The following is a 230,686-nucleotide window of genomic DNA, read 5'->3' as shown; positions in this document are numbered from 1 at the left end:
ACACCGTTGTCATTGCTGGAATGGGCGGCACACTGATACGTTCGATTTTAGAAGAAGGTAGCCGGAAAAATCGCTTAGCGGGAGTCAAACGCTTGGTCTTACAACCGAATGTTGGGGAACGGACTTTGCGAGAATGGCTCGTTAGCAACAACTTTATAATCATTCATGAAGTACTTTTAGAAGAAAACGACAAAAACTATGAAATTATCGTTGCGGAAACTGGAAAAACGACGTATACGTCCCAGCAATTATTTTTTGGTCCTTTTTTATTAAAAGAAAAAAATCCAGTTTTCCTTAAAAAATGGCAACATGAATTAAAGCAACGACAACGCGTCATTAAAGAGTTAGAGAAAGCCAAAGAACCACCTGCTGAAAAAATCAATGAATTAAAGGATCAGATCGAATGGATCAAGGAGGTGTTGGCATGATTTCTGGTCAAGAATTTATCAAACGCTTTGAAGCATACTGCCCTTTGTGGTTGGCAGAAGAAGGCGATCCTGTTGGTCTACATGTTGGCACATTAAACAAACCGCTCGAGCGAGTCATGATGACTCTTGATGTACGTCCAGAAGTGGTTGCAGAAGCCATCGAGAAAAAGATCGACTTGATCATTGCCAAACACCCACCGATCTTTCGGCCTTTGAACCGCTTGCTGACAGATGATCCACAACAAAAGATGCTAATGGATCTCGTCAAGCATGATATTGCCGTTTACGCCGCCCACACCAATATGGATATTATTGAAGATGGTTTGAACGATTGGTTTTGTGAACTATTAGAAGTTGAACCCGACACGTATTTGAAGCAAACCCATCAAGTAAAAATGAAGAAGCTAGCTGTTTTTACCCCTGTTGAATCGGCACCAGCGTTACGAAAGGCATTAGGTAAAGCAGGTGCTGGTCAGCAAGGCAATTACCAAAATACCAGCTATTCCTTGATTGGCACCGGTCGCTTTACGCCACAGCAAGCGGCACATCCTGCCATTGGTGAGATCGGAAAAGAAGAACAGGTGCAAGAAGCGAAGATCGAAGTCATTTTTCCAGAAACGATCGAGAAAAAGGTGCTTTCGGCAATGATCGCTGCTCATCCTTACGAAGAGCCAGCTTATGATCTGTATGCCTTAGACAATTTGCCGAAAACCTATGGAATCGGACGGGTTGGCAACCTCGCTGAGCCTCTTTCCCTTGATCAGTTTGTCGAACGTGTCAAAGAGCGCTTTGGTTTGACTGCTTTACGCCTCGTCAGCTTTCCTGGTGCACCTGAAAAAATTCAGCGAATCGCCATTTGCGGCGGCAGTGGCCAATCGTTTTATTCGGATGCTTTACGCCATCAAGCGGATGTGTACATCACTGGCGATATCAGTTACCATTTCGCCCATGACATGCAAGCCAATGGGTTGATTGGGATCGATCCAGGGCACAATATCGAAAAGGAATGTATTCCTCGGTTTATTGAGAAATTCAACCAGTGGAAAGCAGAAGAGAACTGGGCTGTGACCTTTGTTCCTTCCACCACTTCAACAAATCCATTTGACTATAGATAGGAGAATCTTTTATGTACGAAAATTTATTGCCTCGCTTTTTGAATTATGTAAAAACAGAAACTCGCTCTGATGCGACAAGCACGACAACACCTTCTACCCAAACACAGGTCGCGTTTGCCAAAGAACTGCAAAAAGAACTTGAAGAATTAGGATTAAGCGATGTTCATTACAATGAATCAAATGGTTTTGTGATCGCAACATTACCAAGTAACGTGGATCATGACGTACGCTCCATCGGTTTTATCGCCCATATGGATACCGCCGATTTTAATGCAGAGAATGTTGATCCGCAGATCATCGAAAATTACGATGGCGAATCAACCATTAAATTAGATAAAGAAGGAAAATACACATTAAACACAAAAGATTTTCCGAATTTAAAAAATTATGCTGGGGAAACCTTGATCACTACTGATGGTACTACTTTATTAGGTTCTGATGATAAGTCAGGTATTGCAGAAATCATGACAGCCATGGAAATTTTACTTAAAAACCCAACGATCAAACATGGGGAAATCAAAGTCGCATTTGGCCCTGATGAAGAAATTGGGGTTGGTGCAGATAAATTCGATGTTGAAGATTTCAATGTTGATTTTGCGTATACAATGGATGGCGGTCCAGTAGGAGAATTGCAATACGAGACCTTTAATGCGGCGCAAGCTGAAATTACGATCCAAGGAAAAAATGTCCACCCTGGAACTGCTAAAGACACCATGATCAACGCTTTGCAACTAGCAGTCGATTTTCAAAATGCGCTACCGGCTGATGAAGTTCCTGAGAAAACCGAAGGGACAGAAGGGTTCTTCCATTTGATGAGTCTCAGCGGCTCAGTAGAAGAAGCGAAAATGGCATACATTATTCGAGACCATGACCGGACCCGTTTTGAAGAAAGAAAAGCACAATTATTAGCGGTTCAAGAAAGCTTGAATGCCCGCTTTGATGAACCGAGAGTACACGTTCATCTATATGATCAATACTACAACATGAAAGAAATCATCGAAAAAGATATGAGTATCATTGATCTAGCAAAAGATGCGATGGAAGCAGTGGGAATCACTCCGATCACAGAACCTGTTCGTGGTGGAACCGATGGCTCGAAAATCTCCTATTTAGGGATTCCAACACCGAATATCTTTGCTGGTGGAGAAAATATGCACGGACGTTATGAGTTCGTCTCACTACAATCAATGATGAAAGCGACCGATGTGATTGTAAAAATCGCCGAACTGAATGCTCAAGCATAAACGTTGATTTTTGATTTGTTGGAATAAATGAAAAACTCTTGGGCTGGGAACTCTTCACGCAGGTCTTGCGTAAGACCCGGCCTTTTTAGGATGTGAATAGGATGAAAATTCTCGTTTTATACAATGATACAGCGGGGAAAAGTGAAGCAAAAGAAACAGCAGAAAAATTCCAAGCCTATGTGAAAGAACAAGGCGAAGAGCATCAAGCGTTCTTGCAGGCCTCAAATCCAGACGTCGATCCCAAAGACGTTCGAGAGGCTGCCGAAAAACACGCAGTCGATACGATTGTGATCATTGGTGGAGATGGGACGATCCATCATGGATTGCAAACCTTTAAAGAAAAGTTAGATGTGTTGAAGGTCGGCATCATTCCTGGTGGAACCGTAAATAATTTTGCCAGAATGTTGGGGATACCGGTGAAGCCCGAAGAGGCCTTCGAGACGATCTTAACGGGGGTTGAGCGATCGATCGACTACGGGACGGTCAATGATCAAGTCATGATCTCGACCATGACCATTGGTCTTCTGGCAGATACCGCCGCAGCCACTTCCCAAGAAGAAAAACAGCAATATGGGCCGTTAGCGTTTATGAAACGGTTCATTCATCTGTTGATCAAAAAGAAACAATACAAATTAGAAGTCATTGCTGACGAACGGAAATGGCAGGGGAAAACTCAATTACTGACGATCGTCATGTCGAATTCAGCAGGTGGGTTTAAGAACTTCGATGAAGAAGCAAAGCCTGATGACGGATTGTTTCATATCATTCTTTTGCCAAAACTGAATATTTTACGATTTATTTTGTATTTACCAAGAATTATTCGTGGTAGAATTGCCAAAGTACCAAGTGTTGAATATTTCACTGCCGCAAAGGTCTCAATAAAGGCCAAAGAAAAAACGGTTCATACTCGAACCGATGGCGACCCAACGGATGATCTACCGATTGAGATGAAAGTTATCAAACATGGTTTGACGATGCTGGTACCTGAAGAAGCACAAGAATCAAAATAATGATCCCTACGATCAATCATATGGAGGAAATGGATGAATGCACTGATTTACAATCCATTGTGGTTTTATTTAATTGCAGTCAATCTTTATCTTTTCTGTCTGATGGGGTATGATAAATATCAGGCAGTGAAACAAGGTTGGCGGGTTCCCGAAGCAAATCTCCTTTTTATGGGGGCGATTGGCGGAGGATTAGGCGGTTTAATTGCGCAACGCGTATTTCGCCACAAAACAAGAAAGAAGAAGTTTCACCTCTTTTTTGCTTTTGGCACCGTTTTTGCTATCCTGCTGATGGTCTTTTTTGCATAAATTCGGTATAACAAGCAAGGAGTTAATATGAAAACTAAAGTGAAGTTCGCCCTTAATTTACTTTTACTAGTAGGGATTCTGGGTGTGATGTATTTTTTTGTCCGTAACTCGATGATGGATATTTTGGCGGGGCTAAGAGAGACCAGCTTTCTCGTCGTCTTACTGGTTATGGGGCTTGGCACATTGTACCTAGTGATTGAAGGACGAACAGTCAAAGAGATTGCCGTGACTTTCCAACCGGAATTCACAACCAAGGCGGGGTTTCTGACCGTCTGTTACAGTGGTTTTTATCGGATTGTGACGTTTGGGGCAGGCACCTTAATCTCAGAGGTGAATTTTTACCGTAAAAATGGCTTGCAGTTGTCACAGGGCGTTGGGGTCACCACCTTACACATGGTGATGTATAAGTTCGCCATATTGACTTATGCAATCGCTGGGTTGATCATTCAATTTTCGCTATTCTATGACAATGCACCCAATATGATTTGGGTAATTTTAGCGGGGATCGTACTCGTTTTTTTGATCATTGCCGCTTTGTTAGCACTTTCGGTCAGCATCAACATTCAAGTCTTTTTCGTGATCGTCAGCAATAAGCTGTTCAAAAGTGCGACATTAAGAGGAATCGTTGACAAATGCAACACCCAAATTTATTCTTTACGAGAAACAGTCAATGCGATCATTACCGACCGCACCGCTTTCTTGCGTATCTATTTGTGGAATCTTTTGAAGATGCTGCCTTGGTATGTGATTCCTTATGTGATTCTTGTTGTGCAGCATCCAGAGATCGATTTCTTGTTGACGTTATCCTTCATCAGTTTTGCCGTCGTCTTGTCCGGGGTGATTCCAACACCGGCAGGGATCGGATCATTTGAATTTATTTATATGCTGCTTTTTGGTCCATTAGTTGGCACGGTCGATGCTGCGTCTTCCATGCTACTGTACCGTTTAGCAACATTCATTTGGCCCTTCATAATTGGTTTTGCTTATGTAATGAAAGAAAAACGCAAAGATATTAGCCAAGAGTTGACTGAATTAAGAAAAGAAAAAGTGGAAAGTTAAAAACACGCTTATCTTCGAATAGAGGATAAGCGTGTTTTTTTAGTCTTTCAAATCAATGATCCGATCAACAAAGGATTCATAAAACTCGCCTTCATGGGAAACGATCAAAACTGTTCCAGGAAAGGCCGCTAGGGTTTCTTCCAAATTGTTTTTCGTATCTTGATCGATATGGTTGGTCGGTTCATCAAGAATCAAGAAGTTACTTTTGATCAACATCATTTCGGCTAGTTTGACTTTTGTCTGTTCACCACCACTTAATAGCTTCAATTCTTCCTGGGCTAATTGGCTAGGTAAACCTGCCCGAGAAAGTTGCCGTCGCAATTCTTTGTTGGTGGCCTTCGGAAAAAGATCCTCAAGGTATTGAAGAGGGGTCTGCAATGGATATTCCCAGTCAAGGTCTTGAGAAAAGTAATTGAATTTTGTATGCTGTGGGTAAGAAACGACCCCTTCAATTGCTGGGATCACACCAAGAATCGTTTTGATCAATGTTGATTTACCGATCCCATTAAATCCCCGTATAGCAATTTTTTCGCCATAGCGGATCGTTAGGTTGATCGGGGAGAGTAAGGGCTTTTGGTCGTATCCAATGACTAGATTGGTGGTTTCCAAGGCCAAGGTGGTAACGATTGGTGCCAAATCAAATCCTAAATGGGGTTTAGGGACATCTTGCGGTGGGGTCAAACGATCAATTTTTGCCAACTGCTTTTCACGACTCTTTGCCATCGTTGAACGAGAACCAGCTTTGTATTTACGAATATAGCTTTCGGTTTTCTTGATATGCTCTTGTTGTGCTTCGTATTGCTTCATATAGCTTTCATTTTGCAGCGTTTTTAGTTTTAATGCTTTGTCTAAATTCCCCGTATACTTAGAAAGCTTGCCAAATTCGATATCAATGATATGGGTCGTGATTTCGTTAAGGAATTGACGATCATGAGAAACGACTAAATAGGTACCGGTAAAGTCCTGTAAAAACTCAACTAGCCATTTGATGTGCTCATCATCTAAGTGGTTGGTCGGTTCATCTAAAATCAGCATGTCGGGTTTTTCTAGCAGCATTTTTGCCAAGATCAGTTTTGAGCGTTGACCACCACTTAAAGAAGCGAGGGGGGTATCCATTCCGAGAACCGAAATACCTAACCCTTCTGCTAGATCATCGATCAATGTATCCATTTGGTAGAAATTTCCTTGATCCAATTGATTTTGCAATTCGCCCGCTTTTTCTAAAAGCTTATCGTCGAGGCTTTCGCCATAAGAAGTATAAAGATCGGCAATCTGTTGCTCTTTTTCGAAGTCTTCTGCAAAGGCAGAGCGCAAAAAATCACGGATCGATTGCGTTTCATCAACATTGACGTATTGATCCAAATAGCCCATTTTCAAATTTTTCGGAAATTGGACGAAGCCATCATCGGGGAGAATTTCTCCTGTAATGATTTTGATTAAAGTACTTTTGCCAGCGCCGTTCCGTCCAATCAAACCGACTTTTTCACCACGGTTGATTTGAACGGAAACGTCTTCGTAAAGCAATTTGTCGCCAAATTGTTGGCTAATATTCGTTAATGTTAACATCATTTCCTCCATATAAAAAAGCTGTAAACAGTAGACGTTACAGCTAAGTAGATAATCTTACTGAATAAAAATCGCCAAAAAGCGATCAAAACGATCAGGAAAATCGATTGTTCCTGACCAATCAGGACCTAGCATACCATTGCTGCTTCCCATCTGTCAATTTTCATGAAAGAATACTGAAAAAAATCTTGATGTTCGAGGGAAAACTTTTGACCATTACTGACCAACGTTGTATAATAGAAGAGTAGAAAAAAGGATACTGCTTGCAGCGTACTTTTTTCTGACTACCATTTTGGGAGGGAAAAGTATGAACCCAGAAAAAATGACGACTACATTACAAAGTGCTATCGCTGAAGCCCAGCAGATTGCCATGACCCGTCACCATCAAGAAATTGATATTCCGCATTTATGGAAGATTTTATTGCAAGCCAATCAATTCGGCCGCAATTTTTACACGGACACAGGTCTCGATGTCGATGCTTTTGAAAAGGAAGTCGACCGACTATTAGATGAACTGCCTTCGGTTGAAGGAGGAAATGTTCGTTATGGTCAATCCATGAGTCAAAATCTGTTTCATCTTTTGTCTGAGGCAGATCAATTAAAAAATGAATTTCAAGACGAGTATCTTTCCACAGAAATCGTCCTTTATGCGTTGATGAAATTGAAAAATCATCCATTGACGGTGTATTTAAAGAAACAAGGAATCAGCGCGAAAGAAATCAAGCAAACGATCGAAACATTAAGAGGAGGGGATCGTGTGACCTCACAAAATCAAGAAGAACAATACAAAGCTTTAGAAAAATACGGCGTTGACCTGGTGCAACAAGTCCGCAGCGGAAAAATGGACCCAATTATCGGACGAGACGAAGAAATTCGCGATGTGATTCGCATCCTTTCTCGGAAGACAAAAAACAATCCCGTTTTGATTGGTGAACCAGGAGTTGGTAAAACAGCCATCGTTGAAGGATTGGCACAACGGATCGTGCGAAAAGACGTCCCAGAAAACCTAAAAGACAAAACGATCTTTTCTCTGGATATGGGTGCCTTGATCGCAGGTGCTAAATTCAGAGGTGAATTTGAAGAGCGTTTGAAAGCTGTCTTACAAGAAGTGAAAAAAGCCGATGGACGCATCATTCTCTTTATTGATGAGATCCACAATATTGTAGGTGCTGGTAAGACGGAAGGCAGCATGGATGCTGGAAACTTACTGAAACCAATGCTGGCACGGGGAGAATTGCATACGATTGGCGCAACCACCCTTGATGAATACCGTCAATACATGGAAAAGGATAAAGCTTTGGAACGTCGTTTCCAAAAAGTGCTGGTACAGGAACCAACCGTTCAAGATACGATCTCAATTTTACGTGGGTTGAAAGAACGGTTCGAGATCCATCATGGCGTCAACATCCATGACAACGCGCTTGTTGCAGCGGCTACCTTATCTGACCGTTATATCACGGACCGCTTTTTACCAGACAAAGCCATCGATTTGATCGATGAAGCAAGTGCCACGATTCGGGTGGAAATGAATTCGATGCCTACTGAGCTCGACCAAGTTACCCGTCGTTTGATGCAACTTGAGATCGAAGAAGCCGCATTGAAAAAGGAATCCGATGATGCATCGAAAAAACGCTTAGGCATTTTACAAGAAGAATTGGCGGAATTGCGTGAAGAAGTCAATACCATGAAAATGCAGTGGGAAACGGAAAAAGAAGAAGTCAATGCAGTTTCCAACAAACGGGCAGAGATCGATAAAGCCAAGCATGAGTTGGAAGATGCTGAAAATAACTATGATTTGGAACGGGCAGCTGTTCTTCGTCATGGGACGATTCCACAACTGGAAAAAGAACTAGCTGAACTGGAAGAAAAAAATCAAGATGAAGGCATTCGGATGGTCCAAGAATCAGTGACCGAAAATGAGATTGCCCTAGTCGTTGGACGTTTGACAGGGATTCCTGTTGCGAAATTAGTGGAAGGCGAACGGGAAAAACTGTTGAAATTAAATGAGACCTTGCATCAACGAGTGATCGGACAAGACGAAGCCGTCGATGCCGTCAGTGATGCCGTCATTCGTTCACGAGCTGGCCTGCAAGATCCAAATCGACCATTAGGTTCCTTCTTGTTCTTAGGTCCGACCGGCGTCGGTAAGACCGAATTAGCGAAAGCGTTGGCGGTCAATCTCTTTGATTCAGAAGAGCATATGGTTCGGATCGATATGAGCGAATACATGGAAAAACATTCGGTGTCTCGCTTAGTCGGTGCCCCTCCAGGCTATGTAGGGTTTGAAGAAGGTGGACAATTAACTGAAGCTGTTCGACGCAATCCATACACGATCGTCTTATTGGATGAGATCGAAAAAGCCCATCCTGATGTTTTCAATATCTTATTACAAGTGCTTGATGATGGCCGTTTGACAGATTCAAAAGGGCGAGTCGTTGATTTCAAAAATACAGTCTTGATCATGACTAGCAATATCGGCTCTCAAGTCTTGCTAGATGGCGTGACCGCAGAAGGGACGATCCCAGAAAACGTTGCTGAAAATGTCCGTAATCTCTTGAGAGGGCATTTTAAACCAGAATTCTTAAATCGGATCGACGACACGATTTTGTTCACACCGCTTAGTCTAAACGATGTGACAGGCATCGTCGACAAGATCATCGCACAGCTGTCACAACGACTGGAAGTCCAAGATATACTGTTGACGATCACTGAAGAAGCCAAACGCTGGATCGCTGAAAATGCTTATGAGCCAGCATATGGTGCGCGACCTCTCCGTCGGTTTATCACGAGAGAAGTCGAAACCCCATTGGCAAAAGAAATCGTTGCTGGCAGAGTCTTACCAAAGACCCAAGTCACGATTGAATTATTGAACGAACAGCTGGTTTTTGAAAATACGCCAATTACCGAGTAATAAAAAGATAAAAAATGGATAAATGCAAAACGATGGTTGCCGTTTCATTGGCAGCCGTCGTTTTTTTGCCGCTCAACATAAGACAAAAAAGTTCCCCTTGCTTGTTGTTTGGAGGAAATTCGCACTTCGATTATACTGTTCTTATGGAGTAGGAGAGGAATGAAAAGATGAATACTTTTTTTGAAACGTTGAATGAGCGAAAAGGGGAATTGCTGACAGCTGTCTTTGAGCATTTGTCATTGTCAATCATTGCGCTGCTGGTGGCGATCGTTATTGCTGTCCCGTTAGCCATTTGGCTGGTTAATCATAAACGGGCAGCGGAAGTCGGCCTACAAATAACGAGTGTGCTACAAACGATTCCATCACTGGCACTGTTAGGTTTATTGATTCCATTTGTGGGGATCGGAACGCCGCCTGCGTTGATCGCACTAGTTATTTATGCGTTATTGCCGATCTTTCAAAATACCTATATTGGCCTTTCGGAGATCGATCCATCAATCGAAGAAGCTGCGGCGGCATTTGGTATGTCTCGGATGCGCCGATTGATCAAAGTCGAATTGCCGATTGCCTTGCCTGTCATTATTTCGGGGATTCGCACGGCGTTGGTCTTGATCATCGGAACAGCGACTTTAGCCGCTCTGATTGGCGCTGGTGGGCTAGGTTCCTTTATTTTGTTGGGGATCGATCGGAATGCCCCTGAATTAACGTTGATCGGCGCGATCGGGTCTGCTTTACTGGCTATTATTTTCAGTACGTTGATCCGTTATCTACAACACCTGAAACCGCGCTATACCTTGATTACGCTGGCAGCGATCATCTTGCTGATTGGCGGCGTTTCTTTTTCACAGAGCGGATTTTTCGCGCCGAAAACCATTACCATCGCTGGGAAGTTAGGGTCTGAACCTGATATCTTGATCAACATGTACAAAGAATTGATTGAGCAAGAAGATCCTGATGCACAGGTTGAATTGGAACCTAACTTTGGGAAAACTTCTTTCTTATTCAGTGCTTTAGACAATGACCAAGTCGACATTTATCCAGAATTTACTGGAACTGTGTTGGAGAGTTTAGTGGATGTACCGGAAAAAACCGCTAGTCAAAAACTTGACTCTGACGAAACCTATACCGAAGCAGTCAATCTGTTAAAGGATCAGTTTGAGATGACCTTGCTTCAGCCGATGGCGTATCAAAATACCTATGCGTTGGCTGTGAAAAAAGAATTTGCTGAGGAAAATGGACTAACCACGATCTCTGATTTGAAGAAAATCGAAAATCAAATCAAAGCCGGCTTTACCCTCGAATTCATTGATCGGACGGACGGTTATGCGGGCATCCAAGAACTCTATGGGCTAGATTTTCCAAGTGTCCAAAGTATGGAACCAGCATTGCGTTATCAAGCCATCAATAATGGCGACATCAATCTACTGGATGCCTATTCCACGGACAGTGAATTGCGTCAATATGGCTTAGTTATTCTAGAAGACGATCAAGAACTATTTCCACCTTATCAAGGAGCGCCTTTGATGAAAGAAGCCTTTGCCAAGGAACATCCAGAAGTCGTCCGTGCATTGGAAAAGTTGGCAGGTAAAATCACCGAAGAACAAATGAGTGAAATGAATTATCAGGTCAATGTCGAAGGAAAAAATCCAGCAGAAGTCGCGCGTACCTTCCTGATAGATGAAGGATTAATTAAGGAGGGACAAGAATGACACCAATTATTGAATTTAAAAACGTCAGTAAAAAGTTTGATCAAAAAATAGTGATCGATCAATTAGATCTGAGCATCAATAAAGGGGAAATCTTTGTTTTGGTCGGTCCTTCTGGGAGTGGGAAAACGACGACTTTGAAGATGATCAACGCGTTGTCAGAACCAACGGATGGCGATATTTACTTCAAAGAAAAACGAATCAAAGAATACAATATCCAAAAAATGCGTTGGCAAATGGGGTATGTTCTCCAACAAATCGCCCTGTTTCCGACAATGGATGTGAAGCAAAATATTGAAGTAATCCCAGAGATGTTAGGGTGGTCGAAAAAAGATCGCTCAGAAGCCGTGGATCGTTTGCTGACACAGGTCAAACTTGACCCAGAGCAATACCGCCATCGAATGCCTAAAGAGTTGTCAGGAGGAGAACAGCAGCGGATCGGGATTTTAAGAGCGTTAGCTGCTAACCCAGAAATTATTCTGATGGACGAGCCCTTTAGTGCTCTTGATCCAATTTCTCGAAATTCCTTACAGGAGTTAGTCCTCGATTTGCACCAAGAGCTTGGGACGACGATTATTTTTGTCACGCATAACATGAAAGAAGCGGTAAAACTAGGTACGCGCATTGCTGTCATGAATCAAGGGAAGATCGTCCAATGTGATACACCGGAAGTGATTGTCTCGCAACCAAAAACTGCTTTTGTGAAAAGTTTTTTTGAAGAGACCGGTGAAGACGAAGCAAAACTGGTCACTGCAGGGGATTTGATGCGGATGAACTTTTTCAGCGATGAAGTCAACCCAGTGGCTCCTCAAATCGCTGCATCTACTACTTTAAATGAGTTGTATACCTTATTTGCAACTCATGACACGGTAGTGATTGAAGAAGAGCAGAAACTCGTAGGGAGTCTAAGTCGAAAAGATGTGTTTGCTTTCTTGAGTCGTGATCGAACGTAAAAGGTTCTTTATGGCCACTAGAAATGTCATATTTTTTTAAAAATCGATGATTTCTCTTGCTCAATGTAAAAATTCCACGTAAGATTGAGGAAGATATCTTTTGTCAGAATGCCAGAAACGAGCTTTGATAATGACAAAAGATGCAGTAAAGGAGCGAAAGAGCAGCTATGGTAAAAATCCTAAAAGAGAATTGGTTACTGCTTTTCTTTATCGTCGCCGTGGTTCTCATCCGTTTGTTTGTCCTGACGCCAGTTCAAGTCAGTGGCCATTCTATGGATCCAACTTTGGCCGATAAGCAGCGTTTGATTGCATCAAAAATTTCTTCATATGACCGCCAAGACATCGTGATATGTGTTGAACCAGATGATCCAAGCAAAATCGCTGTCAAGCGGCTGATTGGTTTACCCGGTGATACCATTGAAATGAAAGATGATGTCCTAACAATCAATGGAGAAGTATACGAAGAACCCTATTTAGATGATTTTAAAGAGAAATTTGCGGACGATCAATTACAAGACGAATATTCTTATCGCGAAATGTTTCAGCAAATCGCCGCTGGTGCCGAACACTTTACCGATGATTTCACGGTAACGGTTCCTGAAGGCAGCTATTTTGTGATGGGAGACAATCGTTTGATCTCTCGGGACAGTCGCAGTTTCGGGGTTGTAACAGAAGATCAAATGGAAGGGAAAGTGCTGCTGCGTTTTTGGCCTTTGAATCAAATCAAACTTTTCTAATCACAAAAAAACATTCTTGCCAATGCAGCGAAAACGCCGCAACTGGCAAGAATGTTTTTTTAGATGACCCAAGCGACAAATGCAACCATTGAAAAGAACATCGTCCAAACCGCAATAATAGCTGATGCGATAAAAATAATTTTGATTGATAAAGGTTGGACAAATTTTCGGGCATCTTTAGAGAACGCATAGGTGATCGATGAAAAAATCAAGCAGCATAAAATAAAAAACACTGTTAGAACCATAAGCCTCTCCTTTACTGACGCAATGTCAAATGAATAATGTAATTATAACAGACCATGGTTTTTTGGGGAAATAAAAATGATTAAACGAGGGAATTTTCTTGTAGTTGTAACCGTTTTATAGGGAAGTGTAAGGAAGGTCGAACCTTGTTAGACAGCGAATCCATAAAAATAAGATGTGTTATTTAAGTATTTTTATAAATTTTTCTTTATCAATAAAAGAACAAAAGAAAAAAGCTTGTTGAAAAACGATGGTTTCAACAAGCTTTTAAAGGTTGGTTATGATAATTTTTTAATCCGATAACTTTCAAAGTAATCAGGTTTGCCTCGTCCTTGAACATACGCGATCACGCCCATCAAAGCAGCACCAATCGTGTTGGTTAGTAAATCACCCATCGTATCCATCAATGCTTCACGACCAATAAACGGGGTGCCATCTAAGGTTGCATAACGTTGGAGATTCATTCCACCAACAGAGTCGCAGATGAATTCCCAAAACTCCCAGAAAACACCACACAAGCCAGCAAAAGCAAAGCCCATCAGTAAAAATAACCAAGGCGAAACTTTTGAAACGGGCACTTCTTTTAGTAAGAGACAGATCAATCCATAGCCTACAGCCGTCAAGACCATAGGACTCACCGCATGCAGAATTTTATCCCAGAAAGCAATGGTTTCGATCAAATGTAAGATCGTCCCCATGAATACGGAGATCAGCAAGAAAAACCAATAAAAGTAGACGGTGGCATTTGGTAGCTGGATTTTTAAGAACTTTTTACTCATTTCTGGGACAAAGATCAATAAAATCCCAAGTAAGGCTTGACCCAAGAAAATCAGTCCTTGTGTTTGCGGATAGACGCCACGGAAAAATTCCCACAAAGAAAAACAAAACACGAGAATACCGAAAATAGTGAATACCTTTTGCAGTCGCTGATAATTTTGCCCCATTTAGTTGTCCTCCGAAAGATAGTCTGCTAAGCCAGCTAAAAGGGCTGCTTCAGAGGAATAAATCTCACCGTTTAGCTTGATCAAACCCACCGTATAAAGATTGACATAGTGGAACTGATTTTCCGCAACGGTTTGTAATGCTGCCAGCTTTTGCTGATTATCGGCACCTTGTTGGCGACTATCTGTATAAAGCCCTAACACAGGAATGCCTTTTGCATAGGCGACACCGATCTCAGAGGCAACCCCAGCATCGATGGTCAAACCATCCAGCAAAGCGATCATCAAATCGCTTTCCAGTACTTTTTCGGTATCTGCCAACGCAATCATTTTGCTATCCGCGTAGGCGGACTTATCATTGATCGCGGCATTTTCTTGAGGTAAATAAATCTCCAGCTGCGGATACTGCTGACGAATCGACGCAACAAGTTCGGCGTTGTAGCGAAGGTCACTAGCAGCAAACAGGGGAGCAGCAAAATATAGTTTCATTCAAAAACACTCCTTAATCATTCATAGTTGTACGTTTTGTTGATTCGTTGTTTAGAAATAATCACTGAAATAGGCTTCCATATCAGGGATGATCGATTCTAGTAATGCCAGTGTTTCTGAATCGGTATTTAGCCGTTCCACACGCTCTAAGTAAGCTGGACGGCGGTAATTCATCAACAGACAAGACAATGTCTGAATATCCAGCTGGACAGCTTTTCCGATGGCTTCTCTTGAAACCACGATCTCCCCGTGATTGTATTGGACACCGAAGATTCCGTTGTTCCAATCGGCAACTGGGTCAGAAACAACAAAGTGAAAGGGTGTTTGAAAGGCTTCAAATGGGAAGTTTTTCAAAAACTGTTCAACATCGACGATCCGCGCCATGTAATAAGGCTCAATGGTTTCTTTGATTTGGCTATCATCCAGGTAGAAGGACAGGGGTTCATTTGAATAAATGTCTCCTTTGACCCAATAGACCATTGAGAAATGAGCAGAGATAAAATTCCAAAGACCATTGCGGGCTTCTTGATCTAAGTAGAACATTTCCTTTACATGGAAGACTTCTTCGGCTACCCAATAAAAAAGTACACCAGTCGGATGACCACTGGCATTGTAATAGACAGCCGCGGTGCGCTCTTCTTCATTTTCATAGCGCCAATACTCTTCCCAGTGAAAAGAGGTCCGCTGCAAGGCGCCATGGTTGTCGCGGGAGAATTGGTTGTAGACAGTAAAAACATCAGGGTCATCCACTTCTTTGCGCTCTACGATCCCAGGGACTTCTTTGGTTTTCGGAAGCTGGGTATCACGAATTTTGAAGGTCAGCTTGTCGGACATGATCTCCCAGCCTTTGCGACGATAGTAGGGCACATTGTATGGATAAAGGTAGGAGATCCATTGCTGATCTTCCCGCATGGTTTCTAAGGCAAGCTTGATCAAGTCTTTCATCAGGCCATGTCCGGCATATTCAGGGTAGGTCCCAACACCGGTCACTCCGCCCATTTTGATTAATTTGCCGTGTATATTGACTTCACAAGGATAAACGGCGATTTGCGAGATCAACTTGTCTTCATTGAACCAGCCAAAGACCTTGGAAAGCTCTAAGATCGGGCGCTTAGATTTAATCATTTCCCGTTTGCTCTCATAGCCGCTTTCTTCAATATCCGATTCAGTGATCTGAAAAACGTAGCTTAACAGTTCGTTGAACTGATCAACGTCTTTTTCATCCACCGCTCGAATATGTAGATTTTGATGAAAATTATTGTCCATTCTTTCAACTCCAATTTATTTGCTAGCTCTAGTATAGCAAAACCTGAATGAATATGTCTAAATAACGGTTAAGAAAAATACTTTAACTATTGGCGTTTCGTTGGTATAATAGAAAAGCTGACTAAAAGAAATGAGGAACGTATCCATGAACATAGAAGAAATGAAAAAACGACAGGAGAAGATTCGTAATTTCTCCATTATCGCCCATATCGACCATGGGAAATCAACACTGGCGGACCGTATTTTGGAACAAACCCATACGGTGACGTCTCGGGAAATGCAAAACCAATTATTAGACTCCATGGATCTTGAACGTGAACGAGGAATCACGATCAAATTAAATGCTGTGGAACTTAACTATACCGCCAAAGATGGAGAAACCTACATCTTCCATTTGATCGACACCCCAGGGCACGTCGATTTCACCTATGAAGTTTCCCGCAGTTTGGCCGCTTGTGAAGGCGCCGTACTCGTCGTTGATGCGGCTCAAGGGATCGAAGCACAGACATTGGCAAACGTCTACTTGGCGTTAGACAATGATTTAGAGATCCTACCAGTTATTAACAAAATAGACTTGCCAGCTGCCGATCCTGAGCGAGTACGAACAGAGATCGAAGATGTTATAGGTATCGATGCCAGTGAAGCTGTTTTAGCTAGTGCCAAAGCAGGTATTGGGATCGAAGACATTTTGGAACAAATCGTTGAGTATGTCCCAGCTCCAGCAGGTGATATTGAAGCACCGTTAAAAGCGTTGATCTTTGACTCCGTGTACGATTCCTATCGTGGGGTGGTCTTAAACGTCCGCATTATGGACGGGATGGTCAAACCTGGAGATAAAATCAAAATGATGAGCAATGGCAAGACCTTTGACGTCACGGAAGTCGGTGTCTTTTCACCCAAAGCTATTCAACGAGATGCGTTGATGGTGGGCGATGTTGGGTATATCACTGCTGCCATCAAGACTGTTAAAGATACGCAAGTCGGAGATACGGTGACTTTAGCCAACAATCCAGCAGCCGAAGCATTGGAAGGCTACCGCCAAATGAATCCAATGGTTTATTGCGGATTGTACCCAATCGATACCTCACGCTACAACGACCTTCGAGAAGCATTGGAAAAATTACAACTGAATGATGCAGCATTGCAATTTGAGCCAGAAACCTCTCAAGCGTTAGGATTTGGGTTCCGATGCGGCTTCTTAGGCCTATTACACATGGATGTCGTGCAAGAACGGCTAGAACGTGAATTTAACCTTGAGCTGATTACGACTGCACCATCCGTAATCTATCATGTCAACAAGACAGATGGCTCAATGGTCGTCGTTGATAACCCAGCAGAATTTCCTGAACCAGTCACGATCGACAATGTACAAGAACCATACGTAAAAGCACAAATCATGGTTCCTAATGATTACGTCGGTGCTGTAATGGAATTGTCCCAACGCAAACGGGGAGACTTTGTCACGATGGATTACTTGGATGATTATCGAGTAAACGTCGTTTATGAGATCCCATTATCGGAAATCGTCTTTGATTTCTTTGATAAATTGAAATCCAGCACGAAAGGGTATGCATCACTCGATTACGAAATGTCTGGTTACCGCACTAGCAAGCTAGTGAAGATGGACATCTTGCTGAACACTGAAAAAGTCGATGCATTGAGCTTTATCGTTCACCGTGACTTTGCTTATGAACGAGGCAAAGCCATCGTTGAAAAACTGAAGAAACTGATCCCACGACAACAATTTGAAGTACCGATCCAAGCAGCCATCGGACAAAAAATCGTTGCCCGTTCAGACATTAAAGCCTTGCGTAAAAACGTATTGGCGAAGTGTTACGGCGGTGACGTTTCTCGAAAACGCAAACTCCTAGAGAAACAAAAAGAAGGGAAGAAGCGGATGAAACAAATCGGCTCTGTCGAAGTACCGCAAGAAGCCTTCATGGCAGTTCTTAAGATGGATGAGGATGAACCGAAGAAGTAACTCGTTTCAATTTGAAAAGTCTAATAAAGCAATCTTTTCTTGTGTTAGAAAAAAGTGATTTAACCGTTTATAAAATTTAAACAGTTATACGGATTGTCACTGTTGAATAAAAGGACAAGAAAAAAATCTCTTGCTTGAGAATTTTTAGTTGTCAGCGTATGAAAGAGCATCTCATAAGGAGGTGCTTTTTTCATACCATTACATAAAAATGAATGAATCCATAGAGGAAAGCATTTAAAGAAAAGCAGATTATCCAATCGTTCAACTCTGGAATATTTAGCGATGAAGAAAATTCTTTTCAAGCTGCTATTGAAAAAAAAAAATGGGTTGAGTGACCTATCTTAGCAGTGTGATAAAGTTTTGAGTATGATACAAATGTATAAGAGAAGTAGCTCAAAAAAAAGTCTCGGCTATTAACAGAGATAAAGAAATAGCAGCGTATTAATTACTTCTCTCCTGAAACACTATCAAAAAACTAAATTGAGATGCCACTTTTAAATGATCATCAAGAAAGCACGCTAGAAAAAGAGAAGAAGCTTTATTTCTTGACGGCGATCACCAAACCGTTCTACTATCAAATTGATAGCCCTCCGTATGATTCGATAATTAAATGAAGGGTGAGCAATCGACGCCAGCTCACTCAAATATCGTCAATGGAAAATTCAGAGAGTAACTAAATTTTTGGATGCAAAATCCGTATTGAAATGACATCGATCATCAGAGGGAAACAAACATGTTTTACGGGTATTTGAACTTTAAGAATGAAATGTTTCTGTAGTTGATCTAAGTAGCAGGCCGATAGATCAAGCTGTTTTACATCCACGAGTAAAAGAAAAGAGGAACGGAAATGAAGTAGGCAGTTACTGGTGCCACAGTGAATTTAGGCAGTCGAGTAGTGAAAGAATTTAGTCGTTTGGTCGATAAGAAAGAAATATTTGCTCTTGTGCATACACTGTCTCTATGAGCAATAGTCAGAGCTGCAGAAAAAGCAAGTGAATGACAACGCTATTTCTTATGAGTGGTGTCGAAAGATGTGAAGACGTAAATCAATTTCATTTGTAACGAAAAAGCCCACTGAGATGTCAGTATCTCAATGGGTTTTTTGGTTTTATAAAAATGGCTCAAGAAAAGATTTGTTTTCCGGTCGTTTGCTTTCCTCTAAACTTGCAATACTTGTTAATAGAGAGAACAGATTGATTTTCGCCATTTTTTCTTCGACAGTTACTTGCAATTCATTATACGCACCATCCAGTACTTCTTGTATATTTGCACCAACAATGCAGTCTGGATTCGTTTTAGGATCGACTTGAATGAGATTTGTGTTTCCATGAATACTTTTATATATATCAAGTAGACTAATATCTTTGGGGTCCTTTGCTAAATAGGGCTTTGGTTTCCCAGTAGTTGTTCGGATCAGTCCAGATTTTTTTAAGTTTGCCATTATTTTTCTGACATTTGCAGCATTAGTTTCTACACTTTGAGCAATCATCTCACTTGAGAGCATATTAGTATCTTTATAGATGACGATATAACACATAATATGAATTGCATCACTGAGTTGAATAGAATATTTCAAGTGAATTCAGTCCTTTTTAGATTTTCTTCTTGACTTATCTTAACATACTATTTATTATATAGGTGTATCTTATAATTGTACAGCTGAATGTACGAACTAAAAAGGAGTGTTTTATATGACATATTTAGTAACAGGAGCTACTGGTGGTTTTGGAGGATATGCACTTGAATTCTTGAAAGATTTAGTTTCTAAAGATCAGATCTATGCTTTGGTACGATCTGAAGAAAAAGCAGCTACACTAAAAGAGAAAGGCTACAATGTAAGAGTAGGGGATTATTCTGACATCAATTCGTTGAGTAACGCTTTTGACGGCATTGACCGCTTGCTTTTTGTGTCTGGCGCACCAGGCAATCGTCAAGAAGAACATGCTAATGTGGTTAAGGCAGCCAAAGACGCTGGTGTTCAGTATATTGCTTATACAAGTTTTGCTGATGCAGATCACTCAACAAGTGCATTAGCTGCTGATCACATCTTTACTGAAAAACAAATCAAAGAAGCGGGAATTGCGCATACATTTTTACGTAATAACTGGTATTTAGAAAATGAAATGCCGATTATTGGCGGTGCTTTAGCTAGTGGGAAATTCGTTTACGCAGCTAAAGAAGGCAAAACCGGCTGGGCTTTGAAGCGCGAATATGCTGAGGTTGCTGCAAAAGCACTAGCAGGAACAGAATACCCTGAAATCCTTGAATTATCGGGCAGCCCTATTACTTATGCTGAATTAGCAGCAGCTTTAAAAGAAGCAACAAGGAAGGAAATCGAAGTAGTTTCATCTGATGATCAAACCTTTGTAGATAGTTTGACAGCAGGCGGTTTACCACAACCTGTTGCAGAAATGTTCTTGTCTTTCCAACATGATATTAAAAATAATCAATTAGATGTGACATCTAGTGACTTTGAACAAGCTTTGGGTAAGCCTTTGACGAGTCGCGTAGAAGCAATCAAAGAGTTGTTAAATTAGTCTTGCTATTTCCCGATTATCGAAAATAATCGGGAAATTTTTATAAAGAAGGTGTTGACGATGAACCATAGCGAAAAGAGGAAATGGCTGATTAACTATTTATTAGAGGAAAACAGTCACTTAAGTAAAATAGTAGATGCTAGCTCGGATGATCCGAAAGAACAAAATGATTTATTGCGATGCTTATTAAATATAAGAGAAGCGCGACCTATTCATAAGGACTTTATTGACATTCAAAATCAATTTCTTTTAGAAGAAAGAGCTGAAAATCAGATTTTTTCACTAAACGATGCGCAACAGTATACAAAAAACCTTTATCTCTGGCAAGGAGATATCACGAGGTTGGAAGTGGACGCCATCGTAAACGCTGCAAACGCACAGCTACTAGGATGTTTTGTTCCATTACACAGGTGCATCGACAATGCGATCCACTCTGCAGCAGGTATTCAATTAAGACTAGCATGCAAAGAAATCATGGACGCACAAGGGCATTTGGAAGAAACCGGCTATGCAAAAATCACCGACGGCTATAACTTGCCTGCCAAAAAAGTGATACATACTGTTGGGCCAATCATAAAAGATACCGTAACTAAAGAACACGTATCCTTATTGGCTGACTGTTATCGTCGCGTCTTGTTGCTTTGCGAAGAGTATCAATTGAAGAGCGTCGCTTTTTGTTGTATCTCAACAGGAGAATTTCGTTTTCCCAATGAGTTAGCTACAGAGATCGCTATCAAAACAACGCAAGAATATGTAACGCGTGTTCATTCACCTATAAAAATTATTTTCAATGTGTTTAAAGACATTGATAAGGAGTTGTACCATGAAAAACTACAACAATTATCAGAAAGTTTATCAAAAGATAACTGAAGCAGAGGCAATCGTTATCGGTGCTGGATCAGGCCTTTCTGCTGCTGCCGGGTTAACCTATTCTGGTGAACGGTTCAAAAAATATTTCAGAGACTATATTGATTATTATCATTTAACCGATATGTATTCTGCCGGATTTTATCCCTTCGATTCATTAGAGACGTATTGGGGTTATTGGAGTAAACATGTTTTTCATAATCGATATCAGCCTGAGGCTTTGCCGCTATATAAAGAGCTTCTATCTTTGGTAGAAGAAAAAAATTACTTTGTCATTACTACTAATGTAGATCATCAGTTCCAAAAGACGGGCTTTGATAAGAGACGATTATTTTATACACAAGGTGATTATGGGTTATTTCAATGTTCACGTGCCTGCCATAACAAGACGTACGAGAATGAATCATTGATTATGCAAATGGTCCATCAGCAGAATCAGTTCAAAATTCCCAAGCACCTCATACCATATTGCCCCAAATGTGGACAACCGATGCGGGTCAATTTACGGATAGATCAATTTTTTGTACAAGATGATGGTTGGGAAAGCGCAGCTAACCGATACAAAGAATTTCTAGAAAATTATTTAGGTACTAAAATCGTTTTTTGGGAGATCGGTATTGGTAACAACACGCCTTCCATTATAAAATATCCATTCCAAGAAATGACGAGGGCAACGAATCAGTCGACCTATATCGTCTGTAACCAACAAGCACAACGCATACCAGATGAACTCATGGATAAAACGATTATTCTACAAGGAAATATAGTTGAAACGATCAGAGAAATCGATAATTTTAGATAGGAGCGCATTCATGGACCATTCAAAAATGAAGACAGAAGATTATTTGAATTATTTAAAAAATGAGATTCATTCTACCGTTTTCGCCACAGTAGACGAAAACGGAAATCCGGTCACCAGAGTAATCGATATTATGTTGGTAAAAGAAACGAAGCTGTATTTTTTGACTGCAATATCCAAGCCGTTTTATAAACAGCTCAAAATGAACCCGGTCGTTTCCATCACAGGTATAGAAGGAGAAACATCAATGGAATCGTTTTCTATTACCTTACAAGGGAGAGTAAATGAAATAGGCTCTACCTATTTAGATGAAATTTTTGAGAAAAATCCTTACATGGCAAAAATATACCCCTCTGTAGAAGACCGAAATGTTTTACGAGTCTTTGAAATTTATAAAGGCGTTATGTCAATCTTTGATTTAAGCAAAAAGCCTATCTATCAAAACGCTAAATCTTTCGGATAACTCAAAGCAAAAGGAGACAATCACATGGCAAATAAAGTATCAGAAGAGGAAATGAACGAAGAAGAGTGGTTAAGCTGGTATAAGAAGCAGGAATTACCACAATATCCAAAACCAGCATTTACTGTTGACAATTTGATATTCAATGTCACGTCGGATGCAGTATACATTTTACTTGTCAAAAGAAAAAATCATCCTTTCAAAGGAAGGTTCGCTTTGCCAGGTGGCTTCGTTAACGAAGGAGAAAATATCATTAAGGCTGCCATCAGAGAGTTAAAGGAAGAAACGGGCGTGGAAGTGCAGGAAGTTTCTTTATTAGGTGTATATGGAGATAAAAATCGGGATTCCCGTGGATGGACTATTTCTGCTGTTTATATAACTGTTCTACAGCAGATGAAGACTCTTTATGCAGGAGATGATGCTTCTGAGGCTTTTTGGTATAGGGTTGATAAGGACAAAGTACTCTATCAATATGTTACGTCAAAAGAACGATCCTCTACGGAGAACTGGGAATCTCTTTTTGCTTTTGATCATGCGCAAATCATCCATGATGGATTTAAGTGGTTGAACGACGAATTAAGGCAAAGAGGCCTTTAACAAGTAGAAGCGATGTGGCTTAATTTTTTTCGAGTGGGGATAATTATTTATATGATAAAATTGATTGATCGCCGGGCGACTTACGCCATCTCTTTCCTGATATCCTCTAAAAACCATGGATAGTCAGTTTGGTTCCGATGTAATGAACTACTTCTGAGGATTTATCAGACTTAAAAGATGATGGCTTCAAATCCTCACTTCTTTCTCTTAGTAATAGTCAGCTTTGTTATAATCCTGTTTTACACAAAAGTAGTTGATTTATCTAGGAATAAGGTGGGTTAGACATAACTGGAATTGATAAGGAGGATCTGAACGAATAATCTACTTTGACGAATCTCATCTAGAAGAATAGAATGAAAGTATCTTCGTGAGAAGGTGCTTTTTTTATAGTAAAAAATGACCAAAAGAACTTAAATTATTTATTTTTATATGATTTCAATCTAATGATAGTTGGCTAAGTGATAGAGCTTTGGTTTCATAAAGAAAATCACACGATTTTGATTGGCAAAAGATAGGAGATGTTTTGTGCATGAAGGCATTGTACTTTAAAGAATTTGGCGATTCAGATGTGTTAACTTATGGTGAATTGCCTGATCCCGTCATTCAAGAAAATGAGCTAATGATAGAAATGATGTATATTGGGTTGAATTATGCAGATATTTATCGAAGAAAGGGCAGCTATCATATTGAATCCCGAGACCCTTTTATCAATGGCTATGAAGGAGTAGGGAAGATTGTTCAAAAAGGAACATCAGTCTCCAAATTTCAGCTAGGGGAAACGATTCTTTTTGTGGATGTTCCTTTTGCCAACGCAGAATTGGTGGCTGTTCCTGAGGAAAATGCCATCCGTATTCCATCTGGTATACCACCTAAATTAGCAGCCAGTATTGGTCTGCAAGGGTTGACAGCTGATTTTTTAGCTCATGATCTTGGCAATAATGTGAATAATAGTAAGGTCTTCGTCCATGGGATAAGTGGTGGTGTCGGACAAATTTTATCGCAACTATTAACCGCAGATGGTCTAGAAGTTTATGGCGTCACTTCTACGGAAGAAAAGCGACAACTGGCTTTAGACCAAGGAGCAAAACATGTCTTTTTAAGAAATACAGAATGGCAAGAAACCTATATTTCTTTCTTTGATACCGTTTATGATGGCATTGGGCATACATTAGCCGAAAGTGTCGACTTGCTCAAAAATAGAGGGAAGGTTATCTTTTTTGGCATGGCCGGCGGAAATCCGCCAGCGATCGACTTTATTCCCTTGTTATCAAAATCAAAAAGTATTTTGACAGGGGATCTGTGGGATTACTTGACAAGTTTTCAAGAGCGGGAGAGAAGAAGCACCCGACTGTTTACTTACTTTAGCAAGGATCAAATGAAAATCAGTCAACCAACCATTTTTTCCTTAGCTGACGGAAAAGCTGCCCATGATTATTTAGAATCTGGAAAAAGTGTCGGGAAAATTTTGCTGCAACCATAAGAAAGTAAAAAAGCTAAATGACTTTATCAGAAAAGATACACCGAATGTTTGCTAATTCACTAAATTATCTTTTTATATAATCGATACTTTTCTTATGATAAATCATTAAGGATAAAAATAAGTATAAAATGAGTAGAATATTGCAAGAATCTAATGTTTTCTGTTTCTTCAGTGAGAATCAGATAAAACTTTGTGATAAACAGTACATTTAATTTGAAAATATTTAATTACAGCAGTAAGATAAATATATCAAATACTTAAGGAGTGATATCTATGACAAACTATGAAGAAAAGGAAGCAAAAGCATTGGTAAAGATTGCCGAGGTTCTTGATAAGTTAGATGAGAATTTAGCTGAATTAGACACACTAGATGCTGACGCAAAAAAACATAGTATGAAGAAATGGATCGTTGAGAAAAAAGCGATTCACGAAATCAAAAAGATCGCACACGAAGCCGGTAAGTATGAAAAGTACGATGAAAAAGCACTACAAAAAGAAATTGATGAAGTTGAGAAGTATATGTAATTGAAGAAAAATAAGAAATTGTCTTCATTATTCAGCAATTGAAATCTGAATTGATAAAAGCCAGATTTTAATTGAAGATTTAGAATTGACGATGATCTCACTAAGCCCATGCTCTTATGAGTGTGGGCTTGTTTGCTGTACATATGATTAAACACGACAAGCTGAATAGGCATGGAAGATCATGTTCTACAACGACAAGATAAAACCTTAGTTAAAGGAAGACGGGGAAAAATCAAAAAAAACAAAGAAAGTCTGTTTTTTCGTTTTTTTCATCGACTTTCTCCATTTTTTTAGACAAGCTTTTCGCTTATTCTAAATTTATGAGCGGTATCAAAGTAAAAAGTTAACAAAACGTTTAGACCATTTGAAAATACCTTTGCAGAAAATAGTGACGAGAGATTTATGGCTGATAAGCAATTCGATTGCCTTTTACAACATAGTAGAAAGTTCTTTATTGAAGATAAAATAATAAACTATATAGATGAAACGGGTGATTACATGGAAACAACATTTTTCATTTCTAAAAATACTTCTGTTACGTCAAAACAGTTGGAAAATGAAGTGATTGGACATGCTTGCGAGATCTTGCAACGTGACATTTTAACCGTTGTGACAGACACGAGGAAGGCAAATAAAATTGAATTGGTTTTACTTGATGAAAAAAATGAAACGGATGCTTTTCATATACTTTTCGTATCGCCAGATAAAGTAAAAGTGTGTGCTGAAACACCGTTAGGATTAATGTATGGGGTTCTTGAAATCTCTCATAAAATTTTAGGTGTTCAACCCTTTTGGTATTTCATGGAGATTCCCCCAATAAAAAAGCCATTTATTGAATGGACAGGTTTTGACTTAACATTGCCTGATTTTGCAACGGACTATCGGGGCTGGTTCGTTAATGATGAGTTGCTGCTGGATCAATGGGAAGATAATGGTTCAAATGAATATGTATGGGAACGTATTTATGAAACATTGTTACGTTTAGGCGGAAATGTCATCATCCCTGGAACAGATAAGAACAGTCATAGACATCGAGAAAGTGCGCAAGCGATGGGGTTGATCTATACACATCATCATGCCGAGCCACTAGGCGCTGAGATGTTTGCTAGAAGGTATCCCAGTTTGAAGGCTTCATACGAGGAACATTTTGTGTTGTTTCAGGAATTATGGAAAAAAGCCTTACACGAGCAAAAAGGTACCAAGGTTATTTACACACTCGGTTTTCGTGGACAAGGGGATTGTCCTTTTTGGTCAGAAGATCTTGATCGACAGTGGTCTGCAGCGGAAAAAGCAGTAGTGATCAACGAAATCGTCCATCTACAATATCATATGGTTAAAGAAGTCGATCCTCATGCAGTATGCTCGATGAACATTTATGGGGAGATGACGGAATTATTTAATCTTGACTTACTTGAGCTTCCAGATGATGTGATTGAGATTTGGGCGGATAATGGTTATGGCAAAATGGTTTCTCGTAGACAAGGGAATCACGATCCACGAGATGAGGTGTTAACAAACACACCAAAACCAAATCAATCAAGAGGAATCTATTATCACGTTGCCTTTCATGATTTACAAGCATCTAATTTCTTGACGATCTTGCCTAATAGCCCAGAATTTGTTTCTAGAGAGTTAATGGCGGTTAGAGAAGTCAAGATGGATAAGTTTGTCTTAGTTAATACAGGTAACATAAAACCGCATATTTTGTTCTTACAAGAAATAGCGAATTTCTGGCGAGCAGATTATCAGTTACGAACCAATCAAGAGATAATTTTAGAGCATGTAACACAATACTATCAAAATCAGCAAGAAGAGATCCAAGCTGTCTATGAAGCTTACTTTGAAGCGGTTATCCGCTATGGAACACATGAGGATCAAACCGCTGGGGATGAGTTTGCCTGTTATTTGATTCGAAAAATTATTCAATCCTGGCTCAAGCAAGAAACAAAAATTCCGAGGTTAGAATGGTTGATGGGTGATCGGAAAATCAAGGAGCAAGTCACAGAAATTTTCTCTATGATAGGAGAAAAGATAGTAGCCTGGGAGAATCTATTGCTGAGATGCCAGCAGATTACATTATCCCTTCAGGATAAAAATCCGGAAAATGCTCGCTTTTTTAATGATATTTACCTCTCAGTAGCCGTTCAATGCAAAACATTAAAAGCACTGCTCCGTTTGTTAGACGCTTATCAGATGATTGATCGGGAAGAAATGGTTTTTGTATTTGTAAAAGTTTTCGATGCGTTAGAAGAAATCCATCAACTAATTCAAATACTGAAAGAAAATCCAAGTGATACATGGTATGATTTTTATGAAAACGATGGCTATACCAACCTAACATTGACAAAAGAGATGATTAAAAGTCTGTTGTCTTACATTCGCATCATTGGCGATGGTCCAGATCAAGACCAGTGGGAGAGAAAATATATTATGGACTCCACTGAATCAAGAGTTATGTTGCTTTCAAATACTAAAAAAGCGTTGACGGATGAAAAGTTAGCAAGAAAAATCAGAGTAAGTTTTAGAAAAGTTCGTAAATAATATTAATTTGAGATGAAACGCCATTCAAAAGTTAGACTTAATATCTTACTTTTGAATGGCGTTTCATCTAGTATGCAGTTTTTTATTAGAATTCATTAGGCGTGTTGGCCAATTCTAGCACCATATTATACCAAGCAACACCTGCATGTTGTGATTCTGACAGTCCTTCTAGTTGATAGCCATGCTTTTTGTAATATGGAATCAATGATTCTAAACAAGTTAAGGTGATTCCTTTTCTATTTTGAAGACGACATTGTTGTTCAAGAACTGACAGTAGTTTACTACCAATCTGGCAGTTTCTATAATCAGGAGCGACAGCTAAGCTAAGAATACTTTGGTAGCCACCAAAAGGCTGATTAGGACGAGTACTTTCAAAAAGATCGTCAGAGAGATAACGTTTAGAAATAATGGGTCCTACAACGTAGCCGATCGGATAATCCTTTTCATTTACTGCAACAATAAAACTGTCACTTATTGTAAGTATACGATCCATCATCGCAGATTTGGATGCTGCTTCATCCGCTGTAAATCCTGCATTTTCAATCTGCATGATTTGATCAATATCATCTTCTTTTGGTGGTCTGAAAAAAACGTTCATTCAATCACTCCTATAATATTTAGGAATAGTTTATCATATAATGATCCTATTAAAATCCATCTTACGCGCTTCTATTTTATTTTTGCTTGTCTAACGTTTTTTAACATAAATGCGTTGACTTTTTCGCCACATATTTGAGGAAAATCGAAAGATAAATGGAAAAGTCGTTAATAAATTATTGTTTACAACTTTCTTTCAAACTCTTTAATAAGCCTTAGAAATTTTATATGGAAAGATAATTAAAAAAAAGATTGGAGAGCCTTAGTGGTAAATCAACTTTATGATTTATTCAAAAATGAAGCTTTCTTCTTGTACCAGGAGTAATGCCATATGTTTCTTTAAATTTTTGGTAAAAGAAATTAATATTCTCAAATCCGACTTGTTGCGAAATATCAACGATATCCATGTCAGTTGAAAGTAAAAAACGATCAGCTGCCAAGATACGTTGATTGATTACAAGTTTTTTGTAAGAATAGCCGGTGTTTTTTTTTAAAAGATTGGACAGATAATTAGGATTAAGGTTGAATTGTTTCGATAATTCTGTCAAAGTCACATTTGCATAATTTTTCTCAATGTATTTCAAAATTGGAACAATCGGGCTCTTTCGATATCGATCAGAACGATCCGTATAAGAGTCTTGATAGATATTCACAAGATCCGAAATGATCAAACTCAACAACCCTTCACAAATGTCGGTATATGCTGTTGAACGATCGAACCATTCGCATAACAACTCTTTAAAAAAGAACTGTAGACGTGTCCTTGTTTCTGAAGCAAAATGAATAAATCGATCATGTTTCATTCCATGAGTGATGGCTTCAATAAAAAATGAAGTCAAAACGCTGTCCGAGGAAAAACGGTTGAAGAAATTTGCAGTTAAATAGTACTTGGGAATAATCAAATTAATGAGAATATCATTTTCGCCAAGCGGTTCAATCTTGTGAACAGTGTTTGCATCCATCAGCAAAATTTGCCCTTCATACAGAAAATGTGGCTCATTGTTAATGATCTGCTGACATTTTCCAGCATACATATAATTAAACTCGATCCAATCATGGCAGTGAATCGGATAATTTTGAAAACGAGAATGCCGTTTTATAAAAAAAGGCTGTTCTTGCGTAATCATCTGTGAATTTGTCAGTTCCATGCAAAGAACTTCTTGACCATTGACAACTACTTTTTTATAGTCGGAATAATCAGGTTTCAAATTTCCGTTTCGATACGCCTTTTCATGATTAGAAACCTTACGGATCAGCCTGTCTAGGGATAAATGGTCCATCGTTGCGCTCCTTTTTTATCGATTTTAACAATCAAGAATCAAGTAGTCAAATCTGTGTTTTTGTCAAAAACAAGTCAGGAATTGATATTCGCTTTCGCTAAAGAGTCTGTTATATTGATAACAAGTTGAAATTGAAGGCGCTATCAAATCAACAATAAATGATTGGAAGGAAATATTATGAAAGAAAAAATCACAGGTCATTTCGATAAATTAAGTCCTTTTTTTGACAAATTAGGCAACAATGCTTATTTAAAATCGATCTCCGGGGCGATGATGGGGACACTAGGTCCTATTTTGATCGGCTCGATCGCTGTTTTACTTCTAGTATTACCTAATAGTCTTCCAGCACTTTCATTTTTAGCTGGTTTCGCAAATGTTTTTAGCAAACTAAATCAAATAACTATTGGCTCGATGGCTGTTTATGTCGTGGTATTAATGGCTTATCATTTAGTGAAAAATCTACGTCCGACAGAAGATGGTATTTCTGCTGCTATTATCGCATTGCTTAGTTTCTTTATCATTACCCCTCTAGGTACAACGACGGATGAAGTCAGCGCAATTCCAGCTACTTGGCTAAGTGCACAAGGAGTATTTTCCGCAATGATCGTTGGTTTGGTAAGTGGAAGGGTATATATTTGGCTGAAAGACAAAGGTTGGACAATCAAAATGCCAGCAGGTGTACCTCCTATGGTAACAAAAGTGTTTGAATCAATTTTACCTACGATTCTTATCAGTGTGCTCTTCATTGTACTAAATTCACTCTTTGAAGCAACCAGCTTCGGCAACATGCATCAGTTTGTTTACAGTATCATACAAGAACCGCTTCAAGGGATCGGAGGATCAATCAGTGCAGTCATTCTGATCTCACTGATTCAACAGGTTTTGTGGTTTTTCGGTATTCATGGAACAAATGTCGTTATGCCGATCGTTCAAGCCCTGTGGATGGCAATGGACGTCGAGAACTTAAACGCTGTTGCGGCAGGCCAAACACCGCCAAACATTACTGGCTATGCATTCTTTATGATCATAACTTGGAGCGGTATGGGCTTAGGATTAGCATTATTAATGCTGCGAGCGAAAAGCAAGCAGTATCGAGAAACAGGGAAAGTCGCAATTGTTCCAGCTCTTTTCGGAATCACTGAACCATTGATTTTTGGTACGCCTTTGGTATTAAACTTTAAATTAGCGGTACCATTCATTACCAATAATAGCATTGCTTTAATTTTAGCTTATGTTTTAACACATTTTGGATTTGTCGCTCGTTTTACTGGTGTTACTGCCATTTTCGGTTTACCAATTGGGTTCCATGCTGCTGTTCAAGGGAAACTGTCGATTATCATCTTACAGTTGTTCATTCAACTGATTTTGTCCCCAATACTATGGTATCCGTGGTTTCGAAAGCTGGATAAAGAAACCTATCAATTGGAACAAGCCGCATTGAAGGAGCAAGTGTAAACCCGAAAAAGAAAGCGGCTAGTGTCGCTTTCTTTTTTCTATGTGGCAATACAAAGAGAAAAGAGGAGCACAATGAAGTATACCAATCCGGTTATCAAAGGATTTCATCCTGATCCGAGTATTTGTTTCGATGGAAAATCATACTATTTAGTCTGTTCAAGTTTCGAATATTTTCCTTGTCTGCCGATTTTTAAAAGCCAGGATCTACTCAATTGGCAATTTAAACAGTATGCGATTGATTGTCCAGATCATATCAATCTGAAAGAAATCAGCAACTCGATGGGACTTTTTGCCCCAACGATCCGCTTCTTTGAGGAAACATATTTTCTGATATGTACAAATGTCACTCAAGGGAATTTCATCTGCCATACGAAAAACCTTGACCATGGCTGGTCTGATCCAATCTGGATCAATTGTCCTTTTGGGATCGATCCCTCGCTTTCATTTATTGATGGCCGATTTTTCTTCCAACTTGCTGCATCAATGAAAGGGAAAAACAGCATTCTACAATTTGAAATCGATCCTTACAGCGGGAAAATGCTGACAGATCCGGTAGAAATCAGCCAAGGGTGCGGTGGACGCGACGCGGAAGCACCACATCTTTTCAAGAAAGACGAATGGTACTATCTTATATTGGCGGAAGGTGGCACAAGAGAAGGACATATGGTAACGATTCAAAGAAGTAAATCAATCAATGGTCCATATGAAGGAGCAAGTATGAATCCTATCCTCTCGAATAGAGATATCAAGTCGCCGCTTCAAGCCGTAGGGCATGCAGATTTCTTTCAAGATAAAGAAGGTTTTTGGTGGCTGACAGCTCTTGCGACTAGGCCCAAACGTCATTTTACCCTGCTTGGTCGTGAAACGATTCTATTACCTGTAGAGTGGATTGACGGTTGGCCAGTTGTCAACCAGACAGGGAACGCATCGGTTGAAGTTGAAACAGATCGTTTTTCAAAGAGCGTTAAGCAGCGGAATGAACCGGTACCTTTTCTCTGCAAGAAGTTGCAGAGTGTACGTTTGCCAATTGATTATACGTATGATACTGATTTGGTCATTGATAACTTACCGACCCGTTTAGGAACTTCTAAGGACGAGCCCATTGCCTTTTTGTCCTTAAGTCAAGCTGATACTGACTGCTGCTTTGAAACGACATTGATGGTTGACGAATGTCAGGAGGGAACTTTTGGCATAGCAATCTATAAGGATGACCTGCATTTTTGCCAATTCGGATTGCGAAAAACAAAACACCAAACAGAGCTTTTTTCCAGCAAAATCATCTTCGATTTACATCTGCATCGATCCAATAATTTAAAAGATAGAAACAGACTGACCCTGAAATTATCTGGAGACAGCAATAGCTACAATCTGCTGATTATAGATGGAACGAGTACTGTAGTGTTTAAAGATCAAATCGCTGTACGTCATTTTACAAACGAATGTTCTGACTCAAAATTTACCGGTGTCCAGTTAGGAGTTTTTGCAGAAGCAGCTACAGGAAAGACTCGCTTTATCACACCAGAACTAAGATATCAATAGAAAAAACTATGCGAGGAGTAATAATATGAAAAATCAAACACTGGTACAATTAGTCAACCAACTGACCTTAGATGAAAAAATCGGCCAATTGGTGCAGTTATCTGGAGAATTCTTTCACGGAAGCGATTTGTCTTTGGGTCCTCAGCAAAAACTTGGCATCGAACAACAAACCATCGATGTTGTCGGTTCAGTACTAAATGTCACAGGGGCTCAAGTAACTCGAAAGATTCAAACAGACTACTTAAGAAAAAGCCGACACAAAATCCCTCTATTGTTCATGGCAGATATCATTTATGGATACCGAACAGTCTTCCCGATTCCTCTAGGATTGGGAGCAACATGGAATCCGGCGTTGATTCAAAGCGCCTACCAAGCCGCAGCCCAAGAAGCAAGAGCGGCTGGCGCGCATGTAACTTATGCACCGATGGTCGACTTAGTACGCGATGCTCGCTGGGGCCGATGCTTGGAGTCGACAGGAGAGGATCCGCTGCTAAATGCTGATTTTGCGAAAGCGATGGTAGAAGGCATTCAGCAGGAAAAAGGGGGGGATCTGTTCGGAATCGCTGCCTGTGTTAAACATTTTGCTGCTTATGGAGCAGCAGAAGGCGGACGCGATTATAATACAGTTGATATGAGTGAACGCAAACTGCGTCAAGACTACTTAATCGGCTATAAAGCGGCTGTCGAGGCTGGATGCAAACTAGTCATGACTTCTTTTAACACGTATGATGGTATTCCCGCTACTGCTAATCAATTTCTGATCAAACAAATTCTAAGAGAAGAATGGCAGTTTGACGGAGTCGTTATTTCGGATTATGCAGCTGTTCAAGAATTGATTCCTCATGGGATTGCTGCGGATGATCGAGAAGCGGCCAAATTAGCGATCGAAGCAACAAATGACATCGATATGAAAACCCGCTGTTATGCGAAAGAGCTTCGTCCGCTGCTGGAAAGCGGTGCGATTGATCAGCGGTTGATCGATGACGCTGTGTATCGTGTCTTGAAACTTAAAGAGGATTTAGGGCTGTTTGAAGATCCTTTCCGTGGCAGTTCAGAAGAAGTAGAGGCTCAAATACTTTTATCCGAAGAGAACCGGCAACTTGCACGAAAAGTTGCCTCCGAAGCGATCGTTTTATTGCAGAATAAGCAAGAGGTACTTCCTCTTACTCCAAACAAAGAGAAAATATTACTCGTTGGTCCCTATGGTGACAACCAAGCAATGATTGGTTTATGGGCAGTACACGGAAAAACAGGGGATGTCACAACATTAAAAACGGCGCTCCAAAATGCAGTTACGGAAAAATATGTTCATTACGAACCAGGTTGTCCGCTTTTAGAAGATGATTCTATACTTGGAGACTTTGGCTATACTGCCAGCGGCAATTCCTCATCAGCTGCACAGCAAGATCTTTGGCTGAAAGAAGCGTTGAAATCTGGCACTGAGGCAGACATTATTCTTTTTGCTATGGGGGAACACAGTTTGCAAAGTGGGGAAGCTGGCAGTCGAACGGACCTTCATTTACCAGCTGTTCAAAGAGCTTTTATTAAAAAAATTACCGCTCTTGGTAAAAAAAATATCTTGATCAATTTCAGTGGTCGCCCACTGGTGCTAAAAGAAGAAACAAAACAAATGGATGCAATATTACAGGCATGGTTTCCTGGTACAGAAGGAGCACAAGCAATCGTTGATATACTTTTTGGGAAGGTCAATCCTTCTGGTCGTTTAAGTATGAGCTTCCCAGAAGATGTAGGGCAGCTGCCACTTTACTACAATCACTTCAATACTGGAAGACCATTGAACAGCAAGACACATACAGGACGTTTCGTTTCGAAGTATCTGGATTGCTCAAACGAGCCGCTCTTTCCATTTGGTTATGGGTTGAGTTTTGGGGAAGCATCATACCATTCGTTAAAATTGAGTGATTCAACCATGAATGAAACGTTGGAAGCTGAAATTACGATCCGCAACAATTCTGCTTACTCCAGATTGGAGACAGTCCAGCTTTATATCAGAGATCACGTTGGATCGGTAGTTAGGCCTGTGAAAGAATTAAAGAAATATCAAAAAATCTCTTTGTCAGCTTATGAAGAAAAAACCGTTCAGTTCACAATAACAAAAGAAGATCTTTATTATTATCAAAAAGACATGAATTATGGCGTCGAACCAGGAATGTTTACTTTGTTTATTGGAAAAAATTCATCTGAGGGCGAATCAACAACTTTTGAACTTCTCTGAATTTCCTTCGCTGGCCCAGATTAAACACTGAAAAACAAGATAGAACAATAAGAGATGAGACTTGGGAGAGCTGTAGAACAACAGGAATTGTTTTACGGCTTTTCATTGTGTTGATTTTGTGAGAAATTGGTAAAAGAAAATCTAAAAACGCTTCTAGCGTATTGCCCTAAAGTACACTTCAGGAAATATACTTAAAAAGTCAATCTGATTGATAATAAGAAAAAGGGGTAATATGATGAAAAAAATTTTGTATGGAATACTTTTTTTAGTGATCTTTCTCACCGGATGTGGTCAATCACAAAATGAAGAGACAGAAAATGGTGCGACGACTGACAATACAGCAGAAGTTGATGGTCTAGAAAGTGAACAAGTAGGGAATGGAGGGGTAGAAGCTACGATTGCCATAGCATACTTTACACGTCCAGAGAATTTAGAACAAGAGCCTGAGATCGAAGCTGTTTCAAGAGCCAGTTTTAATATAGTAGACGGTGAACTCGCAGGAGATGTGCGCATTTTGGCTGAAATGATCGCAGAGGAGACAGGTGGTGAAATATTCTCCATTCAGACAGTATCAGGCTATCCAAATATTTATGATGAACATACAGCTACAGCCACTGTAGAGGTGGAAGAGGATGCGAGACCAGAATTGATAGAGAATACTGAAGAACTAGAAAATGCAGACGTTCTTTTTATTGGATTTCCTATTTGGTGGAACCGGGCACCGAGAGCTATTTTAACATTTCTTGAATCAAATGATTTTAGCAACAAACAAATCGTTCCATTTGCAACACACGGTGGTAATGGATTAACAAATAGTCAAAATGAATTGGAATTGCTATATCCAGACTACGAATTTCTCCCAGGATTTGGGGTAAGAGGGGGAAATGTGGAAGCGTCTGAAACGAACCTGCAGGATTGGCTAACGGAAATTGGATTCTAGCTATTTCTTTAGGTATCAGCAGATGGATGATACCTTTCTTGAAAAATAAAATGAAACATAATATTGTTATGGTAAACTAAATTTAATCGGAAGTCACAGCTACAATGAAGGAACATAAGGATCTTCATCGCAGCTGATTTGTAAAAAAAATCTATTATTAACTTGCTACATGAGCTTGTATAGATATTTAGACTATCTCGGGTAAGAATAAGCATAACAAAAACCCACTTATCCTACGTCAAATGCCATAAAATAAATAGCTGATAAACCTGTTCGTTTGTGCGAACAGGTTTTACATGTCATTCCATAAAACGATCTTCTTAAAATTCTACAGTCTTCTCCGCTTTTTTAGCATGATTCGCTGAATTAGCGATTCTTTGTTATTATTAAAAATGAATAGACCAAGAAGTAGGATGATTCTTTTCATTGCTAAGAGTTAAAATGTTGCAAAAAAGAGGAGGCGATTTAGTGGAATTTCGTTTATTAAAATATTTCTTCACGATTGCAGAGGAAGGGACAATTTCTCAAGCTGCAGAAGTGCTCCACATCACCCAACCGACATTGAGCCGTCAATTAAAAGAATTAGAAGATGAATTAGGAACGGCTCTTTTCATTCGTGATAATCGTACAATGCTCTTAACGGAAGCAGGTCGTTTTTTAAGAAGCCGTGCCGAGGAGATATTGAGTCTAACGGATCAAACCTTGCAAGAGTTTGAAGCTCGTAAGAAACAGTTGTTTAGTGGTCATTTCACAATTGGCTGTGTGGAAGCAGATAATTCCGACACGCTTTCTTTGATGTTGGAAGAATTTATCAGTGACTATCCAGATGTCCGCTTTCATATTCACAGCGGCACAGGAGATGATATCAACGAGCGTTTGGAGAAAGGCTTATTGGATTTGGCGATTTTGATCGAACCTATCGAGATCGAGAAATACGAAAAAATCGTTCTACCAAGAAAAGAGACTTGGGGCATACTGACATCGGCTGATTCTTTTCTCGCCCATAAAGAGGAGATCACACCAGAAGATATCAAAGGGGTGCCTTTGCTAGTGTCAAGGCGCCCGGAAGTTCAGCAAATGTTCAGTCAATGGTCAAAAATACCAATAGAAGAATTACCGATCGTTGGAACATATAACTTGATTTTCAATGTCTTTTCCTTAGTAGAAAACCATGTTGGTTCGGCGTTGACCATCAGCGGAGCTGTCGGAGAACGTAGGGATGAAACGATCAAATTTTTGCCTTTAGTCCCTCAAATCGAAACCAGCTGTGTCTTGGTGTGGAAAAGAAATCGTGTGATGTCGCCGGTTGTGACGGCGTTCATTGCCCGCTTTCGTGACGCTTTTGAATAATTGCATCCTAAAAGCCAAAAGAAGTGGAGTGATCCGCTTCTTTTGGCTTCCACCTCTCCCTATGCTTCGTAAGCATAGGGACTTTTTATAGAAAGCATTATTCAACGGCTCCGCTTTGCCTTACTATTAAATATACCAAGAAGAGAAACCAAGGAGGTGACAAAATGCCGGCAATACTTGTGTATTCACGAGCAGGGGAGAATCTTATTGAAGGGCAGCGAAAAAAGCTGATAGTGGGAAATACGCGGGTTCTAGCAGAGAAAATAGCAGAGAAATTACAATGCCCGCTTTATTCTCTTGAACCGACTTATCCTTACCCTGAAAGCTATCAAGCAATGGTCGAGCTAGCAAAAAAAGAAAAGGCGGCTAATGATTTCCCCCTCTATCAAGAGGTATCGACAGCGTTTTTTAATGAACGGGTCTTGTTTATCGGTTTTCCCAATTGGTGGGGCACATACCCGATGATCCTAGCGAGTTTTTTAAAAGATCACCGATTGGAAGGGAAGATTATTTTTCCGTTTTGTACTCATGAAGGCTCAGGATTCGGCAATAGCATTGAAGACTTTAAAAAGACTTGTCCTGATGCAGTTGTTTATCCTGGATTAGCTGTTCGTGGTTCAAGAGTAGCTAAAGCGGATATAGCTATTCAAAATTGGTTAAATCAGTATTTCATTAAAATAGATGAAGGAGTCGATCGATATGGTCAAGAAACAAACAGCAGGAAGAGATAACTTAGGCAACTTTGCGCCGAAATTCGCGCAACTGAATGATGATGTGTTATTTGGTGAAGTTTGGTCACGTGAGGCAGAATTGGCTCCTCATACGAGAAGTTTATTGACGATATCTGCCTTGATTTCCGGTGGCAATTTTGAACAGTTGACTGCCCATTTGACGATTGGCAAGGAAAACGGGATCACTGTAGAGGAAATTGCAGAAGTAATCACTCATCTGGCTTTCTATGTTGGCTGGCCCAAAGCTTGGTCTGCTTTTAACATCGCCAAAACGGTTTATCAAGAAGAGTTAGCAGAAGTGGAGGAAAAATAAATGTCAAAAGCTGATGCAGCAAAAGAAGCAGGAATCTTTTTATTGGGCAACACAAATGATGCCTATGCGCAATATTTTAGCGGTCAGAGTTACTTGAATCCGTTAGTAGCTGATCCAGCGATTCCAGTCAACATTGGCAATGTGACCTTTGAACCGGGTTGTCGCAACAATTGGCATCGGCATATCAATGGTGGGTATCAATTGTTGTTGGTGACCGCAGGAAAAGGCTGGTACCAAGAAGCAGGTAAGAAACCGCAAAAACTTACTGTTGGGGATGTCGTAGTCATCAAGGAAGGGGTCAAACATTGGCATGGTGCAGCAAAAAATAGTTGGTTTGCCCATGTAGCGATTACTGCTGGTGCTTCAGAATGGTTAGAAGCAGTCAGTGATGAAGAATACGATCAATTGCCTGACGCATAAGTGATGGTAAGGCAGCCGTACTTGAAGGCGTGTAACAAATCTTATGAGGTCTCACCTGACTGGCAGCCAATACTGTGGCTAGTCAAAAGAGATCGAAGAGATCAATGTGAATGAATGTACGGTCGATTCGATGATTCAACCGGGGTAAATAGGAAAGAAAAAAGAAGCGTCCACTTGCACAACTAACGTGCGAGTGGACGCTTCTTTTTGTTTAGCCAAGATAAAATTCAATCAAGGTTTTTGCAATCAATTTTGTCATAGGATGACCTTTCGTAAAGCTTGATGCCAAATAGATCGTCCTTGATAAGGGAAAATCTGCTAGTTCACGTAAAACGAAAGGTGCCTCATCTTCATAACCCCAAGTAATTTTAGGAAAGAAGGTGATTCCTAGTCCTTGATTGATAAGGGAGCGCAGCGTCGCTGGATCGTCCGTCGTTGAGCCGATAGTCAAACTGATTTTTTTTGCTTCAAAAGCTTCGTCGATGGTTCTACGCAGCGGGCTGTTTTCAACCAGCATCAGCAAAGGCACGTGTTGGATATCGGCAACTTGCAAGTCTTTTTTTTCTGCCATGGGGTGCTTTTGGGGGATCGCCAGTAAGATGGGTTCCGTGAATATCGGCAGATTAGTCAAGCCGTTCTTTGGCTCTGAGGTAATGTAGAAGGCTTGTTCTTTGTTGGTCTCCTTACTGCCGTGCTGCTTGATCGAAAGTTGGATCTCAGGGTGCTTTTCAACGAATGTCGCCACCAAGTTAGGCAAGGAAACGGATGCGACTTCAGAGTAGATCGTCACCGCCGGGACCATTTCTCCATTTAAGGCTTGGATCGCACTCATTCCTTCGTCGAAACGTGCTAACGTCTCAACGACATAGGGATAAAATTCTTCAGCATACATCGTCAACTCGATATGCCGACCGGCATGATAGAACAAAGGAACGCCTAGTTCACTTTCTAGGTGTTTCATGGCACGGCTCAAGGCAGGTTGTGAGATGTATAATTCTTGTGCAGATTGGGTAATATTTTTCGATTCGGCTACTTTTTTAAAGTAGCGTAAATGATCAAGGTTCATCAGATACTCCTCTTTCCATACCTTTTGGTTATGGATATTCACGAAACTGGTATTTTTTATTATAACAAACTTCCGTTATTATGACACAGGAAAGAGAAATTGTTTAGGAGGTGTTTCATGAGTACAGGTTTCTTATACCCAGGACAAGGCAGTCAGACCAGCAAGATGCTTGAGGACGTGCCTGCCAGTTATTTCCATCGGCTAGAACAGGCGACAGGCTTTGATTTACACCCTGTATCGGGGGATCTCAAACAAGATACCGTCTCTATTCAGTTGGCCCTTTTAGTAAAAGCGGCTTTTTACACGGACCAGATGAAAGCATCTGGTGTGCAACCTCAGCTTGTGGCGGGGCATTCGATTGGCGCTTTTTCCGCTGCGTTAGCTTGTGAAAGCTTAAGTTTCGAAAACGCCGCTAGCTTGGTCTATCATCGGGCGACACTGATGAAAGAAGCCTATCCGACTGATTATGCCATGGGGGTACTGGTTGGTGTAACGAGAAGTGAAGCAGAAGCGCTCGTGGCAAATACATTTGATCCTGCTGCTCCCGTCTATTTATCAAATGAAAATTGCCCCATGCAGCATACGATCTCTGGTCATATCAAAGGCTTGCGCAAGACGCTAGCTCAAGCGAAAGATTATCATGCGCAAACCGCCAAACTTTTAGCAGTGCCTGTCCCGTCCCATTGTGTGTTGATGGCAGAACTCGTGAAACGGTTTGCGCCATTTATGAACACGGTATTCCTTGATGTGCCTATCTGTCCCTACCTCAAAAATACGGATGGTCGGATGACCATGAACCCTGAAGAGATCCGTCGAGATTTGCTGCAAAATATTGCTTTTCCGGTGCAGTGGAACAAGATCATGGATGTTGCCTACGAAGCAGGACTTGATTTGGCTCTTGAATTTCCTCCGGGCAATACCTTAACAAAACTGATCCAAGCAAAATTTGGTAAAAACAAAGCGATCCGTGTGATCAATTTGGATCAACATGGCATGGATGATGCTTTATTCCTATATCAAAAATGGAGATGAATACAATGGAAAAACCTGCAAGAAACTGGGCAAGTAAACGTGAAAAGAAAGCCCAAATCATGAAAAAAATCGAGCATCTTCTCGATGGAAAATATGTCCCAACGGAAGCAATCATTGAAGTCTTAGAACAGTTGATCCGTCCGGGAGACAAAGTGGTCCTTGAAGGCGACAATCAAAAACAAGCAAGCTTTCTATCAAAAAGCTTAGAACAAGTCGATGCTCAAAAAGTCAACAATTTGCATATGATCATGTCGAGTATCTCCCGTCCAGAACATTTGACGATATTTGAAAAAGGCATTGCAGCGAAAATCGATTTTTCTTATGCAGGCGCACAAAGTACGCGCGTTGCCCAAATGATTGAAGACAAAACCATGAAATTAGGGGACATTCATACGTATTTGGAATTATATGGTCGCTTATTTATCGACTTGATTCCGAATGTGGTCCTTGTGGCGGCGGACAAAGCCGATCGCCAAGGAAATCTTTATACAGGTTACAATACGGAAGAAACACCAACGATCGTCGAAGCAGCAGCCTTTAAAGATGGGATTGTGATCGTCCAAGTTAATGAAGTGGTCGATCGTTTGCCGCGGGTCGACATTCCCAGCGATTGGATCGATGTCGTCGTGGTAGCAGACCAACCGTATCAATTAGAAGCCCTCTTTACGAGAGATCCGCAAAACATTACGGAATTACAAATTTTGATGGCGATGATGGCATTAAAAGGAATCTATGCAGAACATGAAGTACAATCGTTGAATCATGGGATCGGTTTTAATACCGCTGCGATCGAGTTACTTTTACCAACCTATGGAGAAACCCTTGGAATCAAAGGAAAAGTAGCGAAAAACTGGGTCTTGAATCCTCATCCAACGATGATTCCAGCTATCGAATCTGGTTGGGTCGAAAGCATCCACAGTTTTGGTGGGGAAGTTGGTATGGAAAAATACATTGCCGCTCGTCCAGATGTATTCTTTGTAGGAAAAGACGGCACGATGCGCAGCAATCGAGCATTATCCCAAACTGCAGGTCAATATGCCATCGATATGTTTATCGGTTCGACCTTACAACTGGATTATCAAGGAAATTCTTCTACAGTGACGAAAGGCCGCTTATCTGGATTTGGTGGTGCACCAAATATGGGGCATAATCCGGGGGGCCGTCGGCATTCGACTCCAGCTTGGCAATCCTTGCGGGATGAAACAGATCCTTTAGCAAAAGGACAAAAATTAGTCGTTCAAATGGTTGAAACGTATGGTTCCAATAAAAAACCTGTTTTTGTAGAAACGTTAGATGCGTTGGCTGTCCAAAAGCAAGCTGGTTTAGCCAATGCCCCAATTATGATCTATAGCGAAGATACGACGCATATCGTGACAGAAGAAGGCATCGCTTATCTTTATAAAGCAAACTCAAAAGAGGAAAAACAAGCAGCAATCGCAGCCATCGGTGGTGTAACCCCACTAGGAATGACCAGCACAAAAGCTTCTCTGGATGCCTTGCGCAAAGCGGGAATCGTGAAATTACCAGAAGACTTAGGGATCAAACGCAGTGATGCCAAACGATCATTGCTAGCAGCTCAAACCGTTGATGATTTGATCGAATGGTCCGATGGGTTGTATGAACCGCCAATGAAATTCAGAACGTGGTCTTAATAAGAGCAAGAGGAGAGAAGAAGAGATGGAAAAATTAGCTTATACGTATCAAACAACGAAACCAGTCACCAAAAAAGTCCATGTTGGCGTGGTTGGTTCTGGTGACTTGGAAATTCTGCTTTTTCCAACAGACAAACAAGAAACCACCGTTTCAGTTTGTACAGGAAGTGATGGCTTTGGCGATGTGTGGCAAAATGTCTTGACACGTTTTTTTGAGCGCTATCCAATCAGTGCGCAAATAGTGATCAACGACTTTGGCGCCACTCCCGGTGTGGTTTACCTACGATTAACCCAAGCAATGGAGGAACTAGCAGATGAAGAATAGTTTTGTAGAATTAAATGCCCGAGAACGGGTGCACGCATTATTGGATGCCAAGAGCGGTCGTGAATTGATCGATCCATTCGACCAAATGATCGCACCCAATCTGGTGGCTCAAGACATCGTGCCACAAAGCGATGATGGGATCGTTGTTTGCCGTGGAACGATTTCTGGAGAAAACGTGGTCGTGATCGCTATGGAAGGAAAATTCCAAGGTGGCGGGATCGGTGAAGTTTCTGGTGCTAAAATCATCGCGGCATTGACTCATGTGTTGGAAGAAAACCAAAAGGGCAATCCGATCACACCGATCATCATCCTCGATACTGGTGGCGTACGCCTCCAAGAAGCGAATTACGGCTTATTGTCGATTGCAGAAATCGGCAATTTGATCGTTGCAATAAAATCGTATGTGCCAGTGATTGGCTTAGTGCCAGGTCGGGTGGGTTCTTTTGGCGGTATGTCGATTACCTCAGCACTTATGAGCTACTTGATAGCGACGAAGAAAGCCCGTATCGGTTTGAACGGTCCTGAAGTCATCGAACAAGAAGCTGGCGTGAGAGAATTTGATTCCAGTGATAAAGATTTGATTTGGAATACCATTGGCGCCAAACAACGTTTGGCAGCACAAATGATCGATGAACTAGTGACTGACAGTGTCGAATCGATCCAAGAAGCTGTGATTGCGGCGATGGTTGAAAAGAAAGACAGTCATCGCAGCGAAAAAAGTGGTTTTTATCTTTCTCTTTTAAACGAACTTGATCTATCAAAGCCGCTGGCTATCGAGGCATACAATAAGGCTCTTGCAACGCATAAAGCAACTGAAGTGGCACCTATTACTGTAACAGAAGGCCAAGAAGCTGCTGCTGACAGTATCGGTTATCATTGGTTTTCAGCATTGACGAATCTGCAGTTCCCAACCTCAACTAGTGCAACTGTCTATGCAGCTGCATCTGACCTTTTTACTGAAGAAGTCGTTGTTACAGCGATCGTGCCAAACCCAACTAATCCGATGTATCGGGTACGCAATGGAGAAGTTGGTTTAGTCGAAGGGTACGAGATGGGCCACCTGTTAGAAACTGTTTATCAAGAAGACAAAGAGAAAGCAGTCAAACGACCAATCATTGCGGTCATCGATGTCCCTAGCCAAGCGTATGGCTACAATGAAGAATTGATTGGTATTCATGCAGCTTTAGCAAACAGTGCGGCAGCTTATGCCAAACTACGCCAAGCGGGTCATCCAGTGATCGGTTTTATCGCTGGTAATGCGATCTCTGGGGCTTTCTTAGCGCATGGCTTGCAATCAAGTCGTCTGATCGCACTAAATAGTGAAAAAATCACTGTTCAGGCAATGTCAAAAGAAAGTGCAAGTCGGGTCACCAAACGGTCGATTGCCGCGATTGAAGCCGCTGCGGAAAAAGTACCAAGTATTGCTTATGATATCAAAAATTATACGAAACTTGGGGCAATCTTCACTTTCTTATCCTCCATTACGGATCAGTCTGTCACCTCTGAAAGCAAAGCGACTGTAATTGAAGCGATTAATGAGGCGATTGATGATGTGCGTAAAACGAATGACACGATGTTGACCAGTCGCTACACCAATCCGATCGCTAAAAAGAGCGGCCGGCTGGAAACGAATAACGTATTTGAAAAAATGAATGCAGAATGGAATGAGTAACGAATGAACCGTGCCCACGATATCGTTCAATTAGATAAAGAAGTTCTTGATATGATTGATATTCCGAAATGGTTTTCTGAAAAAGAACAGCTTTTTGCGACCGTCCGTCGTGGGAAACCCAGCAACCCTAGCTATTTACCCGTGGGGTTGCGCGGGGAAAAGCGGCAAGAACGGTTTGCCTTTGAGGCACCCTGTAACATGATCAAACGAACGATCCATCCTTGGGAATTGACCAGTCGTGAGAGCTTCCGATTCAATGAAGTAGCCAATTATCCAGTTTACCGCAGCTATCAAAAAGCACGGCTTTTATTGAAGTACTATTCTTGGGGAATTGGTGGCAGTTTGGGTTTTGAATTAGCTGCAAAACAGGCAGCAATCAAGCCGACAAGTGATTTAGATCTGTTGCTTTATGCCGACACGAAAGAAAAGCTGCCATTGGAACTATTGGAAAAGCAGGCAGCCTTTTTTCAACAGATCGATGTTCAAGTTATCACAAAACAAGGCGGGTTTGCCTTAAAGGAGTATTTGGAACATCCATCAAAAAAAATCTTAGTAAAAACAGACGAAGGGCCAAAACTCACCACTGAGATTTGGTAATTATTAGAAAAGTGAGCGAAAAACATGTTTGAGAACAACGATTTAAAAATCAACATCAGTGATTTCCAAAAAGTATTTGCCGTGACAGCAGTAATGATGCAAACGATTTTGACTTTTGCCTTATCCAATACCCAAGATGAAAAGACTGCAGCATTCATCGGTACCTTTTATGTCTTGGTGAAATTTACCGCACCCCTGTTTATTTTTGCTATTGTTTATAACATGGTTAAGACAAGTCAACATCTGTCTTATCTAGAATTTTTGAAAGAAAAGTTTTTTGAACTTGTCGTGCCATATGTGCTTTGGACGACGGCTTATTTATGGCTCTTTCCCGCTGTCCAACAAGGAAAACCTTATACTGATACAGCAACGTTTTTACTGAAATATGTGACGGGGGATGCGGCGCCACACTTGTGGTATACGATCATGATGCTGCAGATCCAATTGTTGATGCCGTTTTTTGTCTGGTTAGGTTACAAAGTGTTGACGAAGAAAAAAGCTGTTTGGCCAGTATTGATCGTCGCAACTGCTTTGTATGCCGCTTGGTATGTGTTTTATGATCGCCAAGTTTTTGAAGGACCGCATCATGAAAACTGGTATTTATTGGATCGGTTTGTCTTTAGCTTTGCGATCTATGGGATCTATGGCGAAGCCGCTTTGATTTATCACGAAACTGTCTATCGCTTCCTATACAAGATTCGCTATGCTTTCTTGCCAGTGGGTTTAGCATTGGGGCTATTATCTGCCAATCATCTGCTACATTATGCAGGTGATCTAAGTTTCGCTCATGCACCGTATTTAAATACATTGCAAAGCTTATATAGCTTAGTATTGATTTTTGCAGTCTTTATGTTTGGGTCAACTATGATCAAGAACAATGCCCCTCAGTTAGGGACATTTAAGTGGCTATCTACTTATGCGTATCGAACCTATCTTGCCAATGTTTTTGTCTTTCAAGTTTTGTTGCTATGCTTCAAAGATTTGTTGCTGCAACTGCCAATGGGCATCATGATCATCGTCGCTTATTTGGCAACTGCCAGCTGTGGTTTTTTAACAAGCTATGTTTTGCATGTTTTATGGGTAACGATCAAAGGTCAAATCAAAAAATAGAGGAGGAGTTGGATGTTTGCATTTGCTGTAGAAGAAAATTGTCGACGACTCGCCCAATTGGTAGAAGAAGCCTTGATTGCAGAAGTGACATTGTCCCCAAAACCTGGGTTAGTGGATGCCATTGATTCAGGTGCCCATCACGATATGGATCAAGCACTCTTTCTGCGATCAGCTCGAGCATTGACGCCATACTTTGAAGAAATGGCCTTGGTGTCTTGGGGAAGCAGCATGTCTCAAGAGTTGCGGGAAGCAATCGCTGCAATCGGTCGGAAGGCAGAACAGGCGATGTTGGCAGCCACTGGTGGCATCAACACTCATAAAGGAGCCATTTGGGCATTAGGCTTGCTCATCAGCGCCGTCAGTAGCCAACTTAGTCGCAAACAGCGGATTTTTTTGCCAGAAGTCTTTTCTGACATCCAGCTTCTCACTGCATTTCCTGATCATGCGCTGACTCAACAAACGGAAAGTCATGGCAAAACTGTTCAAGCCAAATATGGACATCTCGGTGCGTATGGGGAAGCTGCTGCTGGGTTCCCCCATGTTCAAATCGCTCTAGCGGATTATTTTTCTCGGGATTGTTCCAATGAGACTGAAAAAAGGCTCCACATGCTGTTGGCGATCATCGCTACACTGGACGATACGTGTATTTTATACCGCAGCAATCAAGAGGTACTGGCACTGGTTCAGCAACTCGCACAAAAAGCCAATCAGCAAGCGTTGCCGAACCCAGCATTTCATGCACTAGCAGCCTTCTGCCAGTCAGAAAATGTGTCTCCAGGCGGCAGTGCTGATCTGTTGGCTGCCAGCTTCTTTTTATTGTCCATCAACTCGGTTTTACCCGTAAACGAAGGAAAGACCGTTTACCAATAACTCTTTTCCTTAGAAGAAAGCCAACGATTCTTCTAAGGATTTTTTGTTTCATTTTTTCGCTCGATTAAGAAAAATAAAATCTCTTGCTATTTGCATAGTTTAATGATTAGATAATTCTTAGGCACTACTGAAATGCTTCGTTGCTCCATTGCAACGAATAAAGGAGTTACAGATGAAATACTATAATGCTTTTCTTCAAAATCTTGTGTTGCGGCGCTGGACGGTCCTGTTTATGCTTGCGGGCATTCTTTTTTTGTTTCGCAGTATGATGACCATTCTTTTGCTGACCTTTATCTTTACGTATCTGATTTATCGGCTGGTTCTTTTGCTCCATCGAAAAAGTCATCTGCCCATTAAGCTTACGAGCATCCTGACTTACAGCTTGATTGTTTTTATTCTTTATTTAGTAGCAACAAATTATGTACCAATCATCATCAAACAATCCGTCCAATTAGTCAATTCCGTTGCTGATTTCTACCAACGGACAGACTCCAACAATGAATTGATCGAATATGTCTTGAATTTATTGCAAACCAGTGAATATATTCAGAAATTACAAAGCGGCGTTCTAGTCGTGATCAATTATCTGTATAATTTCGGTGAGTTGGCATTGACGGTGCTGATCTCATTTCTGCTTAGTTTCTTCTTTATGATCGATAACAAAAAGACCGTTGCGTTTTCTCGGCTATTTTTGCAAGGGCGAGGGGCGTGGTTCTTTGAAGATGTTTACTATTTAGGAGCTAAGTTTACGCGTGCTTTCGGAAATGTGATTGAGACGCAGTTGGTGATCGCCTTAGTTAATACAGCAATCACTGTCTTCGCCTTAGCGGTGATGGGCTTTCCGCAGCTGTTGAGTTTGGCGTTGATGATTTTCTTTCTCAGCTTGATTCCTGTTGCTGGTGTGATCATCTCGTGTATTCCATTGACGTTTATTGCGTATTCTATCGGCGGATTTAATGACGTGATCTACATTCTATTGATCATAGTGTTTGTTCATGCGTTGGAATCCTATATCTTAAATCCCCGCTTGATGGCCAATAAAACAGAGATCCCGATGTTTTACACGTTTATTCTCCTGTATCTTAGCGAACATCTCTTTGGCTTGTGGGGCTTGATCATCGGGATCCCATTGTTCACCTTCTTTTTAGATTTAATGAATGTGAAAGAGATTCCGCGATTGCGTAAAAAAACCGATGACACCTTGCAGGACCAATAAAAATGATTGCTGTAAAGGATGGCAATTGATAGAAAAAACCATCTCTGCCGATGAAAGGCGAGATGGCTTTTTTATTTCGCAGCAATTTTTTTCGTAAAGGAGACAAAGCAGATTGCTGAAGAGGTGCTTTGAAACCTGCCTGTTTGGGAATACCCCAAAGAATGATAAAAGTGAACCAGCTTGGGTTCTTGCAGGATCGTATTCAAATGTATCGTATCTGTTTGTACGTTCCTTTCAATCAAGGTCATTGCTTGTCTACCGATCCCGCGGTTCTCGTAGGAGGGAAGAAGGGCGATGGAAGATAGCTTCGTCGTATGCTCCTGCTCAACCGTCAGTTTTAGGAAGCCCACGGTTTTCTGAGCGGTCATGATTAAATAATAAGTGGTATTCGACGCAGAAAACTTTGCGTTTAGCTTCTCAAAACTTTGTAAATAGGGAGAAGTTTCTCCATCTTGATAACGGAGAAAGAGAGATTTGAAGGCAGCTTTTTGTATCAAGTAGATAGAAAGTAAATCGGAAAGCTTCGCTTCTTTAAGCTGAATGAGCATGCACACCTCCATAAAAAGTCAGACATCATTTGTTGAAAGACATTGATTCGGTATAGAAGGTCCTGATGAAAAAGCCATCGAAGAGCAGTCTTTCATTGGCTCGTTTCCGTTTTGATCCTTCCCTCAACCAGAGGTTCAAAAACGAAGAGATCCGCAGGGCTTCGTGCCAACGGTGTTTTATTGAAAAAGATCATTTATCGATGTAACCAAGTCGTCATAGGTTTGACCGGTAGCGATTGCATAAACGGAAAGCAAAAAGACGAGGGCTGCTGCCAGCACGTAAAAAATTCGGAGGCGATAACCGTCACCTGTCCGGCGATTTTTTACAAAAGTAAAAATCGTCACAGCTAGATAAGCGAAGGTCAATAAACAAATAAGATAAGTAATAATTTCTGGTGTCATGGGCGTTTTCCTTTCTTTTTCTATTTGTATAAAAATATACTCAATAAATATAATATAACCATTTCGATACCGTCAAAGAAAGCGCTCAATTTTTGATACAAAAAACTGACCGAGTGGTAGCCACTGGTCAGTTCTATTCAAAAACGATGGGTCATGATCTTAATTGTCTTTTTTTTCCGCATCTAGCAAGCTTCTTAGTTCATCTGCTAAAGCGATACAGGCAATACTATCCGTTAAGGACATCAGGGAATTTTCGAGTTGTCCTTGTGCAAGAGCGGTGTGAACTGCTTGAATCTCTGAATGGAAATCATCGATCTCGTACCCAATATCATAGACCGTGTCTTCTTGGTCAATCGTCACGGTAAAAGAAGCGGGGCGATGGAAGTTGGGGATCGTGATTTTCCCTTTTGTTCCTTGTAATTCCGCCACCGTCTCTTTTGTTTGGTCAAATCCAGTCTCAATCACTGCAACAAAGTCTTCACTGACAAAGCGTGCTTCAACATAGGTATCAACCCCAGTTTCATAAAGGCTGTAATCGATCATTTCGGCAGTTAAATTTTCTGGTGAAAAATCTTGGATAAAGGCTAAGTTATAGATCCCCATATCCAGTAAAGCACCCCCTTGTTTTGGCAGATAATGGTAAGAACTGCCTTCGACTGGTAAATGGCGGCGAAAAGTAGTCGTGACACTTGTTAGCTCACCGATATGACCACCATCCACAAGTTCTTTTAGTTTGCGATACGCTGGGGTGAAGCGTGGCTTCATAGCTTCCATAAAGAAGACTTCGTGTGCTTGAGCTTGTTTTTGTACATCGCGCATTTCTTGTGCAGTCAAGGTTGCTGGTTTTTCACATAAAACAGCTTTTTTCGCTTGAAAGGCTTTGATGATCCATTCATAATGATACAAATGTGGCAAAGCAATATAAACGACATCGATAGTTGGATCATCTAATAGGTTTTGGTAGTCATCAAAGACGGCATCACACGGAAATTTTGCTTGAAACGCTTGCGCTTTTTCCATCGTACGACAAGCAACCCCATAAAGCTGGGCGTCTTGAAAATTTTCTAAACTTGCAGCAAAGCGATTGGCGATATTTCCGGCACCAATAATTCCCCAATTGATCATTTCATTTCCCTCTTTTCTTCAGTTGACGGGTATTCTGAGAGAATCCCTGATTCCAAAACAGATTGTTTTTTTCTTAACTCGACAATATTTTTTTGATATTCTTTGGCATACAGCAAGGCAAACAGTGAATCTAAAATATACTCAAAGGCGACCTGTGAAGAAAAGGTACCGACTTTGAGAAAATCACGTTCATCATGAGAAGCGATGATCGCATGGGTCGCTAATGGGATGATTTTCGCATGGGCGTTGCCAGAGATTACGATCACTGGTACCCCAACATCACGAAAGTGTTGCATGATTTTTTCGTATTGTGTATTTTTCCCACGATAGGTAATAAACACGGCACAATCATTTTGCGTGACGTTCGATGCATTCCACGCATCATCCCCATATTCATCCGCAATGATCAGATACTTATTGATTTTGACCAACTTATTTTGAAAACTTCTTGCCCGGATCTGAGAATCACCGCGAGCAAATAAGAAAATCCGCTGCGCAGCTTCCAACGATTGCACCACTGCTTCCATCGTTTCTGGGGCAACCTGAGCATGAGTTTTGTGGATCGAGTTGATCGTTAGATCGGCCATTTTTTTCAAAATATCAGGTGTTTGATCCTTGGGCGAAAAGGGAAAATTCGCGTCAACAAAGGTTGGATTGAACATCTGATTATGGGCAATTTCAGCCAGACCTAAGCGAAAACTTTTAAATCCTTCATAACCCATCTTTTTGGCTAGACGAATGACGGAAGAGTGGGATGTGTACGTATGCTTGGCGATGACTTCAATCGTCAACGAAGGCACATCATTGATATTTTGCAAAATATAATCGGCAATCCGTTTCTCCGTATTGGTCAATCCTTCTTGAAGCCGTAATTTATCTCCTAATAACATCAAACCACCTCTTTCTAATCATAGCCTAGGACAAAGAAAACCAAAAGCAAAAACTGCGCCTGTTTGGCAATTTGGTAAAAATGTTCAGAACCACTCAGCAGTTTGCGAAAAAGTCTGGTCAAAAGAACCTGTTTTTGGCAAAAGACTTCTCATTTCGAAGGATATCAGCAATAATCAAGCTATCAATTCATAGGAGGCGTCACAATGTTAACTATCGCATATCTCGGAAACGGAAAAAGCACCAATCGCTACCATCTGCCTTTTTCAACCAAGCTGCAGGATAAGATCAAAGTAAAGACGATCTATTCACCAAGCGGCAAGCTGACCTGGCCAACACTAGAAGGCGTTCATTACACCTCTGACTTAGAGGATATCTACCGTGATCCTGAAATTCAATTAGTTGTGGTCACGACCCCCAGTCATTTGCATTATGAATTAGGCAAGGATGTCTTGCTCCATGGGAAAAATGTCTTGATCGAAAAACCTTTTACGGAAACTTCGGCACAAGCAAAGGAATTGTTCGCACTGGCGCAAGAGAAAGGCTTATTTGTGCAATGCTATCAAAATCGCCGCTTTGATTCCGATTTTTTGACTACGCAAAAAGTGATCGAAAGCGGCGTGCTCGGAGATCTCTTAGAAGTAGAGATGCATTATGATTATTTTCGTCCAGAGATTCCACGGTCAGTGACCGAATTTTCATTGAATACTAGCTACTTGTACGGACACGCTTGTCATACACTGGACCAAGTGATCTCCTATTTTGGGCAACCAGACGATGTCCATTATGAGGTTCGGCAATTGCTTGGAAAAAATCGCATGAATGATTACTTCGATTTGGATCTGTTTTATGGTCGAATGAAAATCTCTGTCAAATCTAGTTACTTCCGATTAAAAGAGCGGCCTAGTTTTGTCGTTTATGGCGAAAACGGCGTTTTTGTAAAACAAACGAAGGATCGACAAGAAGAGCATCTAAAACAGTTTTATCTCCCAGATCATGCCGATTTTGGGATTGATTTGCCAGAGCACTATGGCACACTAACTTATATGGATGCTAACGGTGACTACCATGAAGAAAAAGTCATCTCTGAAATTGGTGATTATAGCCGTGTGTACGAGGGCGTCTATGAAACGATCATCCATGGCAAAGAGAAAATCGTGAAAGACGAAGAAACGATTTTACAAATCGAAATGCTAGAAACAGGCATCAATCAAATGATCACTGAGTCATAAGGCAGAGTGATTACGAGGCTTTTGACAAACAAAGCGCCTGAAGGCATCAACTGACTCATCGTAAAGGAGTAGATACGAATCGAATCTTCAGAAATCCTGCAAGAAGAACAGCAGCTGCAGTTTGCTCATTTTGACAATGACCTCGCATTGCGATTGGTAATTGCCATTGATCAGTACGTTAAAAGGAACTACCCGAAGCCTGTAGGGATCAAAGTTGTTCATCATGGCTTGCCGATCATTCGATTTTTAATGGCAGGGCGAAAAGAAAGCCCTTGGCTTGAAAGAAAAGAACGAACGGTACTAGAAAGCGGGCATAGTTCACTATACGTCTATGCGCAAAAAGATAGAGATATACAATTTGCTAAATGGGCACAAGACGAACATTATGCAGTTTGTGGTGGTGGTTTTCCAATTATCGAAGATAGAGAAGTCACTGGTGCTATCTGTGTGTCAGGTTTGGCCCATTTAGAGGATCATAAAGTGATCACCGAGGTATTGAAACAAATGATCTAAGAAGATAGAAAAGGGGAAGCAAGATGAACTTAGCGATTTTAGGGGCAGGCATGATCGTCCATGATTTTTTGACGGTGGCAGGGGATGTCCCGCAGCTTGAACTGTCCGCTATTTTTGGGACAGAAAATGATTTAGAGAAAATGAATCACTTAAAACAGCAATACGGGATTCAAACCGTCTATACAGAGTTAGGGGCATGTTTGGCGGATCCCTTCGTTGACACCGTGTATGTCGCATTGCCCAATCATTTGCATTTTTCCTTTGCCAAAGAAGCGATCCTCGCTGGCAAACACGTCATTTGTGAAAAGCCATTTACGTTGCAGACACGAGAATTAGTAGAATTAACAGAATTGGCTGCTGCCCACAAGGTGCTTTTGATCGAAGCCATCACAAATCAGTACTTAGCCAACTATCAAGGAATAAAAGCGCAGCTTGAAACATTGGGAGAGCTGAAAGTGATTGAATGCAACTATTCGCAGTATTCTTCTCGTTATGATTTATTCAAAGAGGGAACCGTTTTACCTGCATTTAACCCGAAAATGGGTGGAGGGGCATTGATGGATATCAATATCTATAATATTCATTTTGTCGTCGGGCTTTTAGGAAAACCAAAAAGTGTCCGCTATTTTGCTAATGTCGAAGAGGGGATCGATACTTCTGGCATGCTGTTTTTAGACTATGAACAAACAAAAGTCGTTTGTATTGGCGCCAAAGATTCGACAGCGACGATTCGCTCAACGATCCAAGGGACGAAAGGATCGATCATCGTCAATGGGCCGACGAATATGCTTGCCAGCTATGACGTTGAACCGGTCAATGGGGGAAAAATCCATCAGGATCAAAGCGTTCACGGACATCGTATGTTTGAAGAATTTGCCCGTTTTGCACAAGCCATTCACGAAAATGATCATGTCTTTGTCAAGGAACGCCTTGCACATAGCAAGCTGGTGATGGAAGTAGTGGAAAAAGCATTGGCAGATGCCCAGATCGTATTAGGATAATCGCATCAATGTGGAAAGACACCAGCTTCTTAGAGAAGTTGCTGGTGTCTTTGTGTGTTGTCTTATTTTTTCTTCTTTAAACTCAATAAGGTTAGTGGGATACCCAAGGTGAGATAGCCGACAATTGTCATCAAACAGACGACCAGCCAAAAGTTATCTACTGCTAGAAACGCAATCAGGCCATAGGCCACCAGAATCGAGAGGAAATAAAAAAGAAAGAGCTGAAAAAAACGTTTAAAACTCACAGTCATTCATTCTCCTTTGTCGTTAAACTGACAAGAAAAGTATACCATATCAAACGCAATTTTAAGGGATGATTGTGATCATTCGCAGGAGCCGTTAAAGGCGAATTGTTTTGTGGGCTGACCGTGATTCGCTATACTTGAAGGGAAGAGAAAGAGCAGGAATTTTTTTTAGGAGAAGGAGGAGACAGATGAAAAAGGTGGATGTACTGATTATCGGAGCGGGTCCAGCTGGTACGGCTGCTGCCTACGGGTTAAAAGCCAAAGGAAAGACAGTGGCGATCGTCGAAGCTGATTTATGGGGTGGCACGTGCCCCAATCGCGGGTGCGATCCGAAAAAACTACTGATGCGAGGCGTAGAAGTCAAAACAGAGGCGAAACGTATGCAAGGCAATGGCGTTCAAGGGCAGGTAGCCATTGATTGGCCGGCACTGATGGCGTTTAAACGCTCGTATACTGATCGTGTGCCGGAGTCAACCAAACAAGGGCTACTGGCAGAAGGGATCACTACTTACTACGGACAAGCCGCTTTTCGTGATGTCCATACGGTCATCGTGGGCGCAGAAGAGATTCAAGCAGAAAAAATAATCATTGCGACAGGACAGCGTCCAGCCGTACTGCCAATCGTCGGCAAGGAGCATTTACAAAACAGTACTGATTTTCTTTCCTTTGAAAAGATGCCAGCAACGATTGCTTTCATAGGTGCTGGATATATTACCTTCGAATTGGCGATGATCGCTCAAGCAGCAGGTGCTGAAGTTCATGTGATTCATCATAATGACCAGCCATTAAAAGGATTTGATGCTGAATTGACCGCAGAAATGGTTCGTTCAATGCAGGACCAAGGTGTTTCGTTTCACTTTAACCAGAACGCACAGCGAATCATGAAAGAACAAAACCACTATACAATTCAGACACAAGCATTGTCTCTCACCGTAGAAGCAGTGATTGGTGCCACGGGACGCAGACCCAATAGCGATCAGCTGCAACTGGAAAAGGCAGGGGTAGAAACGTCAAAACAAGGGATCGTTGTAAATGAGTTTTTGCAGACTAGTCAAACACACATCTACGCAATCGGAGATGTGCTAGCGAAAAAGCAGCCAAAACTGACGCCTGTTGCTAGCTTTGAAGCCGCCTATCTTGTCGAGCATATAGATGACCAGAGAACGCCCATCCGCTATCCACTGATCCCTACACTAGTTTTTGGTGCGGAAAAACTGGCAAGAATCGGAATCAGTGAGCAAGAGATTGCCGATCATGCCTCAGAATATCATAGTGAGGTGATAGATCTTTCTTCTTGGTATACCTATCGACGAATCAATGATCAAGAGGCAAAAATCAAATTGGTTTATGACACATTTGATACAATCGTTGCTGTCACGATTTTTTCTGCACTGGCGGATGAGTTGATCAACCACTTCGTTTTTGTGTTGGAAAATCAGCTATCGAAAGAAGCACTGGCACAAATGATTTTTGCCTACCCCACACCTGCTAGCGATTTGTCCTATTTTCTATAAATAAACAAACAAGCCTGCGCTAGTTTCCGCTAGCACAGGCTCTAAATTATTATGTCCGTATTGACTATAGTCCGTGAACCTTAAATGAACCTTAAAGTTAGGCTGGGTTTCATTTAAGCAATGTCTTTGTTTTCTAGTAACCCTAGGTTTAGGCTTTTTTTGAAAGCCGACGGACAGCAACAATCAGTAAGATCGATGACAAGAAGAGTCCGACCAAATAGATGATGAAAATAAAATCCGGCTCATAATGCCGATAATTGAATATTTTTATCATAAAAAAGAGAAACGGGATCGCTGCAATAAGGGTTGAAACGAAACGTTTCCGCCATTGTATGAAAAACGATCCAATCACTAGAAAAAGACAAAATGGGACCCAGAAGATCAGATGTCCGATAAGTTCGATTTTTCACACCTCCTAGCAAGTAAAATCATCATAACGTTTCTTCCTAAAAAGCAAGCGTGAATGAAAAAATAATCCCATTAGGCATATATGAAATTATGAGTGGAGTCTTCTGAAAAGTTCACAAGAAATCTGAGAATTTCAAAAGGAAATGAAAATCGAGCGATTAGGAATGTCCCAATAGTCCGAGACAAAAAAGCACCTCTTGCAGCATTCGTTTTCACTTGAATCCTGCAAGAGGTGCTCTTCCGTAGAAAATCTGGTGCTTTATTCAATTGATATCAAAGAAATGATTAGGAAGGAACGGCAGTCTTTTTTTATGGCAAGATGTTCTTACTATACAAAAGGGAAATGACCATACCTATGTCCAATAGATCCTTATAATAAAATCCTTTCAGTGGCCCAAAGTGTAAGAAAAATCCGAGAATCAGTAATACAAACAGCAGCAGGAAGAGCATGTTGAAAATGGTCATTAAGCGAAAACTGAAATGCCAATTACTCAAGAAATACTGATATTTGGCTGCTCGGTAAATTTTGTTTTGAATCGGAATTTTCTTGAGTGCAGGGATCGATTCATGATAGGACGTAAATAACTCGTAGTCTTTTTTTGTCAGCACTTCTGAGAAAATGTGTGTCCCCGCTTGAAAGTCGAAATAGCCCCAATGGAATTGTTCTTTATCCTCTGGTGATTCGTGCTTCATCAGCTTTCTTGGCTTGATGGTGAAGGCTTTGATGGTCTCATAGGGGTAACTGAAATAGGTGTTGCTTTCTAGATAGTCGATGATGACCAAAAAAAGCATTCGGGTCTCTGTGAAAACCAACAAACGATTGCCGCGGGTATCATGAAAGATGTCACGGTATGCTTTTGCTTTCTCAGTTGTTGCATACGCATAGGCGCCAAGCCCTTGGTTGGCGAAGGCGAGGTTTCCATCTGGCGTCAAAGGCAGATAGCCAAGAATCGTTTCGTCTTTTGCTAAAAGCTTCCGAAGCTCCTCTAATAGATCTTGCAAGAAAACATATTGTTTGGACAGCTCGAAGGTTGTTGCTTTTTCTTGTTCAGTTACTTTTATCAGTGATTTATTTTCATTTAAGACTAACTGTTTAAAATCCATCGATAGTCATCCTTTCTTTTAAGCGTTTGCGGCCACGGGAAAGACGATTGTAGATTGCTGAGACATTTAAGTCCGTCTGCTCTGCGATGGTTTCGGGTGATTCCTGATAAAAATAGTAGAGCAGAAAGATCCTTTGATCAAGGGCTTCAAGGTCTTCAATAAAGCCCAAAAAGTTTTCCTTTGTTAAAGGTGATTCTTCAATAGCTAGTTCCTGCTCATCAACAGGTTTTTCTTCCAATGAGCGCTTGTTCAACTTCCGCTTGTGGTCAATCGCACGACTACGACTGATTAAAAGCAGCCAAGTAATCAAGCGGCTTCTGTCAGGTTGATACGCAGCAATCTTTTGCCAAACCTCATAAAAAACTTCGTTCGCTACATCTTGGCGCTCGCTCACTTCATGCGGTTGGGAGAGGACACTATGAATCGTCCTCAGCATGCTATCACCATAAACAGCTAACAGTTCTTCTAAGCCGGCATAGTCTTTCTTTTTGATTCGTTCAATGATTTCTTCATCCTGCACCTTCTTCACCCCTTCACACTATATACGAAGAATTTTTGCCTTTTCTATCAGAAAAAGAAAAAAACCTCTGTTAACGAGGTTTATGATCTTTTGCCAGTAGATCTGTTGCCAAGCGCTGTGCCAAATACTCCCAAAGAATGCCACCAAAAAAAGCGCCTATCATATAAAGAGTAGCTGCTTGCAGCTCCAATGGATTATTTGCTAGCCAGAAAGAAAACAGCGAGCCGATGATGAATAGGTAGCTGCCAAAAAGCACTTGCCGCCACGAGCGTTTTTTAACAAACTTGCTAATGAGAAAGGTTGAAAGGATCATCAAGAGAATTTGGATGAATGCCAGAGAAGGAAGAAGTGCAAAGTCAGAAACAACCATTTCCCAAAATTGTTGAATCAAGAAAAAGAAAGCAAAGAGAATGAGCCCGCTTGAGAATGTACTAAGCCACAATGAAGATATTTTTTTTCGCATTGGTTTACTCCTTGAAAGGTTTTCTTTATTATAGCAAATTTTTAGTTAAACAATGTAAAAAGATGAACGAGAAGGTCTGCAAAAAACTTCTCCTAAGTATGCGCTCTTTTAGTATACTTGAAAGAAACGAGTGGATGGACTCGATACATGAGGAGGATTACATGCCAATGATTCTTTTTGCACCTGCGGTATTCAACTTGGCTGAAACGACACGGATGATCGAAGTCGCTAAACAAATGCAAGGAAATCACCACTGTGAGTTCTTTGGTTTTTCAAAGACCTTTGCTTCACGTATCATTGAAAGTGGTTTTACGTACCATTTATTGACGCCGACTCTGACAGAAAAACAAGAGGAACAGATCATAAAATTAGATCAACTGCGCTCATTCAAAAATCCCTTCACCAAAGAGATGGTTGCTGCGCGTATCCTGAGCGAAAAAAAACTGGTCGACAAGCTTGCTCCTCAGGTGATTGTAACTGGATCGAATGTCACGATCTTTCTATCTGCTCGCAGCAAACAGATTCCCTTAGTCTACGTAAAACCCTATGCGATGAGTGATCCCTTTTTTCGATCAGATAGCGCGTTTATCCCTTCTAGTTTGCGTTTCTTCGGACCGTTAAGGAAACCACTTTGGTATTGGACAAGAAAACAATTGGTAAAATCCCGCTGGATGCCCCGAGCATTCAAACACGCTGCCCAAACAGAAAAACTTTTTATGCCTGAAACGAGCTTACGAATGATGGACGCTGATTTAAATCTCATCACCACTCCTGATTTATTTTTAACGAAAGAGCAGCTGCCAGAAAACTATCAAATCGTTGGGCCGATTTTTGCGAAGCTCGGGTCTTCTTTACCAGACGAAGTGTTGACTTTTATTCAACAAAAGCGGCGGGAAAGAAAACGAATCGTTTATTTTGCGATGGGCAGTTCGGGGAATCCGCGCATGGTGCGAAAAATCTTAGCTTTCTTGCGAAACCGTTCGGAACTAGCGATCATTGCTCCGGTTACGCATCTACTCAAGGGGAAACACAACGTCTCAAAGAATTTGTTCCTGACCGAATATCTGCCAAGTCATCTATTGCATGAGCATATCGATTTTTCTTTTATCCATGGTGGGGAAGGGACTGTTCAAACAGCTTGTGCCTCTGGGAAGCCGTTTATCGGAATCGGGATGCACTATGAGCAAAGCTGCAATATTCAGTACTGCGTGGCGTATGGCAATGCAATTGCACTAACAAAACCAGTAACTGTGAAAAAGCTAGAAGTTGCCCTGACTGAGGTTTGTTTACCGAAAATCCGACAACAAGCCTGCCAGCTAAAGAAGCATTTCCCGACAAATGGTCCTCAGAAAGCGATGCAGGAGATTGAACACTTTTTAGAAATAAACAATAGTGATTATCATTGAGATAATCACTATTGTTTAATAGAGATCTAATAGCATCAGCAAACCTGGGACCCACGTAGTGAAGACACCGCAAGCGATCGCAAAATAATGAATTTTACGACCGAAGTTTACCTTCACGATCGTATCCAAAAAGCCGCAAAACCATAACGCTCCCCATGTTAACCAAATCAGTGCAAAAAGGGGATCTTGCTCCCATCGCCAAGAAACCCAGGCAAAAGGCAAGGTATTGATGGCTACGAATAGCGCAAAAATCCCATAAATACGTAGATCTAAATCAAAAAGGTAAATGATCCCTACCAATAAATACGTGAAGGCAAAGAGAAAGCCAGTGCCTGCTTCATAATAAGCGCCTTGAAGCATATAGATTAGATTGATAATGAAAGATAACGAACCTGTAAAAAGATTAATTAAAGCAAGTGAACGATAGTCAATGTGAAGTAAACTTCCCCAGCCGTTGATTATCAAAGTAATTCCTACAAAAAATAAGCCGATCCCTAACATAAAATCCTCCTTTACTTAAATTTAGAATAACAAATTCCAAGAAAAAATAATACCTTTATTTATTTTTATGTCAATAAAAAGGAAAATAATTTTCAAATTTACTATTTTTTGCTGTTAAATTTGATAAAATCAATAACAAAGAGCGCTGCTTGCCGATGTTTTTCTCGTTAAGGGGAAAATTCCAGCGTTTAAGAGGAACTTTAACTCGTTGGAAGAATGGGAAAAGAGGGAGAAACAATAGATTTTCAGTGTATTAATTGGACAAAAAGCTGACGAGGCAGTAGCTTATCGGTTTTTACGAATTTGCAGCAGTGAAGACTGTTTTGCGGAAAGGAGGAATTATGCCGAGAAAAGATCGAATCTTACTTTTTATTGACGAATATATGCAAGCTCAAGGTTGCTCACCTACCATACGAGAAATCTGTGCCAATGAAGAGATAAAAACAACTTCTTTGGTTTATCGTCATTTATTGCGTCTTGAAAAAAGAGGCCTGATTTACCGAGCTTATCGCTTTAAGTCACGTTCGGTTCGTTTTACAGACGAAGGGAAGGCCTATGTCAAAGTGTTGCGACAAGCACAAGCCAACGAAGAATAAATAAAACCAAAATAAAAAAGCCTAAGGCTTTTTTATTTTGGTGCACGGTAGCCGGCAGCTTCCGCTTCAGCGATGGTTTTGAACCATTCTTTCGGGTTGGTAGTATCCTCGTAGTATTTAGATCCGGGCAAATGATAGATGCCGCTTCTTGATCCTTTGATCAAACCGTTTCCTTGTTGATCGACATATTCTTTCTGTTTTTCCTCTGTTTCACTGCTTTGAGAAGTGGCTGTTGTCGTGTTGTTTTCACTACTTGTAGCATTCTCCGGCTGCGTCATATCTTCGTTGGAAATCTCGCTGCTACCATCCGCATAGTTGATTGTGACACCATCTTGGATGTTGAAGATATAATAGTTGAATTGGATCGTATCCTCGCCAATAGATTGGGCTTGCATCTGTACCCCACGGGCAACCAGCTCGTCATCGCGATAGATCGGGGTGACGGAATATCGGACATAATGATTTTTATCTTGCTTGAGATAATAGTTGATATCCATTTCTAAGCGCAACATCTCGGGATTGTTCAACTGACTTGTCCCTGTGATCAGATTCTTCCAGTTTGCATTTTCGCCAGCTAAAGCAAAGCCAATCAAGTGGGTTCGATTATATAAATATTTCCCATTGGGGAGCTGTTTATTACGCCAACCTGTCGGTTTCACACTGGAAATATCGCCACGCTTTTCCGTGGGCATCAAGGATTGATTCAACATTGCTTCAGCAGAGGTCGCACGATTGAGGTGATCGAGGTCGCCGTATGCTTCCCAGGCGCCATTTTCAAGGGAAAGATCATCTTCTGAAAACTCAGGAATGTTCTGATTGACTTCAATCGTTTGGGTGCCTTGGTAAGTTAACTGTGCCAGCTCATCTGCACGAATATCCTTAGCAGAAGTGACTGCCACTTCTGATGATGGTGTTTTGTGATTTGGGAATAGATCATTACTGTGTAGGAAACTAAATCCGACTGCTGCGAGTGCGAGAAGCGCAGTGACCGATCCGATAAATGTTTTTTTCTTTGCCATCTTTTTTGCCTCTCTTTTCATTGATGTATAGTTAGCATAAACGGGGAGTAAAAAAACTGCAACCCATTAATCATACCATTTGCATGGAGCGTTTTACAGAACTTTCAGGTTTCTTTTGCTTTTTGATCTCAAATGTTCTTAACCCACTTTCTTTACCAAGGGAACATGCCTGAATGGTTTTTTTTATTTGCAAGTCAAATTTTTCATGTTTTAAAAAAACTATGTGATATAATGAATAAAGTTGTTGCTATTTCCCTTTGATGCTTGTTTTAATAACAGGCATCTCCAGCTGCGGAACGAAATTTCAGCTGTATAGCACGCAACCTTCAAACGAAAGAAATCTGGACAATTTTCTGAACGATTTCCTTTCTTTCTTTGAGCAAAATTACAGGAGAAGGAGTGTATCCCATGAACCAGCAAGAAACCATCTTACATTATTTAAATCAGAAAGACTCTGAAAAATTAAAAGAACTCGTATCAGGAATGGAAGAGCTGCCGCTGTTACAATTGTTCAGCAATTTATCCGCGGATGAAAAAGTGATCGTTTTCCGACTATTACCAAAAGATAAAGCACTTATCCTGTTTGAAGATTTGACACCAGCTACACAACAACACTTATTACGCTCTTTCACCGATGAACGGGCAACCGAGTTTGTGAACGAAATGGCACCAGATGTCCGAGTAAGACTCTTGGATGAGTTGCCAGCGACCGTAACACAAAAACTTTTACAATCAATGGCACCGGATGAACGTGCTGCAACAAACCTCTTATTAGGGTATGAGGCTGAGACTGCTGGACGTTTGATGACACCGGAATTCATCACATTGAAAAAAAATATGACGGTCAATCAAGCGTTAGAAAAAGTGCGAATGCAAGCCAAAGAAAAAGAAACGATTTATACGCTTTATGTTACTGATCAAACGAAAACATTAGAAGGTGTTTTGTCGCTGAAAGATCTCTTAATGGCGCAAGGGGATCAACTCATCAGTGAAATCATGTCCCAAAAAGTTATTTATGTTACCACGGACACGGACCAGGAAGAAGCGGCACGTTTGCTAAATGAACTAGATATCATTGCGCTACCAGTCGTAGACAAGGAATCGCGAATCGTTGGGATCATCACTGTCGATGACGCCATCGATGTCATCGAGCAAGAAACGACAGAAGACATGTTTAATGCCGCTGGTTTAGTCGATGTTGCTTCTAATGAAGCAGACCGTAGTAACGTTCTGATCAACGGCACCCTTTGGCAAATTTGGAAAGTCCGATTGCCGTTCCTAGTGATCACTTTGGTTGCCGGTCTTTTAGCTGGGGTAGTCATTGATGAATTTGAACAAACATTGGAATCGGTGGCAGCCGTTGCGATTTTTATCCCTTTGATCATGGATATGGGTGGAAACGTTGGTACACAGTCCTCAACTGTTTTTGTTCGCGGGATGTCATTAGGGCATATTGATCTTTCGACCTTCACTCGCCATTTCTTTAAAGAAGTTTGGATCGGCTTAAGTCTAGGTTTGATCGTAGGGGTCATCTCTGGGGCTGCTGCATCACTTTGGCAAGGAATCCCGATGTTAGGTGTGGCTGTTGGTATTTCGTTAGTTTTTGCCATGACCTTAGCCGCAGCACTTGGCTTCTTAGTCCCGTTTGTACTGATTAAACTAAACATCGACCAAGCAGCCGGTTCGGCACCGATCATCACATCGATCAAAGATATCGCCGGCTTGTTTATCTACTTCGTTTCAGTAAATGTTCTTTTGGGTCATTTGCTTTAGCATACTGTCCGTTCCGGTGGTATAATAAAGCGACATCACATGATGAGCACAACATAGAAAGGGGAAATGTCTTATGACAAATCAAATGAAGCAACATCAACTCGGAGGTTTCTCTTTTTAAGTGCGGCCTCCTAACTAACTGGAGGGAAATCATGGAAAAACAAGGAATTGTGGTCTTTCAGGCCAAAGATATCGCAAAAGTCCGCTTGACCACAGGAGAAGAATGTTTAGCAACGGTTTCAGGAAAATTTCGCCAACAGGCACTAGCGCCAAAGGATTATCCGATCGTTGGTGATTCTGTACAAGGACAGGTGTATGATCAAGATCATTTCTTGATTGATGCTTTGCTGCCACGAAAAAGTTTTTTGCAACGAAAAGTAGCTGGAAATCGCACGGACGAGCAAGGCATTGCGGCGAACATCGACACAGTTTTTATTGCAACTAGTGCCAATGAAGAATTCAATTTGGCTCGGTTAGAGCGCTTTGTAACGATCGCTTGGGACAGTGGGGCTAATCCGGTGATTCTCTTGACCAAAGCCGATCAAGTTACTGCTGATAAAAAAGCAGAGCTGCTGCAAGCATTAAACGATGCATTTGGTGTGAAAACATTTGCTACGTCCATTTTTGAACCAAACGAATTGCTGATGGAAACGTATTTTTCTGACGGACAGATCAGCGCATTTATCGGTTCATCTGGGGTCGGAAAGTCCAGCTTATTAAATCAGCTTATGGCGCAAGACGTTCAAAAAACCAATGACATACGAGAGGATAGTCGAGGACGACACACGACGACGAGTCGCCAGTTGTTCACTCTGTCCTCTGGCGCAATAATCATTGATACTCCTGGCATGCGGGAAGTTGGCATCAGTACCGTCCGGTCAGCTTCGATCGACCAATCCTTTGAAGCGATCAGCCAGTATGCTGAAGGTTGTTTTTTCAGAGACTGTCGTCATGAAACAGAACCGAAATGCGCGGTCAAAGCGGCCATTGCTGCCGGTGAACTTTCAGAAGAAGCTTTCGCCCGCTATCGTAAAATGGAAAAAGAACTGGCGTATTTGAAGCGAAAAGAACAGATCAAAGAATTGAAAAAGTAAAAGTTAGCACTCCTTTCTTTAAGAGGAGTGCTTTTTTGTACGTGTTAAGAGAGTCTTGTTGAGTAAAGAAGAGGGACGTAGACAATGTCCTTGTGTTTTCACGAAAAGGCGGCCAATTCCACTGGGCACTACATGCTAAGTGGTTGAACTAAGCTAAGAACGCCTGTCTGGTTGAAAGCTACCGTCAAGAAAGTCAGTATAAAAAAACACAGTGGGGTGTTTTCCCACTGTGTTTTGAGCAATGATTTGCCCCTGCCAAGGTATTTCAAGTATAAAGCGTTGATTCTTAAATAGCAACTCGAAAAAAATCGCCTCATTCAGCAGAGCGCAGAATTTTCGTCATGGCTTTTCCTTTCGCCAGTTCATCGATCAGTTTATCTAGATAACGAATTTCTTGGACCATTGGCTCTTCGATCTCTTCTACCCGAATGCCGCAAATGACACCAGTGATCTGCTTTCGTGCGGGATTGAGCTGAGGGGCTTGACTAAAAAAACGTTCAAAAGAAAGCTCTTCATTCATCTGTTGCAGCGTTTCTTGGTCATAACCGGTCAGCCAGGTAATAATCTGATCCACTTCTTCTTTTGTTCGATTTTTCCGCTCTGCTTTGGCAATATATAGGGGATAGACTTTCGCGAAACTCATTTGGGTGATCTTTTGATTTTTCATGATATACTCCTTTAGTCTTTACACAAAGTATACTTTATTTTCTTCGTTTTGCCGAGATTTTCAACGTTTGTTGTGTGCCAAAATAGGCGAGGGGACTAAAGAATGATCTTTTCTTTTTGTTCACGAAACCCTAGAACTTTTTGACGTGACTCGCCATCCCAATAGAGTAAGTCCAAATTCTTATGCAGCATTAGCTGTGTATATAATTCTTTCAGCGTCAGAGCGGGTTTTTTTGGTTCAAAAAATAAAATCAATTGGTTATGGCTATCTTGGGCGATCGTCGTAAAAGGAATCAAGTTTTCTTTGTACGTTAAATAAATTCCTTGGTAATCTGCTGCACTCGACGACGTTGTCAGTGCTGTCAAGAGGTCTCTTGCTCTCATAATGAACCCGCCTTTACTGTTTTTTGCCGATAGGCATCGATATCCAACATGATTTTCGTTTTGCCGTACACCGTATACTTTTGCACCACGAATTGACGGCGCTTATTCCAATAGCCGCCCACGGTTAGAAACATGCCGTCATCAACATCCCCTAAAAAATTCAAACTGTGTTTCGCAATCAAACAGTTGGTGGTACCTAGTGTAAAGCGGACCAAAGGGGAGGGGGCAAAGGAGACGATTCTTATTTTTGAGACAGATCCTTTTTGTGTTTCCATCATTTCTTCCTCCTTTAGTTTAAGTAGTGTAAACAGTTGTATTATTCGCTGAGATCAAACCATTTTCTTTCTTCGTAGAAAGCAACGTGACGAATCTCATCATAATGGATTTTTTCCGTTGTTTCTCCCGTCAAATAAATGCCTAATGGGTCATAACCGCTGATTTTCCCGATAATATCTGGAGGATAGCCGCCTTCTTCATTAACTTCTTCTCGTTGGATCGCCACAGTTAGGTTCTTTTTCATGGCTTCAAATAAACACTGATTGATTTCTTCCGTTGTGAGTGACGGCTTAGGTGGACAATCAAACTTACGTGTCGGTTCCTCTTCAATTTCAGTTGTATGCTCAGATAAAAAGAATCCTTGCCACTTTAGCTTTTTTCGATCTTCATATGGTTGTAGCATACCCATAGCAATCACCTCTTATCTATATAATACAAACATACGTTCTCTTTTGTAAAGCGAACAGAATTTTAAATTTCTGATTCTTCTATGAAACATTTGAAAAGCGCATCAAACAAGGGGCTAGTGGTGGGTATCGTTTTTTTTACACTATATCTGTTATAATTTATCATGAAGCACCGATGAACGATTTGGAAAATAGCTGGCGAAAAAGGAGAATAGTATGTCTGGATTAATCGTGGTCCTGCTTACGATCTACTTTGCAAGTAGGAAAGATAAAGAACAGTGGCTTTTTGATCGCAAACGATTGACTATTCTGGCGCTTATGTTTGTGATCGTCGGCATAAGTTGGGGCTTAAATGACAAAATAATGAAGGATCCTCTGAACCAAAATATTAGAAGTGATTTACTGTTTAATTATTCGTTTCCATTATTGATATGTATGCTAGGTTTATTTATCAAAGAAATACCACGTTGGGGACGGATCGTGACTTTGTCATTTGGCTTTATGATTTTCGGGTATTTAGCTTTGCACTATTTGATAGGGTTTCACAACCCGTATTGGGAAAATCTACAGCTAAGTCCATTGTATTGGCTGCTAAGTGACTAGCCATACGAAAGTATCGCCAATGGAAACGCAAAAAAGCACTCCCTTTATTGAGTGCTTTTTTGCGGCTAAATAACTGCAGCAAGGTGTTTCTTTTCCCAAAAAAATAGGTTAGACCTAAGTAACGAGGGGATCATATAAGGAGAAGTCATGACTGTTTAAATCAAAACGATTGATTCTTGACTAAACCGTGTCTTTTGATCATTGCCAAAGTAAAATATGCGACGAGCGTTCCTGCAATCCCAAAAAGTAAATCGATTCGATCAGGGGTGTTCATAAAGCCAAAGACAGTCTCACTTAATAGATTGGCAATGAGCAAAAGCAGGGTCAATAGCGTGACGGCTTTAAATGGCGCACCCAACAAGAGCCAAAAGTACCCCAGTAAGCCAATAATCAAACTAATCGAAAAATTGGAGATATGAAGATAAAAGTCAGGATACATCGAAGTAAAGAAAGAAATGTCCAAGTACTTTGATAAGTAGAGGAAGAGGGCTGTGAACACGAAAAGCAAGTAGAGGAGTGACGCCCATATTTTTGGTAAAAAGACTAGCTTTAGTTGCGTATTCTTTTTCATTTTTATTCTCCTTTTAGGAATTATCAGCTATACTGATGGAATTGCTTTTATCGGGCATTAATTACACAAATGGAAAAACAAGCTGCAAACCAGGCAAATCAGTGGTCTGCACCTCATTAATAGTAAAATGAGGCGAGGTGATAAAATGACAATAATAAACAATCAGCGATTATGGTTAGGCTTAGGGGTAGAAATTATTTTGCTCATATCATTCAGCATGATTATGTATTTCATCCTGACGAGTGGCAATTTGAAGCAAAACCCGTTCACAAGTCGACAAAAAGGAAAAATGAGCTTATGGATAGCTGCTGGTTTGATTTTACTTGCCATGGTTCTAGTATTCCAAGGAATGATCAACGGCGCTTTATTCAGGCTTTTTTAGCAGAATATGGACGTTTATGGTGACCTACGAACATTACAATTATATTAAATAACGAAATGCCCTAAGTTATCTACATAATTTTAGGGTTCTTTTTTTATAGAATCATGTAACGGATATTTGTCAGTATTTGCAACATCTAAGCACTAGTGTAAGAACTTTGAAACGGATTGGCTGTATATGAATAAAATTTGAGAAAAAAGCTCAAAGATTTTCAAAATGATTATAGCATACAATCAAACCGATTGGTTCGTGAATCAAGGCTGATAGCTTGAATCTGTATTTGCTGAGATAAAAAAGACGAATCCGCAAGTAACTTGCTACAAGACAGTTAACAATGAACAATCTGTTAATCAGCAAATCAAAAAAAGAATCTGAAGAACATGTAAAACAAGAAATTCTTAGTTTTAATTGAATTTTAGGTGCATTAGCGACAATCTACTGATAAAAGTCATTCGGAGGGAGGTAAAATGATACAAAATTGTCTTGAACTATTTAGAATGGCACGAACCCTTTTTTGAATGTAACTTTGTATAATATATATTATGTAAACTAAAATAAAAAATTTTTTGAACACCGTATTTAGCTAGTAATTGTGCGACTCTCCTCCCTCTTATTCATGATTATTTCCTTCAAATTAACCTAATTAGCAGTATAATCCAAAAAAACGGTTATTTAAGCGATAGTTTAGGATTTTTGTTTATTTTACGACTGACAAGAAAATCAATTGACAAATTATATCTGTACCTTTGTCTGTATTTGATCTTGTTGATCCTTGAATCTTTGAATTCAAAGATAGTTTGCAGCTGATGGCCAATCTCAATGAATCACTCAATGCTTAATGAATCACTGTTCACGATTTTATCAGTAATGATTCGTACATAACCCAGCCAAATTTGTTCTAACTAAATAGCCTAATGGGAATCTTGATCACAGGCAAACCAGCAACGATAAACAACAAAAGTTGAGTTGCGTTCAGTTTTTACCTAAACGGATCCGATTCCCATAGCGAGTCCTAATCAAGGGATCACAGTCATCTAAGTACAATTTTCTTTTTGTTGCTGCTAATAAAGCAATGACAGCTACGGAAAGTTTCAAACTATGTAATACAGGATCGCCGAAAAGACAATGATCAAAACGACCAAAACAATGATTAGTTGATTTAAACGTCGAATAAGCAGGTTTTTCTTATTTTTTTCAAATTCTTTTCCTTCATTTCGATAATATTCTCTATCTTTTGTTCCCACGAGCGCCAACTCCTTTTCCCTGATTTTATCACTATCCTGAAAACAATGGGTGCAATCAAGGTGTTTTGTACAATAAATGGCAGTATTTTGTTAGAGCTTACCATCGTATACGTATAGAGACTAAATAAGACGACTGACGAGTTCCAAGTGATTCATAACCGCAGCTTTCCGAATAACGCCCATACCTGGAAACGACCTTTGCTGATAGGCAGCAATTAATAGCTGCAGCCCAGCTGTTTGTGTAGAATACTCTTCTTCATGCTGTAACAAAGCTTCCATGACTTCGAAAAATTTTTCTTTCTGATTTGGTAATTCTTCCTCAGAAAATAAGTGAACGATTCGCAAATCTTGCTCAGTTGTCGGATAGATCCAATGCAAAACCAACCGCTTTGAGGGATAACTGTGCTCATAATAAATTTTGCTATCGACAGAAAAATCACTAAACCCAGCATAACCCAATTTTTGATAAAGATGATGGGTTTTTGAAAACCCTTCGTCCGGACATTCTGTATAAAAACTATTTTTAGGTAAACGTGTAAACGGATCTTCCATCAGTAGTTTCGGGCCGTTGATTTTATTTAACAAACGAAACTCTTTGCCTACCAGCACCGGCAGTGTATTTTCCCGCCAATCACTAGCGAGTGCTGGGTCCGCTTGATGAACGATCCAAAGATCAGGCGTTTCTTCCACTGTTTCAATGGGTCGATCTACGATCATTGCTTTAGGGGCAGCAACATTTTGCAACTCTGCTAACCCCTCTGCAGTCAGAAAAGCCCCAGCCTGTGGATTGCGAACAAGATAAAAAGGATGCTGCTTCCTTTGAAACAGGTCAATGGTCGTCCAAAACGTTTTTGATTGCTTGACCGGTTCAATGATCGGCTGGATCGCTTCTGACAAGCGATCTTGTTCCAACAGTGCTTTCAATGCCAATAAATCAAATTGTTTTCCACGAATATACGGGAAGTACATCTTCTTCTCTCCTTCTTACTCGCCTGATAAAAAACGTTTTTCCAGCGCTTCATAGGCTGCTCTCGTAGCGGCCAATTCTTCTTTCAAGGCTTCGATCGCTTGCAGCTGAGTATCTTCAATAAATCGATCATAGTAATTGACTCCACCACCGAACAAGTCATACTCAGGCTGGCGTTTCTTCAGTTCTTGGTACAAACGTTCTGTTGAAAATACCCGCAATCCTCGAGCAGTCTGTTTTGCTTTGCCGACTTCTCTCGCTTGTGCCGAAATCAACCGAAACAATAAGCCATTTTCTGGAACCTGCAGCTCTTGCCGTTGGGGTTTCTTTTCGACACTGAAATACCCTTTGCTGCCCGTTTCTTTTTCAAGAAATGCATGATAGACCAAAACACCAATTGTAGGTGCAATCTGATCTTTGACTTTTTCATACAATGACTTGGGTAAGACAAAATAATTATAATTCCCAATAAAGGATAGTTTTGCTTTTGAGCGAAAATCTGCCAAACTAACTTTGAGTTCGTAGCAACGCCATTCAAATGTATTTTCAGTCGTCAAGCGACAACTCAAAGTATCCACGATGCCGTGATCATCTGGCATGACTACCTCTTCTACCACAATATCACTGTTTTCACGACAATAATAATAAAGTGCCTCTTCCATTTCTAAAGTTAAGGATGTCTTCACAAATTCACGACCTTTATCTTGTTTCACCTATTATAAAACATATGTTCGCATTTTAAAAGAGGGAAATAAAAGCAACCTATCATCCCCTCACTCATTCGGGCATCCGTTACCGAGAATCTCTTCAACCGTCCTCTTTGTACCGCGGAATCGTAACAAAAAAAGCAGCAAGAGCACACCAAGTTGCGTGATTAATAGACCTTTAAAGGGAAATTCAAAAGTAAAGCCTGCGGGAAGATGAAAGAAATGAAAAAAATCCTGCAGTGCTTTTTGACTAAGCCACAAACCGCTGACAAGCCCTATCAAACCAATAACAATGCTTTGAATGCCTACAAAGAAAAGCTCTTCTAAGGTGACCACCAACGGAGACTGTCCTAACAACAACCGAATACTCAGAGATTGCTGCTCCTCCCCCATCAAATGAAAACGATACATGTGATTGCAGTGCCATAAAAAGGCGGCGATCAATCCTATAGCTAGAATGCTAAGTACGAAGCGCAGCAATTGCAAAAAGAAAAGCCAACTGGCATATGTGAGATCCATCTGATTCTCACCACTATTTGTTTCGTAGTGCAGCCATTGACGAAAAAAAAACTAGCCAATTCTTTGCAAAGATGGCAATGATCAGTAGAAGAATCGCCAATACACCACTCATCAGCAAACTGCGCCTACGAAGTGCTGCGTGCCAGCCGAATTGGCAAGGATAGTAGAAGTACCGCCATTTGTTCATGATAGCCCTCCTTTTGGCGCCTATTTTACAGAACTTTTCAAATTTAGACAAACATCTTCTTGTTTACATAATATAATTATGATCAAAAAAGAGTGCGGCACGTAGCCCACACTCTTTTCCCTTTAGCTATCGACGTCTACAAATACCTTGTCAGCAGCTGCAACAAGCGCTGCGGAAATTCTGTTAGATTGGAAAGATCAATAAAGCGTTCTTCCCCATAAATCGCTTTGATCACCTCTTTGTCTTGGCCAATGGCAGCTGCCAGAAACAGCACCCCTTGTCGTTCATAGTCAGCGATCACCTGCTGAATATCTTCTTTGGCTTTTACCCCTGTATAATCAGGAAGAGCTTTTGGCTGGCCATCACTGATATTCAAGAGTAATTTAGTGGTTGCCGGCTGATGAGCGAGCTTTTCAGCTAGCACGCGCAAGACAGCCCCATCACGGTTATTTTGCCGAGGCTTCATTGTCATGAGTTTCTCTGGCACAAATTCAAAGCCTTCATTAAATTCTTTGTAAGCAAAAAGCGAGGTTTTTTCACGAGCGGTCACGTCCGCTGTATCGCCATAGATCATCAATGGCAAAGATAAACGTTCGGCAAAAGCATTCACCGCTAAGACCGCCTGTTGCGCATACAATATCCGATCTTCTCGAATCATCGAACCCGATTCATCGATGCGCAAAGCAAGAGCTAAGGAAGGCTGTTCATGAGGTGGATTCTTCTTGTCAAAGGTCCGGAAATCTTGATACGCAACCTTGCTGGCATCAAAGCGTGTGCCGCTGTACTTACCTTTACTGTATGCCGAAGCTTGTTCATTTTCCAATACTTCTTGGGTTTGCTTGATCAATGACTCTACGATCGGCAGCAACGGCTGCAAACGCTGTTGGGCTTCAGTCGCTTTTTCTAAATCGACGGGTGGTCGATGAACGATCAGCCCTTCTTTGGCATGGATTGATTCTTTCAATGCTTGTCGTGCTGCCTTTGATGCCGTAGTTTTCTTTTCTTTCTCCTGGGCTTCATACGCTTCGATCGACAAAGAATGAGCAGCAGGAGCTGCCTCTTGTGCCTCACTCCCAGCTTTTGCTTGGCCATCATGACTATTGCGTTCTAGTTCTTCTGAAAACGTCGCCTCAGTTGCTGCGCTTTTCGCTTCTTGTTTGTCAGAATCACTGGTTTCCATCGTTTCCGCCTCAGTTTCTTGATTGGCGGTCTCAAGGACTTGCTCATTTTTTAGGACGGGCGTGCCTTCTTCCACTACATTGCGCTGGTCCGCCTCTTCGCTGCTGATTCGGCGTCCTTTGATTTGTTCTTTAAAGGCATTTAGCGGTTGTCCAGAAAACAAAAGCCGCAATTGCGCCAATAACCCTGAAGCTTCTAGCGCCTGTTGTAAAAGAGAAAGCTCATTCGGATCGGTGGTGATTTTGTATAGCACTTTGCTATCAATTGCTGTAAAGGGATCTTGTCCTTGCTTGACTGCATTTAGCCAATAAAAATAGGAACGCATGCCCGCCACTCCTTTGATGGCATTGGCTTTGGCGGTCACGTCTAGCAAGCGTATGATCTCAGCCATTTTCTCCGCAGTCGTTTTGTCCGGATAATTGGTTTTGGCAATGCCTCGCTGCACCATGACTGCTAGCTCAGGTAAATCCATTTTTTCAGCATGCTGCATCCGATCTCGCAAGGATTCGTTCAATGGTCGGTTGCCTTGGTAATTCCGATTCGTTGTGATGATTACCACACAGTCAGGGTGTCGCCGAACAAAGCCAGTTGGGATATTCAGCATCCCGTTTTGTTCAAGGGCCGAGTTTAGTGCCACTAGTACCGAAGCATCACGAATGACCGTTGGCTCTTGAATCTCAAGCAAATAGCCTTTTTCCAGCGCCCGTACGATTTCGGAGGGATAAAATTTGTATTGAATCGTCGGTTGCTGATCACTGGTTTCAATCCGTTCGATCAGTTCCGCAAATTTCGCCCGTGCCCGCTCACGAGTCAAGGAAAAATGCCGCTGGATCAAAGCCAAGACATCTTCAAAACAATCACTTTGATAAATCGCATCCAGCAAGTCCTTGTCCTCTTCTTGGTCGGTGTTGATCACTGGTAATAAAGCACCAAATACATCTGACTTATCCATATCCGCAAAGCAGGTGATTTTGGTGTAGGGCAGTTGCAAGTCGGCAGAAAGTGCCTTTGCCAACTGAGTCTTACCCGACCCAGCATCGCCTTCCAGCAACACATTGAAAATCTTCATCTCTGGATCCGCCCAATTCAACGCGATCTCTGAAGCGATTCGTAGTTCTTCAGCACTGGTCTGATGACTTTGTGGTTTTTTCCAAATCATGGTTTGTTCTAATTTGCTAAAAGCGCGTCCTTTCGTTACGACAAAAGACGGTTGATTTTGTGTCATGGCAATCTGCTCCTTTTCTTAATAACCTAGCTCATCTAAAAGCCGCTTTAGGATTTTGAAGCGTTCGCCGTATAGCTCGCCATCTTTTTGCAAGGAATCATAAAAAAGTAGAATGTCTTCATCGATCTTAGGATTTTCGGTGTCTACTTCAACGGTCATACGATTTCCTTGTAAGCCAATGATCTCGATCAACGGATTTTCAGGATCGTAAAACTTTTCATGGCGATAAGCCTCTTGAAAATACAAACTGGATTGCGCCACTAAGATTGCTAGATCTAAGATTCTAGTGAGCGGTAGTTCTTCTGACTGACGAGACCATTTTTCACCTGTGTGGCGCCAAACCTTGCCTGAGATATCGACTTTTCCCCGGTCGTTCCATTGTGCCAATCCGAGGGAAAGGCCTTTTGCATCCGTATGTAACGCATTTTTTCCGTCAACAGTATCATAGTCTTCCACTTTAATGACGGGCTTATGTTTCAAGTTTTCTGGTATTTTCATTGTTCTCACTCCTTGTTTAGTAAATTACTAATTTACTAGATAGAGTAAGTATAATGAGGAAGCTAGTTTGGGACAAGCAAAAGGTCTTTTCTAGTAGCTAGGGACAGATGTCTATAGAAAAAGCACTTGATAAGAAGTATCTAAAAACAAACGCTCTTAAAAAGTGCTTTTTTATGACGCATTACTTCACTAGCTCAATTGATTGAAAAAAAGGCGCAATTCTTGCTTTCTCTGACTTGCAAGTTGGGCTTTGGGAATGCCTTGGATCGCCCCTTCAATACCATAGAGCATATGGAGGCAAGCGCCCGCATCACATTGTTGGCGGATCGTCACAAAAATGGCTTCGGCCGTTTTTGTGCGCAATTGTTCAGGGGTACTGATGCCGATACGAACCAGGTGATCCGCTAAAACTTGGCCTACATTTGGTAACTTTTGCAGTTCATTCATAGGTTTCTCCTTTTTGATTGTTGTCATCCTGCCCGTCTTCCTCTTGACGAATCAACGCATAGAGTTTCATATCTAACAGCTGATGGTTTTTCTCCGCATGCTTTCGCAAAACGCCTTCTAATGTAAAACCTGCCTTTTCCAACACACGACAAGAGGAATGATTCTTCGCAAAAGATTCAGCAGAAATACGAACGATAGTTGAAGTAGTAAATATATAGTCACATAGTTGTTGAACGGCTTGTGTCATCAAACCTTTTCCCCAGTACTCTTGTGCAATAGAGTAGCCAATCTCAGCCGTTCTATAATGGATATTTTCTTTGCGAACAGCACGGATACTGCCGACTGCTCGGTCATCCACAGTGATTGCAAAGGCAAATTCTGCTTCTTCCACAGATCGAATATAGGCTTGTGCATCTGCGACCGTATACGGGAATGGCAACCCCTCCCGTAAATAATCGTGGATGGATTGATTATTTAACGCATGGGCTAAATCTTGCGCATCGCTCATTTGCCACCTTCTTAAGGAACACTTCATAGCAATTCCTCCTTTGCCAGTCCTTCATTTTGATCCTATTGTACGAGTTTGTGTGATTTTTTACAAGCGAATCTCAAAAAAGCAGAAAAAAGAACCAGCTAGACGAACGTCTAACTGATTCTTACATACATTGTCTTGAGGAGATAATGGCGTGAATAAACATAGAAAAAATAAAAATTATTGCGCTGAAATAGCGATGCCAATGGCTTTTTCCCCTAAATGCGTGCCGATAACTGGTCCGAAGTGACCAATCTCAATTTCTGCATTTGGGTATTTCGCTTGTAGCTTCGCTTTTTCTTCTTTCGCTACTTCTAAATTATTGGCGTGGATTACATAAAATTTAACAGGCAATGCGATTTCTTGCTCCCGTTGACCAATGATATCTTCCGCGCGATTGAATGCTTTTTTGCTGGAACGAATGCGCTCGTAAAGCACAATTTTTCCTTGATCAAAGGTCAAAATCGGTTTGATTTTTAATAATCCGCCAATCAAGGCTGCTCCATTGGTTAAGCGACCGCCACGAACCAAGTTATTCAAGTCGTCAACGATCAAATAGGCATAGGTATTGTCTCTGATAGTGTCCAGATGGGAAATGATCTCTTCTACGGTTTTGCCTTGACTTGACAGATCAAGAGCGGTTTCTACCATGTGCCCCATCGGCATACTTGTGATTTTCGAATCGTAAGGAATGATTTGAACGCCTTCGATTTCATCGGTAATTCCATAAAGCGTTCCGATAAATCCAGAGATACCGCTTGATAAGTGGATACTAATGATCGTGTCGTAACCGCGATCTTTCAATGACTCATATAAGGCTAACACTTCTCCTAATACCGGTTGAGAAGTGGTTGGGAATTCTTTGCTGTTTTTCAACAAAGCGTAATACTCATCAGCTTCAATGTCGATGCCCTCATTGTAGACTTTTCCATCTAAAATAACAGGGATCGGTATGATAAACAAATCTTCATGGTTTTTGATCCGTTCCGGCAGATAAGCTGTACTGTCAGTAACAACGGCTAATTTCATTCTTTTTCCTCGTTTCAACAAATTTCAAACGTCATTAATAATATAGCATAAATTTACTTACTTTCAAATGGTTTTCAGAACTTTTCATTCTGCTTACTCATTAAGAAAATTCCTGATCGCTTGTTGATTGGTTTCAAGATTGACGACTAACACACTTCCGGCACTCGCACTTGAACCGTATTGCCAAGAGTCAGCGACTGGGACAGTCAAGCTGTCGACTCCTCCCGCCCCTCGAGCAATCGAGAAGGTATTTTTTAATAGGAAAGACATTGGCAGGTTGGTGGAAGCATAGCCTAAGACTTTTCCAGCTGCATAAGGCAATTTTAAAATAGCTAAAGGATTTTTCATTTCGCTAAAGATCGCATCCATTACTTGCTGCTGTCGTCTTACACGACCGAAGTCACCTTCTTCGTCCATCCGAAAGCGTGCGTATTGCAACAGCTCAAGCCCATTCATTTGTTGTTGCCCTTGCTTGATGGCAACTTCAAGATTTTTACTCATATCTTTTTCCGCGTTGATAGCAACGCCTGAGGGAAACAATGTGTCGATCACTTTTTCAAAGGAACGAAAGTCAACTTTTGCATAATAGTTGGTTTCTAGCCCGAAGTTCTCCGCTAACGTTTGTCTAACCAAATCAGCACCACCAAAGGCATAAGCCGCATTGATCTTGTTTTCGCCATAACCGGGAATCGTAACTAAAGTATCCCGCATAAAGGAAAGTAGCTTCGGTTGCTTACTGGGACCATCTAATTGCAAAACCATAATAGTGTCTGCTCGTCCAGCTTCTCCTTCACGACTATCACTACCAATGAGCAATATATTCCGAGCACCATTTGCAGCGGCCGTACCATTAAAGGTCTCTTCATCAGTCGTAGCAAAAGCAGCGTCACTTCTTGCGACTTGCTGACCGACAAGAAACGCAATCAATGAATAGGCAAAAAGCACCAATAGTACCCGAACCACAATACGCAGAACTGGGTGCTTCCGCTTTTTCTTTTGTTTGGGTTGCTTGGTCTTCTTAAGCTTTGGCGGTTTTTGTTTGCTTTGTTCCTGGCTTTGATGCATCGCAGGCCCCTGAGCAGATAGCGGGGGGATTGCGCTTTTTCGTCCCTCAGATTTTTTTGCTCCTACTTGTGACTGTTCTCGGAAACTTTGGGCCACACGAGGGTCGCTTGCCCTAGACTGCTGGGTGTTTTGATAAGAAATGTCTCCTACCCGCTCATCAGCAGACGGAGTAGAATCGCTCGGTCTGACGCGCTGGTTTCTTCTTTTGGCTTCTCTGCGGGCAAAGATACTTTCTTTGGCTGCCTCACTGGATTCCTTTTCTAGCCGCTCATGCAGTTTTTTATTTTTTTCCATCCTGCTCATTGCTTCTGATCCTCCAACTAAAAAATAGCTCTCTGTCTATAAGGATACCCTAGACCTTATAGAAAGAAAGCTATTTTCTGAAATTTTAACCTTTTTCTAGGAAATTTCTTCATATTTTACCTTAGATGCTTTGATGCACCTTGTCGTATGCTCACAAATCCTGCTTGCTCATAAAATGATTTCACTTGGTTTGCCGACCAAAAGTTTAGTGAGAGATCATCGAAGCCTTTTTCCAGCGCAACGTTTTCAGCAAATGCCAACAATTGTTTTCCAATATGCATCCCTTGGTACCGAGGGTCAACAGCGATCGCTGCAATTTCCAGCCACTTTCGTTCATGCATCATCGCATTTTGTGGCAAACAGACCTCTTGAAGATGCACAAAGCCACAAGGCTGGTCCGCCAACCAAGCGATAAAAAAGTGGTGGCTTGGCTCTTGCAGCTGCTGTGTGATTGCTTGTTCAAATCTTGACTGATCAAAGGGCTTAAAAATCGTTGGGTACCATTGATGGTGCTGTGTTTGGATCTCTTTATGAAACGTTGCTAAAAGGGTTTCATCTTGGCTAAATTTTATTTTGACTTGAGTCATTTTTTGTCACTTCCTCAACAACATTTACGGAATACACGCCGAGAAGATGGACTTGACCACCCAACAACTGAATCTCTTCAAAAGCATTTACAATCAGTTGCCACGGCTTGTCCATCACCAGATCGATCACGAAAAAGTATTCCCCTAAGGTGGTTTTTGAAGGCCGCGATTCAATTTTGCTTAAATCAATTTCTCGCCAGCCAAAGGTTGCTAAGATTTTGTGCAAGATCCCCGGTCGGTTTGCTGGGAGCGTCACAAAAATCGTTGCTTTCTCAGCAGTCTGCTCTGGTAACTGGGTGTTTGCTGCTTTCTTCGTCAAAACCCAAAAACGGGTTTGATTAAAGGCAACATCTTGAATATTGGTTTCTTTGATCGTTAATTGATAGGCCAATGCCGCTTCTTTGGAAGCAATCGCCGCAACTGCTTCTTCTGGATGTTTTGCTACGTAGGCTGCTGCAGTCGTTGTGGAAGCAACCGCCTCAACAGTAGCTCCAGCAAATCGGGCTTCGATGAAGTCGGCACATTGCGCTAAGGCTTGCGGATGAGAAATAATCTTAGTGATGGGACGGTTGTCTTTTGCTGTTTGCTGAGAAACTAACAATTGATGATTGATCGGTAAAATAACTTCCTGTTCGATGCTCAACTGATTTTGACGAAAGAGCGTATCAATCGTGGCATGAACAGACCCTTCTAATGAGTTCTCGTTCGGAACGACCGCGCGATCGATCACGCCGTTAGCTAGCGCTTGAATACAAAGCGGAATCGATCCATAGGGGATACAGGTATTTTCCGGATAAGCTTCTTGCGCAGCTATATGCGTAAAGGAACTTTTCGGTCCTAAATAACCAATCTTCATTTTATGCACCCGCTTTGATCAAAATTTCCTGTACGATTTCTTCTGGTGCTTTGTTCGTCGTTTCAACGATCAATGAAGCAGTTTCTTCATAAAGAGGGATCCGAGGACGGTAAACAGCCAATATTTCTTCTGGTGATTTTGAGACGACTAAGGGACGAATGCTGCCATTATCCGCCTTTAAGCGATGAATCAGCTCCTCGGGATCTGTTTTTAAATACACGACGAGCGGCATCTCTTTTAAAAGTTGACGATTTTCTTCTTTTAATACGATGCCCCCACCAGTGGAAATAATTTGTTCCTTTGCCAAAGTTTTAGCTAAAATATCCGTTTCGATTTTGCGAAAGGCTTCCTCACCGTGTTGGTCGAAAAATTCTTGAATGGTCATGCCGATCTCAGCAACGATCAAGTCATCAAAATCCACATGAGACTGTTTCGTTTCTTCAGCCAAAAGACGACCAATCGTGGTTTTTCCAGCACCCATAAATCCAATTAATATCACTTTTTTCACTCGCTGTTTCCTCCTTTAGCCAAACGTGCGACATCCTCAAAAAAATCAGGATAAGAAACTGCTACGGCTTCGGCTTTTTCTAATTCTACCTCTTCATCTGTCAATAAGGCGGCAATTTGCAGCATCATGCCGATGCGATGGTCCCCCCGACTTGACACACGTCCGCCATGCAAAGGGGTTGGACCGTTGATGATCAACCCGTCCTCGGTGGGAGTGATGTCCGCTCCAAGTTTTGTCAACTCTTCGGCAGTTGCATCAATTCGGTTGGTTTCTTTTACTTTTAGTTCTTCCGCATCTTTGATCACCGTTTTGCCATGAGCCTGCGTGGCTAACAACGCAATGATCGGCAATTCATCGATCAAACGTGGGATAATATCGCCAGCGATGGTCACTGCCTGCAAGGTAGAACTTCGAACGGTAAGGTCAGCTGATTGATTCTGATCGTCTTGATTAGAACAAGCAATTGAAGCACCCATCTCCTCTAGTACGTCAAGAATTCCTGTACGAGTGGGGTTGATCCCGACATTTTTTAAAACGATCTCACTTTCTGGCATAATCGCGCCGGCTGTTAGGAAAAAAGCAGCGGAGGAAATATCACCAGGAACAATTACTTCTTGTCCTTGGAGTGTTTGAGGTCCCGTCACAGTGATCGTTTTGCCTTGTGTTGTAATGACACCACCGAATTGACGAATCATTTCTTCGGTATGGTTGCGACTTGTCTCTTTTTCAATAATCGTCGAGGTACCTTGTGCTTGCAATGCCGCAAAAATCAGCGCCGATTTTACTTGGGCACTTGCTACGGGCATCTGATAATTGATGGGCTGTAAAGAAGCAGTACCATTAACGGTGATCGGTGGGAACTCCGTCTGCTCATGCCCTCTCACATTGGCACCCATTTCTCTTAATGGCAGCATCACTCGGTTCATCGGACGTTTATTCAAAGAGTTATCGCCGAATAAGGTGGTTGTAAATGGCTGTCCAGCCAAAATCCCCATCATTAAGCGAATCGTTGTACCAGAATTGCCGATATCAATTGGGTCTTGGGCAGGCTTAAGGCCATTAAAGCCCTGTCCTTCAATCGTGATCGTCTGACCGTCATCATGGATTGGAACGCCTAATGATTGAAATGCATGAAGGGTGCTATAGCAGTCTTCTCCACGCAAGAAATTACGGACAATCGTTGTCCCTTCGGCTAACGCCCCGAACATGATACTACGATGCGAGATTGATTTGTCAGCAGGGACTGCTATCGTCCCTTTTAGATGTGTTGCTTTTTTTAGTTTCATAACGGCCTCCTATTTTTTTCGACATGAATAGGTCGTCTTTTTTTGAATCAGCTGCTCTGCTTGCAGCAAATCATTTTGCGTTTTGAATGAAATCTGTAAAACACCAATAATATCTTCTCGAGTTTCAAGAATTTTCAAGTTGATCAAAGAGAGCTGATGTTCGCTCAATAGCCCCGTCACTTCAGCGACAACGCCGGGATGATCCGGTACATCGATGAATAGATCATAGAATGCTGGGATCGCCCCATTTTGATGAACCGGCAATTGATCCCGTGTTTCCTTCGCGGATTCAAAAAACCGAAAGATCGCCCGTTCGTCTTTTTTCTGCAACCAGTGAGCCATGGTCGTCATTTGTTTTTGCCACTCATCGATCAGCTGCAGCAGCTCCTGTCGATTACTCAATAAGATATCGGTCCACATACGAGGATCTGAAGAAGCAATGCGAGTGATATCGCGAAAACCGCCTGCTGCAAGTTGCTGTGCTCTAGGGTGTTCGTGGTTGAAGGCATCTGCCTGATTGACTAATCCCGAAGCAATAATATGAGGCAGATGGCTCAACATCCCTGTGATTTGATCATGCTCTTGGGGAGCAAGTGCCACATATTTGGCTCTAGTGCCGCGAAAAAGCTCTTGTAGTTCTTCCACCCGCTGACTTTTCGTCGGTGTGAAGATATAGTAAGCATTCTCGAAAAGGTTCTCATCGGCTGCTGTGATCCCTGATTTATGAGAGCCAGCCATCGGATGGCCCCCAATAAAATCAAAGGAAAAGGACTCGGCAAATTGCGTGATTTCCGCTTTGGTACTGCCGGTGTCTGTTACTAGCACCGAAGGCTTTAATGAAAGTGCCCCCAGTTCGGCAAGATAGTTTTTGGTGATCTCTACCGGCAATGCCAACAAAATCACGTCGGCACGGACAGCACCTTCAGAAAATGAAGGGGGCACTTCGTCTACTAAATTTGTTGCTAATGCGATCTCATTGGTTTCCTGACAATCCCACCCCATCAAATGCACTTGCGGATGTGCCTTTTTGATACATGTTGCTAAGGAAGCGCCGATCAATCCTAGACCGGCGACGAAGATATTTTGGCTCATGAAAAGAATCCTCATTTCTACTGGAATTTTTTGCTGTTTCTTTAATCAGTAGGTTAACAAGTATTCTCGATACGCCTGAACAGATGCGGTCAATTCTTCGAAAGAATCACTTGGAAACTTTTCTAATAGTTCATTGGCCACCACTGTTGCCACCACACTCTCACAAACAACACTAGCTGCTGGTACAGCGGTGCTATCTGAGCGTTCGACGCTTGCTTTATACGGTTCTTTGCTGTCGATATCAACACTTTGCAACGGCTTGTACAAGGTCGGGATCGGCTTCATAACCCCGCGAACCACAATTGGTTCCCCGTTCGTCATGCCGCCTTCAAAACCACCTAGGTTGTTGCTGCGACGGGTGTAGCCCCGTTGTTCGTCCCATAAAATCTCATCCATGACTTTAGAACCCGGTAAAACACCTGCCTCAAAGCCAACACCGAACTCAGCACCTTTAAAGGCGTTGATACTGACCACGGCTTGGGCAATCTTCGCATCAAGTTTTTTGTCCCATTGCACGTAACTGCCAAGACCAGCAGGAACGCCGCCAACAAGCACTTCCACTACGCCGCCGATCGTATCACCATTTTTCTTCGTTTGATCGATCAACTGTTTAATTTCTTCCTCGACAGATGGATCTAAGACTCTTACTTCCGAGGCTTCAGAGCGTTGTGCGATTTCTTTGACAGTCAAGCCTTCTGGAATTTCTGCTTTGATGCCGCCTAACATCGTTACATGACCTGCCACATCGATGCCAAGCTCCTTCAAAATTTTCTTCGCGATTGCGCCGATGGCTACCCGCATAGTCGTTTCCCGGGCAGATGAACGTTCCAGGACGTTTCGTAGATCTTGATGGTGGTATTTCATGCCGCCGACCAAGTCAGCATGACCAGGTCTTGGTCGTGCCACTCGTCGTAGTTTGCGGTCTTTTTCTGGTACCTCTTCGATTGCCATGACCTTGGTCCAATTTTTCCAATCTTTGTTCTCGACCACTAAAGTCACAGGAGAGCCTAATGTTTTTCCATGACGGATACCGGAAGTGATACGGACTTGGTCTTTTTCAATCAACATCCGTCCCCCACGACCATAGCCGGTTTGTCGTCTCGCTAATTCAAAATTGATGTCTTCTGCTGTTAATGGCAATCCTGCCGGTAACCCTTCGATAATGGCGGTCAACTCTGGTCCATGTGATTCGCCTGCTGTAATATAACGCATGATCCGTTACCTTCCTTTCTTATACTAGGTAGTCTTTGATTTTTTCAGTCGGGATCGTCACGATTTTCGCCTGACCGATCGCTTCTAATAGAATAATCTTCAATTGTTGCCCGCGGGCTTTTTTATCATGAGTGATTGCTTGGTATAATTGCTCTTTATCTATTTCCCTTGGTGTAATCGGCAAGTGAAACTTCTCAACCATTTCTGTAAGTTGCTGGGTCGTACCTTTTGGTGTTAATCCGGTGACTTCTGCATGTCGGGTGATCATAATCATCCCCATCGCAACGCCTTCTCCGTGACTTGTCTCAAAAGAAGCCGTTCTTTCTAAGCCATGACCGATCGTATGACCGAAGTTCAGTGTCAGACGACTACCATGATCAAAAGGGTCTTCTTCCACTACTTTTTGTTTAACCTTTAAAGAAGCTGTGATCACATTTTCAGCGTGGGCCAACAAATCGGCTTCATCTTTCAAACCTGCTAACGTTTGCCAAAGTTCAGGATCTGCAATAGCGGCTGACTTGATGATTTCAGCAATGCCTTCTTGGACGCGTTTAAGCGGCAAACTTTCAAGTAAATCTGGATCGATCATCACCCCGGCTGGTTGGGCAAACGTGCCAACGAGATTTTTGGCACTGCCAGTATTTACAGCTGTTTTCCCGCCGATACTTGAATCGACCTGTGCCAATAACGTCGTCGGAATCTGCAAGAAATCAATGCCGCGCATATACGTAGAAGCAACAAATCCTCCGAGATCACCGATCACACCGCCACCAAGGGCAATGATTCCATCGCTTCTGGTCATTCCGAATTGGGCAAGACCATCATATAAACTAGCTGCTTGCTCTAGTGATTTGCTTTTTTCGCCGGCTGGTACGATTAACAGTGTCGCTTCAAACCCGGCAGCGGTTATGGAATCAACGATTTGTCCGCCATACAGGGGTGCGACATTGCTGTCTGTAATGACGGCAATGCGCTGTTTGTCCCACAACTGTTGTACCCAAGTTCCAACTTTTTGAAACGACCCTCGTTTGATGAGGATATCATAGGAATGTTCTTCTAAGTGAATGTGTAACATTGATTTTTGCACCTCTTTTATTGGTTGTCTTCACGCTTAGTCTTGCAACGCTTTGATTTCTTTCATCGCTTTTTCCATGATATGGACTTCTTTCATCATGTTCATGTACGTTTTTTCATTAAGTGATTGAGGGCCATCAGACCAAGCATTGGCTGGATCTGGATGGATCTCAACGATCATCCCATCGGCGCCAGCAGCAACACCCGCTCTTGCCATTGGTGGTACAAGATCCCAAATACCTGTTCCATGACTAGGATCAACGATGATTGGGAAGTGGCTCAATTTTTTGATGATTGGTACTGCACTTAGATCAAAGGTATTACGGGTTGCTGTTTCGTAAGTTCGGATCCCACGTTCAATGAAAATCACTTCACTTTTATCTTGAACGGCGATGTATTCCGCAGCATTCAACCATTCGTCGATCGTGCCTGAGATGCCTCGTTTAAGGCCAATTGGTTTCCCGGTTTTTCCAACGGCAGCTAGCAATTTGAAGTTTTGCATGTTCCGAGCACCAATCTGTAAAATATCACTGTATTCCGCCACCATATCGATATGCCCTTCGTCCATGACTTCTGTGATGACTTTCATGCCAGTTTCATCAGCTGCTTGGCGAATGTATTTTAGCCCTTCTTCTTCAAGCCCTTGGAATGCGTAAGGCGACGTGCGGGGTTTGAAGGCACCACCACGTAAGATTTGTGCACCACCAGCTTTGGCGATTCGGGCACATTCACGAATTTGGTCTAATCCTTCAATCGAACATGGACCAGCCATCGTAACAAAGTTGCCGTCACCGATTTTCACACCATCTACATCCACAACCGTATCTTGCGGATGGAACTCACGAGAGGTCAATTTGTAAGTATTTGAGATCCGAATGGCATCTTCGACACCTTCGTAGCTGCGAAAAGCAACATCTTGGATGCGGCGTGTATCCCCTTTTAACCCGATAACGACCTGTTCTTTTCCTTGGTTGACTTGAACATCTAAGCCTTCTTTTTTGATTCTAGTTACAACAACTTCAACTTGTTCTGGCGTAGCGCCTGGTTTCATAATTACGATCATTTTATCTTCCTACTTTCGTTTTTTCTAATTTTTTTATTTTTTACATGGATTCAATAAGTGCTTTTACTTTTTCAACAGGCATTTCTTGGCCTGTCCAAAGTTTAAATGCAGCTGCACCTTGATACAGCAACATGCTTAAGCCGTTTGCAGTTTTGGCACCGACTTCTTTCGCATCTTTCAAAAGCTGCGTTTCTCTTGGATTATAGATGACATCATAGACAGCTAATGATTCCCGCAAGAGTGTTTTGTCTTTTAGAGGACTTACCGTATCATTCGGCTTCATCCCCACGCCAGTAGCATTAACTAAAAGACTGCTTTGATCGATGGCTGTTTTTAGAGCCGTCTGATCTTCTAAATCCGTTAATGTGATCTCAGAGGCGGTCTTTTCTGCGATCTGTGTCAATTTTTCCTGGATGATTGGATAAAACTCATCCTTGCGGTTAAAGACACGGATCGTTTTGACACCATCTAGTGCAGCTTGACTAATGATTGCTGTCGCTGCTCCACCTGCACCGATCACAGTCATCGTTTTTCCAATGATCGACACTTGAATGTCTTCAAGTGCGCGCATAAAGCCGATACCATCTGTATTGTGACCAATCAATCGCCCCTCTTGATTGACGATTGTATTGATTGCGCCGATCAGCTCGGCTGCTGGTGAGCATTCATCCATCAACGGTACTGCTGCCATTTTATGGGGCATTGATAGATTGACACCTAAGAGATCCAACTGACGGATGCTTTGGATACTAGCGGCTAAATCATCCGGCTCAACATCAAAGGCCAGATACACGGCGTCGATCCCTTGTTCTTCAAAAGAAAGATTGTGCATCGCTGGAGAGATGCTGTGTTTGGCTGGTTTGGCAAATAGCGCCGCCAACCGTGTGTGACCGGTTATCATTTGTTTCATCTGGTTCATTCCTTTCAACAAAAAAAGATGTCCACCGTAAATTTAAGAATCTACAGTGAACACCTTCAAACATTACATATCGGCAAAGCTAGATATGTGAATATAAAAAATAGCCACTATAGATTTTACGATCTACGTGGCTGCGAATTCATTACGAAATGCTCTAGCCATCATAGATACAAACTTAGCGTTTGTACCCATGCCTTCATGAATACAAACCTATCTAAAATAGCTAAAGTAATATTTATTCAGTTGTGTGGGGTTCGTTAGCAATAATTTTTGCATAGTCCTTCGCTCCAAACTGATGTAAGATTGACCTAAGTATAGGTTTAACTTTGAAAGATGTCAATGATTTTTTCTTATTTTTTTCATTTATTTGATTATTTTTTTTGAAAACACTGTTCTATCAAGGGTTTATAAGTCGTCTTCAAAGAACAGCAACAGTTCTGGTAAACTTAAGCGAGCTTTTTCATCTGCTGAAAGATCCTTGACGATTTCCCCTTTTCTGAGCAGGATCAGGCGGTCTCCGTATTTTAATGCATCTTCCATCCGATGGGTGATCATGAGACAAGTTAGGTTTTGTTCTTCCACGCGTTTTGCTGTGATTTGCATCAGCTGTTTGGAGGTCTTTGGGTCTAACGCAGCCGTATGTTCATCTAGCAACAACAGTTTTGGTGTTTGAATCGTTGCCATCAATAAACTTAGTGCCTGTCGTTGACCACCAGATAAACTGCCCGTTGGCGTATCCAAATGATTTTCCAACCCATTGCCGATTTCTTTACAAAGGGCATAGAACGTTTCTCTTTGCCCTTGGAGTTGTCGAAGACCTAGTGACCGTTTTTCCCCTCTTTTTTGTGCTAATAGAAGATTTTCTGCCACTGTCATACGGGGAGCCGTCCCCATTTTCGGGTCTTGGAAGACACGTGCCAAAAAGCGGGCGCGTTTTTCTTCCGAAAGTGCGGTCACGTTTTGATCATCGATCATCACTTGCCCACTCGTCAAGGGCATGGTGCCTGAGATGCAGTTGAATAACGTACTTTTGCCGGCGCCATTTCCTCCGACGACCGTGACAAATTCTCCTGGTTTTAAAGAAAGATCGATTTTATTCAAGAGTACTTTTTTCTCATTCGGTCCGTTGCCGACAACTTTAAAGGCTTTTTTTAAGGCTAACATTATTCATCCTCCGTTTCAAAACCAGTGCGTAGATGCAAGGCTTGTTTAAATTGAGGGATCAACAGGCAGATCGTCAAGACGATTGCAGAGAAGATCTTCAAGTAAGTCGTATCAAATCCAGCTTTGATCACAAATAGGATCAATAATTGGTAGATAATGCTGCCGATTACGATAGCGATCAGACGTTCCAGCAAGGTCAATTCACCATATAATACCTCACCAATGATGATTGACGCCAGTCCGATAACGATCACACCGATTCCCTTGCTTATGTCGGCGTAGCCGTCGTTTTGAGCGATCAATGCGCCTGAGAGTGCGATCACGCCATTGGAGACGATCAGTCCAATGATTTTCATTCGATCCGTATTGATCCCCATTGACTTGGCCATGTGTTCATTATCCCCGGTAGCAATATAAGCTTGACCCAAGTTGGTATGGAAAAAGTAAACCAAGACGCCCCCAATCAACAAGACCATGATCAATCCGATAATCACCGTATCATAATAATTCGGTAAATTCATTCTAGTAAAAAAATCTTGAATTTTCGGTTGGTTTAATAAAGAGAGGTTTGGTGAGCGCATCACAAACAGCATGACCGAGTTCAATGAAGACATCACCAAAATACCTGCTAAAATCACGGGAATTTTGCCTTTTGTATAAAGAAGTCCTGTCACACAGCCCGCACACATCCCAGCCAATACTCCTAACAAAGTCGCTAAGACGGGCGACACCCCATGGGTGATCGCTGTCACACAGACAGCACCGCCTAACGGAAAGGACCCTTCCGTCGTCATATCCGGGAAATTCAAAATACGATAGGTCATAAAAATCCCTAATCCCAGGATTCCCCAAAGTAGCCCTTGCCCTATTGCTGAAACAATCATCATTCTTCCTCCATATTCTTACAAGTTTTCTCTTTCAAGACTCTCTCGGTGATCGCAGGTGATTGCTGTTCCTAATTGTTACTCATCACTTGCTTCACTTTCCGGTGTCGTTGTAATCAATTTTGCCTCGTCTTTGAGGTTTTCTGGGATAGTGATTCCCAATAACTGCGCTTGTGTTTCATTAATGATCGTTTCGCCATCGCTGAATGTATAGATCGGAGTTGTCGCAGGTTCGGCCGTCCCGTCAAGAATTGCTGCCACCATCTTCCCAGTTTCGACCCCAATCGTAAATTGATCTTGCCCAACCGTTGCTAAGCCGCCTTGTTCCACCATCGTATCAACAGACGTGATGATGGGCGTTTTTGATTTATTGGCTTCTTGTACTACCGTCTGCATTGCGTTTGCGATCGTGTTATCTAACGGAATATAGATAAAGTCGACTTCTCGTGCCATCACTTGCACCATTTGAGCAATTTCGTTACTTGAAGGAACGGCATACGATTTGCTGGTCAAGCCATTTTCTTCGGCAGCAGCTTCTGCTTCTGCCACTTGGTATTTCGAATTGTCTTCAGTCGAAGAATACAAAATGCCGACTGTTTTTGCCTCTGGCAGCAAATCTTTTGCTAGTTTGATTTGTGCAGCAACTGGTGCTTTATCGGAAACACCAGTGATATTGCCGCCGGGTTGATCCATATCTGCCACGAGATTTGCCCCAACTGGATCAGTGACCGCTCCTAAAACGATCGGTACATCCTGAGTGACATTCGCCAACGCTTGTGCCGCGGGTGTTGCTACCCCAACCAAAACGTCGGCATCTTTATTTAGCAGCTGCTGGCTCATCGTTGCCAATTTGCTTTGATCCGCTTGACCGTTCTGGAATTCGATCGTCAAGTTGTCCCCTTCGGTATAGCCTGATTCTTTAAGGCCTTCTTTGATCCCCTCGGTGATCGCATCTAACGCTTCATGACTGACAAACTGCAGGATCCCAACTGTTTTTTCAGCTTTTTCTACTGGTTCCGAAGTCTCACTGGCTTGATTGGTCCCACTTCTCATTCCTAACTGATAGACAAAGGTCGCTCCTAAAAATAATAAAATAACGGCAACCGATGCAATTAATCCCTTGTTTTTCATTTTTCATTCTCCTTTTTCTGCTTACGTTTTTCGTGTTTTCGTTTTTACGGTTTTTGAGAACAAAAAAAGCAACTGCCTATGTGACGGCAATTGCAAGTAAGCAAAAGCCGCATAGAAGGTTGTCCTATGCGGCGATAAATTCAACTACCAGCATAGATACAGCACTTTAGAAGGTTCTCTAAAAAGTTGTATCTATGGAATGAGGTCCCATCAATACAACTATCTACGCCAGTTTTGCCATGATTTCACTTGCAATGGAATAAATAGTTTCATGATTGTTCCTCCTTCTCAACTTGTTTTCTTTCTTGATTGAATTCAGTTTAGCCTATTGATAAAAAAACGTCAACAATTTTCTGTCAAATTGTCAGATTTTTTTATCAATCATTGGCAGAAGAACGAATCGTCCACATGGGTAAACGATTCAATTCTGGGATGAATTCCGTCGTTGGCTGCTCAAATGAATCAAAAGTAAAGCGATTTTTCTCGACTCCTTCTTCATAGAAGACAAAGGTCACTTTATCAGGATCAATGTCATATTCATTGGAGAAAAATGCCACGTCATAGACGATCGGATAATAAAAAAATGTTCGATTCATTTCGTCTTCCTGTGCTTGGATCAGATCAAACACTTGATCCAGCTGTGGGCCATTTGGTTTACTGTACATCACAGAAATCGCTCTTGTTTCGCGAATCGTCTTATCAGCTGTCAAATATGGTAATGGCTGTACTTTTTCCGAAGGTAACTTGTCGAAAGCGATTCGATCCACTAAAGAGGCGTTGATGCGATTTTGAGAAAAAACGATCAAGCCTGCAAAAACCAGCGCGAAAAGAATGCCTCCGATCAGCGTGAAAATCGTTTTTTTCTGATCTCGGTATAGATCATCTAACAAAGCCTGCCAGCTTTCCACTGTTTTTTCTTTCGTGTAATGAACAAAGTTCCTAACTTGTTCCATAATTTGCCCACCTTTTTTAAAAATCCTACTATTAATTCATACTATCAATTCCCTTCTAGAACGTCAAGAAACTTCACATTTCTTCGATAATTCGGTATGATAAAAGAAAACGGTAAAGGAGTCATTATGCATAATCTAGCTAGTTCTTTGATGACTGGAGCCAACCCAATCTTCGATTTCATTGTTGTCTGTTTAAACTTTCTCTCCATTTTCGTCATCGTTTGGGGTGTATTGATCGCAGGCATTGATTTCGTGCGCTACGAATTAACAGAAAAGGACCGTTTGGTGGCAGCCAGAGAGAATAATTTTATCCGCAATTATTTAGGGAGTTATGTCTTATTAGGTCTTGAGATCTTGATTGCAGCAGATATTATTGAGACGATCATCCACCCTACTTTCGAAGACATCGTACGTCTAGCTGCAGTCGTTATTATTCGAACAGTCATCTCTTATTTCTTGAACAAAGAAATTGAGCGTGCACTGCAAACCACCGATCACCAACCTAACAAGAAAAAGGAAAGCTAGCTGCCATGGCTTTTCTTTGGATTCTTCGGTATAATAGATAGGAATATTTGACATTGGAAGGATCAATCCCTCAGTCAAACTATCCTTATAAGAAAAGAGGGAAACAATATGTCTTTTGATGGTGTTTTTACCCATTTAATGGTCAAAGAATTAAAAAATCAATTAACCAGTGGACGTGTGAACAAAATTCATCAACCTTATGAAAATGAGGTCGTATTTGTGATCCGTGCCCAAGGGAAAAATCATAAACTTTTGCTATCCGCACATCCCACCTATGCTCGTGTGCAATGCACAACGATCGCCTATAGCAATCCAGAAACCCCACCGAATTTCTTGATGATGCTGCGGAAATATTTAGAAGGGGCGATCTTAGAATCAATCGAACAAATCGACAATGACCGTGTGATCCATTTTCATTTTACTCGACGAGATGAACTAGGTGATTTACAATCCCTCGTCTTGATTGTCGAATTGATGGGCCGTCACAGCACGATTTTATTAATGAATAAGACGAGCGGAAAAATTGTCGATACAATCAAACACATTGGTCATTCACAAAATACGTATCGTACTTTATTACCGGGTGCTACTTATATTGCACCACCAAAGCAAACAACACTTAATCCTTTTACAGCCTCTCGCACCAAAATTTTTGAAGAATTATCGACCATCGATCCCTTGACGGCAAAAGAACTTCAACAACGATTCCAAGGCTTAGGCCGCGATACAGCAGAAGAATTAATCGCTCGAATCAATGCCAATCCCAATGAAAAACTGCGTCAGTGGGAAGCTTTCTTTACAGAGCTTACCCAGGAGCTAGCACCAAGTTATCTCCAGTCAGAGAAAAAGGAATATTTTACACCAATTCCCTATCCATCATTGATCGATGCGACCACCACTGTCACCTCTTATCAGAGTCTGAGCGAGCTTTTAGATGCGTTTTATCACGACAAGGCGGAAAGAGATCGGGTCAAACAACAAGGTGGCGAATTACTAAAGAAGATTGAGAATGAACTGAAACGGAACCAATTGAAGTTAAAGAAACGCCAACAAACGTTAATCGATTCAGAAAACGCCGAAGAATTTCGTCAAAAAGGTGAGCTTTTGACGACCTTTATGAATCAAGTCCCCCGTGGTGCTGCTTCAGTTGATTTGGAAAATTACTATGATGAGAATCGGCTTTTGACGATCAAATTAGATCCCGCTCTTTCTCCCAATCAAAATGCTCAGAAATATTTTCAACGTTATCAGAAATTAAAAAATGCAGTCAAATTGGTCCATCAGCAGATTGCCGAAACGAAAGAAGAAATCGCGTATCTCGAATCCGTGTTAGCCCAATTAGAAATCGCCTCTCCAATGGATCTGGCGGTTATTCGGGAAGAACTGATTGCACAAGGCTATGTCAAAAATCGGACGAAACAGCGTAAAAAAGCCGCTCCTTCGCAACCAGAACGATTTCTTTCTTCAGACGGAACAGAAATTTTCGTTGGAAAAAACAATTTACAAAATGACCAACTGACCTTAAAAACAGCTCGTAAGAGTGATATCTGGCTGCATACCAAAAATATTCCTGGCTCTCATGTCATCATTCGTTCGGATGATCCTAGTGAGACAACCTTAATGGAAGCTGCAGAGCTTGCCGCATATTTCTCAAAATATCGTCAATCTGCCCAAGTACCGGTGGACTATGTGCAAGTCAAACATATTCGGAAACCGAATGGTGCCAAACCTGGATTCGTCATTTATGAGAATCAAAAAACGCTTTTTGTGACACCTGATGAGGGAATTTTGAGATTAAAACAGTCCTAGCTGCTCCTCAGTCTATTCGGATCAAAAAATCATAGTGTAATCAATAAAAGAACCGACCACAAAAGCGCTGCGAAACTACACGCGCTTGTGATCGGTTTTTATGCTTTTTCCTTCTATCTACTGCTCTTTCAGCGACAATTTTGCTTAGCTTGAAACACAAAAGGCAAGCCTTCTCAGAATTTAGCCATCGACGTATCTGCTAGATCCGATAGAATGGCATTCGAAAATCACCGTGAGAAAGTAGCTTCTGCTAGCTAATAAATTCCACCATCCTCCATAGTGACTTTCTTCTCGAAATCAAAATGATACAGCTTTTCCCAGTGATTGATATTCAACGTTCCTTTGGTCAAATGGATTGCTAGAAAGCAACAGCCTTTATCATTCTCATTGTTGACTTCGTCGTACCAGACAAAGGCTTTGCGAATTTTGCATCTTAATTCTGCATTTTTAGGGTCTAGCACCCAACCTAAATTCTCCCCTTGACCGACCGCAGTAAACCATTCACCGCTAACAGCAATGGAAACTGCTGGGTTCTTTTTGATTTGCTTGATTTTATTGGATTGCTCGTGTGTCGACACGTAAAAAACGCCCTCTTCATAAAAAGCATCAACTTCTCGAACGACTGGTTGTATGTGTCCCTCTACAGTTTTGTCACAAGCTGTCGTCGCAAGGGCAATCACATTGTCTTTAAAATGTCCGAATTTTTCTTCAAGCAGCTTTATTCCTTCTTCATACTGGTGGGTCATTATTCTGTTCCTCCTTGCATCTTAATTCTTTTTTTAAAAGGAATCCATAATTCGACATGAACCACATGATTTTCCCCTTTTCGATAAAGCTCAGGAAAAAAATTCTCAGCAATCCAGCCATTTTTCTTGAGCCAAAAACGGGTATAACGCATCGCCTTTCCCATATTGATGATCAGTTGCTCTGAGACCGTATCAAAACTGCAAACAATATACTCACGTTCTGGTAAAGTCCATTCAGTGCAGTTGAGAAATTGCGAACCATCAGATATTTGACCAACAAAATAACTTGAATAGCCTTCAGGCGCATCTCCCGGAAATGAAACACCGATCAGGCAATGATCGGTGCGAGGCTGATTGGCAGTCTTTTGATAAAAATCATGCCAAATATCATCAATCGGATCAATCCCTGTTCGTTGGCCCAGCATTTTTCCATACTTAAATGGATAGTAACCAACAACGCCACAAAAAACCAGCGGTTGCTGATTTCGCTTCTTCTGAATCTCCAAAACGACTCCTTCGCTGATCAATGGATTGCCTTCTTCTGTGACAATATACCCTAAAGATAGATCCGGCTTATCAAAATTTTGCAAGCCGATCGGCGCTTTTTGGTAAAGAGAAGGTGAAAGTCCATAAACGGTCTTAAAGGTTCTTGAAAATACTGCATGGCTGCTAAAACCAACCTCAAAAGCGACCTCAATGACTCGACTTTTTCTGTCTTTTAATAAAACAGCGGCTCTGGCCAGACGACGCAGTTTTATATATTCCCTAACAGAAATTTTAACTAAGCGAGTAAATAAGCGTTGATAATAAAATACAGAAAGTGATGCGACTTGTGCTAACGTTTCGATCTCTAGCGACTCAGCAAGATTGTCTTCGATAAAATCGATGGATTTTTGGATTGCTTCCCATGCATGCATATGGATTTCCTTTCTTTCACTATAAAATACTCAGCCAAAAAAGCTTTACCGTGTCTGCTCTTTTTCCAAAAAAAACTATATTTGTATTTATTTTCACAATGCATTAACCGCCGAGAATCAGCTTATTTAATATTTTAGCATAGCCTTCATGGTCCTAGAATATAAAAATAAAAAAAGACGAAGAGTTTTCGTCTTTTTCTAGTCAATGAGATTCTAAAAATTCTAACATCATTTTTATAGATTACCCTTACGAAGTGGTTTCTATACTGCCCATCAAATGAAGTCAGTGATAAACACTACGTAAAAGGATCTATTTTTATAAATTAATAGAAATAAATAGGCCGATCTTTGCGGTCTTGTAATGGGCGATTATTGTTTTCTAACACTTCTTCCCGGAATTCCAAAATGAAGCGGCGGCTCATCTCCCCGATCCAGTCAAAGACGAACCAATTGATTGGCCCTTTGGTTGGCGGTGTCGTCAACGAACCCACATAATGGAAATGGTGGGTGCGTTCTGGTAAGAACATAGTCGGATCAAACCATTGCGTATGGTTTTCAAAGTCCCAGATGCTGTCGTCTTGCTGATTGCAGATCCAGTTGAGCTTATCCGTCAATTTGAATAAGATGCCCACAACCAAGTTTTCTCCGTCCTCATTCATATGGACGAGATGAAACTCTAATTCTTGCTGTTCATCATCGATAATATGTTCAGACGGCATGTGGAAATGAATATCCGTCAAATAGTAGTTGATCCCTTTAAATGTGACATAACTTTCTTTGTTATATGGAACGAAGTGAATCGTATTTTTGAATTCTTTTTCCGTGAACCGCTCTCGTTTATAGTGAAAAGCCAAGTCCTGATCGATAGGTTCTTCGGTTTCATCGTGAACTAAAGCAATTGGGGATTGGTAAGGAAATTCGGCGCCTTGTGCATACCAATCGCACAAAGTGTGCCAATGTTCAGGTCCATTGTCTCCGGAATAACTCCAGGGAACATCCATATTTCTTTTCAAAAAAACAGCCTCCTAATTCAAGTTGACAGCAAGGAATAGCCCTTCCTATCAAAAAAACTTTCTCCCAATGCTATCAGAAAATAGGTAAAAATAAAACGAATATGCTTGGTCATTCCCTCACATATCCGTTTCTTATTTCAATTCCTTATTCACTCAACCAAGCAGCAGGATCTTTTCGCCACTCTTGTAACAGGGCAACATCAGACTCTTGAATAGCACCCGTTTCTAAAGCCGACTCGATCAACGCTGTATAGTTTGTCAAAGTCACATAGGATAGACCTGCTTGGTCAAAATTCTCTTGGACTTGAGGCAGCTCGTAAGTAAAGATCGCAGCGACGCCTAATACGTCGGCTCCTTCTCTTTTGGCTGCTTCACAAGCTTCTAAGACACTGCCACCTGTTGACAATAAATCTTCAATGACGACCATTTTTTGATTTGGCTGAATACGACCTTCAATTTGATTGCCTTTGCCATGTTCTTTTGCTTTGCTGCGAATATAAACCATTGGCAAATCTAACAATTCAGCGACCCAAGCAGCATGGGGAATCCCGGCTGTTGCGGTCCCTGCAATCACTTCTGCTTCGGGATAAGTCGTTTTGATGACTGCAGCTAAGCCTTTCGCAATGGCGCGACGTACATGAGGATAACTCATAGTGATTCGATTGTCGCAGTAAATAGGGCTTTTGATGCCGCTTGCCCAAGTAAATGGTTCATTCGGTCGTAAAAAAATCGCCTCGATGTCTAAAAGATCTTTGGCAATTTGATTGGATTGTTCTTTCATTGGCTAGCTTCCTTCCATTCTTGTTTTATTTGCAGATAACTTTCATACGGTGTCTTAGACTGGGTGATTGGACGTCCCACAACGATCATGGTAGCCCCCGCATTGCGAGCTTGTGCAGGTGTCATGATCCGTTTTTGATCGCCAACTTCACTGCCAGCTGGTCGGATACCAGGCGTCAAGCGTATGAAGGCATCGGTTGTTCTTTGCTTGATCTGTTTTGCTTCGTGTGCGGAGCAAACAACACCGTCTAATCCAGCTTTTTGGGCACAAGTGGCGTAATGGATAACACTTTCTTGCAGTGACGTCATGATCTGCTGATCATGATGCATTTGTGCCTCACTAGTGGAGGTCAATTGGGTAACTGCAATCAAATCAGGGACTTTGTGTCCTGCGGGGGTTCCTTGTTGCAGACCTTTTTTAGCAGCAGTCATCATTTCAATCCCGCCGGCTGCATGAACATTCGTCAAAGCAACACCTAAAGAAGCTAAGCGCTCCATTGCTCGTCCAACAGTATTAGGGATATCATGTAATTTTAAATCTAAAAAAATATCATGGCCAAAGGATTTCAACCAAGTGACGATCGCTGGTCCTTCTTGGTAGAAAATCTCCATTCCAACTTTTACAAATAATTTTTCTTCCACAGGAAATTGCGCTAAAAATGTTTCAATAGCCTGTTTGTTGGGGAAATCTAAGGCAATAATTGGTCGTTCACTCATCACACGTGCTCCTCTCTCACTTCTTTTATCAACTGTTCCAAAGAAGTGATCCCTAATTCTGCCATTCGGATAGGCAATTCTTCAATCAATTTTGGGCAAATGTAAGGATCGGTAAAGTTTGCGGTTCCTACTGCAACTGCACTTACACCTGCCAGATACATTTCAAGTACATCATCCACCGACATCACGCCCCCCATGCCAATAATTGGTAATTGAGAAACTTGCGCCACTTGTTTGATCAGGCGGATCGCCACTGGTTTGATTGATGGACCAGACAAGCCCCCGGTTTGGTTGGCTAAAATCGGTTTTCGTGTTTTTAAATCGATCCGCATGCCCAAAAGCGTATTGATCATCGTAAACCCGTCGGCGCCGCCTACTTCGATCGCTTTCGCAATTGGGACAATATCCGTCACATTCGGCGAAAGTTTGACATAGATCGGCACTTGCGAGACTTTTTTGACCGCTTCAGTCAATGCACCAGCAACCGCAGGATCGGTTCCGAAAGTGATACCGCCATGTTTGACGTTAGGGCAAGAGATATTCAATTCGATCGCTTTGACATTTTCTGCCTGACTGATTTCCTGACACACAAGAACGTAATCTTCGACGGTCGAACCAGCAACGTTTGCAATGATCGGTAACTCTGGATGTTTTTGAGCTAAGTCCGGCAATATTTGATTCATGACCGTTTCTAACCCAGGATTTTGCAACCCGATGGCATTTAACATACCACTAGGCGTTTCCGCTACCCTTGGGGTTGGATTGCCGAAACGTGGTTCAGGTGTGGTCGCTTTGATCATCACCGCACCTAATTGACTGATGTCATAATATTTATCATATTCTGCACCAAACCCAAAACAGCCGCTGGCTGGCATGATCGGATTTTTTAGACTCAATCCGGGTAGCTCGACGTTGATCGACATTAAATGACCACCTTTCTCGCCTGAAATACAGGCCCTTCGTCACAAACTTTGACACTTTTGGTACCTTGTTCGTCATCTTTCGTATGGCAAACACAGGCATAACAGGCACCCATCCCGCAAGCCATTCGCGCTTCCATGGATAATTGAACATCTGAAAGGTCTTCGAAAAGCTGGGCGGTGGTTTTTAAAAGACCGTTATTTCCGCAGGCAAAGACTGCCGCAGGTGTTTGCTCTGCAGCTAATAACAGGTTGCCAACATTTCCTTGTAAACCAGCGCTGCCATCATCGGTAGCGATCCTCGTATCTCCCAGTGCGCGAAATTCCTCTTCATAATACATGACGTCTTTGCTGGCAAAGCCCAAAAAGTGAATGACGTGGATCCCTTGTTGCGTCAGACGTTTCGATAGTTCGTAGAGCGGCGGTACACCGATACCGCCACCTACGATAAATGCAGTGTCCCCTTGGTTTAAATGATGATAGCGAAACCCATTTCCTAAAGGCCCCATCACATCGATTGGATCCCCAACGGTCATTTCTGAAAAAATTCGTGTGCCATCTCCTTCGACCCGGTAAATGATTCGGCATTCTTTTTTCTCAGCATCGATATGATTGATACTGATCGGTCGGCGAAGAAGAAAGGCATTTTGAGGAACCCGCAGGTGCAGAAACTGCCCTGGGGTCCTCATCTCATTGACTAATTCACCAGTCAATGTCATTTCAAAAATCCGTGGTGCCAGTTGACGCTGTTTGCTGATGGTCATGATTTCTTGCTTCATCAAAAAACTCCTTTATCTGCGTTAAATTGCTTTTGTTGAAAAACTGCGGGATTCCATCACTTTTAGAATTGCATCCGCTGTATCAAGAGAAGTAAAGGTCGGTACACCATGCTCCACTGCTTCTCGGCGAATGATAAATCCGTCTTCCGTTGCATTTTGGCGATCTTTGTCCATGGTATTGACTACTACTTGGGTCGTTCCTTTACGGATCAAATCAACAACCGTTTCTTCTGCTTGTTGATCAGAGATTTTAGCAACTCGTGTCACTTGCAGGCCTTTTTCTTCAAAGTAATCAGCGGTTCCATTGGTAGCCATTAAGGTGAAGCCGACCTCTACGAAACGCGCCGCCAGTGCTGCTGCCTCTTCTTTGCTTTCGTCTGCAACGGTGAAAAGTGCTTTTCCAAATTCAGGAATATGCAGGCCTGATGCCTCAAAAGCTTTATAAAGTGCTTTTGCCAAATCTTTATCTGATCCCATTACTTCACCCGTTGATTTCATTTCAGGGCCTAAGTAAGTATCGACTTTTAAAAGTTTTGTAAAGGAGAAGACAGGTGCTTTGATGTGTACTTCATTTGGTGTTGGAGCAAGTCCGTCTTGATAACCTAACGCTGTGATCTCTTCCCCGAGAATCGCCTTCGTGGCAATTTGTGCCATTGGGATCTCTGTTACCTTGCTTAAAAATGGCACGGTTCGGCTAGCACGAGGATTTACTTCAATGACATACACTTTGTTCTCATGGATGACAAATTGGATATTCATCATACCGATACAATTTAAACCTAATGCCAAGCGTTTGGTATATTCTTCGATCGTAGCAATTAGTTCATCCGAAAGATTTTGCGGTGGATAGACCGCCATTGAATCTCCTGAATGGACCCCTGCACGCTCGATATGTTCCATGATTCCAGGAATCAAAACAGTTTTGCCGTCACAGATAGCATCGACTTCACATTCTTTACCAACCAAGTAACGATCGACCAAGACAGGATGTTCTGGTGATGCTTTCACTGCATGACGCATATAATCTTCTAAATCGGCTTGGTTTTCCACGATTTCCATCGCACGTCCCCCTAAGACATAACTTGGGCGGACTAAAACAGGATAGCCGATTTTTTGTGCGATGGCGATCGCTTCTTGTTCGTTCGTCGCCGTGTCGCCTGGTGGTTGCGGAATATCTAATGCTTGTAATGCTTGCTCAAAGAGATCGCGGTTTTCGGCACGATCAAGATCTTCAATGCTGGTGCCTAGGATTTTGACTCCGGCTTTCACCAAAGGTTCGGCTAAATTGATCGCCGTTTGCCCGCCAAATTGGACGATGACCCCAATTGGCTGTTCCAAATCGATCACATGCAAGACATCTTCTAAGGTCAACGGTTCAAAATACAGCTTGTCGGAGATAGAAAAATCAGTCGAAACCGTTTCAGGATTACTGTTCATGATGATCGCTTCATAGCCAGCAGCTTGGATCGCTTTCACCGAGTGCACTGTTGCATAGTCGAACTCCACCCCTTGTCCGATTCGGATCGGTCCAGAACCTAGGACAAGAACAGATTCTTTTTCACTGCGCTTGCTTTCATTCTCAAACTCATAGGTGCTGTAGAAATAAGGTGTTGCTGATTCAAATTCTGCGGCACATGTATCCACCATTTTGTAGACTGGCAAAATCTTTTGCTCATGGCGCAGCGTGCGGATCTCAGCTTCCGTGGTTTCCCACAGCTCAGCGATCTTTTTATCCGTAAAGCCGTTTTGCTTGGCTTTTTTCAAAACATCAAGGGATTGTGGATCGTTTGCTAATGCTTGTTCGATCTCAAAGATGTGAAGCATTTTATCTAAGAAGAATAAATCGATTTTCGTCATTTCATTCAAATCTTCGATAGTATACCCTCTTCGGATGGCTTCCATGACGTAGAACAGGCGATCATCTTGCGCCTTGATGACCTTCTCCATCAGATCATTGTCAGAAAGAGCTTCTAGTTCTTTCATTTCGATATGATGTGTGCCGATTTCCAATGAACGAACAGCTTTCAGTAATGACTCTTCAATATTACGACCAATGGCCATCACTTCTCCAGTTGCTTTCATTTGTGTTCCTAATCGACGTTCCCCCGTTTCAAACTTGTCAAACGGCCAGCGAGGAATTTTTGCCACAACATAGTCAAGGGCGGGTTCAAATTCTGCATAGGTGGTTTCTGTGACTGGATTTTTCATTTCATCCAATGTTAAACCGACGGCAATTTTCGCTGCCAGTTTGGCAATTGGATAACCTGTTGCTTTACTTGCTAGTGCAGAGGAACGAGAAACCCTCGGATTTACTTCAATCACATAGTAATTAAAGCTATGTGGATCAAGTGCCAACTGAACATTACAACCACCTTCTATTTTTAATGCGCGAATAATTTTTAATGACGCATCTCGCAACATTTGGTATTCATGGTCTGACAGTGTTTGACTAGGGGCAAAGACGATGGAATCGCCGGTGTGGATGCCGACTGGATCGAAGTTTTCCATATTACAAACAACGATCGCGTTGTCTGCAGAATCCCGCATCACTTCATATTCGATCTCTTTAAACCCTGCAATACTACGTTCAATCAAGCATTGGGTCACGGGCGAGAGCTTCAAGCCGTTTTCAGCGATTTGGCGCAGCTCTTCTTCATTGTTACACATGCCACCGCCCGTTCCTCCTAGCGTAAATGCTGGACGAACAATGATTGGAAAGCCGATTTTTTTCGCAAATTCAACTGCTGCTTCCACCGTTGATACGATTTCGGATTCTGGGATCGGTTGATCCAATTCTTCCATTAATTGTTTGAATAAATCTCGATCTTCTGCCTGATCGATTGCCGCTAATTTGGTTCCTAGCAACTCAATTCCTAATTCATCCAAAATACCTGAGTTGGCTAATTCCATCGCCATATTCAAGCCCGTTTGTCCGCCTAATGTCGGTAAAATTGCATCAGGCTGTTCTTTACGTAAAATCCGTGAGACAAACTCAAATGTGATTGGTTCAATGTAGACTTTGTCAGCAATTTCTTTGTCCGTCATGATCGTTGCGGGATTCGAATTGACTAACACCACTTCGTAGCCTTCTTCTCGTAAAGCTAAACAAGCTTGTGTACCGGCATAATCAAATTCTGCCGCTTGTCCTATAATAATCGGTCCAGAACCGATTACCATGATTTTCTTGATATCTGTACGTTTTGGCATATTAGTTCTGCTCCTTCCATGCATCGATCATCTCTAAAAATTCGTCAAATAAGTGGACCGCATCATGCGGGCCCGGTGCCGCATCTGGGTGGTATTGGACACTGAATGCTGGGTATCGGCGATGACGAACCCCTTCGATCGTGCCATCGTTCACTTCGACGTGTGTCACCATTAGTTTTTCAGGATCGATGGATGCTTCATCCACAGCAAAGCCATGGTTTTGTGAGGTAAAATCGATCCGACCAGTGGCGATCTCTCTTACCGGATGGTTCAATCCGCGGTGACCGAACTTCATTTTATAGGTATCTGCCCCATTCGCTAATGAGAAGAGCTGATGGCCTAAACAAATCCCGAAGATCGGTACCTTGCCTTGAATCCCTTGTATCATTTTAATTGCTTCTGGCAAGCTTTTAGGATCACCCGGTCCATTTGTCAGCATTACACCATCTGGTGCGAGGTCTAAAATTTCTTGCGCTGTCGTATTGTATGGCAAAATCGTTAAATTGCAGTTGCGGCGTGACAACTCCCGTAAAATACTGTGCTTCAAGCCGAAGTCGATGACCACGATATTGCGACCCGTTCCAGGACTTGGATAAGGTTTTGAGGTAGAAACTTGTGCCACTTGATTGGTTGGTAAAACCGCCGCTTTTAATTGATCAAAGGCATGGTCAAAGACATCTCCTGCATCAACGATACTCGCTTTCATGGTCCCATGTTGACGGATCTTTCTTGTCAGCGCGCGTGTATCGATTCCTGCGATCCCTGGAATATTTTTGCGTTTTAAAAATTCATCTAACGTCAGCTGTTTCCGCCAATTGCTCGCTAGACGCGCGTGTTCTTTCACAACGACCCCTTTACAAGTCGGTGAAATTGATTCGTAGTCGTCTCGGTTGACGCCGTAATTTCCAACCATCGGATACGTAAACGTAATGATTTGTCCGTTAAAGCTTTGATCCGTAATGGCTTCTTGATAGCCCGTCATGCTGGTGGTAAAAACAATCTCACCAAAAACATTGATACTGGCACCAAAGCCTTCGCCTTCAAAGTATGTTCCATCTTCTAAAATAAGCCAACGTTTCATATTATTGCCCACCTTTTTGCCATACTAATTTTCCATTTACAAATGTATAACTTGTATCCCCATATAACGTCCATCCACCGAAAGGCGTATTGACTCCTTTTGATAGAAATTGCTTAGGATCCACGTTATAAGCTGATTCTAAGTCAAAAATCGCGAGATCGGCTTTGTCTCCGACCATCATCGTTCCGGCGCTTAGACCAAAGATTGATGCTGGTTTCACGGTCATCCAATCCACTAGTTGCTGCAAGGTAAAGCGTCCTGTTTTGACAAAATGAGTGTACAACAATTGGAAGGCATATTCTGATCCGACGATGCCAAATGGTGCTTTTAAAAAGCTTTGCATTTTTTCTTCATAGCCATGTGGGGCATGATCCGTCGCGATACAATCGATCGTGCCATCCAGCAGACCTTCGATCAACGCTTCACGGTCTTCTTGCCCACGTAACGGTGGGTTCATTTTCCAAAAGCCTTCATCGGCAGGAATATCTTCATCGATTAGAAGCAAATGATGAGGAGAAACTTCAGCTGTCACATGGATACCAGCTTTTTTGGCATCTCGGATCACTCGAACACTTTCTTTGGTCGAGACATGGCAGACATGGTAATGAGCACCTGTTGCTTCCGCCAAAAGTACATCACGAGCGATTTGAGAAGCTTCCGTTACACTCAAGATCCCCGGTAGTCCAAGTTCTTCTGCTTTTTTACCAGCATGCATCACGCCGCCAAAGAGTAAGGAGTCATCTTCTGTATGGGCAACCAAGGCCAAGTCATTTTCGGCTGCTTGCTTCATTGCCAGATACATTGTGCCAGCAGTCTGAACACCCACGCCATCGTTCGTCAAGGCGAAAGCGCCAGCAGCTTTCATTCCAGCTGCATCCGTCAACGTTTCACTGCGTAAGTTTTCTGTGATCGGGGCGTATTGTAAGACATTGATTGACGCATCTGCGTTGATTTTTTCGTAAACAGCTGTTAATTTTTCCGGTGTATCGGGAACTGGGTCAAGGTTTGGCATTGCGCAAACTGTCGTGAACCCACCGCGAGCTGCTGCCATGCTGCCCGTTTCAATTGTTTCTTTGTACTCAAAGCCTGGTTCTCTGAAGTGTACATGAACATCCACTAAACCTGGCGTGATCAATTGCTCTTTGGCATCGATGACTTCGTCAAAATCTGTTTCGGGAAATGCTGTACCGATCCCGCGAATGATTCCTTCTTCGATCCAAATTGCTGCAGGAACACAGTGATTGTCTTTTTTGATGATTTTACCGTTTTTAATGAGTGTTTTCATGTAAACTTCCTCCTCTAATTCTTTCCTTTTTGCCTGTTAGGCCTTACCGTTCAACACCGCTTCAAGAATCGCCATTCGAACAAAGACGCCATTGGACATCTGTGTGATGATTCGTGAGCGTAAGCTTTCAACTAGCGCATCAGCCAATTCCACATCGCGATTGACCGGCGCTGGGTGCATTATGATCGCATGCTCTTTCATTCTTGCGGCCCGTTCGACGGTCAACCCGTGATTTTTTAAGTATTCTTCTTTGGAAAAGCTTTCCGTTCCATCATGGCGCTCGTGCTGGACACGAAGCATCATCATAACATCGACTTCTGCAACCAATTCGTCTAATGGTAGCCAATGACCGTATACTTCAAATTCTTCGTCATACCATTCCTTTGGACCTGAGAAGAAGACTTTCGCTCCGAGACGCTTCAACATTTGCATGTTTGATTTTGCGACCCGTGAGTGGGTGATATCACCTACGATTGCGACTTTCAAGTCGTCAAAATGCCCAAACTCTTCATAGATCGTCATCAAATCTAGCAAGCATTGCGTTGGGTGTTGGCCGCTGCCGTCCCCGCCATTGATGATACTGCACTGGATCGTTTTGCTTTGGATCAAAGCGTCGTAGTAATTTTCATCGCCGTGGCGAATGACCGCAACGTCTACACCTAAAGCTGACATCGTCAAGACCGTGTCATACAAGGTCTCGCCTTTTTGAACAGAGCTGGTGGAGGCTTCAAATTCGATGACTTCGATCCCTAGTTTTTTCTCAGCAACATCGAAGCTTTTGTGGGTTCTGGTACTGTTCTCAAAAAAGAGATTTGTTGCGAAATATTGTTCTTTTTGGGGCATCCATTTCGCCCCTCTTTTGAATTCTTGTCCTCTGCGGATGAGTCCCATCACTTCACGGTCCGTCAATGCTTCTACCGTCAAAAGATGCTTTAAGCTGATTCTTTCGGATTGAATAATCATGAATGAATTCCTCCTTTGATTCTGTTTAAACGATGAGTTGGCACAAGTTATTTTTCTTCGCTGCGAGAGCTGTCAGGTAAAATAAGATTCAAGAAGATTCCTAGGACAGTTGCTAACGCCATTGCGGATAATGTGAAGGTACCGACCGTGAATACAAGACCGCCGATTCCTACCACAAGGATCACTGACGCAATGATCAAATTCTTCTTACGATCAAAATCGATTTTGTTGTCGATCAAAATTTTCAACCCGCTGGCAGCGATGACACCAAAGAGCAGGAAGCTGATCCCTGAGATGACTGGACCAGGAATACTTAAGATCAATGCGCTTAGTTTTCCAACGAAGCCTAGTACGATGGCTAGAACTGCTGCACCACCGATGACGAACACACTGTGGACCCGTGTAATTGCTAAAACCCCAATGTTTTCTCCGTAACTTGTCACTGGGGGGCCCCCAACGAGACCGGCTGCAATTTGAGCAAACCCATCGCCCAATAGTGTTCGGTTCAAGCCTGGCTCTTCAAAAAAGTTCCGCTTCGTTAATTTGTTCAAGACCATCAGATGACCGATGTGTTCGGTCATGGTAACAAAAGCGATCGGCGCCATCGTAGTGATTGCATTCAGATACAGTTTTGGTTCATAGTTAATGAAGGGAATCTCGAAGCTTGGCATGCCAAACCAGTTGGCGTCAATGATGGGCTGCACATCGACGATCCCCGCTGCTAAGGCGATCAAGTATCCGCCCACGATCCCCAGAAGGATCGGGATCAATCCTAAAAACCCTCGCAGAAACATATTGAAGAAAATCGTTAATCCTAAGGTAGCCAAAGCTACCAGAATGTACTTGAAATCGTAGACTGAGTCATTGTACATTGCATTCTGGGCGGCGTTAGCGGCTAACCCTAATCCAATCACCATAATCACAGGACCGACAATGATCGGTGGTAAAATTTTATCCAACCAAGCTGCACCGGCACGTTTAATGATCATCGAAACGATCACGTAAACCAACCCAGTCGTGATGGCGCCTTGTGCGATAGCTGGGTAGCCATCAGATTTCATCAGCATCTGCATCGCTGCGATAAACGCAAAGCTGCTGCCTAGATACGCAGGAATCTTCCCTTTCGTTGTGACCAAGTAAACCAATGTTCCAATACCTGAACTAACTAAAGCGATGCTGGGGTTGATCCCAACGAGGATCGGAACTAATACTGTTGCCCCAAACATCGTGAAAAGATGTTGTAAGCTTAGACCTAACCAAGGCAGTGCTTTGGGCCGATCTTTGATGTCTAAAACTGCGTCTGGATTACGAAATTCTTGCTTCTGCATGTTGCTGTCACTCTTCTTCCTAGTCGTTTTCTTTATTGATCATGATCCGGTCAGAACCATCTGATTCTTCCATCTCCACGATAATTTCTTCACTTAAAGCAGTTGGAATATTTTTCCCAACGAAATCTGCCCGAATCGGCAGTTCACGATGACCGCGGTCAACTAGAACGGCGAGTGAGATTCGCTTTGGTCGACCAATATCCATGATGGCATCCAAAGCTGCCCGAATCGTCCGTCCTGTAAACAAGACATCATCGATCAAGATGACTTCTTTGCCATCAATGGCAGTCGGGATGTCTGATGAATGGATCTCTGGATCATCTTCTGCCTTTTTGTCATCTCGGTACAAGGTGATGTCCAATTCACCGACAGGTACTTCTACGCCTTCTAGTTGTTTTAAACGTTCTGCTATTCGTTGAGCGATATAGATGCCTCTTGTCTTGATTCCTACCAGCACCAAGTTATCAATGCCGCGATTTCTTTCAATAATTTCATAGGTGATCCGCGTTAACGCTCGTTTCATTGTTACTGCATCTACTACTTCTTTCGCTGCCATATGTTATTCCCTCCTAATTTTGAACATAAAAAAACTCCTACCTGCTTGAGGTAGGAGTCATGTTTTCCGATCGTTACCTAAAATCCCATTCTGTGGATTTTGGGTACACGTTATCATCTAGTAAGGGTTCGAATCTCCAACGCGGGAGTCGTCTGCTTACTCATTCCTTCTTAGCCTCACGGGACTACATTTAAAGGAGCTATTTAGTTGTTACAATTACTATACAGTTCTCACACAAAAAAATCAATCATTTTTCCGCAATTTTTTTAACGTGTCCGCGAACAGCTCTGGTAATGGGGCTTCAAAGACCATTGACTCACCCGTAGCGGGATGTGCGAAACCTAAAAGCTTGGCGTGTAAAAACTGGCCGTTGCCTTTTAAGGTACGCTTTGGTCCGTAGATTGGGTCACCGGCTAACGGGAACCCGATATATTGCATATGCACTCTAATTTGGTGGGTTCTTCCAGTTTCCAATTGCAATTCCACCAAGGTAAATTGATCAAAGCGTTCCAACACGGTGAAATGCGTCACTGCGGGTTTGCCATTCTCGATCACGGCTTGCATTTTCCGATTGACTTTCGAGCGGCCGATCGGTGCATTGATCGTGCCTTTTTCGTGGCTGATATTGCCATGGACCAATGCCACATACTTGCGTAACGAGGTTTTGTCTTTCAATTGTTTCGCTAACGACTCATGCGCCTGATCATTTTTGGCAATCATTAACAGACCCGACGTATCTTTGTCGATTCGATGAACGATTCCTGGCCGAACAACATCATTGATCGTGGATAAATCATCCATATGGTACAATAACGCATTGACCAAGGTGCCATTTGGATGCCCAGCGGATGGATGAACCACCATCCCTTGCGGCTTGTTGATGACTGCCACATCAGCATCTTGATAGACGATCGTCAAAGGAATATTTTCTGGCTCTAAATCTACTACTTCCGGCTCTGGCACTTGGATGACCAAGTGATCGCCTGCTTTTACTTTATAATTAGCCCGAACCGTTTCACCTTCTAAAGTAACGGCATCTTCTTTCAGCCATTGTTGAACTTGTGAACGGCTATGGTCAGGCAAGCGTTCAGCCAACACTTTGTCGACCCGCCCTTTTTCTTCTTTAATGATTACTTCAATTTGCTTTTCCATTTGATTCTCCTTGTTTCCCTTTTGCTTCGTCATCTACCAGTGCATAAATAAAAATCAAGATTACCCCAAACACTAATGACATATCAGCGATATTGAAAATTGGGAAATTGATAAAATCAAGCTGGAACATGTCCACCACAAAGCCATGCTGCAAGCGATCGATGAAGTTTCCGATAGCGCCACCTAGAACAAATGCCAATCCAAAGCGAAACCACAAACTGCTTTTTTGGTAACGAAACAATAGGTAAACAACGACGGCAACCGCGATAACGGTGATGATCGCAAAAAAAGTGATTTTTCCTTCTAGAATACTCCAAGCTGCACCGGTATTCTGAAGATAGGTCAGGGACAACACATTGTCGATCAGAGAATGTGTTTCACCTAGTTGATAATTGGCAACGATCCAAATTTTCAGCCATTGATCCAAGCCAATGACAACAGCACTTAACAAAAAAAACAACGCGATCATAAATTTTCCACTCTTTCTTCTTTAAAAATATCTCGTGGACGGATGATGCCCAAGAGATTTCCATTCGGATTTTTATCCTTGGTGATCAAAACCGCCTCAAGCAGGGCATTTTTTTGAAACAATTCTTCCACTTCTACGATGGTCGTTTCAGCCGACACGAAACAATAATTTGATCGTTTCCCATCTCCTGCTAATAATTCATCTGCCGTTCTGCCTGTCAACTTGATTTCACCATGGAGGCTTTCTTTCGCTAACCAGTATCCCAGCATCCGCAAAGTGATCAAGCCCAAAAATCGACCATTATCATAGATCGGAAATTGTGAATAGCGCTTTTGGGCAACGATTTTCAATAACTCTGGTAATGGCAGGTGCTTTTCAAAACCAGTCACTCGTTTCGCAAAACGCGGCATGACTTTTTCAGGTGCCAGTAAAGAGCGTTCAATTTCTTGAATGCGATTGACGACCCATTCATTCGGTTCAGCAATGACAAAGTTTTCTCCGATTTTTTCATGTACGATGGCATTGCGCAGCTGAGCCATTTGTAATAGATCATCTTCTGCTCTTCTGACATTGATATTTTTGCTTTTTGACAAGCGACGAACCATTTCAGAAAAACCCATATTCCGTGGATTATCCAATTCGTCACGAAGCCGCTTTTCGATTCGATTAAAACTACTCAAAAATTGATCTGCACCACTAGCCATGAGGAACCTCCTTGATAAGATACGCTTTTTTCAAATAAATCAAAACAAAGACAAAATATGCCACCAAATACACCCCGACAAAAAGCAACGAGTAAAGGGAGATAGAGAATAAGCCCAATACCCCCATCATGAGAAAAAGGCTTAAATAAAAGCCGATATATAATCTTTTAAGCGTAGGATTCATCACGATCTCCAGCTTGAGCGCTGATTGGCCTTGTGGTAGCTGAAAAGGCTGACTTTCTAAAAAAAACATGCGCACACGAATCGGTGTCTGCTCAGCTAACTCTAAAAAAATCGTTTTCTGATGATTGATGGCAGCGATTCTTTTTTTCCCTTGCATGACCTCTAAGGGACTGCCCATTCCATAAAAACCAGTCCTCCTAGTTAGTTGTAGCTCCATTGACAAAGATCACCTCAATTGGTTAAGTATACTTGATTATCAAAAGAAAGAAAATAGACTTTTGCTTGCTTCCTTGATTATTATAACAAGAATCCCTACTTTTATCTTCCATCACGTCTAATGAACGAGAAAAAGACGAATGCCGCTTGCATCCGTCCTTTCAAATCATCTCTTTCCGTTTTTTCGTTTCAAATGCAGCGAATGTCTTCTTTGCTTGTGATCACTCTTTTAGAAAAGACCGATCGCTTGGCCATCAGAAGTCACGTCCATATTGATAGCCGCAGGTTTCTTCGGTAATCCAGGCATTGTCATCACGGCACCAGTCAAGGCAACGATAAAGCCAGCACCTAATTTTGGCACGAATTCGCGAATCGTTACTGTAAAGTCATCTGGTGCGCCCAATCGCTTTGGATCATCACTGAAGGAATACTGGGTTTTTGCCATACAAATCGGCAGCTGATCCCAGCCTTGCTCTTTGAAGCTTTGTAACTGCGCTTTGGCTTTTGGTGCAAACTCAACCTCAGCTCCTCCATAGATTTCCCGCACGATCAAAGAAGCTTTATCCGCTAAAGGCAAATCGTCGGTATACAAGCGATGATAGTTGGCGGGTTTTTCCTCGATTAGTTGAACCACTGCTTTTGCTAGATCCGTTCCACCGGCGCCACCTTCTGCCCAAACGGCTGTCCGTGCGATGGTGACGTCGATTTGCTGGCACAAGGTTTCGACTAATGTTCGCTCCGCTTCGGTGTCTTGTGAGAACCCATTAAGCGCAACGACAACTGGAATACCGTATTTACGCATGTTTCCAACATGACGCTTTAAATTACTGAAGCCCCGCTCTAATGCTTCTATGTTTTCTGTCCCTAAATCAGCGACAGCGACCCCACCATGCATCTTCAGTGCTCTGATCGTCGCTACCACTACGATCGCATCTGGTGCCTTTGATAAGTTCGGTGTTTTGATATCAAGAAATTTCTCTGCGCCTAAGTCAGCACCAAACCCAGCTTCGGTCACCGTGTATTCGCCTACGTGCAAAGCCGTCTCGGTTGCGATGACACTATTACACCCATGGGCGATATTCGCAAAAGGTCCGCCATGGATCAGCGCAGGGGTTCCTTCAATCGTTTGAACGAGATTCGGTTTGAGGGCATCTTTTAAAAGTAAGGCTAAAGCACCTTGGACCGCCAAATCTTTTACGTAAATTGGTTGTTTCTCAAAAGAATAACCAATTAAAATCTTTCCTAATCGCTCTTTTAAATTATCAATGCTTGTTGCCAAGCACAAAATCGCCATGATTTCACTAGCAACGGTGATGTCAAAACCGTCTTCTCGGGGAACGCCTTGTAACGGTCCCCCTAGACCGACAATCACTTGTCGTAACGCTCGATCATTCAAATCGACAACGCGTTTCCATGTGACCCGACGTCCGTCGATCCCTAATTCGTTGCCTTGTTGGATATGATTGTCGATCAACGCAGACAAGGCGTTATTGGCAGCCGTGATCGCATGCATATCACCTGTGAAATGTAAGTTGATGTCTTCCATCGGTAGAACTTGTGCTTTGCCGCCGCCGGTGGCGCCGCCTTTGATGCCCATTACTGGGCCCAATGATGGCTCACGTAAGGCGATGACGGTTTGCTTGCCGATTTGATTTAACGCATCTGCAAGTCCAATGGTCACGGTTGATTTACCTTCCCCTGCTGGCGTTGGGCTGATCGCTGTGACTAAAATGAGTTTACCCAGCGGATTGTTTGCTTTTTCGTTGATTGCTGACCATTCGATTTTTGCTTTATATTTGCCATAAAGTTCTAGGTCATCCCCTGTTAAACCAAGTGGTTCAGCAATTTCAATAATCGGTTTAGGCATTGATTCTTGTGCAATTTCGATATCTGATTTCATTTTTACCCTCAATTCACGAACTATTTAGCACTTTAAAATGTATTTTGTTTGCTATGCTCTTATTATACTTGATTTTATTCAGAAAGAAAGAGAGATTTTCCACACTTTTACAAGAAGTTTGCCGAATCCTCTATGTAAACAAAAACAACGTCCTTCCTAAGGCTGTGCCGCCAAAAGGAGTGATCGCTGTTTTCTAGATTTCTATGAATTACTCGTTGGTTTCGACCTGCACCCTTTTTTCAGGGATTTTTTCTTGAAAAAAAGTTTCTAACCATACCACATCTTTTTTACGTAACGTGAAGGTATACGTTTTTTGATGATCGGTAATGCTGATTAAATGGTTTTCAATTTGCCATTTTTCTATCTCAGGTAAAGAAACAAGGCGTTTCTTCCATAAGCGGGCATAGCGAATAAGGAGCAAATCATTCCTGATGAGTATGCTTCGATGAATACCTAACCATACAAAAAAGAAAAAGACGGCTAAAACGAGGTTGCTTTTCCAATAAGGTCTGGTATTTTCTAACGAAAGAATCAAACTGATAAATAATATCATCATAGTAAACGACCAATAAATGATCGCTGTAGCAGCTTCCGGTTGCCAATACAATTTACGCTTCATAAAAGTTCCTCACAACATAAAATTTCTAGTATACTATCTTTATCATATCAAAAAAGGGTGAGACAATGTTAAAAGTTTATCTTGATGCTTCCACGAAAGGCAACCCCGGCCCTAGTGGCGGTGGAATCGTCATTGTCGGTACTGATCTGCATGAGCAAATTGCGTTTCCGCTACCTGATTCAACCAACCACCAAGCAGAGTTCGCTGTGATGGTAAACGCGTTGCAGCTGCTGATTGACAAAGGGTTACAGGAACAGACGATTATGCTCTATACCGACAGCAAAGTCGTTGCGCAGACTATCGACAAGAATTATACCAAAAACCCTGCTTTTTCTGATTATTTAACGGAAATTCAATGCTTGTTGAAACAGCTCCCTTTAGCGATCATCCAATGGATCCCTGAGAGCCAAAACAAAGGTGCCGACCATTTGGCACGCCAAGGATTAGCAAAGGCGTTGAAATTAAAGGATCGGAGACAATAACCGAGAGAAGTTTTGTTTGAAGCGCAACCAGTAAGACTGCTTAGCTAAAATTTCATCCGTCAGTAATGTGGATTGCGCCATATCCTCTTCAAAGAAGCCTTTCAACGTTTGCGTGACATCGTGATCGTAGGCAAAAGCATTGACTTCAAAATTCAAGGCATAACTCCGAATGTCTTGATTTGTCGTCCCAAAGGAACTAATGGTATCATCCATCATGACCGTCTTCGCATGGAGGAAACCATTGTTATAGATGTAGATTTTTGCACCACGACGATGCAAATAATTGGCATAATGCTGTGTTGCCCGGTAAATGAATGGGTGGTCAGGCATACATGGGATCATGATTCGGACGTCTACACCTGAGTGGATGGCAATTTCCAATGCGTTCATCATACTGTCATCAGGAATCAAATAAGGCGTTTGGATCCAAATCGATTCTTTGGCAGCTAAGATCATTTTTACAAAACCGCCTTTGAGAATTTGGGTCTCACTTTCAGGACCATCAGCGACAATCTGCAAATCAACATTTCCAGAGAGCTCTTTCGGCGGTAGAATAAAGTAGCGATCCTCGTATTCCAGTTGATCCTCTTCTTTTTTTACAGATGCGTTCCAGTCACGAATAAAAATCTCTTGTAGTGTAAAACTGGCAGTACCTACGATTCTCGCATGGGTGTCTCGCCAATAGCCAAATTTGGCCTTTTTCCCTAAATATTGATCGCCGACATTAAAGCCGCCAGTCCAACCAATTTGACCATCGATCACAACGATTTTTCGATGTAGATGATAGTTCAATCGTGTGTTACGGATCAGGTTCTTCGAAGTGATGAAAGGCACGACTTTTCCACCGGCATCAATCAACGGTTGAAAGAATTTCCGATTGGCTTTCGGTGACCCCCATGGATCATAGACCAAACGCACTTCAACACCTTCACGGGCTTTATCGATCAAGATAGACAGAAATTGGCCACCGATCTCATCATTAAAAAACGAATAATATTCCACATGCAGATTATCTTCTGCTTGCTTCATGTCTTCAAACAATGCTGCAAATTTTTCTTTTCCATCTGTATAAAATTCTACTTTGTTTCCTTTAGTCAAGGGCGATTCATCAAGGTTCTTAAAATAGCGCTCTAATAGATGATTGTCATCTGAGTAAGGATGTTCAGGAAAAGAATAATTGTGCACTTTGATGATTTGATTCAACTCATTGATCCTACTTTGGTGGTGCTCACTAAATTTATAAATAATTTCTCCGTCGATCCCCCGACCACAAAACAAGTACAACAAAAACCCGATGCCGGGGATGAATACCAACGTCATCATCCAAGCAAAGACACTTGCAATCGAGCGTGGTTTCCGAAAAACAGTAATAAAGGCAGCAATCGTATTAATAAACAAAAGTGCCAATAATACCGTGGAAATCATGCTCATATCCATTTTTATCATAGTTTCCTCCTATATCCTGTAACCCTATAATAGGTAACTATGATCGAAAGCAAGCTTCAATTCATAGTCCCCTAGTGTTTCTTTGATTTTTTGTTTCAGCATTTCTTCGATTTCTTGATCACTATACGCCGATTTTGCGGGAATCACTAAATCAAACGCCAACAGATCTCCTTTGACCTGAAAATCATGCATCCGTAACTGCGGATCAACGAAGCGAATGATCTTTGACACTTCTTTTTTTAAATACCGATACTGCTGATCTTGAATTGGTACTGGATCAAGATGACAGACAAGGTCGACCTTTAAAGATTGGCGAAAATCTTGTTCAATAGCATCAATCACCTCATGCGCTTCTCGTAAAGACCACGTTTCATCCACTTCGATATGCACACTGGCAAAGCGATTTTTCGGTCCATAATTATGAACCAGTAAATCATGGTAACCGAGAATCGTCGGATAGTGATCCAAGCGCTGCTCCATGGCAGCTACTTCTTCTTGCGTTGGGCGTGCCCCTAATAATTCGTTGATAAAGGAACGAATCATTTTGATTCCGCTAATCAAAATATACAAGGCAATCAGACAGCCGACAAAGCCATCGATACGTAGGCCAGTCAACCACTCGATCGTCGCTGAAAACAAAACCGCACCCGTTGTATACACATCGTTGAGACTGTCTTGCCCACTGGCTTTAAGTGTTTGAGAGCCAATCAGGTTCGCCAATTTTCGGTACATCGCTCCCTGCCAGATTTTGATCAAAATCGATAAAACCAAAACGATAAACAATAGTGGTGAAAGACGGATACTCGTCGGTTCCATGATGCGTTGCACAGAGCTGATGAGAAATTGACCGCCAACAAACGTGATGATCAAAGATACCACAAACCCACTGATGGCTTCAAATCGCTCATGTCCATATGGATGTTCACTGTCGGCTGGTTTCGCCGAGATCCGAAAACCGATCAATGTTAAAATAGACGAGGCTGTATCTGAAAGACTGTTGATGGCATCGGCCATAATCGAAACAGATTGTGCAGATAAACCAATGATAAATTTTCCGGCAAATAATAGGAGGTTGGAAAGCAACCCGAGGCTACCTGCTAACTTCCCAATGGCTGTGCGTTCGTAGACACCATTTTTTTTGCTACGATTTAAAAAAAAGTTTAGCAAATCATCACCCTCTCAAAAAACCATCTTTCTTATTTTACCCCGAAGGAATTCAATTAAACAACTATTCGTATCGTTTTTTCGAAAAAAAAGCGAATTCCCTTCAATTATCAAACGCATTTTCAGATAACACGTAGGAAAAAAGGAAAAAGATAACGGAAGGGTCTCCCCCTCCGTCATCTTCGTTCAAAAAAGGAATGTGTTAAAGACCTACGCTCCTCTTTCACCTATCTTCTTAGAAGGAAAGGAACTCGCGGGTACAGATTCAACCATAGTGTGCTTACTTGGCAGCTAACCACGCTGCTGCGGTCTCAAGTGCTGCTGTGATTCCTTCAGGATTCTTCCCGCCGGCTTGTGCCATATCAGGACGGCCGCCACCGCCGCCACCAACTTTAGGTGCGATCTCTTTGATCAAATCGCCCGCTTTCAATCCTTTTTCATTGGCTACTTTGTTCATAGCAGCTAAAAGATTCACTTTGCCATCATTCGCGGTAGCTAACACTAAAATATCAGAATGGTCTTTTTGTTTCCATTGATCGGCTAGTTGACGTAATTGGTTCATGTCCTTAACAGTCACTTTCGCTGTGATTAGACGCAGACCATTTACTTCTTTGACATCTTTGAAAACATCCCCTGCTTGCTGATTTGCTAACTTGCTGGCAAGAGCTTCGTTTTCTTTTTGCAATTCACGTAGCTGCGCTTGCAGTTGTTCTGTTTTGGCAACGACTTCTTTTAATTGGGCAGATTTAACGATTCCTGCGATTGCTTTTAATTGCGTTTCTTCTTCATGCAATAACGTATAGGCCTCTTGACTAGTCACGGCTTCGATCCGACGAACACCAGCACCGATCCCTGATTCAGAAACGATTTTGAAAATACCGATATCCTCCGTATTTGCCACATGGGTTCCCCCACATAATTCGATCGACCAATCGGCAACATTGACGACGCGAACGTCATGCCCATATTTTTCACCAAAGAGTGCCATCGCTCCCATGCCTTTTGCGGTATCGATATCCGTTTCGATCGTCACAACAGGGAGGGCTTCCCAAATTTTTTGGTTGACGATTTGTTCCATTTGGCTCAGTTCTTCGCTGGTCACTTGCCCGAAATGACTAAAGTCAAAGCGCAAATGTCCTGGAGCAACTAATGAACCTGCTTGGTTCGCATGGCTACCTAATACTTCTTTTAACGCTTTATGCAATAAGTGAGTCGCCGTATGATTTTTGATAATCTTATTGCGACGATGCTGATCCACTTGTAAGAAATAGTTCACGCCTTCTTGTAGTGGCGCTTTGACTGTAGCAGTATGCAAGAACTGACCGTTCGGTGCTTTTTTGACATCCGTCACTTCCGCTACGATCGTACCATCTTCTGCTACGATCGTGCCTGTATCCGCAACTTGTCCACCCATTTCTGCGTAAAATGGTGTTTCAGCAAAAATCAGTTTTGCTTCACCTGTCGAAACAGAATCGTGTAACGCTTCGTCTTGGATGATCACTAATAATTCACTGTTAGCTTCAAGTGAATCATAGCCAACGAAACGGCTGTCTACTTTGATATCCGTCAATAAAGCGGATTGTACGCCCATTGAAAGCTCCGTTTGTCGAGCCGCACGAGCGCGGGCACGTTGTGCATCCATTTCTTGTTCAAACCCTTGATGGTCCACTTTCAACCCTTCGTCTTCCGCCACTTCTTCTGTCAATTCAACTGGGAAGCCGTAAGTATCATACAATTTGAAAATATCTTGACCAGCTAACGTATCTTGGTTGTCTGCTTTTACTTGGGCGATCACTTGATTTAAAATATCTAACCCTTCATTGATGGTTTCATGGAAACGTTCTTCCTCGTTGCGGATCACTTTTTCAATAAATTCTTGCTGCTCTAGTACTTCAGGATAGTAGCTTTCCATGATCTCGCCAACGATCGGTACTAATTTGTATAAGAAGGCAGCATCGATCCCTAATTTTTTCCCATGCATGACTGCACGACGTAATAAACGACGTAAAACATAGCCACGGCCTTCATTTGAAGGAAGTGCCCCATCGCCGATCGCAAAAGAAAGCGCGCGGATATGGTCTGCAATCACTTTAAAGGAGATATCTGTCGTTTTGCTGTCGCCGTAGTTCACACGACCGCTTAAATCTGCCACTGCATTGATGATCGGCAGAAACAAGTCTGTTTCAAAATTGGTTGGTGCATTTTGAACGATGGAAACCATTCGTTCCAGCCCCATCCCCGTATCAATGTTTTTATGTGGTAGTGGTTCATAGGAGCCATCTGGTTGATGATTGAATTCTGAAAAGACCAGATTCCAGATTTCCAAATAGCGCTCGTTTTCGCCACCAGGATAGTTTTCGGGATCATCTTCCGCTACGTCATTAAACTCAGGACCACGGTCATAGAAAATCTCCGAATCCGGTCCACATGGTCCTGCACCGATGTCCCAAAAGTTGTCTTCAATCTCAACGATATGCTCTGGTGTCAAGCCGACTTCTTCTGCCCAGATCCGTTTTGCTTCTGTGTCTTTTGGATAAACCGTGACATATAACTTTTCTGGATCAAAAGCCATCCATTCTGGGGAAGTCAAAAACTCCCATGCCCAATGAATCGCTTCATTCTTGAAATAATCGCCGATCGAAAAGTTTCCTAGCATTTCAAACATCGTATGGTGTCTTGCTGTTTTCCCAACGTTTTCGATGTCGTTGGTCCGAATTGATTTTTGCGCATTGGTCATTCTTGGGTTTTCAGGAACAACACTGCCGTCAAAATATTTTTTTAGCGTTGCCACCCCTGAATTGATCCATAATAGGGTTGGATCGTTGACTGGGACAAGGGACGCACTTGGTTCAATTGAATGACCTTTTGATTGAAAGAAGTCCAAAAACATTTGGCGTACTTCTGCACTGGATAATTGTTTCACGTTATTCTCCTACTTTCTTCTGTGTTCGCTTAAGATACAGGGGCTGACAAAATTGCTGGTAAGGCGCTCTTATGCCTGTAGAGTCGTTTTGACGATAAAAAAACACCATTGCAGAGCAAGGACGTCGATACGCGGTACCACCTTGCTTGCAATGATGTGACTCATTACCTCTTAGACTCGTTAACGCGGAGTGGACGGCAACATTTCTGCTGCAGTTGAGCACCAAAGGGAGCAATCCGTCTGAATTCATGTTTTTCTCTCAGCAGTGAAAAACTTTCTGTAATGAATCATCAAACCGACCATATCCTTCGTCATTCAAAGTATAAGGAAATGTGTCGAAAAAGTCAATCCTCAAATCCGGTCTTTATTGATCAGAATCGCTTTGCGGTAACGATAGCTCTGCGGAGAAAGCTTTTGATCTGGCTGTAGCATTTTCCGTGAACGGTAATAACTGGCATAAGGCAATGCATCGAATAAGGGATGCCCACAAATTTGCCAGTTCTCCATTTTTAAAGACAAGCCATCTGTCAGCTCCCACGCATCCGCAAGCCCATAGGTGCAGCCAAATAAATTCGGTTCAAGCAATTCAGCGGTTGGCAAAGAGACACCATCGTCGCAAGACTTTTCATTGCCCCAGCGAAAAAGTCGCCGAGTAGCAGCACCGCAGACATATTCCCATTGATCCTCTGAAAGCAGCTGAAAGCCTTGTTTATCTAACTGCTGTTTCAATTCTGTTTGACTGACGGATTCGTGGGTAAATAACTGATAGGTTTCCGATAACGGCTCTAGTGCAGCAAAATAGCGATTCTCTTCGTGATAAAAAGCGGGTAATTCCCAACGCAAGCTTTCCTCAAAGGACGCTGGTGCTGTGAATTGTGCCTTTAGCTCTTTTTCGAAAACACTGAATTGATCGACTAACCCGTGAAACTCCCCAGTGATCGTATTTAACTGCCCGATATACCTTGCGCCAGCAGGCAGAGAACTTTTTTGGACTAGCATGGGATCAATCACAGCTTTACGCAAAGGGCTCGTCGACTCATTGACAAAAATCCCCCAATCCTGGCTGGTTTCTAACTCATAGATTGTTTCCAGTTGGCGAATGATCTCATTGGGTGGTGACTGCCAATTTTTACTCCAGCAAGTAGCCGGTAATCCTTGCACACCGAGATCCCAACCTAAGATCGCCTCAGAATTCCCTGGTATAAAGACAAAGTCTTCGCCATCGATCGTTAATTCAAAGGTAGCACATTTCAATCCTGCATACGTCAACTGACTAAAATGGACATCGGTGATCTCCTTTAAAGGACTGACAAAATACATTAAAATTTGCTGGATCAGCTGTTCTTTGATTTCAAAGGACAGTGTCTTCCAATTTGACCATTGTAACGCCTCAAAAAAATCCACGTCATTTCTCCTCTCATCTGCTACAATTACTATATAACGAGTATACCACGAAAAAGGAGGAAAACGACTGATGCTTTATTTTGGACGCAGTCCGTGGATGCTACAAGCGGTTTTCGCCTTGCGGCAAGCCGTTTTTGTAGAAGAACAGCACATTCCGGCAGAATGGGAATTTGATGAAAAAGACCAAACCTGTCCATACTTTCTTTGGCTTGATGGAAACACACCGATCGCTACCATTCGCTATCAATTCTCTACACCGAACACTCTGCAACCTGATCGCTTTTGCGTAGCTAAGGCCTTTCGGCACCAAGAATACGGCACCAAATTATTGCATTATCTCGAAATGCGTGGTGTCCAAGAGGGTGCCCTCCAATCAGTGTTATCCGCAGAGATCGACGCTTGTGCGTTTTATGAATCCTGTGGGTATCAAAAAACATCTGAACCCTATGCTGAAGATGGCGTATTGTGTGTAGAAATGACCAAACAATTAAAAACAGCAGTCAAGGAAGAGTAGTTCTCTTCCTTGACTGCTGTTTTGGTAAGCATTAGCTATTCGAATTTTTCTTGTTTTTGCGGGCGGTTCGAGTCGTTTGACGACGTTCGATCTTCCGTTTTTCTTTGTTCTTCTTATCAACGGCCCATTGAATTTTTTTCTTGTAGCCAGGCTTGATTTTTTTCTTCTTTTTCTTGACTAAGCCAATCAAGGTTGGGTCTAATTCGTCACGAGATTTTTCCCGCTTTTGCCGACGATTCCGATCGTAAGTCGCAACGATCTCGCCATTTTTGATTTCCTTCGGTTGGAAAACAACCCCTAGATCTTCGATGGCTTGGATTGCCCCTTCATCGCTTGGATCATATAAAGTGATCGCGGTCCCATCCATTTGATTTCGACCGGTCCGACCAACACGGTGGATAAAGAAATCCAAATCAGCTGGAATCTCGGCATTGATGACATGAGAAACCCCTTCAATATCAATTCCTCGCGCAGCTAAATCTGTTGCGACAACATATTGGTAGTCCAAATTTTGCACTTGGCGCATGATCCGTTTTCTTTCACGAGGACTGATGTCGCCGTGGATCTTCGCTACTTTTAAGCCTTGTTCCTTTAAGTAATCCGTAATTTCATCCACACGGCTCTTCGTGTTGGCAAAAACGATGGCAAGATAGGGATGGCCTGTAGTCAATAATTGATAGATCAATTTATTGGTATTTTTCCCTTTGGTAGAAATCAACCAATTCTCGATCGTATCAGAGATGACTGCTTTCGATTTGATTTCTTCGATCAATGGATTGGCCATGTATTTTTTCAAGAATGGGCGCAATTTCTCTGGAATCGTTGCGGAGAAAACCAGCATTTGTAGTTTCTCAGGCAAACGCCCCGCAATTTGATCGACTTCTTCCAAAAAGCCCATATCCAAGGTCATGTCTGCTTCATCCACGACAAATACATTGGCAGTGTGAACCCCTAAGGCTTGTTCGTTGATCATATCCAAGATACGACCAGGTGTCCCAATCACGACATGGGGCTGTTGATTTTGCAGACGGCTCAATTGGCGCTGTTTATCCGTTCCTCCAACAAAATTTGACACACGAATCTCCGGATCATGAAACCCGCCGATCTGTTTTGCGGCTTGATAAATTTGTGTGGCTAATTCACGACTCGGTGCAGTAATCACGACTTGCACTTCATCTTTTTCGGCATCAATTTTATCCATCAATGGCAGTAAAAATGTATGGGTCTTACCACTCCCAGTCTGAGATTGTCCAACAACACTACGGCCTTTTTGGATAACAGGTATCAATTTTTCTTGCACTTCTGTTGGATTAGAGAACTTTTTATCAGCAAGTGCTTCATAAATAAATGGTTGAAATTTAAATGACTCAAAAGACATTCAAACACCTTCTTTCTTTTAGCATCCTTTGGATTATAGCATATGTTGCCTTGATTTCCTAACTTTCTTTTGTCACGGGTTTTGGATCAATCGTGCTAATTGTATACGTTGCACTGCGGCGTTCATAGAAAAAGCGGCTTTCTTTTTTTATTGCAGCCCAAAAGAGATTCATGTAAAAGCCAAACTGGATCAAGCCAAAAATGACCACCATCAATAAACTGACGACCAGAAGCAGCGTATTATCCGAATCAAGAAACGGTGCAAAAAAGATGTTGACCCGACTGATGCTGGCATAAATCAGATAAAACAAACCATAACGTTTCAATAACGCAGCCAAGCTGACCCTCTGACGGGCTTCTTGCATGATTTTGATTCGTACGAGTTTTTTTCCAATCGTTTGTCCTTTGGCAAGATAAGCAAACAACACAAAGTACAGTAATACTTCAAGAGCAAAGTACCAATAGTCCCCACTAAAGTCCCTTACCGTCTGTTGAGTAAGCAAACGAACAGCGATCACCACAATGAAACTGACCACATTCAGTATTCCCCAATCGATCAACCAAGCAAATATCCTTCGTGTTACGGTTACCCGAGTACCTTTGGCGTATGAATCGGCATCCATCTCTTCTCTTGATGGCAATAAGAACGTAAATAGCGGGGCAATGCTCCACCCCAACAATCCTCCTAGTGTATTGACAAAGAGATCATTAACATCAAATAAGCGATAAGGACGGGGATAAATAAAATAAAGTCCTGTCAGCTGAGTCAATTCAAAAAACAATGTCAGACAAAACGTAATCGCCAGCGTTTTCAGAAAAGAACATTTGAAGTAATAACGTAAGTAAACGCCGAAAGGCAAGGTCAACAATAAATTAAAGAGTGGTTCGAGAAAGACCCCCTGCTTCATGGCAGGAAGATAGGTTTGCGGGTCGTGGATATTTAAGACCGTCTGTTGGACAAAATGGTGCCAGGATGCTCCTAGCTGCAATTCCATCTTAGGACCAGTCATATGAGCTACCTCTTCAATCGAGGGCAATGGCAAAATAACTAAAAAATAGGCGCATAATAAATAGAAGACAAACGAATAAAGAACCAGTGCACGAGAAAAGATAAAACGACCGTATTTTCGATATTGGATAACAAAAAAAATCATTGATATCGCCAATGCTAGAAATGGAAAAACTAGCAGAGCAACCTTTATTGGGGTAATATAAGCGGACATAAAGAACTCCTTCACGTTTTCTTTTTATCTTACACGCTATTTCCCAAAACGTAAATTTTGGAGTATCATAAAAGAAAAGGAGGTTAAAAAACCATGTTAAATCCCTATTTTGCCTTTGGCGTACCGGCATTCCTTTTGGTTTTATATGTAGCTTTTGCTCTTTTTCGTCGGTCTTCCGATATACCCTACTTAGGATTTGCCCTATTCATCATTGCTGGTTTTCTGACTGGATTTAGTTTACAAGTCATTCAACAAGCCATCAATGAAGTGGAGAAAACTTCTCTTGAACACGTGCAAGAAACCCACCTTTACTCGCCCTACTTATTAGCGATTCCATTGATTGTGGGCATTCTTTTACTTATTCTCAACTTGATTCGCGGCTATCTAAAAGTCAAAAACGTTCGTCTGCGGACAAAATAAAAGCAACCTACCTAGAAATACGAAATGATCCTGTTCCTCTTAATGGGAAATGAGATCGCTTCGTATTTTTTTTGGTAAGCTGCCTAGATTGCTAAACCCCTTCAAAAGATCCAACCACCACTCCCGTAGTAAAACAGTTTATCAACCACAAAAAGCGTTTATTCGTCGGCTAGTTCTTCATCCAGGTCTGTCTCTGACGTATCAGCAAAAGATTCTTTTACATCATCATTGACTTGTTCCAATAAATATTGCCAGTCACTATTCGACACAACCACCACATCGATATTCTTTTCTTCATCGATCAGCTCGAGATTCGAAACATCCTCTCCTAACTGCTGGAAAAGGTCAATCAATGTTTTGTCTTGGAGTGTTACGTATTCAGTCCGTTTCATTCTTCTTCCCCCCATGAATCAAAAAATTCATAAAACAAGATATCGAAACTAGTAAGATCGGTCATCTTTTGTAAAGTAGATAGATCTAAACGAATAAACGCTTTTTCCACTAATAAATAATGGTTTTCTTCCAACGCTTCTTCGATAAATGGTAAAATCTCTTCCTCGTCCCCTAATGTCTCACTAGAGATTTGTTCGATTTGATCAAACAAGCGATCATCTTGCAACAAAAAGAATTGATCGTCGTAAAGATAGACTGCGATTTGATATTGCCGGATGGGTAGCTCAGCCCGAATGACAAAAAAGCATTCCCCTGAATTGGAAATCGCTGGCAATAGTTCACTCGGTTGTAATGCCTGTTGGTAGTACATTTCCATCCCTCCTTTGTACTTACTATTATAAAGAACAATAAAGGAAAAAGGAAATAATCGAATTTCAGTTTAAAAAACTCTAAACAAAGTTAGACATCCCATTCTGCATAGAATTCTTCTAAAAAATCCTTCATGAAAACCACACGTCGCTGAGCTTCTTTTTTGCCATAATCCGTGGTCATCTTTTCAGGAAGCAAAAATAGTTTTTCATAAAAATGATTGATCACCGTCGTCCCTTTTCGGTAATCCTCATGATTTTGAAACGTCTTTGGGGCTAAGTCACTGACATGGATCGGGTGTTGATGACTGCCACCAAAATAGCTCGTCCGTAAAATACCGATCGCACCTAAAGCATCGAGACGATCTGCATCACGAACGACGCGGCCTTCTACTGAGACAACTTGTGCGCCTTGCAAAAGTTCTTTTGAAAAAGACAGATTTTCGATAATAGAAAAAATTTCTTTCGTTTGTGCTTCACTTGCCCCTGCTGCGGTCAAACAAACTCGCACTTCGGCATAAGCCGCTGTGACATCCGCCACAACTTTGTCATCCACCGTATCATGCAAGTAAGCTGCCGCCTGTACGACAAAACGATCAACCGCCAATTCGTCGGCATCGATGATAGCTTGACTTAAGCCCGCCACCCGTTTGACATGATCAAACCCATGTCCTGTGTAATCATTCCCCAAAATACTTTCGGCATAGGCAATTACTTTGCTAAGATCGGTAACATTGTTTTCTTCCTTCATTTTTTTCCTTCTTTCGATACGAAAGTAGCAAGCCTTCCTTTTTTCAGTGGTTATCGATACAAAAGGAAAAGAAGTTCAACAAAACGAGCATCCCACGAAACAGTTAGGGCGGCAACGTCTTGCGAAGCTTCTTTCCACTCGTTATTTTTAAGCGAAATCTTGCGTCTCGCTGATTTTATAGACACTAAAATAGATCTTGCGTAAATAGTCTAATAGATATTGAGGATTCAATAATTCATCCGTTGCATCTAAAATCAATTCATTTGGTTTCTTTGATGCGCCATATTGATGGATATTTTCAGTCAGCCATTTACGAATCGGTGAATAATCATCTGAAGCCAACACTTCATCGACATTGATTTCTTTTTCCATCGCATGCAGTAATTGCGCGGCATACATATACCCTAACGCATAGGATGGGAAGTAACCAAAGCTGGAACCTGACCAATGAACATCTTGTAAGATTCCTTCAAGGTCATTCTCTGGACGGATCCCTAAATATTCCTCGTATTTGTCATTCCAGATTTTCGGCAGTTCATCGATCGATACGGTTTCGTTAAAGATCATTTTTTCGATCTCGTAACGAATAATGATATGGATTACGTAAGTCAAACTGTCAGCTTCAATACGGATCAAGCTGGCTTTAGAATGCTTCAAAGAATCATAGAAGGTGTCAAAAGACACATCATCAAATGAGCCTTCCGCACATTCTTGGAAAAATGGGTATTGCTTGGCCCAGAAATTGCGATTACTGCCGATAATGATCTCATTAAACAGCGATTGAGATTCGTGGATCCCCATAGACGCTCCTTCATGAACCGGTGTTCCTTCGTATTTTTCGTCAATATTTTGCTCGTACATTCCATGTCCGGCTTCATGAATTACACCGAATAGTCCCATTGAAAAATCGTTTTCGCTCCAACGAGTAGTCAAACGCACATCGTTGTGATTGATCCCCGTAGCAAATGGGTGGACCGTATTATCCAAGCGGCCGCGAGAAAAGTCATAGCCTAAGTCGGCAATCACTTTTGAGATAAATTTACGTTGCTGCGCTTCGGTCATCTTACGTGACAGGATCGAAGTATCTGGTGCTGTTCCTTTTTCAGCCAATTGACGACGAATATCCATGATACCATCTCTCACTTGTGAGAAAACATTATCCAAGATCTCAACCGTCATATTTGGTTCGTATTGGTTTAACAACACATCATAGTTTGTCAGCTCATTCTTCTTCCAATAAGGAATCAATTCTTTCGTCAAGCGAATATTTTCAGAAAGTGCGTCTTTAAATAAAGAAAAATCTTTTTCTTTACGGGCTTTGAGCCAAGCAGTATGTGCTTTTGACGTTGCTGCGGAAGCCGCCATCGCCAACTCATTTGGTACATCTTTTTGCAATTCATACTCTTCTTTGACTAGCTGATAAGCCGCTTTCCCAACCTCTGATAATTCTTCTGGGTGTTTCCCAAAATAGCTGATTGCTTCTTGGATCGGCTCTCCAATCTTTTTGTCAAAATAGAGGCCATATAAATAGCTGTCAACTTCCGCCCGGTAATCACTGGCTTTTTCTGGCATCCCCGTTTGATTGTCCCAGCCTAAGATCCCCATTGCTTGTTGTAATAGATCGATTTCTTTTAATTCTTTCAGAAATTCTTGTTCTTTCATTCAGCAAACTCCTTTTTGCGTGGCGGACGTTGTCCCCAGTATTGGAAGAGATCGGTACGAATCGCACCGTTGTATAATTTGCGTTTTTTTGTCGCTTTTTCGCCGTAATGGGTCTCAAAAGTCAAGTCACTGGTCAAAAAGTATTTACTCCAGGTTTTAAGCGGTCGAAACACTTGGCCCATTTCTTGATACAGTCGCTGAACAGACTCTTCTTCTCCTAAGCGTTCGCCATAAGGAGGGTTAGCCACAACGACACCATACTCTTTTTCTGTTTTAAAGTCTTTAACAGCTTGTTGTTTGAAGGTGATCGAGTCTCCAAGACCTATTTCTTCCGCATTCCGGCGGGCGATCTCAATCATTCGACCATTGATATCCGAACCGGTAATATCTAATTCGACATCATAATCTGCTGCTTCATCTGCTTCTTTCCGTACTTTTTCAAATACTTCTGCTGGGAACCAATCCCACGTTTCGCAAACAAATTCCCGATTAAATCCAGGGGCGATATTATGGCCGATCAAAGCTGCTTCAATACACAATGTGCCTGATCCACAAACGGGATCGACAAAAGGCTTGTCTTTGTACCAATTTGTCAGCATCACTAAAGCCGCAGCCATGTTTTCTTTCAGAGGTGCGCCCCCTTTTTCTAAACGATAGCCGCGTTTAAACAAACTAGGGCCAGTCGTATCCAATGTGATCATCGCATGGTCTTTCAATAAAGCGACTTCTAATTGGAAAAAAGCGCCAGTTTCAGTCAGCGGCACACTTGCCGGACGATGATATACTTCTCTTAAGCGATTGACGATTGCTTTTTTGGTAATCGCTTGGCAGTCAGGTACACTATACAATTTTGATTTGATTGATTTTCCGGCTACTGGAAATTCAGCGTCTAACGGTAAAAAGTCTTCCCACGGTAACGCTTTAACTTCTTCAAACAGCTGATCGAAAGTCAATACGTCAAATTCCCCAACGACGATTTTGATACGGTCGGCTGTACGGAGCCACAAGTTCGCGGTAGCAATGGTCTCCATTGTCCCTTTAAAGCGCGCTCGGCCGTTTTCAACCTCACACTCGATCCCTAAATCCCGTAATTCTTTGCCCACTAGTGCTTCTAAACCGCTCGCAGCGGTGGCAATACAATTAAATGTTTTTTCAGTCATAACGCTCTCCTTCTTGGTATAAAAAAACCTTCCGTTGCTGGAAGGATTCCCTGATAGGTTGTGATTTTCTATAAGCCATGTTTTGTCCGTATTTTCCTCAGGGAGAAGAAAACACTGGGTAATTATCTATCTGCAATTACTTGCCTTCTTGCTCCGTTCATTTCCGTGCAAAAAGTGCCCCTACCATTGTTTGGGTTGCTCGCTCGAGGGGTTTACCGCGTTCCACCAAGACGGTTTCCCGGCTTGCTTCGTCACTGTGGCACTTTCAAGGATACTTTAGCATAGCTTGCACCTTAGCCATTTTTCCTGCCGTTACTTTCTCAAGTACCCTAGCTTATGGTTTCGCTAGGCACGAACACTACAAGCGTCTCAGCTTGTGCGAGCATGGACTTTCCTCAGCATAATCGAGTTATGCCGCAATTACCCGAAAACCACAACTATCTTTTCTACATTAGAATTGACGGGTTTTTTCATTGTCATCTTCAAAATCAGCATTTGTATAGTTGCTGTTGTATGAAGAAGAACGAGTGACAGGTTCTGATTCACGATCAAGCTTTTTGCCAAAAACTTCTTTTTCAAGATTAGACAAACGTTTTAAAATATCAAAATTTGTGACTGTTTGGCTTTTCGGTGCTTCTTGTTGAACACGAGAAGCGATTGCTTGGTTTTTCGACAATTGATCGATTTTCGCTGTCAGACGATCGTTTTCTTCTTGCAGGGCTAAGATCTCTTTATTGTAGCTTTCGTAGTCTTTAATGATATTATCTAAAAACTCGTCCACTTCCACTGGATCATATCCACGCATTTTTGTTTTGAATTCTTGTTGCAGAATATCTTTTGGACTATAAATTAAATTTGCCATTATTTACACCTCATTGTTTATTCCAAATGGTTTTCACTTTCTAGACCATTCTATCAAAAAATATACGAAAATCAAAGTAAATTACTATCAAATGTTGCGTTTTGTAAATCATCCATTGTTATTTGATGAATAAAGTAGGGATTTTGCTCACTATAGGCTTTCGCATCTCTTAAGAAATAATTAGGTTTTCCTGGAAATTCGTCATCATATAACACAAGTGCGCCTTCAGTATGCTCCAGTAAAAACGCTGTATGATTTCTTAATTGACTGGGGTCTTGGTAAGGCTTATGGCTGGTGGCATTGACATAATCGGCAAATGACTTCGCTGTTTGCAGTGCCTGCTGATTTGTTTCGTTCCAATTTTCACCAAACCCTTCAAAAGGAAAAATAATTCCTAGTTTCAGTTCCGGGTATGTTTGTTTTAATTGTTCAATGACTTCGGCACACCACAGCTCTGCTCCAAGATTCCCGCTGATCAAGAGCCATTCTAGCCCTTCTTCGACATAATTGGTCAATGCCGACATTATTACTTTCTTAATAACTGCAATCTTGGGATCTTTTGCTTGAAAGACACCTAATTCATAATTACGATAGCCAGTAAAGTATAAGGTTTTCATTGTTTCTCTGGTCATCTCTTTTCTTTCCAAACGACTTTTTGGTATAATGTTGCCTAGGAGTGTGAACAACATGGTTATTCGTTACCCGAATGGACAATCTACTACCTATGATGACGGCAAAAAACAAAAAATGCAAGAAAAACTAATAAAGCCAAAAACGTATGCCAATCGTGGGATGCGTTTTGAAGAAGCGATCAATGAAAGCAACCTTTATTATTTAAATCGCAAACTTGCGGTCATTCATAAGAAACCGACACCAGTTCAAATCGTCAAGGTAGATTATCCGAGAAGAAGCGCCGCAGTAATTAAAGAAGCCTACTTTCGAGAGGCCTCTACCACCGATTACAATGGGGTTTATCAAGGGCAATATATCGACTTTGAAGCGAAAGAGACTCAAAACAAAACGTCATTTCCCTTTAAAAATTTTCATCCACACCAAATCAAGCATATGGAAGACTGTTTGGAACAAGCGGGATTATGTTTTGTTCTTTTATGGTTTTCTAGTCTACAACGCTGCTTTTTTCTAGATAGCAAGTGCTTAGTTTCTCAGTGGCACCTGCAAAAGGAAACGGGAAAAAAATCAATGACACTGGCCTATATTGAAACGAATGGGATTGAAATTATCCCTTCAATTGCGCCGCGTATTCCCTATTTAAAAGCAGTTGATCAATTTTTAACGATGAAGGAGAATGATGAGTATGGCAAATGAATCACAATCGAGGACCTCTCGGCATGATTCTAAGAAAGGCACTGCTAAAAAAGCACCAAAGCCCCCTAAAGCCAAAGGCAAACGAAGTATTGGGAGTATTATTTTAAAAGTGTTTATGGGCCTATTTTTCTTAGGCTGTATCGGGATTTTATCAGGAATGGGGCTGTTTTGGTGGTACGCCAAAGATGCACCAGCACTTGATGAAACACGTTTGGATTCGACTGTTTCTTCGCGCTTTTATGCCTCCAACGGTGAATTGATCACTGAATTCGGAAGTGAAACGAGAGAAAAAATCACCGCAAGTGAGATTCCCCAACTGCTGGAAGATGCGATCGTCTCTGTCGAAGATCGTCGGTTCTATCAGCATATCGGGGTCGATCCGATCCGAATCGTTGGTTCTGCATTATCCAATGCCACAACCGGCGGTATGCAAGGCGGAAGTACGTTGACTCAGCAATTGATCAAGCTGTCCTTCTTTTCTACCAGCGCCGAAGATCAAACGTTACGAAGAAAAGCGCAAGAAGCTTGGATGGCGGTACGGCTTGAACAAACCAAATCAAAGCAGGAAATTTTGACTTACTATATTAATAAGGTATATATGTCCAACGGGGTTTACGGAATGCAAACAGCTGCTATGAAGTTTTACGGCAAACCTTTGGCTGAACTAGACCTAGCGCAAACCGCTTTGATTGCTGGTTTACCAAATGCCCCTTCTGCGTTTGATCCTTTCGCTCATCCTGATAATGCGAAAAGTCGTCGAGATGTGGTTTTAGGCGCAATGCTTGAAAACGAGAAAATCACGCAAGCGGAATATGATTCGGCCGTTGCCGAAGATATTCAAGAAGGATTGCAAGAAAACCCGCGAGAAAACCAAGAGTGGAAGTACTTTGATAATTACTTCAACGAAGTGATCGCAGAAGTCAAAGAAAAAACCGGCAAAGATGTTTATACCGATGGCTTAGATATTTACACCAATGTAGATATCGATGCGCAAAAACGGTTATATGACATCGTCAACAGCGATGATTATGTTAATTATCCAGACGACAAGATGCAAGTTGCCGCTACTTTAGTTGATGTCAATACGGGCAAAGTCACGGCTCAAATTGGTGCCCGCAACGTTGATGACGTTCTCGCAAACAACCTGGCTGTCAACGTCGCTCGGGACTTTGGATCGACCGTTAAACCGATCACAGACTACGGCCCTGCCTTCCAATTTCTACAAGACTCTACCGGTAGAATGATTTTAGATGAACCTTATACTTATAAAGGAACCGATATTCCTGTGTACAACTGGGATCGCCAATATATGGGCAATATCACGCTTCGAACTGCTTTAGCAGAATCCAGAAATGTACCAGCAGTGAAATTGTTTGATGAAGTTGGCGCGGATAATATCGCCGACTTTCTTAGCGGGTTGGGTATCGAATACCACACGATTACTCAATCTAATGCGATTTCTAGCAATACGGATAAATTAGATGGCACAAAATATGGGATCTCCAGCCTGAAAATGGCCGCTGCTTATGCTGCGTTTTCAAATGGTGGCACCTATTATGAACCTCAGTACGTCAACAAAATCGTCATGCAAGATGGGACCGAAGATGAAGAATCCTTTAAAGTTGATGGTCAAGAAGCAATGGATGATACGACGGCTTATATGGTGACCGATATTTTGAAAGATGTTATTTCTGTCGGTACTGGGACCAATGCGCAAATCGATGGGTTATACCAAGCAGGGAAAACGGGAACTTCCAATTACACCGATGACCAGCTAGCACAACTGGATACATCAAACGGTGCTTATCCGGATATAACTTTTGCCGGCTATACTCCCTCCTACTCATTGGCGGTATGGACCGGATACAACGACAAAATGACACCAATCACTGATAGTAGTACCCATGTGGCTTCAGATGTCTATCGTGAATTGATGCGCTATGTTTCTGCTTCTGTAGAAAACACGGACTGGACAATGCCTGACGGATTGACACGGATCGGAAGAGAGCTTTATCTTGAAGGGACATACACGCAGCCAAGCTATTCAGCACCAAGTTCTTCCAGCAGTAGTTCGTACGTTGAACCGACGACACCTTCTACAGAAAGTAGTGAAGCAACACCATCAAGTACAACAGAATCATCAAGCGAAGTGACACCCCCAGTGACAACACCTGATGAGGATGATTCATCTTCGGTCGTTACACCTCCTGCTTCTAGTCAGGATCCTGGCTCAACAACGCCTTCCAGCAGTGAAGAAAATCCTTCTTCACCGCCGGATCCACCAGAACCAAATGATGGTAACTCCGAATAACTGAGAATAGTGAAAAACAGTAGATCAGATTTTGATCTACTGTTTTTTTAATAACGACCATATAAATGTAGAAGCTTACTTTTCAAGCTCTTCAAAAAGCAATTTTTTATCTGAAAGCTGATAAACTTGATTATGCAGATCGTCAAACAAATGAATCACATTTTCTTTCGTCTCGTTCACTTCAAAAAGAATCTCCTTGGCACGATCATGAATGCCATCGATTCGCATTTCTGTCGTACGGATCATTCGTTCAGATTCGATCTTCGCTTCTTGAATCGTGCGATTTGCTTTTCTTCTAGCAAAGACTAAAACCTCACTGATTTCTGTTTGGAACTGCTCGTTTTCGATTTGTAGGGTTGCATTTTCTTCCCTTAGTGCTTCGATCTTCGCCTGAAGCTCTGCGACTTCTTCATTTGATTCGCTAGCTGAAACTTTTGCTGCAAGCTCTTCTTTTTCTGCCAATTGCTGTTTCAAATCAGCAATTACTTCTTGCAACTGCTGGATTTCTTGCCGCTTCAACGTCCATTCAGCGCGTTCCTTTTCGTAATTTTGTTTCTCTTTTTGCTCTTTTTCTTGCTGAACAGCTAACTTAGCTTCTAATTGCTGGATCTTTGCTTCAAGTTTTTCTGTATCTACTTTTGTAAGCTGTTCTTCTAGGTCTTTGACTTTCTTATTCGCTTCTACTAGCGAAGCTTTTAATTCTTTTGCCTCTGCTTCTTGTTGAGCCACTACCTTCTGCTGTTTTTTTAACTGTTTTTTTTCTTCCTGTAGTTGCTCATTTTCTAAAATCAATTCTTTAATTTCAAAAGATAAATTTTCAATCATATGATCCTTTTCTTGTTCTTCTGAATCTTGCTTATGTGTCTGGTTTATACTCAATTCTTTCTCCATACGTTCTCCTTTGTCTTCAACGAGTTGACTATATTTGGCGTGGTTATCACGGTTACCAGAGGATTTTTGCTGCACTGCTATCTTTTTGACACTTTGATCTGTCTGTTGATCAACAGGCACTCTTTGGTGAGAAATCGGTTTTGCTAAAGTCTGTGCGACAGGTTTCGCTGTTTCTTTCTGGGTTTTAGGGGGTTCATTGTCCGCTTGTCGATTGGTTCCTTTCTCTTTTTTTTCAGGCGTAGCCTTTGCGGACCCTTGATCCTCAATGATTCCCTCTTCTTGATTTGTCTCCTCAAATTCATTCAGCTCTCCTATGGATAATTGATTTACTTCATCCATTAGCTTTTGGACAGAAAACAAACCTTTGTTTTTCTTTTTCATCATTAATTTTTCACACTGCCTTTTTGTTCATTTGTATTGATCGTTTCACTTTGATCCGTTTGAGGAGTAGAGGATATGCTTTCGCTCCCCTCGTTATTAGCTACTTCTTGAGCGTCAGTGTTTGGAAAGCTGCGTTCTAAAAGGGTCCAAACTCCATTCTCATCACGAATGATCGTCTGCTCAAAGGACTGATCAGAATCCTTGGAAAATTGAACAGAGAAGGTTCCTTGGGTGATCAAGGGAACGTTCTGCATATCATGTAGTAGACGAGAAAAATTTTCTTCCCATCCGTTTAAGTCATCAATTGATGGTAATTTGCTAGATAGAACAATCAAGATTTCTTGCAAGGGCTGATCAACAAAAATCATCGCTACGGTGCGACCTAGATATGGTGATAACTGATAGGCCAACTCATATTCAGCTGCAAACTGTGCTTCACGATCATTGGATACGAGTAAATGCTCCCAATCAATCGCTTCAAAAGCAAAGCCGTTCTCAGGATAAGCAAAAATCGGCATACGCATCAATTCAGTTTGCTCAGTTCTTAGCGCGAAGACTTCCTCTTTCAATTGACTGGTTTCTTCTTGCAGCTTTTGCAAATGAATGCCGCCTGTCAGTTGAAAAACTGTTAATAGCAAGACACTTACGATTATGGCACTACTGCAGCCCAATACAATTAGCAAGTGCCCACTACGCAGGTTGTGCTTAAATAAACGCAGTTTCCTTTTGGCTAAAACATCTGACGACAGCTGCTTTTCAACTTTTCTTAATAAATATTCTCGATACAATCGCCAACCGATGATACTACCTGCTCCAATGGCAAGCAGTATCATCCCAATATAAATAAAAATCACAGTCTCTTCCTTCCATCAAAACTAAAATTCGTTTTATTCATCCCTTTTGATACAAACTTAGTCTCGTTGATATGTTGCAAGAAATGAATCATCGCAAGCTTCCTTTCAAGAAGCTGATGTGTCAGAAGAACGTGATCACCACACCATAAAAGGTTTTACTTGAAATGATTCCAAATTCTCTACTATCACTTGAAGTGAGCAGTGCATCGCCAACGACAAAGTACTCATCTTCTTTGAGGTACCCCCGAATCGGCAACGCCTCAAAGGCTTCATCCTTCACAGTGATCATAAATGAAAAATCAAAGTCAGTATCCTCCGCCTCAATCAATAAACGCTCCTGTGTACGAACGAAGGAATCTCCCGGCACACCAATCACTCTCTTGATCAAAAATTCCCCTTCCTGTTCGAAAGCGATCAGCTGATAGCGATTTGGCTGGCGCTTTTTATGGATCAGCACAACTTGTCGATCCTCGATCGTCGGCAGCATGGACGTTCCTCTGACTAACGCCAGTCGATACGGCTGAAGAAACGCAATAAGCAAAAGGACCATCAAAAAGATACCGCTGATAGGAAGACCTATTTGTCTATGCCTTTTACTCATATTGCCAGCCCTCCATCCTTATTTTGGCATAATATATGAAACACTTGATGAGTGCGCCAATTCATTGCTGATCACGCGATAAGAGATTGTGGTTCCACCATAGACATTTCCTTCTGAAACCAAAATACCATTTGGACCAACGGCTTCAACAAAAGCGACATGCCCATAACGAGGATCAGATCCAGCTGTTCCAGGTGCAAAAGAGATCATACTGCCTGCTTTAGGCGTTTGACTGACGTTGTAACCTAAACGTCGTCCGGTATTGCCCCATTGACCACCATTTCCCATGTAGTCATCTACTTGACCGCCTAATTGACTCACGCGATTGAACACATACCAAGTACATTGTCCAACAGGATACGAACCAGAAAGATTGTAGTCACGACCGTTGTATTCTCGAAATGTCATGAGGGAGCGATACTCTTCTGGAATTTGTTCTTTTCCTTGGATAAACAAGCCTGTTTCTGTTGCGATCACTTGGTCATATTGCGTCAATCCATAGACTGCAATCAGTGAATTGATTTTTTTACTATAATTAACATCGGTCGCATAAGTGCCCGTCAAAGCATCTGCTGCCCGAAGATAGTTTTTTGATTCAGAGCGCCACACGTCTTGATAAAAGGTTGGATTTCCAGTGATTCCTCCGCGAATCAATTTGACATAATCAGCCATGGAATCTCGATAACTTGAATAGGAACGAAAGGCGGCTTGAATTTGGAATAGTTCTCCGTTGCCTTTATCTTCCATTGTTGGTAAAGTCACGCTGTTTCCTTGATAACTGCCTTTGATCCCAAAAAAGTTATAATGGGGACTGCTGGAAAGCCCGCTGTCGCCACTGCCGCTTTCAAGGATCGCTTGCGCGATCAATACAGAAGCAAAGACATCGTATTCTTGCCCTAAGCTTTGGGCTTCTTGTGCCAATGTTTCAATAAACGTCTGGGTCTTTTGATTCACTGTAAATTCGTAAGGGGCTGGATATTCAGTAACTAGCTTTTTGCCATATGTAGCCAATTCAGGATTTGATAGCCGTCTGATCGATAGCGGCTCTTCGATAGAAACCCGCTGAACTTCGATGGCAGTTTTCGTTGGCTCTTCTTGATTTGTCACTAAACTTGCTTGGTAACCATCTGCGAGGTAGATACCGATTAACTTATTTGCGTCATATAAAAGATCCCCCGGTTGTAATTGTTCAACCTGCTGTTCTTTTTCTATCCAGCTAGCTTCTCCTTTTATAACCGCTTTGATCCGTTCATTGATCCATTCGTCCATCGTCAATGGTTCTTCTAGTTCACCAATTTGCCCGATGATCTCGTAGACGAATGCCGCTTGCCATTGCGCATCATAATCAGCTAATATCGGCAAGGTGAAATCTAACAGATTCGAATCTGCGATCTTTGCTGCCCGAAAACTCTCTGGTAAATCAATGGTACGTCCATCATAAAAAGAATTTTTCAAGTCAGAAGTAGCATCTGGTGATTGAACGACAGGGTTTATTACTTGCTCAGGTGCAATAATCGGAGGTGTTTTCGGCTCCTCTTTTTTTGCATTTTCAGTATTTTCGTTGCTCTCAGTTGAAATTTCATTTTCTTTTGGTAGCAATGACTCATCAATCAAGTCGGTCTCTTTTGGCTTGTTCTCTGTTTCTACTTCTAGATCGTCCGTTTCAGCATCTATTTTTTCCTCTTCCTCGGAAGGTTCCTTGGACTCTGATTCCTCTAGTTCGGTCGTTTCCGCTGACTCGGTCGTTTGTGTTGAGTCTGATTCTTCAGACGAATCAAGAGATTCTACAACGGTATCTGCTGTTTCTGAATCCATAAGCGGTTCATTTGATTCGGAGGATAACTCGGTCGAGTCCTCCGTTTGCTCTTTGCTGACGTCTTCTTGACTTTCTTGGTCTTCTGCTGCCGATGAATCTTGGTCATCAAGTTGCTGTTCGGCATTTGTATTTTCTGAATAGTTATCAGGCTGAGGGCTTTCTTTCGCCAGTAATACGGGAGAAACAAAAAGTTGGCTTGCTAAAATCCCAGCACTGAATAATGTTAAATATGACTTCTTTTTTCTACTCTTCATACAGTTTCCTTTCTCTTGTTTCAGCCGGCATCCTTGGTTTTGATCAAAACCTGACGAACTGATTCAAAGTTGCTTGAATAGTTTTTGCACGAGTTTAGGTGAACTCTGTATCTTCGTGTTTATTTTTGAAGCAAACGATTGATTTAGCCAGCTTAAGCAGATTTTGCTCAGCAGCGTGATCTACCATAAAAAAGCGTTAAAATCCACTGCTTTTCAACCGATTTACTCACTGTCTTCCTATCAAGAATGGAAGCTGTCATAGGCGTCAACAGCTTCCATTTGATAAGATTGAGCATCGATCATTCGGTAGATGGGACAAAACTTAACTCCCATTCAATCGTTGCTTGATAGGTCATGTTACGGGGATTTGATCCAATGGGTACTTCAAGTTTGACACTATCCCCCATCGTCCCCATATCCCCGTAGCGCTGAATCCAGGTACCGCTTCCTTCATTTGCATCCGCTTCAGCGATCAAAGCGGGTACCCCAGGATCAAGGATCATTGATTCACTATAAGTGGGAGGAATTGCTGAATTGGCGGCATTCGTCAGCATAACTGCATTTTCTAAAATAATTCGTGCACCCCGAAGTTCTTCTCCTCGATCATTACGAAATCCTGCAGCGGATAATGTCGCGTTTAATTCCCAGCCGGTAAATTGAGCGCGCCGGTCAGAAATCTGCACGTAATTTGGCCGTTCCTCAGTTACTGAGCCATCAGCACTGCTAAGACGTTGTGGCAATGCCTTGTACTGTTTGGTATCTGCACTTATTGATACATCTCCAAAGCTATACTGGGAGATGAAATCGATACTGATAAACCCTAAATGTTCTGGTATATCCGGTTTATTTTCTGGATTCACTTCAATATCTGGCGCGATCGGATCTCGTGGATTCATTGTGGCAATCTCTTGAACAACTGTTTCAGCTGTATCAAATTTTCCATTTAAGAAAGCGTAAGCCGTCACCGTATTATGTTTTGTAAACCGATCCCCCTCGGCTAAGGTCAAGCTGAAATCACCATTGGCATCTGCTTGAAGATGAAACAAGCTGTTATCATCAAAAGAGGGTGATTGCAGTTGCGGTGCGGGAATCGCTGGATCTCCGTCAAAACGAATCACACTATATGGTGTGGCTTTTCCCCTAATGATTCTTGAGCCCTCCAGTGCCGGATCTTCCGTTAATGGTTCTAAATGAACCTCGACATCTGGAATATATTCAAATAGAATACGTTGTGCTCTTGTGGTAAAATTCGCGCGAAAATGATCAACGATCTCTTGTGAGATGGAAGAAACATTCGAAATCGATGACAAGGTAGAGGCAAAATTCACTTTTAAATTGAAGATTGGACTCCAACTGAAGTCTGGTTCCTCCGTCAAGTTTCCATGCCGCCATTGCTTCGCAGCTTGAATATCCACATCTAATAGCCCACCGCTGCCGGAAATCGAAATAAGGCTACTATTTGCTGCATTTCCGGTAACCGCCCTTGTTTTCTCTAAATTGATGCGTTGTGCATCCGCAAAAGTGAAGGTTGAGGCCGAGCTCAAAAATGTCATCAAGGAATGAGAGGGATTGGTTCCGTCCGACTTAATATCCAAGACTCCTTCTTTAGCAACAATAAATGTGGCGGCACCGGCTACATGGATCACTCCGGAGGTGGTGGTCCCTTGATTCACTGCATCAATTTCGACACTGCTTTTATTTCCAATAAGCATCGTGCTTCCAGCACCCATGTAGATAATGTTATAGCCCCATCCATTGAGGCTTGTGGTACGTCCATCAGCTTTGATTACCACTTTGCTATCCTCAGACATTTCAAAGTGGGCGCCGCTAGCATACATACTGATTGCGGGGGAGTTGGCTCGGGCAGTCAAATGAAGCTCTGATCGATTACCGATATTGATCCGTCCATTCGCAATATAAATATTTGCTCCAAAAGCCTCACCGGCTGTTCCAGCAGCACGCAGGGACATCTTTGCATCATTGCCAATAGTCATACGCCCCGTTGCATAATATAAATAGATATTGCCGGAATTTATTGTCGACATGTCAACTGTTGCGTTATCAAGAATTTCTAATTGTGTTACTTCCATATTCGCTTGGTTGGTTGCATTGATCGTTTGCACACGTCCAGATCTGGAAGTATATGTCGGAGTTTGATGCGATATTACTTCGCCAGACATAATAACAGGTGTCGCTAACGAGTGGATCAACTGATTGCCCGCGTTGGTTAAATTGTGGTAACGCATTCTGGATAGATTTTGTTGCGGAATACTCATATTCGTAAAATTCATGAAGCCATAATAGTTGCCATGAACGATATCGATATTTTGGTACGTGATATCCCACGGCGTTGCACTATTGACGGTACTATCATAAAATCCGACAGCAACAGCTCTAAAGTCGATTTGATACCCATTGCCTTCGATCACAAGCGTTCGCGAAATTCCAGAAGCATTGGTCCAAATATAGGCTACCCCATTCGACGGGTTGGAAGTTGCACTTCCCGCAGCCACTCCGGAAACTCCTTGAGTAGGATTGTTTGATGATTCAAAGTCATTTACGATATTGATATAATTTACTTCTCTATTCACGATTGCCGCCATAAACTCTTGCCAGTTGGAAACATCCCGGTGACTGATTTCGTCTAACGGTGTGACAGGTTCTGTCAATTGGGCAATTGCTTCTGCTTGGTCAGCTTCTGTGTCTTGCTGATTCTCATTTAGGTTCGCGTCATTAGAAGGTTGCGTGGTTCGTTTCCCTTCCTGAGGCGTGTCTGATGGTGAGACCTCTGTCTCGATCGTTTCATTATCTGCATCATCATCCGAGTCCTCTTCCCCGTCATCTTCTGCCTGTACTTCGATCGTTAGTTCCGCTTCACCTATAAAAAGTCGATAATCGCCTATTTTATTAAAGACGATAGGAATCTCGAACTCCATTAGCTCTTCATCAAAGGTAAGCGTCCATTCCTGTTCTTCTTCAGACAGCTTCTTATTCTTCACTTCTGCAGCAAATTCTTCTTCCACGATCGCTGCTTCTTTCGCTACAACTAGCGTAATCTCATTTAAAGGTTGGCTTGATACGACGAAAACGTCGATCGGTTGATCCACGACACCTTCAATCACACTAACTGGAAACTGAAAAAAAGGTTGATGGATGTCAAATTCTTTTGTTTGGATCGGTTGTGTTGCTTTATCAAGCAAGGACATATTCTGCGTTTCGTCCAACGGTTCAATCGTGTGATCGATGGCGTGGATTTCCGGCAATAGGATACTGCTCAGACTTGGAAAAAAAGTTTGCACACTTAGTAATCCAATAATGATCGCAATTATTACCTTGTGCGGGGTATTCTTCATTTCAACTTTTCCCACCTTCCTTTGCATTTTTTTTCTTATGAACAATTAGGATGATCGCAATAATTAGAAGCAAGCTGATTAGACCAGCCGTGGCGATCATCCACCAATTGAGTGACGTATCTACAGTGACATCGAGTTCATTTAAGCGGCGAGCATCTTCTGCCTCTACGCTAAATATCTGTTCCCAAGACCACTCTTCCTCTCCTGACCGCGCAGTAAGATTCAATACATACTCCCCATTACGAAAACGATCGCCATCCAAGGGAATTGGGAAATGCATATGTGAATTAGGAGCCATTTGCATAGATGATTGACTTGTTTCATATAAGATCGTCTCACCATCAACAGAACGAATTTCAGCTGTTACTTCCAATTGATTGACAAATGTTGCTGTATAATTTTGGATAACAGCACTAAATACGTTTCGGTAGTTTACTTGATCCGCAAAAACATCAAGCAGTTCCAATCCCGGATCCGTTGCGGACCGATTGTTGCTTACTACCACACCAATGACATAGGAAAATGCGTTCCGAATGCCTAATCCTTCTTCAGCAGATTGTGTTTGCTCCTCTTCCGAAATAACCTCTTTGATTCGAATGCCACCTGCCAAAACCCCTTTAAATTCCTCTTCTGGCATCGTAATCGGTAAAGAAATGATTCGTTTTTCTAATGGATCGAACGATACGGTTTCAGGCACCTCTACCAGTTCATCAATTGATGCAGGTAAAGTCGGATCAGGGGATTCTGCATCCCTGCCGTATTCCACAACACCATTCACATTCGTAAATGCCGTATGGGCAGAAATTTCTATTTCGATCGCTTGATCAGAACCATTTTCGATCTCTAAAGCCAATTCATCACGTTCTCCTGCCCCAAGATTTAAATCGAAATACCCCAACGCCCCTCCTTCCAGCTGACTTTCCGGTAAGATAGGAGTCACATAAAAGTTTAATTCTGATTCTGTCTGAGCATAGCTCATTCTTGGTGAAAAAAAGAATGATAGTAGGATGACCGCACAGGTAACCGTTTTTATCCATTTCATTCTCATACGTTGTTCAGTCAAAAGTGGTTCTCCTTCCAAAAAAGGCAGGAATAATTTACTATTCCTGCCAGTTGTTTCTTGTTGCAAGCTATGATCCTTCTTACGGATTTACTGTTTCGCCGCCACTATCAACAGAAGCAGTTAGCGTCCATGTCATTTCCGCAGTATAGTTAGTTGCTAGCTGCGTGGTAGAGCCTGGTACAAATAGTTGAATATCATCATTTCTGATCATTTCGCCTTCTTGTTTATTAAGATTTTGTTCCGTCAATTTTTCTTGATCTCCCCAGTAAATCGATGAAGCGCCCGCGCCTTGACCGACCGAAGCACGCATGACAGGAATGTCTTGATCGTTGACATCTAGGATCAACGCATTTTGTTCTTCATTATTGATAACGGCACTTGGCTGTAAGTCTCGATCACCCTCGCCTTTGTTGAACACGATTTCAGGGTTTGCCAACTTGATTTTTGCCCCAGTCAAGACATCTCCTGATTCAGAAGTAAAATCAGTTAGACTAACATTTAATGTCCAACCAGCATGCGTTCCTCGGGTATCTTGCACTTGGGCAAACGATACGTACGGTGTCGTCCCTGATTGATCAGCCAAATTACGCTCATCAGCAACGATTGAATACCAACGATCACTGGTAGAAATAGCATTCTGACCAAAATCGAATGTTTGTGGTGCATAAGCAATGGTAAATGGGCCCGTTTGTCCTGGCGGTGTTGGTTCGATTGTTTCTACTTCTGGGTGCACGACTGGCGGTTGTACCACTGTTAGATCGCTTCCGTCTGAGGTAAACCCTACAACGTTATCGGTAGTCGTTTCTAATGAAGATTGGGCAAAGGCTTGAACGCCTCCTGCTAGTAAAGTGGTGGATAATACAGCGACCGTAGCTAAACGAATCTTTTTCATTTCTAGTTCCTTCTTTCTTTTTTTATTCAGTACAAAACCAAGTTACTCAACCGTTTCTCCGTCCGGTCCAGCTGTTGCAGCCAAAGTCCAAGTAAGAGTTGCTTCATAAAGAGCAGCGTCTTTTGCTGTTGATCCAGGAACAAGTAACTCGATTCCAGCATTTTCAACAACCTCTGCACCTGCTTCTACTTGTCGATTGATTTCTTCCTGATCGCCCCAAACGACTGACGATACGCCAGCACCTTTTGTTTGAGCAGCAGTCAGAACCGAACGTTCACTATTTGTAGCATCTAAAATCAATCCATCCGCATGAATTTGTGGCTCATTTTCTTGGTTGCTTCCGTTATATTCCAATTTTGGCGAATTAAAACGAATTCTTGCTCCAGTCAGTTCATTATTCTGTGTTCCTGATTCAAAAGCACTTAAGGAAACTTTTAAGTCCCAACCAGCATTTGTCCCACGCGTATCTTGGACTTGAGCAAATGAAACATATGGAACTCTTTCTTCACTATCTTCCGCGTCTTTTAGCTTGTGTAATTCAGCCACTAGCTTATATTCTTGATCGGTATTAGAAATCACTTGCTCACCGAAATTAAGCGTAGGTGCGTAAGCAATCGTCAATGGTCCCGTTTGTCCTTCCGGGCCGACTGGATTGATCTCTACATCTGGACCATTAGGACCAGGATTTGGTGGTTGAACCACTGTCGCTTCGCTATCGTTTGGTACAAAGAGAACTTTCCCTTCTGTATCATGGTTTGTTACACTTTCAGTAGCGAAGGCTTCCGCGCTAATAGTAAATAAAGTTGCAGCTAAAACAGCTGCCGATGCAAATCGTACGAATTTCAAATTAATCCCTGCTTTCAAATTATTTGTCTTTTCTTTTTAACCATCACAAATTTTGATCGATGTTTGGTATATTGCACATACAATACAACCAGTACAAGCAGTAATCCAAGAAAGATTACGCCGTAAGTTCTTGTCTCGTTGGTCTTTGGTAAAATACCACCTGGTTTTGCTACCTTGTTTGGTGGCGATATATTCTCTGTAGGGCCTGCTGGCGGTGCTGGTTCGGGTTGCCCAATAGGCTCATAAACACCGGTAAAGAGCACAGAGCTTTCTGTTTCAACCGACTGCACTTCCTGAGCATTCACCGCTGCCGTAGAAATAGTTATCCCATAAAAAAGAGTGCAAAACAGAACCATACGAACTAATTTCCATACCTTTTCTCCTTTCATTCTCCCTCCTCCTCTATACTTGCCACGTCTTATAAGTGATCTTTTCAAAACAGCGTTTGCCTAAGACCCGTTAACAAAAATGATTTTGAGATCGTTTCAGAATCATTTGAAGTGTGCAACGCTTTTTCTGTCATTCGTAAAATAGCAGAGAAAGACTTATAACTTTTGACAAAGTTCACTATACTGATGATTTTCACAGATTTGAAATATTATTTTTCACCAATGGGTGAATTTTCTTATTAATATTCCTTTTTATTGACCAAAAATAAGCATTTTTATAAAAAGAAAGGGTAAAAATTTTGCGAAAGAAGCCCATCATACTAAGCTTACAAATAGTTTCAAAAAAAAGGCGTATTGGAAGGTTCATTTCGCATCGAGCATCACCCCTCACACGATCTATTTGTGAAAAACACCTGATTTTGAGTGGTGTAATCAAAAAAATTCAGTAAGCTTATGTTTTTCCAGTTACTTGAAAGGGCTTTAATAAAGGGTATTACGTTAATTACCTGTTTTTTTATCAAATTGTGCAAAAAAAAACGCTAAGCGATTTCGCTTAGCGTCTTGATCCTAGATACTTTTGGTCTATGTTCACCATTAAATGGTTTTCTTCCCCTTCATGCGAAGCTTTCCTTCTTGGCACATCGCCAACAACGGGCAAATCTCACACTTTGGCGCCCTCGCGGTACAATGATAACGGCCAAAGAAAATCATCGTATGGTGGGTTTTGACCCATAATGGTTCGGGAATCTTTTTCATCAACGTTTGTTCAACTTCTAGTACATTGGCATCTAATTTACAAATGCGCAATCTTTTTGACACCCGTTCGACGTGGGTATCGACAGCGATTGCCGGTATCCCATAGGCATCACCAAGTACCACATTCGCAGTTTTTCTACCGACACCTGGCAAAGAAACCAAATCTTCTCTTGTTTTCGGCACTTCACCACCAAAACGTAGCAATAGTTCCGAAGCACAAGCTTTGATATTTTTTGCCTTGTTTCGATACAGACCGATCGACTTGATTTTTGCAATCACATCTTCTAAAGGTGCTTCGCTCAAAGCTTGCGGTGTAGGATAAGCCTCAAAAAGTGCCGGGGTGACTTTATTTACCGAGACATCTGTTGCTTGCGCACTTAAAATGACTGCGATCAATAATTCAAACGCATTTTTGGATACCAATTCACCATGCGCTTCGGGAAACATCTCGTACATTGTTTCGATGGCGATCATTGTTTTTTCTTTGCTGATCATAGGACTATTTGAACTCCTTGTCTGTTACTCTCCTTCTAACCAATTATGCATAGGGATTTTGGGCATTGGCCCTTCTTCCTGTGAAATATTCTCATTTTGAAGAAATTGTTTTTTTCTTCTTTTTTGTTCTTCCTCAACTTGCGCTTTCGACGTGATATTCTTACGTTCCCAAGAAAGTAAGATACGATCGATGTAATTTAAGCTATAAGCCTGATTCAAAACCGCTTCTCGCAAAGCAAACTGAATCAGTTCCGGATCGTAATGGTCCTCATCCAACCACTGCCCGATCCGCTGGTATTCGATTGCTGACAATGGCCGACCAAACTCGCCTTCAAACAAGCGATATAACCCACGGATTTTTTCTTCATTTGATTCTACTGCCTCATTTTTCGATTGCTGTGTCAAGAGAAATTCTAAACGGTCATAGATTCCTGTGAAATCATAATAATCAACCATTTTTCCGGCAGCATCTTTTTTTGATTCCATTCGCAGTACATCTTTTTTAAGTAATTGATTTAACCAATGATAAATTTCTTTTTGATCACTCCCCATCACAGAGGCAATCTCACGTAAATCAGGGAAATCATTTCCTTGCTCATGACTGCGATACAACTGCAGCCATAACAAAAATTCGTCATTTGTCAATCCAAGATGATGGTAATTTTCTAAAAGCAAATTTGATATCGTTGTTTGCCCTTTTGCTAAATAGTCCTTTAACGAAACCATACTGTATCCTCTTCTCCTTGATTCACCTGAAACTCTATGATCCTTTGGTCCAGGATCGATCCAATAAAAAGGGGACGACGCAAAGGCGGACGTCCCACGATTCATTCTTGGTTACGCTTTTTCTTTGACTGCTGCGATGATCTCAACTTCAACCAAAACATCTTTTGGCAAGCGGGCAACTTCTACAGCAGAACGTGCAGGTAACTCTTCATTGAACAATGTGCTATAGGTATTATTGAAAGGAACGAAATCATTCATATTTTTTAAAAAACATGTCGTCTTAACGATGTCATCTGGCGTAAGTTCCGCCGCTTCAAGAATCGCGTTGATATTTTTCAATACTTGCTGAGTCTGTACTTCAATCGTCGTACCGACAACTTCCCCCGAAACAGGATCTAATGGCACTTGACCAGAAGCAAACAAAAAGCCGTTTGCGATTTTTGCTTGAACATAAGGACCGATTGCTTGTGGTGCTTGATCTGTAGAAATTATCTTCATTTTGTTTCCTCCTCTTTCACTTGGCATTCGGGACATAGACCATAAACTTCTAGTCGATGGTTATTTATTTGATACCCAGTTAATTTCGAAGCCGCCATTTCGACATCTTCCAATCCTGGATAGTAAAAATCAGCGATCTTTCCACACTTTTGGCAGATAGCATGATAATGAGGCTCCGTTGTAAAATCAAAACGACTGGAGGCATCTCCATAATTCATTTCTTTTACAAAGCCAATTTCTGTGAACAAACGTAAGTTATTGTATACCGTTGCGACACTAATACCAGGAAAATGAACTTCAATCGCTCGATAAATCTCTTCAGCGGTCGGATGGGCATCGTGACTGGCTAAAAACTCTAATATCGCTACTCGCTGCGGTGTAATACGAATATTTTCATGTTTTAATCGTTTGATCGCTTCATCGTAGATCGTACTCACAGGAGTTCCTCCATTTCTCTTATCTCACCTATCATACTATGTAAAACCTAAAAATTCAAACAGCTTTCCTTATTTTTTCAAAGGCAAAACGCTTTTTTCAGCCCGCTTCCGTCCCCTTTTTTCGAGAAAGAAAAGCAGACATTTCAATGCCTGCTTTCTCTCGATTGTTAGTCTTCAAACTGATACAGTGCTGTGGACAAATAACGTTCGCCATTGTCAGGCACGATTGCTAAAACTTTTTTGCCTTTGCCTAGTTCTTTTGCTACCTGTAAAGCAGCTTGGATCGCAGCCCCTGAAGAGATTCCAACTAAAATCCCTTCTTTCATCCCAACTTGCCGTGCAGTTTTCATCGCATCGTCACTGGCAATTGCAATGACTTGATCATAAATTTCGGTATCTAATACTTTAGGGACAAATCCAGTACCGATCCCTTGAATCTTATGCGGTCCTGGCTTACCACCTTCTAAAATCGCAGATTCAGCAGGCTCAACACCAACTATTTTCAAATTAGGATAGACGCGCTTCAGTTCTTTGCCCGCTCCAGTGATCGTTCCACCAGTGCCGATTCCAGCGACAAAAGCATCTAAACCTTTTGATTCAAATGCATCCTCAATTTCTTTTCCTGTCGTTTTTTCATGAATTTCTGGGTTAGCTGGATTTTCAAATTGTAATGGCATATAGTAGCCGTCTTGCTCCGCTAATTCTTTTGCTTTGTTAATGGATCCTGTGATCCCTTCAGACCCAGGCGTCAAAATCAACTCTGCACCATAAGCTTGTACGATTTTCCGTCTTTCGATACTCATCGTTTCTGGCATAACCAACACAACCCGATAGCCTTTTGCCGTACCGATCATGGCTAAACCGATCCCCGTATTTCCTGAGGTTGGCTCGATAATCGTATCGCCGGCTTTCAATAAGCCGCTTTTTTCGGCTTTTTCAATCATGGCTAAAGCAATTCTGTCCTTTACGCTACCCCCAGGATTGAAAAACTCTAATTTCACATACACATCAGCAGAACCTTCTTCTACGATATGATTTAATTTGACGATTGGCGTATGACCAACTAATTCATTGACCGATTGATAGATTTTTGTCATTGAAAATCCCTCCCGTTCTTATTCTTCCATTCTACCTAAAATACCTCGGAGTTGCGAATAAAAAGTAAGCAATTTCAAATTTTTTTTCATATAGTTTTATACTTTGTTCTATTTCCACTGACCAGAGTTTGATTGCCACGTCAAAAAAACCTTAAGATTGGCTGCAATTGTAGCAATCCATCTTAAGGTTTTTAACTTACTTATACGATCAACTCTTGTCCGATAACGATGATCTCACTGGATAATCCATTCGATGCCATCAACGCATCAACGGTTGTGCCAAATCGGTTGGCGATATCCCAAAGCGTATCCCCAGAAGCAACTTGATAGCTCTGTGCTGAAGATGTACTACCTGAATACGTGGTCGTCGTTGTTTCGCTGGTCGTTGTGCTAGTTGTGTTTGTCCAGGCTGTATTTTGTGTCGTTCCTGTATCGAACCGTGTAAGCTGATAGGTTTCGATCAACCAGTTCAGTTTTTGTGCGTAACCTGGATCGGTAGCATAACGTCCCGTCAAGTAATTCGTTGCATCATAAAATGAGGTTGTTTGGCTTTTCCAGACACCACTGTAATGAGCAGTCCCTGTCGCGAAACTTGTACTTCGCAAGACGTTCGCATGATCCTGAAACGATTCCCAATAAGAGTTATATTGACGAAACGGTTCATTCATCTCTACCCACTGACCATTCAAATACTCTTGGGTAGGCATATACACACTTTGTCCGTTGTAACTGCCTTTGACCCCAAATAAATTGTAATAGGGGGCATTGGATAATGCGGAAGAACCATAGCCGCTTTCCAAAATCGCTTGAGCGATCATCACAGAAGCATATAGATCATTGTTGACAGCAACATCTTGTGCTGACCAGCCAATTTGTTCGATGAACCCTGAGATGTCCTGCGTCGCATATTGATTCTCAGCAGCTTGTACCTGTTGAGGAACGAAAGTGACCGTCATTGGCGCTAACATCATTCCTGCACCCATCAAAGAGACCACCGCCTTTTTACTAGGTCTTTTCATCGTCTTCTTTGGTTGATGATGTCTTTCACTTCTTGTTTGATAACTTCCCATCTTTTTCCTCCAGTAACTGTACGTTTTTTCAAATAAATCAATACAGCTATTATACGGAAAAATGCCTAGCAGTGCAAACAATGTTCACTTCCGACCCGACAAAAGACTTTTAAAAAACTTCCCAGACATCCCTCTCAGTTTGTTAATTACTGAGAAGTTTTTAAAAAAACTATTAGAATGGGGTTGTATTGCTTCTCTCTTACTATTTAAAAGAGTCTATATCTTGTGGTGAAACCATTTTTCAGAAACCTTAGCCACTACTACCTTAAATAAGTCACTCTGGCACTTTCAGAGTGAGCAGTACTCGAAAAAAACACGCTCGAAAATCGAAAAGATTCTCGAACGTGCTAGCTTTGATTGATTGTCGATCAATTAATCGATTGATTTAAAAGTATTCACAACATTTTCAACACTAAAGCCGAATTCTGCTAATACTTTGTCGCCAGGTGCTGATGCACCGAAGTGATCGATCGCGATCACTTTTCCATGGCAACCGGTGTAACGTTCCCAACCAAATGGGGAAGCCGCTTCAATCGCTACCCGTTTCTTCACTGCTTTTGGCAAGACGCTTTCTTTGTATTCTGAGCTTTGTGCTTCAAACAAATCAAAGCTTGGTAAGGAGACCACCGATACATCGATGCCTTCTTCTGCCAATTTAGCTTGTGCTTGGACCGCAAGATTCACTTCAGAACCTGTGGCGATCAAAATACCCGCTGGTGTTTCACCAGCTTGTTTTGAAATCACGTAACCACCTTTTGCGACATTTTCATCCGCACCGGTTTGCGTGCCTTCGATCACTGGTAGGTTTTGTCGGCTTAAGACTAAGACCGTTGGTTTATCCGTTGTTGTCATAGCCAGTTTCCAAGCAGCACGGGTTTCGTTGCCGTCTGCTGGACGAATCACTTGGACATTTGGCATGCAACGGACGCTAGCTAATTGCTCGATTGGCTCGTGGGTCGGTCCATCTTCCCCAACCGCCACGGAGTCATGTGTCAAGACATAGATCACAGGTGCATGCTGGATCGCAGACAAGCGCACCGCTGGACGCAAGTAATCAACGAAGACGAAGAAGGTCCCGCCATAGATTCGGGTACCGCCATGCAATTGGATGCCGTTCATGGCTGCCGCCATCGCAAATTCTCGGACACCAAACCAAATGTTGCGGCCTTCGTATTGGCCAGGTTCAAAGTCTTTTTCTGCTGCCACCATCGTGTTGTTGGAGCCAGAAAGGTCAGCCGATCCACCCCAGAGACTAGGGACGGCTTTGGATAAGGCTTGGATCATCTCTTTGCTAGAAACCCGACTAGCTTGTGAGCTGCCAACTTCGTAGCTTGGTAATGTTGCATCCCAATCTGCTGGCAATTCACCCGCAAAGGCTTGTTTGAATTGCGCCGCAAGTTCTGGGTAGGCTGCTTCATAGGCACGGAAGGTTTCGTTCCAAGCGGCTTCAGCTTTTTGCCCTTCATCGATCATGGTTTCTTTGAAGCGCGCGGCAACTTCTTCAGGTACGGTAAATTCTGGGTATTCCCAACCATAAATCGCTTTAGCTGCAGAAATGCCTTCGGCACCGATCGGCGCACCATGAACGGCAGAGGTGCCTTGATTTGGCGCACCGTATCCGATCACAGTCTTGATTTCGATCAAGGTTGGTTTGTCGCTTTCAGCTTTTGCTTCGTCGATCGCTTTTGAGATTGCTTCTAAATCATTGCCGTCTTCAACGAGAATGTGTTGCCAGCCATACGCTTCAAAACGCGCACCGACATTTTCTGTAAAGGCTTTTGAAGTCGGACCATCTAGGGAAATGTCATTTGAATCGTACAAGACGATCAGTTTATCTAATTTCATGTGACCCGCCATGGATGCAGCTTCTTGCGAAACACCTTCCATCAAATCCCCATCGCCACATAAGGCATAGGTATAGTGATCGATGACTTGATACTTGTCGCGATTGTAGGTTGCAGCCAAGTGGGCTTCGGCCATTGCCATACCGACTGCCATGGCGATCCCTTGTCCTAAAGGTCCAGTGGTTGCTTCCACGCCGTCTGTGTGATCGACTTCTGGATGTCCTGGCGTGCGGCTATCCCATTGACGGAAGTTTTTTAGATCCTCAATGGTCACATCGTAACCAGACACATGCAACAAGCTGTACAATAACGCCGAACCGTGTCCAGCAGACAAAACAAAACGGTCACGATCCACCCACTTGCGAGAAGTCGTTGGATTGACTTTCAAGTGTTTGGTCCACAAGGCATAGGCCATGGGTGCTGCCCCCATCGGTAATCCTGGATGTCCTGAATTGGCTTTTTGTACGGCTTCGATACTTAATGTACGAAGGGTGTTCACTCCTAATTGATCGATTTTATCAAACAATGGTAGTTCCTCCTAATTTAGGTTTTTTTTACCTTTATTACATCTTTTATTATACGTGATTCAGATGCTTATTTCAATAGCAATGAAAAGGAATTCACAATTATCTGCCGTGGAGACCTTTTTTCTTTTGAATCTCTTTTAATTTCTCTGGTGTCACATCAGCACCTTCAGGATCAACGATCTTCATTCCTTCGATATGGTGACGCATTCCTCCACGAAAGGCGGTTAAATACTCGTCACGTAGAACTTTTTGTTCGTTCGTTTCTGCCTCAGTCAAACCCTCTGTTTTTTTCTTGTTGGCAAGTTCATTGATTCGAGCTAATTTTTCTTGAGATAGCATATTCGTTCCTCCTTTTCCCTCTTGATTTTACTACAAACTAGCGAATAAAAACAATAGTGTAAAAAGCGAACATTTGTTTGAATATTCGATATACCTATGGTACACTAATGTTATCAAATGAAAGAAGGTGTCAGTTTTGGCAAAACGAACAGAAAATCGACAAATCGAAATTCTTAAGTTCATTCATACCCGTGTCACTGAAAAAGGCTATCCGCCGACTGTTCGCGAAATTGGCGAAGCCGTTCAGTTATCTTCTACCTCAACTGTTCATGGCCATTTGTCCCGACTTGAAAAAAAGGGGTTGATCTTGCGAGATCCTACAAAACCCAGAGCCATTGAATTAACTTCTTCCGGTCTTGAAAAAATCGATGTTCAGCCAGCATCCATTCCGATGCTTGGTGTCGTAACTGCGGGAGAACCGATTTTAGCAGTGGAAGATGCATCCGATTTCTTTCCGATTCCGCCAGATTTAGCAAATAGTACCGGTAGTTTGTTTATGTTGACGATCCGAGGAGAAAGTATGATCAATGCTGGCATCCTTGACGGCGATCAAGTGATCGTTCGCAAACAACAAAGTGCGCAAAATGGTGATATTGTGATCGCTATGACAGATGAAGATGAAGCTACTTGCAAACGATTCTATAAAGAAAAGAATTACATTCGTTTACAACCGGAAAATGATTACTTAGAACCAATCATTTTGCCTGACGTAACGATTTTAGGATTGGTTGTTGGGTTGTATCGACATCTGCTTTGATGCTCAACGAGCTGACTAGGAAATCTTCGTTTTTACGAAGATTTTTTTTCTTTCCTCTTTACAAACCGAACAAACATTCGTATAATAAGTATACAAACATAAGTTCGTATTATTTAAGGAGTGAATGAGATGAAAGCAGTTCGTCGATTTGGTTTTATGTTATGGGTTTTATTGATGGGTATTGTTATTGGCTATTTTGGCGTTCTAAGTGCTGTTCTGATTTTTTGTCCTCTAATGATGCTTTGGTTCATGCTATGGGATGAAAAGAAATTCCGCCAAGCAGAGCGCAAACGTAACCGCCATTATTATCACGATCATGATTTTTATCGTTACGAACCATGATCCTTCCCCTACATACGCCATAAGGCAGAAGAAACAAAAAAGGACTCCTGCGAGTCCTTTTTTGTTTCTTCTTTTTTAGTATTCCATTAACGTCTTGATTTCAACACCTTGGATTTTATCTCTTCCATGTAAATCCATTAGTTCGATCAAAAAGGCACAGCCCACAACGATACCGCCTAGTTTTTCTACGAGTTCAATCGTTGCTTTGATCGTTCCGCCAGTTGCTAGTAGATCGTCACAAATCAAGACACGTTGTCCTGGTTTGATAGCATCGGCATGCAACGTCAAAACATCCACGCCATACTCTTTTTCATACTCTGCTTCAATGGTTTCCCGTGGCAATTTGCCTTTTTTACGTACTGGGGCAAAGCCGACACCTAACTGGTACGCAACTGGGCAACCAACGATAAATCCGCGGGCTTCTGGTCCTACCACCATATCGATGCCTTTTTCTTGTGCATACTCAACGATCTGCTGTGTCGCATAACGATACGCTTCTCCATCAGCCATTAGCGGCGAGATGTCCCGAAAAATAATTCCCTCTTGGGGATAATCCGGAATACTAGCAATATACTCTTTTAAATCCATTTTTTTTCCTCCTAGACTGTCAACCACTGACGTAGGGTTGATAAATCACTCATTAATAAAAATTCTTCTGTTTTGATCATTTTTTGTCGTTGCTGATACAAATGACTCTCTGTCAGCGGACGAGAAACAGGATCAGCCGTTTTATTCAAAACACCATCTTGTATTGTAACAAATTCCAGCTCAGAAAACACCTGAATCATAAAAATAAGTAATTTTTCTGGAATTTTTAGATAGTTAGCGACCATCTTTAATTTGTAGCGAATATCCAAACGAGGCTGCTGCTTGATCAATTGAAAAAGCCGACCATATTGCTCTCTGGTTCCTACCCCGTCTAAATAGGCATCTTCCGTCGAGTAAAACACAAACGCAATTCTTGAAGCATGAAGCGCTTGAACGACCTCTTTGATCACAGCAATATCAGCAGGACAATCTAAAAACGCGATCTCTTGGAACGGACCAGCACAAAATGTATCTTTCACAGCAGCCACCGAGTCGAATAAGATCGTTTGTCCACAAAATCCTTGCAGCTCTCGAGGCAGTTTCTTATTGAAAACGACCCCTAATGTTTCATTTCCCAGAGAGACACCTTGCCGACTCCTTTTCGAACGATAATCAAACAACTGCAGCCCTTCCACTGCAAAGTCATCCAACATCAGCTGCGGTTTTTTGTTGCCATTCCATTCATTGATTGAAAGCTGACCGACGATCGATAGTCGATCATTTTCAAACTCTACTGAGTCTTTTCCAAAACCAAAGCCAATCACATCTAGCTGTAGATTGGACTCATCTGTCATCACTAACTTCAAGTGCTGGTTTTCGGTACCAATCTGGCGGGCATTTTGAGTCGATAAATTGGAAAACAGAAATTTCGGTAACGGATTGTCCGTTCCGAAAGGCGCTAAAACGTTTAAAGACTCAATAAAGTTGATCGATACTTCCGCCAATGGCAGTTCCTCATCGATCGCTAAGGGGATTCCCTGACTAAGATCAATTCCATTTTCTTCCACATAGCGATTCATCTGAGCTTGTAGCATGTCCAAATGATCAATCGGGATACTTAAGCCGACCGCCGCATGATGACCACCAAAACTGGTAAACATGTCTTTCATCGTAGCCAACATTTCAAATAGATTCAACGCAGCGACACTTCTACCTGACCCTTTTGCTAACCCATTTTCTTTTTTGGTCAAAACGATCACGGGCTGTCCGGTACTTTGCATGATACGTCCAGCTACGATTCCTAAAACCCCTTCGTGCCAGTTATCACCTACGACCAGATGAACATGATTGGCCGGGTCGATTTTTTCTTGCGCTTCTTTCATGATTTCTTCAACGAAAGTTTTTCGCTGCTGATTGATCGTATCTAATGTCTTGGCTAAGGTTACTGCTTCTTCTTCATCAAATGTGGTTAACAAACGAACAGCAGGATTAGGATCTTCCAACCGACCAATTGCATTGAGGCGGGGGCCAACAGCAAAACCAATATCGGTTTCGTTGACTGTTCGTTTTTTCAACCCACTGACCGTCAACAACTCATTCAAACCAAGCCGATCAGTTTGTTGGATCATTTTCAGGCCATTGCTGACTAGTAGTCGATTCTCATCTGTCAAAGAAACCATATCAGCAATCGTCCCAATTGCAACAAGGTCCAGCAGTTCGACGGGCACTTCTTCTAATAGGGCACAAGCCACTTTAAATGCGACACCGACTCCCGCTAAATCACCAAACGGATAGTTTCCTTCAGGGTGACGGGGATGAACGATGGCAAAGGCTTCTGGGAGTTCTGCAGGAAGTTCATGGTGATCCGTCACGATCACATCGACCCCTTGCCCTTGAGCATAAGCAATTGCCTCATGTCCAGATACCCCATTATCAACGGTGATGATCAATTGCGTCCCTGCCGCAATTTTATCTTTATAGACAGTTATGTTGGGACCATACCCATCTGAAAAGCGATTGGGCAGATAATATTCAGCTTCAGCCCCTAGCAACTCCAGTGTTTCTTTTAATACGGTGGTGCTCGTAATCCCATCTGCGTCATAGTCGCCATAAATCAAGATCCGCTCACCATTTAAAATGGCTTCATGGATCCGTTCCACGGCCTTATCCATATCATGAAAGAGAAACGGATCATGAAGGTATTGCAGATCCGTTGATAAAAAAGCGTCTAGCGCTTCTGCTGTTCGAATATTTCTTTGCCATAGCAACGCGCCGATGCGCTCAGGAATCTTTCTTGCTTGGATCAATTCTTTAAATACAGGGGTAGCTTCGCTATCTTGCGGTCGCACCCAATGAAAATTTGCACGTTTCACCAAATCACTCCTAACTAGGTTATTATAGCAAAGTTTATGTAAAAAGGAAAAACAACGAAAGAAACAATTTATTTTTTCATATCACAAAAAAGAGCTTGCAGCGAACGATGCGCCGGCAAACTCTTTTCTTAATTGCTCTCATGTATTCTAGGCTTGCGATTCAAAAGACTTCATTTCTTCATCAATCGTTGGCGGCGTTGAGGCGCCTGCAGCACGTGACGAAAGTTGCGCTTCTTGATCGTCGAGTTGTTGCTGCCTAGCTGCTAACTCCGCCTGCTTGTTGGTATATTCTCGTTCCAAGGCTTCTCGTTCATCTTGCAGAACTTTCTCGTTATTCGTGCGATAATCCGAGAGCTCTTTTCTCAATTGTTTTAGTTCTTTTTTTTGACGGAACATTGCACTTGTGGAAACCAGCAACAAAATCAATGCGCCTAACAAAGCAGAACCAATAATGACTAAGATCAGTGGCGATTGAATCGTTGTGAAGCCAAAATTGATCGGAACAGTCATATTGTTTGCAACCGCAAATAAAACGATCACTAAAATCAGTAAAATACCAACGATAACACGCCATTGATTTTTCATGGGTTTCAACTCCTATTTTTTGTTGAACATCGTTCCTGCCATATAATCCCCGATTGCAGGAAACAGTGTATACAGTTTTGCTGCCGCCCCTAAAATATGTGGGCGATTGATTTCTCGTTTTGGATGAATCATGGCTTTGACGATCGTTTGTGCCAATTTGTTTGGTTCAAGGACAAGGCTGCCCACCGATGATAAGTAACTACCGCTAGGATCTGCTTGGTCAAAGAATGCCGTTTCGATCGGCCCTGGGTTGACCGTTGTTACGTTAATCCCCAGTGGTTTTAGTTCTAAACGTAAGGCGTTAGAAAAACCAAGTACAGCAAATTTCGTTGCAGAGTAAACTGCGGTCTTCGGCGTAGCGATCTTACCCGCAATTGAAGCAACGTTTATGATATGACCATGCTTTTGTTCAGCCATTTGAATCGCAACTTGCTGAGTCAAAACCATCATCCCAAGTACATTGACTTCAAACATATTACGGATGACCGCAGGATCCATCTCTGTAAACTCTTGAAAGATCCCGTAGCCAGCATTATTGACAAAGACATCGATCTTTCCGACTTTCTCACTGATTTTTTCTAATAAGCGCTCCACGCTTTCAGGATTTGCTACGTCCAATTGAAACGCATACGCTTCTTTGCCGCTTAATTCCATACATTGCTCTTTGACTTTCCCAATCAAATTCGTCCTCCGGGCACAAGTCACGACGATCGCACCACGTTTTGCGGCTTCATAACAGATTTGTTCTCCAAGTCCGGCAGAACCTCCTGTTACAACGACAACTTTATTCTCCAAGTTCATCTGATTCTTCCTCTCCGGCAAAAGGGATCTCGACAACATCAAAATCTTTGACGATCAACGTATTCGGAAATACTTCTTTTGCTTCATTTACTAAATTTGTAATATCTTTGCCAACATAGCGCGCGCTGATATGGGTCAATAGCAAACGCTTGGCGTGAGCTTCTTGGGCAACTTCAGCAGCTTGTCGCGTCGTCGAATGAAAATAAGCGCGAGCCAACTTGGCTTCTTCTTTGTTGAAGGTACTTTCATGTACCAAAACATCCGCATCTTTCGCTAAAAGCACGGCGTTTTGACATTTACGGGTGTCACCTAATATTGTCACGATCCGTCCTTTTTTGGCTTGACCTAAAAAATCAGCCCCATTGATTTGACGACCATCATCGAGGGTAACTACTTCACCTTTTTTCAAACGTCCGAAGACAGGACCAGGTTTCAGCCCAAGTTCAAGCAATGCTTGCACTTGCAACTCCCCTTGATGGCTTGCTTCGACAATACGATAGCCAAAACTATCAATCCCGTGATCAAGGCGCAGACAAGATACTTCAAATTGCTGATCTTTAAAAAGAATCCCTTCTTCTTCAATCTCAAAAAAATGCAATGGATAGCTGACTTTCGTCTGAGAAATCCGCAAAACGGTTTGAATGTATGCTTTGATCCCCTTGGGTCCATAAATCTCTAGAGGTGTGTCTCCGCCTTGAAAGGAGCGGCTGCTGATCAATCCTGGCAATCCATAAATATGATCACCATGAAGATGGGTAATAAAGATTTTTTCAATCTTTCTCGGTCTAATCGTAGAATGCAAGATCTGCATTTGTGTCCCTTCGCCACAATCAAAAAGCCAAACGGCATTGCGTTCATCTAATAATCGTAACGCAGTGCTGGTCACGTTTCGATGTTTCGCAGGCACTCCAGCACCTGTTCCTAAAAATTCTAATTCCATAAGCTTCTTTCCTTTCATCTCTTTCCAATTTTAGCGGAAAAGAAATCAAGTTGCAATTGAAGCTTGCGGTTTTTATTTCTCGGATTGGCTATCGGATTCATCGTTATGGGAATTTTTCCAATCCTCTTGAACACGTGCCTTGGTGGATTCTTCGACTTTTTTGGCCGTCTCGATCTCTGCCTCGACATCATCGTAGTCAAAACGAGTGATGTCACCGCCTAATTCATTCATGATCAGTTGGTTCAAAGGACGATTGTCCTCTTCATCGGCAATCAATAATAACCCCGTATCGCCTACACCAATTTGGTTTCCGACGTGTTCGAAGAGCATTTGCGCATTTTGGATCTCTTTTGCGTCACGAGTAGCACCGATCATACTACCGCCAAACCAGCCCAGCATGATTCCCAAAGGCCCACCTAACACACCAACGAGCATCCCGATCAAACCACCAGTTGATGTCTTATTGTTTCCAGTAAAATCAAGAAAATCCTCGACTTTAAATTGATGCACGCCTTCATTGGTGTGGGTAAGAACCGCCATTTGCTCTCCTTTGATCTTTCGTTCCATATGCATCCGTTTCACTTCAGAAAAGGCTTGATACGCTTTGGCACTAGCATCAAAGTTCATTACAATGACTCGTTTTGACATAAAAATCGCTCCCTTTGGTTTATTTGTTCTTTTCTTTATTTTAACAGTAAATCATTTAAATGAAAAAAGAAACCAAAAAGACTGCTGATCATTGATTTCTTAGAGAAAATCAATGATCGGCAGTCAAAACCAATTCAACTATGAAGGATTTTTTTAAAAAAATGATGTTCTTTTAAACGCTTATTCGACAAACTCAAATTCAAAATTACCGATACGCACAATATCACCGTCTTTGGCACCTCTCGCACGCAATGCTTCATCGACACCCAATCCACGTAATTGACGAGCAAAACGCATCACAGTCTCATCGTGATCAAAGTTCGTCATTTGGAATAGTTTTTCGATTTTCTCACCGCTCAAGATCCAAGTTGCATCAGGATCGCGATCGATTGCAAACTCCGGTTCATCCGATTGGAAGCCGTAATGAACCACATCTTCTTCGATTTCTTCATCGTACAAGAGGAACTCAGGAGTGACTTCCAATAGATCCGCTGTCGCATTCAGCAAGGCATCGATTCCCTTACGAGTGACACCAGAGATTGGGAAAATCATTGGTTCATCCGCGAACTCATCCGTTTTTTCTTTTGCCAGCTGCTCTTTGAAAAGGGCTAGGTTTTCTTCAGCATCCGGCATATCCATCTTATTGGCAACGATGATCTGTGGGCGTTCTAGTAAGCGCAAGTTATGGGTCAACAATTCATTGTTGATGGATAAATAGTCTTCATATGGATCGCGCCCTTCCATGCCGCTCATATCGATCACATGTAAAATAACCCGCGTCCGTTCGATATGACGTAAAAACTGAGTCCCTAAACCAACACCTTGCGAAGCACCTTCGATCAAGCCAGGCAGATCGGCTACTGCAAAACTACGACCATCAGTGGTCGTTACCATGCCTAAATTTGGTACCAGTGTTGTAAAATGATACGCGCCGATTTTTGGACGAGCAGACGAAATCACAGAGAGTAATGTTGACTTCCCAACTGAAGGGAAACCAACTAAACCAACATCTGCTAAGACTTTTAGTTCGAGCTCGATCTTTCTTTCTTGACCGGGTTCTCCGTTCTCTGCTAATTCTGGGGCTGGATTTTTTGGAGAAGCAAACCGAATGTTCCCACGGCCGCCCCGCCCGCCTTTTGCGATTACTAATGTTTGACCTTGCTCAATCAAATCACCTAATAAGGTACCTGTTTCAGCATCACGAACGGTGGTGCCTTGGGGTACTTTGATGTAAGTATCATCTGAGCCACGGCCGTGCATTCCTTTACTCATGCCATTTTCCCCGGGTTGCGCTTTAAAATGACGATTAAAGCGGAAATCCATTAATGTACGCAAACCTTCGTCTACGACTAAAATGACATCACCGCCACGTCCCCCGTCCCCACCTGCGGGTCCGCCGTCTGGGACATATTTCTCTCGGCGAAAAGCAACCATCCCGTCGCCGCCTTTTCCTGCTTTGACATCGATTGTCACTTGATCTAAAAACATGGACATTATTTGTCCTCCATTCTTTTTTTACTACCTTCTATACTTTTTGATTATCAGTTATCTCACTTTAAGTGGTTACTATTTCTCTAATAAGAAAGTCTATTTTATTGTAACGACCGAAACGCCTTTTGTCTATCTTTTCTCATGGGTTTCCGTAAGAAATCGCGAATTCTTAAGGGTTATTCTTTGACAGTCACAGGAAATCGTAGCAAACTTTTAAGTGTACCAGTACACAATCAAAGGAGGAAACAAGAAATGACAGTAAAAGTTGGAATCAATGGTTTTGGACGAATTGGACGTTTAGCTTTTCGTAGGATCAGAGAAGTTTCTGCCGATATTGAAGTTGTGGCAATCAATGATTTGACGAGTCCAGTCATGTTAGCACACTTATTGCAATTTGACTCGACCCACGGCACGTACCCTGGAACTGTTACTGCAACGGATAATGCTATCGTTGTCGATGGCAAAGAGACCCGAGTGTACGCTGAACCAGACGCAAGCAAAATCCCCTGGGCAAAAGAAAATGGCGTCGATATCGTATTAGAATGTACGGGTTTTTACACTTCCGCAGAAAAAGCCCAGGCCCATCTTGATGCAGGTGTCAAACGAGTCGTTATCTCCGCACCAGCTGGTAATATGAAAACGATCGTTTACAATGTCAACTCAGACACGTTAACACCGGATGATACTATCATATCCGCAGGTTCTTGTACGACCAACTGCTTAGCTCCAATGGCCTACTTTTTAAATGAGGAATTCGGGATCGAAGTTGGTACGATGACGACGGTTCATGCGTATACTTCTACTCAAATGCTATTGGATGGTCCTGTAAAAGGCGGAAACTTAAGAGCCGCTCGTTCCGCTGCTGACAACACGATCCCTCACTCAACGGGTGCCGCCAAAGCAATCGGTTTGGTTATCCCAGAATTAAATGGCAAATTACAAGGCCACGCCCAACGGGTTCCGGTCGTCGATGGTTCTTTAACAGAGTTAGTCTCAATTTTGAAAACCAAAGTAACCGCCGATGAAGTCAATGAAGCGATCAGAAAACACACCGTCGATAATCCGTCATTCGGTTACGATGACCGTGAAATCGTCTCTGGAGATGTGATTGGTACCACTCAAGGGTCTATCTTTGATCCGACACAAACAGAAGTAACCACTGCTGGCGATTTCCAACTGGTGAAAACCGTCGCTTGGTATGATAATGAATACGGCTTTACTTGCCAAATGATTCGCTTGCTAGAAGAATTTGCTCGTTTATAAGCTAAAGGTCAAGCAAAAAGTGCCGGTTCTTTTTTAGAACCGGCACTTTTTTATTCACTTGCTGGATGATCGTATTTGTCCAAAAAAGCTGCAATGTTTTCTTTATAAAGGTCTGGATCTGTTTTGTAGCTTTTCGCATGCTCGGCACCTGAAACAACCCACTTTTCTTTTGGTGCGTCGGTCGCGTTATACAAAATATCCAGCATCGAATAAGGAACAAACGTATCCGCATCGCCATGGATAAAAAAGATCGGACGCGTATTCTTTTGCAGTTGTTTGACTGCATCTGCTTCACCGAAGAAATACCCCGCTCGGATTTTTGTGACAAGACTAGTGACATTCATCAATGGAAAGGCCGGTAGACCAAACAATTGATCGAGTTGATAACCCAATTCTTCATTGACGTTGGTATACCCACAATCTTCAATAATAGAAGTGACATTTTTCGGTAAGTCTTCCCCACTGGTCATCATTACCGTGGCAGCCCCCATACTGATGCCATACAAAGTGATCGTTTCTTCAGAACCATTTTTTGTGAGTACTTCATCGATCCATTGCAAATAATCCTTACGTTCGTGCCACCCAAAACCAATATAATCTCCTTCGCTTTGACCATGCCCTCGAGCGTCTGGAACCAAGACATTATAGCCTAAATCATGATACATCTTAGCGTAGTCCGCCATCGTTTCTGCGTTCCCCATATAGCCATGCGCGATGATCGCCGTTTTCCCGCGATTCTTCTCCTCCGCCGGTAGATAAATGGCGGATAATTTTAAATCATCTTCAGAAGTTAGCTGCCACATCTCACGATTTGCTGGATCTGTAAACCAATTTTGCGATTCATTTCCCGTCTGATTTTCATCCGTACCAGGGGTATCTCCTTCCAAAAAATCTTTTTCTGAAGGAACCACCGCATAATCATAAAAATAGTTTCCTGCATACCCTAACCCCGCAATTGCTAATACAGCCACTCCGATGGCAATCTTCCAGCGCAATTTCACACTTGTCACGTCCTCTTGTTATATAGTTTACATAATATTATTATGGTTTCGTCATTCCTCAAGGAAAGAACCCACTACATAAATTACCGTTTTTTGCTCATGTTTGTCAATCGCAAGCGCCCAAAAAGAAAACCATTGCCAACAATCTTTGTTGGCAATGGTTGATTTTCGTGGTAATTAGTTATTTTCGACCAATTTAAAACTTGACCAAGGTTTCAAAAATTCTAATAAGAATAGTTCCTCATCAGCGATCTTACCAACGACATTGACTCGACCATCATTTTTCATTGCTTTCAAGGCGATTTGCGTCTCCCCTTTGTATTGTCCATAGCCAGCATTATCGATCAAGACATCCCCTCTTACCATATCACGGGTATCATGAGGCGGAAATTCCTTGTCTTTATAATAGATCCGCGTCATCGTTGAACGCAAGATGTATTCCGAACGATCTCCTCGATAGCTGTGCAGATTATCGAAGAGACAAATTCGTTCATCTTCAGTGATTCCGTCAACGACATCGACTCTTAATGTCGGATAATCCGCGTGAAACGCTTCAGCCATTGCTGCCAATTCTGCTTCTGAAGCATAGGCATTTCCAACAGAGATATCATCGATCAAGCCAGTCAACACTAAATGTTTGACTTGCGTAGCTAGTGGCAGATCACGATGATCTTCCAAAGAGCATAAACCATCTTGTGTTGGCCATGGACCGAAATCAGCTTCGTGAGAATTCACGAAAGCCATCGTATTTAAATTGTATTTGCGGAATTTTTCCGAACAAAAAACGAAATGGTCGTAGCCCAACCCTGAATAGCGATGAGGATAGAAGTTATGCGAGCCTAGTAAATTTTCAGTATTAGGCGAATAACTCATGATGTTATCCACGTAGCTCGTACCACTGCTCATATTGATTTCGATTTTAATCCCGTAAGGATTACGCGTCATTTTGGCTTCTTCTGAACCAGTAAAACCAATATCTAACCGAACACCGTAAGCCCCCATCTCATCAAAGAAGGATAAATCATCATAAGAAATACCTAGCTGTTCGAATAAACCAGGATTGATATCTACCATGACTTCCATTCCTAACTGATTGGCATAATCCACGACTTGTTTAAAGTCTGCCAAGACTTTTTCTTTGTCATCGTTGATTTGTAGCAAACTGGTAAATACCCGTTTAAAGCCGTATTTGTGTGCCAAGTCTAAATACGCTTTGTCCTTTTCAAACGTTGAGCGCTCTGGATAAATCGATATCCCTAATTTTCCCATCAAAAAAACCTCCTGTAAATTCTATCCGTTTATTATAATGAATCCTCTTTCATTATAACAAACATCTAAAAAGTGGTCTACACCTTTCCGCCTGTTTCTTTCTCATTCCACAAAATCTGCGCTTTCTTCTATGTCTCTTTTTTGTTATGATTATCATTAAGAAAACTGGAAGGAATGAAAGAATGAAAAAAATCCTATTCGCACTGACAGCAGCTGCTAGCCTTTTATTATTAGCTGCTTGTACAGGTTCAAGTACCACCGATCCCTCATCAAGCAATTCGGCAGAAAGCACGTCGACCTCAGAATCCGTTGACTTGAATGCCCTGGAATTGCCGCAATTATCAACGGATGTGCAAGAGAATGAAGCTTTAGTTGAAATGGTGACGGAGGAAGGCTCGATCAAAATCAAACTTTTCCCAGAGATTGCACCCAAAGCAGTCGAAAACTTTTTGACCCATGCCAAAGATGGTTATTATGACGGCTTGACTTTCCATCGTGTCGTAGAAGAGTTTATGATCCAAGGGGGCGACCCTAATGGTGATGGCACTGGCGGAGAAAGCATATGGGGCGAAGGATTCGGCGAAGAATACTCGAACCAGCTTTATCACTTGCGAGGCGCATTGGCAATGGCAAAATCAAGTGCGCCAAACAGCCAAGGCAGTCAATTCTACATCGTTCAAAATGATCAAGACGTATCCGACGGTCTAGCGATTCAACACTATCCTGAAAAAATCATCGAAGCCTACAAAAATGGTGGAACACCACAATTGGACGGTAGCTATACCGTTTTTGGTCAAGTGATCGAAGGCATGGATGTCGTAGATAAAATTGCGCAAGCAGAAACCCAAGACTCTGGCAATGGTGAGAATTCTCAACCGGTTGAGCCAGTGAAGATCGAAACGATCAAGGTCTTACAAGAAGCCAAAGAATAAATAAAAAAACCGCTGAAGTCTCCGATACTCGGGAATTTCAGCGGTTTTCTTTTACTTTTGGTCGCCAACGATAAAGGTAAATTCGCACTCAGCAGCTTTTTTGCCATCCACTGTCGCTACCGCATCAGCAGTTCCAACGGAGCCTTTGATTTTGGTGATCTCAAAAACAAGTTTCATAGTATCTCCCGGAACAACTTTTTGACGGAATTTGGCTTTGTTTATGCCGCCGATATACGCCGTTCTACCTTGGAATTCCTCGGATTTCAAGATCAGGATCGATCCTGCTTGTGCCAATGTTTCTAAAATCAAGGCACCCGGCATTACTGGATTTCCCGGAAAATGACCTTGGAAAAAGTCTTCGTTGATGGTAACATTTTTCGTTGCGATAATCTTTTTGCCAGACTCGATTTCATCGACATAATCAATATATATAATTGGGTAGCGATTTGGAATCAAATCCATGACTTCTGTTTCAGTCAATAGTTTTTTCATGGTTTCCCTTCCTTGCTTAAGAATTTATTATAGTTTGATTATCAAAGTATCATAGTTCAACGGAATTCGCAACTAAATATTTATTAAGAAAAAAATAGTTTGACAATCAAACAATTATGCTTAATAATTAGAAATCAAGATAGTTTGATTTACTATTTGTCATTATACGTATTTTATTATTGTTGAATTTATTAAGGAGTGGAATTATGAGTTTTTTAACCGGTAAAAAAGTTGTCGTCATGGGCGTTGCCAACAAACGCAGTATCGCTTGGGGCTGTGCACAAGCATTAAAAGCACAAGGAGCCGAAGTGATCTACACGTATCAAAACGACCGCATGAAGAAGCCTTTAGAGCGCTTATTGGAATCTGATGAATTTGTAGTGGAGTGTGACGTCGCTAATGACGAAAGCATTGCTGCCGCCTTTGATACAATCAAAGAATATGCTGGAGAGATCCATGGTGTCGTCCATGCCGTCGCTTATGCTAATAAAGAAGATCTTTCTGGCGATATTTTGAATATTTCTCGTGACGGTTATGCTTTGGCGCAAGACATCAGCAGTTATTCATTGATTGCTGTCACCAAATATGCCAAACCAATCTTAGCTGAAAATGCTGGAATCGTTACCCTTTCCTACTTAGGTGCCGAACGGGCAGTACCAAACTACAACATGATGGGTATTGCGAAAGCTGCTTTGGAATCAAGTGTTCGCTATTTAGCTGCCGAACTTTCACCGCAAAAGATCCGTGTCAATGCGATTTCAGCTGGCGCCATCAAAACGCTAGCAGTAACAGGTGTAAAAGACTATCAAAAACTGATCCAATTGTCAGAGGATCGAACACCAGATCATATTGGTGTAACGATCGAAGAAGTCGGCAATGCTTGTGGCTTCTTGATCAGTCCTTTATCAAGCGGGATTATCGGCGAAGTGATTTTTGTTGATAAAGGCGTTCATTTATCTTAATCAATGATAGTCATAGAAAAGTCTGCTATTTGCCTACCCGTTGGCTGAGCAGGCTTTTTCTGAAAAAAACAGGTATTTCAGAAAACCTCCTTTGCATTTCTATTTTATCTTCGTTAAAATAGATGCAGTAAGACTTGGAGGGATTTTATGAAACAACTGCTACTCGCAGCTAGCACGACCGATTCAAGTGGTTCCAGCATTACTGAACCAGCAGCTGCTCAGCTCAATGCATTGCAAAAATGGTGGGCGTCCATCGACTGGGAATCGATCATTGGCCTACTGATTCAAAAAGCATTGATGTTGCTTTTTTTATGTATCCTATTCGGTATTTTATTGAAAATAAGCAATATGATCATCGATCGGATCTATCGTTCCTATGAAAAAAAAGCCAGTTTCAATGTGAGTCGAATCAACACGATCCATACCCTGATCCGCAATACGGTTCATTACACATTAGGCTTCTTTTTTGTCTATGCACTCCTTTCAACCATCGGCGTACCTGTAGGCTCGCTACTAGCCGGTGCCGGAGTCGTCGGTGTCGCCCTCGGTCTCGGCGCCCAAGGCTTTATGAATGACTTGATTACTGGCTTCTTTATAATTACCGAACAACAAATCAACGTTGGTGATTACGTCCGCTTGACCAACCTGACGCTTGAAGGTACGGTGACGGCCGTCGGTATTCGGACTGTTCAATTAAAATCCGTGGACGGAACCGTTCATTATATCCCAAATCGTAACATCACGACCATCAGTAATACATCCAGAGCCAATATGCAAGTCGTGGTAGACGTACGTATCTTACCCTCTGAAGGCTTAGATGAAATACGTGCCATCATTGAAGAAGTCAATGAACAGATTGCTAAGCAGCATGAAGAAGAGATTCAAACGGCCCCTACGGTCTTCGGTTTGGTGGATCTAGGAAACAACAACTTTGCAATTCGCACGACCATGTATGTGACCAACGGTACGCAATGGAAAATCAAAGAGGAATTTTTGGCCGCATCGATCGATGCATTAACTGCCAAAGGCTATACGATCCCCAATGCGCCGATCGTCGGTATTTAAAAAAAGGTTATCCCGAAACTGGGATAACCTTTTTTCTATACCACATGCAGTTCATCTGTCATCTTTGGGGCATCTTCTTTAGAAATCAGCAAATAGCGTCTTTCAATTTCGTGCGCCAAATGATTGACGGATTTTAAAATCTCTTTGCGGGTGATAATCCCAACAAAGACATTGTCATCATCAACGATCGGCAAGAATGCTTGATCTACTAACAAATGCAGCATACTTTCCAACTCATCGTTTTCTTTGATGCAATTCACATTGACTTCCATGACATCTGCCACAGTCAGCCCTTCAATATTTTCCATACTGAAGCCAGTGAGATCCATCATGCGTTCTACGATGTTTGAGAGGCTGATTAAGCCGACTAAATGGTCCTCACTATCTAGTACAGGGATCTTTGAATAGCCCACTTTTGATAAAACAAGCAATGCGTGACTCAAAGGGTGGTTATAAAATACCGATGCCACATTTTCTGCCGGCACCAAGAAATTTTCTTGGTTCTCGAGTAATATTTTTTCTACGGTCTGTCCTATCAATCTAATTGCCTCCATTTCACAGCTACTCTTCTATTTTACTTGAAAATGAGAATAGAAAGTTGAAACCTGCAAAATTATAATGAAATTTTTACTTTTTGATTCCGCTTACTTAGCGTGTGAAAACAAAAGCTAGCTCAGGGACTTTATGAAAGGAACGATCATAGTATTGGATTGCCCATTGTTCTGGCGTACTTTCGATAATCGCAAAGCTTTTGATTTGAATTTGCCCTCGCGGTTGGGAAATACTGCCGGGATTCAAGAAAAGCCGATTCCCAACTTTCTCACAAGCAATTTGATGCGTGTGACCAAACAGTGCGATCGAGGCATCGGCTTGTTGCGCTTGCAGCCCTAATTTCGTTACACCAAAACGGACATCTGCTAAGTGGCCATGAGTCATATAGATGGTGTCCAGCGGCGTTTTGATGATACGCTCATTGGGAAAACCACCGCCATAATCGCAATTGCCGCAAACGACTTGAAAAGTATCCCACAAAGGGTCTGTGTCAGGTAGTTCGGAGTCCCCACAGTGCAGGAATAAATCGACTTGATTTTCGAATTCATTTTTAAGATCAACAAGAATTTCACGATCTGAATGATTGTCACTGACAACTAAATATTTCATACATTTTCTCCTTCTAACCACTCCTGCCACTGTTCCTGCAGCTTTTTGATTGCTAGACCACGGTGGCTGACTCGGTTCTTTTCTTCTTGACTCATTTGGGCTGCGCTTTGCTCTGAACCATCAGGAATAAACAATGGATCGTAACCGAACCCATTTTCTCCACGGGGGATACGGCCGATTCTTCCCGGCCATTGAGCTTCAACCACCAAACTATCTTTTCCTGGCGCTGCGAAAACTAACGTACAGTGAAATTGAGCACTGCGCTTGTCATCTTCGACATCCGTCAATTCGTAAAGTAATTTTGCATTATTGGCAGCGTCACTTTTTTGCTCACCAGCAAATCGAGCAGAGTACACCCCTGGTCGCCCCCCTAATGCATCGACTTTCAGTCCTGAGTCATCAGCTAACACCGGTCTTCCCAAAATTCTGGCGATGGTTTCCGCTTTAAGGCGGGCATTTTCTTCAAAGGTGGTGCCGGTTTCTTCAACATCCGGCAAGGAAGGATAGTCTTTTAAGGTGCGGACATCGTAACCTGCTGCGCCAAATACGGCTTTAAACTCCTTGGCTTTTCCTGGATTGCCTGTAGCAATGACAATCGTTTTTTCGGGAATCTCATAAGGGGGTTCATCTGGTAAAAACAGTGCCTCTTTTTGATAGGCGATCAATTCTTCGATAGCCGTTTTTCCGTAGATCAGCATCTCATTCAACTGCTGACCATCAAAGGTCGCTTCTTCCCCAGTTCCTTGCAATTCGACAAATCGACCAGATTCCGTCATCACCAAATTCATGTCAACAGCAGCTGAAGAATCTTCTTGATAATCGAGATCAGTCACACAGGTACCATCTGGTAAGATCCCGACACTAATTGCTGCCAAATGCTCCTTGATTGGATCTTCCGTCAATGCTTTGTCACGCAACAAGGTATCGATAGCTAAACGCAACGCGACAAAAGCGCCGGTAATACTGGCTGTTCTGGTACCGCCATCCGCTTGGACGACATCACAATCGACGACGATACTACGTTCCCCTAATTTTTCTAAATCAACTACGGCTCGTAAGGAACGAGCGATCAGCCGTTGGATCTCCATCGTACGACCAGAAAGCTTGCCTTTGGCACTTTCTCGACGATTACGAGTGTTGGTCGCTCGTGGGAGCATACTGTATTCGGCTGTGACCCAGCCTTTTCCCGTATCTCGTAAAAACGGAGGGACCCGATCTTCAATCGTTGCCGAACAAATCACGGTTGTGTCACCAAAAGAGATCACAACCGATCCTTCGGGGTGTTTGTAGACGTTGGTTTGAATGTTGACTGGTCTTAACATTGTTTCTTTTCTGCCATCATGTCGCATTTAAAAGCCTCCTAAATCAGTGTGAATCGATGAGATCGTGTCTAAATCAAGCCAATCATTGGCAATCTCATCAAATATTTTCGGTGAACCAGTAGTAAAAAATGCATGTTGCGGATGCGGATCGTCCTGACTCGTTGCTGCAATGGAAAAATAGTCCAACAAGGTACTGACTTCCCCCACCGTTTCTGCCCCTGAATCAATCAGCTGGATATGGGCGCCTAATTCATTTTGGATCAAAGGGCGCAATAAAGGATAATGAGTACAGCCCAGAATCACTGTATCTAACCGCTTGTTTTTCAATGGACGCAACGTTTCTGCCACGATTTTCTTGGCGACCGAACTATGGTATTGTTTGCTTTCTACGATCGGCACAAACTTTGGGCAAGCCAAACTGACGACTGACGCATGGGGCGCTTTGCCATGAAGAGCGCGCTTGTAAGAGTCGCTTTTGATCGTTCCATTTGTTCCGATGACACCGATTCGCTGGTTTTTGCTTGCTTTGACTGCTGCTCGACTACCGGGCAGGATCACGCCAATCACCGGGATCGCTAGTTTTTCTTTGATTTCTTCAAGGGCGACCGCTGTCGCTGTATTACAAGCGATCACCAACATTTTAATGTTTTTTTCTAATAAAAAACGGGTCATTTGCCACGTATACGCGATAACTTGCTCAGCAGGTCTCGGACCATACGGGCATCTGGCTGTATCTCCCAGATAAAGAATCGATTCGTTGGGTAATTGCTTGATTGCTTCTTTGACGACCGTCAACCCACCAACACCAGAATCGATAAAACCAATTGGTCTGTTGTTTGTCATAGTTTCCATCCTTTACATGAAAAAAAGAGTTTGGTGCGTTTTTCTCTCTTATTCATTTTGGACTTTTTTTGTCTATTTTTCAAGTATTCCTTTCGTTTGCTAAAAAAGCTTTCCCAAAAAATACGAAACGGTCAAAAAGAAAAAAGCCCCAACGATTGGCTCACAACCCACAAGTTGCACTTGCATGGGTAAAAGACCGATCGTGGGGATGTTTTTGTCGATTATTCTTTTTAGTAATCGTACTGACGTTTTTCCAAAAAGCCAGAAAGCAATGACAATGCATAACAAACCAAAAAGTATAAAACAGTCATTGCCAAAAACATAGGCAAAACATAGTTTGTATTTTGACCATAAATGATTCGAGCATGATGAGTCAGCTCTGGTAAAGAAATAATCACGGCTAATGACGTATCTTTGATCAAAGAGATCAACTGACTGACGATCGCTGGCAACATCGCTTTAAATGCCTGTGGCACGACGATACTCCGCAATACTTCGACATAGCTTAGCCCTGTTGACAAACCAGCTTCCATCTGCCCTTTTGGCACAGCATTCAAACCAGCACGAAAGATTTCAGAGAGCATCGCTGATTCAAAAATCGTCAACGCCACAACCGCTGACCAAAAAATATTAAAGCGGATACCGATCTGCGGCAATGCAAAGTAAGTGAAAAAGATGATCAAGAGCAAAGGCAAGTTACGAATAACATCGATCACGACACCTAATACTTTAGAAAAGACCGGGATCGAGCTGAAGCGCAAAATGCCGGCGATCCCTCCGATAATAAAGCTAAATAAAATCGATAGGATCGACACTTCAACTGTTACCCGCAAGCCATCGATCAAGAAGCGAATGTTAATCGCTGAAAAAGCTTCAAAAAAATCCATAGTTCGTTAGCTCCTTTCTATGAGCGGACAGCCCAACGCCGTTCCAAGTAAACCATCAAATAAGACAATGGTAGGGTAATGATCAAATAGAAAAGACCAACAATGATATACGTATCGAATGTATTGAAGGTCTCACTTGCGATCAAATCCCCTTGATACATAATATCTAATCCTGCGACCATCGCCAAAATTGATGAGTTTTTAACAAGATTGATAAATTGATTGCCTAACGGCGGTACGACGATCTTAAAAGCCTGAGGCAAAATAATGTAACGCATCGCTTGGCTGTACGTAAAACCAGAAGACAAGGAAGCTTCCATCTGGCCTTTAGGAACCGTTTGAATCCCTGACCGGATCGTCTCAGCGATAAATGCCGATGTATAGATCGTTAAGCCAATCGTTCCCGCTTGAAAACCGTCAAAAGAAACCCAATACATTGGCACAACGACATAAAAGAACATCACGATGATCAATAAGGGAATATTTCTAAAAAACTCAACATACGCTTTGGCAATCCCTTTGATGAGGCGATTGTCTGACAACTGAAAAATTGCCATTAAGGTTCCGATCAAAAGACTAAAAAACAGTGCGATCAAACTCGCCATGACTGTGTATTTAAAGCCTTCAATAAACTGACCGGTATACGTTTGAAATAATTCAACCATTCAGTTTCCTCCTACTCTACTTTTCCTGATTCGTCTTCAGGGAACCACTTGTTGTATATCTCATCATAGGTTCCATCTTCACGCATTTCCCGCAAGGCTTGATTCACTGCATCAAGAAACGGCTTTTGTCCTTTATTGATGGCAATCCCATAAGGTTCTTCTGTAAAAGTTTCGCCAACTAAATGGTAATTGGGATTTTCACTCGCCATCCCTAATAAGATCGCATTATCCGTGGTCATAGCATCCCCTTGACCAGATTGTAAAGCAGTAAAGGCTTCCGCATAATTCTCAAGTTCTAAAATTTGCGCTTCTGGTGCTGCTTCACGGATGTTCACAGCTGAGGTAGAGCCTTTAACGACCAATACAGTGGTGTCTGCGGTCAAATCTTCGATCCCTTGAATAGGACTGTCTTTGGCAACTAATAACGATTGACCTGCATCAAAGTAGACATCGGAAAAATCGACCTGTTTTTTACGTTCTTCCGTGATAGTCATCGTGGCGATGATTGCATCGATGTTGCCGTTTTTCAAAAGAGGAATCCGGGTTTTTGAGGTAACTTCAACAAAGATGGCATTGCCATCACGACCTAAAATTTTCTCAGTGATTGCACGAGCGATATCAATATCGAATCCCCGTACTTCTCTAGTCGCGATATCCATCAATCCAAAAAGACGGGTATCGTTTTTTACGCCCCAAACGATCTGATTCGTCTCTTTGCTGTTTTCTAAAATATCGATATCTGCGGCACTTTGTCCTTTACAACCTGAGAAAGTCACAAGGGCAAAGGCTAAGACTAGAAAGGAAAATATTTTCTTTCTCATAAGGGTTCCTCCTATTGCTTAATGATTTGTGACTTTACTCAAGAATTGTTTTGCACGTTCGTCTCTGGGTGCATCAAAGAATCCATCGACATCGCGCCGGTCTTCTAAGACTTGTCCTTCCGCCATAAAGACGATTCGATCTGCTACTTCACGGGCAAAGCTCATTTCATGGGTAACAACGATCATGGACATACCTTCACTGGCAATTTTCTTCATGACATCCAATACATCACCAATCATTTCTGGATCCAATGCTGACGTTGGCTCATCAAAAAGCAGCATCTCTGGTTTCATCGCAAGCCCTCTGGCAATTGCGACCCGCTGCTGTTGTCCGCCGGATAACATGGAAGGATAGGAATCTTTTTTATCTAACATCCCTACCCGATCAAGAAGTTTTTCCGCCAAATTGATGGCTTCTTGCTCATTTTGTTTTAATACTTTAATCGGTGCCAACGTAATATTTTCTAACACGGTTTTATTTGGATACAAGTTGAAATGTTGAAACACCATGCCGATGTTTTTTCTAATTTCTGTCATTTTGACATCTTTGTCAAACAAGTTCTTACCATTGACCAATAATTGACCACCTGAAATGGTTTCTAGACCATTAATCGTACGGAGCATTGTACTTTTACCAGATCCTGAAGGCCCGATAACAACAACGACCTCACCTTTTTCAAATTCAAGGTTGATGTTTTTTAATGCATGGAACTTTCCGTAATATTTCTCTACGTTCTTAAATTCGATCATTGCCATTGATTCACACTCCTAGCTTTTTTTAAAATTAAATGAGTAATTGGAAAGATTTGATTCATATTATAGCTCAATCTTTTTTCATTTGTAAAGGTTCTTTTCCAATGTTCCCCCCTTATTTCTGAAAAGACAAGTGCTATTTTACTTTGATGTGAGGTTTTTGTCCATGAAAATTTTTCTCACCCCATCAGATCACAAGGAGAACCGGTTGTTTCTTTTGCTAAAAAAAGGTAAGATAAACCATATAACAAAGGAAAAGGTGGAAAAAAAGTGAATACGATTTTAACTGGCGACCGCCCAACTGGCAAATTGCATCTTGGCCATTATGTGGGGTCTTTAAAAAAACGGGTCGAAATGCAAGCTGACCCTGAAAATCAGCTTTATATCATGGTCGCTGACATGCAGGCACTAACAGATAATGCGAAAACACCTGAGAAGGTCTCAGCGAATATTTTAGAAGTTGCTTTGGATTATTTAGCCGTTGGATTGGATCCAGCAAAAACAACGATGTTTATTCAATCGCAAATCCCTCAGCTCTCTGAATTGACGATGTATTATCTCAATCTAGTCAGTGTTGCTCGAGTACGACGCAATCCAACCGTTAAAGCCGAAATTGAACAAAAAAAATTTGGTGAAGGCGTTCCTTCTGGTTTCTTCATCTATCCTGTCTCTCAAGCAGCGGATATCACCGCTTTTAAAGCAAATTTAGTCCCAGTCGGCGAAGATCAAAAACCAATGCTGGAACAAACGCAAGAAATCGTGCATAGTTTTAATTCTACGTATAGTGAAGTATTAGTCGAACCAAAAGCGGTTTTACCGCCAAAAGGCATGGGACGTTTAGCGGGGATCGATGGGAACGGGAAAATGAGCAAATCATTGAACAACGGCATTTACTTAGCTGATCCAGCCGATGTATTACAAAAGAAAGTGATGAGCATGTACACGGACCCAAATCACATTCATGTCAACGACCCCGGACAAGTTGAAGGCAATATGGTCTTCACTTATCTTGATGTATTTGGTACCGAAAAAGAAAAAATTGCTGAATTAAAAGAACATTACACCCGTGGTGGATTAGGCGATGTCAAAATCAAACGCTATTTGATCGATGTTCTAGAAGCCGAATTTGCACCGATTCGTGAGCGCCGTGAAGCTTTTGCCAAAGATCCCGGTGAAGTGATGAACTTACTAAAACTTGGTAGTGAAAAAGCTGAACAAGTTGCCGCTCAGACGTTAGCTGAAGTCAAAAATGCAATGGGCATCAATTACTTTGCTTAAAAAAACAAGCCTTTACGGCTTGTTTTTTTGTTTACAAATCGGAATGAATTCTTTCATGCAAAACCTATGTACAAACTCTGTGTTAGATTTCACGAGAACACTTCCTCCCCAGACTGACACTTTGTGTATTTTGATTTGATGCTGTTTCTTGCGCAAAAATCGAGGAGCTGTCCTAAAAAATAACTTCATAAAACGCTGATTAGAAAATGCATTTTTTCAGCCTAGCCAGTGTTTAAAAAGGTTGTACCAAAAAAGCTGGAATGCCTTCTATAGAGAAATCTTTTACGGCTTTCACTCAACTCCTAACATTCTTGTGTCATCTGAGCATCTATTATAATAGTAGAAAACGTTCCCTACCCAACTTCTTTGTATGGTGGAGAACGTTTTTCTACTTATTTGATTAGCGGATTTCTGCTTGAACGTTTTCTTCTAAGTTACGAGTAATTTTCGCTATTGCTTGATTGATCTCTTCATCCGTCAGGGTAGCTTCCGGATTGCTAAAGGTCAGACTGTACCCTAGAGATTTTTTACCTGCTTCAATGTTTTTCCCTTGATAAACATCGAATAAACGAATATCACTTAAGAAGCGACCTGCACTTTCACGAATGATTTCCATCACGGATTGGTTATCGATCGTTTCATCGAGCAAGAGTGCCATATCTCGGGTCACTGATGGGAACTTAGAAACTGGTTGATAGACCAATTGTTCTGTTTTAGCTGCTAACAACTGATCTAAGTTCAATTCAGCAACATAGGTTTCACTCACTTCGTAGGCTTTGGCGATCGATGGGTGGACTTGTCCCAAGAAGCCGATTTCTAGGTCATCTAGCAAGATCATTGCCGTACGCCCAGGATGCATCTCTTTGATATCTGCCGTTTTTTGATAACGAATACGGTCGGTTAATGCCAACGAATCAAAAAGATTTTCTAAAATGCCTTTCAAATGGAAGAAATCAACTTTTTGAGCTTGGGTTTGCCAGTCTTTCTCATGGATATTTCCTGTCAATGCTAGCCCTAAGTGATTGACTTCTGTTGGCAGTTCGTGTTTACTGTCGCCCGTTTGATAGAAGACGCGACCAATTTCATATAAAGCAACACGATTGTTTTTACGTGCCAAATTGTACGCAACGTCGTCTAACAAACCTGAAATAAGATTCAAGCGCAAGACGGCACGCTCTTCGGTCATTGGCCAATCCAATCGAGTCACTTGGCTCGATTTATCCGTAAAATGTTGTGCCTTCTCTTCCGTTGTCAAAGCATAACTGATGGCTTCACTGACCCCGTTGCCTTCCAAAAGAGTCCGAACTTCTCTAGTCAGACGTTGCGCTTTGGTTAAATGACCGGCAACCGTTTCTCCTTGCGGTAAAGTCGATGGCAAACGATCATAACCGTAAATACGCGCCACTTCTTCAATGATATCTGCTTCGATCGTAATATCCCAACGACGAGGTGGGACTGAAACAATATAGCTGTCTGCTTCTTGACGATGACCAAAGCCTAATGCATCAAAGATTTCTTGCACTTCTTCATCAGTGATTTCTGTGCCTAAATAGCTATTGATCCGTGCTAAAGTAATCGCAACCTCCACAGGTTCTACTCCTACTTGGGAACCTATTACTGCCTCTTTTAAGACCGTTCCGCCAGCAAGTTCCGCAATCAGTGCTGCTGCTGCATCACAAGCTTTTGCAACCGTTGCTTGGTTGATCCCTTTTTCAAAACGAGCGGATGATTCGCTTCTTAAATTGAATTTTTTCGAAGTCAAACGAATCGCTAATGGATCGAACAAGGCCGCTTCTAAAGCGACTGTGGTCGTCGTTTCCGTGATTTCAGAATCAAGACCTCCCATGACGCCTGCGAGCGCAACTGGTGTCGTTCCGTTGGTGATAACGATGTCTTCTGGGGAAAGCTGACGAGTTTCTCCATCTAAGGTAACCAGGCTTTCATTTTCTTTGCCGCGACGTACCAGTATTTCCTTGCTGTCTAGCTTTTGATAATCAAAAGCATGCAATGGTTGACCAAATAACAGTAAGATATAATTCGTCACGTCCACGACATTATTGATTGGACGAATGCCTTCATTCATCAAGCGATTTTGCAGCCATTGTGGACTTGGGGCGATCGTTACGCCATCAATGATTCGAATTTGGTAGGCGGGTGCATCCGTTACTTCAGTGACCTTCACCTGAATTTTATCGGCAGCAGCTACTTCACTTTCGGTAAGCGCAATTTCAGGAAACTTCGGTGTTTGCCGATAGATTGCACCGACTTCATAAGCAACCCCCCGCATGCTCAACGCATCCGCACGATTCGGAGTGATCGATAATTCGATAATGTGATCATCCATATCAAGATAAGGAAAAACCGGTGATCCTGGTTCTGCTTCTGCTGGTAAATAATAAATTCCTTCTGCGTATTCTTTGGGAATCACGCTATCGGCATATCCCAACTCTTGCAACGAACAAATCATGCCGTTGGAAACTTCTCCCCGCATCTTGCCCTTTTTGATTTTTACGTTGCCCGCGATTCGAGAGCCTGGTAATGCCACGATGACTTTGATGCCGCTTTTGACATTCGGCGCACCACAAACGATCTGTGAGTCTTCATCCTCGCCAATATTTACTTGGCAAATTGATAGATGATCAGAATCTGGATGTGGTCGGCAGTCGGTCACTTCTCCGACAACGATTTTTTTTAAACCCTCTTCAGGCACGTCAATACCTTCGACTTCGATCCCCGTCACTGACATTTTATCCGCCAGCTCTTTGGGTGTGATCTCAGACAGATCAAGGTATTCATTTAACCATTTGTATGATACTAACATTTATTGTTCCCCCTTGAACTGGCGAATGAAACGCACATCATTTTGATAGAATTGGCGAATGTCGTTCACGCCGTAGCGCAGCATTGCCACTCGATCAGGACCTAAACCAAAAGCAAATCCTGAATATTGGGTTGGATCGATCCCTGACATTTCTAAGACGTTAGGATGCACCATTCCAGCACCGAGGATCTCGATCCAGCCAGTTTGTTTACAAACATTACAACCGGCACCACCGCACTTGAAGCAGCTGACATCGACTTCGACCGATGGTTCTGTGAAAGGGAAATAGCTTGGTCGCAAGCGAATTTGGCGATCTTCCCCAAACATTTTTTGCATCATGACTTCTAAGGTTCCTTTTAAGTCACCCATCGTAATATTCTTATCGATTACCAAACCTTCAATTTGATGGAATTGGTGGCTATGGGTCGCATCATCTGTGTCACGACGGAAAACTTTCCCGGGTGAGATCATCCGCAGCGGCCCTTTAGAAAAATCATGAGTCTCCATTGTTCTCGCTTGCACTGGTGACGTATGGGTTCGAATCAGCACTTCCTCTGAAATATAAAAAGTATCTTGCATGTCTCTGGCTGGATGATCCTTTGGCAGATTCATCCGTTCGAAGTTGTAATGATCTTTTTCCACTTCGTAACCTTCGACTACTTGGTAGCCCATACCAACAAAGATATCTTCGATTTCTTCCATGATTTGCGTTAGCACATGGCGTGTTCCTCGATCCATCTTTTTACCAGGCAACGTTACGTCGATGGATTCTTCAGCAAGAGCTTTTTCCAAGTTTGCTGCTTCGATAGACGTCTTGGCTTCTTCGATCGCTTCTGTCAAGATATCACGAATCTCGTTGGCATAGCTCCCCACCTTCGGCCGTTCTTCCGCAGAAAGATCTTTCATTCCCCGCAGAACTTCTGTTATGGGACCTTTTTTTCCAAGCACTTCCACTCGAATTTGATTCAAGTCATTCATGGTTGGACTTTCTTTGATTTTAAGCAATGTCGTTTCCTTCAATGCTTCTAATTTCTCTTGTAAAGACATGTATTTCCTCCTTCTATGCTGTGAATAGTGTAAGAATAAAAAGACTGGATTGACTGAATAAAGTGAGTATCATTCATATAAAGACAAAAAAAGACATCATCCCTTAAAAAAGGAACGACGTCTCGTGTTACCATCCTCATTCGCGAAAAAAACCGCGCACTCACTTCGGCTAACGACAGCAAAACTGCCGACTGACTGTAATCAGCAAGCTCCAGAAGTGAAATTCATTTTTCGAATACAGGACTTGCTTTCAGTCTGTGACAAGTCTCCCTTTTTCTGATTCAGCCAAATTACTAGTTTCTATCAACGCTTTTTATCTATTCATTTAAGCTTAGTTTACCTAATTTCCGGTGAGAAATCAACTGCATTCTTCCTCACGCACCCAGGTTTCTGCCCAACGCTTCACACTCATCATACTCTTTTCAAGAGCAATACCTCTTGGCGTCAAGCAGTAAAGATTGTTTTCTTTGCAGACAATTTCTTCCCGCTCTAATTCTTTCAAGCGTTCGACTAACACCCGATCACTCACTTGAGGAATCTTGTTTGCTAACTCAACAAATCTTTGTTTGCCGTCTTCAAGAAGGACATCAATGATCAAGCCGTTCCACTTTTTGCCTAAAATAGAAAAAGCTTTTTCAAATTTAGGACAAAGGGCATAATCCGATTCTACTTTTATCATTCTCCATCACCTCTTTTACCTATTATAGCATATGACTTACGAATTGTAAGAAACTAGGATCGATCAGCTAGAATGCCACGATCATTTTAGGTTTTAACAGCACTAAATAGGTCTGTTTCACTGGTTTGTTCAATGCTTTCTCCAATGCTTGGCAGTAGAGTTTCAATTGACCATAATATCGTTCGCGCATTTTCTTTTCAATCTGAGCCTGACTGCCGAAAACATCATCTGTTTTAAAGTCATATAAAATGATTTCATCCGCCAATTCAATATAGCCGTCGATAATACCATGGATCAAAAGCGGCGCATCTGGTTCGTCAAACCCTTCAAAGATCGTATCAGCCTCTTTTAGCATCGAAAACGGCTGCTCCCGCTTCACCACATCAGAGGATCGGTTCAGCAGTTCACCTAGTTCAGTTTGATAAAACCACAAAATGCTCGATCGGTCAATTTTTTTGGCGATTTCTTCAGAAAAAAATTGCTTTTTCACGAGTTCAGCAATCAGGAGCGCCAAAGTATCTTGTGTTGGCGTCATTCCTAATGGGATCATTTGCAAAACCGTATGTGTTGCTGTCCCGATACTGCTGGCGAGAGGCTTCGTTTCTTGCAGAAATTTTGGTTTCGCCAATTCATCCTGTACGTAGCGATACTGCTGAGGATTCGTCTTCTCGGAAACCGACCGCCATTCCAACAAAGTGGTCTGTTGATCATCGGGATCGTTATAGAGTCTTTTCAATTCTGATACAGATTGATAACTAGTCGTTTGGGTCGCTTTTTGATAAGGATAGCGATATGCTAGGCGTTTCAAAAGATCATCGATATTGCTATCTGGCGCAAGCAATCGTTTAGACTCCTCGACTGGCGCATGGGTCTCTTGGACTTGTTGCGTGATCGTTTCTTGATTCCACCATGACAGACGAAAATGAGCAGGATGAGCGATCGTCCGCTTGCGCTCTGACGCTTCAGAGAATACTGCTTCCATATCTGGATGGCGCATCAGGGTCCGTCCGACCCAATCCATCAAGCTCCCCCGGGCAACAAGCCGTAATGCAGGATCAAGAACCATCTCGGCTTGTGTCAGGCCAGATTGCCAAGTCTTAAAGGCATCCGCTTGATTTTTATAGGAGCCCACTAAGAAAAGCTTCTGCTCTGCTCGTGTCAATGCTACGTATAATTTTCGCATTTCTTCTGACAAGGCTTTTTTCAAACGAACTTGCTTGATGGCTTGAAACGGCAGTGTCTCAAATTTAAGGTTTTCTGCTGGATTCACATATTGGATCCCAGCTCCCAGCTGTTCTTCAAAGATATAGCGTTTTTGAAAATCTTGGTAGTTAAAGAATTTTGTTGTATCCAGTAAGAACACAACAGGGAATTCCAAGCCTTTACTTGCATGAACGGTCATCACTCGAACGGCATCTTCTACAGGAGTAGCCACAGGCTCCGCCAAATCTTTGTTTTTTTCTTGCATTTTTTCGATGAAGCGAATGAATTGGTACAAACCACGGAAACTGCTCTTTTCGTATTTTTCGGCTCTGTGGATCAATGCCACTAAATTTGCATAACGCTGCTGTCCTGCAGGAAGTCCCACAACATAATCCAAGTAAGCAGTATCTTCATAGATTTGCCATAATAAGGTCGGGATCGGTAATCTGCGTGCTTCTTCGCGCCATTGATTTAGTTTGGCTAAAAACCCATCCACCGTTTGCCACAAGGGTGACTCTTCTTGTTGAACATGATAATCCAATACTGCATCATAGTAGTCGCTGGAACGATTTGCTAAACGGATCTCAGCCAATTGATCTTCTGTTAGGCCGACGATTGGCGAACGCAAGACCGCCACAAGGGGGATATCTTGGTACGGATTGTCAATGATTTGCAGCAAAGAAACGACGGTTTGGATTTCCGTTGCCTGAAAATAGTTTTGAGCATCATTCACCGCCATCGGAATCCCAAACTGCTTAAAGACATCCAAAATGACAAGATTGTTTTTACGTGTAGGGGTCAATAAGACGATATCGTTGTAAGTGATTGGTCGATTTGTTTTGGCTTTTTTGTCATAGATCATGAATTTTGATTCAATCAACTCTCGAATCTTCAATGCAGTAATCTGCATTTCACCCTCTGTTTTGTCATCGATCAATTGTTCTTCGGATTCATGCTCTTTTTCATATAACAAGAGCTCTGTGGCAAAGGCGTCGCTTTCTGGAAAATGAGGAAAACCGGTAATCAAGGCTGCCGCCTCATCATAAGGGATTTGTCCAACCCGTTCATCCATCAGCTGTTGAAAAACTAGATTCGTAAAATCCAATACGTCGGAGCGAGAACGGAAATTTTCTGCTAAGACGATTCTCCGCCCACCATTCTCCGTTTCAAATGCCAAGTATTTTTCGATAAATAGCGTCGGATCTGCTAGTCGAAACGAATAGATCGACTGCTTTACATCCCCCACCATAAACATATTGCCGGGGTTATGATCGACTTGTCTCACCCAATATAAAATTGCCTCTTGCAGCCGATTGACGTCTTGATATTCATCGACTAAAACTTCTTCAAAGCGATCACGATAATAGGTCGACGCTTCACTTCCGCTACCGTCTCCTTGTAAAATCTGCAAGGTGAAATGTTCCAAATCATTAAAGTCTAAACGGCCTTTTGAAAGTTTCCTTTCTTGGAATGCTTTCATAAACGCTTCGGTCATAGCTGCCATTTTTTCAACGACAGGTGCGGACCGATGAAGCAGCTCCATCATTTCAGCCGGTGGGTATGGAAAGGCCGCTTTCAATTGCTCAACCAATTTTTTCGCATCATCTCGCAAAGGTTTAATTTCTTGAGAGAGTTCCTTTTGTTCTGGTTTGCGAAAAGCTGGGTAGCGAGCAAAACGCAACACTTGGATTTGCTCATAGAAGCCATCAACATCGTCTGAATCAAGCAGAGCCTTTAAGGTTTCCACCATTCCTAATTCGGTATCGATCAATAGTGCCGCTTTTTCCATCGCTTCATCAGAACGGGCATAGTCTTGCGCCGCCTGCAGCAAATGCGCCGCTGTCTTCAAGTTTTCTTGCAAAGTCGGCTTGATTTGCGATTGGTACAGGGTATTTTCAGCAAAGGTTTCTTTGCCGATATAGTGATCACTTAGATGAGCTAACCAGTTTACTGGATCCGGATTTGCTCGGGCAAAGTCATAAAGAGACAGGATCAGATCCCCGACGCCTTCATCAGAACGATCACTAGAAAAATTTTCTGTCAAACGAAAGAAGGCTTCATCATTGGCTTCATATTGTTGATCTCTCAGCTGTGTCCAGATTTCTTCTTTCATCAATAAAATTTCGGTTTCATCAGTCATCATGCGGAAATTTGGATCTAAATCGATCAAATAATAAAAACGCCGAATCACAGTTAAACAAAACGCATGCAAGGTAGAAATGTTAGCTGTCGGCAATAGCTGCAACTGACGGACGAAGTGCTGACGCTTTTGCTCGTCACTTTCTTGATTGATGGCCTGCTGCAATGCCGCTTGAATCCGTTCTTTCATTTCTCGAGCAGCTGCTTCGGTAAAGGTCACGATCAGTAAAGAATCGATCGTCGTTCCTGCTTTTAGCTTTTCAATCACTCGCCGAACCAAAACGGTGGTTTTGCCTGAACCCGCTGAAGCGGAAACGAGGATATTATCCCCTTTATCAAAAATGGCTTGCCATTGGGTATCCGTAAAGGTTTCATTTTGCGGTTTTAAAGGGATCTTACTCATCTTCTTCCTCCCTTAAGCGATGGATAATCTCATCTTTAGATAAGTTTTCTAAACGGTGGTACTCATTTTCTTTCAACGATACATCAAAGTCACAGATGCTGCGAAACGGACAAAACTCACACGCCCTTTTTTTGTCTTTTAATTTATAAGACGGGTTTAAGGCGATTTCACCGCTCAACAGCTTCTCACCACTTTGTTGCATATTTTTCCGATTGTGTTTTCTTAATAGTTCAAGCTCTTCTTCTGTATAAAACTTGTTTTTCGCCTGTGTTGTTTTTTGATAATTGCCGTTTTTGTCTTTCCGAACAGGAAATACCGGCGAATTTTTGCTGGCTTCAACTTCCTCATCGAGTAACGGGAAAACAGCCGGTTCGTCAATAAACAACCCGTCATACTTGAAACGTTTTAAACGTTCTTCTTCACTGGCTTCTTGTCCGTCCAAAAGCGGATTATGCACATGCAGATAATATGCCCCCGCTGGTCGAACCTTTGGCGAACCAACCAGTTGGACAGCATCCGTCAATGCGACGTCGAGATACGTGATCAACTGCATCGCAAGTCCGTAGTAGGCTTCAGAAAGGTCAAAATCTCGGCTGCTAGATTTATAGTCAACAACGGAAAGCCATTGTTCTTCTTCCGTTTTCGCCGTATCGACACGATCAATCTTCCCCCGCACATGTAGTTTCCCGCCAGAACTTAATGGTAATTCGATCCCGTTAATCCCATTTGAGCCAGCGATCTGGCCGAACAGCACCTCCGTCTTTTCAGGACTAAAATGCATTTTTTGTCCTTGTTTCGCTAATGCCCACGCTACTCGCTGAATCGTCTTGCCTAATTGATACCGAATAAAATTCATCCGAGCAGAACTCGTCAGTAAGCGATAACGGCTTTCGCCAAAAATTTCCTGCAAAACGACTTCCACAAATTGCACGCGTTGGTCAGCAGTTAACTGGGTCAAGGAAATATTTTCAGCAATTAGGACTTTGACAAAGCGGTCCAACGCATCATGGAAAAACTCACCGGTCATTGCTGGATTTAAGCCATAAACTTCCCGTTCTTTTAACCGTAATCCGTAGCTGACGAAATACTTGTATTCACACTGATAGAACGTCTCCATCTGAGAAATGGAGCTGTAGATCGACGGGCCATATAGCGCCGCAGCTTGTGCTTGAGACAAAGGAATCGGAATATTTTGATGGGTTTGGCTTTCAAATACTTGGGCAGCTAAATCTGTCCATTCCGAACGTAACAGCGCTTGTTTCAGTTGCTCCCACACTCGAGGCAAATTCTCTTTGTTTTTTTGCGCTTGCTGACTGAGATTATTGATTTGGTAGATCAGGCCACGATAACTGCCAACATAGTCTCTCGGGTCACTGACTAGCGTCAAGATCCCCCGCTCTTGCAGTGGTACATCCAAATGCTTGACCACGCGGTCTAAATAAGGCGACATCTTGATGTTTTGCTGTGTATCAAAATTAACGGCATAGGACAGTGATAAGTGCTCTGTCGCTGAAAGCAAGACAGAATAAAAGGCAAATGGTTCTTTGACACTGCCTTCCACCACTGTATCTCTAAGGTATTTTTCACCATTAAATAACTGATTGAAATGCTGACGTTCTTCATTCGTCAACAATGTTTTATTTTCCATTTTTCTTGGCAAAGCCGTTTCATTCAATCCCGGTGCAAATGTGATCTTCGCTTGTTTCGGACGTGCCAAATCAAGGCGGTTGATGTTGACTTGGTCGATCGCTGTTGGGATCTTTCCGAATGTGACATTTTCTAAGCCAGTCAATAAGACATCTTCAAAGAGCGCAAAATCAAAGGGCTCATCTCCATAGATCGTGGCATACTCATCCAGCAGATCCATTAAAGCTTGCCATGCTTGTTCATGATTGCGGGCTTGATCTAATTTTCCTTGTTGGATTGCCTGGTCTCGCCAATGCCTCAGCTGTTGCTCGACACCCGCATTCAGTAAAAAGCGATACAGCAGTTCTACGGCATCTCGATTTGTTCTAGCTGCTGTCAGCCAATCGAGTGTATCCACGACATCTTGCTTGAAAGCCCTGCGAAGCTGATTGGTGTACGCCGTCAAATCCACTTTGTCCACTGCTTCTTCTTCCGATTGTAAATACTCGATCAGTTCCCAATCTTCGTTTCTCGTCCAACTCGCTCCTTGGAAATCATGAGCCAGCGCTTTGTTCTCGGTAATATCCACCAACTTACGAAACTGGTCACGCCCAACAAGCCAATCTGCTTCGGAGCGATAGGCTGCCGGTAAGTAAAGTTCCGTTCTAAGCAACCGTAAAATATCATTTAAGCGAAAGCCATAGGATTGACAAGCAAAAAAAGCATTCAAAAACTCAACCAATGGATGTTGCGCCATCATCTGCTCTTCATCGATATAAAAAGGAATCTCAAACTCAGTAAAAATTTTAGGAATATACTGATGATAGACTTCTGGTTCGGCGATCAGTAATTGGATATCACGATACCGTAATGTTGGGTACCGTTTCTTATCACTCATCATCCCGCGGATCGACGCTGCGATTTGACGAATCTCTTCTTCGGGATTCCCAACTTTCCAGACAGCCAAGAAGTCTTTGACGGACGTCTGCTGATGATAATTGGCTTGTGATTGGGTCTGCCGCCAAAAAGTTTCTACTTCCTTGTATGCCTGCGGGATCGATCCCTCGTCTTCTTTGTCCACCTCTTGGTTGACGGAAAGTTTCTGATCTAAGTAAATGTTCACTTGATTGTCACGAGCAGAACTGATCAACTGATAATAGGTCCGTCCTGCTTCGTAAAATAAATTCAATGGCGTGGGCATCTCTTGTGGGTACCCGCGATCCAAAATAAGATCAATCACTACATGACTTCTCTTCATCAGTACTTGAATCAACTGTTGCTCTTGTGTTGAAAAAGCGGAGAAACCGCTGATAATAAATAAGGCGTGGGAAAGATCTGGCGCTTTGTTCAAAGAAACAGTGGTTGGCATTGCATGATCCACCGAGGAATCGCCCAGCAAGGAACCTTCCAGAAAGCGTGTCAGTAAGGTGATCGGTTGTTCGACTTGCAAGGCACGCTCTAGAAGTTCTTGTTCAAATCGTTGAAAAATTATCGCTAATTCACTGTATTTTTTTTCTTCGTCTTGGGTTGCGCTTGGTGCAGCACCACCTGCTAATAAATCTTCGATCCCCAATCGACTTGTATGCATTTCTTGATAGAAAGCCAACAATTGTTGGATAAAACCCGCTTTGTTGATCTCACCACGGTATAAGACGAGTTCTTCTTCTAGTTCCAAAAGCAGCTTACGCATGATCATGGAGGCACCATTTTCAGTGATGGCATTTTGAGAAAGCAAGCCGGTTTGCTGCAGATAAAACCAAGCCAAACGGTGAAAACTATACACTTGCGCGCGAATAGAAGCAAAATCTTCTACGCGATCCTCTTTCAGTAATTGAAGGATCTCGCGCTCTCGTTCAAATTTGTTGTAGTTAGGTACCAGGAAAAATACTTCTTGATGGTCTTTTTCTAACCAGCTTTTTGCATTTTCTATCACTGCTTGATCATGACGACAACGGCCATCGCCAAGAATAAATCGTAAACTCATGAAAGGACTCCTTCTCTCCATCGTCTTTTAAAAAAATCCACTAAAAAATCAGCGACACGCTTTTTCGAATGCGTCTTTATTTTTAAGAGACCCTCCTTAAAAACAAAATAACAATCGCAGAATTTCATTCTTTGCCTACCATACCAAAATCGGCAATTGGCCAGAAAACAAATTTTACATCCCCCAAAATTGTTGATTCATCGATCAGACCTAATTGACGACTATCTTTGGAAATTCGACGGTTATCCCCTAACACTAAAATTTGACCTTCAGGAATGACTTCAACACCAAATAACCCCATATCAAAATCACTAGTCAACGGAAAGCCATCTGCGACAGCTGCTTTGAATTCATCCAAGTAGGGTTCATCATATGCTTGTCCATTGATATAAAGGGTATCGTTTTGATAGGAAACCTGGTCGCCAGGTAATCCGATTACGCGTTTGATATAGTTTTTGCCTGCTTCATCCGGTGCTTCAAACGTTATGATATCGAAACGTTCGATCTCGGTATTTTTCAAAGCAATCACCCGCTCACCATCATGTAATGTGGGGTCCATCGAATCTCCTTTTACGATCACAGGGGTAAAGACATACTGTCTTAATAACAAGAGGAATAAAGTAAAGATCACGACAAATCCTACTGTTTTTAAAAGCTCTTTTACTTGTTGCACGCGTCCCTCACTCCTTGAATGTTTTAACTATATTTTCCAAGAATCGAACAAACATTCTTATTTTTCTATTCTACCATAAAATGAAAGGAGCAGGACATCTCCTCTCTGGTTCTTTATGAAAATTTGGGGAATCATTGGACTTGCGTATGAATTGTCATCTTATCTAATCCGTGCTACGGTTGAAATAGAACCCATTATTGAAAGGAAGTGCCAAAATGAACCAACAGTTACCACAAGTGCCCACAAAGTTATTGATTGACGGAAAATGGCTTGAAGGAACAAAAGAGTCGGTTTCGGTTACCAATCCTGCCACTAATGAAGAACTGGTAAAAGTCAGCCAAGGAGGCATCGATGAAACAAAGCAAGCGATCGATGCCGCCGCGAAAGCCTTCACAGATTGGTCAAAACGTTCGCCTCGAGAACGAGCCGATTTGATGAACAAGATTGCTGATTTAATGGAACAAGAAAGCGACCGTTTGGCAAAAATTATGAGCATGGAACAAGGAAAACCATTAAAGGAGGCAGAGGCAGAAATCCAATCCAACGTAGACAATTTCCGTTGGAATGCCGCCGAAGCACAACGGGTCTACGGCGAAGTGATTCCAGCTCCTGCACACAATCATTGGCTGGTGCGAAAAGAAGCCATCGGTGTTGTTGGTGCGATCACGCCTTGGAACTTTCCTTCCAATATGATTGCTCGAAAAATCGCTCCTGCCATGGCAGTTGGCTGTACCCTTGTTATGAAACCATCTAAAGAAACACCCCTATCAGCATTGGCTTTAGGTGAACTTTTTCAACAAGCGGGCCTTCCTGACGGAGTCGTCAATATCGTCTTAGGGGATTCTTCTGAAATCGGGAAAGAATTGACTGAGAACAAACAAGTCAAAAAAATCACCTTTACCGGCTCCACGAAAGTTGGGATGAAATTATACGAACAAGCTGCACCAACTCTGAAAAAAGTTTCATTGGAGTTAGGCGGCCATGCCCCGTTTCTTGTTTTTGCTGATGCTGATTTAGATTTAGCTGCTGAAAAATTAATTGCAGCAAAATTCCGCAACAACGGTCAGGTCTGTACATCCCCCAATCGAATTTTTGTCGAAGAATCCATCAAAGAAGCCTTTACTAAAAAGCTATTAGGGCAAATGGAAGCCGTAACTGTTGGTAATGGTTTAGAGAACCCCACCGTTGGTCCTTTGATCAATCAAGCAGGCGTTAAAAAAATCATCGACCAGCTGGAAGATGCGGTAAATAAAGGGGCTAAAGTCTTATTCGGTGGGAAGAAGCTTACTGAAGGTGAATACGAAAAAGGCAACTTCTTTGCACCAACGGTCATCGACGGCATCACTCCTGACATGACTATTTACTATGAAGAAACCTTTGGACCCGTGATTCCATTGATCTCATTTACGGATCGACAAGCAGTCATCGCTGCGGCAAATGATACGGAATTTGGATTAGCCTCTTACTTCTTTTCAACGAATCTGCAAACAATCTCGGATGTAGCCCAAAACCTCCAATATGGGATGGTTGGGGTCAATGACATTGCGATTTCAAACCCAGCGGCTCCCTTCGGCGGCGTCAAACATTCCGGTTTTGGTCGTGAAAACGGCAAATATGGTCCTGAAGAATACGTGACTGTCAAATTTATCGCCATTGATGCCCAGTAAAAAAAAAAATTCAGGCGCGTTTGCCTGACTTTTTTCTTACAAAGCATTTTGTTTTACTAACATTAAGTAAGAATGTATACTTCATTCTATGACAATAGAAAAGGTGGAATACTATGACAAAATTTCTTGATACGATCAAACAGCGCCGTTCAATCTATGGATTAGGCAAAGATGTTTCACTCTCAGATACAGAAATCGAAGCCATCGTGAAAGAAGCAGTAAAAAACAGCCCAACTGCTTTTAACGCACAATCGCCACGTGCCGTGATTTTATTTGGCAATGCCCACGAAAAATTATGGACGTTAACGGAGGTTGCTTTAGAACCATTGACACCACCGGAGGCGTTTGAAGCAACGAAACAAAAACTTGCTGGCTTTAAAGCAGGTTATGGGACCGTTCTATTCTTTATTCACACAGATACCGTTAAGAACTTGCAAGACCAATTTGCCCTTTATGCAGATAACTTCCCGGTCTGGGCAGAACAATCGAATGGGATTGCCCAAGCGAATGTTTGGGTAGCTTTAGAAGAAGCCGGATTAGGCGCCAACTTACAACATTATAATCCAGTAATTGATGATGCTGTTGTAGCTGAATGGTCAATTCCTGAAAATTGGCAGCTGCGGGCCCAATTAGTTTTTGGTTCAAAACAAAGCGAACCAAATGAAAAAGAATTTTTAAATGATGACGAACGTTTCCGCGTTTTCCATTAAAAACGATTCCCGATTTTAAAAAAAAGACCCTTGATTACGGCCACATACGGCAGCAATCAAGGGTCTTTTAGTCATTTTTTCCTTGATCATGATCGACCAGAATATCGATCGGTGTTCCTTCATTCAAGTGCTCCGACAAAAAAACCACCAATTCAGCTAACGGTTGTTTGAATTTCATTAATGGTCCCCGCATCCCTTTTCGAAAATAGTTCATCTTGATGGGCTGCCCTTCCTTTTCTTGAAATAATACGACCCGATCAATGTCTTGGTACAGTACCCCTTTAATACTCATTGGATGGACAATAATTCGATCTAGGGCTAACCCGCGGCTGTCTAGCACAAAGCTTAAAAAGACAAAACCTGAAACGATTCCTCGCACCTGATTATCCAATTGGTCATCCATCATCAACATGGATAGGATAATCATTACTGAAAAGATCGTAATAGCGATTTTGCTTAGTTTGCGCTCAACAGCAATAAAGTGAATCTCTTTGCGTACCACCAATAAATAGAGGTACAAAACGATCGTAAAGGCACACATCAATAGCGTTAACCCACTCATAAAACTCTCCGTTCTGTTTTCTTTTCCCTATTTTACCAAAAAATGATCTGTTACAAAAGGCTTAGCCTATTTCCTAGGTTTTTTGATATCTATTTTCACCAGAATTCGGTACAATAAGAAAAAAAGGAGGAATTATCATGAATGCATTCTTTGATAAATTACAACGCTATGACTTGCTTCGTGCCGTCGTATATATCGTCTTCGGCTTCATTATCTTGATTGCACCACGATCTGTTTTCAACACGATCGTTTATCTCGTTGCCGGATACATCGCATGTCTAGGAATCATCAGCTTGTATACGAGCTACAAAGAAAAACAAAAGGGCTATCGCAATGTGCAGTCGGTCTCTGGTATCTTACTGTTGATTGCTGCAGCTGCGATTTTAGTTTTTGCTAAAGGATTACTTGCCATCGTGCCATTTTTCTTAGGGATTATGATCACCATCAGCGGATGCACCCGCTTAATGGCAAGCTTTAACCAAAAACGCATTGGTTTACCTTACATCACGAGCTTAATCATCAGTCTTTTGATTATTGCTGCTGGACTCGTTCTCTTATTGAATCCATTCGCCACTTGGCTACTGTTCTTCCAAATTTTTGGCGGTATCTTGATTTTCATGGGGGCATCCGACGCTATTAATCATTTTCAACGAAAAAGAGCCTAATAAATGAGAATGTTTTAAAATTTTCTACGAATCTAACATCTACATGTAGACTTTTCCCGCTATTCCTTTTAAAATAGGTGATATCAAACAGTCAGTCCATTGAGAGGCGGGAGGTGCGACATGAAGAAAATTAAGCAAGAAGCAAAACATCCAAATGATGTGCCGGTAATTTTTTTGACCGATGCAACTGGCAAAGTCGTACGAAAAATCTCGATCAATGAGTGGCGTGCGTTAAAAGCGAATCCAGAACAAATCGAAGAACTCGATATCAAATTGTATCGTGAAGCGATCAGTTTCTATCTTCAAGAAGACTATGCGAAAGCAAAAGATCTCTTGCACTTCTTGATCAATAAAACGGACTATAGTCATTACGAATATGTTGAACGATTAGCCAATATCTATCGCATCGAAAATCGTCCTGCTAAAGAAAAAGTCCTATTGCTGACTGCTTATCATGCAATCAAACCGTTAGAATCCTCTGAAGGAATTCTAAGAAGGATCGAAAATCGATTACAAAAAATCGATGCCTTTGATTTTCCAACTTCGACACAATTCAGTCATTAAAAAAGCAGCTATCTTTCGATAGCCGCTTTTTTTATGCTTCTGGCAGTTTACGCAAAAGACGTAACCCGTTAAACAATACGATCAATGTACTGCCTTCATGGGCAAATACCCCCAACCCAATGTTCATCATGCCGAATAGATTCAAGCCGACTAATAACGCGACGATAAACATGGAGAAAAAAATATTTTGCCAAATGATCCGATCCATCTTCTTCGCTAAGCGATAGGCATATGCAAAACGCGAAAGATCATTCTTCATGATCACTGCGTCTCCTACTTCAATCGCAACATCTGACCCTTCCCCCATCGCAAAGCCGATGTCTGCTTGAACAAGTGCAGGGGCATCATTGATACCATCACCCACCATGGCGGTTTGTCCGTATGCTTCTTGGAGTGCTCGTACCGCTTCCGCTTTGTTCTCAGGCAAAACATTGGCAGCCACTTGGTCAACCTTTAAGCGCTGACCGATTGCTTCACCAGCAGAAGCACTGTCTCCGGTGATCATAACAGTATGGATACCTTCATTTTTCAAATAATGAATCACAGAAGCTGCCTGTTCGTTCGGCTCATCCATCAATGCGATGATCGCCGTAACCTCTTCGTTGATGGAAAACACGACCATTGTTTTTCCTTGCGCTTCCAATTGACGGTACTGTTGCTCCATCAAACCTGTTAACTGGGTGTTTTCGGTTCTTTTTCCTAATCGATAGGTTTTTGTTCCTGCGACGGCACCTAAACCGGAACCAATCTCGTTTGTGACAGTCAACTGTTCGATTTCTCGTATTTTCTCTGTCTTCTCGAAATAAGTAACGATCGCATCTGCTAATGGGTGGTTGGCTTGCTTTTCCATCGAAACGATGACCGCTGCTGCCTCTGCTCGATCGATCGTATCAACGAAAACGGCTTCCGTGACTGTAGGTTTTCCGACGGTCAAAGTTCCCGTTTTGTCAAAAGCCACCGCTTTGATCTGAGCGAAATTGGTCAAGTAATTGCTCCCTTTAAAAAGAATCCCTTTTTTCGCTAGATTCGAGATCGCCGATAAACTAGCAGGGACGGCGCTTGCCGCTAAAGCACAAGGAGAAGCCGCAATCATCATTACGATCCCACGATAAAAACTTGTATACCAATCCCAACCAAAGAGAAACGGTGCAGTCAAAATGAACAAAGGAACTGCAATGAAAACAACTGTTACATAGATTGGTTCGATTTTTTTGATTCGTGTTTCGGTCGGTGATTGATTTGATTGCGCCGCTTCCACCACTGAAAGAATTTTTGCGAAGACTGTTTCAGAGCTGTCTTTCGTGACTTCCATCAAAAATGTGCCGTTTCCATTAATCGTACTCCCATAGACTTCGTCTCCTGTAGTCTTTTCTCGAGGAATACTTTCCCCATTGATCGAAGCTTCATTGATGGCACTCGTTCCAGAAAGGATTACGCCATCTGTTGCTAACTGATCACCAGGTAGCACTTGCAAAATATCTCCTTTTTTTATCTCAGAAGCGGCAATTTTTTTGGTTTTCCCATCCGGACCCATCAAACGGGCTTCCGTGGGATTCAATTTGAGAAGATTGGTGATTTCTCTTCGACTTTGTCCCTCGGCGTATTCTTCTAAGAAGTGAGCGCCTGCAAAAATCAAAATCAACAAAGCTGCTTCATTAAAATTTCCTATGACCATGGAACCAATCGCTGCCAACAACATCAAAAGATGTACATTCGGTGTGAATCGCCGATTGGCTCTGGTACTCTTTATGGTATCCTCGATTCCTTCCCACGAAATGTGATAACCTGCTAATAAAACCGCAGCAAAATAAAACCCATCTTTCACCCATTGGTTCGGAACAAAAAGTGCCAGTATAAAGAGCAGTAAGCCTACAAAATAAATGTTACGTGGGAGAGTCCCATGATCGTGAGTATGAGAATGCCCCTCCGTTTTTGTGTGATCATGTTGACAAGTATGTTCAGCCATCATTAAAACCTCCTCTAGTCCATCTGTCATATGAACGATCAATCATATTTATAGACTTATTATATATGAATAAACAATCATATGTCAACCGAAAGAAGTTTTTCTTGTGAAATGTAAGCGTTTTGGGTTTTGTGATTCCTTATGGCATGCTAGAATAAACTTAGGAGAGAAAGGAGTGTTGGTTATGAGAACATTTACTGGCGGTATTTCACTAAGTCCCCCATTAAAAATGTTAAAAGAAAAATTAATGATCGAACAAGATGAAATTCTTACCTTTTCACCCACGATGGTCTTTATCCCTTTAGCACAACATATTGGTGCTCCGGTGGAACCGATTGTTTCCGTTGGTGATTACGTCAAGCAAGGGCAAGTGATCGCTGAGTCTGATGCGTTTGTATCTGCCAAAATTCATGCATCTGTTTCGGGTAAAATCGTCGACATGGTCGATTGGCCGAATCAAAACAATGAAGAAGGAAAAACCATCATCATTGAAAATGATTATGCTTATCAAAATGATTTTTTGTCAGCCCCCTTCGACTGGCAATCTGCTGCTAACGAAACCATCCTCAACAAAATCCGTCAAGGCGGCGTCGCCGGCAAAGGCGGTGCAACGTTTCCCACCCATGTCAAATTCAGTATTGATGAAACCAAAAAAATCCATACTTTGATCTTAAATGGTTCTGAATGTGAACCGTTCTTACGCAGTGATGCTTTCTTAATGCAAAAAGAAGCCCAGAAAATCATTCACGGTGCAAAGATTGCCCAAAAGTTACTGGATGGTCCAAAAATCATAATAGGCATCGAAGATGACAAACCAAGAGCCATTTCAGCCATGCAAGCCGCAAGTGCAGAGGATGACACGATAGAAGTCGTTACTGTCCCAACTGTTTATCCAACCGGTGGTGAAAAGCAGTTAGTAGAGTTATTGACCGATCAAGAGGTGCCGTTAGGTGGTTTGACTGCCGATATCGGTATCGTCTTGATCAATGTTGCCACCAGCTTTGCCATCGGCGAAGCGGTCTGTTATGACAAACCGTTGATTGAACGCTATACAACCGTTACCGGCGATGTTCAAAATCCCTGCATCGTCAAAAATCCGTTAGGAACACTCGCAGGAGAATTGATCGACTTTGCCGGCGGCTTTCAAGGAGCCCCCAGCAAATTGATTCTTGGTGGACCAATGATGGGAAAATCCGTCAAAACCTTGAAAGTTCCGGTCACCAAAGGAAGCAACGGCATCGTTGTTTTTAATGAAGAAACCGATTGGCTCTATGCCGAAAACCCCTGTATTCGCTGCAACAAATGTGTCGAAGCTTGTCCAATGCGCCTCATGCCAATGGAGATCGATCAGTTTTATCGAGCGGGGGATTATCAAAAGTGTGAAGAATTATTGGCAGAAGCATGTATCAATTGTGGTGCCTGTACCTTCGTCTGCCCAGCTAAACGTTCCTTAGCTGCCAATATCACTGCCGCAAAAGGCAAAGTTGCCCAGTTGCAAAAGGAGGCGAAGGAAAGTGCCTGATTATTACAAGGATTCCGATAGCGAACGTCTCTTTCAGCAAAGGAAAAATCAAGAAACACCCCCAAGCCCCCATATTCGCAGCAATGACGAGACCATTAAAATCATGGGGTGTGTGGTATTAGCCTTGCTGCCAGCAGTTTTATTCTCTGGCTACCTTTTTGGATTGAAAGTTTATGGCTTGTTTTTCATTGCACTAGCCACGGCGTTTGCTGCCGACGGACTTTGGTCCTATCTTGTCAAACGGCCGTTTCGCTTCGATTTAAGCATCGTCGTGACGGCCTTGCTTTTAACGATGAACCTCCCACCAACCGCACCTTGGTATTTTCCCGTGATTGGGGTGGCGTTTGCCGTAATCATCGTCAAAGAATTTTTTGGCGGTATTGGTTATAATTTTCTAAATCCAGCCCTCGGCGGTCGAGCCCTGTTGATTGGCTTGTTTTATAACCAAATGTTTCTAATCAGTTGGCCTGATCCACCTTTTGGCAGCATCGCACCTGATGTCGTTTCGCAGGCTACAGCGAACGATGTTGTTTCTGGTGCCACACCATTAGCTGTCATGAAAGCAGGAGAAACGTTGAGTGGCTCTGAACTAGTGGATGCCTTTTTAGGATTTACCGGAGGACGAATCGGTGAAACCAGTGCCTTACTTTTACTGTTGGGTGGGATTTTTCTCGTTTACAAGAAAATCATCTCCCCTCGTATCCCACTGATTATCTTTGCGACGATCGGGCTCTTTGCTTTTATCCTTGGTCCAGAAGGACTTTTTACTGGCAGTTGGCAAACGGTCATCGGTCATATCATCAGTGGTGGTGCCATGTTGGGTGCGATTTATATGGCGACTGATTATTCTTCGACACCAGGAACAAAAGCAGGAGAAAATCTTTTTGCCTTAGGCGTTGGCCTCCTCGTTGTGCTCTTCCGTTTCTTTGGTTTTACAAATGAAGGCATGAGCTATGCCATCTTGATCATGAATTGTTTCACCCCACTTATTGATCGCTTCTTACGCCTTCGCATATTAGGGGAAGGAAAAAAGACCCCGTTCAACCTTAAAATCATGAGCTAAATCGTAAAAAAGGAGGGTTCCTTATGATGATCGCCAATCGGCTAGTGGTCTTTCTAGTCATTCTACTCACAAATTACGCCTGTCAAAATTTGGCACCGACCGTCAAAGAGAAAAAACCGAACGTGACGACACGGGTGGTTTTCCTCTCAGGGATCATTGCGGTCGCTTACTTGTTCAGTGGGTTAAGCTTTTATCTTTTACTTCAAAATCGTTTCGTCTATGGCAATCAAGTGGTCACCAACTTGGTAAGTGCTGCCATCATCGCCTTGATTGCGGGGGGCTTGTGTTTACTGATCGTTCCTGCAAAAAAACGTTTCTTGACGACTGATCTAAAAAAAACGCTCCTAGTCAATGTTCTCTTGCTGACGATCGCCACCGTGACCCAATTTCCCTATACCGATTATTTAACCAATTTATTTGTTGCTGTAGGCATGTATTTCCTCTTTTCTTGTGCTTTGTCAGGGGTTCATACACGGAATCAAATTGCCACGATTCCGCCAATTCTAAAAGGTTTACCGCTGGATATCGTAACACTTTTTCTATTCTATCTAAGCTTTTCCTTTCTCAATGGTGTCTTCTTCAATTATTTATTCTAAACAAAAAGCAAGTCCCGCTTTGGCAGCGGAACTTGCTTATTTTTTGCGGAATAACTCTCTGAAGGAACCGATCAAAAAACCAGTCGAAAAAGCATTTTGTGCTTTTTGCTCTTTTTCAGCAGCGATTTTTTGTCGGGTTCGCAGCCCCTTATTGGCATTTTTGGACTTCTTCCCTTCACGGAGTTCTTTCGAAACCTTTTGAAACTCATTTGAGAAACGATTATACCCAACCATGTCGTTTCCCTCCTTTCTTTGTGCTTGACCTATAATAACGAGGATTTATTATAGGAATTGCCTTTCTGATGCAAATCAGGTAACATAACAGACAGAAAGATGATTTATCCCAGGTTTATCAGAAAGGAAGATCCCATGAACGAAACCCACACTGGATTGTTAGTCAATAGCCGCGTTTTTCAAGAAACGCCAATGATGCTGACAGGTATCCAACTTTTAGAAGACCACAAAATCGTAAATTGCATTATTAAGGATCGCTACTTAGCCAGCTATGTCTTACGCCTTCCATTAAATAAATACCAATTAGAAGTTGAAGGAAAATGGAACAAGCGGGAACAGTTAGTGATCAAACATATGAAGATCAAGAATATCGATGAATTTATTAAAATCGTCGGTACGCCAGAATAACAGGACTCACGAAAAGCAAGTGCAGACAACTGCCCTTGCTTTTTTTCTGAAAAAATCCAGCTGATTTTTCCCGCGTGTTCCTCCGATTTTTATCGCGACATTCTGGTAAACCGATCGATCAAGGCTTTTTGCTCCTCTTTGATACCGATCGCCAACGGTTTGATCATTAATTTGACAGTGGACGAAGGTGTCTGAATCTGAACTTTTTTATTTACCACACCGCCTAGTTGTAATTTTGTGATCTCATGGATCATAATTGTCTGCATCCCTTTTTCATGAAATTGCAGATCTAACTGAATCAAGTGGATTTTTTCTTCGTCAACCACCACGATAAAATACTTTGGTGTTGGCAGGGCAATCATTTTGGCTTCCTCGGCATAACCAGCCAGTTTTCCATGGAACTTCGCACGGTAGCTTTCTAAATCATCTTTTTTCACGATCCATTTCATCAAAAGCCACATCCTTCCTTAGATACCTTAAGGATACCTGCAGAAAACGCTTTTGCACAACAATATGCCTGCTTGTTTCCTCACATAGCCCCATTCAACACGTTTGATCATCAAAGACTTTTCCTCTAGACATAGACGTTTTTGTCACCACGACTGCTGAGTCAAGCAAAAAGACAGCGAGGCGCTTAGTGCCCTTCGCTGTCTTTATTTGGATAGTAGTGTTGGAAAAGTCGCAGAAAAATCGGTGCCAGCATCAAATAAAAGATGCCATTCCCCGCTGCATGCAACGCATCAAAGCTCACTCCTTGAAAATAGTAAGCCCAAAAACTAGGAAACCCATAAAGCTTGACACTGATCCAAGATATCACAAAGCCATACGCAAAACCTGCAAATACACTATAAATGACTTGTAAATACAACTTTTTCATAAACAGTTTGCTTTTTGATAATAGATACATTCCAAAAATTACGACGGCATAGCTAATCAATTGGGCAATCGTCCATACCCCCATTCCCATGTAAAAATTGGTAATCAGCATCGAGAGCAGACAAACGATCAATCCACGACTAAGACCTAAATGGATGGTTACTAATAAAAAGATCACCGTCATTGGTTGAACATTGGGTAAAGGTTGAAAAAGTGTCCTGCCGACGACGGCTGCTGCTACAAGCAACCCTAAATAAGCAATTTCTTTTCCAGCAAATACAAGTGGTTTATTCGAATTTTTCATAGGTGAAAACCACTTTATCGTTGTTTCCTAAAAAGGTATCATCTGCCCCAGTCGTAATCATTTCATCATTGATCGTATATGTCCAATAATAGCCAGCTTTTTCATCTTGGGCTAAACCGTCGATGCTGGTGATCATCCCTTGATTTTCTTCCAAGTCAAAGTTCTCTTTCATGATAGTCATCAAAGAAACCCCTTCTTTAAAAGTGACGGTTTTGGTTTCGATCTCCTGGTCTTGCTCTTCACTTTTATTATTGAAGCTGATTTGGGCAGTGCGCTCTTCGGCATTTTGTTGGACTGACGAAGAGTCACTAGAGGAGTTACCCGCATCCATCGATGGTTTGGCACATCCGGCAAAAACCAGACTTAGTAAAAAAATATAACTAAAAATTACTGTTTTCTTCATAATAATGGCTCCTTTGATTTTTTTTACAACACCTTATTGTACTAAAAATAAATAAAAAAGGCGAAATTTTTTTGTTCCCCTCTATAGAAAGCATTGTAAATCCATGTGACTATGGGTATACTAGCTTCAATCATTCGTAAGAAGAAATGAAGGAGTGTTGGAAAGATGGATAGAAAAAAAGCGTCCTGTACCACTTTACTAGTAGGAAAAAAAGCATCGATTGACGGCTCGACCCTGATTGCCCGTAATGAAGATTCAGGGAGCGGTTCGGAACCGCAAAAATTCGTCGTCATCACTCCAGAACAGCAAGGAAATGAATTTTACGCCGTTTTAAGCGGCTGTCGAATCCGTTTACCTAAGGATCCCTTACGTTATACTTCGACACCTGAAGCAGATGAATCCCAAGGAGTCTGGGCAGCTTCAGGAATCAATGAAGTAAATATCGCCATGACTGCGACAGAAACGATTACGACCAATTCACGCGTTTTGGCCATTGATCCATATGTGGAAGATGGTATCGGGGAAGCTGATTTCGTCAGCATTGTACTGCCTTACATTCATTCCGCTAAAGAAGGTGTTCTTCGCCTAGGGGAACTCTTAGAAACCTATGGGACCTACGAAGCCAACGGGATCGCGTTTTCTGATGCCGAGGAAATTTGGTATATGGAAACCATCGGTGGACATCACTGGGCAGCTGTTCGCATACCAGATGATGCCTATGTCGTGGCACCCAATCGCTTAAACATTGATCACTTCGATTTCGCCTCAGAAATGACGTTGTGTTCGCAGGATCTCGAACAGTTGATTGAAGACTATCAATTAAATCCTGATTTTGAAGGCATTAATCTACGCCATATTTTTGGCAGCTCCTCAGAAAAAGATACCCGTTACAACAACCCGCGGGCATGGTACATTCAAAAACACTTTAGCGGAACAGTTGCTGAACCGATCGATCAAGAGCTCCCGTTTGTATGCTACCCAAAACAAAAGCTATCCGTGGAAGATGTAAAATGGGCATTGAGCTCCCACTTCCAAAATACGCCTTTTGACCCTTACGGTACAGGGACCGAGACACAAAAAACACAATTTCGATCGATTGCTCTCAATCGCAACCAGCAAGTCCATATTTTGCAGATCCGCAACCACGTGCCTGCAGCAATCGCTGGCATTCATTGGCTCGCCTTTGGCCCCAATACCTTCAACGGCGTTGTGCCCTTTTATGCAGCTATCACTAAGACCCCACTTGGCTATTGTGATACGACAAAGACCTACGATCCAACAAATAGCTATTGGTTAGGACGCACCTTGGCGTTGATTGGGGACAGCGACTACGATCGCTATAGTGATCTTGCCAACCGTTTTGAAATGGAAACGATGGCGGCTTGTCGCCGCATCCAACAAGAAACTGATCGTAAAGCTTCCGCTGAAAAGGAGCCTACTCGTCTGCTTGAAGAAGCCAACGCTGAGATGGCCGAACTGTATTTAAAAAATGCAACAACGTTACTAGGAAAAATGGTGGAGTCTGGCAGTAATAAAATGGCCTTGCGTTTTTCTTTAGCCGATTAGTCAATCGTTGAAAATAAAAGGATTAACAAAAACTTTACATGGAATTGCAGCAATCTAAACATTGCTCTCCTATACTAAAGATACCAATTCGTTTTCTTTTTCCTTGCTGGTACAAATCAAGCAATTGATTTGTACTGGTCCCCCTATTGAAGACCAGTTGGGAAAAAACGTTGGGAGGAATGAGCATGACTGCAAGTATTTATCGGACTGTCACCAACGAAATTGTTAAAGGTGAAATCATCAAGAGCCAGAGTCAGCAAGATATGCTGATCATTCAAGACAAAAAAGGCTATTTCCATGTCGTTGAACCAATCCCCGCTACTACTACATCAACTCCCCACAGGACCAAAGACTAAAAAATCCACTGGCGATCAGAAAGAATACAGGATCTTTCTGATTGCTCAGTGGGTTCTTTTTTGTTATGTCAAACTCAATGTGAATCGGTTCAATCCATCAATGAGTTTTTCTCGCGAACAGCCAACGTTTAGGCGTAAAAAATTTCTCCCTTCATTCCCATAGATTTCCCCTGACATAATCGCGACTTTTCCCTTACGAATCATTCGTTGCTGCAATTCCACCATCGTTAAATCCAGTGCTGTACAATCAATCCACATAAGATACGTGGCTTCGCTTTTCGTGACCACGAGTTCTGGATGATATTCCTGTAAATAAGCAATCACATAAGCAATGTTATCATCCAGATAGTCATTGAGCTTATCCACCCACTTACTTTCATTATCGTAGGCAGCAATCGTTGCGGTCATGCCAAAAATACTGGTGGAGCTCAACCCATCGGCTTCTTTCAACTGAGTTAAGAAGCGATCACGCAACTTGGAATCAGGAATAATTCCATAAGAATAAATCAACCCTGGGAAATTAAACGTTTTGCTTCCCGAAGTAACAAGGGCTACATTTTTTTGCAACAATTCAATGATTGGTTGATGCCTTTGTCCTTTTCTTACAATATCCATATGAATCTCATCAGAGATGATAAATACATCATGGATTCTCGCCAATTCGATCATTCGTTGCAACTCATCTTTTTGCCAGACTCTCCCAGTTGGGTTATGAGGACTACATAAGAGAAGAACTTTGTTTTCAGGCTGTGCCATCAATCTTGTTAGCTCTTCAAAATCAATGCGATACGAGTTGGCATCATAGATGAGTGCATTAGGTACGATTTTTCTTTTGTTCTCTTTGATCATTTTATAAAACGCATCATACGCTGGCGTCTGAATAATGATCCCATCTCCTGGATTGCTGAGTAAGGTGACGAGTAGTTTGATGCTATACATGACGGAAGGACTGTAGACCAGCCAATCGCTGTCGATCCTACTTTTAAAGCGTTCAGAATACCATTTGCAGACCGCTTGCTTGAATTCATTATGATTCCAACGTGTATACCCAAATACCGGGTGCTGCATCCGCTTGATAAGTGCCGCTTCAACTGCAGCTGGCACCTTGAAATCCGTATCGGAAATCGTAAATGGCAACAAGTTTTTTTCACCAAAACGGTCTTCCACATAATCCCACTGGGTACAATGGGTTCCTTTACGATTGATTGGCTCATCAAAAAACATTTTCTTCACTCCTACTACTTGACAATTTTGCTAAAGAATCGCATCAAGTTGATTTCTGACTGTTGTTACTTTCGTTCCAATGATTACTTGAACGTTCGTATCATCTAAGTGAACGACCCCAAGCGCACCTAGTTTTTTTAGCCGTTCATCATCAACCAATGTACCATCGTTTAGAACGAGGCGTAGCCGTGTAATGCAATTGTCTAAAGAATCAATATTGCTTGCTCCCCCTAAAGCTGCCAAAATACCATGGGCATCGTAGCCACTCTTTCCAGAATAGGTCATTTCCTCTTCCAACTCATTCGTTTGATCGTTGTTCTCTTCTCTACCAGGTGTCTTCAAGTTCTTGCGAAGGATCACTGTTTTAAAAACAAAGTAATACAGGGCAAACCAGCAAGCTCCTACGATCAGAACGAGCCACCATTTTGTATATGCGCCTTGCATCACGCCAAAGATAAGAAAATCAAGCACGCCCCCATCGGTATTTCCAATCGTGACACCCAATAGACTCATTACCATAAATCCAGCACCTGTCATGATGACATGAAAAATCCATAATAAAGGGCTGATGAATAAGAATAAAAATTCGATTGGTTCAGTAATTCCTGTCACAAAAGTTGCAATGACGCCTGAAATCAACAAGCCTTTTATCTTTGAACGATTCTCAGGTTTTGCTGTCTGGTACATAGCTAATGCTGCTGCCGGTAAGCCAAACATAAAGGTTGGCATTTTCCCTTGAGACAAGAACGCCGTTGCACTTGGTGAGATGCTTAAACCGTTTTGTAATTCCGCATAAAAAATATTTAACGCCCCAAAGACTTGCTGACCATCGATCAGCTGACTTCCCCCTGCTTCGGTAAAGCGAATCATGGAAACCAAAATATGGTGTAACCCAAATGGCAGTAATAAGCGCTCACCTGAACCAAATAAGAACGGACCGAAAGGACCAGCTTGTTGGATCAAATGTCCGATTCCTGTGATGATCATAGCAAACAATGGCCAAATCATCGGAATGATCACCCCGACCACAGCTAAAGTAAGCGAGGTGATGATTGGAACAAACCGGGCTCCTGAAAAGAAGGCAAAACTATCTGGCAATTGAAAATGGTAGAAGCGCGTATGCAATTTATAAACGATCAATCCTGCGATAATACCACCTAGAACACCCATTGATAATGTTTGAATGCCAAAAACGATCTCTTGTCCTGCTTCTCGAAGTTGATCTGCAGTAGCTAATTGATTCGTTTCTTGTAAATAAAAATTGATGGATAAATGCATCACGACATAGCCCACAAAGCCTGAAAATGCCGCAACTCCCTTCTCTTTTCGTGCTAGACCTAAAGGAATCGCCATCGCAAACATGACGGGTAAGTAACTAAAGGCAAACCCACCGATCGTTGACATGAAACGAAAAACCACTTGAAGCCAAGAGGCACCTAAAAATGGGAAAACGTCGATCGTTGAAGAAGATGAAAATGAACTACCAATCCCTAAAAATAAACCCATGAATGCGAGTAAAGCGACTGGCAACATAAATGTTTTCCCAAGTCCTTGAAAAATTTCCATCCAGCTTGCTTTCTTTCCTTTTTGCATATCATTTCCTCCTAACACTTTTATCTCTTAAAATGTAAACGATATCAAGAAGGCTTACAATACAGTTACCAAAACAAGAATGACCATTCACAAAATGGAATGGTCATTCCGGAGCAAGTACTTCTTCGATTTGATTGGCGTATTGAATAATTAAAATATCCAGTAACGCTGCTAAAGAGATCCGTGGGCTCAAATCGACTTCATGATGATAAATCGTTGTCATTTCAACAGAAAAAGAGAAGGTGGCAAGCTTTTCCAACGTGCTTGTTGATTGACCAATACAGGCTAAAATCGGCACACCTCTTTGTTTCAACCGGTTAGCATAATTTAGCATCCCGATTGTTTCCCCACTATGACTAATAAAAATAGCCATATCTTTTTTTGATAGTTGATTAGCGATGGTTGTCAATTCATCCCAATCCGTTGAAGCGCCAACCGTTTTTCCTAAGAACCGCAACTTTCGACTCGCAGATAATGCAACCGGCGCACTTTGCCCTAAAGCAAAAAATTCGATTCGTTGTGCTTGCTGCAACATTTCCACGGCACGCTGAAAGTCAGCCTCTTCAATCATTGATAAGGATGTCGTCAGCTGGTCAATCATTTGCTTGATCAGTGGGGATAAGCCAAGAGAAGCTTGAGTAGATGATTTTCTTTCAAGAGTTTGATAATTCTTCAGTGAAAATTTGAATTCTTGAAAACCGGTAAAGCCAAGCTTTTTTGCCATTCTGCTGATCGTCGCTTGACTGGTGTACGTTTGGGAAGCTAACTCATCGGCCGTCATTTCTGAAACTTTCTCGGGCGCCCTTAAACAATAGTTAAGGACCGTTCTTTCTACTCGGTTCAGCTCTGGAATTTTGTATTGGATTCGTTTATATAAATGATTCATCACCTGCTTCTCCTCCCTACTATTGCTTCATTCTTCCGTCTCCACTATGCTTCATTTACTCATTATACCTTCCCTCAACAAAAGTACAAACTGATGATGAATGGCTTGAAATAAAAAAAAGGACTCACCCTTTGAGGAGTGAGCCATCTTTGTTATTTTCTTTGCATCGGTCATCTGTAGACAGTCACTTCAGTAAACTCTTGCCCGTTGCCGTAATCATTTTCTTTCGTTTGACGCTTTCCATCAATTCGTTGTTTGCAACTGGCAAGTCCATTTTCGACATAGTTCACTGTATTTGCAACGATCCTTATTATAGTTGCTAGACCTTTCATCAAGGGATCATTTGATTCCATCCTCTATTCCCCCATTTCTATCACGCTTAAGCCGCTACTGGCTTTTTCTTATAACAAGTATAAAAGAAGTACCTTAAACGAAACTAAAAGAGAAGAACTTCGACAAAAAGAAAAGCAGACTAGTTTCTCTTTTTGGTAAAATATGGTAAATGTAATAGGAAAGGATGATCAGTCTCATGATAAAAACTTTAGTGGTAGCCAGCCATCCGGATTTCCACAATTCGCTTTCCCAACGATTCTTTAGTGAAAGTGCCAAGCTTCCTAACGTCACCATGCATTTCCTTGATGATCTTTCTGATTTTTCTCTCGCCAATGAACGGATGCTGTTGCAAACATGCGATCGTTTGATTCTACAATTCCCCCTATATTGGTACAGCGTTCCAGCAAAAATGAAAGCTTGGATCGATACGGTTTGGGAAAAATGTGCCCCTGCATTGGTGGGCAAGGAAATCAGTTTCGCCGTTTCTACCGGCGTTGCCGCCAAAGAATTTCAGCTAGGCGGCCGAGAAAATACGACCTTCAATGAAATTTTGCACCCACTGGTACTCATGGCAAAAAAACACCAAATGACGGTACTCCCCATCGTTGTCCTCGATCAACTGATGTATAAATCAGAACAAGAGAAACGAGCCTTTGTCATTGCCTATCAGCAACTTTTATTAATGCCGGCTCCCTTTACATTTGATCAAAAGCAACAATGGTTTAGCGAAAAGCTGGCGCGTTTGGTTTCTGAAAAACCGCAGCTTGCTCCTTTGCTATCCTTGTTGCAGGAAAACCATGAAACGTTGATCGAATTAGATGACGCTTTAACTGAATTGGAGGTGCTGTGATGGATCACGAATGGCTGAAGCCACTGATAGAGCAGTCAATAAAAGAAACAGCTGACTATCACGAAAAAGCATTTTTGCAAGAACTAGAGAAGTTGCTTCATCAGCAAGAAATTCGAATCGAATTGAAACAAGGAGAACTTGACGGAAAATTGTGGAATCCTAGTGAATGGTAAAATCTGCACTTGTATCCAAGAAAAAACTTTGGTCCACCTAGCTATAAAACATGCTGGGTGGGCCAAAGTTTTTTTGAATCGTTTCTTTTGCTTGTTAACTAGGATTCGCACATACTCTTTGTAGCAGCGATATAGGCTGCTTGCAAACGTTTCGTGATCGAACCCAATGTACCATTGCCAACTGATTTCCCATCTACTTTGACGATAGGCACAATTTCCCAGACAGAATTGGTCAAAAAACATTCTTGCGCGTTGTTTAGTGCCTCAACAGGGACAGGTTCTTCTCGATAAGGAATTTCTAATTGCTGACACAACTGTAGCACCTTCATTTTCGTGATACCTGGTAATACCAAGCGTCCATCCGGATGTGTATAGACGATACCATCAATGACAAACCAGAGATTTGATGCCGAAGCTTCCGTGAAACATCCATCTCGTTGCAGGAGTGCATCATCGAACCCCGCTTCGATCGCTTGATCTAGCGCTAACAGATTTCCTAACAAGCTCAATGATTTGATATCACAATGCAACCAACGCTCATCTGGAAGAACGGTCGCAGATAGCCCTGCATGCTGCATTTCCAGAGGTCGTTCAAAGGGGATCACATTTGCGGTCACGACTCCTTTGACTGCTCCAGCAGACGGAAACTCGTGATTGCGGGGAGAGGCGATTCCTCTGGTGATTTGAAGATAGATCTCTCCTTCTGTGATTCCTTCGGTTTTAACCAGTAACTTAAGGTTTTCAGTTAATTGGGGAATTGTATAAGGCAACGTCAGTTTAATTTTTTGCGCACTACTTTCTAAGCGAGTCATATGCTCCCCTAACATAAAGCAGCGACCATTATAGATTCGAATCACTTCATAGATTCCGTCACCATACTGATAACCGCGATCTTCAATGTCAATTTTCACCGCTTCTCGATCAACGATTTGATCGTTCCATAAAACCTTCATTTCCTCACTCCTATCGTCCTTCTCGTTTCAATAAGTATAGCATTTGTCTTTAGGCCTTGCTACGTAGTGCTTAAAAACAAAAAAACCTGCTGATGGAGACCGCTCCAACAGCAAGGTAGAACATTTTCGTTATAATGAATCTTTATCAATTACAGATCGTTCTAATTTTCGTTCTTGAAAAAAACGCAACAATGTACCAGACATTGCCATCACGATCGAATACACTGGCAGTGCCACGATCATGCCTACAAATCCAAGCAAGTTGCCGGCAATCAATAATAAGAAAACCGCAATGATTGGATGGATATGCAATACTTTTTTCATCACTAATGGTGAAACAAGATATGATTCACCTAACTGAATGATCGTGATTCCGACAATCAGAAAAATAGCTGTTCGAATGTCTTGACTTAACGCAAATAAAAAGGCTGGTGCTGCTCCGATAAAGGGGCCGAAATAAGGAATAATGTCCAGAACGCCGCAAATTAATCCTAATAGTAAGGCATTTTGTAAGCCTAGCAAAGAAAAAATGAAATAGCTTGAAACCGCAACATAAGAACAAACCAGCAATTTCCCACCGATGTACGCTGACGCTGCTTGATGAAAATCACTACAAAGTTGTCGCATTAAGCCTTGATAGTTTTTCGGTGTCTTACTTGCCAAAAAATCAGGAACTTTCTCACCGTCTTTAAACATATACACTAATAACAGTGGGATCGTAAACAAGACGATCGCTGAATGAGAAACGATGGAGATCAAACTCGTCAGACTATTGGTTGCCCCGGTAATAAACTGTAAGGCAAAGTTGCTAGCTTGGGAAATATCAATCGAATCAATAAAAGGACCAAATAATTCTTCTAAATAAGAATGATCAATAGTATCGATCACCAAATTGATGATGATGGGAATTTGATTGATAAAACGCCCCATCTCATAGGCTAATGCTGGTCCAATCACCTGAACGATCAAATACGCTGCAAAAACGATCAGCAGCAATGTCGAATATAGCGCAATGCTTTTCTTTTTCGTTCTTTTTTTCACCCAATTAAAGAAAGGTAAAAAGATGTAAAAAATAAAAATCGAAATCAATACTGGTAAAAAGACACTAGAAAAAATGGCTTCCAGTGGTCGAAAGACAAACAGTATATTTGAATAGATCCAGACCGCGATCCCTAAGAGACAGACGATCACTAGACCTGCAAAAATTTTTGATTTTTTAAGAAACTCCAATAATAAATCCTCCTGATTCTAGAAAGTAATTCAACTTCTTTCAGTTTAGCATAATTTTAAAAACGAAGGATGATTTCAAGAAGAATTTTTCAAAAATCCATGTTTTTCATAGCAAACTTTCAATTAATTTAATTTTTTTCATCTCTATATCTCGAATCTAATCAATTTTGATGAGCTGAAAACGGCAACGGAATATGCAACCGTCTGACAAAGTAGACTGCTGAAGCAAACTGGAGCAACCCTAGCAAAAAGAAAATCACATGCAAGACATTCCATTCTTGTAATAAGATGACCTGCACGATGATCCAGACAACTAAACTCATGCCTAAAAGCATTACCCCGTGGTACCCTTTGTTAAGCCGCAAGAGGAAAACAACAATCAGATTACCCAAACCTAAGATAGCGAACAAAAACAAGCCGGGAATTAAGAAGGTCGTGAAGGGTGTTCCTTGCAGCATGGCCGCTTCCAAACCAGCAAATGTCTCCCCTTTGCTTAACGGCTCAATGCTTTTAAACGCCAATAGACTTCCTCCACAAGCGCCAACACCAATAAAGAGACACAAAAAAAGTAACGCAAAGCGCATCTTCATTTTTCTCCACTCCTTCTTCAAACCCAACGCAACTAAAAAAATATTCTCAGTGACACATCGATTTTCTTATTCCTTATTCGCTTTTTGCTGAATAGATAAATGCGGCAATTTGCTGCTCTTCCACAGAGGAAAAGCCACACGCCTCATAAAAATGACGCGTTTTTTCTGTGTTGTCCGTAATCAAAACCTTTTGCCGTATTGATGGATGATTCGCCAGCATTTTTTTGAGTAATCGCTGACCAATTTTTTGACCTTGAAACTCAGATGCTACTAATAGATCTTGAATATAAAGAATGGTTTGTCCATCGGTTATGCAACGGATAAGCCCCACTAGCTGCTCTTCAAGATAGGCCGTGATCACCTCTGAGTGGGCTAACGCATTTAAAAGACGCTCGGGATCTTTAGTATAGGCGCTCCAGCCAACTCCCTCATACAAAGCGAGTACTTGATTTGAATCAGATGGTAATTGGTCTTTAAAGACGATCTTCATACTTTTCCTCCTTGTAATAACTTAGCGACAGGGTGGAACAATAGAAATAGAGTTGACAGCTCTTTTCCAAACAAACTCTTGTTATCAAGCCGTAATGCATTGCTTGACTAAAGAGTATCCTGAGGAAAAGCGGCTGTCAACTCTAATTCCGAAATACTTGAAGAACAAAATTGAACTGGTTCTGTTTCTAAGCCAGGACGTTAATCAATCAACAACTCATTTTTTAAACGTTGGCTCGTCGTCTGTTGCTCTTCAGGCGTTACTTCTTGATAGGAAATTCCATATTCTCCTCTGAAGCCATCGCCGGTGAACCCACTGCCAGCCATTTGGTAAGACTCGACAGTCCCTAATGCTGATTGATATTGGATAAATAATTGACTCATTTGCGAAAAAGTTAGATCGGTTTCGCCATTTTCTCCAATGATCGTTAGCAAATCCTGAATCCGCATCACGCTGGAAAGTGAAACTAACTCTTTTGCCAGAATCTCAGTCACTTCTCTCTGACGGCGCTGACGGCCATAGTCACCTTCTGGATCATCCTTTCGCATACGAGTATACTGAAGCGCCTCCCAGCCATCTAAATCGAGGACCCCCTCTGGGTAATCGATTTTCTCAGCAGTAAAAGCAAATTCATTTTCAACCGTGATGCCACCAATTGCATCAACAAGATCTGCCATCCCATCCATGTTTAAGGAGAAATAATGATGGATCGGTATATCAAGATATTGTTCGACGGTTTCAATCATCATTTTTGCTCCACCAAAAGAATGGGCATGATTGATTTTATCATGGTACCCTTGTCCCACGATTTCCACATAAGCATCTCTAGGAATACTCGTGAGGGTGGTTTTTCTTGTGGCAGGGTTCAACGTTGCTACCATGATGGTGTTGGCGCGAAAATCGGTTTTGCGATGAGAGTCATTGGCGATCCCTAACAAAAGAAGGCTTAGAGGCTCGGCATTTTCGATGACTTCCGCCTCTTCTCGTCCTTCGATTGGACGATGGATCGAGTGGGCAACATCCTCTACTTGAAAATACACCTTAACCGCATAGACAGTTCCTGCTGAGATAATTCCGGTCAGCAATACCAGGAAAATGATTATTAGTTTTTTTGCTGTACTCAATTTATCTCCCCCTAAGTACATATTTTTTGATTGAAAAGACGAAAGCATAGGTGATATAACTGATCCCACTTGCCAATAAAATACTTGCTAGCAAGTCGCTGGGATAGTGAACCCCAAATAGCAACCGACTCATCATAATCAGCAACAAATAGATCAATCCTAGAAATAGGGCCATGTTTTGGATAAAGTGACGCTTGCCTCTTTTGGCAGGAACTGTTTGCCCCAAGAAAAAGAGGAGAGAAATAATCAACGTGGTCGCTAATAATGTATGTCCACTCGGAAAACTTGCTGATGCCCGTTCCATACTGTCAGCAAAATCCGGTCTCGGTCGATCAACTACTTTCTTGATCACTTGACCAACACCACTGATCACAATCATATTCCCCATCAACCAAAGACTTTCTAACCGCTGCTTGCGCATAAATAAAATACTTGCTAACAGGAAATGAACGACAGCTATGGGAATGATCGTGGCCGTACTGGCAAGTGGGAGAAAAAGCGATTCCACAGCAGGTGTCCGCCATTGAGGCAACTGGGAAAAAAGGTTGTCGATGCTTTGGAACCAGCGCGGTTCTAATGCAACGAGGAAAAACAGCCATGCAAAACAGCTGCAGAGTATTCCGCCTATCACTCCTTTTTTTGCTGTTTTACTCATGTTAAGCCCCTACTTTCTTTTAATGTATACGACCTATTTTTGGCTTTTATCGGAAATTTGTCTAACCCAAAGATAATTCCCATAGCAATGCTGATCGCAATCAGAGAGGTTCCTCCTTGACTTAAGAATGGTAAGGGAATGCCGGTTAAAGGCAGCAAACCGATCGCCGCTCCGATGTTTTCAAAAATTTGAAAAACCAAACCAAACACATAGGTAATCGCAATATAGACCGATGCTTTGTTATTTGTTTTTAAAGCAGCAAAAATGATTTGATAGATCAGATAGAAATAAAGGAAGATGACTAAAGTACTTCCTAAAAAGCCATACGTTTCTCCAATGACTGTAAAGATCATATCTGACTCCCGAACCGGCACATACACCGTTGTATGGGTATCAGGTGCCCCCAATAAGCCGCCAGAACCAATCGCCCACATACTGCGGACTTGTTGGAAAGCGATGGAATCTTGGTACGCGAGTGGATCTGCCCAGGCTCTCACCCGATCCAATTGATATTGTGAAAAGTGAAGGCGAAACAACACACGATTGCCCCATTCCGTGAATACGAGTAGCAACAAAATAGCACCAAGAGCGGCAATCAAACCGATCACGACGGTCAGTATTTTCCAATGAACACCGGAAATGATGAATAAGGCACCTAACATCACGATAAACACCAAACTCGTTCCAAAGTCCCGCTGCATAAACATCAATAAAAATGTGGGTAAGCTGTATAGCAGGATCTTAGTAACATAGATCAAATCGGATTTGATTGTTCGTTCTGCTTTACGTTTCTCATAGACTAAAGTGAGATAGACCATAAAGAGCATAAAGGCCACTTTCATAAACTCAGAAGGCTGAATCGTAAACGCACCAAATCTGATCCACCGTTTGGTGTGCGTTTGTTCAAACATCGTTTGATCGTAAAACCAATGAAGAGAGGCCATCAAACCAAGTGATAGTAAGTACAAAAGACCAGAAAAGCGGAGGAGTAAATTCGTAGGAATCAAACTCGTTACAAAAAGAGCAATCGCCGAAAGGATACAAAAGAGGATCTGCCGAAAAACAATCCCTGAAGGATCATTGCCATCCATCACAGAAGCCTGATGTTGTACCCAGATACTTAACAAAAACAGCAGGAAAATCGGCAGCAATAAAGCATAGTTTGCTTCATGTCGTTTGAGGAACTTCATTAAGTATACCCTCCTCTCGTTCTAGTTTCAGGCATAAACTGAAGGCAAATGAAAGAATAAAGTAACTGGAGCCACCATAACTAATGAATGGCAAAGGTACCCCCGTCATCGGCATCAACCCTAAAATACTGGCAATATTGATACTTGTTTGTAATAACAGCAACGTGCTGGTTCCCAATAATATTAAGCCAATCTGAGGATTTGCGATTGCCGCTGATCGTATAAACAGACGTAAAATAATTACGAATAATAAAGCGATGACAAAAATGCCGAAAATCAACCCTAATTCCTCTACTAAAACGGAGAAAATAAAATCAGTCTCTGCTACTGGTAAAAAGCCTTTCTTGGTGATGCTATTTCCTAAACCAAGGCCCGTAAGACCACCATTGAACAAAGCATAGTAGGAATGGATCATTTGGAATCCTTGATTATATGGGTCGGAAAATGGATCTCCCACTAATCGAATTCGGTTATACACATGCATAAACATGTGGGGCAATAAATCATTGTTTCCTAAAAAGAGGATCAACATAGCAACCAAGAACAGACTGATTAATAACCCGCCAAACAAAAGAGCCGTGAGTTTAACGGGTACCTGAACCGTGGTAATCATGATAAAAGCCAAGAAAAGTAAAATCATCACGCCGGCTACTTTTGGTTGAATGAGGATCAACACACAGCACAAAAATAAAACGAAAAGCGGACGTTTCATTTCCTGCAAGGTAGTTTTTGCTGATTGAAAGTAATGAGCAAGGTATAAGACCATGCCCACATTCACGATCTCTGAGGGCTGAAATTGTATCCCTACAATCGAGACCCATCGTTGCGCTCCATTGACAGAAACACCGAAAAACGGCAAACGTGCCAATAGTAAAGTAAAGACGCCAAATGCCAACAGACCGATCGCTAAATATTTACTGAGCAGAATCTCACGCCGTGTTCGCTGAATAATGAAAAGGAGCACCCAGCTGAGTAACAGAAAGACAAGCTGACGCATAAATAAGCTTGCTGGCGGCTGATCTCTCGTTAATAAACGATAAGAACTTGCACTATAAATCATTAAAAGACCGATAAGGCTCAATAGCAAATAAGCTATGATCAGCAGCCAATCGATCTTCTTTTTTTCTATCATTGCTTCCACTCCTCTTGCCTTGGAGTAGGTGTTCAGACGGTACCAGTTATTATGCCCTTTGAGCTTAGTCATCCATCAAAGAGAAAAGCAAAAAAGTCTCACTTCTCTTAGGACGTCAGACTTTGCTAGCAATCTCATCGTCCGAGTTTTAGCACTATACAACGTAAAGAAAGTTGTTCCCTTTCTTAGCTATTTTATGAAAAGCCTTAATCCGACAATTCCTGTTTTACACATTGGCGTCTTTCGACGTTTCTGCGCAATAGCTTATGTTTGTATAGGAGCCTCACCTAACAAGGTTATATGTTATTTTCAATCCACTATGAATGGTACCCTTCCTCGTATAAAGATACAACCCATTCTTTGTTATTTTTATTTTTCTTTAACTTTTCTTAAAGAATTTAGATATTTCGAGTAATTTCCGATATTTAAAGAAAAATCAATGGAAATCATTCGACCATCACTGGATTCCCTTCGATCATACACGTTATTAAAAAACGGTCATTTTCAAAAAAAGACAGCTCTTTTTCTAAAACTCGAAAAAGAGCTGCTTTCTTGATTTTATACTCCCGCTCTAAATATATCTGTGCCGATCAATCCAATGATCGTTTGGCCTGACGCTCTTGCGCTGCTTTTCGTAACTGCTTTTGCGCTTTTTTAGACCCACGTTCAATATCTCGGGTAAATTTACGTTGGGCAAAATCGGAAAATAATTGATCTAGATCATAGCCGGCTGGATAGAGTGCTTCTCGTTTGGTGAGCAGTTGCAATCGCCGAGCAGCAACAACGAAACATTGTTTCTCAATATAAATCTTCGCTTGTCCCTGTTCCAAGTATTCATAAAAAACTCCCCGTTTTTCATGCTCTGCTGAAAAGACCTGGTCTCCCTTTTGAAAAATGTGCTCAGACTTTGTTTCCTGAGGATCGGTTCGTTTTCTGGACGTCTCAAAAGGCTGCTTCTCAAAAGAATAAGATTTATTCTTTAAATAGTCCTTTGCCGTTTGCACGACCTCAGCAGGAATCGCCATTTTTTCGGCGATCCAAAACGCATTACTTTCACCGACCGCATTGGTCAACAAGCGGTATTTCGGCGTCAGGGTCTTGGCATCAAAAGCCATCGCCGCTGTTTCAAAATCTTGGTGATCAAGAGCAAACTGCTTGATTTCACCATAATGAGTCGTGGCGATCATTAACGCCCCCGATCGATAGATCGATTCCATAATGGCGATCGCTAAAGCTGCCCCTTCATTTGGTTCAGTCCCGCTGCCAATTTCATCTAACAAAACGATACTGTTCCGGCTGGCATTCGTCATGATCTGTGCAATATTCGACATGTGTCCAGAAAAGGTACTTAAAGAATTTTCTAGACTTTGCTGATCCCCGATATCCATCCAAAGACTTTTTAAAAACGGCACGCTGCTGTTGCCATTATGCGCTGGAAACAAGCCGTAATGTGCCATCGCACAAACGAGTCCGACGGTTTTTAAGACAACCGTCTTACCACCAGCATTCGGCCCTGTGATGACCATACATCGGTTCTCTTCTCCTAGTTTTAAAGATAGAGGAACAGCATCAGTGCCCAGTAAAGGATGCCGGACTTGATCAAGAAGCAAAACTTCTTCTTCAGTAATTGCTATCGGTTGACCATTGATTTCCCGACAATACTTTCCGCGAGCAAAAATAATATCTAGTACCACTAAAATATCAAGACAGGCAAATACTGCATTCATTTGTTCGGCGATTGCCCCGGTCAATTCTGATAAAACTTGGTATTGGGCGGCCGTTTCTTCCGCCTGTGCCAAAATCAATCGATCATTCAGACGGGCAGCTGCCTCTGGTTCAATAAAAACAGTCGCGCGTTTATTAGAACGTTCGATGATCGTCCCTTTAATTTGCTGTTGAAATTCGGCACGTACCGGCAGCGTATAACGGTCGTTCTTTTTGATCACACGGTTTTCTTGCAGATAGCGACTTTCTTTAAAAAACTTTGCAAAAACTTTTTTTAAATCGGCCTCATATTTCTCAATTATGCCACGAATTTTCCGTAATTCTCGGCTGGCGTTACTATCTACCTGACCATTGCGAATTTTTTGGAAAATCATTTCGGCGATTTCAGAAAAGTCGGCCAACCCCTGAGCATAGTGATGCAATCTTGGGGCAATTGATTGATTTTTCTCAAACAATTGACGGATGATGCGAAAAGACCGTAAAAAGTCTCCGTATTCAATCAATTCCTGCGGCTCCAATACAAAGCCTTTTTCAATCTTCTTCGTATGATGTAAGACATGCTGAAGCCCCATGAAAGGGACTTGACGTCCGGCGTCTAATAGCGCCATCGCTTCAGTTGTCTCAGACACTCGTTTTTGGGCGGAATGGATCGTAGCTGCTGGTTTTTCATTGGCAAAACGTGCTTTACCATAATCGCTGATTATTTTTTTACTTACTTGTTCTTTAATTTGTTCAAATTCAGTTGCTTGAGGTATCTTCATGAGTGATCCTTTCTTGTGCCTGAGGATCCCGGTAACATCCCCGTCCAAAAAAGTGTACAAAAAAAGCGATAGTCTCCCATCACCTGATTCATCAATAACGATTTTTATCGGTATCTACAGGCACAACAAATAAACAGTCTGTTTTTGCTTATTTGTTTTAATTAGCTGATTAGATACCTACGACACTCATTAATATACCTCTTTCTTTTTTGAACGAGTTTTTTTCATTGTAATATAGAAACTGTCCTTCTGTCAACTTCCTTCAAATCTCCTTCCCCTCAAAGAAAAAACGTCTCAGAAGCTGCTAGAAGCTCCTGAGACGTTTCTGATCTAGATCAAATAATAAGCCTACTTACGAGCGAATCAGGTAATCAAACGCACCTAATGCAGCAGTGGCACCTGAACCCATTGAAGTGATGATCTGTTTGTATACACTATCGGTACAATCTCCCGCTGCAAAGACCCCTTCAATGTTGGTTGCGCCATGTTTGTCCACCACGATCTCATTGCGTTCATTTAAGACGACACGATCTTTTAACCATTCAGTATTCGGCATCAAGCCAATCAAAATGAAGACACCCTCCACAGCTAAAGTGAATTCACCATTCGTTTCACGATCAACGTAGGTCAATTGTTCGACATGATCGGATCCAACAATTTCCTTCGTTGCCGCATTCGTAATAACAGTCACATTATCTAACGTGTTCAAACGGTTTTGTAGCACAAGGTCCGCTTTTAGTTCTGGTAAAAATTCAAGAACATAGACATGTTTCGCCATGCCAGCTAAATCGATTGCTGCTTCGATCCCAGAGTTTCCGCCACCAATGACGGCAACTTCTTTCCCAGCAAATAACGGACCGTCACAATGCGGACAATAGGCAACACCTTTATTTTTGAATTCTTTTTCTCCCGGAACATTGATGTTGCGCCAGCGAGCGCCAGTTGCTAAAATGGCCGTTTTGGTTTTTAATACTGCACCATTTTCTAATTCAACTTCGATGACGTCATTGCGGCGAATATCTTTCGCACGCTGACCTTTCATCACGTCTACATTGTATTCGTTGATGTGCTCTTCTACCTGACGCATTAATTTTGGACCTTCGGTATAAGGGGTACCGATCATATTTTCGATCCCCAGGGTTTCCATTACTTGTCCACCCATTGTTTCGACAACCATCCCAGTATTGATGCCTTTACGCGCTGCATAAATCGCTGCGCTTCCGCCTGCAGGTCCGCCACCGACAACTAATACATCGAAAAGCTCTTTTTCAGCAAAGTCATCTTTACTCGTCGGACCAGCTGCTTTTTCCAACAACTGTTCGATCGTTTGTCGGCCGCTTGCAAATTCTTCCCCATCTAGAAAGACTGTTGGCACAGCCATAATTTTTTTCTTGTCAATTTCTTCTTTGAACATCCCACCTTCGATCATGGTGTGACTGATGGAAGGATTTAGCACTGCCATAATGTTTAACGCTTGAACAACATCAGGACAGTTATGGCAGGTCAAACTGACATAGGTTTCAAAATGTAATGGCTTATCGATCGCTTTGATGCGCTTTTGAAGTGCTTCATCAATTTTCGGCGGACGACCGCTTACTTGAAGCAACGCTAAAATAAATGAAGTGAACTCATGTCCTAACGGTAAACCAGCAAAAGCGATGCCGCTTTCTTCACCGGGACGATTGATCGAAAAGCTTGGTGTCCGTTCACTTGCTACAGCTTGAATCGTGATTTTTGACGACATTTCTGCGATTTCTTCTAAGAATTCACGTACTTTCGTTGAAGAATCATCCTCACCTAAAGTCGCCGCAAAAACAACCTCTGATTCTAGCATCGCTAGATATTGCGTCAGTTGGTCTTTGATTGCCTTATCTAATGCCATGAGAGCCTCCTAAATCTTGCCTACAAGGTCTAAGCTTGGCGTTAAAGTTTCTTCGCCTTCTTTCCATTTTGCAGGACATACTTCACCTGGATGGGTACGGACATATTGTGCGGCACGGATTTTATCGATCAAACCACTAGCATCACGACCGATACCATCCGCATTGATTTCAACCGTTTGTACCACACCATCCGGATCGATGATAAATGTACCACGTTGAGACAAACCTGATGCTTCGTCTAATACATCAAAGATTTCTGAGATCACATGAGAAGGATCAGCAATCATGATATATTCGATTTTATTGATAGCATCAGAGTGGTCATGCCACGCTTTATGTGTGTAGTGGGTGTCAGTTGATACAGAATAAACTTCTGCGCCTAATTCTTTTAATGATGCATATTGGTCTTGCAAATCCTCAAGTTCTGTCGGACAAACAAATGAGAAATCTGCAGGATAAAAACAAACAACGTTCCATTTTCCTTTAAAATCTTCTGATGAAACATCGATAAATTTTCCATTGTGGTAAGCTTTCGCTTCGAATGAACCAATCTCTTTTCCAATTAATGACATATCATTTCCTCCAATTAGAATAATTATTTGAGAATAATCTCTATTAATTATTAGTATATCTAACTACAAAATGCAATAGTTTATTCAGAAATAGTCAAAAAAAATGTTATCATCCTCAGAAATGAGCATATTTATTTTTTATCGAAAGCAAATGGAGTATAGTAATAAGTTTGGCTAATCATTTCTAAGCAAAGTTCCTACCTGTTAGATTCTCAATTACATCTCTTATTCTCAATTAAACAAAAAAAGATTGCCTCTTCCTATGATTCCTCACAATGGAAAGTGAGTCATAAAAAAAGACAATTTTTTTATTTAGTATTGAAATAGTTGAACAATCCACCGATCGTTCGCTCCTTCAATGTAATCCGCTTGCCGTCTAGAAAAACTTCTTCGACTGGGTAATGATCTTGAAAAGGTGGAACTTCCAAGTATTGACTTGCGAGAAAGCGCTCTGGGGATTCAATTGTTGTTATTTCTTTGCTACCATTTTTCAGATAATGAATTTCTAACATATCCATTGCCTCTTTTCTTGTATTCTGAACTTTTGAAAAAGCATTGAGAGGATCTTATTTCTCGCTGTTCTTTTTGCTTGGTTCAGTTACAAGCCGTATTATAGTCTTCCTTTTTTTAAAAGTAAAGAAACCACTCTCGGTTGAAACATCTCTTATTTTTTGGCTTTTGTCTGACCGATAAAGTAGTCCTCTAAGACACCACCAATCACAAAAATGACCCAAGAGTATGCCCATGCATGAAACATGAAGGACCAAAGCATATAAACGACCAAAATCACTGGCCAGTAGACTGTTCGAAAAAAGGTAACTCTACCAGCGGATTCGCCATATTTATGACGTGTTGCTCGATCACCAAGATTCTCTTCGTCACGAATAAAATACGTCTCAGTTGCCAGCTTCGCAAAGCCTGTACGAATAATACTTACATAAATAATAAAGAACACACCCACTGCAACTGTCAAGAAAAACAAGGAAATACCAAACTCAACAGAATAATAAAACAATTCACTTAAAAGTACAGGCGCAATTGATAAAATACAGGCACCAATTCCTAAAACAAGACCAATACGAAAACTTTTTTCATAATTTGCTAGTTGCTGAGCGGCTTCTCGTTTGGCATCCCTTTTGATTGGTCGATCATCTAACTGCTTACGAGCACCGGAAAAGTGCAAACTGCTAGAGATGATAAAACCAACCCCGATGGCGATGAAAAGAAACATCACCATTATTCCAAAGGTCTCAGCATAAACACTAACAAAGAGCATTAGGGCTGCTAGGGAGGCGATACAAAAGCCGATTCCTATCGAGAACGAAAAAGCAAAGTGCCGCACAGTTCCCCAATAATCAAACGCATCGTCTTCTGTGATGGCATCGGACCAATCATCAATCGGCTCTTCTTCTTTTGAAACATCTAACTCTTGCAGCAGTTCATCCACCGAACCAAACTCGCTGATCACCGCACCGATGGCTTCATGCTCACTTTTCCCTTGGTGAATCAGTTCCAAGTAATGGTCTTCCATAATTGCTAAAAGATCTTCTTTTGCCTTCTTCGTTTCCGGTGTGATGGGTACTGATAAAAATAAGCTGTCTAGATAGTCATGAATGGTTTTCATTTGTCTCCTCCTTGTAAGAACTGGTCAACGACGATCTTCGTCTGCTGCCACTCCAATAGTTTCTCCGAAAGGCTTGCTTTTCCGTCTGCAGTTATCTGGTAATAGGTCCGCTTTTTGCCATGTGTCACTTCTCCGGGATACGAACGGATCAATCCTTGTTTTTCTAACCGAGTAAAAGCGGAATACAACGTCGTTTCTTTGATCACATATAAAGCATCTGTTCCTTCACGAATACGCTTGGATATTTCATATCCATAAGAGTCTTCTTTCGAAAGAATGGATAAAATGATTGCGTCGTTATAGCCGCGAATTCCGTCACTCGAGATCACGCAATCGCCTCCTAAATTACTTCATCTGTCGTACTAATTATAAATCAATTACTACGACAGGTAAAGTAAAGCTGGATAACTTGTCAAAAATCAGTCGCAGGTCCTAGAAACAGTTCGAATAAAAAGACACGCTTTCTCAGTAAACTGATAAGCGTGTCCCTTATTACTTAATTTTTTTCACCTATTTATTCAACGGCTGGCTTGACATCATCCATCATCAATTGGATCGACTCCAATCCGGAACCAGCTAAATACCAAACCGCAGCATCCAATTCAATCACTTGATCGTTTTGCCCTGCATTTGTTTCTTGAACAATTTCATTTGCAACAAATTCACTTTCGCTTTCATTGCCACCGATCGCTTTTGTCCGATCGATCACGAAAATGACATCAGGATTTTTTTCAAGCAAGTACTCATAAGAAATACTTTGTCCATGTGTCGACGCCTCTAATTCCTCATCTACTGCTGGGAAACCAAACGTGTCATACAAGATACTGTAACGAGAAACTGGACCAAAAGCAGAAAGATTGCCTTCATTTACCATAACAACCAAGGCTTTCTCGTCAGCATTTTGCGCTTGCTCCTTCAAGGTATCAATCTGACCTTGTAACGATGCTAGTTGTTCTTGCGCTTCCTCTTCCTTACCAAAAATTTGACCAATGGTCGTAATGTTGGCTTCGATCGATGCCCAAGTATCACTATTGTCAACGCTTAAGAAAACGGTTGGCGCGATTGCAGACAATTCCTCTTGGAAATCACGTTGTCGACCAGAAATAATGATTAGGTCTGGCTGCAGTTGATTGATTTTTTCTAAATCAGGCTCTTTGATTCCCCCTGCTGATTCAACATCCGCATACGCTGATAAATAATCTGGCAAATTGCTGGTTGCGGCAGCAACGATTCGATCCCCAAGGCCAAGTGCATCCATCGTATCTAATGCACTGTTGTCAAAGACAACAACTTTTTCCGGCGCATAAGGAACAGTGACAGTCCCATTGCTGTCCGTAATCTCGACTTCTGTCGGCGTTTGTGTACTTTCTTCTACTTGGGTTTGAGCTGTACCCGTTGAATCTGTTGTCCCTGTATTATTCGAGCCGCAAGCGGTCAACCCCGCTAATACGAAAATACTCATAAAACTTACTGCTATTTTTTTCATTTTTTCCTCCTTTGAAACATATTTTTTATTGGAAGGTGTAGCAAAATTGCCGCCCATCCACTTGTACCAGTTTGATTGGAATCTCATACAATGATTCTAATAGTTGTTCTTGAATCACTGCCTCTGTGTCAGCCGCTTTAAAAATCTGACCATCTTTCATCGCGACGATGTGATCGGCATACCGTGCTGCAAAATTAATGTCGTGCAAAACGATCACAACAGTTTTCTGATAGTCTTCCACCAAGGTTGTCAATAGCTTCATCAGCTGGTTGGCGTGTTTTAAATCTAAATTGTTTAACGGTTCGTCCAAGAGTAGATAATCTGTATCTTGGGCTAAAATCATCGCCAAGTAAACTCGTTGTAACTGACCACCAGAAAGTTCATGAATCGATTGATCACTATATTCGGTTAGAGATAACTTAGACAAAGCGTCATCAATGATCCCATCATCTGCTGCCGATTGTCGCCCCCGGTTATACGGATAGCGACCAAATGCCACCAGCTCTCTTACAGTCAGATTGACGGCATAGCGATTGCTTTGCTGCAAAAAAGCCATTTTTTTTGCTAGCTCTTTGGACTTCCATTGACGAATCTCCGTTCCATCCAGATAAATATCACCGGTGCGTTGATCCAACATCCGACTGACTAAAGAAAGCAAGGTACTTTTTCCGGCACCATTGGGCCCGATGAAGGCAATCATTTTCTGTTCCGGCAACGCTATAGAACATTCCGTCAAAACTTGTGTTTTTGCATAATTCTTGGATACATTTTTGGTTTCGATCATGATTTTTTCCTTTCCAGCAGCAATTTGCTTATAAAGAAGATACCGCCTAATAATTGGATCACGGTGCCGATGGTCGTTTGCCATTGAAAGACCTGTTCCACTAGGAATTGACCTCCTACCAACAGGAGAAAACCAATCAAACTCCCACCGAAAAACAACCAGCCGTGACGATAAGTTGGGAAAAGCTGATAGGTGATCGTCGCCACCACAAAGCCTAGAAAAACTGCTGGACCAACTAAAGCAGTGGCGGTGCCTGTCAGTAAAGCAATCAAAAATAAAACACCTTTATGAAGCCATTGAACAGATACACCTAAACTTTTGGCTTGCCCACTTCCTAAATGGAGCAAATTCAATTCTGGAATCAGCAGAACCAGACAGATACTCCCTAGCAAAATGATCGCGGCAGCAATCAGTAGATGCTGGGTATTGATATTGCCAAAGCTGGCAAACAAACGACCTTGTAGTAAATCATATTCATTTGGATCCATCAACACTTGCAGAAAGGTGCTGAGACTACCGAACATCGTGCCACAGACCATCCCTGCCATCAATAACAAAAACAACCCAGCGACTGATTTTTGATAGAAAAAGCCAATTAAGAAGCTACCTAGAACGGCAGTTAAGCCGACAGAAAACAAAAACATCGTTGCTGTTTCTTGGCTCAGCATCTGAATTCCGCCGATAAAAAAGAAACAAAGGGTTTGAACAAGAACATACAGTTGGTCCAAGCCTAAAATTCCAGGGGTCAGATAGCGATTGCTTGTCAGTGTCTGTAAGGTGATGGTACTAAAGGAGATGGCGATTGCAACTAAGGCAAAAGCCAAGATTCGGCGTCCCCTTAATGCAAAAGCAAATGACCAGTTTCCATAGGTGTTATAGGTCAGATAGGCACCACATGCACAAAGGATCAGAAACAACAAAAGAAAAAGTTTTTTCTTCATCGAAATTTCCTCCCCAGAAGCAAAATCAAGAAACAGCAGCCACCCAGTACGCCGGCAACAACACTGACCGGCATTTCATAAGGTGCGATGACGATTCTCGCCAATACATCACACAATAGCAAGAACGCGCTTCCGGCAAAGCTGATCAAAAGCAGATTGTTTTTCAAGTGATCCCCAAAAACCATGCCGATCATATTTGGGATAACGATCCCTAAAAAAGGAATTTGCCCCACAGTCAATAAAACGATACTGCTAGCAAACGCCACCAGCGCAAATACAGCAAAACGCAAGAACAAGTAATTGATTCCCAGACTCTTAGCCGCACTTTCTCCTAAACCGGCGATCGTGATCTCATAAGCCAAGAAATACAATAGACCGAAAACGGGAATCGTCAAATACAAAAGTTCATACTGTCCAACCATAATGGTGGCAAAATTTCCTTGCAGCCAAGAAGAAACATTTTGAACCAATTGGAAGCGATAGGCTAAGAAGCTACTGATAGCCCCGATGATATTACCGAACATCACCCCTGTTAACGGCAGCATCATTGGATCTTTCTTTGGTAGAAATTGGCTTAAAAATAAAAAGAACAACACACCTGCGTAGGCAAACACAAATGCTGCTGTAGTGCGAATCAAATTTGAGGCATTTGGTAGAAAGAGCATAACCAGCAAAATTCCTAAACGGGCGCTATCCGTCAGTCCAATCGACTCCGAGGCCACAAATTTATTTTGCATCATGTGTTGCATAATTTTTCCACAGATACTAATGATCCCACCTGCAATGATCAAACTGATCGTCCGTGGAAGCCTAACTTTTACCAAAACAAGCCAATGATTCGGATCACCCTGCTGTAAACCTGATAAAGACAATTCATGGGTGCCTGCCAACAAGGAGCAACCCACTAGAAGAACAAAGATCAGCAGTAATCCGATTTTTTTAAACATGCCCCGCCCCCTTATTGAGAATGATTCTCACTCTCTTTAATAGGGTAACGTATTTCACTTAAAATCACAAGAATTTTTTTTAAAAAATCCCTTTCCTATCGCAATTTCGAAAAAATGAGTGTGTAAAGAAAAGGATTATGTGATGTTTTTCTCTTATATCCTTGCGAGAAAACTTATTTTTATCTCAATATTGTCTATTTTATTGCTTTAATTATAAAATGCTCGCTCATACTATATTCATTTTATGAGGATCATTCAATAACAGATCACTTAGATTTGCAATTATTTTCATCTATTGAAACCCTTGTAAAGCCAGCACTTACTGATGCAATGGTGATGTAACTTTTCAGATAAAAGCAAATGACGCGCCGTCTCCTCCACCTAAACACCATTCGTCTATCGATAAGAAATTGTGAGTAAAAACAGTTTAGTCGTGGAACGAGTTTTATAGTTTTCGTTTTGAGTTTCTTCTTCCAAAAAATCATGATACCAGTTGAATTCAATCTCCGACAAAAGCCTACCTGTTTTCAATACGCGATACCAGTCACTGATTGTAATCGATAGTCTTTCCCGATTATCTGTAATTAAAAAAAATAAACCTACGATCATCGCAGGTTTATCAAGAGTTATTATTTTACTTTAACAAGCCATCAAGGGCTAATTGATTCAAAAAGTGCAAAGGGAAAGAAATGGTTGGATTGAAAAAGTAATCCATTGTCGCTAGTTGGTGCAAGGTCGTCTTGCTATTGATCAAGGTTGAGATCGTATTGATGATCTCCAAACTTCCACGATCACTCGTAATGATTTGTCCCCCCATAATCACTTTCGTTTGCTGATCAAAAATCAGTTTTAACGTTACTTCAAAATCCTCATCTGTCGCGAAAAATGTCCGAGAATGAAATGTCTGCGTCACTGAATCTACTTCAAAGCCGTAATACGGTGCCTCGGTCTCATTAATACCTGAACTGCTGACGAAATAGCCAAACAGTTTACTAACGACGGTCCGTTGCATTTTTGGAAAAGGAATTTTCGTCGTTCCCCGTTCATTTGCCAATAAATTGGTGGCAGCTACGATCCCCGTCCGATAAGCATTAGTCACTAAAGGGATATACAAAGAGCTATCCGAATGATTGAAAGGAATCGAAACCAGGTCACCAATTGCATAAATCGCTGGGTCAGACGTTTGTAAATATTCATTTGTAAATACCGTGCCATCGAGATTTAGTTTTAAAAAGTCTTCAACCAATGCGACATTCGGTCGCGGATTTACGGCATAAACGACCACGTCAGCTCGAATCTTGGTTCCGTTTGAAAGCTCGATTCCCTGATATTCACCCTTCTCGTCTTTGATCGTATGGGCGACATTGCTGTTAAGATAGATTTGTAAGTTCTCTGGAAAGCGCGCCATCAAAATTTCAGCAATTTCTTGATCAAAATAACGGAACAAAAGGGTATCCATTCGATCAATCAAATGAACGGCTTTTTGCTGGCCACTTAAAGATTCAGCCAATTCAAACCCAATCAGACCCGCGCCAACGATCGCCACGGTTTGCGCACTTTCGATTTTTTCTAACGCTTGCTTTGATTGACCAATGGTTTTGTAGGTCGTTATATGTGCTTCGACATCTGAGGCAAACTCCGAACGGAAAGTACTCGATCCCATCGCCAAAATCAAGCCATCATAACTCACTTCGTCTTCTTGCTGATAAGATTCCGTTGATGTGACAAAATGAACCGTTTGTTCTTGCGGAAAGATTTTTGTGACTTCACTGTTTAACATCACATTGATTCCTTCAGAAAGAAGCTCACTCGTAGTTGCCGTTCGGGAATCTTCCAATCGTTGAATGTAGCCTTCCAGCACTAAATTCAAACTGCTAGCAACATAACCCAGAACGCTTGATTTTTCAATAATTATCACATCGACTTTTGGGTCAACTTTTTTTAAATGACGGGCAGCAGCAATTCCTGCATGAGAGCCTCCAATAATCACTATTCTCATATCTTTTCCAACTCGCTTTCAAGGTTCTCATTGCGTATTTCATCCACGATTTGATGAAGCCGCTCTTCTTCAAATGGGGTTGCCCCACCTGTTAAAATCAATCGTTTTTTATAACGATAGCCTTCCGAGATCTCAGAATGATCAACGATCAATAAATCATAATCCTTCTCCTTCGTCCCCTCAAAATGAATATTCGGATAGCCAGCCAATTCTTTGATCAAAAAACGCCGCAAAAAGCCACTGCGTAATCGTGATTGAGTCAACAAAATGCCGACCGTAAATGCTTTTTCCTGTTTTACTTGAATCCATTGACGGATCAAAAGCAATTCATTGGTCAAATGCTGCTTTTTCTCAAGAGAAAAGGACTGGTTTACGTTTTTCTCCAACTGTTCGATTGCTTGCTGTGCCACTTCAATCAAGCTCTCATTCGCAACACTTTGCGGCTGAAATTCAGCAAAGGCAATAATGCCGCCATGAATGTACAACGCTTGGATCGTCACACTCGTCAAGAAGACGCATAATTCCGTAGAAGTTTCTGTAGTCTTTCTCTCACTATCACCAATTGCCTGCAGCAGCTCCCCATTTAACGCATCGATCTCTTGGAAGAAAAGTGATTTTTGCAAGGAGTCATCCAGTGAAGGGCGAATCAAGCCTTCAGCTAATAAAAATAAATAGAAATAAACCGTTTCATAATCGCTCCAGGATACGGCAAAACGACTGAGATAGCGTCCTAATATATTCCGCAAAAGCTGGAACATCGCTTCATTTTCCAATGACTTCAACAATGGATACGATGCTTCATGCTGCTGCGAGCCACGATAATCAAAACGGGCTTCCATAATACCTAACCACAGCCCGACTTTCCAGCGTTCGGATTGACTAAACGTTGTCTGTAGCTGTTTTTCGATTACTCGAATCAAATTGTTGATGGCTGGTGCATTCAAGCGAGCGATCAATTCTTCATTGGGATAACTTTGTGAAAAAAACTGATAATAGAAAAAGCGAATCTGTTTTTCATCCCCAAGCAATTTTTTATTTTTTAATTGGATGTCGAATTCTTTCAATAACTGATTGATGGCTTTGAATCGACGAAACAATGAAGCTTCACTCAACATCAGTTCTAACATCATTTTCGTCGTTGACTCATCTCGATGAAAAAACAAATACGACAATATCTGAAAATCGATTGCTTCTGAAAGATACGCATAAAAGAATTTTTTTAGTGAGAAATCAAGCGGAAGTGTTAACTGTACTTGATCATTTTCTAAATAAGTCAATGCCGCATCCTCATGGAAAGCGACTAAATTTTGATGAAGATTTTGAAGTTCTTTTTGCAAAGTGGGTGCGGAAATGGATAATGTTTTTGCAAGTTTCTTGTAAGAGATTTCTGAGCCGTTCTGAAAAAAAACAGCTAAAATTTGAAAATGAACCTGCTGATTTTTTTCAAGCAGCTGCATAACATTCATTTTTGAACCTCCTTCACCTTTCACATACTAATTTCCCAATTAATGGGTCGTTTGTCAACTATAAAAATTGCCTGAATGCCTTTGAGTTATATGGAAAAAGCGTTATTTATTGTTCCTAAAGCGCGGGAATGGTAAAATTCTTGAGAAGAAAGGTGGTGAACTATGGGAAAACGAATGTTAGCATTTTTTCGAACGGATCGATTATTTTCGATTTCCCTGTTACTAGCACTCATTGCGTGTTTTTTCGGCACCTTCCGTTGGTCATTTATTGACTTTAAAGTGATTTTATCACTGTTTGGATTGATGTTAGTAATCAATGGGTTAGAAGAAGCTGGTCTTTTACGAGCATTTGGACAAAAATTAGTGGAAAAAAGTCGCAATCTGCGTGACTTGATCCGTTCAATCGTCTTGCTAAGCTTCTTCAGTTCGATGTTTTTAACAAACGACGTGGCTATCTTAACATTATTGCCCATCTACTTACTCTTAACGAGGAAAGAACAACAGCGCACCAGTGTCTTATTAGGCGCTATCTATTTGATTGTGGCAGCCAATTTAGGAAGCAGCCTGTTTCCATTTGGAAATCCGCAAAATCTATTTTTATTTTCTTACTATCAGATTTCGCTGCCACAATTCATGTGGACTACCGGCACCTTTGTGGGACTTTCTTTGCTATTACTCCTTGTTTCGATCCAGCTCATCCCAAAGACTCCATTGGAAATCGCCCTGCAAGAAGAGCCCTTTGAAAAAAAGCCAGCGCTGCTCAATGCAGGATTATTTGTCCTTATGATTCTTGGTATTTTTAGTGTTCTACCTATTTCAATCGCTGTGCTCGTCGTCGCAGCCGTGGTTTGGTTTAGCAACAAACGATTATTCGCAAAAGTTGATTATCGGTTACTACTTACCTTCCTCTGCTTCTTCTTGATCGTTGGGAATATTCAAGACCAACCTCTGGTCACCGATCACATTCGACCATATTTTCAAGAAACACATCGCGCTTTTTTAGGTAGTATTTTACTCTCTCAAGGAATATCTAACGTTCCTGCAGCGATTTTGATTGCTCCTTTCACCGATTTAGAAAAAGCCGTTCTTTTGGGCGTCAATGTGGGTGGTTTGGGTACATTGATTGCTTCTTTGGCGAATTTGATTGGGTACAAATTACTGAAACAAGCCAGACCCAAAGAAGCGGGAATGTTTCAAAAGCTATTTTTTATCGTTAACGTCGTTTTTTTACTGTTATTAGGCAGTATCGTCTACCTTTTATTGTAGTAAATTCACTGTAAAACGAGATTCCAGCATAAGATGTTTCCAGTCAGCAGTCAACAGAACCCTACTTGCTGTACCTGTTTCTTGATCTTATGTCAGAATCTCGTTTTTTGATGTCTATTGTGTGATTTCTCCTAGGCTAAGAGAAGCTCAAAGGTGATTTTCGTTTGGCTTTCGACAGTCAATGCCTCACCAAAGACATGTTGAACCATTTCTTGCCGCTGTTCCAATGAATACTCCTCCTCAAAATAAAGATGAAATAATTCTTGATCGATCTCTTCCTTCAAAATATACTCGAATTGCCGACTCTGCCAATCGATCGCTTCTTCTGTAAACCACTTCTTGTAACAAGTATTTAGGTTCAGATCGTTCTTCGCTGAATGATTTTTTTCATAAGGCTGAAACACGTTCTCTTCTTCTGCGATCATTCTTAGAATAATTAATTGATGGGCCTTTCTTTGAAACTGAAGCAAGGTTTCTTTGTCTCTGACTGCCGGATTCATTGCTATAAAAATACAAGGCCAGTGCTGTTCTGCAGACAAAAAGTCTTTTTGGCTCTGCTGAACCAGATGGAGCTTGCTCATCGGATCTTCAATCGTTTCTTCAATGATTTTTAACATTTCTTTTGAAAAATCAATTGCGTAATACTCATCTACAAAAGGATAAAAAGCTGAAATGTAGCGACCAGTGCCCGCAGCAAAGTCAACGAAGGTCGATATCGGAAACACTTTCTGCTCCACCAAAAAAGCTGCTGCCTCTTCGGCAATTTTCAATTGGGATTCTCTTTGAATTTGCGCATATTCTTGCGCAAATTCATCCCAAAACAGCATCGCTTCCTCTTCTTCCATCTAGCGGACGCCTCCCGTGATCACTGTTTTTCCTTTTGTTCCTTGCTCAACCGCTTTTGTAGCGTGCTTTAAGGTCTCGATGGTAATTCCTCCATCAAACGTTTGGACCGCAGTCGTATGGATCTTTTTGTCAGCGAGCAACGAGGCGATCCGTTGCAAAATGCCCCCTTGTGTTTCAATCATCAACTGAGCATCTGTTTTTGTGAACATATACTCCCAATAAAAATCGATGCCGAGGTTTTTAAATGGATTTAAATCTAGCGCTTCTTTCGTATTCACGATCATTCCGACTTTGCCAAATGGCAAGATTGCTTTCGTTAATTGTGGCAAATAGGCCGAGGCGTCATAAAAAAGTGCAACGGCTGAAAAAGGTTCAGTGATTTGTTCAGCTAACGGCAAGCGGTGATTAAGTACCTGATCCACTTGATTGTCTTTAAGCCATTGATCGTTCTTAGGACTCGCAGTGCCATAGACTGTCAATCCTGCCCATTTTGCTAGTTGCGCCGCAATCGAGCCAACACCACCGCTGGCATTGACCAATAAAATTGATCCTTCATTCGCGTTTTCTTCAGGCACATACCCAAATTTTTCAAAAAGCAATTCCCACGCTGTAATACTCGTTAATGGCATAGCTGCAAGATCACCGTCAGAAAAGCCGGCTGGCGCCTTTGCTGCGATTCGAAAATCAACGACTTGAAACCTTTGATTCGCACCAGGTCGTTGTGTGGTTCCAGCATAAAACACCCGATCACCAACGGCAAAGCCATTAACTGCTGAGCCGATTTCATGTACTATACCTACTGCATCATATCCCTGGATATGGAATTTCTCACTTAAAGTGGTTGTTTGGCGGCGTTTCGTGTCAATTGGATTCACAGAAACAGCTTGCACTTCCACCAATAGATCGTTTGCCTGACAAGTTGGCATTGGAAATTCCTTTTCAATAAATACTTCTGGATCATCTAAAGATCGTCCTTCATAAAAACCTAGTGCTTTATTTATCATCATACTGCTCCTTCCAAAAAAAGTGCTGAATAGTTATAAAAACCATTCTAGCACTTTTAACCAATTTAGAACATTTATTCTTCACCTTGAACGACAAGCGGAACCAAAAATGGATAACTTGTGAAGAAATCCAATAAAGATCGCTTCCATTGATCCGAGTCAATCGTGAGTAACGTTGATTCTGTGTACAAATGAATCGTCAAACGCTGATTTTTATCAAGCAGAACAAGGATCTCGCCTTTGTTTTCTGTGATAAAATCATACGACTGATTTTCCATCGTGATGATGAAAATTTGGTCAAGGACTTCCGCTGCAACAGGAAAATCTGTTTCCATATCGACAGCTAAGGTTTGAGTATTGTCGATCAAACTTGGCGAGACAGTAAAATCCAATTCTTTTAAATGAGCCAGTATCAAATTTACATCGTAATTAAACAGTGAAAGTTGATTGACTGAGAAAATATTATCGGCATGCCATTGACTGATCAGATGTAAAATCTGTTCATCGTTGACCACCACCGACTGGG

The 230,686-nt window shown here is 41.9% G+C and carries 225 protein-coding genes, 1 other RNA gene and 1 riboswitch (2 of these 227 only partly in view); of the genes, 72 read left to right on the top strand and 154 right to left on the bottom strand.

Annotated features, from left to right (window positions below):
• The 6 genes from IGJ01_RS09015 to IGJ01_RS08990 form a co-directional block, all read left to right on the top strand.
• Nucleotides 1-428 carry the 3' portion of a tRNA (adenine(22)-N(1))-methyltransferase gene (locus tag IGJ01_RS09015; RefSeq protein ID WP_008380063.1) on the top strand. Its footprint begins 268 nt before the window's first position, so the window shows 428 of its 696 coding nt (coding positions 269-696); the start codon falls outside the window, past its left edge; its stop codon occupies nucleotides 426-428.
• Nucleotides 425-1,543: a Nif3-like dinuclear metal center hexameric protein gene (locus IGJ01_RS09010; protein WP_301389207.1), complete on the top strand. Its 1,119-nt coding sequence runs from the start codon at nucleotides 425-427 to the stop codon at nucleotides 1,541-1,543. The genes IGJ01_RS09015 and IGJ01_RS09010 overlap by 4 nt, the downstream gene beginning before the upstream one ends.
• An 11-nt stretch (nucleotides 1,544-1,554) precedes the next feature.
• A complete protein-coding gene (gene pepT, locus IGJ01_RS09005) occupies nucleotides 1,555-2,787 on the top strand; it encodes a peptidase T (protein WP_301389208.1) in 1,233 nt (410 codons plus the stop codon).
• 101 nt (nucleotides 2,788-2,888) lie between these two features.
• Nucleotides 2,889-3,797, top strand: coding sequence for a diacylglycerol/lipid kinase family protein (locus IGJ01_RS09000; RefSeq protein ID WP_016611838.1), 909 nt, complete (start codon nucleotides 2,889-2,891; stop codon nucleotides 3,795-3,797).
• A gap of 33 nt (nucleotides 3,798-3,830) precedes the next feature.
• The gene (locus IGJ01_RS08995) at nucleotides 3,831-4,103 is read left to right on the top strand and encodes a DUF1294 domain-containing protein (protein WP_005235800.1); all 273 of its coding nucleotides are present in this window, start codon (nucleotides 3,831-3,833) and stop codon (nucleotides 4,101-4,103) included.
• Between the two features lie 27 nt (nucleotides 4,104-4,130).
• Nucleotides 4,131-5,162 (top strand): lysylphosphatidylglycerol synthase transmembrane domain-containing protein, encoded by a 1,032-nt coding sequence (locus IGJ01_RS08990; protein ID WP_016620081.1) that lies wholly within the window; start codon nucleotides 4,131-4,133, stop codon nucleotides 5,160-5,162.
• Between the two features lie 39 nt (nucleotides 5,163-5,201).
• Here the strand turns inward: IGJ01_RS08990 and IGJ01_RS08985 are convergent, their stop codons facing one another.
• Nucleotides 5,202-6,728, bottom strand: coding sequence for an ABC-F family ATP-binding cassette domain-containing protein (locus IGJ01_RS08985; protein ID WP_042890725.1), 1,527 nt, complete (start codon nucleotides 6,726-6,728; stop codon nucleotides 5,202-5,204).
• A 307-nt stretch (nucleotides 6,729-7,035) separates the two neighbouring features.
• On the opposite strand from IGJ01_RS08985, the gene clpB reads away from it, so the two are divergent.
• The 4 genes from clpB (at nucleotide 7,036) to lepB (IGJ01_RS08965) (ending at nucleotide 13,035) form a co-directional block, all read left to right on the top strand.
• Nucleotides 7,036-9,639 (top strand): ATP-dependent chaperone ClpB, encoded by a 2,604-nt coding sequence (gene clpB, locus IGJ01_RS08980; RefSeq protein WP_042890726.1) that lies wholly within the window; start codon nucleotides 7,036-7,038, stop codon nucleotides 9,637-9,639.
• Nucleotides 9,640-9,806: 167 nt separating this feature from the next.
• On the top strand, nucleotides 9,807-11,348 hold the full coding sequence (locus IGJ01_RS08975) for an ABC transporter permease/substrate-binding protein (protein ID WP_061054205.1): 1,542 nt from the start codon (nucleotides 9,807-9,809) through the stop codon (nucleotides 11,346-11,348).
• Entirely contained in the window at nucleotides 11,345-12,298 is a 954-nt protein-coding gene (locus tag IGJ01_RS08970) for an ABC transporter ATP-binding protein (RefSeq protein ID WP_005235811.1), read from the top strand. Before IGJ01_RS08975 ends, IGJ01_RS08970 begins: the two co-directional genes overlap by 4 nt.
• A gap of 167 nt (nucleotides 12,299-12,465) precedes the next feature.
• Nucleotides 12,466-13,035, top strand: coding sequence for a signal peptidase I (gene lepB, locus IGJ01_RS08965; RefSeq protein ID WP_008380056.1), 570 nt, complete (start codon nucleotides 12,466-12,468; stop codon nucleotides 13,033-13,035).
• Between the two features lie 59 nt (nucleotides 13,036-13,094).
• Here lepB (IGJ01_RS08965) and IGJ01_RS08960 read toward each other — a convergent pair whose 3' ends face one another.
• The 4 genes from IGJ01_RS08960 to IGJ01_RS08945 form a co-directional block, all read right to left on the bottom strand.
• Complete coding sequence (locus IGJ01_RS08960) at nucleotides 13,095-13,280, bottom strand: hypothetical protein (protein WP_005226019.1); 186 nt, start codon at nucleotides 13,278-13,280, stop codon at nucleotides 13,095-13,097.
• A gap of 276 nt (nucleotides 13,281-13,556) precedes the next feature.
• Complete coding sequence (locus tag IGJ01_RS08955) at nucleotides 13,557-14,222, bottom strand: hypothetical protein (RefSeq protein WP_008380055.1); 666 nt, start codon at nucleotides 14,220-14,222, stop codon at nucleotides 13,557-13,559.
• Entirely contained in the window at nucleotides 14,223-14,708 is a 486-nt protein-coding gene (locus tag IGJ01_RS08950) for a nucleoside 2-deoxyribosyltransferase (RefSeq protein WP_010748216.1), read from the bottom strand. It lies immediately after the preceding gene.
• A 51-nt stretch (nucleotides 14,709-14,759) separates the two neighbouring features.
• Nucleotides 14,760-15,974, bottom strand: coding sequence for a GNAT family N-acetyltransferase (locus IGJ01_RS08945; protein WP_301389866.1), 1,215 nt, complete (start codon nucleotides 15,972-15,974; stop codon nucleotides 14,760-14,762).
• 145 nt (nucleotides 15,975-16,119) lie between these two features.
• Here IGJ01_RS08945 and lepA point away from each other — a divergent pair, with 145 nt between their 5' ends.
• Nucleotides 16,120-17,955 carry a translation elongation factor 4 gene (gene lepA / locus IGJ01_RS08940; RefSeq protein ID WP_005235823.1) on the top strand — a complete coding sequence of 612 codons (1,836 nt, stop codon included), beginning with the start codon at nucleotides 16,120-16,122 and terminating at the stop codon, nucleotides 17,953-17,955.
• 1,108 nt (nucleotides 17,956-19,063) lie between these two features.
• Here the strand turns inward: lepA and IGJ01_RS08935 are convergent.
• On the bottom strand, nucleotides 19,064-19,531 hold the full coding sequence (locus IGJ01_RS08935; RefSeq protein WP_008380035.1) for an Rrf2 family transcriptional regulator: 468 nt from the start codon (nucleotides 19,529-19,531) through the stop codon (nucleotides 19,064-19,066).
• A 115-nt stretch (nucleotides 19,532-19,646) separates the two neighbouring features.
• Between IGJ01_RS08935 and IGJ01_RS08930 the strand changes: the two genes are divergently transcribed.
• The 8 genes from IGJ01_RS08930 to IGJ01_RS08895 all read left to right on the top strand — a co-directional run bounded on the left by IGJ01_RS08930 (nucleotide 19,647) and on the right by IGJ01_RS08895 (nucleotide 27,761).
• The gene (locus IGJ01_RS08930; RefSeq protein ID WP_005235843.1) at nucleotides 19,647-20,492 is read left to right on the top strand and encodes an SDR family oxidoreductase; all 846 of its coding nucleotides are present in this window, start codon (nucleotides 19,647-19,649) and stop codon (nucleotides 20,490-20,492) included.
• Between the two features lie 60 nt (nucleotides 20,493-20,552).
• A complete protein-coding gene (locus IGJ01_RS08925; protein ID WP_429969844.1) occupies nucleotides 20,553-21,362 on the top strand; it encodes a protein-ADP-ribose hydrolase in 810 nt (269 codons plus the stop codon).
• The gene (locus IGJ01_RS08920; RefSeq protein ID WP_244731704.1) at nucleotides 21,316-22,161 is read left to right on the top strand and encodes an SIR2 family NAD-dependent protein deacylase; all 846 of its coding nucleotides are present in this window, start codon (nucleotides 21,316-21,318) and stop codon (nucleotides 22,159-22,161) included. Before IGJ01_RS08925 ends, IGJ01_RS08920 begins: the two co-directional genes overlap by 47 nt.
• A 10-nt stretch (nucleotides 22,162-22,171) precedes the next feature.
• A complete protein-coding gene (locus IGJ01_RS08915) occupies nucleotides 22,172-22,621 on the top strand; it encodes a pyridoxamine 5'-phosphate oxidase family protein (RefSeq protein WP_429969845.1) in 450 nt (149 codons plus the stop codon).
• A gap of 24 nt (nucleotides 22,622-22,645) precedes the next feature.
• Entirely contained in the window at nucleotides 22,646-23,215 is a 570-nt protein-coding gene (locus IGJ01_RS08910) for an NUDIX domain-containing protein (protein ID WP_430600973.1), read from the top strand.
• Nucleotides 23,216-23,744: 529 nt separating this feature from the next.
• Entirely contained in the window at nucleotides 23,745-24,695 is a 951-nt protein-coding gene (locus tag IGJ01_RS08905; RefSeq protein WP_218193063.1) for a zinc-binding dehydrogenase, read from the top strand.
• Nucleotides 24,696-24,968: 273 nt separating this feature from the next.
• Nucleotides 24,969-25,220, top strand: a complete 252-nt coding sequence (locus IGJ01_RS08900) for a hypothetical protein (RefSeq protein ID WP_015509648.1) — start codon at nucleotides 24,969-24,971, stop codon at nucleotides 25,218-25,220.
• A gap of 498 nt (nucleotides 25,221-25,718) precedes the next feature.
• On the top strand, nucleotides 25,719-27,761 hold the full coding sequence (locus tag IGJ01_RS08895; RefSeq protein WP_429969987.1) for a glycosyl hydrolase 115 family protein: 2,043 nt from the start codon (nucleotides 25,719-25,721) through the stop codon (nucleotides 27,759-27,761).
• Nucleotides 27,762-27,846: 85 nt separating this feature from the next.
• On the opposite strand, the gene IGJ01_RS08890 is transcribed toward IGJ01_RS08895, so the two are convergent.
• The gene (locus IGJ01_RS08890) at nucleotides 27,847-28,359 is read right to left on the bottom strand and encodes a GNAT family N-acetyltransferase (RefSeq protein ID WP_400450936.1); all 513 of its coding nucleotides are present in this window, start codon (nucleotides 28,357-28,359) and stop codon (nucleotides 27,847-27,849) included.
• Nucleotides 28,360-28,648: 289 nt separating this feature from the next.
• Complete coding sequence (locus IGJ01_RS08885) at nucleotides 28,649-29,638, bottom strand: AraC family transcriptional regulator (RefSeq protein WP_429969847.1); 990 nt, start codon at nucleotides 29,636-29,638, stop codon at nucleotides 28,649-28,651.
• Between the two features lie 177 nt (nucleotides 29,639-29,815).
• Between IGJ01_RS08885 and IGJ01_RS08880 the strand changes: the two genes are divergently transcribed.
• From IGJ01_RS08880 to IGJ01_RS08845, 8 genes are all read left to right on the top strand, one after another.
• On the top strand, nucleotides 29,816-31,093 hold the full coding sequence (locus tag IGJ01_RS08880; RefSeq protein WP_400450940.1) for a PTS sugar transporter subunit IIC: 1,278 nt from the start codon (nucleotides 29,816-29,818) through the stop codon (nucleotides 31,091-31,093).
• 72 nt (nucleotides 31,094-31,165) lie between these two features.
• Nucleotides 31,166-32,632 (top strand): glycoside hydrolase family 43 protein, encoded by a 1,467-nt coding sequence (locus IGJ01_RS08875; RefSeq protein WP_061054200.1) that lies wholly within the window; start codon nucleotides 31,166-31,168, stop codon nucleotides 32,630-32,632.
• Nucleotides 32,625-34,868, top strand: coding sequence for a beta-glucosidase BglX (bglX, locus tag IGJ01_RS08870; protein WP_429969988.1), 2,244 nt, complete (start codon nucleotides 32,625-32,627; stop codon nucleotides 34,866-34,868). The genes IGJ01_RS08875 and bglX overlap by 8 nt, the downstream gene beginning before the upstream one ends.
• A 235-nt stretch (nucleotides 34,869-35,103) precedes the next feature.
• Nucleotides 35,104-35,808, top strand: coding sequence for a flavodoxin (locus tag IGJ01_RS08865; RefSeq protein WP_061054198.1), 705 nt, complete (start codon nucleotides 35,104-35,106; stop codon nucleotides 35,806-35,808).
• 468 nt (nucleotides 35,809-36,276) lie between these two features.
• Entirely contained in the window at nucleotides 36,277-37,158 is an 882-nt protein-coding gene (locus IGJ01_RS08860; RefSeq protein WP_420657547.1) for a LysR family transcriptional regulator, read from the top strand.
• 164 nt (nucleotides 37,159-37,322) lie between these two features.
• Nucleotides 37,323-37,889 carry a flavodoxin gene (locus IGJ01_RS08855; protein ID WP_429969848.1) on the top strand — a complete coding sequence of 189 codons (567 nt, stop codon included), beginning with the start codon at nucleotides 37,323-37,325 and terminating at the stop codon, nucleotides 37,887-37,889.
• Nucleotides 37,858-38,202 (top strand): carboxymuconolactone decarboxylase family protein, encoded by a 345-nt coding sequence (locus IGJ01_RS08850; protein ID WP_061054196.1) that lies wholly within the window; start codon nucleotides 37,858-37,860, stop codon nucleotides 38,200-38,202. The genes IGJ01_RS08855 and IGJ01_RS08850 overlap by 32 nt, the downstream gene beginning before the upstream one ends.
• Nucleotides 38,203-38,622 carry a cupin domain-containing protein gene (locus IGJ01_RS08845; protein ID WP_061054195.1) on the top strand — a complete coding sequence of 140 codons (420 nt, stop codon included), beginning with the start codon at nucleotides 38,203-38,205 and terminating at the stop codon, nucleotides 38,620-38,622.
• 211 nt (nucleotides 38,623-38,833) lie between these two features.
• Here the strand turns inward: IGJ01_RS08845 and IGJ01_RS08840 are convergent, their stop codons facing one another.
• On the bottom strand, nucleotides 38,834-39,688 hold the full coding sequence (locus IGJ01_RS08840) for a LysR family transcriptional regulator (RefSeq protein WP_042890734.1): 855 nt from the start codon (nucleotides 39,686-39,688) through the stop codon (nucleotides 38,834-38,836).
• A 117-nt stretch (nucleotides 39,689-39,805) separates the two neighbouring features.
• Between IGJ01_RS08840 and IGJ01_RS08835 the strand changes: the two genes are divergently transcribed.
• The 8 genes from IGJ01_RS08835 to IGJ01_RS08800 all read left to right on the top strand — a co-directional run bounded on the left by IGJ01_RS08835 (nucleotide 39,806) and on the right by IGJ01_RS08800 (nucleotide 48,162).
• Complete coding sequence (locus tag IGJ01_RS08835) at nucleotides 39,806-40,720, top strand: ACP S-malonyltransferase (protein ID WP_430600972.1); 915 nt, start codon at nucleotides 39,806-39,808, stop codon at nucleotides 40,718-40,720.
• A gap of 5 nt (nucleotides 40,721-40,725) precedes the next feature.
• Nucleotides 40,726-42,372, top strand: a complete 1,647-nt coding sequence (gene mdcA / locus IGJ01_RS08830; RefSeq protein ID WP_430600971.1) for a malonate decarboxylase subunit alpha — start codon at nucleotides 40,726-40,728, stop codon at nucleotides 42,370-42,372.
• A gap of 25 nt (nucleotides 42,373-42,397) precedes the next feature.
• On the top strand, nucleotides 42,398-42,697 hold the full coding sequence (locus tag IGJ01_RS08825) for a malonate decarboxylase subunit delta (RefSeq protein WP_005226050.1): 300 nt from the start codon (nucleotides 42,398-42,400) through the stop codon (nucleotides 42,695-42,697).
• Entirely contained in the window at nucleotides 42,687-44,369 is a 1,683-nt protein-coding gene (mdcD, locus tag IGJ01_RS08820) for a biotin-independent malonate decarboxylase subunit beta (protein WP_086299422.1), read from the top strand. Before IGJ01_RS08825 ends, mdcD begins: the two co-directional genes overlap by 11 nt.
• 3 nt (nucleotides 44,370-44,372) lie before the next feature.
• On the top strand, nucleotides 44,373-44,966 hold the full coding sequence (locus IGJ01_RS08815) for a malonate decarboxylase holo-ACP synthase (RefSeq protein ID WP_016611804.1): 594 nt from the start codon (nucleotides 44,373-44,375) through the stop codon (nucleotides 44,964-44,966).
• Between the two features lie 24 nt (nucleotides 44,967-44,990).
• Nucleotides 44,991-46,076 (top strand): acyltransferase family protein, encoded by a 1,086-nt coding sequence (locus IGJ01_RS08810; RefSeq protein WP_016611803.1) that lies wholly within the window; start codon nucleotides 44,991-44,993, stop codon nucleotides 46,074-46,076.
• Between the two features lie 12 nt (nucleotides 46,077-46,088).
• The gene (locus IGJ01_RS08805) at nucleotides 46,089-46,946 is read left to right on the top strand and encodes a triphosphoribosyl-dephospho-CoA synthase (RefSeq protein WP_016611802.1); all 858 of its coding nucleotides are present in this window, start codon (nucleotides 46,089-46,091) and stop codon (nucleotides 46,944-46,946) included.
• Nucleotides 46,947-47,118: 172 nt separating this feature from the next.
• Complete coding sequence (locus IGJ01_RS08800; RefSeq protein WP_008379977.1) at nucleotides 47,119-48,162, top strand: AI-2E family transporter; 1,044 nt, start codon at nucleotides 47,119-47,121, stop codon at nucleotides 48,160-48,162.
• A 71-nt stretch (nucleotides 48,163-48,233) separates the two neighbouring features.
• Here the strand turns inward: IGJ01_RS08800 and IGJ01_RS08795 are convergent, their stop codons facing one another.
• From IGJ01_RS08795 to IGJ01_RS08780, 4 genes are all read right to left on the bottom strand, one after another.
• Entirely contained in the window at nucleotides 48,234-48,710 is a 477-nt protein-coding gene (locus IGJ01_RS08795) for a GNAT family N-acetyltransferase (protein ID WP_008379975.1), read from the bottom strand.
• Nucleotides 48,711-48,887: 177 nt separating this feature from the next.
• Nucleotides 48,888-49,112 (bottom strand): hypothetical protein, encoded by a 225-nt coding sequence (locus IGJ01_RS08790; RefSeq protein WP_005235901.1) that lies wholly within the window; start codon nucleotides 49,110-49,112, stop codon nucleotides 48,888-48,890.
• A 159-nt stretch (nucleotides 49,113-49,271) separates the two neighbouring features.
• Nucleotides 49,272-50,237 carry a Gfo/Idh/MocA family protein gene (locus tag IGJ01_RS08785; RefSeq protein ID WP_087664130.1) on the bottom strand — a complete coding sequence of 322 codons (966 nt, stop codon included), beginning with the start codon at nucleotides 50,235-50,237 and terminating at the stop codon, nucleotides 49,272-49,274.
• Complete coding sequence (locus IGJ01_RS08780) at nucleotides 50,234-51,127, bottom strand: MurR/RpiR family transcriptional regulator (protein WP_016620120.1); 894 nt, start codon at nucleotides 51,125-51,127, stop codon at nucleotides 50,234-50,236. Before IGJ01_RS08780 ends, IGJ01_RS08785 begins: the two co-directional genes overlap by 4 nt.
• 204 nt (nucleotides 51,128-51,331) lie before the next feature.
• Here IGJ01_RS08780 and IGJ01_RS08775 point away from each other — a divergent pair, with 204 nt between their 5' ends.
• From IGJ01_RS08775 to IGJ01_RS08765, 3 genes are all read left to right on the top strand, one after another.
• Nucleotides 51,332-52,357 carry a Gfo/Idh/MocA family oxidoreductase gene (locus IGJ01_RS08775; RefSeq protein ID WP_430600970.1) on the top strand — a complete coding sequence of 342 codons (1,026 nt, stop codon included), beginning with the start codon at nucleotides 51,332-51,334 and terminating at the stop codon, nucleotides 52,355-52,357.
• 72 nt (nucleotides 52,358-52,429) lie between these two features.
• Nucleotides 52,430-52,870 (top strand): heme-binding protein, encoded by a 441-nt coding sequence (locus IGJ01_RS08770; RefSeq protein WP_308810356.1) that lies wholly within the window; start codon nucleotides 52,430-52,432, stop codon nucleotides 52,868-52,870.
• Nucleotides 52,871-52,893: 23 nt separating this feature from the next.
• Complete coding sequence (locus IGJ01_RS08765; protein ID WP_087664132.1) at nucleotides 52,894-53,871, top strand: Gfo/Idh/MocA family protein; 978 nt, start codon at nucleotides 52,894-52,896, stop codon at nucleotides 53,869-53,871.
• Between the two features lie 62 nt (nucleotides 53,872-53,933).
• On the opposite strand, the gene IGJ01_RS08760 is transcribed toward IGJ01_RS08765, so the two are convergent.
• Complete coding sequence (locus IGJ01_RS08760; protein ID WP_005226063.1) at nucleotides 53,934-54,122, bottom strand: hypothetical protein; 189 nt, start codon at nucleotides 54,120-54,122, stop codon at nucleotides 53,934-53,936.
• A 182-nt stretch (nucleotides 54,123-54,304) separates the two neighbouring features.
• Between IGJ01_RS08760 and IGJ01_RS08755 the strand changes: the two genes are divergently transcribed.
• Nucleotides 54,305-55,630 (top strand): dihydrolipoyl dehydrogenase family protein, encoded by a 1,326-nt coding sequence (locus IGJ01_RS08755; RefSeq protein ID WP_430600969.1) that lies wholly within the window; start codon nucleotides 54,305-54,307, stop codon nucleotides 55,628-55,630.
• A 717-nt stretch (nucleotides 55,631-56,347) separates the two neighbouring features.
• Here the strand turns inward: IGJ01_RS08755 and IGJ01_RS08750 are convergent.
• From IGJ01_RS08750 to IGJ01_RS08740, 3 genes are all read right to left on the bottom strand, one after another.
• Nucleotides 56,348-57,142: a hypothetical protein gene (locus IGJ01_RS08750; protein WP_429947605.1), complete on the bottom strand. Its 795-nt coding sequence runs from the start codon at nucleotides 57,140-57,142 to the stop codon at nucleotides 56,348-56,350.
• Nucleotides 57,132-57,671 (bottom strand): sigma-70 family RNA polymerase sigma factor, encoded by a 540-nt coding sequence (locus IGJ01_RS08745; RefSeq protein WP_005235917.1) that lies wholly within the window; start codon nucleotides 57,669-57,671, stop codon nucleotides 57,132-57,134. Before IGJ01_RS08745 ends, IGJ01_RS08750 begins: the two co-directional genes overlap by 11 nt.
• 61 nt (nucleotides 57,672-57,732) lie before the next feature.
• Nucleotides 57,733-58,125, bottom strand: coding sequence for a hypothetical protein (locus IGJ01_RS08740; protein WP_429947604.1), 393 nt, complete (start codon nucleotides 58,123-58,125; stop codon nucleotides 57,733-57,735).
• A 161-nt stretch (nucleotides 58,126-58,286) separates the two neighbouring features.
• Between IGJ01_RS08740 and IGJ01_RS08735 the strand changes: the two genes are divergently transcribed.
• Nucleotides 58,287-59,531 (top strand): glycosyltransferase, encoded by a 1,245-nt coding sequence (locus IGJ01_RS08735; protein ID WP_429947603.1) that lies wholly within the window; start codon nucleotides 58,287-58,289, stop codon nucleotides 59,529-59,531.
• A 15-nt stretch (nucleotides 59,532-59,546) separates the two neighbouring features.
• On the opposite strand, the gene IGJ01_RS08730 is transcribed toward IGJ01_RS08735, so the two are convergent.
• Nucleotides 59,547-60,032: an AmiS/UreI family transporter gene (locus IGJ01_RS08730; RefSeq protein ID WP_008379954.1), complete on the bottom strand. Its 486-nt coding sequence runs from the start codon at nucleotides 60,030-60,032 to the stop codon at nucleotides 59,547-59,549.
• A gap of 341 nt (nucleotides 60,033-60,373) precedes the next feature.
• On the opposite strand from IGJ01_RS08730, the gene IGJ01_RS08725 reads away from it, so the two are divergent.
• The gene (locus IGJ01_RS08725) at nucleotides 60,374-60,628 is read left to right on the top strand and encodes a LexA family protein (RefSeq protein WP_244731666.1); all 255 of its coding nucleotides are present in this window, start codon (nucleotides 60,374-60,376) and stop codon (nucleotides 60,626-60,628) included.
• Between the two features lie 32 nt (nucleotides 60,629-60,660).
• On the opposite strand, the gene IGJ01_RS08720 is transcribed toward IGJ01_RS08725, so the two are convergent.
• Nucleotides 60,661-61,647, bottom strand: coding sequence for a DNA/RNA non-specific endonuclease (locus tag IGJ01_RS08720; RefSeq protein ID WP_008379949.1), 987 nt, complete (start codon nucleotides 61,645-61,647; stop codon nucleotides 60,661-60,663).
• 408 nt (nucleotides 61,648-62,055) lie between these two features.
• Between IGJ01_RS08720 and mgtE the strand changes: the two genes are divergently transcribed.
• On the top strand, nucleotides 62,056-63,420 hold the full coding sequence (mgtE, locus tag IGJ01_RS08715; RefSeq protein ID WP_016611788.1) for a magnesium transporter: 1,365 nt from the start codon (nucleotides 62,056-62,058) through the stop codon (nucleotides 63,418-63,420).
• Between the two features lie 152 nt (nucleotides 63,421-63,572).
• Nucleotides 63,573-64,514 carry a ribosome small subunit-dependent GTPase A gene (rsgA, locus tag IGJ01_RS08710; protein ID WP_420657562.1) on the top strand — a complete coding sequence of 314 codons (942 nt, stop codon included), beginning with the start codon at nucleotides 63,573-63,575 and terminating at the stop codon, nucleotides 64,512-64,514.
• 313 nt (nucleotides 64,515-64,827) lie between these two features.
• Here rsgA and IGJ01_RS08705 read toward each other — a convergent pair whose 3' ends face one another.
• The 4 genes from IGJ01_RS08705 to IGJ01_RS08690 all read right to left on the bottom strand — a co-directional run bounded on the left by IGJ01_RS08705 (nucleotide 64,828) and on the right by IGJ01_RS08690 (nucleotide 66,249).
• On the bottom strand, nucleotides 64,828-65,181 hold the full coding sequence (locus tag IGJ01_RS08705) for a DUF2200 domain-containing protein (protein WP_005235929.1): 354 nt from the start codon (nucleotides 65,179-65,181) through the stop codon (nucleotides 64,828-64,830).
• Between the two features lie 95 nt (nucleotides 65,182-65,276).
• Nucleotides 65,277-65,564 carry a hypothetical protein gene (locus IGJ01_RS08700; protein ID WP_315041695.1) on the bottom strand — a complete coding sequence of 96 codons (288 nt, stop codon included), beginning with the start codon at nucleotides 65,562-65,564 and terminating at the stop codon, nucleotides 65,277-65,279.
• Complete coding sequence (locus tag IGJ01_RS08695; RefSeq protein ID WP_016611786.1) at nucleotides 65,561-65,839, bottom strand: hypothetical protein; 279 nt, start codon at nucleotides 65,837-65,839, stop codon at nucleotides 65,561-65,563. The genes IGJ01_RS08700 and IGJ01_RS08695 overlap by 4 nt, the downstream gene beginning before the upstream one ends.
• Nucleotides 65,840-65,880: 41 nt before the next feature.
• On the bottom strand, nucleotides 65,881-66,249 hold the full coding sequence (locus IGJ01_RS08690; RefSeq protein WP_008379938.1) for a hypothetical protein: 369 nt from the start codon (nucleotides 66,247-66,249) through the stop codon (nucleotides 65,881-65,883).
• A gap of 214 nt (nucleotides 66,250-66,463) precedes the next feature.
• Between IGJ01_RS08690 and IGJ01_RS08685 the strand changes: the two genes are divergently transcribed.
• The gene (locus IGJ01_RS08685) at nucleotides 66,464-66,850 is read left to right on the top strand and encodes a hypothetical protein (RefSeq protein ID WP_087664138.1); all 387 of its coding nucleotides are present in this window, start codon (nucleotides 66,464-66,466) and stop codon (nucleotides 66,848-66,850) included.
• A 160-nt stretch (nucleotides 66,851-67,010) separates the two neighbouring features.
• Here IGJ01_RS08685 and IGJ01_RS08680 read toward each other — a convergent pair whose 3' ends face one another.
• On the bottom strand, nucleotides 67,011-67,421 hold the full coding sequence (locus tag IGJ01_RS08680) for a hypothetical protein (RefSeq protein WP_144330359.1): 411 nt from the start codon (nucleotides 67,419-67,421) through the stop codon (nucleotides 67,011-67,013).
• Between the two features lie 145 nt (nucleotides 67,422-67,566).
• Here IGJ01_RS08680 and IGJ01_RS08675 point away from each other — a divergent pair, with 145 nt between their 5' ends.
• Nucleotides 67,567-67,803: a hypothetical protein gene (locus IGJ01_RS08675; RefSeq protein ID WP_207463005.1), complete on the top strand. Its 237-nt coding sequence runs from the start codon at nucleotides 67,567-67,569 to the stop codon at nucleotides 67,801-67,803.
• A 1,364-nt stretch (nucleotides 67,804-69,167) separates the two neighbouring features.
• Here the strand turns inward: IGJ01_RS08675 and IGJ01_RS08670 are convergent.
• The 23 genes from IGJ01_RS08670 to IGJ01_RS08560 all read right to left on the bottom strand — a co-directional run bounded on the left by IGJ01_RS08670 (nucleotide 69,168) and on the right by IGJ01_RS08560 (nucleotide 90,434).
• Entirely contained in the window at nucleotides 69,168-70,016 is an 849-nt protein-coding gene (locus IGJ01_RS08670) for a sce7725 family protein (RefSeq protein WP_008379911.1), read from the bottom strand.
• Nucleotides 70,017-70,031: 15 nt separating this feature from the next.
• Nucleotides 70,032-70,700, bottom strand: coding sequence for a hypothetical protein (locus IGJ01_RS08665; protein ID WP_008379910.1), 669 nt, complete (start codon nucleotides 70,698-70,700; stop codon nucleotides 70,032-70,034).
• A gap of 87 nt (nucleotides 70,701-70,787) precedes the next feature.
• Nucleotides 70,788-71,240 (bottom strand): hypothetical protein, encoded by a 453-nt coding sequence (locus tag IGJ01_RS08660; protein ID WP_242691943.1) that lies wholly within the window; start codon nucleotides 71,238-71,240, stop codon nucleotides 70,788-70,790.
• A gap of 13 nt (nucleotides 71,241-71,253) precedes the next feature.
• Entirely contained in the window at nucleotides 71,254-71,427 is a 174-nt protein-coding gene (locus tag IGJ01_RS08655; protein WP_254907404.1) for a hypothetical protein, read from the bottom strand.
• Between the two features lie 136 nt (nucleotides 71,428-71,563).
• The gene (locus tag IGJ01_RS08650) at nucleotides 71,564-73,831 is read right to left on the bottom strand and encodes a VWA domain-containing protein (RefSeq protein ID WP_008379908.1); all 2,268 of its coding nucleotides are present in this window, start codon (nucleotides 73,829-73,831) and stop codon (nucleotides 71,564-71,566) included.
• A gap of 18 nt (nucleotides 73,832-73,849) precedes the next feature.
• A complete protein-coding gene (locus IGJ01_RS08645) occupies nucleotides 73,850-74,329 on the bottom strand; it encodes a DUF6530 family protein (protein ID WP_005235941.1) in 480 nt (159 codons plus the stop codon).
• Nucleotides 74,330-74,518: 189 nt separating this feature from the next.
• Nucleotides 74,519-74,776 (bottom strand): TfoX/Sxy family DNA transformation protein, encoded by a 258-nt coding sequence (locus IGJ01_RS08640; protein WP_005235943.1) that lies wholly within the window; start codon nucleotides 74,774-74,776, stop codon nucleotides 74,519-74,521.
• The gene (locus IGJ01_RS08635) at nucleotides 74,769-75,311 is read right to left on the bottom strand and encodes a GNAT family N-acetyltransferase (protein WP_008379907.1); all 543 of its coding nucleotides are present in this window, start codon (nucleotides 75,309-75,311) and stop codon (nucleotides 74,769-74,771) included. Before IGJ01_RS08635 ends, IGJ01_RS08640 begins: the two co-directional genes overlap by 8 nt.
• Nucleotides 75,312-75,488: 177 nt before the next feature.
• The gene (locus IGJ01_RS08630) at nucleotides 75,489-76,337 is read right to left on the bottom strand and encodes a DegV family protein (protein ID WP_005235946.1); all 849 of its coding nucleotides are present in this window, start codon (nucleotides 76,335-76,337) and stop codon (nucleotides 75,489-75,491) included.
• Nucleotides 76,338-76,430: 93 nt separating this feature from the next.
• The gene (locus IGJ01_RS08625; protein ID WP_008379906.1) at nucleotides 76,431-77,705 is read right to left on the bottom strand and encodes an LCP family protein; all 1,275 of its coding nucleotides are present in this window, start codon (nucleotides 77,703-77,705) and stop codon (nucleotides 76,431-76,433) included.
• Between the two features lie 116 nt (nucleotides 77,706-77,821).
• Nucleotides 77,822-78,292, bottom strand: a complete 471-nt coding sequence (locus IGJ01_RS08620) for a GNAT family N-acetyltransferase (RefSeq protein WP_005235950.1) — start codon at nucleotides 78,290-78,292, stop codon at nucleotides 77,822-77,824.
• Complete coding sequence (pheA, locus tag IGJ01_RS08615; RefSeq protein WP_008379903.1) at nucleotides 78,267-79,148, bottom strand: prephenate dehydratase; 882 nt, start codon at nucleotides 79,146-79,148, stop codon at nucleotides 78,267-78,269. Before pheA ends, IGJ01_RS08620 begins: the two co-directional genes overlap by 26 nt.
• A 1-nt stretch (nucleotide 79,149) precedes the next feature.
• Nucleotides 79,150-79,656 (bottom strand): shikimate kinase, encoded by a 507-nt coding sequence (locus IGJ01_RS08610; protein WP_008379901.1) that lies wholly within the window; start codon nucleotides 79,654-79,656, stop codon nucleotides 79,150-79,152.
• Nucleotides 79,653-80,942, bottom strand: a complete 1,290-nt coding sequence (gene aroA / locus IGJ01_RS08605) for a 3-phosphoshikimate 1-carboxyvinyltransferase (RefSeq protein WP_244731644.1) — start codon at nucleotides 80,940-80,942, stop codon at nucleotides 79,653-79,655. The genes IGJ01_RS08610 and aroA overlap by 4 nt, the downstream gene beginning before the upstream one ends.
• 9 nt (nucleotides 80,943-80,951) lie before the next feature.
• Nucleotides 80,952-82,034 carry a prephenate dehydrogenase gene (locus IGJ01_RS08600; protein WP_008379898.1) on the bottom strand — a complete coding sequence of 361 codons (1,083 nt, stop codon included), beginning with the start codon at nucleotides 82,032-82,034 and terminating at the stop codon, nucleotides 80,952-80,954.
• Nucleotides 82,035-82,079: 45 nt separating this feature from the next.
• Entirely contained in the window at nucleotides 82,080-83,246 is a 1,167-nt protein-coding gene (aroC, locus tag IGJ01_RS08595) for a chorismate synthase (protein WP_016620144.1), read from the bottom strand.
• Nucleotides 83,247-83,265: 19 nt separating this feature from the next.
• Complete coding sequence (gene aroB, locus IGJ01_RS08590) at nucleotides 83,266-84,321, bottom strand: 3-dehydroquinate synthase (RefSeq protein WP_430601621.1); 1,056 nt, start codon at nucleotides 84,319-84,321, stop codon at nucleotides 83,266-83,268.
• A gap of 36 nt (nucleotides 84,322-84,357) precedes the next feature.
• The gene (aroF, locus tag IGJ01_RS08585; protein ID WP_005226100.1) at nucleotides 84,358-85,383 is read right to left on the bottom strand and encodes a 3-deoxy-7-phosphoheptulonate synthase; all 1,026 of its coding nucleotides are present in this window, start codon (nucleotides 85,381-85,383) and stop codon (nucleotides 84,358-84,360) included.
• A 40-nt stretch (nucleotides 85,384-85,423) separates the two neighbouring features.
• The gene (locus IGJ01_RS08580) at nucleotides 85,424-86,293 is read right to left on the bottom strand and encodes a shikimate dehydrogenase (protein ID WP_176374274.1); all 870 of its coding nucleotides are present in this window, start codon (nucleotides 86,291-86,293) and stop codon (nucleotides 85,424-85,426) included.
• 414 nt (nucleotides 86,294-86,707) lie between these two features.
• Entirely contained in the window at nucleotides 86,708-87,466 is a 759-nt protein-coding gene (locus IGJ01_RS08575) for an ABC transporter ATP-binding protein (RefSeq protein ID WP_008379891.1), read from the bottom strand.
• A complete protein-coding gene (locus IGJ01_RS08570; RefSeq protein WP_008379889.1) occupies nucleotides 87,466-88,350 on the bottom strand; it encodes an ABC transporter permease in 885 nt (294 codons plus the stop codon). Before IGJ01_RS08570 ends, IGJ01_RS08575 begins: the two co-directional genes overlap by 1 nt.
• Nucleotides 88,351-88,428: 78 nt before the next feature.
• Complete coding sequence (trpX, locus tag IGJ01_RS08565; protein WP_010748363.1) at nucleotides 88,429-89,481, bottom strand: tryptophan ABC transporter substrate-binding protein; 1,053 nt, start codon at nucleotides 89,479-89,481, stop codon at nucleotides 88,429-88,431.
• 377 nt (nucleotides 89,482-89,858) lie between these two features.
• On the bottom strand, nucleotides 89,859-90,434 hold the full coding sequence (locus tag IGJ01_RS08560; protein ID WP_005235969.1) for a hypothetical protein: 576 nt from the start codon (nucleotides 90,432-90,434) through the stop codon (nucleotides 89,859-89,861).
• Between the two features lie 126 nt (nucleotides 90,435-90,560).
• Between IGJ01_RS08560 and IGJ01_RS08555 the strand changes: the two genes are divergently transcribed.
• Both IGJ01_RS08555 and efbA read left to right on the top strand, forming a co-directional pair.
• On the top strand, nucleotides 90,561-90,959 hold the full coding sequence (locus tag IGJ01_RS08555) for a DUF1622 domain-containing protein (protein ID WP_005235970.1): 399 nt from the start codon (nucleotides 90,561-90,563) through the stop codon (nucleotides 90,957-90,959).
• Nucleotides 90,960-91,067: 108 nt separating this feature from the next.
• Nucleotides 91,068-92,768, top strand: coding sequence for a fibronectin-binding protein EfbA (gene efbA / locus IGJ01_RS08550; RefSeq protein ID WP_244733634.1), 1,701 nt, complete (start codon nucleotides 91,068-91,070; stop codon nucleotides 92,766-92,768).
• Nucleotides 92,769-93,022: 254 nt separating this feature from the next.
• On the opposite strand, the gene IGJ01_RS08545 is transcribed toward efbA, so the two are convergent.
• From IGJ01_RS08545 to IGJ01_RS08455, 19 genes are all read right to left on the bottom strand, one after another.
• Complete coding sequence (locus IGJ01_RS08545) at nucleotides 93,023-93,514, bottom strand: pyridoxamine 5'-phosphate oxidase family protein (RefSeq protein ID WP_005235973.1); 492 nt, start codon at nucleotides 93,512-93,514, stop codon at nucleotides 93,023-93,025.
• Nucleotides 93,514-94,431 (bottom strand): helix-turn-helix domain-containing protein, encoded by a 918-nt coding sequence (locus IGJ01_RS08540; RefSeq protein WP_005235975.1) that lies wholly within the window; start codon nucleotides 94,429-94,431, stop codon nucleotides 93,514-93,516. Before IGJ01_RS08540 ends, IGJ01_RS08545 begins: the two co-directional genes overlap by 1 nt.
• A gap of 323 nt (nucleotides 94,432-94,754) precedes the next feature.
• Entirely contained in the window at nucleotides 94,755-95,432 is a 678-nt protein-coding gene (locus tag IGJ01_RS08535; protein ID WP_016620153.1) for a carbonic anhydrase family protein, read from the bottom strand.
• A 157-nt stretch (nucleotides 95,433-95,589) separates the two neighbouring features.
• Nucleotides 95,590-96,225: an orotate phosphoribosyltransferase gene (pyrE, locus tag IGJ01_RS08530; protein WP_005226111.1), complete on the bottom strand. Its 636-nt coding sequence runs from the start codon at nucleotides 96,223-96,225 to the stop codon at nucleotides 95,590-95,592.
• Nucleotides 96,222-96,941, bottom strand: a complete 720-nt coding sequence (gene pyrF / locus IGJ01_RS08525) for an orotidine-5'-phosphate decarboxylase (RefSeq protein WP_005235979.1) — start codon at nucleotides 96,939-96,941, stop codon at nucleotides 96,222-96,224. The genes pyrE and pyrF overlap by 4 nt, the downstream gene beginning before the upstream one ends.
• Nucleotides 96,941-97,864, bottom strand: a complete 924-nt coding sequence (locus tag IGJ01_RS08520) for a dihydroorotate dehydrogenase (RefSeq protein ID WP_086316119.1) — start codon at nucleotides 97,862-97,864, stop codon at nucleotides 96,941-96,943. Before IGJ01_RS08520 ends, pyrF begins: the two co-directional genes overlap by 1 nt.
• Entirely contained in the window at nucleotides 97,864-98,640 is a 777-nt protein-coding gene (locus IGJ01_RS08515) for a dihydroorotate dehydrogenase electron transfer subunit (protein WP_008379873.1), read from the bottom strand. The genes IGJ01_RS08520 and IGJ01_RS08515 overlap by 1 nt, the downstream gene beginning before the upstream one ends.
• Before the next feature lie 21 nt (nucleotides 98,641-98,661).
• Nucleotides 98,662-101,847, bottom strand: a complete 3,186-nt coding sequence (carB, locus tag IGJ01_RS08510; RefSeq protein ID WP_086316118.1) for a carbamoyl-phosphate synthase large subunit — start codon at nucleotides 101,845-101,847, stop codon at nucleotides 98,662-98,664.
• 1 nt (nucleotide 101,848) lies between these two features.
• Nucleotides 101,849-102,928 carry a carbamoyl phosphate synthase small subunit gene (locus tag IGJ01_RS08505; RefSeq protein WP_005235984.1) on the bottom strand — a complete coding sequence of 360 codons (1,080 nt, stop codon included), beginning with the start codon at nucleotides 102,926-102,928 and terminating at the stop codon, nucleotides 101,849-101,851.
• A gap of 1 nt (nucleotide 102,929) precedes the next feature.
• Nucleotides 102,930-104,213, bottom strand: a complete 1,284-nt coding sequence (locus tag IGJ01_RS08500) for a dihydroorotase (protein ID WP_430601620.1) — start codon at nucleotides 104,211-104,213, stop codon at nucleotides 102,930-102,932.
• Between the two features lie 36 nt (nucleotides 104,214-104,249).
• Nucleotides 104,250-105,176, bottom strand: a complete 927-nt coding sequence (locus IGJ01_RS08495; RefSeq protein ID WP_005235988.1) for an aspartate carbamoyltransferase catalytic subunit — start codon at nucleotides 105,174-105,176, stop codon at nucleotides 104,250-104,252.
• 47 nt (nucleotides 105,177-105,223) lie between these two features.
• Complete coding sequence (locus IGJ01_RS08490; protein WP_005235990.1) at nucleotides 105,224-106,504, bottom strand: solute carrier family 23 protein; 1,281 nt, start codon at nucleotides 106,502-106,504, stop codon at nucleotides 105,224-105,226.
• Between the two features lie 19 nt (nucleotides 106,505-106,523).
• On the bottom strand, nucleotides 106,524-107,060 hold the full coding sequence (gene pyrR / locus IGJ01_RS08485) for a bifunctional pyr operon transcriptional regulator/uracil phosphoribosyltransferase PyrR (RefSeq protein WP_005235992.1): 537 nt from the start codon (nucleotides 107,058-107,060) through the stop codon (nucleotides 106,524-106,526).
• 243 nt (nucleotides 107,061-107,303) lie between these two features.
• A complete protein-coding gene (locus IGJ01_RS08480; protein ID WP_061054170.1) occupies nucleotides 107,304-108,212 on the bottom strand; it encodes an RluA family pseudouridine synthase in 909 nt (302 codons plus the stop codon).
• On the bottom strand, nucleotides 108,196-108,681 hold the full coding sequence (gene lspA / locus IGJ01_RS08475) for a signal peptidase II (protein WP_005226122.1): 486 nt from the start codon (nucleotides 108,679-108,681) through the stop codon (nucleotides 108,196-108,198). The genes IGJ01_RS08480 and lspA overlap by 17 nt, the downstream gene beginning before the upstream one ends.
• Entirely contained in the window at nucleotides 108,678-109,385 is a 708-nt protein-coding gene (locus IGJ01_RS08470) for a CBS domain-containing protein (protein WP_005235996.1), read from the bottom strand. Before IGJ01_RS08470 ends, lspA begins: the two co-directional genes overlap by 4 nt.
• On the bottom strand, nucleotides 109,378-109,785 hold the full coding sequence (locus IGJ01_RS08465; protein WP_430601619.1) for a hypothetical protein: 408 nt from the start codon (nucleotides 109,783-109,785) through the stop codon (nucleotides 109,378-109,380). Before IGJ01_RS08465 ends, IGJ01_RS08470 begins: the two co-directional genes overlap by 8 nt.
• 228 nt (nucleotides 109,786-110,013) lie before the next feature.
• A complete protein-coding gene (locus IGJ01_RS08460) occupies nucleotides 110,014-111,684 on the bottom strand; it encodes a formate--tetrahydrofolate ligase (protein ID WP_430601618.1) in 1,671 nt (556 codons plus the stop codon).
• A gap of 208 nt (nucleotides 111,685-111,892) precedes the next feature.
• A complete protein-coding gene (locus IGJ01_RS08455) occupies nucleotides 111,893-112,303 on the bottom strand; it encodes an EbsA family protein (protein WP_194199743.1) in 411 nt (136 codons plus the stop codon).
• 65 nt (nucleotides 112,304-112,368) lie between these two features.
• On the opposite strand from IGJ01_RS08455, the gene IGJ01_RS08450 reads away from it, so the two are divergent.
• On the top strand, nucleotides 112,369-112,785 hold the full coding sequence (locus IGJ01_RS08450) for a ribonuclease HI family protein (protein ID WP_430601617.1): 417 nt from the start codon (nucleotides 112,369-112,371) through the stop codon (nucleotides 112,783-112,785).
• On the opposite strand, the gene cls is transcribed toward IGJ01_RS08450, so the two are convergent.
• From cls to IGJ01_RS08430, 4 genes are all read right to left on the bottom strand, one after another.
• On the bottom strand, nucleotides 112,765-114,231 hold the full coding sequence (gene cls, locus IGJ01_RS08445) for a cardiolipin synthase (RefSeq protein WP_008379854.1): 1,467 nt from the start codon (nucleotides 114,229-114,231) through the stop codon (nucleotides 112,765-112,767). The genes IGJ01_RS08450 and cls overlap by 21 nt on opposite strands.
• A 24-nt stretch (nucleotides 114,232-114,255) precedes the next feature.
• Nucleotides 114,256-115,398 (bottom strand): cation diffusion facilitator family transporter, encoded by a 1,143-nt coding sequence (locus IGJ01_RS08440; protein ID WP_005236009.1) that lies wholly within the window; start codon nucleotides 115,396-115,398, stop codon nucleotides 114,256-114,258.
• 277 nt (nucleotides 115,399-115,675) lie between these two features.
• A complete protein-coding gene (gene alaS, locus IGJ01_RS08435; protein WP_005236010.1) occupies nucleotides 115,676-118,318 on the bottom strand; it encodes an alanine--tRNA ligase in 2,643 nt (880 codons plus the stop codon).
• A 351-nt stretch (nucleotides 118,319-118,669) separates the two neighbouring features.
• Nucleotides 118,670-119,722, bottom strand: a complete 1,053-nt coding sequence (locus IGJ01_RS08430) for a DUF7278 family profilin-like fold-containing protein (RefSeq protein ID WP_005236012.1) — start codon at nucleotides 119,720-119,722, stop codon at nucleotides 118,670-118,672.
• A 70-nt stretch (nucleotides 119,723-119,792) separates the two neighbouring features.
• Here IGJ01_RS08430 and IGJ01_RS08425 point away from each other — a divergent pair, with 70 nt between their 5' ends.
• Nucleotides 119,793-120,236, top strand: coding sequence for a GNAT family N-acetyltransferase (locus tag IGJ01_RS08425; RefSeq protein WP_087664150.1), 444 nt, complete (start codon nucleotides 119,793-119,795; stop codon nucleotides 120,234-120,236).
• A 31-nt stretch (nucleotides 120,237-120,267) separates the two neighbouring features.
• On the opposite strand, the gene IGJ01_RS08420 is transcribed toward IGJ01_RS08425, so the two are convergent.
• Nucleotides 120,268-121,614, bottom strand: coding sequence for a DEAD/DEAH box helicase (locus IGJ01_RS08420; protein ID WP_005236016.1), 1,347 nt, complete (start codon nucleotides 121,612-121,614; stop codon nucleotides 120,268-120,270).
• A gap of 58 nt (nucleotides 121,615-121,672) precedes the next feature.
• Nucleotides 121,673-122,836 carry a VanZ family protein gene (locus IGJ01_RS08415; protein ID WP_008379845.1) on the bottom strand — a complete coding sequence of 388 codons (1,164 nt, stop codon included), beginning with the start codon at nucleotides 122,834-122,836 and terminating at the stop codon, nucleotides 121,673-121,675.
• Between the two features lie 93 nt (nucleotides 122,837-122,929).
• Between IGJ01_RS08415 and IGJ01_RS08410 the strand changes: the two genes are divergently transcribed.
• Nucleotides 122,930-123,256 (top strand): hypothetical protein, encoded by a 327-nt coding sequence (locus tag IGJ01_RS08410; protein ID WP_005236019.1) that lies wholly within the window; start codon nucleotides 122,930-122,932, stop codon nucleotides 123,254-123,256.
• A gap of 158 nt (nucleotides 123,257-123,414) precedes the next feature.
• Here IGJ01_RS08410 and IGJ01_RS08405 read toward each other — a convergent pair whose 3' ends face one another.
• The 8 genes from IGJ01_RS08405 to IGJ01_RS08370 form a co-directional block, all read right to left on the bottom strand.
• The gene (locus tag IGJ01_RS08405; RefSeq protein ID WP_005236021.1) at nucleotides 123,415-123,648 is read right to left on the bottom strand and encodes a hypothetical protein; all 234 of its coding nucleotides are present in this window, start codon (nucleotides 123,646-123,648) and stop codon (nucleotides 123,415-123,417) included.
• Complete coding sequence (locus IGJ01_RS08400) at nucleotides 123,645-124,025, bottom strand: hypothetical protein (protein ID WP_005236023.1); 381 nt, start codon at nucleotides 124,023-124,025, stop codon at nucleotides 123,645-123,647. The genes IGJ01_RS08405 and IGJ01_RS08400 overlap by 4 nt, the downstream gene beginning before the upstream one ends.
• 83 nt (nucleotides 124,026-124,108) lie before the next feature.
• Nucleotides 124,109-124,768, bottom strand: coding sequence for an HD domain-containing protein (locus tag IGJ01_RS08395; RefSeq protein ID WP_016620164.1), 660 nt, complete (start codon nucleotides 124,766-124,768; stop codon nucleotides 124,109-124,111).
• Between the two features lie 147 nt (nucleotides 124,769-124,915).
• Entirely contained in the window at nucleotides 124,916-126,430 is a 1,515-nt protein-coding gene (locus IGJ01_RS08390) for a carboxypeptidase M32 (protein WP_005236028.1), read from the bottom strand.
• On the bottom strand, nucleotides 126,427-127,590 hold the full coding sequence (locus IGJ01_RS08385; protein ID WP_005236030.1) for a THUMP domain-containing class I SAM-dependent RNA methyltransferase: 1,164 nt from the start codon (nucleotides 127,588-127,590) through the stop codon (nucleotides 126,427-126,429). The genes IGJ01_RS08390 and IGJ01_RS08385 overlap by 4 nt, the downstream gene beginning before the upstream one ends.
• A gap of 66 nt (nucleotides 127,591-127,656) precedes the next feature.
• An RNA gene (gene rnpB, locus IGJ01_RS08380) (RNase P RNA component class B) lies at nucleotides 127,657-128,022 on the bottom strand.
• Between the two features lie 19 nt (nucleotides 128,023-128,041).
• Nucleotides 128,042-128,452 (bottom strand): cell division regulator GpsB, encoded by a 411-nt coding sequence (gene gpsB, locus IGJ01_RS08375; RefSeq protein WP_005226142.1) that lies wholly within the window; start codon nucleotides 128,450-128,452, stop codon nucleotides 128,042-128,044.
• A 71-nt stretch (nucleotides 128,453-128,523) separates the two neighbouring features.
• On the bottom strand, nucleotides 128,524-129,069 hold the full coding sequence (locus tag IGJ01_RS08370) for a DUF1273 domain-containing protein (RefSeq protein ID WP_042890769.1): 546 nt from the start codon (nucleotides 129,067-129,069) through the stop codon (nucleotides 128,524-128,526).
• Nucleotides 129,070-129,139: 70 nt separating this feature from the next.
• Here IGJ01_RS08370 and recU point away from each other — a divergent pair, with 70 nt between their 5' ends.
• Together recU and IGJ01_RS08360 are read left to right on the top strand one after the other, a co-directional pair.
• A complete protein-coding gene (gene recU / locus IGJ01_RS08365) occupies nucleotides 129,140-129,778 on the top strand; it encodes a Holliday junction resolvase RecU (protein WP_005236038.1) in 639 nt (212 codons plus the stop codon).
• On the top strand, nucleotides 129,768-132,089 hold the full coding sequence (locus IGJ01_RS08360) for a PBP1A family penicillin-binding protein (protein WP_008379831.1): 2,322 nt from the start codon (nucleotides 129,768-129,770) through the stop codon (nucleotides 132,087-132,089). The genes recU and IGJ01_RS08360 overlap by 11 nt, the downstream gene beginning before the upstream one ends.
• Nucleotides 132,090-132,164: 75 nt before the next feature.
• Here IGJ01_RS08360 and IGJ01_RS08355 read toward each other — a convergent pair whose 3' ends face one another.
• From IGJ01_RS08355 to IGJ01_RS08275, 17 genes are all read right to left on the bottom strand, one after another.
• Nucleotides 132,165-133,364, bottom strand: a complete 1,200-nt coding sequence (locus IGJ01_RS08355) for a hypothetical protein (protein WP_430601616.1) — start codon at nucleotides 133,362-133,364, stop codon at nucleotides 132,165-132,167.
• Nucleotides 133,364-134,215 (bottom strand): hypothetical protein, encoded by an 852-nt coding sequence (locus IGJ01_RS08350; protein WP_430601615.1) that lies wholly within the window; start codon nucleotides 134,213-134,215, stop codon nucleotides 133,364-133,366. The genes IGJ01_RS08355 and IGJ01_RS08350 overlap by 1 nt, the downstream gene beginning before the upstream one ends.
• Nucleotides 134,216-134,336: 121 nt before the next feature.
• Nucleotides 134,337-134,816 (bottom strand): signal peptidase I, encoded by a 480-nt coding sequence (lepB, locus tag IGJ01_RS08345; protein WP_430601614.1) that lies wholly within the window; start codon nucleotides 134,814-134,816, stop codon nucleotides 134,337-134,339.
• Nucleotides 134,817-134,834: 18 nt separating this feature from the next.
• A complete protein-coding gene (locus tag IGJ01_RS08340) occupies nucleotides 134,835-136,886 on the bottom strand; it encodes a glucosaminidase domain-containing protein (protein ID WP_430601613.1) in 2,052 nt (683 codons plus the stop codon).
• Nucleotides 136,887-137,185: 299 nt separating this feature from the next.
• The gene (locus tag IGJ01_RS08335) at nucleotides 137,186-140,239 is read right to left on the bottom strand and encodes a WxL domain-containing protein (RefSeq protein ID WP_242691946.1); all 3,054 of its coding nucleotides are present in this window, start codon (nucleotides 140,237-140,239) and stop codon (nucleotides 137,186-137,188) included.
• Between the two features lies 1 nt (nucleotide 140,240).
• Nucleotides 140,241-141,368 carry a DUF916 and DUF3324 domain-containing protein gene (locus tag IGJ01_RS08330; RefSeq protein WP_429967177.1) on the bottom strand — a complete coding sequence of 376 codons (1,128 nt, stop codon included), beginning with the start codon at nucleotides 141,366-141,368 and terminating at the stop codon, nucleotides 140,241-140,243.
• Nucleotides 141,369-141,381: 13 nt separating this feature from the next.
• Nucleotides 141,382-142,194 (bottom strand): WxL domain-containing protein, encoded by an 813-nt coding sequence (locus IGJ01_RS08325; RefSeq protein WP_008379817.1) that lies wholly within the window; start codon nucleotides 142,192-142,194, stop codon nucleotides 141,382-141,384.
• 42 nt (nucleotides 142,195-142,236) lie between these two features.
• Nucleotides 142,237-143,040: a WxL domain-containing protein gene (locus IGJ01_RS08320; RefSeq protein WP_034872689.1), complete on the bottom strand. Its 804-nt coding sequence runs from the start codon at nucleotides 143,038-143,040 to the stop codon at nucleotides 142,237-142,239.
• A 14-nt stretch (nucleotides 143,041-143,054) separates the two neighbouring features.
• Nucleotides 143,055-143,429 carry an LPXTG cell wall anchor domain-containing protein gene (locus IGJ01_RS08315; protein ID WP_005236050.1) on the bottom strand — a complete coding sequence of 125 codons (375 nt, stop codon included), beginning with the start codon at nucleotides 143,427-143,429 and terminating at the stop codon, nucleotides 143,055-143,057.
• A gap of 594 nt (nucleotides 143,430-144,023) precedes the next feature.
• On the bottom strand, nucleotides 144,024-144,680 hold the full coding sequence (gene nth, locus IGJ01_RS08310; protein ID WP_005236053.1) for an endonuclease III: 657 nt from the start codon (nucleotides 144,678-144,680) through the stop codon (nucleotides 144,024-144,026).
• Between the two features lie 24 nt (nucleotides 144,681-144,704).
• A complete protein-coding gene (locus IGJ01_RS08305) occupies nucleotides 144,705-145,406 on the bottom strand; it encodes a DnaD domain protein (RefSeq protein WP_005236055.1) in 702 nt (233 codons plus the stop codon).
• 111 nt (nucleotides 145,407-145,517) lie between these two features.
• Nucleotides 145,518-145,904, bottom strand: coding sequence for a RidA family protein (locus tag IGJ01_RS08300; RefSeq protein WP_005236057.1), 387 nt, complete (start codon nucleotides 145,902-145,904; stop codon nucleotides 145,518-145,520).
• Nucleotides 145,901-146,341, bottom strand: a complete 441-nt coding sequence (locus IGJ01_RS08295) for a Fur family transcriptional regulator (RefSeq protein WP_005226158.1) — start codon at nucleotides 146,339-146,341, stop codon at nucleotides 145,901-145,903. The genes IGJ01_RS08300 and IGJ01_RS08295 overlap by 4 nt, the downstream gene beginning before the upstream one ends.
• A 167-nt stretch (nucleotides 146,342-146,508) precedes the next feature.
• Entirely contained in the window at nucleotides 146,509-147,438 is a 930-nt protein-coding gene (gene cysK / locus IGJ01_RS08290; protein ID WP_005236064.1) for a cysteine synthase A, read from the bottom strand.
• Between the two features lie 200 nt (nucleotides 147,439-147,638).
• Entirely contained in the window at nucleotides 147,639-148,508 is an 870-nt protein-coding gene (locus IGJ01_RS08285) for a glucosaminidase domain-containing protein (RefSeq protein ID WP_008379808.1), read from the bottom strand.
• Between the two features lie 372 nt (nucleotides 148,509-148,880).
• Complete coding sequence (tkt, locus tag IGJ01_RS08280) at nucleotides 148,881-150,878, bottom strand: transketolase (RefSeq protein WP_429961873.1); 1,998 nt, start codon at nucleotides 150,876-150,878, stop codon at nucleotides 148,881-148,883.
• A gap of 100 nt (nucleotides 150,879-150,978) precedes the next feature.
• On the bottom strand, nucleotides 150,979-151,218 hold the full coding sequence (locus tag IGJ01_RS08275; RefSeq protein ID WP_005236078.1) for a DUF896 family protein: 240 nt from the start codon (nucleotides 151,216-151,218) through the stop codon (nucleotides 150,979-150,981).
• Between the two features lie 136 nt (nucleotides 151,219-151,354).
• On the opposite strand from IGJ01_RS08275, the gene lexA reads away from it, so the two are divergent.
• Both lexA and IGJ01_RS08265 read left to right on the top strand, forming a co-directional pair.
• Complete coding sequence (gene lexA / locus IGJ01_RS08270; protein WP_008381880.1) at nucleotides 151,355-151,975, top strand: transcriptional repressor LexA; 621 nt, start codon at nucleotides 151,355-151,357, stop codon at nucleotides 151,973-151,975.
• 129 nt (nucleotides 151,976-152,104) lie between these two features.
• Complete coding sequence (locus tag IGJ01_RS08265; protein ID WP_005236082.1) at nucleotides 152,105-152,317, top strand: hypothetical protein; 213 nt, start codon at nucleotides 152,105-152,107, stop codon at nucleotides 152,315-152,317.
• 75 nt (nucleotides 152,318-152,392) lie between these two features.
• Here IGJ01_RS08265 and IGJ01_RS08260 read toward each other — a convergent pair whose 3' ends face one another.
• The 7 genes from IGJ01_RS08260 to obgE all read right to left on the bottom strand — a co-directional run bounded on the left by IGJ01_RS08260 (nucleotide 152,393) and on the right by obgE (nucleotide 159,685).
• Nucleotides 152,393-152,905 (bottom strand): adenine phosphoribosyltransferase, encoded by a 513-nt coding sequence (locus tag IGJ01_RS08260; protein ID WP_005226167.1) that lies wholly within the window; start codon nucleotides 152,903-152,905, stop codon nucleotides 152,393-152,395.
• Between the two features lie 11 nt (nucleotides 152,906-152,916).
• Entirely contained in the window at nucleotides 152,917-155,217 is a 2,301-nt protein-coding gene (gene recJ / locus IGJ01_RS08255) for a single-stranded-DNA-specific exonuclease RecJ (protein ID WP_430601612.1), read from the bottom strand.
• A gap of 147 nt (nucleotides 155,218-155,364) precedes the next feature.
• A complete protein-coding gene (locus tag IGJ01_RS08250) occupies nucleotides 155,365-155,802 on the bottom strand; it encodes a lipopolysaccharide assembly protein LapA domain-containing protein (RefSeq protein WP_086299461.1) in 438 nt (145 codons plus the stop codon).
• 12 nt (nucleotides 155,803-155,814) lie between these two features.
• A complete protein-coding gene (locus IGJ01_RS08245; protein WP_016612306.1) occupies nucleotides 155,815-156,603 on the bottom strand; it encodes an SDR family NAD(P)-dependent oxidoreductase in 789 nt (262 codons plus the stop codon).
• Nucleotides 156,587-157,543, bottom strand: coding sequence for a ribonuclease Z (gene rnz, locus IGJ01_RS08240; RefSeq protein ID WP_008381890.1), 957 nt, complete (start codon nucleotides 157,541-157,543; stop codon nucleotides 156,587-156,589). The genes IGJ01_RS08245 and rnz overlap by 17 nt, the downstream gene beginning before the upstream one ends.
• A 72-nt stretch (nucleotides 157,544-157,615) precedes the next feature.
• Complete coding sequence (locus tag IGJ01_RS08235; RefSeq protein ID WP_005236092.1) at nucleotides 157,616-158,191, bottom strand: DUF456 domain-containing protein; 576 nt, start codon at nucleotides 158,189-158,191, stop codon at nucleotides 157,616-157,618.
• Between the two features lie 180 nt (nucleotides 158,192-158,371).
• Nucleotides 158,372-159,685 (bottom strand): GTPase ObgE, encoded by a 1,314-nt coding sequence (gene obgE / locus IGJ01_RS08230; RefSeq protein WP_244733619.1) that lies wholly within the window; start codon nucleotides 159,683-159,685, stop codon nucleotides 158,372-158,374.
• Between the two features lie 249 nt (nucleotides 159,686-159,934).
• Here obgE and gap point away from each other — a divergent pair, with 249 nt between their 5' ends.
• Complete coding sequence (gene gap, locus IGJ01_RS08225; RefSeq protein WP_042890377.1) at nucleotides 159,935-160,945, top strand: type I glyceraldehyde-3-phosphate dehydrogenase; 1,011 nt, start codon at nucleotides 159,935-159,937, stop codon at nucleotides 160,943-160,945.
• 50 nt (nucleotides 160,946-160,995) lie between these two features.
• Here gap and IGJ01_RS08220 read toward each other — a convergent pair whose 3' ends face one another.
• Both IGJ01_RS08220 and IGJ01_RS08215 read right to left on the bottom strand, forming a co-directional pair.
• Complete coding sequence (locus IGJ01_RS08220) at nucleotides 160,996-161,946, bottom strand: alpha/beta hydrolase (RefSeq protein ID WP_086317402.1); 951 nt, start codon at nucleotides 161,944-161,946, stop codon at nucleotides 160,996-160,998.
• A 177-nt stretch (nucleotides 161,947-162,123) separates the two neighbouring features.
• Nucleotides 162,124-163,215 (bottom strand): DUF871 domain-containing protein, encoded by a 1,092-nt coding sequence (locus IGJ01_RS08215; RefSeq protein ID WP_005236098.1) that lies wholly within the window; start codon nucleotides 163,213-163,215, stop codon nucleotides 162,124-162,126.
• A 182-nt stretch (nucleotides 163,216-163,397) separates the two neighbouring features.
• Between IGJ01_RS08215 and IGJ01_RS08210 the strand changes: the two genes are divergently transcribed.
• Nucleotides 163,398-164,147, top strand: a complete 750-nt coding sequence (locus IGJ01_RS08210; RefSeq protein WP_034872605.1) for a peptidylprolyl isomerase — start codon at nucleotides 163,398-163,400, stop codon at nucleotides 164,145-164,147.
• 51 nt (nucleotides 164,148-164,198) lie between these two features.
• Here the strand turns inward: IGJ01_RS08210 and fabZ are convergent, their stop codons facing one another.
• Nucleotides 164,199-164,639, bottom strand: coding sequence for a 3-hydroxyacyl-ACP dehydratase FabZ (fabZ, locus tag IGJ01_RS08205; RefSeq protein WP_005226178.1), 441 nt, complete (start codon nucleotides 164,637-164,639; stop codon nucleotides 164,199-164,201).
• Nucleotides 164,640-164,845: 206 nt separating this feature from the next.
• Between fabZ and fabI the strand changes: the two genes are divergently transcribed.
• Nucleotides 164,846-165,601, top strand: coding sequence for an enoyl-ACP reductase FabI (fabI, locus tag IGJ01_RS08200; RefSeq protein ID WP_430601611.1), 756 nt, complete (start codon nucleotides 164,846-164,848; stop codon nucleotides 165,599-165,601).
• Between the two features lie 147 nt (nucleotides 165,602-165,748).
• Nucleotides 165,749-166,666, top strand: a complete 918-nt coding sequence (locus tag IGJ01_RS08195) for a mechanosensitive ion channel family protein (protein WP_061054089.1) — start codon at nucleotides 165,749-165,751, stop codon at nucleotides 166,664-166,666.
• Between the two features lie 35 nt (nucleotides 166,667-166,701).
• Here the strand turns inward: IGJ01_RS08195 and cbpB are convergent, their stop codons facing one another.
• From cbpB to IGJ01_RS08155, 8 genes are all read right to left on the bottom strand, one after another.
• The gene (gene cbpB / locus IGJ01_RS08190; RefSeq protein WP_005226181.1) at nucleotides 166,702-167,205 is read right to left on the bottom strand and encodes a cyclic-di-AMP-binding protein CbpB; all 504 of its coding nucleotides are present in this window, start codon (nucleotides 167,203-167,205) and stop codon (nucleotides 166,702-166,704) included.
• A gap of 109 nt (nucleotides 167,206-167,314) precedes the next feature.
• Nucleotides 167,315-167,827 (bottom strand): metallophosphoesterase, encoded by a 513-nt coding sequence (locus IGJ01_RS08185; RefSeq protein ID WP_005236103.1) that lies wholly within the window; start codon nucleotides 167,825-167,827, stop codon nucleotides 167,315-167,317.
• Nucleotides 167,824-169,176 (bottom strand): ribonuclease PH, encoded by a 1,353-nt coding sequence (gene rph / locus IGJ01_RS08180; protein WP_061054088.1) that lies wholly within the window; start codon nucleotides 169,174-169,176, stop codon nucleotides 167,824-167,826. Before rph ends, IGJ01_RS08185 begins: the two co-directional genes overlap by 4 nt.
• On the bottom strand, nucleotides 169,177-169,992 hold the full coding sequence (racE, locus tag IGJ01_RS08175) for a glutamate racemase (RefSeq protein ID WP_008381904.1): 816 nt from the start codon (nucleotides 169,990-169,992) through the stop codon (nucleotides 169,177-169,179).
• 230 nt (nucleotides 169,993-170,222) lie between these two features.
• Complete coding sequence (locus IGJ01_RS08170) at nucleotides 170,223-170,879, bottom strand: amino acid ABC transporter permease (RefSeq protein ID WP_005236107.1); 657 nt, start codon at nucleotides 170,877-170,879, stop codon at nucleotides 170,223-170,225.
• Nucleotides 170,880-170,896: 17 nt separating this feature from the next.
• A complete protein-coding gene (locus IGJ01_RS08165) occupies nucleotides 170,897-171,544 on the bottom strand; it encodes an amino acid ABC transporter permease (RefSeq protein WP_005226186.1) in 648 nt (215 codons plus the stop codon).
• 11 nt (nucleotides 171,545-171,555) lie between these two features.
• Nucleotides 171,556-172,365, bottom strand: coding sequence for a transporter substrate-binding domain-containing protein (locus IGJ01_RS08160; protein ID WP_008381907.1), 810 nt, complete (start codon nucleotides 172,363-172,365; stop codon nucleotides 171,556-171,558).
• A gap of 18 nt (nucleotides 172,366-172,383) precedes the next feature.
• Nucleotides 172,384-173,121 carry an amino acid ABC transporter ATP-binding protein gene (locus tag IGJ01_RS08155; RefSeq protein WP_008381909.1) on the bottom strand — a complete coding sequence of 246 codons (738 nt, stop codon included), beginning with the start codon at nucleotides 173,119-173,121 and terminating at the stop codon, nucleotides 172,384-172,386.
• Between the two features lie 267 nt (nucleotides 173,122-173,388).
• On the opposite strand from IGJ01_RS08155, the gene trpS reads away from it, so the two are divergent.
• On the top strand, nucleotides 173,389-174,396 hold the full coding sequence (gene trpS / locus IGJ01_RS08150; RefSeq protein ID WP_005236112.1) for a tryptophan--tRNA ligase: 1,008 nt from the start codon (nucleotides 173,389-173,391) through the stop codon (nucleotides 174,394-174,396).
• 400 nt (nucleotides 174,397-174,796) lie between these two features.
• Here trpS and pheT read toward each other — a convergent pair whose 3' ends face one another.
• The 6 genes from pheT to lepB (IGJ01_RS08120) all read right to left on the bottom strand — a co-directional run bounded on the left by pheT (nucleotide 174,797) and on the right by lepB (IGJ01_RS08120) (nucleotide 186,971).
• Entirely contained in the window at nucleotides 174,797-177,217 is a 2,421-nt protein-coding gene (gene pheT / locus IGJ01_RS08145) for a phenylalanine--tRNA ligase subunit beta (RefSeq protein WP_430601610.1), read from the bottom strand.
• Complete coding sequence (pheS, locus tag IGJ01_RS08140; protein WP_005236117.1) at nucleotides 177,218-178,264, bottom strand: phenylalanine--tRNA ligase subunit alpha; 1,047 nt, start codon at nucleotides 178,262-178,264, stop codon at nucleotides 177,218-177,220.
• A gap of 358 nt (nucleotides 178,265-178,622) precedes the next feature.
• Nucleotides 178,623-178,943 carry a winged helix-turn-helix transcriptional regulator gene (locus IGJ01_RS08135; RefSeq protein ID WP_005226192.1) on the bottom strand — a complete coding sequence of 107 codons (321 nt, stop codon included), beginning with the start codon at nucleotides 178,941-178,943 and terminating at the stop codon, nucleotides 178,623-178,625.
• Nucleotides 178,944-179,010: 67 nt separating this feature from the next.
• Complete coding sequence (gene addA, locus IGJ01_RS08130; RefSeq protein ID WP_430601609.1) at nucleotides 179,011-182,688, bottom strand: helicase-exonuclease AddAB subunit AddA; 3,678 nt, start codon at nucleotides 182,686-182,688, stop codon at nucleotides 179,011-179,013.
• On the bottom strand, nucleotides 182,681-186,298 hold the full coding sequence (locus IGJ01_RS08125; RefSeq protein ID WP_430601608.1) for a PD-(D/E)XK nuclease family protein: 3,618 nt from the start codon (nucleotides 186,296-186,298) through the stop codon (nucleotides 182,681-182,683). Before IGJ01_RS08125 ends, addA begins: the two co-directional genes overlap by 8 nt.
• A gap of 124 nt (nucleotides 186,299-186,422) precedes the next feature.
• A complete protein-coding gene (gene lepB / locus IGJ01_RS08120; RefSeq protein WP_005236123.1) occupies nucleotides 186,423-186,971 on the bottom strand; it encodes a signal peptidase I in 549 nt (182 codons plus the stop codon).
• 215 nt (nucleotides 186,972-187,186) lie between these two features.
• Between lepB (IGJ01_RS08120) and IGJ01_RS08115 the strand changes: the two genes are divergently transcribed.
• On the top strand, nucleotides 187,187-188,638 hold the full coding sequence (locus IGJ01_RS08115; RefSeq protein WP_005236125.1) for an NAD-dependent succinate-semialdehyde dehydrogenase: 1,452 nt from the start codon (nucleotides 187,187-187,189) through the stop codon (nucleotides 188,636-188,638).
• Nucleotides 188,639-188,751: 113 nt separating this feature from the next.
• Nucleotides 188,752-189,348, top strand: coding sequence for a nitroreductase family protein (locus tag IGJ01_RS08110; protein WP_430601607.1), 597 nt, complete (start codon nucleotides 188,752-188,754; stop codon nucleotides 189,346-189,348).
• Between the two features lie 67 nt (nucleotides 189,349-189,415).
• On the opposite strand, the gene IGJ01_RS08105 is transcribed toward IGJ01_RS08110, so the two are convergent.
• Nucleotides 189,416-189,910, bottom strand: coding sequence for a hypothetical protein (locus IGJ01_RS08105; protein WP_005236128.1), 495 nt, complete (start codon nucleotides 189,908-189,910; stop codon nucleotides 189,416-189,418).
• A gap of 137 nt (nucleotides 189,911-190,047) precedes the next feature.
• Here IGJ01_RS08105 and IGJ01_RS08100 point away from each other — a divergent pair, with 137 nt between their 5' ends.
• Entirely contained in the window at nucleotides 190,048-190,575 is a 528-nt protein-coding gene (locus IGJ01_RS08100) for an HdeD family acid-resistance protein (protein ID WP_430601606.1), read from the top strand.
• 120 nt (nucleotides 190,576-190,695) lie between these two features.
• Entirely contained in the window at nucleotides 190,696-191,139 is a 444-nt protein-coding gene (locus IGJ01_RS08095; protein WP_008381931.1) for a hypothetical protein, read from the top strand.
• Nucleotides 191,140-191,170: 31 nt separating this feature from the next.
• On the opposite strand, the gene IGJ01_RS08090 is transcribed toward IGJ01_RS08095, so the two are convergent.
• Complete coding sequence (locus tag IGJ01_RS08090; protein WP_142424840.1) at nucleotides 191,171-193,105, bottom strand: heavy metal translocating P-type ATPase; 1,935 nt, start codon at nucleotides 193,103-193,105, stop codon at nucleotides 191,171-191,173.
• Between the two features lie 184 nt (nucleotides 193,106-193,289).
• Between IGJ01_RS08090 and rsxC the strand changes: the two genes are divergently transcribed.
• From rsxC to IGJ01_RS08075, 3 genes are read left to right on the top strand one after another with little or no spacing between them, the layout of a single operon-like run.
• Nucleotides 193,290-194,627 carry an electron transport complex subunit RsxC gene (rsxC, locus tag IGJ01_RS08085; protein WP_008381935.1) on the top strand — a complete coding sequence of 446 codons (1,338 nt, stop codon included), beginning with the start codon at nucleotides 193,290-193,292 and terminating at the stop codon, nucleotides 194,625-194,627.
• Nucleotides 194,620-195,690 (top strand): RnfABCDGE type electron transport complex subunit D, encoded by a 1,071-nt coding sequence (locus IGJ01_RS08080; protein ID WP_005236139.1) that lies wholly within the window; start codon nucleotides 194,620-194,622, stop codon nucleotides 195,688-195,690. Before rsxC ends, IGJ01_RS08080 begins: the two co-directional genes overlap by 8 nt.
• A gap of 23 nt (nucleotides 195,691-195,713) precedes the next feature.
• Nucleotides 195,714-196,286 (top strand): hypothetical protein, encoded by a 573-nt coding sequence (locus IGJ01_RS08075; protein ID WP_008381938.1) that lies wholly within the window; start codon nucleotides 195,714-195,716, stop codon nucleotides 196,284-196,286.
• 36 nt (nucleotides 196,287-196,322) lie between these two features.
• Here the strand turns inward: IGJ01_RS08075 and IGJ01_RS08070 are convergent, their stop codons facing one another.
• Nucleotides 196,323-196,520 (bottom strand): hypothetical protein, encoded by a 198-nt coding sequence (locus IGJ01_RS08070; protein WP_061054082.1) that lies wholly within the window; start codon nucleotides 196,518-196,520, stop codon nucleotides 196,323-196,325.
• A 135-nt stretch (nucleotides 196,521-196,655) separates the two neighbouring features.
• On the opposite strand from IGJ01_RS08070, the gene IGJ01_RS08065 reads away from it, so the two are divergent.
• Nucleotides 196,656-196,928, top strand: a complete 273-nt coding sequence (locus IGJ01_RS08065; RefSeq protein ID WP_005226206.1) for a hypothetical protein — start codon at nucleotides 196,656-196,658, stop codon at nucleotides 196,926-196,928.
• A gap of 89 nt (nucleotides 196,929-197,017) precedes the next feature.
• Here the strand turns inward: IGJ01_RS08065 and IGJ01_RS08060 are convergent, their stop codons facing one another.
• The 3 genes from IGJ01_RS08060 to IGJ01_RS08050 all read right to left on the bottom strand — a co-directional run bounded on the left by IGJ01_RS08060 (nucleotide 197,018) and on the right by IGJ01_RS08050 (nucleotide 198,511).
• On the bottom strand, nucleotides 197,018-197,389 hold the full coding sequence (locus tag IGJ01_RS08060; protein ID WP_005236147.1) for a hypothetical protein: 372 nt from the start codon (nucleotides 197,387-197,389) through the stop codon (nucleotides 197,018-197,020).
• Between the two features lie 173 nt (nucleotides 197,390-197,562).
• Entirely contained in the window at nucleotides 197,563-198,108 is a 546-nt protein-coding gene (locus IGJ01_RS08055; RefSeq protein WP_016612116.1) for an ECF transporter S component, read from the bottom strand.
• Nucleotides 198,092-198,511: a DUF4430 domain-containing protein gene (locus IGJ01_RS08050; protein ID WP_016612115.1), complete on the bottom strand. Its 420-nt coding sequence runs from the start codon at nucleotides 198,509-198,511 to the stop codon at nucleotides 198,092-198,094. The genes IGJ01_RS08055 and IGJ01_RS08050 overlap by 17 nt, the downstream gene beginning before the upstream one ends.
• Before the next feature lie 165 nt (nucleotides 198,512-198,676).
• Between IGJ01_RS08050 and IGJ01_RS08045 the strand changes: the two genes are divergently transcribed.
• Nucleotides 198,677-200,077 (top strand): C69 family dipeptidase, encoded by a 1,401-nt coding sequence (locus IGJ01_RS08045; protein ID WP_086317380.1) that lies wholly within the window; start codon nucleotides 198,677-198,679, stop codon nucleotides 200,075-200,077.
• A 185-nt stretch (nucleotides 200,078-200,262) separates the two neighbouring features.
• Nucleotides 200,263-200,433 carry a hypothetical protein gene (locus IGJ01_RS08040; RefSeq protein WP_005236154.1) on the top strand — a complete coding sequence of 57 codons (171 nt, stop codon included), beginning with the start codon at nucleotides 200,263-200,265 and terminating at the stop codon, nucleotides 200,431-200,433.
• A gap of 63 nt (nucleotides 200,434-200,496) precedes the next feature.
• On the opposite strand, the gene IGJ01_RS08035 is transcribed toward IGJ01_RS08040, so the two are convergent.
• The 4 genes from IGJ01_RS08035 to IGJ01_RS08020 form a co-directional block, all read right to left on the bottom strand.
• Nucleotides 200,497-201,657 carry a MalY/PatB family protein gene (locus IGJ01_RS08035; protein WP_086317378.1) on the bottom strand — a complete coding sequence of 387 codons (1,161 nt, stop codon included), beginning with the start codon at nucleotides 201,655-201,657 and terminating at the stop codon, nucleotides 200,497-200,499.
• Nucleotides 201,658-201,687: 30 nt separating this feature from the next.
• Nucleotides 201,688-203,250 (bottom strand): maltose/glucose-specific PTS transporter subunit IIBC, encoded by a 1,563-nt coding sequence (gene malX, locus IGJ01_RS08030; protein ID WP_008381946.1) that lies wholly within the window; start codon nucleotides 203,248-203,250, stop codon nucleotides 201,688-201,690.
• A 103-nt stretch (nucleotides 203,251-203,353) separates the two neighbouring features.
• Nucleotides 203,354-204,136, bottom strand: coding sequence for a MurR/RpiR family transcriptional regulator (locus tag IGJ01_RS08025; RefSeq protein WP_144330333.1), 783 nt, complete (start codon nucleotides 204,134-204,136; stop codon nucleotides 203,354-203,356).
• 170 nt (nucleotides 204,137-204,306) lie between these two features.
• Nucleotides 204,307-204,489: a hypothetical protein gene (locus IGJ01_RS08020; protein ID WP_008381949.1), complete on the bottom strand. Its 183-nt coding sequence runs from the start codon at nucleotides 204,487-204,489 to the stop codon at nucleotides 204,307-204,309.
• Nucleotides 204,490-204,653: 164 nt separating this feature from the next.
• Between IGJ01_RS08020 and IGJ01_RS08015 the strand changes: the two genes are divergently transcribed.
• Nucleotides 204,654-205,319, top strand: a complete 666-nt coding sequence (locus IGJ01_RS08015) for an NAD(P)H-dependent oxidoreductase (RefSeq protein ID WP_035007267.1) — start codon at nucleotides 204,654-204,656, stop codon at nucleotides 205,317-205,319.
• Nucleotides 205,319-205,492, top strand: a complete 174-nt coding sequence (locus IGJ01_RS08010) for a hypothetical protein (protein WP_005236169.1) — start codon at nucleotides 205,319-205,321, stop codon at nucleotides 205,490-205,492. Before IGJ01_RS08015 ends, IGJ01_RS08010 begins: the two co-directional genes overlap by 1 nt.
• Nucleotides 205,493-205,590: 98 nt before the next feature.
• Here the strand turns inward: IGJ01_RS08010 and dat are convergent, their stop codons facing one another.
• The 20 genes from dat to IGJ01_RS07910 all read right to left on the bottom strand — a co-directional run bounded on the left by dat (nucleotide 205,591) and on the right by IGJ01_RS07910 (nucleotide 227,044).
• Nucleotides 205,591-206,445 (bottom strand): D-amino-acid transaminase, encoded by an 855-nt coding sequence (gene dat / locus IGJ01_RS08005; RefSeq protein ID WP_008381954.1) that lies wholly within the window; start codon nucleotides 206,443-206,445, stop codon nucleotides 205,591-205,593.
• Between the two features lie 129 nt (nucleotides 206,446-206,574).
• Nucleotides 206,575-207,675 carry an AI-2E family transporter gene (locus tag IGJ01_RS08000; RefSeq protein ID WP_008381956.1) on the bottom strand — a complete coding sequence of 367 codons (1,101 nt, stop codon included), beginning with the start codon at nucleotides 207,673-207,675 and terminating at the stop codon, nucleotides 206,575-206,577.
• A gap of 161 nt (nucleotides 207,676-207,836) precedes the next feature.
• Nucleotides 207,837-208,265 (bottom strand): hypothetical protein, encoded by a 429-nt coding sequence (locus IGJ01_RS07995; RefSeq protein WP_008381958.1) that lies wholly within the window; start codon nucleotides 208,263-208,265, stop codon nucleotides 207,837-207,839.
• 73 nt (nucleotides 208,266-208,338) lie between these two features.
• Nucleotides 208,339-208,755: a GNAT family N-acetyltransferase gene (locus IGJ01_RS07990; RefSeq protein WP_430601605.1), complete on the bottom strand. Its 417-nt coding sequence runs from the start codon at nucleotides 208,753-208,755 to the stop codon at nucleotides 208,339-208,341.
• Between the two features lie 200 nt (nucleotides 208,756-208,955).
• Nucleotides 208,956-209,879 carry an LCP family protein gene (locus tag IGJ01_RS07985; RefSeq protein ID WP_430601604.1) on the bottom strand — a complete coding sequence of 308 codons (924 nt, stop codon included), beginning with the start codon at nucleotides 209,877-209,879 and terminating at the stop codon, nucleotides 208,956-208,958.
• A 1-nt stretch (nucleotide 209,880) separates the two neighbouring features.
• The gene (locus tag IGJ01_RS07980) at nucleotides 209,881-210,534 is read right to left on the bottom strand and encodes a phosphatase PAP2 family protein (protein ID WP_005236185.1); all 654 of its coding nucleotides are present in this window, start codon (nucleotides 210,532-210,534) and stop codon (nucleotides 209,881-209,883) included.
• Nucleotides 210,531-211,724: an FtsW/RodA/SpoVE family cell cycle protein gene (locus IGJ01_RS07975; RefSeq protein WP_008381962.1), complete on the bottom strand. Its 1,194-nt coding sequence runs from the start codon at nucleotides 211,722-211,724 to the stop codon at nucleotides 210,531-210,533. The genes IGJ01_RS07980 and IGJ01_RS07975 overlap by 4 nt, the downstream gene beginning before the upstream one ends.
• Entirely contained in the window at nucleotides 211,702-212,856 is a 1,155-nt protein-coding gene (locus tag IGJ01_RS07970; RefSeq protein WP_008381965.1) for an FtsW/RodA/SpoVE family cell cycle protein, read from the bottom strand. The genes IGJ01_RS07975 and IGJ01_RS07970 overlap by 23 nt, the downstream gene beginning before the upstream one ends.
• Nucleotides 212,857-212,982: 126 nt before the next feature.
• A riboswitch (M-box (ykoK) riboswitch) is annotated at nucleotides 212,983-213,158 on the bottom strand.
• 288 nt (nucleotides 213,159-213,446) lie between these two features.
• Nucleotides 213,447-215,342, bottom strand: a complete 1,896-nt coding sequence (locus IGJ01_RS07965; protein ID WP_008381968.1) for an endonuclease MutS2 — start codon at nucleotides 215,340-215,342, stop codon at nucleotides 213,447-213,449.
• Nucleotides 215,343-215,694: 352 nt separating this feature from the next.
• Nucleotides 215,695-217,224: an alkyl hydroperoxide reductase subunit F gene (gene ahpF / locus IGJ01_RS07960; RefSeq protein ID WP_008381970.1), complete on the bottom strand. Its 1,530-nt coding sequence runs from the start codon at nucleotides 217,222-217,224 to the stop codon at nucleotides 215,695-215,697.
• 9 nt (nucleotides 217,225-217,233) lie between these two features.
• Nucleotides 217,234-217,797 carry an alkyl hydroperoxide reductase subunit C gene (gene ahpC, locus IGJ01_RS07955; protein ID WP_005226227.1) on the bottom strand — a complete coding sequence of 188 codons (564 nt, stop codon included), beginning with the start codon at nucleotides 217,795-217,797 and terminating at the stop codon, nucleotides 217,234-217,236.
• Between the two features lie 308 nt (nucleotides 217,798-218,105).
• On the bottom strand, nucleotides 218,106-218,309 hold the full coding sequence (locus IGJ01_RS07950; protein ID WP_008381972.1) for a hypothetical protein: 204 nt from the start codon (nucleotides 218,307-218,309) through the stop codon (nucleotides 218,106-218,108).
• A 152-nt stretch (nucleotides 218,310-218,461) separates the two neighbouring features.
• Nucleotides 218,462-219,421 (bottom strand): permease prefix domain 1-containing protein, encoded by a 960-nt coding sequence (locus IGJ01_RS07945; protein ID WP_430601603.1) that lies wholly within the window; start codon nucleotides 219,419-219,421, stop codon nucleotides 218,462-218,464.
• Nucleotides 219,418-219,750 carry a PadR family transcriptional regulator gene (locus tag IGJ01_RS07940; RefSeq protein ID WP_016612097.1) on the bottom strand — a complete coding sequence of 111 codons (333 nt, stop codon included), beginning with the start codon at nucleotides 219,748-219,750 and terminating at the stop codon, nucleotides 219,418-219,420. The genes IGJ01_RS07945 and IGJ01_RS07940 overlap by 4 nt, the downstream gene beginning before the upstream one ends.
• 185 nt (nucleotides 219,751-219,935) lie before the next feature.
• The gene (locus tag IGJ01_RS07935; RefSeq protein ID WP_430601602.1) at nucleotides 219,936-220,907 is read right to left on the bottom strand and encodes a siderophore ABC transporter substrate-binding protein; all 972 of its coding nucleotides are present in this window, start codon (nucleotides 220,905-220,907) and stop codon (nucleotides 219,936-219,938) included.
• A 25-nt stretch (nucleotides 220,908-220,932) separates the two neighbouring features.
• On the bottom strand, nucleotides 220,933-221,691 hold the full coding sequence (locus tag IGJ01_RS07930; RefSeq protein WP_008381979.1) for an ABC transporter ATP-binding protein: 759 nt from the start codon (nucleotides 221,689-221,691) through the stop codon (nucleotides 220,933-220,935).
• Nucleotides 221,688-222,632: an iron chelate uptake ABC transporter family permease subunit gene (locus IGJ01_RS07925; protein ID WP_086299481.1), complete on the bottom strand. Its 945-nt coding sequence runs from the start codon at nucleotides 222,630-222,632 to the stop codon at nucleotides 221,688-221,690. Before IGJ01_RS07925 ends, IGJ01_RS07930 begins: the two co-directional genes overlap by 4 nt.
• The gene (locus tag IGJ01_RS07920; RefSeq protein WP_008381981.1) at nucleotides 222,629-223,579 is read right to left on the bottom strand and encodes an ABC transporter permease; all 951 of its coding nucleotides are present in this window, start codon (nucleotides 223,577-223,579) and stop codon (nucleotides 222,629-222,631) included. The genes IGJ01_RS07925 and IGJ01_RS07920 overlap by 4 nt, the downstream gene beginning before the upstream one ends.
• Nucleotides 223,580-224,213: 634 nt before the next feature.
• Complete coding sequence (locus IGJ01_RS07915; RefSeq protein ID WP_016619974.1) at nucleotides 224,214-225,578, bottom strand: FAD-dependent oxidoreductase; 1,365 nt, start codon at nucleotides 225,576-225,578, stop codon at nucleotides 224,214-224,216.
• The gene (locus IGJ01_RS07910) at nucleotides 225,575-227,044 is read right to left on the bottom strand and encodes a helix-turn-helix domain-containing protein (RefSeq protein WP_008381983.1); all 1,470 of its coding nucleotides are present in this window, start codon (nucleotides 227,042-227,044) and stop codon (nucleotides 225,575-225,577) included. Before IGJ01_RS07910 ends, IGJ01_RS07915 begins: the two co-directional genes overlap by 4 nt.
• A gap of 162 nt (nucleotides 227,045-227,206) precedes the next feature.
• Between IGJ01_RS07910 and IGJ01_RS07905 the strand changes: the two genes are divergently transcribed.
• Complete coding sequence (locus IGJ01_RS07905; RefSeq protein ID WP_016619976.1) at nucleotides 227,207-228,310, top strand: SLC13 family permease; 1,104 nt, start codon at nucleotides 227,207-227,209, stop codon at nucleotides 228,308-228,310.
• Nucleotides 228,311-228,441: 131 nt separating this feature from the next.
• Here the strand turns inward: IGJ01_RS07905 and IGJ01_RS07900 are convergent, their stop codons facing one another.
• From IGJ01_RS07900 to IGJ01_RS07890, 3 genes are all read right to left on the bottom strand, one after another.
• The gene (locus IGJ01_RS07900) at nucleotides 228,442-229,155 is read right to left on the bottom strand and encodes a class I SAM-dependent methyltransferase (RefSeq protein WP_016619977.1); all 714 of its coding nucleotides are present in this window, start codon (nucleotides 229,153-229,155) and stop codon (nucleotides 228,442-228,444) included.
• Nucleotides 229,156-230,163 carry a zinc-binding alcohol dehydrogenase family protein gene (locus tag IGJ01_RS07895; RefSeq protein ID WP_016619978.1) on the bottom strand — a complete coding sequence of 336 codons (1,008 nt, stop codon included), beginning with the start codon at nucleotides 230,161-230,163 and terminating at the stop codon, nucleotides 229,156-229,158. It lies immediately after the preceding gene.
• Between the two features lie 71 nt (nucleotides 230,164-230,234).
• On the bottom strand, nucleotides 230,235-230,686 hold the 3' end of the coding sequence (locus tag IGJ01_RS07890) for a hypothetical protein (protein ID WP_194188812.1). Its footprint extends 604 nt past the window's final position; the window shows 452 of its 1,056 coding nt (coding positions 605-1,056); its start codon lies beyond the right edge, outside the window; its stop codon occupies nucleotides 230,235-230,237.

Source organism: Enterococcus sp. AZ089 (assembly GCF_050547225.1).
In the GTDB taxonomy this organism is placed as follows: Bacteria; Bacillota; Bacilli; order Lactobacillales; family Enterococcaceae; genus Enterococcus_D; species Enterococcus_D entomosocium.
Note: the sequence above shows the minus strand (reverse complement) of the source record. Positions and strands in the feature narration are given on the sequence as shown.

What these genes read in the sequence shown, in the direction of transcription:
- IGJ01_RS09010 (WP_301389207.1), top strand. Translation starts at nt 425, where the DNA reads ATGATTTCTGGTCAAGAATTTATCAAACGCTTTGAAGCATACTGCCCT.
- pepT (WP_301389208.1), top strand. Translation starts at nt 1,555, where the DNA reads ATGTACGAAAATTTATTGCCTCGCTTTTTGAATTATGTAAAAACAGAA.
- IGJ01_RS09000 (WP_016611838.1), top strand. Translation starts at nt 2,889, where the DNA reads ATGAAAATTCTCGTTTTATACAATGATACAGCGGGGAAAAGTGAAGCA.
- IGJ01_RS08995 (WP_005235800.1), top strand. Translation starts at nt 3,831, where the DNA reads ATGAATGCACTGATTTACAATCCATTGTGGTTTTATTTAATTGCAGTC.
- IGJ01_RS08990 (WP_016620081.1), top strand. Translation starts at nt 4,131, where the DNA reads ATGAAAACTAAAGTGAAGTTCGCCCTTAATTTACTTTTACTAGTAGGG.
- IGJ01_RS08985 (WP_042890725.1), bottom strand. Translation starts at nt 6,728, where the DNA reads ATGTTAACATTAACGAATATTAGCCAACAATTTGGCGACAAATTGCTT.
- clpB (WP_042890726.1), top strand. Translation starts at nt 7,036, where the DNA reads ATGAACCCAGAAAAAATGACGACTACATTACAAAGTGCTATCGCTGAA.
- IGJ01_RS08975 (WP_061054205.1), top strand. Translation starts at nt 9,807, where the DNA reads ATGAATACTTTTTTTGAAACGTTGAATGAGCGAAAAGGGGAATTGCTG.
- IGJ01_RS08970 (WP_005235811.1), top strand. Translation starts at nt 11,345, where the DNA reads ATGACACCAATTATTGAATTTAAAAACGTCAGTAAAAAGTTTGATCAA.
- lepB (WP_008380056.1), top strand. Translation starts at nt 12,466, where the DNA reads ATGGTAAAAATCCTAAAAGAGAATTGGTTACTGCTTTTCTTTATCGTC.
- IGJ01_RS08960 (WP_005226019.1), bottom strand. Translation starts at nt 13,280, where the DNA reads ATGGTTCTAACAGTGTTTTTTATTTTATGCTGCTTGATTTTTTCATCG.
- IGJ01_RS08955 (WP_008380055.1), bottom strand. Translation starts at nt 14,222, where the DNA reads ATGGGGCAAAATTATCAGCGACTGCAAAAGGTATTCACTATTTTCGGT.
- IGJ01_RS08950 (WP_010748216.1), bottom strand. Translation starts at nt 14,708, where the DNA reads ATGAAACTATATTTTGCTGCTCCCCTGTTTGCTGCTAGTGACCTTCGC.
- IGJ01_RS08945 (WP_301389866.1), bottom strand. Translation starts at nt 15,974, where the DNA reads ATGGACAATAATTTTCATCAAAATCTACATATTCGAGCGGTGGATGAA.
- lepA (WP_005235823.1), top strand. Translation starts at nt 16,120, where the DNA reads ATGAACATAGAAGAAATGAAAAAACGACAGGAGAAGATTCGTAATTTC.
- IGJ01_RS08930 (WP_005235843.1), top strand. Translation starts at nt 19,647, where the DNA reads ATGACATATTTAGTAACAGGAGCTACTGGTGGTTTTGGAGGATATGCA.
- IGJ01_RS08925 (WP_429969844.1), top strand. Translation starts at nt 20,553, where the DNA reads ATGAACCATAGCGAAAAGAGGAAATGGCTGATTAACTATTTATTAGAG.
- IGJ01_RS08920 (WP_244731704.1), top strand. Translation starts at nt 21,316, where the DNA reads ATGAAAAACTACAACAATTATCAGAAAGTTTATCAAAAGATAACTGAA.
- IGJ01_RS08915 (WP_429969845.1), top strand. Translation starts at nt 22,172, where the DNA reads ATGGACCATTCAAAAATGAAGACAGAAGATTATTTGAATTATTTAAAA.
- IGJ01_RS08910 (WP_430600973.1), top strand. Translation starts at nt 22,646, where the DNA reads ATGGCAAATAAAGTATCAGAAGAGGAAATGAACGAAGAAGAGTGGTTA.
- IGJ01_RS08905 (WP_218193063.1), top strand. Translation starts at nt 23,745, where the DNA reads ATGAAGGCATTGTACTTTAAAGAATTTGGCGATTCAGATGTGTTAACT.
- IGJ01_RS08900 (WP_015509648.1), top strand. Translation starts at nt 24,969, where the DNA reads ATGACAAACTATGAAGAAAAGGAAGCAAAAGCATTGGTAAAGATTGCC.
- IGJ01_RS08895 (WP_429969987.1), top strand. Translation starts at nt 25,719, where the DNA reads ATGGAAACAACATTTTTCATTTCTAAAAATACTTCTGTTACGTCAAAA.
- IGJ01_RS08890 (WP_400450936.1), bottom strand. Translation starts at nt 28,359, where the DNA reads ATGAACGTTTTTTTCAGACCACCAAAAGAAGATGATATTGATCAAATC.
- IGJ01_RS08885 (WP_429969847.1), bottom strand. Translation starts at nt 29,638, where the DNA reads ATGGACCATTTATCCCTAGACAGGCTGATCCGTAAGGTTTCTAATCAT.
- IGJ01_RS08880 (WP_400450940.1), top strand. Translation starts at nt 29,816, where the DNA reads ATGAAAGAAAAAATCACAGGTCATTTCGATAAATTAAGTCCTTTTTTT.
- IGJ01_RS08875 (WP_061054200.1), top strand. Translation starts at nt 31,166, where the DNA reads ATGAAGTATACCAATCCGGTTATCAAAGGATTTCATCCTGATCCGAGT.
- IGJ01_RS08865 (WP_061054198.1), top strand. Translation starts at nt 35,104, where the DNA reads ATGAAAAAAATTTTGTATGGAATACTTTTTTTAGTGATCTTTCTCACC.
- IGJ01_RS08855 (WP_429969848.1), top strand. Translation starts at nt 37,323, where the DNA reads ATGCCGGCAATACTTGTGTATTCACGAGCAGGGGAGAATCTTATTGAA.
- IGJ01_RS08850 (WP_061054196.1), top strand. Translation starts at nt 37,858, where the DNA reads ATGGTCAAGAAACAAACAGCAGGAAGAGATAACTTAGGCAACTTTGCG.
- IGJ01_RS08845 (WP_061054195.1), top strand. Translation starts at nt 38,203, where the DNA reads ATGTCAAAAGCTGATGCAGCAAAAGAAGCAGGAATCTTTTTATTGGGC.
- IGJ01_RS08840 (WP_042890734.1), bottom strand. Translation starts at nt 39,688, where the DNA reads ATGAACCTTGATCATTTACGCTACTTTAAAAAAGTAGCCGAATCGAAA.
- IGJ01_RS08835 (WP_430600972.1), top strand. Translation starts at nt 39,806, where the DNA reads ATGAGTACAGGTTTCTTATACCCAGGACAAGGCAGTCAGACCAGCAAG.
- mdcA (WP_430600971.1), top strand. Translation starts at nt 40,726, where the DNA reads ATGGAAAAACCTGCAAGAAACTGGGCAAGTAAACGTGAAAAGAAAGCC.
- IGJ01_RS08825 (WP_005226050.1), top strand. Translation starts at nt 42,398, where the DNA reads ATGGAAAAATTAGCTTATACGTATCAAACAACGAAACCAGTCACCAAA.
- mdcD (WP_086299422.1), top strand. Translation starts at nt 42,687, where the DNA reads ATGAAGAATAGTTTTGTAGAATTAAATGCCCGAGAACGGGTGCACGCA.
- IGJ01_RS08815 (WP_016611804.1), top strand. Translation starts at nt 44,373, where the DNA reads ATGAACCGTGCCCACGATATCGTTCAATTAGATAAAGAAGTTCTTGAT.
- IGJ01_RS08810 (WP_016611803.1), top strand. Translation starts at nt 44,991, where the DNA reads ATGTTTGAGAACAACGATTTAAAAATCAACATCAGTGATTTCCAAAAA.
- IGJ01_RS08805 (WP_016611802.1), top strand. Translation starts at nt 46,089, where the DNA reads ATGTTTGCATTTGCTGTAGAAGAAAATTGTCGACGACTCGCCCAATTG.
- IGJ01_RS08800 (WP_008379977.1), top strand. Translation starts at nt 47,119, where the DNA reads ATGAAATACTATAATGCTTTTCTTCAAAATCTTGTGTTGCGGCGCTGG.
- IGJ01_RS08795 (WP_008379975.1), bottom strand. Translation starts at nt 48,710, where the DNA reads ATGCTCATTCAGCTTAAAGAAGCGAAGCTTTCCGATTTACTTTCTATC.
- IGJ01_RS08790 (WP_005235901.1), bottom strand. Translation starts at nt 49,112, where the DNA reads ATGACACCAGAAATTATTACTTATCTTATTTGTTTATTGACCTTCGCT.
- IGJ01_RS08785 (WP_087664130.1), bottom strand. Translation starts at nt 50,237, where the DNA reads ATGATCAATTGGGGAATTATTGGTGCCGGAAATATCGCCAATCGCTTT.
- IGJ01_RS08780 (WP_016620120.1), bottom strand. Translation starts at nt 51,127, where the DNA reads ATGTTATTAGGAGATAAATTACGGCTTCAAGAAGGATTGACCAATACG.
- IGJ01_RS08775 (WP_430600970.1), top strand. Translation starts at nt 51,332, where the DNA reads ATGTTAACTATCGCATATCTCGGAAACGGAAAAAGCACCAATCGCTAC.
- IGJ01_RS08765 (WP_087664132.1), top strand. Translation starts at nt 52,894, where the DNA reads ATGAACTTAGCGATTTTAGGGGCAGGCATGATCGTCCATGATTTTTTG.
- IGJ01_RS08760 (WP_005226063.1), bottom strand. Translation starts at nt 54,122, where the DNA reads ATGACTGTGAGTTTTAAACGTTTTTTTCAGCTCTTTCTTTTTTATTTC.
- IGJ01_RS08755 (WP_430600969.1), top strand. Translation starts at nt 54,305, where the DNA reads ATGAAAAAGGTGGATGTACTGATTATCGGAGCGGGTCCAGCTGGTACG.
- IGJ01_RS08750 (WP_429947605.1), bottom strand. Translation starts at nt 57,142, where the DNA reads ATGGATTTTAAACAGTTAGTCTTAAATGAAAATAAATCACTGATAAAA.
- IGJ01_RS08740 (WP_429947604.1), bottom strand. Translation starts at nt 58,125, where the DNA reads ATGCGAAAAAAAATATCTTCATTGTGGCTTAGTACATTCTCAAGCGGG.
- IGJ01_RS08735 (WP_429947603.1), top strand. Translation starts at nt 58,287, where the DNA reads ATGCCAATGATTCTTTTTGCACCTGCGGTATTCAACTTGGCTGAAACG.
- IGJ01_RS08730 (WP_008379954.1), bottom strand. Translation starts at nt 60,032, where the DNA reads ATGTTAGGGATCGGCTTATTTTTTGTAGGAATTACTTTGATAATCAAC.
- IGJ01_RS08725 (WP_244731666.1), top strand. Translation starts at nt 60,374, where the DNA reads ATGCCGAGAAAAGATCGAATCTTACTTTTTATTGACGAATATATGCAA.
- IGJ01_RS08720 (WP_008379949.1), bottom strand. Translation starts at nt 61,647, where the DNA reads ATGGCAAAGAAAAAAACATTTATCGGATCGGTCACTGCGCTTCTCGCA.
- mgtE (WP_016611788.1), top strand. Translation starts at nt 62,056, where the DNA reads ATGAACCAGCAAGAAACCATCTTACATTATTTAAATCAGAAAGACTCT.
- rsgA (WP_420657562.1), top strand. Translation starts at nt 63,573, where the DNA reads ATGGAAAAACAAGGAATTGTGGTCTTTCAGGCCAAAGATATCGCAAAA.
- IGJ01_RS08705 (WP_005235929.1), bottom strand. Translation starts at nt 65,181, where the DNA reads ATGAAAAATCAAAAGATCACCCAAATGAGTTTCGCGAAAGTCTATCCC.
- IGJ01_RS08700 (WP_315041695.1), bottom strand. Translation starts at nt 65,564, where the DNA reads ATGAGAGCAAGAGACCTCTTGACAGCACTGACAACGTCGTCGAGTGCA.
- IGJ01_RS08695 (WP_016611786.1), bottom strand. Translation starts at nt 65,839, where the DNA reads ATGGAAACACAAAAAGGATCTGTCTCAAAAATAAGAATCGTCTCCTTT.
- IGJ01_RS08690 (WP_008379938.1), bottom strand. Translation starts at nt 66,249, where the DNA reads ATGGGTATGCTACAACCATATGAAGATCGAAAAAAGCTAAAGTGGCAA.
- IGJ01_RS08685 (WP_087664138.1), top strand. Translation starts at nt 66,464, where the DNA reads ATGTCTGGATTAATCGTGGTCCTGCTTACGATCTACTTTGCAAGTAGG.
- IGJ01_RS08680 (WP_144330359.1), bottom strand. Translation starts at nt 67,421, where the DNA reads ATGAAAAAGAATACGCAACTAAAGCTAGTCTTTTTACCAAAAATATGG.
- IGJ01_RS08675 (WP_207463005.1), top strand. Translation starts at nt 67,567, where the DNA reads ATGACAATAATAAACAATCAGCGATTATGGTTAGGCTTAGGGGTAGAA.
- IGJ01_RS08670 (WP_008379911.1), bottom strand. Translation starts at nt 70,016, where the DNA reads ATGTACTTCCCGTATATTCGTGGAAAACAATTTGATTTATTGGCATTG.
- IGJ01_RS08660 (WP_242691943.1), bottom strand. Translation starts at nt 71,240, where the DNA reads ATGGATCTCACATATGCCAGTTGGCTTTTCTTTTTGCAATTGCTGCGC.
- IGJ01_RS08655 (WP_254907404.1), bottom strand. Translation starts at nt 71,427, where the DNA reads ATGAACAAATGGCGGTACTTCTACTATCCTTGCCAATTCGGCTGGCAC.
- IGJ01_RS08650 (WP_008379908.1), bottom strand. Translation starts at nt 73,831, where the DNA reads ATGACACAAAATCAACCGTCTTTTGTCGTAACGAAAGGACGCGCTTTT.
- IGJ01_RS08645 (WP_005235941.1), bottom strand. Translation starts at nt 74,329, where the DNA reads ATGAAAATACCAGAAAACTTGAAACATAAGCCCGTCATTAAAGTGGAA.
- IGJ01_RS08640 (WP_005235943.1), bottom strand. Translation starts at nt 74,776, where the DNA reads ATGAATGAACTGCAAAAGTTACCAAATGTAGGCCAAGTTTTAGCGGAT.
- IGJ01_RS08635 (WP_008379907.1), bottom strand. Translation starts at nt 75,311, where the DNA reads ATGAAGTGTTCCTTAAGAAGGTGGCAAATGAGCGATGCGCAAGATTTA.
- IGJ01_RS08630 (WP_005235946.1), bottom strand. Translation starts at nt 76,337, where the DNA reads ATGAAATTAGCCGTTGTTACTGACAGTACAGCTTATCTGCCGGAACGG.
- IGJ01_RS08625 (WP_008379906.1), bottom strand. Translation starts at nt 77,705, where the DNA reads ATGAGCAGGATGGAAAAAAATAAAAAACTGCATGAGCGGCTAGAAAAG.
- IGJ01_RS08620 (WP_005235950.1), bottom strand. Translation starts at nt 78,292, where the DNA reads ATGACTCAAGTCAAAATAAAATTTAGCCAAGATGAAACCCTTTTAGCA.
- pheA (WP_008379903.1), bottom strand. Translation starts at nt 79,148, where the DNA reads ATGAAGATTGGTTATTTAGGACCGAAAAGTTCCTTTACGCATATAGCT.
- aroA (WP_244731644.1), bottom strand. Translation starts at nt 80,942, where the DNA reads ATGAAACTAAAAAAAGCAACACATCTAAAAGGGACGATAGCAGTCCCT.
- IGJ01_RS08600 (WP_008379898.1), bottom strand. Translation starts at nt 82,034, where the DNA reads ATGAGCCAAAATATCTTCGTCGCCGGTCTAGGATTGATCGGCGCTTCC.
- aroC (WP_016620144.1), bottom strand. Translation starts at nt 83,246, where the DNA reads ATGCGTTATATTACAGCAGGCGAATCACATGGACCAGAGTTGACCGCC.
- aroB (WP_430601621.1), bottom strand. Translation starts at nt 84,321, where the DNA reads ATGTTACACATTCACTTAGAAGAACATTCCTATGATATCCTCATCAAA.
- aroF (WP_005226100.1), bottom strand. Translation starts at nt 85,383, where the DNA reads ATGATCGTAATTATGAAACCAGGCGCTACGCCAGAACAAGTTGAAGTT.
- IGJ01_RS08580 (WP_176374274.1), bottom strand. Translation starts at nt 86,293, where the DNA reads ATGAAACAAATGATAACCGGTCACACACGGTTGGCGGCGCTATTTGCC.
- IGJ01_RS08575 (WP_008379891.1), bottom strand. Translation starts at nt 87,466, where the DNA reads ATGTTAGCCTTAAAAAAAGCCTTTAAAGTTGTCGGCAACGGACCGAAT.
- IGJ01_RS08570 (WP_008379889.1), bottom strand. Translation starts at nt 88,350, where the DNA reads ATGATTGTTTCAGCAATAGGGCAAGGGCTACTTTGGGGAATCCTGGGA.
- trpX (WP_010748363.1), bottom strand. Translation starts at nt 89,481, where the DNA reads ATGAAAAACAAGGGATTAATTGCATCGGTTGCCGTTATTTTATTATTT.
- IGJ01_RS08560 (WP_005235969.1), bottom strand. Translation starts at nt 90,434, where the DNA reads ATGGAACAAGTTAGGAACTTTGTTCATTACACGAAAGAAAAAACAGTG.
- IGJ01_RS08555 (WP_005235970.1), top strand. Translation starts at nt 90,561, where the DNA reads ATGCATAATCTAGCTAGTTCTTTGATGACTGGAGCCAACCCAATCTTC.
- efbA (WP_244733634.1), top strand. Translation starts at nt 91,068, where the DNA reads ATGTCTTTTGATGGTGTTTTTACCCATTTAATGGTCAAAGAATTAAAA.
- IGJ01_RS08545 (WP_005235973.1), bottom strand. Translation starts at nt 93,514, where the DNA reads ATGACCCACCAGTATGAAGAAGGAATAAAGCTGCTTGAAGAAAAATTC.
- IGJ01_RS08540 (WP_005235975.1), bottom strand. Translation starts at nt 94,431, where the DNA reads ATGCATGCATGGGAAGCAATCCAAAAATCCATCGATTTTATCGAAGAC.
- IGJ01_RS08535 (WP_016620153.1), bottom strand. Translation starts at nt 95,432, where the DNA reads ATGGATGTTCCCTGGAGTTATTCCGGAGACAATGGACCTGAACATTGG.
- pyrE (WP_005226111.1), bottom strand. Translation starts at nt 96,225, where the DNA reads ATGAAAGAACAATCCAATCAAATTGCCAAAGATCTTTTAGACATCGAG.
- pyrF (WP_005235979.1), bottom strand. Translation starts at nt 96,941, where the DNA reads ATGAGTGAACGACCAATTATTGCCTTAGATTTCCCCAACAAACAGGCT.
- IGJ01_RS08520 (WP_086316119.1), bottom strand. Translation starts at nt 97,864, where the DNA reads ATGTCGATCAACGTCGAGCTACCCGGATTGAGTCTAAAAAATCCGATC.
- IGJ01_RS08515 (WP_008379873.1), bottom strand. Translation starts at nt 98,640, where the DNA reads ATGAAGCAAGAAATCATGACCATCAGCAAACAGCGTCAACTGGCACCA.
- carB (WP_086316118.1), bottom strand. Translation starts at nt 101,847, where the DNA reads ATGCCAAAACGTACAGATATCAAGAAAATCATGGTAATCGGTTCTGGA.
- IGJ01_RS08505 (WP_005235984.1), bottom strand. Translation starts at nt 102,928, where the DNA reads ATGAAACGTTGGCTTATTTTAGAAGATGGAACATACTTTGAAGGCGAA.
- IGJ01_RS08500 (WP_430601620.1), bottom strand. Translation starts at nt 104,213, where the DNA reads ATGAAAACACTCATTAAAAACGGTAAAATCATCAAAAAAGACAATCAC.
- IGJ01_RS08495 (WP_005235988.1), bottom strand. Translation starts at nt 105,176, where the DNA reads ATGATTATTCAATCCGAAAGAATCAGCTTAAAGCATCTTTTGACGGTA.
- IGJ01_RS08490 (WP_005235990.1), bottom strand. Translation starts at nt 106,504, where the DNA reads ATGCAGAAGCAAGAATTTCGTAATCCAGACGCAGTTTTAGACATCAAA.
- pyrR (WP_005235992.1), bottom strand. Translation starts at nt 107,060, where the DNA reads ATGGCAGCGAAAGAAGTAGTAGATGCAGTAACAATGAAACGAGCGTTA.
- IGJ01_RS08480 (WP_061054170.1), bottom strand. Translation starts at nt 108,212, where the DNA reads ATGGAAAAGCAAATTGAAGTAATCATTAAAGAAGAAAAAGGGCGGGTC.
- lspA (WP_005226122.1), bottom strand. Translation starts at nt 108,681, where the DNA reads ATGATCGCGTTGTTTTTTTTGTTAAGTGCTGTTGTCATTGGCTTGGAT.
- IGJ01_RS08470 (WP_005235996.1), bottom strand. Translation starts at nt 109,385, where the DNA reads ATGGCTAGTGGTGCAGATCAATTTTTGAGTAGTTTTAATCGAATCGAA.
- IGJ01_RS08465 (WP_430601619.1), bottom strand. Translation starts at nt 109,785, where the DNA reads ATGGAGCTACAACTAACTAGGAGGACTGGTTTTTATGGAATGGGCAGT.
- IGJ01_RS08460 (WP_430601618.1), bottom strand. Translation starts at nt 111,684, where the DNA reads ATGAAATCAGATATCGAAATTGCACAAGAATCAATGCCTAAACCGATT.
- IGJ01_RS08455 (WP_194199743.1), bottom strand. Translation starts at nt 112,303, where the DNA reads ATGAAGCGTAAATTGTATTGGCAACCGGAAGCTGCTACAGCGATCATT.
- IGJ01_RS08450 (WP_430601617.1), top strand. Translation starts at nt 112,369, where the DNA reads ATGTTAAAAGTTTATCTTGATGCTTCCACGAAAGGCAACCCCGGCCCT.
- cls (WP_008379854.1), bottom strand. Translation starts at nt 114,231, where the DNA reads ATGATAAAAATGGATATGAGCATGATTTCCACGGTATTATTGGCACTT.
- IGJ01_RS08425 (WP_087664150.1), top strand. Translation starts at nt 119,793, where the DNA reads ATGCTTTATTTTGGACGCAGTCCGTGGATGCTACAAGCGGTTTTCGCC.
- IGJ01_RS08420 (WP_005236016.1), bottom strand. Translation starts at nt 121,614, where the DNA reads ATGTCTTTTGAGTCATTTAAATTTCAACCATTTATTTATGAAGCACTT.
- IGJ01_RS08415 (WP_008379845.1), bottom strand. Translation starts at nt 122,836, where the DNA reads ATGTCCGCTTATATTACCCCAATAAAGGTTGCTCTGCTAGTTTTTCCA.
- IGJ01_RS08410 (WP_005236019.1), top strand. Translation starts at nt 122,930, where the DNA reads ATGTTAAATCCCTATTTTGCCTTTGGCGTACCGGCATTCCTTTTGGTT.
- IGJ01_RS08405 (WP_005236021.1), bottom strand. Translation starts at nt 123,648, where the DNA reads ATGAAACGGACTGAATACGTAACACTCCAAGACAAAACATTGATTGAC.
- IGJ01_RS08400 (WP_005236023.1), bottom strand. Translation starts at nt 124,025, where the DNA reads ATGGAAATGTACTACCAACAGGCATTACAACCGAGTGAACTATTGCCA.
- IGJ01_RS08395 (WP_016620164.1), bottom strand. Translation starts at nt 124,768, where the DNA reads ATGAAGGAAGAAAACAATGTTACCGATCTTAGCAAAGTAATTGCCTAT.
- IGJ01_RS08390 (WP_005236028.1), bottom strand. Translation starts at nt 126,430, where the DNA reads ATGAAAGAACAAGAATTTCTGAAAGAATTAAAAGAAATCGATCTATTA.
- IGJ01_RS08385 (WP_005236030.1), bottom strand. Translation starts at nt 127,590, where the DNA reads ATGACTGAAAAAACATTTAATTGTATTGCCACCGCTGCGAGCGGTTTA.
- gpsB (WP_005226142.1), bottom strand. Translation starts at nt 128,452, where the DNA reads ATGGCAAATTTAATTTATAGTCCAAAAGATATTCTGCAACAAGAATTC.
- IGJ01_RS08370 (WP_042890769.1), bottom strand. Translation starts at nt 129,069, where the DNA reads ATGAAAACCTTATACTTTACTGGCTATCGTAATTATGAATTAGGTGTC.
- recU (WP_005236038.1), top strand. Translation starts at nt 129,140, where the DNA reads ATGGTTATTCGTTACCCGAATGGACAATCTACTACCTATGATGACGGC.
- IGJ01_RS08360 (WP_008379831.1), top strand. Translation starts at nt 129,768, where the DNA reads ATGGCAAATGAATCACAATCGAGGACCTCTCGGCATGATTCTAAGAAA.
- IGJ01_RS08355 (WP_430601616.1), bottom strand. Translation starts at nt 133,364, where the DNA reads ATGATGAAAAAGAAAAACAAAGGTTTGTTTTCTGTCCAAAAGCTAATG.
- lepB (WP_430601614.1), bottom strand. Translation starts at nt 134,816, where the DNA reads ATGAGTAAAAGGCATAGACAAATAGGTCTTCCTATCAGCGGTATCTTT.
- IGJ01_RS08340 (WP_430601613.1), bottom strand. Translation starts at nt 136,886, where the DNA reads ATGAAGAGTAGAAAAAAGAAGTCATATTTAACATTATTCAGTGCTGGG.
- IGJ01_RS08335 (WP_242691946.1), bottom strand. Translation starts at nt 140,239, where the DNA reads ATGAAGAATACCCCGCACAAGGTAATAATTGCGATCATTATTGGATTA.
- IGJ01_RS08325 (WP_008379817.1), bottom strand. Translation starts at nt 142,194, where the DNA reads ATGAAAAAGATTCGTTTAGCTACGGTCGCTGTATTATCCACCACTTTA.
- IGJ01_RS08315 (WP_005236050.1), bottom strand. Translation starts at nt 143,429, where the DNA reads ATGAAAGGAGAAAAGGTATGGAAATTAGTTCGTATGGTTCTGTTTTGC.
- nth (WP_005236053.1), bottom strand. Translation starts at nt 144,680, where the DNA reads ATGATCAGCAAAGAAAAAACAATGATCGCCATCGAAACAATGTACGAG.
- IGJ01_RS08305 (WP_005236055.1), bottom strand. Translation starts at nt 145,406, where the DNA reads ATGGTTTCGTTAAAGGACTATTTAGCAAAAGGGCAAACAACGATATCA.
- IGJ01_RS08300 (WP_005236057.1), bottom strand. Translation starts at nt 145,904, where the DNA reads ATGAAGATAATTTCTACAGATCAAGCACCACAAGCAATCGGTCCTTAT.
- cysK (WP_005236064.1), bottom strand. Translation starts at nt 147,438, where the DNA reads ATGACAAAAATCTATCAATCGGTCAATGAATTAGTTGGTCATACGCCA.
- IGJ01_RS08285 (WP_008379808.1), bottom strand. Translation starts at nt 148,508, where the DNA reads ATGGGAAGTTATCAAACAAGAAGTGAAAGACATCATCAACCAAAGAAG.
- IGJ01_RS08275 (WP_005236078.1), bottom strand. Translation starts at nt 151,218, where the DNA reads ATGCTATCTCAAGAAAAATTAGCTCGAATCAATGAACTTGCCAACAAG.
- IGJ01_RS08265 (WP_005236082.1), top strand. Translation starts at nt 152,105, where the DNA reads ATGAAAGCAGTTCGTCGATTTGGTTTTATGTTATGGGTTTTATTGATG.
- IGJ01_RS08260 (WP_005226167.1), bottom strand. Translation starts at nt 152,905, where the DNA reads ATGGATTTAAAAGAGTATATTGCTAGTATTCCGGATTATCCCCAAGAG.
- IGJ01_RS08250 (WP_086299461.1), bottom strand. Translation starts at nt 155,802, where the DNA reads ATGAAAAATCAATGGCGTGTTATCGTTGGTATTTTACTGATTTTAGTG.
- IGJ01_RS08245 (WP_016612306.1), bottom strand. Translation starts at nt 156,603, where the DNA reads ATGAACTTGGAGAATAAAGTTGTCGTTGTAACAGGAGGTTCTGCCGGA.
- rnz (WP_008381890.1), bottom strand. Translation starts at nt 157,543, where the DNA reads ATGGAATTAGAATTTTTAGGAACAGGTGCTGGAGTGCCTGCGAAACAT.
- IGJ01_RS08235 (WP_005236092.1), bottom strand. Translation starts at nt 158,191, where the DNA reads ATGTCAAAACGAGTCATTGTAATGAACTTTGATGCTAGTGCCAAAGCG.
- obgE (WP_244733619.1), bottom strand. Translation starts at nt 159,685, where the DNA reads ATGTCCATGTTTTTAGATCAAGTGACAATCGATGTCAAAGCAGGAAAA.
- gap (WP_042890377.1), top strand. Translation starts at nt 159,935, where the DNA reads ATGACAGTAAAAGTTGGAATCAATGGTTTTGGACGAATTGGACGTTTA.
- IGJ01_RS08215 (WP_005236098.1), bottom strand. Translation starts at nt 163,215, where the DNA reads ATGGGAAAATTAGGGATATCGATTTATCCAGAGCGCTCAACGTTTGAA.
- IGJ01_RS08210 (WP_034872605.1), top strand. Translation starts at nt 163,398, where the DNA reads ATGAAAAAAATCCTATTCGCACTGACAGCAGCTGCTAGCCTTTTATTA.
- fabZ (WP_005226178.1), bottom strand. Translation starts at nt 164,639, where the DNA reads ATGAAAAAACTATTGACTGAAACAGAAGTCATGGATTTGATTCCAAAT.
- fabI (WP_430601611.1), top strand. Translation starts at nt 164,846, where the DNA reads ATGAGTTTTTTAACCGGTAAAAAAGTTGTCGTCATGGGCGTTGCCAAC.
- IGJ01_RS08195 (WP_061054089.1), top strand. Translation starts at nt 165,749, where the DNA reads ATGAAACAACTGCTACTCGCAGCTAGCACGACCGATTCAAGTGGTTCC.
- IGJ01_RS08185 (WP_005236103.1), bottom strand. Translation starts at nt 167,827, where the DNA reads ATGAAATATTTAGTTGTCAGTGACAATCATTCAGATCGTGAAATTCTT.
- rph (WP_061054088.1), bottom strand. Translation starts at nt 169,176, where the DNA reads ATGCGACATGATGGCAGAAAAGAAACAATGTTAAGACCAGTCAACATT.
- racE (WP_008381904.1), bottom strand. Translation starts at nt 169,992, where the DNA reads ATGACAAACAACAGACCAATTGGTTTTATCGATTCTGGTGTTGGTGGG.
- IGJ01_RS08170 (WP_005236107.1), bottom strand. Translation starts at nt 170,879, where the DNA reads ATGGATTTTTTTGAAGCTTTTTCAGCGATTAACATTCGCTTCTTGATC.
- IGJ01_RS08165 (WP_005226186.1), bottom strand. Translation starts at nt 171,544, where the DNA reads ATGGTTGAATTATTTCAAACGTATACCGGTCAGTTTATTGAAGGCTTT.
- IGJ01_RS08160 (WP_008381907.1), bottom strand. Translation starts at nt 172,365, where the DNA reads ATGAGAAAGAAAATATTTTCCTTTCTAGTCTTAGCCTTTGCCCTTGTG.
- IGJ01_RS08155 (WP_008381909.1), bottom strand. Translation starts at nt 173,121, where the DNA reads ATGGCAATGATCGAATTTAAGAACGTAGAGAAATATTACGGAAAGTTC.
- pheT (WP_430601610.1), bottom strand. Translation starts at nt 177,217, where the DNA reads ATGTTAGTATCATACAAATGGTTAAATGAATACCTTGATCTGTCTGAG.
- pheS (WP_005236117.1), bottom strand. Translation starts at nt 178,264, where the DNA reads ATGTCTTTACAAGAGAAATTAGAAGCATTGAAGGAAACGACATTGCTT.
- IGJ01_RS08135 (WP_005226192.1), bottom strand. Translation starts at nt 178,943, where the DNA reads ATGATAAAAGTAGAATCGGATTATGCCCTTTGTCCTAAATTTGAAAAA.
- addA (WP_430601609.1), bottom strand. Translation starts at nt 182,688, where the DNA reads ATGAGTAAGATCCCTTTAAAACCGCAAAATGAAACCTTTACGGATACC.
- IGJ01_RS08125 (WP_430601608.1), bottom strand. Translation starts at nt 186,298, where the DNA reads ATGAGTTTACGATTTATTCTTGGCGATGGCCGTTGTCGTCATGATCAA.
- IGJ01_RS08115 (WP_005236125.1), top strand. Translation starts at nt 187,187, where the DNA reads ATGAACCAACAGTTACCACAAGTGCCCACAAAGTTATTGATTGACGGA.
- IGJ01_RS08110 (WP_430601607.1), top strand. Translation starts at nt 188,752, where the DNA reads ATGACAAAATTTCTTGATACGATCAAACAGCGCCGTTCAATCTATGGA.
- IGJ01_RS08105 (WP_005236128.1), bottom strand. Translation starts at nt 189,910, where the DNA reads ATGAGTGGGTTAACGCTATTGATGTGTGCCTTTACGATCGTTTTGTAC.
- IGJ01_RS08100 (WP_430601606.1), top strand. Translation starts at nt 190,048, where the DNA reads ATGAATGCATTCTTTGATAAATTACAACGCTATGACTTGCTTCGTGCC.
- IGJ01_RS08095 (WP_008381931.1), top strand. Translation starts at nt 190,696, where the DNA reads ATGAAGAAAATTAAGCAAGAAGCAAAACATCCAAATGATGTGCCGGTA.
- IGJ01_RS08090 (WP_142424840.1), bottom strand. Translation starts at nt 193,105, where the DNA reads ATGGCTGAACATACTTGTCAACATGATCACACAAAAACGGAGGGGCAT.
- rsxC (WP_008381935.1), top strand. Translation starts at nt 193,290, where the DNA reads ATGAGAACATTTACTGGCGGTATTTCACTAAGTCCCCCATTAAAAATG.
- IGJ01_RS08075 (WP_008381938.1), top strand. Translation starts at nt 195,714, where the DNA reads ATGATGATCGCCAATCGGCTAGTGGTCTTTCTAGTCATTCTACTCACA.
- IGJ01_RS08070 (WP_061054082.1), bottom strand. Translation starts at nt 196,520, where the DNA reads ATGGTTGGGTATAATCGTTTCTCAAATGAGTTTCAAAAGGTTTCGAAA.
- IGJ01_RS08065 (WP_005226206.1), top strand. Translation starts at nt 196,656, where the DNA reads ATGAACGAAACCCACACTGGATTGTTAGTCAATAGCCGCGTTTTTCAA.
- IGJ01_RS08060 (WP_005236147.1), bottom strand. Translation starts at nt 197,389, where the DNA reads ATGTGGCTTTTGATGAAATGGATCGTGAAAAAAGATGATTTAGAAAGC.
- IGJ01_RS08055 (WP_016612116.1), bottom strand. Translation starts at nt 198,108, where the DNA reads ATGAAAAATTCGAATAAACCACTTGTATTTGCTGGAAAAGAAATTGCT.
- IGJ01_RS08050 (WP_016612115.1), bottom strand. Translation starts at nt 198,511, where the DNA reads ATGAAGAAAACAGTAATTTTTAGTTATATTTTTTTACTAAGTCTGGTT.
- IGJ01_RS08045 (WP_086317380.1), top strand. Translation starts at nt 198,677, where the DNA reads ATGGATAGAAAAAAAGCGTCCTGTACCACTTTACTAGTAGGAAAAAAA.
- IGJ01_RS08040 (WP_005236154.1), top strand. Translation starts at nt 200,263, where the DNA reads ATGACTGCAAGTATTTATCGGACTGTCACCAACGAAATTGTTAAAGGT.
- IGJ01_RS08035 (WP_086317378.1), bottom strand. Translation starts at nt 201,657, where the DNA reads ATGTTTTTTGATGAGCCAATCAATCGTAAAGGAACCCATTGTACCCAG.
- malX (WP_008381946.1), bottom strand. Translation starts at nt 203,250, where the DNA reads ATGCAAAAAGGAAAGAAAGCAAGCTGGATGGAAATTTTTCAAGGACTT.
- IGJ01_RS08025 (WP_144330333.1), bottom strand. Translation starts at nt 204,136, where the DNA reads ATGAATCATTTATATAAACGAATCCAATACAAAATTCCAGAGCTGAAC.
- IGJ01_RS08020 (WP_008381949.1), bottom strand. Translation starts at nt 204,489, where the DNA reads ATGGAATCAAATGATCCCTTGATGAAAGGTCTAGCAACTATAATAAGG.
- IGJ01_RS08015 (WP_035007267.1), top strand. Translation starts at nt 204,654, where the DNA reads ATGATCAGTCTCATGATAAAAACTTTAGTGGTAGCCAGCCATCCGGAT.
- IGJ01_RS08010 (WP_005236169.1), top strand. Translation starts at nt 205,319, where the DNA reads ATGGATCACGAATGGCTGAAGCCACTGATAGAGCAGTCAATAAAAGAA.
- dat (WP_008381954.1), bottom strand. Translation starts at nt 206,445, where the DNA reads ATGAAGGTTTTATGGAACGATCAAATCGTTGATCGAGAAGCGGTGAAA.
- IGJ01_RS07995 (WP_008381958.1), bottom strand. Translation starts at nt 208,265, where the DNA reads ATGAAGATGCGCTTTGCGTTACTTTTTTTGTGTCTCTTTATTGGTGTT.
- IGJ01_RS07990 (WP_430601605.1), bottom strand. Translation starts at nt 208,755, where the DNA reads ATGAAGATCGTCTTTAAAGACCAATTACCATCTGATTCAAATCAAGTA.
- IGJ01_RS07980 (WP_005236185.1), bottom strand. Translation starts at nt 210,534, where the DNA reads ATGAGTAAAACAGCAAAAAAAGGAGTGATAGGCGGAATACTCTGCAGC.
- IGJ01_RS07975 (WP_008381962.1), bottom strand. Translation starts at nt 211,724, where the DNA reads ATGAAGTTCCTCAAACGACATGAAGCAAACTATGCTTTATTGCTGCCG.
- IGJ01_RS07970 (WP_008381965.1), bottom strand. Translation starts at nt 212,856, where the DNA reads ATGATAGAAAAAAAGAAGATCGATTGGCTGCTGATCATAGCTTATTTG.
- IGJ01_RS07965 (WP_008381968.1), bottom strand. Translation starts at nt 215,342, where the DNA reads ATGAAGATACCTCAAGCAACTGAATTTGAACAAATTAAAGAACAAGTA.
- ahpF (WP_008381970.1), bottom strand. Translation starts at nt 217,224, where the DNA reads ATGGCATTAGATAAGGCAATCAAAGACCAACTGACGCAATATCTAGCG.
- ahpC (WP_005226227.1), bottom strand. Translation starts at nt 217,797, where the DNA reads ATGTCATTAATTGGAAAAGAGATTGGTTCATTCGAAGCGAAAGCTTAC.
- IGJ01_RS07950 (WP_008381972.1), bottom strand. Translation starts at nt 218,309, where the DNA reads ATGTTAGAAATTCATTATCTGAAAAATGGTAGCAAAGAAATAACAACA.
- IGJ01_RS07945 (WP_430601603.1), bottom strand. Translation starts at nt 219,421, where the DNA reads ATGAAAACCATTCATGACTATCTAGACAGCTTATTTTTATCAGTACCC.
- IGJ01_RS07935 (WP_430601602.1), bottom strand. Translation starts at nt 220,907, where the DNA reads ATGAAAAAAATAGCAGTAAGTTTTATGAGTATTTTCGTATTAGCGGGG.
- IGJ01_RS07930 (WP_008381979.1), bottom strand. Translation starts at nt 221,691, where the DNA reads ATGATCGAAACCAAAAATGTATCCAAGAATTATGCAAAAACACAAGTT.
- IGJ01_RS07925 (WP_086299481.1), bottom strand. Translation starts at nt 222,632, where the DNA reads ATGAAGAAAAAACTTTTTCTTTTGTTGTTTCTGATCCTTTGTGCATGT.
- IGJ01_RS07920 (WP_008381981.1), bottom strand. Translation starts at nt 223,579, where the DNA reads ATGTTTAAAAAAATCGGATTACTGCTGATCTTTGTTCTTCTAGTGGGT.
- IGJ01_RS07915 (WP_016619974.1), bottom strand. Translation starts at nt 225,578, where the DNA reads ATGAGAATAGTGATTATTGGAGGCTCTCATGCAGGAATTGCTGCTGCC.
- IGJ01_RS07910 (WP_008381983.1), bottom strand. Translation starts at nt 227,044, where the DNA reads ATGAATGTTATGCAGCTGCTTGAAAAAAATCAGCAGGTTCATTTTCAA.
- IGJ01_RS07905 (WP_016619976.1), top strand. Translation starts at nt 227,207, where the DNA reads ATGGGAAAACGAATGTTAGCATTTTTTCGAACGGATCGATTATTTTCG.
- IGJ01_RS07900 (WP_016619977.1), bottom strand. Translation starts at nt 229,155, where the DNA reads ATGGAAGAAGAGGAAGCGATGCTGTTTTGGGATGAATTTGCGCAAGAA.
- IGJ01_RS07895 (WP_016619978.1), bottom strand. Translation starts at nt 230,163, where the DNA reads ATGATGATAAATAAAGCACTAGGTTTTTATGAAGGACGATCTTTAGAT.